The following is a 230,686-nucleotide window of genomic DNA, read 5'->3' on the forward strand; positions in this document are numbered from 1 at the left end:
ACGGGGAGGGACTCGTCAGCTCCCCAGGCACTCCACGACCCTGGGTAGAGCCGGGCGTCGGGGAAACCGGCGTGTTCCAGAGCGAGCAGGTCATGGCAGGCGGTTACCCCGGAACCGCAGTACACGGTGACGCTGGTGGCGGTGTCGACGCCGAGCGCGCGGAAGCGGGCCTGGAGGACGTCGGGCGGGGCGAACCGTCCCGTGTCGTCGAGGTTGTCCTGCCAGCTTGCGCTCCGCGCCCCGGGAATGTGGCCGGGCCGGGCATCCACGGGGGCAGGCTGTTCCCCGGTGAACCGGCCGAAGGTCCGCGCGTCGAGCAGGAGCCTGCCCGGTTCGCCGAGTTCCTGCCGGACAGTGTCGGTGTCCACCACGCGGTCTGCGGGCCACGGCACGGGGGTGCGGGTGCGGGGCTCGGCGGTGACGTCACCCGTCTCGAGCGGCCCCGGCCACGCTTGGAGTCCGCCGTCCAGCAGTGCGGCACGCGTGCCGAGGACGCGCAGCATCCACACGAGGCGGGCCGCGGTGGAGCCGCCCGCGTCGTCGTAGGCCACGACCACGCTGCCGTCGCCAATGCCCAGCCGGGAGAGCGCCGCGGCGAAGTCAGCGGGGTCGGGAAGTGGGTGCCGTCCCCCCGCGGGACTGGGCGGGGCGGCCAGGTCCGTGTCGACGTCGACGAACACCGCGCCGGGAAGGTGCCCGTCGCGGTATGCCTGGCGGCCGGAGCGCCCGTCCAGGTACCAGCGCACGTCCGCGAGGATCACCTCGTCGGCGTGGGCGCGCAGCCAGTCGGCGGTGACGATAACGGGGAAGGATGGGGATGCGGCGGACTCGGAACGTGCCATGAATCCAGGCTAGCCGCGATGGCTGGGTGGTGCGGAGGATGCCGCGTCAGGGGTGCGGGGGTGGGACCGGCCGAGCCACAGCAGCCCCAGCACGGGGAGGACGAGCGGCACGAACCCGTAGCCGATGCCGAAGAGCGACCAGACCGTGTCGTCGGGGAAGGCTTCGGGGACCAGCAGGGTGAACAAGCCGACCGCGACCACGCCGACGAGTTCGAAGGTGCAGGCAGCGAGGGCCACGCGCCGGGAGGTGTGCCCGCTGCGGGCGAGCGCCACGGTCGCCGCGATGTAGACGGCAGCGGCGAGCGCGGACAGCGAGTAGGCGAGGGGAGCTTCCTCGAAGCGGGTGAGGATCTGTACGGTGGACCGCCCTGTCGCGGCGACCGCGAAGAGGGCGTAGACGGCGACCAGCAGCCGTCCGGGGCCGCTGGCGCGCGTGGTGGCGGCGGTGTGCGTGGTCTCAGACAACGGGCGCGTTCCAGAGCTGTTCGAGACGGACCATCAAGACCGGCAGGACGAGGCCGGCGAACGCGATCACGGCGGGGCCCCACTTGCTGCGTTCCATGAGTCCCCACACCGCGCAGGCCGGGGGGACCAGCACCAGGGTGACCAGGTAGCTGACGAAGGTGACGGTGTCGGGCGGCCGCGGCCCTTGCACGAGCAGCACGATCGACAGGACGAGTTGGACGAGCAGCAGCACTTCGAGCACTGCCAGTCCGATCAGGTGCGGCACCAGCATCGGCTGGCCTCGGAACGCCGAGATCCCACACCAGACGGCCAGCACGAGCGATGCCAGTTGGACGATCGTGGTCCACAGGTCACTCACGGCTGGCTCCGTCTCGCATTCCGTCCACCTTCCCCGAAGAAGCCTGACTGCTACGACGCAATGTAGTCCATAGCAGAACGCCTCCCGCACCGGGGGCCACTGGAGCGCGGTGAGCGGTGCGGGAGGGTGGGATGGCCGGGGAGCAGCAGGTCAGCGGACGACAGCCACGGGACCGCGTGCCCCGTGGAGGACCGCCTGGCTCACCGAGCCGAGGAGCAGGCCCCGGAATCCTCCCCGGCCGCGGGAGCCTACGACGATCAGGTCGGCCGGGGTGGCGGTTTCCAGCAGGCCCGCGGCCGGGTGGGCGCGGACGGTGCGGACGGTGACGGAGACGTCGGGGTAGCGCTTCCGGTAGTCGGCGATGGCTTCTTCGATGGTTTGCTGGGCGGCTTCGGCGAGCGGTTCTTCGTCGAAGATCTCGGGGGGAAGCGGCCCCATGGTCAACGCGAAGGCGGTGATGGGCTGCCAGGCGCAGACCACGACGAGTTCGGTGCCGCGCCGTTGGGCTTCGGTGAAGGCGAAGTCGATGGCGTTGCGGCTGGCGGGTGAGCCGTCCACGCCGAGGATGACGCGTTCCCGGACTCCGGGCGCGGTCTCGTGTTCTTTGGGGAGGACCACCACCGGGACGGGGGAGTGGGCAGCGAGTTCCACACCGACCGATCCGGCGAAGGCCGAGGCGAGGGTGCCGCGGCCCCGCGAGCCGACGACGACGAGTTCGGTCCCCGGTTCTTCCGCGGCTTCCATGAGCGCTTCGGCGGGGCGGCGGAGTGCGACCCGGGTGCGGGTTTCCAGTTCCGGGTAGACCCGCTGGATCCATCGGTCGGCGTAGTCCAGGAGGGCGCGCGCGTCTTGGAACAGGGGGAGTTCTTCGACGTTGGCGGGGATGGCCGGGCCAGCGAGCGGGTCCCGCGGGTCGGGGATCTCCACGGCGGTGACGATGCGTAGCCCGAGCCCGCGCAGCCGCGCCTCATGTGCTGACCATTCGAGCGCGTACCTGCTGGAGGCGGAGCCGTCGACTCCGACGACGACCCAGCCGGTCGGTGTGTCAGCCATAGGTCTCTGCCTCACTTTCGTGGCGTCACACTCGGGTCTCTACCCACGATGCGGCAGCTCACTGCGGGCGGCTGGTCCCTTTGGTCCGGGCGGAAAGTCCTGAGACGGGAGCGGTCCGGCAGCCAAGGTCTCTTTTTGCTCTATTTCTTTCTAGAAAGAATTTTTCTAGATAGGCTTATGGGGAGCGACACCGAGGAGAAGACCATGGCCACCGCAGAGACCCCCGAGAACCTCCCCGTGCTCTACTTCGGCCACGGGGCGCCGCCCCTCGCCGACGACGAGCTCTGGACCAGCCAATTCGCCGCATGGTCGGCCGAGCTCCCCCGCCCCAAGGCGATCCTCGTCATCTCCGCGCACTGGGAGTCCGCCCCGCTCACCATCGGGGCGACCACCACTGTCCCCCTGGTTTACGACTTCTGGGGCTTCCCCGAGCGCTACTACCAGGTCACCTATCCCGCCCCCGGAGCACCGCAGCTCGCCGCATCGGTACGCGCCCTGCTCAGCGGCTCCGGCACCCCTGTTGCCGAGGCGCCCGCTCGCGGCCTCGACCACGGCGCCTACGTGCCGCTGAAAGAGATGTACCCCGAGGCGGACGTGCCGGTCCTCCAGATCTCCATGCCCACTCTCGACCCCGAGGAGCTGTTCGCCCTGGGCCGCCGCCTGGCCCCGCTGCGGGACGAAGGCGTGCTCATCATGGGCAGCGGGTTCCTCACCCACAACCTGTCGTGCGTCGACATGAGCCGGGGCCCCGACTACGCGCCACCGTCCTGGTCGGCTGAGTTCGACGACTGGGCTGCCCAAGCCGTCCACACCGGGGACGTCGACGCCCTGCTGGATTGGCAGGCCAAGGGGCCAGCCGCCACGATCGCCCACCCCCGCAGCGAACACCTGGCACCGCTGTTCGTCGCCCTCGGGGCCAGCAGCGGCACCACCGAAACCGCCCGCAGCGTCATCGACGGCTTCTGGTACGGGCTATCCAAACGCGCGTTCCAGTTCGACTGACCCTGCACACCAGGCGCCCCCTCCCGGGGTGCGCCAGCGGCCGGAGGTTTACTCCTCCTCGACCAGGCCCCCGGCCAGCAGCGGCTCCATCACCAGGTCGGGGTGGTCCCGCTGGATGACCTTGAGCCGCCACTTGTTGTGCACCAGCACGAGCAGCTCCCCGTCGGAGCGCCGGGTCAGCACCTCGGCCCCGGACAGCCCGTGCAGTACGGGGGCTGACGCGGCGTCCGTGCGGCGCGCCACGCTGTAATCGAGGTGGGTCAACTCCACCGGTGCGCGGAACTCGTGCTCCATCCGGTGAGTGACCACGTCGAACTGGAGGGGGCCCACCGCGGCCAGCACCGGGGCCTGTTCGCCGCGCACATCCGACACCAGCACCTGCACGACGCCTTCGCTGTCGAGCTGCTCGATCCCCCGGCGGAACTGCTTGTAGCGGCTGGAATCCACGGCACGGGCCACCGCGAAATGCTCGGGGGCGAAGCTGGGAATCGGCGGGAACTCCACCTTGGGCCCGGCATACAGGGTGTCGCCGACCCGGAGCGCCTGGGCGTTGACCAGCGCGATCACATCACCGGGGAACGCGGTGTCCACGGTCTGGCGCTGGGCGCCGCGGACCGCCTGGGCGTACTTGGTGGCGAACGGGCGGCCCGTGGTCGCGTGGGTGAGCACCATGCCCCGGTCGAACCGGCCCGAACACACCCGCACGAACGCCATCCGGTCCCGGTGCGCCCGGTCCATGTTGGCCTGCATCTTGAACACGAACCCGGAGAACGGCGCGTCCACCGGCCGCGGGGCGCCGGTCACGTCGAGGCGGGCCGCGGGCGCGGGCGCCAGGTTGATGAGTGCGCGGAGCAGTGCGGAGACGCCGAAGTTGGGCAGGGCCGCCCCGAAGAGCACCGGGGAGGACTTGCCTGCCAGGAAGGACTCCTCGTCGTAGTCGGCGCCGATCTCCTCGAGCAGTGCCAGCTCTTCCATCGCCTGCTCCCAGGCAGCCCCCTCGACCTCGGCCGCCTGGACCGCGTCCATGGGTTCTTCCCGGGCTTTCGTGGCCCCGCCCGGGGTGCGGTGCAGTTTGGTGTAGCGGTTGCCTGCCGTGCGGTCGATCAGGCCGCGGAAGTCCCCGGCGACACCCACCGGCCAGTTGAGCGGGGTGGGGCGCAGGCCGATGCGCTGCTCGATCTCGTCCAGCAGCTCCAAGGGCTCGCGGCCGGGCCGGTCCCACTTGTTGACGAACGTGATCACCGGGATGCCGCGGCTGCGGGCCACGTCGAAGAGCTTCAGCGTCTGCGGCTCGAGGCCTTTGGCCGAGTCCAGCAGCATGACCGCGCAGTCCACGGCGGACAGCACCCGGTAGGTGTCCTCGGAGAAGTCGGCGTGGCCCGGGGTGTCCAGCAGGTTGAGCACGCAGCCGTTGTATTCGAGGCGCAACGCCGCCGAGGTGATGGAGATGCCGCGGTCCTGTTCGATCTCCATCCAGTCCGAGATCACGCCTTTGCGGTCCCCTTTGCCGTGGACCGCGCCGGCCGAGGTGATCGCCTCCGTGTGCAGCGCTAGCGCTTCGGTCAGCGTGGACTTACCGGCGTCAGGGTGGGAGATCACCGCGAACGTGCGGCGGCGGGCTGCTTCCCGGTTGACCTCGTTGGCTCCGGTGGAGGTTTGCGCTGCGACAGACACCACGTTCTTCTCCTGCTCCAGGGTCCTGAGCGAGGCTATCCCACCTGCGTAGCACAGGCCGCCTTGACGAAACCGGTCCGTAAACGATTCACTCACTACCGACTGGTCGGTATCTCAATGGTGGGAGGCGAACACCGGTGAAAGCGCTGCGGGTGCACAACCTGGGAGAGCCCAAAGACGTTCTCAAGCTCGAAGAAGTCCCTGTCCCCGAGCCTGCCCCGGGGCAGATCGTGGTCCGCGTACTCGCCACAGCGGTCAACTTCCCCGACGCGCTGATGTGCCGCGGGCTCTACCAGGAGAAGCCGCCCCTGCCGTTCACCCCCGGCGTGGAACTGTGCGGCGAAGTCGTGGCCCTGGGCGAGGGCGTCACCACAGTCACCGAAGGCGACCGCGTCATCGGCTCCCCGGTCCTGCCCTACGGATCGTTCGCGGAATACGCGCCCATGGACATCAGCCGTGTCTTCCCTGCGCCCCCCTCCCTCAGCGACACAGAAGCGGCGGCCCTGTTCATCGGCTACCAGACCGGATGGTTCGCCCTGCACCGCCGGGCCGGGCTGCAAGCCGGGGAGACCGTCCTCGTCCACGCCGCGGCCGGCGGGGTCGGCAGCGCCGCAGTCCAGTTGGCCAAAGCAGCGGGCGCTCGCGTGATCGGTGTCGTCGGGGGCGCGGCCAAAGCCGAATACGCCCGCAAACTGGGCGCCGACATCGTCGTCGACCGGTATGTCGACGACTTCGTGTCCGTGGTCAAGGAAGCCACCGACGGGCGCGGTGCCGACGTCATCTACGACCCGGTGGGCGGCGAGTCCTACACGCGCTCCACCAAGTGCATCGCCTTCGAAGGACGCATCCTCATCATCGGCTTCGCCAGCGGGACGATCCCCACCCCTGGCCTCAACCACGCCCTTGTCAAGAACTACTCGCTGCTCGGCCTGCACTGGGGCCTCTACAACAAGCGGAACCCCGCACTCGTGGCCCACTGCCACGAAGAACTCACCGCCCTCGCGGAGCGCGGTGCGATCAAACCCGCCGTCAGCGAGGTGCTCAGCCTGGAAGAGCTGCCGGACGGGGTGCAGCGCCTCGCAGACGGCACCACCGTGGGACGCCTGGTGGCCACCCCGCACGGAGCCCAGTAACCGTCTGGCGCGGCCCCGTCGCCAGACGCCGTTGTCCCGCCAGTGCCGTCACCGCACCCCTGCCCGGCTCGCGGGACTGACCAGAGAGGAAGACCCATGGGGAGACCGTTCACCTTCCCCGACCGAACCATCGTCGTCACCGGTGGCGCGAACGGGATCGGCTACGCGCTCGCGGAACGCTTCCTCGCCGAAGGGGCGGCCCGAGTGGTCCTCGCCGACCTGGACGGGGAGCGCGCCGCGGCCGCAGCAGCCGAACTGGGGGCGCGAGCCCAGGGCTACCAGCTCGACGTCACCGACGCCGAAGCGGTAGCCGCGCTCATCGAGGAGGTCGAGCGGGACAGCCCTATCGACCTGTGGTGCTCTAATGCCGGGGTGACCACGGGCGGCGGCCTGGGTAGCGACGCGGACTGGGACCGCACCTGGCGGGTCCACGTCCTCGCCCACGTGTATGTGGCCCGGCTCCTGCTGCCCCGCATGGTCGAGCGCGGCGGCGGACACCTGCTCATCACCGCATCGGCCGCGGGCCTGCTCACCAACATCGACTCGGCCCCCTACTCGGTGACCAAGCACGGCGCGGTCGCCCTCGCCGAATGGCTGGCGATCCTGCACGGGGACGAGGGCATCGACATCTCGTGCCTGTGCCCGATGGGCGTCAACACCGCGATGACCGCCAAAGACGGCCCGGACGCGGCCACCCGGCTCGGCGGCGACTACCTCGAACCCGAAGACGTCGCCCAGTCCGTGGTGGAAGCCCTCAACGAGGGCCGTTTCCTCATCCTGCCGCACCCGAAGGCCGCGGTGATGGAGCAGCGCCGCGCCTCCGACCGCGACCGCTGGCTGGCCGGAATGCGCCGGGCCAGAGCCAGGCTGAAGGGCGGCAGCGGCCGCTGAGCGCGGCCGCGCACCACCCCCGGCACCGGGAAGCAGACGGCCCCGGACACGGTGACGTGCCCGGGAATATCGCCGCCTATCCCTCCGCACCGTCAGCGTCCCGGTGCCGGGAAAGCCGGAGCTGAGGGCTCCGTCTCTCCTCAGGCTGCTCACACCCGCGGCGCCCGGCCGGGCGCCGGACCGGATCCTCTGGGATTCCGCGGCCGCACTGTCCGCCTTCCGCTGAGCCCGCACAGCAGCGCGGCAAGGACACCCCCGCCCGGCGCCAGGCGTGACGTCCAGCGGCGCGGTCCCGCTTCCTCTCGCCGTCCTGATCGGAGTTCCTGCGACCTCACCAAGGCAGTGTGCGCGCCCTGCCCCGTCCCGGTGCGGCCAACCGCCCTGCCAGCCGTCCAACATGCCCCCCTGACTGCCCCTATGGGCGGACACGACCGCGCTGCCCGAGGTGTGCCGTGCCGGGGGTGCCACCCACGTGCACGGTCTTTTCCCGCACGTCACCCCCGGTGAATGTGAGGTCTTTTCCTCAAAATTCATGATTTTCGGCTGATGGGGTGAACCGCGTGCGGCAGCGGCGCGTCCCACAGGATGTCCTCTCCCATCCCACCCCGGATAGCCAGGCCTCTTCGCCCGTGCACTCCTCCCCGGGAGAGGTCCGATATGTTCCTGGGGCGGGATGTGACGTTGGGGACAAGACAGCACACATCGGTGTGTCGTCTCCTGTTCTCCGTGGAGGTCCTCAGACTCCTCAAGTGCCGATCAGGTTGACAAAAGATCACAAAAAGGCCGGTTGTGGCCAGCCGTGACGTGCCGATAGGCCACAACAGTGCTGGAAAAGGTGGGATCGGTTTGTTGGCAGAGTGCTCACCCGACAGTTGCGCTCCCTTCATTCACACAGATCGACAAGGGCTTTCCCGATGTCTTCGGGAAGGGAGCGGTAGTCTTTCCGAGCGGAATCGACGGCCGGGAAAAGATTTGGCTAACCACCGGAATTCACGGTTTTGGGTGGGTATGATTTCTTCTGTCGGCAGGCACTTCTCCCCCACGTCCATTTCCCCGCTCACATTCGCATCACTCCCAGCCGAAGCCGCATCGCCGCTTCAGCACCCGGGAATGCGCACGGGCCGTCTATGGGCAGGTTCGCAACAGTGGTGACCACAGTGTTCCGGTTTTTGAGGATCGCGGTGTCGTCTCACCTGCGTTCTGCCCAGCCGTTCAATGGGAATCGGAGGTGCGATGACTAATCACAGCACCTCGCGTTCCGGAACGGACACCGCGGTCATTGTTATTGCTGCCGACGACCTCAGCGCAGAGGTCTTTATCGACGGCTCCCGGCACGTTGTCCACGGGGCCGACGCCAAAGCGACCCGGCGGGCCGCGCTCGACTACGTCACCGACCATGCCGCCCGCATCGGGCGCCCGGTGATCATCGAGGCACGGGACGTCTACGGAGTCCAACGACTGGAAGCACTCCCCCGCGGCGTGATCCGGAGCATCCCCCAGATCCCGCCACCCGCGCCGCGCAACAGCGGAAAACAGTCGGGGAGCAGGACCGGCGTGGTCCTGGCCCTCGCCGCAGCAGGCCTGGCAGTGGTCGTCCTCGTCGTGGTCTCCGTAGTGCTCGTGGTTCCCCGGTACCTCCCCGGGTTTGGCACTCAGGCCGCGCCTTCGCAGCAAGCCCCCGAAACGCCTGACACCATCCCCTTCGAAGCACGTTCCGCGCCCCCCGGGTTCTCCAGCGAAGCGCTCTGGCGGATTCCCGTCACCGAAGGCACCCGCCCGGCCGTCTCCGACGACGGCAGCCGGGTCGCTTTCATCGGGGCTGACGGGAAGCTCGCGGTCGCTGGCCCGGAAGGGAAACGGCTGTGGGAAGCCGACCTGCCGATCCAACCCGCGGAGATCGAAGGGGCGGTCCGCTTCGTCAAGAACGACGACCAGTGGGAGGTGGCGATCGCGGGGACCGGGAAGCTGTGGATCTGGTCTGCCGACGGCAGCGGCCCCACCGAGTACAAGCTCCCCAAGGACGGCGTGGTCACCTTCGCGGGCACAGCCCCGCTCGTCACCACCGACAAGAAGGCCATGGTCCCCCGCGAGGGAGAACTGCTCGAAGTCAAAGTGCCCAAGGGAACGGGGGGCATGCTCGTCGTCGGGGACGAAGTGCTCCTCGCTGCCGCCGACGGCCCCTGGTACTGGGCTGCCCCCGGGGAAGAGCCCGCGAAAGTCACGGCGAAGGAACCCAAGAGCGCCGATGGACTCGATCGGGTGATCACCGCATCCGAGCGGTATGTCATCGTTCGGTGGCAGAGTGAGAAGGAAGACAAAGTCATCCTGGCCGCCCACGACGCCCGGGACGGCTCGGTCTTCGCGGAGACGGAGATCACCGCGGGAGAACTCGCCGATGCCACCTGGATCGAAGGGGAGACGGTGGCTGCCTATGGACCGATCCTGACCGACCTGGAGTCCGGACAGACTCAGGTGCTGCCGGGCTTCACACCACTCAACGCTGTCGCCGGCGTGGTCTACGGCGAACTGGAGGAAGGCCAAGTCGCGGTCAACGCGGCGGGGGAGGTGACCCCCATGGAACCCGACACCGCCCGTCCGTGGGGCCTGCTCGACGGCCACGCCGTAGTCATGGCCGACGCCAATCTTTATGCCTTATTGCCGGATTAACCCCTAACGAGAAGTTAAGGAGATACATGTCCTATACGGCACGCGCCTTGGGCGTGACAGCCGCAGGCCTGCTGGCCTTCGGCCTTGCCTCGGCTCCGGCTTCGGCTCTGGAGCTGGACCTCGGTGCTGACCTCGGCATCGCGACGCTCGACGCGGAGGTGGGCATCCTCACCAACGGAAACGACGGCGGCGACGACACCCCCGGCGAGACCCCCGGCGGTGGTAACCCCGGCGGCGAGGACCCGGGGCCGGGAGACAACCCGACCCCTGAGCCTCCGGGCGGAGGTGAGGACCCGGGTGGCGGTGACCCGGGCGGTGGCGACCCGGGTGGCGGTGACCCGGGTGGCGGTGACCCGGGCGGTGGCGACCCGGGCGGTGGCGACCCGGGTGGCGGTGACCCGGGTGGCGGTGACCCGGGCGGTGGCGACCCGGGCGGTGGCGACCCGGGCACCCCTGAGCCGGAGCCCGAACCCGAGCCCACTCCGGCGCCCGGCGATGGCGAAGACCCGGACGACAAGAATCCGGGCCAGCAGCCTGGCGACGGTAGCGGCGAAGACGGCGACGCCGACGACAACAAGGGCAGCAGCGACGACAAGAAGAGCGACAAGGCCGACGAGACCCTGCCGGTGACCGGTGTGGACCTCAGCGGCTTCGTGCTCGGCGCCTCCCTCACGACCGCTGTCGGTGCGATCACCATCGTCGCTTCCCGCCGCCCGGCCCAGGCGCGCAACTGACGCTGCCCCTCCGGTTCGCGGTGACCGGTAAGTGACCGCACAAGCCCTCCGCGTGCACCACGCGGAGGGCTTCTTTGCTATCCGACCCGGCTCTCCCCGCGATCCCGGTGTCATCCTGCACTGGTTCTCTTACTCTGCGTTACCCTCACTGTCGACACAGCGGAGAACGGGGGAGGGGAGCATGACCGTGCGGAATCGCACCATCGCGGTGCTCCTCGGCGGGCTGGCTGGGCTCCTCGCCCTTCCGAGCCTGGGGCATGCCTCCCCGCAGCCGGACGACACCGTTCCTGGGCGCAGCAACGACATCACCCTGTCCATCACCGACTCCCGGGACCGGATCGCGGTCGGGGAGGACACGGCCTACACGGTCACCGTGCGCAACGAAGGGGAGGAGGCTGCCCCCGAGCTGCTCGTGGCCCAGATCGCCCCTGCCCACCTTGATCTCCGGGAAGCCGACGGCGGGGGCGTGATCGAAGACAACACGGCGGCCTGGCTGGTCTCGCTCGGCCCCGGCGAGGAGCAGACCCGCACCGTGACCGCCACCCTTGTCGAAGACCCGGGGCAGGACACGGTGGCCACCACTGTCTGCGCGGGCTGGCAGGAAGCAGACAGCCCTCTGGTGTGCGCGGATGATGAGAACACGGTGGGCGCGCAGAACGGGAGCGTCCCGCTCCGGCCTTTCTTCACCGGCGCCGGGATCGCGGCTGCCGCAGCTCTCCTCGTCGGACTCGTCGTCGCCGTGCTGCGCCGTCCCCGAAAGCCCCGAGGGCGGCATGCGCGCCACCGGGCTGCGGCCCGGCGGTGACCTCCGGTTCTCTCCGCTGGCCGCGGGCAGGAGGAGAGCGTCGGGAAACTGCCTGGCCCGACAGTACACGCGGGTAGGGGCAGTGCCCGGGCGCGGTCAGGTCCAGCCGTAGCGGTCCCGCAGCACCGCGGCCACCCGCCAGAACGTGGCGCGGTCGACGATCGCGCCTTCCCGGCGGATCTCGTGCTCTTCCAGTTCGAAGAGGCGGTCCAACCGGATGTAGGAGACCCGTCCGGCCCTATCCCACGGTCCTGAGCCGAGCAGCAGCCAGTCGTCTGCTTCCCACGGGTCGGGCTCCTGGCTGGAGAGCATCAGGGCGTGCAGCACGTTGCCTTTGCGGCCCACCACCAGGAGGGGACGGTCTTTGCCTTGGGTCGGGTCTTCTTCGAAAGGAACCCAGGTCCACACGATCTCTCCGGCGTCGGCCAGACCGTCGGGCTCTGGGGCGTAGGTCAGGACTGTGGGGTTGCCTCGGGTGGGCACTTCGCGGATCGCGCCCTCGTGGGGGTGGGGCGGGCGCGCCGCGGATTCGGCTGGGTGGAAGGTCACGGGCTGATTGTAGAAGGCGCGGTGGGGTTACGCCGAGTGGTGGGAGCCCATCGGAAGCGTGGCGGACCGCGGTTCTCCGGCATCGAGGCCGTCGGCGAAGTCGAGGAGGGGCGGTTGGTGGGCGCGGCGCTGCTCTAACGCGAGGAGCCACTGCTTGCGGGCCAGGCCACCGCCGTATCCGGTGAGCGAGCCGGACGAGCCCACCACCCGGTGGCAGGGCACGATGATGCTGATCGGGTTGCGGCCGTTGGCGAGTCCCACGGCTCGGGACGCCGAGGGTTTGCCGATCCGGGCCGCGAGTTCGCCGTAGGAGACCGTCTGTCCGTAGGGGATCTCCAGGAGGGCACGCCAGACCGTGGTTTGGAACGGGGTGCCGGTGAAGGCCAGCGGAAGGTCGAAGACGGTGCGTTGACCGGAGAAGTACTCCGTCAGTTGGGCGATGACCTCGGTGAACGGTGCGGGGTCGGGGACGCCGAAGGAGTCCGGGGCAGGCCGGTGCCGCTGGTCTTCCTGGTAGAGGCCGACGAGTGCGCCGTCGGCGGCGACCAGGGTCAGCGGGCCGAGGGGACTGTCCACAACGGTGTGGACTCGTGCGCGAGCCGGGATTTCGGCGGTCACGATCACTCCTTGGTGGGTACGCGGTGCGGGCGTACTTGTCCCAGTATCAGGGGTCCGCCGGTGTGGGAGAGGCGGGCTGAGTGAGTTTTCCGCCCGACACCGCATACCGTTGCGCTCCCCGGGTCAGCGGGTTTCGCGTCCGGAGTCGTGGTGGTTGTTGTTGGGCAGAGTCTCTTCAGACTGTTCGCTGCGGTGGCCGTTTATGTTCTCGGACAGGTGGCGCAGCGGCGGAACCCACAGGCGCATGCTTCCCGTACGGAGACTTTTGGACGAGGCGGAGCGGCGGAGCGCTCTGGGTTCTCTGTGCTCGGCGGTGCGCAGGGTCCCCGCTCCCAGGGCGATGAACAGCACGAGGGAGGCGGGGAACAGGAGGGCCACGGAGAGCCCGGCGCGGTCAGCGAGGAAGCCGATGGTGGGCGGGCCGAGCAACGGTCCGAAGTAGCCGATCGCGGTGACCGTGGACAGGTCCCGGCCGGACCGCTCCGGGTTGTCGTTGGCCGCGGCGTTGAACACTTGCGGCACGATGCCGGACAGTCCGATCCCGACCAGTGCGAATCCGATGATAACGGGAATCTGGAGGGGCAGGACGAGGGCGAAGAAGAGCCCGAACGATGCGAGGAGGCTGCCGCCCCGCACCACGTTGACCGGGCCGAACAGGGCGACCAGGCGGTCGCCGATGAGACGGCCCGCGGCCATCATCGTGGCGTAGGCAGCGTAGGTGGCGGACGCAGCGGTTTCGGAGCCGCCCACCATTTCCCGGGTGTAGAGGGCGCTCCAGTCGTTGGCTGCCCCTTCGGCGAGCATGCAGCACAGTGCGAGGACCCCGAGCAGCAGGATTCTGCCCCGGGGGAGGGCGAAGCGGCGGAATCTCGGCCGGGCGGGGGCGCGCTGGGCGGCGAGGGCCGGGGTGTCGAGCAGCCACTTGCGCCCCAGGAGGGAGAGGAGCGTCAGCACGGACGATGCGCCGATGAAGGTGGTGGTGACGTCCAAGCCGGCCCGGACGCAGAGGGTGCCCGCGATAGCTCCGAGCCCGCCGCCGATGGAGCACACGGCGTGGAAAGAGACCATGATCGGACGTCCCCACTCACGCTGCAGCCGTGCTGCTTGCAGATTCGCGGAGACGTTGAGCAGGGCTTGGCTCGACCCCAGCAGGAGCAAGAAGAGCGTGAGCTGTTGCAGATTGGTGGCGTATCCCGGAGCAACAAGCGCGATACTGGCGACGAGGGCGGCAGCCGGTACTATGATGCGGCCGTTGAACCGGTCAAGCAGGCCGCCCATCAGCCGGATGGTCACGACGCCACCCAGGGCGAGGGCAAGCAGGGCGATACTCAGTTCCCCTTCGTCGACTCCGGTCTGACGTTTGATGGCGGGAATACGTGAGGCCCAGATAGAGATGACTGATCCGGTGACGAAAAAGTATGCGTACAACGCGATCCTGGCGCGTCGTAGCCGACGTGGAACGGGGTGCTCTCCGCGGGAGTGGGAGGGGCTGACGGGCTGGCTCTCCGGCATGCGCTCATCACCTTCTCGAAATTGCCGATTCTGGACATAGCGCGCCGAACGGTGTGCGACAGCGGTGTGTCCAGGAACGGGGGGCGCGGCGGTGACCAGGCCAATCCGGACGCCGCTTGAGGGGGAATATCCGGGTTTTGAGGGCGGATTCCTAGGTGTTCTGCAAAGGTCCCGGCAATCAATGAGGCTACCCAGACAGTGGTCGAAAAGTAACCGGATCGACGGAAAACTTTTTCGCTGAGACAGCCTCGGAGCTGCGAAGATGCGCGGAAAGCCGTGTCAGTAAACGGTTTTCGCTTTGAGAATTAAATTTCTCGGAGTCTAGTGGGTGGAAGGCGATAGGAAGGAGATTTGCTCCATAAAAGAGCGATGTGTGGATTGTGTGGTTTTTTAGATTTGTGCTGTCTGTTGGAAGAATCCAGAAATATAGATGTCTAGAGGATTTGTGCGATTTTTGGAGAATGGGGGAGCTGGCGGCCGCAGTAGCGTGAGGAACACCACGCGGAACCCGCCTATGGAATCCCTCACGGAGTCACGGGCGCGTGGGACGGACAGAGAGCACCCCGGATACACCAAGCGCCACACCCGAGCGGAAGGGCTCCGGATGTGGCGCAGACTGGCGGCCCCAGCAGGATTCGAACCTGCGACACCCGCTTTAGGAGAGCGGTGCTCTGTCCCCTGAGCTATGAGGCCGGACACTTCTAGAGTAACGGAACCGGCGAGCGGATGCGGCGGGTGACAGGGAAGGGGCAAGCAGGGCTAATCGTTGAGTAATCTTCGTATCGATCAGGTTGTCATGACTGCCAGGTGATGTCTGCCACACGCTGTGGCGGAGTGGCGTCCCTGAGACGAGTGTGCCTGGGGCGGATCCGCGTCGCGCCCCCGAACGCATCTCTGAGCAGCACAATGTCGGGCTCGTGCTCTACTCGCAAACAGGGGCACCCGACCGTGCGGACTGTCGCTGCGACGCCATGACCTGGACGGTCTGGGAGTATGGTGCGACCCGGTCACGCGAACCAGCAGAGCCAAGGCAGCGGAGGAGCCACGTGCCGTTCGTTCTCGATGCCGGGCGGAGTCGTTGCCGCGCGACGAGGAACGGGACACCGTCCGTCTCGAACGGCAGATCCCGGTCGCGGACTGTGGTGACCGCGGTGTTCACCCTCATCCTCATGCTGGTGAACCTCGTGGCGCTGCCGTCCGCCTACGCCGACAACGAAGAACTGGAATCCCTCAGGGAGGAAGCCGAACAGGCCAGGGAGGAGCTGGAGCAGGCCACCGAGGAGTACACCAAGCGGCAAGAGGCGCTCGAAGAAGCGCAGGACGAACTGGTCAAGACGCTGCATGAACTGCAGCAGATCGAGGGCCGGATCGCAGACATGCGGGTCCCCCTCGTCGAACTCGCCATCACGCTCTACAAACAGCCCGACGTCGGAGTGCTGGGTTTCTTGGCGTCCGATTCGGTGGAGAGCGACCTGCGCGCCGAGTCGCACGTCATGAAACTCTCCTACGACCAGGAGCAGCTCCTCGACGAGGCGAATGCGCTCCGCGACGAGCAGATCGAACTGACCGGCCGAGCACAGGAACTCCAGTCGCAGACCCAGTTGGAGCGGGTGGAGCTCGAAGACGAGCTGGAGAAGCTGCGGAAGAAGTCGGAAGAGAGCACGGAAGCGCTGACGAAGAAACTCGAGGACCTGGGGCTTTCTGTCGACGCCTACATGGCCGGGGTGGAGTGCGACCCCAGTGCTGCCCAGAAGGCGATAGGCGCCCCCAACGGGCTGCTGCCCAGCGACTCCCTGTGCGAGCTGCACGTCGAAGGCCACTACCTGCGTGCCGACGCCGCCGTGGACTTCCTGCGCATGAACCAGGCCTACGCCCAGGAGTTCGGCACCGACATGTGCGTGACCAGCTCCTACCGGGACCTGCAGAACCAGCACCGCGTCTACGCCCAGCAGCCGCCGGGGTACGCGGCAGTGCCGGGAACAAGCAACCACGGCCTCGGCTTGGCGGTCGACTTGTGCGGCGGCGTGCAGAACCAGGGGTCGCCCCAGTTCAACTGGTTGGAAGCACACGCTGGCGAATACAACTGGTTCCACCCGGCGTGGGCCTACTCCAATCCTTTCGAACCCTGGCACTGGGAGTACGACCCCTCCTAGCAGGACAGCCCGCGACACGGTGACGGCGGCCCCGCTACGGCAGGCTGCCGTCACCGTGTTCCGCCTGATCAGCCGCGGGCAGACGGCACGAGCAGCCGAGGCGACGCGGGGCAGCAGACAGCCACCGCCTCATCCGCGGATCGCAATCGACAGCCGGTCGGCAGCGTGCCCGGCGAGCGCTTGCGCCTCCTCGTCGGTGACCGCGAGCACGATGAGAGTCCCCAGGCTGTGCGCGGCATCGTCTTCGGCGACCACGGTGATCACCGGCCGGTCCCGCACAATCCTGCGGGCCGTGTCCGGTCCGGGGTAGTCGACCACCGGCGGGTCGCCAGCAGCGGCAAGCACGTCGATACGGCTGCCTGGACGCAGCAGCGCGGCCGCCCCGGGGTCGGCAAGGCGCACGGGAGCCGCCACCAGGTCGGCGCCGTACCCGGCGGCGGGCGGATCCGCCAGCCGCACCTCGGTGAGGATCTCCCCGGCACGCACCGGTGAGCGCAGTGCCCTCCCCGCCACGGGATCACCTGGGGCCAGCGCCCCGTCAGGGACGACAGCGGCGGGGATGCTGCGGGCCACCGTGTCCGCGTCGGTCAGCGGGACGAGCCCGGACAGGTCATGGGCGGCGACCAGCACTTCCACGGCAGGCGGGGCAGGGGGACGGAGCACCAGCAGTGCCCCGGCCGCGGCCAGCGCAGCGGCTGTTGCGGCCAAGAGTCGGCGCCAGCGGTGCCAACGTGCCCAGAACGGGCGGCGGGCAGTGGTGGAGAAGAGCTTCATGGCCGACCACGCTAGGTGGCCCGCTACGGCGCGACGCAAGGTTTCCACAGGCAGAAGTTCCGTGGAAACCCCCGGAGTCCGGAAAACGACCGCGGGCCCCGGCGAGTCCGCACCCCGGGACCGGCGCTCCTCTCCGGACAGCAGGTTTTCGCCAACCGGCGATCAAGACTTCGTCGAAAGCTGGATGTGCAAAGCGTAATCACCCGATATCAGGACAGGATGTCTGGGCGAGCTCTGATGCGTCGTCGAAGCTCCGGGGGGATTGCGATGAAAATGCCCGTGGTGAACTCGTGTGAGGCGGAGGCCTGCGCCTACAACACTGACAGCACCTGCCGCGCACTGGCGATCACTGTGGGGAATCAGCCCAGTGCATACTGCGACACTTTTCTGCCGATCCAGGCCAAGGGAGGCGACCCCAGCACGGTCGGCCACGTGGGAGCTTGCAAGATGGCCAACTGCCAGCACAACGTCCAGTTCGAATGCCAGGCCCCGGCCATCAACATCGGTTTCGACGCCAACCAGGCAGACTGCCTCACCTACGCGCCCGCCTAAACCCAGTTCCTGGACGGGCACACTCCCGGCCAGGAACCGTCATCGCGAGGCTGCCGTTCTGTCCCAGTCCAGGAACACAGTGGGCACTGCCCGCGTCCGGCTGTCCTGATCCACGGTGAGGGCCGCTCCCGGCACGGAGCGGCCCTCAGTGACGAGGTGCGGAGTGCGTATCGGCGCGAGGGTCAGGCGGCGGAAGTGGTTTTGCTGGAGTCGCTGGACGACGAAGCAGAGCCCGAAGAGGAGGAGTCGGCCTTGGCGCTGCTCGAGGACGACGACAGCGAGGAGCTGGAGCTCGACGCGTTGTCAGTGCGGTAGAAACCCGACCCCTTGAACACGATGCCGACCGCCGAGTACACCTTGCGGAGCTTGCCCTGGCACTTGGGGCAGGTGGTCAGCGGATCGTCGCTGAAGCTCTGCACAACCTCAAGATCGGCGCCGCATTCGGTGCAAGCGTACTGGTACGTAGGCACGGGCCCTCCTAGCTGGCACTCTCACCCGACGACTGCTAAATAGTACGCTGTCTGACCATGTGATCGTGACAACGGGGGATGAACCGCGGTGGTCAGAGGCGTTCCTCCGCGGCCCCTAGGCGGTATCCGCCGCGCACCCGCTGCGCCAGGTGAGGACTCAGACAGTTTGTCTGAGTGGTGACTTTATCGGTGATGTGTCCACACTATGCCGCGTCCCGGAGTCACGACTGCCCGGACGGGTCGGTCATGCGGTTCTACCGGCACCGCATCCACCAGCTCGTCGTCGTAGACCACGGCCAGTGACAGCGTCTGCTCTCCCGCAGCCGCCAGCACCCGGTCGTAGCAGCCCGCACCACGGCCCAGCCGGTATCCCGCACGGTCTGCTGCCAGCGCCGGGCAGACCAGAACCCGGGCTTCGGCGACCGCATCCGCCCCCAACCGCGTCCCGGTCGGTTCGAGCAGGCCATGCCCGGCAGGGGCGAGCGACTCCGGCCCGGTGTAGACCGCCCAGTCCAAGTCCCCGCTGGGGGTGACGATCGGCAGGAGCACGCGGTGCCCGCGCGCCGCGAGGGCAGCCACCAGGGAACGGGTGTCCGGTTCGCTGCCCACCGCGTAGTAGGCCGCCACCGTGGGGGAGCCGGTGGCCGCGCACAATTCCAGCACCGCGTCGCGGATCCGCAGCCCGGCCGCGGCCCGCTCCTGTGCGGAACGCGCGCGCCGCGCCGCAAGGATGCGGCGCCGCAGCTCGCGTTTGCTCTGCCCCGTGTCCATGGACACCCAGTCTGCCAGCGGCACGGGACCGCACCGGCAGCATCCCGAGGCCGACAAGACGGGTGGGGCGGCAGAAAAGGGGAAACGCCGTCAAGTGCGGATGACGCGTTTCAGACGCGGCAGTGTCTTATCGTGCGGAACATGACAGATGAACAGCACTCTGTAACTCCGGTGACCAAAGCGGTCATTCCCGTGGCAGGACTGGGGACGAGATTCCTCCCCGCCACTAAGTCCACGCCCAAAGAGATGCTGCCGATCGTCGACAAGCCGGCGATCCAGTACGTAGTGGAGGAGGCGGTCTCCGCCGGGCTCAACGACATCCTCATGATCACCGGGCGCAACAAGCGTTCCATCGAGGACCACTTCGACCGGGCCTACGAACTGGAGGAGGCCCTCCGCGCCAAAGGTGACATCGAACGGCTCAACGCGGTGCGCCACCCCAGTGACCTCGCCCAACTGCACTACGTGCGGCAAGGGGAACCGCGCGGCCTGGGGCACGCGGTGCTGTGCGGCGCCGCCCACGTGGGCAACGAGCCGTTCGCGGTCCTGCTCGGCGACGACCTCATCGGCGCGCGGGAAACCCTGCTGCAGCGGATGATCGAGGTCCGCCAGACCTACGGGGGCAGCGTCATCGCCCTGATGGAGGTGGAACCCGACCAGGTCTCGCTGTACGGGTGCGCCGCGATCGAACCCACCGACGAGCCCGACGTCGTGACCGTCACCGACCTCGTCGAGAAGCCTCCGGCGGACCAGGCGCCCAGCCGCTGGGCGATCATCGGCCGCTACATCTGCGACCCGGAGATCTTCGAAGTGCTGCGCAAGACCCCGCCGGGACGCGGCGGGGAGATCCAGTTGACCGACGCGCTCCGGGAACTCGCCCAGCGCAGCTCCAATGGGGGAGGAAGGGTCCACGGTGTGCTTTTCCGCGGTCAACGCTTCGATACCGGGAACAAGCTTGACTACCTTCGCACCGTGGTGGAGTTCGCCTGTGAGAGTCCGGATCTTGCCAAGGAGTTCGTGCCGTGGCTGCGTGACTTCCTGACGAGGTATGCGACAGACTCCACCAGGTAACCGAACGAAACGATCACGATCCGGCGGGGGAAGTCGATGAAAAGCGTCGAACAGCACGTCAGCGACATCCTGGCGGTAGTGTCCCGACCCGATCCGATCGAGTTGGACCTGCTGCGGGCACACGGGGCGGTACTCGCTGAACCGGTAACGGCGGAGCTCTCGCTTCCCCCGTTCGACAATTCCGCCATGGACGGCTATGCGGTTTGCGCTGCCGACGTGGCCACGGCTACTCCGCAGACCCCGGTGACGCTGCCTGTCATCGCGGACATCCCCGCGGGGGACGTGTTCGCCTCAGCCATCCCCGTCGGGTGTTGTGCCCGCATCATGACCGGGGCGGCGCTGCCGAAGGGCGCGGACGCGGTGGTGCCGGTCGAGTGGACTGACGCGGGTGTGGCCGAGGTGGCCGTGCACCGTGCAGTCGAGGCCGGGCACGCGGTCCGCCAGGCGGGAAGCGACGTGAAGGAAGGCACCGAGGTGCTTCCCGCCGGGGTCCGGATCGGGCCGGCGGAGGTGGCGGTGCTGGCCGCGGTCGGCCGCCGTTCGGTGTCGGTCTACCCGCGGCCCCGGGTGGTGGTCCTCGGCACCGGTGAAGAGCTGGTCGAACCGGGCCGGCCGCTCAGCCCCGGCCAGATCTGGGAGTCCAACAGCTTCATGCTCACCGCGGCCGCTATCGAGGCGGGATGCGAGGGCTACCGGTACGGGTTCGTGGGCGACGACCCGGACCAGGTGTTCGAGGCGATCCAGGACGCCCTGGTGCGGGCCGACATCGTCATCACCAGCGGCGGGGTCAGCATGGGCGCCCACGACGCGGTCAAAGAGGTGCTGTCGCGGCTCGGCACGGTCCAGTTCGACAAGGTGGCGGTGCAGCCGGGGATGCCGCAGGGGTACGGCACTGTGGGGGAGAGCAGCATCCCCATCATCGCGCTGCCGGGAAACCCGGTGAGCTCCTATGTCTCCTTCTACCTGTTCGTGCTGCCCGCGCTGCGGAAGATGAGCGGCCTGCCCCAGGAGCAGCTTCCGTCGGTCCGGGCCCGGCTGCTCGCTCCTATCACGTCCTCGCCCCGCGGCAGGCGCTCCTATCTGCGCGCGGTCCTCGACTACGACATCGAGAGCGAAGAGGTCGCCTACACGGCGCTGCCCGTGGCCCAGCAGGGGTCGCACCAATTGTCCGCGCTGGCGAAGACCAACGCGCTCGTCGTCGTGCCGGAGCAGGTCACGGAACTCCCGGAAGGCAGTGTCGTCGAGGCGATCCAGTTGCCCCACCGGTAAGCTTCGCCACGGTATCCCCACCCAAGAGAACACTGGCCGCCGCATGTCCCACCCATCGACTCCTGGTTTTCCCCACCTGGACGCCTCCGGCGCGGCACGCATGGTTGACGTGTCCGGCAAGGAGGTCACGGCCCGCTCCGCTGTCGCCACCGGCCGGGTACTGCTGTCGCCTGCCGCGGTGGCCGCGCTGCGGGAAGGCGCGGTACCGAAAGGCGACGCGCTGGCCGTGGCCCGGATCGCCGGGATCCAGGGGGCCAAGCGCACCCCCGACCTGGTCCCGCTGTGCCATCCGATCGCGATCCACGGGGTGGATGTCGCGCTGACCGTGGTGGACCGCGGCGTCGACATCAGGGCGACGGTCCGCACCGCGGACCGCACAGGGGTGGAGATGGAGGCGCTGACCTGTGTGATGACGGCGGCACTGGCGTTGATCGACATGGTCAAGGCCCTCGACCCGGAAGCGGTGGTGACCGACGTGCGGGTCGAGGAGAAGACCGGAGGGAAAACCGGCCAGTGGAGACGGTCGGGATGACTGCGGCGGCCCCCCGTGCCGTGGTCATCACTGTCTCGGATCGGGCTGCGGCAGGGGAGTACCCGGACCGGTCCGGCCCGTTGCTGGTCGAGCTCGCCGCGCAGGCGGGGTGTGTGGTGGACGGCCCGCGGGTGGTGCCTGACGGTCTGCCGGTCGCCGAGGCGCTGCGCCGCGCACTGGCCGAAGGCTACGATGTGGCACTGACTACCGGGGGCACCGGCTTGGCGCCACGCGACCGCACCCCGGAGGCGACCCGGCCGCTCTTGGAGTACGAGATCCCCGGGCTGGCTGAGGCGCTGCGTGCAGCGGGGCGCGACAAGGGTGTCCCGACGGCGGTGCTCTCCCGCGGACTGGCGGGGGTGGCCCGGCGCGGCGGGCATCGCATGCTCGTGGTCAATCTGCCGGGCTCGGTGGGCGGGGTGCGTGACGGTATGGCGGTGCTCGGCCCGATCCTCGGCCACGCGGTCGCTCAGCTCCGGGGCGGTGACCACCACGCATAGCCCGGGGTAGAGAGAAGCCCTGTCGCGTCTTCCCGCCTTGGGACGCGGCGGAGGATGATGGACTCTGTCGGGTGGTGCGAGGAACGGTGAGACGGATGCGTGGTTGGCCGGTGTCGTTAGCGGAGGGGAAGGTTGTCCTGCGTCCGCTCCGGCTGCGTGATGCTCCGGCGCTGCGCGAGACCCGGGCCCGCAACAGTGAATGGCTGCGCCCGTGGGAGCCCACCCATCCAGAACTTCCGCCGCAGAGTGACAGCCTGCTCGCCTATGTGGCCATGGTGCAGTCCATCCGCCGGGAGGCCCGGCAGGGGATCGCGATGCCGTGGGCTATCACCTGGGAGGGCCGGTTCATCGGCCAGATCACGGTGGGGGCGATCACGTGGGGGTCGGCGCGGTCTGCGCAGATCGGCTATTGGATTGACCGCGACTATGCCGGGCGGGGTGTGATGCCTACCGCAGTCGCGTTGGCGGTCGACCATGCCTTTTTCACGGTGGGGCTGCACCGCGTCGAGGCTAATATCCGCCCGGAGAACCACAAAAGCCGGCGGGTCGTGGAGAAACTCGGCTTTCGTGAGGAAGGGCTCCGTAAGCGTCAGTTGCATATTGACGGTGAGTGGCGCGATCATCTCTGTTACGCCCTTACCGTCGAGGACGTTCCGGGCGGTTTGCTCGCTCGGTGGAGGAAGGTGCGAGAACAGCGGGGCGATACCGTTTCGGAGAAGACGCGCGGAGCGTCACCAGGCCGTCCCGACCGCCCTCACTGAACCCCCTGGGGTGGGGCGAAACGGACGAGGGTGAAAGAGAAGCGACGTTCCCGGAATGGGAAAACGGAGCGTGTGAATTCCGGGCGTGGTGACCAACCGTTTGCTACTCTCCGTATCTGTTGGGAGGCTTTCTGTCCTGTCGTCTTTGACCAGCGATTTCCGTGATGGGAGCATGGTTCGGAGATAGGGGACAAGAATAGATCTCACGACACTCCGGTTCCAATACCGCACATTCCTGGACACCGGGTCGTACGGTGCGAAGAAGACGCATCAGTGATGCGGACAGTGTGGTGTATATGCGGTGTGTGGGGGACGGCAGGATGACGACGGGCAGAACGGCTCCCAAGGGGGCCTCGTCGTTGCCTGCGGGCCGCCCGTTTATGGGGTGAGCCACCCATGGACCCGGCACCGGAGGGCACGCGGAGGCAACGCCAAGCGGCGTTCACGGATCGGCGACACGAGGAGGGGCAGTGAGTAGCTCTCCTCTCTACCTGGCCATCGTGGCCGTGTGGATCCTGGTCCTCGTGCCGATGCTGCTGCGCCGCGACGCCGCGGACCCGGATGCCGAAGGACTGCGCCGCGACTTGGTCGATGAGGAGCTGTCCGAGGCTTCCGGCGGTGAGGGGGAAGCCGAGGACGAGGAGGACACCGAGCCGGACGCCGAGCACGCCGCTCGGGCTGAGCCGCCGCCCGTCGCTCCCCGGCCGTACCGGGTCAGCCGGGCGCGGATCATCGCGCGTCGCCGTCGCCGTACCGCTGCTCTGGCGCTGCTGCTGGTCGGCACGGGGATTGCGGTGGCGGCGGGGTTGGGCCCGTGGTGGGTGCTGGTCCCTCCGGTTCTGCTCATGGCGGGACACGTGGTGCTGCTGCGTGAGGCGGCCAAGGCGGACGCGGAGCGGCGGGCTGCCATGATGGCGCGTCGCCGGGCCCGGCAGCGGGCGCGGCGTTCCGCGGAAGCCGCCCGCCGGGCCCGGGTTGTGGAGTTGAAACGCAACCAGGTCTACGACCAGTACACCGATGCGCAGCGTCGGGCGGCGGGGGACTGAGGCAGCAAGCGGAGCCGGGAGGCGGTAGTGGCCGTGCCCGGTGGCGGGTCTTGGCTCGTCTGGGGCAGGGTACGCTGGTGAGTGGTCGGGCCCGAGTCCTAACCCTGGGCCGGGGAAGGAGCGGTCTGGTCGAAGCAGCGTTCCAAAGCTGGTAATCTCTTATACGTACGTGACGTGCTCACGTGACGTACAAGCAAGGGGCTATAGCGCAGTCCGGTAGCGCACCTCGTTCGCATCGAGGGGGTCAGGGGTTCAAATCCCCTTAGCTCCACAGCAGATCCCGTTCCACCGCTGGGTGGGGCGGGATCTTTCTTTTTCCGCCGCGCCGCAGCAGGGTGTGGGCATTGTCTCAACAGGCGCGCCAGTGGGGGAATGCGCTTGTCCACAGCCTGGGGAAACAGTGTGGAATTCGCTGTGGTGAGCAGGGCGTAGAGAGCTGCGGCGGACGGCAAAGGGGAAAGGTTGCGGATAGCGAGAACATCACCGAAGTCCTGTACCGAAACCTCTGCTTTGTGCCTCTTTCGCAAAGGAAAGAGTTCCCTATTGGGAAAAATAGTTTCGGAACCGAAGTCTGCGACGGGTGCGGGGCACTGAGCACCTGTGCTGCGGGGCGGGTGACGCGGTCAGTAGTGCCCTTGCCACGTATCACTGCGACCACGTTCTGTGCACGCCGAGAAAGCATAGACCGCCGTTGACGTGGACTTTTCCGTGTTCTCTGCCGGGATGGCGGTGCAATGGCGAGTATGTCGGCGAAGAATCCCAATGGGGATGATGCGAAGAAAAGTGATCCTTCTGGGTATTGTGTATTTCGCACCTTATAGGCCATCTTGTGTCACGGGGATGGACGCAAGTAACAACCGAAGGGTGCATTGTGATCAAGAAGATTTGCGCAGTAGCCGCCTTGACGGCTGCGGTCATTTTCGGATCCGCTGGCACAGCGTCCGCTGACGCGCCCGGCACCGAGTTCCGAGGCTGGACCTGGTGGCTGGGCACCGAGGTTGTCGAGATCGTCGACGACGTGGCTGACGCTCTCGCCGACGGCGACGACGGCGTGGTGACCATCCTCCGCGGCTGGACGTGGTGGTAAACCCCACGCTTCTCTAGCTGTGACTCCGGCGCCCGGTGCCTTGGCACCGGGCGCCGGTTGTGTGGGAGCCCTGCAGCACCATGCGGCTTCCTAACGGCAGTGACCGAACCCCGGAAACGGGAGACCGTAACCACGCTCCCCGCTGAAGAGAACACCGTGTCTTTACCCGCGGCGATGCCGTGGCCTGCCCCGAACACCGGTGGCTGAGGTTGCCCGCGGGTAACTGAGGATTGACTGTCACGTCCCCGGGTCATGTTTCCAGGCGAATTCTCGGCAGGAACCACCACGGACCGGGCGGCGCCCTGAACCGCCGTCCGCCTGCGGCGCGGCCAGAAACGGAAGGAGCGACGTGACAGACAGGCCGAAACAGTATGAGGAAGGCGGCTACTACCCCGCTGAAGACCCCTCACCCCGCGCCGAGGAATCCTCCGCCACCGAGTCCACGACCGTCCCCCACGAACCCGCCCCCGAGCCGGGACAGGAATTCCGCCGCACCACCCCCGCCCGGGTCAAAACCATCCGCCCGGAACGCCCCCAAGGCCGCTGGGGCCTGATCAGCGGAACCACGCTCTACGTGATGTGCTCGGCGGGCAGCGCCGACTACCTTCCGGTCAGCGTGCGGCTCACCGGCCACGTCCTCTTCTGGCTGGCGTTGGGCATCGCCCTGCTCATCACCCTCTACCGGGAACGGCTCTACGACTGGGATCCCGCGCCCCGGTGGCCGTGGGCAGCCGCGCTCATCTGCGGCACGCTCGCCGTGGAAGTGCTTGCCGCGGCGGTGAGCTCCCTCACCGTCATCATCGGCTCCGCGGTGGTGCTGTCCGTGGTCGTGCTCATCCTGCTCATGGTGGGCTGAGCAGCAGCGCACGAGGTCAGGTCGCTTCGTTGTCGAACGGCGGGCGGCGGCCGTTCAACCGGGCCGACACGCTCAGCGACGACTCCTCCTCATCGACCGCTTCCCAGAAGTGCTTCTGCACGAACCGCTTCGGGTGGAGGTCGGCAACGTCGAAGTCCTTGTACTCGGGGCCCAAACCTTCGCGGATGTCCCGCTTCGCGTTGTCGGCCATCTTCCGGAGCTGCCGCAGCGCGCGCCCGGCCTGCGCCGCCGCTTTGGGAAGCTGGTCGGGGCCGAAGATGAGGAGAGCGAGCACACTCAGGACGAGGAACTCACCAGCCCCGATGTTGAACATGCCTCTTCCTCCACAGACCCCATACGGACCGACCTGGTAGCAGACTAACCGCTTCCTGGGGGTTCGTCCGCCATGACCTGGCTCATGGCGTGCTGGTGCGGGGGAGCCGCGCGGTCGGGGGTGCGCGCCTCCAGCACCAGCAGCGCCACCAGCAGCACTACGGCGCCCAGCAGCCAGCCCGCCACAGATTCACTGAGCCAGTGGTAGTCCAGCACGGTCACCAGCACGCCCACGGCCGCCACGGGAAGCAGGGAGCAGCCCAACGCGTACCGCAGCCGCCGCGCGTGCGGGAACACTCCGTTGGCGCCGAACAGCAGCCAGGCCGCTAACGGGTAGGTGAGCGCCGCGTTCGCCGCATGCCCGGAAGGAAACGACACATACCCGTCGAATGGGGGCGCGCCAGGGACGAGCAGGGCGTACACCCAGGCCGCGATGTTGCCCGCACCCGGGGAGACGGTGTCCACTTCAAGCACCGGGGGAGTGCGGCCCACCCCCACCTTCAATAGCGTGCCCAGCACCGCCAGCGACCCGAGACCGGTCAGCACCGCCCCCAGGGGGCGCCATCCGCGTCCCCGCCGCATCGCCCATATCGCCAACCCGACCAGCAGCGGGATGGTTATCAGCCGCTGTCCCAACCGGGCCGTGGCGACCGCGGCCCACAGCAGCGGCCCTTCCGGCTGGCGCGGGTCGACGAACGCGTGGACCGGCCAGTCCAGTGCTGTCACCGGGCCCCCGACGATCACCTGCCAGGTGACCGCGGTGAGCGCGCCCGCCGCCACGGCCAGCCACCCCGCGAGTAGGCGGGGAGCAGGTGCTTTCGGAAGAACAGCCCGGTGCGACGTCACTACTCCTCCCGGGGATCGTTGCAGCGCAGCTCAGCTTAGAGCCCGCTCCCGACGCGCATCGGGCAATCGCGTGACCGGGCGGCGAACCTTACTGGACAGTCCGTTTCCCGCCACGGAACGCAATGGGACGATTATGAACATTGGGTGGCTTGCCGACGCTTGGCGGCGACCCGTTAGTGTGGCCCAGCGGATTGTGTACACAGCCAAGGACGGGGGTCTAGGTGGCGAACTGGGCGTGGCGGGACACATTGGCCCGGTTCGTCGACTCTCAGTGGTTCCAGAACCTGGTCGTCGCGGTGATCCTGGCCAACGGGGTTGTCCTCGGGCTGGAGACCTACGAGGACAGATTCGTGTGGCTGGACCGCAACTGGATGCTGATCGAGGGCTGCTTTCTCACCTTCTTCGTCCTGGAGCTGACCCTCAGAATCCTTGCGCGCGGTGTCGTGTTCTTCCGGGACGTCTGGAACTGGTTCGACCTGGTCGTCGTCGGCATCTCCCTGATCCCGCTCGCCGGCGGGTTCGCGGTGCTGCGCCTCGTGCGGGTGCTGCGCCTGCTCCGTCTCGTCAGCGTGCTCCCCAGCCTGCGGTACATCGTCGACGCGCTCTTCCGGTCGGTGCCCGGGCTCGGCACGGTGATCGCGCTGCTCTTCGTCGTCATGTACACCGCGGCGATCATGGGCGAGCAGCTCTTCGGAGAGATCTCCCCCCAGTACTTCGGAAACCTGGGGACCACTCTCTACACCCTGTTCATGCTGCTGACCATGGAGAACTGGCCGGACATCTCCGACTCGGTGATCGAGGACGCCCCGTACGCGTGGATTTTCTTCGTCAGCTACATCGTGGTCAGCGCCTTCATCGTGCTCAACCTCATCATCGGTGTGATCGTGACCACGATGGAGGAGGAGGTCAGCGCCCCCCGCTGGGCAGAGGACCAGGAGATCGAACTGCACCAGCACGAACAGGTCATGCTCCGCTTGGAGCAGCTCAGCGACCAGGTCGCGGTGCTGTCCGCCCAGTTACGGGCCCTCGGCGTCGCCGTGGAGGAAGTCTCCAACTTCCGTGTGCTCCCACTGGAGAGCACACGGCATGAAAAACGGCCCTCCGCCAAACGAGGGCGAAGGACCAGAAGAAAAAACAGGCGACGTCGGCGGAGCGCTTAGAGCGCGCGCACGTCAGCAGCCTGGGGGCCCTTGGGGCCTGGAACGATCTCGAACTCGACTGCCTGGTTTTCTTCCAGGTTCCGGAAGCCGGTACCCGCGATCGCCGAGTAGTGCACGAACACGTCCGGGCCGCCGCCGTCCACGGCGATGAACCCGAAACCCTTCTCAGAGTTGAACCACTTCACGGTGCCCTGAGCCATCTGCTCTCCCTATGGGACTACAACGGGACCGCACCCTGCTGGCCCCGGGTTGCTGAGCGCCCGTCCCCGGGAGTAGCTACCCAACCGACTAGCGCCCGCGTAAGTTCCGCGGACGCCTAGGGCATCCGAAACTACGACCGCAACCGCTTTAGACAGTATCAGCCATGCCCCGAAACGGGCAGACTTTCCGACCGCGATTTCCGCGGAAAGACCGCTTTTTACAAGGTGTCTTTTCTAACACGCGCACGACGCGGATTCTGTGGTAAAGCGAAGGCCGGGAGCGCCCCGGTCTGCAGCGCGCCCCCGGCCTTCCGCGGCACGCTCAGTTGCCGCCGCTGCCGTAGATCCAGGTGGGGAACCACATCCGGTCCGCCCACTCCGTGTACGGGATCGTCTCCGCGCTCAACACCGGGTACAGGTAGGTGAAGTTCGCGATGATCAGCAGCATGACCACGCCGTAGATGACGCTGCCCACCACCCGGGACCACGGGGAAGTTCCGGGACGGTCCCCCGGCGACCCCAGCATCAGCCCCAGCATCAGCACGATGGCCAGCACCAGGAACGGCAGGAACGGCAGCGCGTAGAAGAGGAACATGGTGCGCTGCGGGAACGCGAACCACGGCAGCCACCCGGCGGCCACCCCCAGCAGCGCGGCACCGGCCCGCCAGTCCCGGTAGGTCACCCACCAGCCGAGCATCACCCCGCAGGCCAGGATGGACAGCCACCAGATCGCCGGGGTGCCGATGCTCAGGATGGCGTCCGAGCACGCCGTCGCCCCGCAGTCGGTGCCTTCCCCGTCGTAGTAGAACGCCACCGGGACCCGCATGATGATCCAGTCCCACGGCTGGGAGGCGAAGTCGTGCGGCTCCCCCAGGTCCTTGTGGAAGCTCCACATCCGCCAGTGGTAGTGACCCAGGCTGATCAGCGCGTTCGCGGCCTCGCGCAGCGGACCGGGCAGGAAGCCGGTGTAGGACTGGACTTCGGGGGTCAGGTCCGCCCACTGGCGGCCCCAGCCGCCGCTCGTCGCCAGCCAGCCGCTCCACGTCGCCAGGTAGACGACGAAGGCGGTGCCCACCATCTGGAAGAACGCGGGGATTGCGTCGTAGCCCAGCCAACGCCCCCACACCCGGCGCTGTCCCACGCTGCGCCGCGCCCCGTAGTCCCACGCGACGGTGAGCAGGCCGAACGCGGCAAGGTAGAACAGCGCGGTCCACTTCGTACCGCATGCGAGCCCCAGGCACACCCCGGCAGCGATCCGCCACCAGCGCACTCCCAGCCAGCGGACCGCGGCCTCTTCGGGAGAGCGGGCCTGTTCGGCGCGGGCGGCCGCGGCAGCAGCCCACCGCTCCCGCAGCCCCGGCTGGGCGTGTTTGCCTGTCTGCTCGTCGGACTCGGCCGCAGTCTGGGACGGCGCCAAGGCGCGGGCCGCGTCCGCGACCACCGTCCACCACCACGCGGTGAACGCGTTGACCGTGGCACGCCCCGCTTCGGTGGCTTCCGCCAGCCGGGCCCGCGTGCGGTCCCGGTCGATCACCAGGCAGCCGAACCCCGCCAGGATCCAGAACGTCAAGAAGATGTCGACCATGGCGATGCGGCTCAGGGTGAAGTGCAGCCCGTCCAACGCCATGATCAGCCCGGCGGACGCCCCCAGCACGATCGAACGGGTCATGCGCTGCGTGATCCGCACCAGCAGCAGCACCGACAGCGTGCCGAACACTGCTGCCGCGAACCGCCAACCGGTCGGGGTGAACGTCGCCCCGAACGGCAGCAGCCCCCACACAGTGTCGCCGAGGGCGATCAGCCATTTGCCGAACGGCGGGTGCACCACGAAGTCCCCGCCGCCGGCGAAGATGTGGGAGACGCCGTTCCGCAGCAGCTCGTCGGCGTTCTCTACGGTTTCGTGCTCGTAGCCATACTCGCGTAGCCCGTAGGCGTCTTTGGCGTAGTAGGTCTCGTCGAAGTAGATCTGGGCGGGTTCACCGAGGCGGATGAACCGGAGCGCCCCGGCGAACGCGGCGACGACGAGGGCGACAACCCAGCCCAGCCAGGCGGGGGAGGGCAGGGCGGGCACCAGCCGCTCACGCAGCGACTGGGACTCAGGCGAGGGAGAAACCTTGTCCTGTAGGGCTGTGGTGCTCATGCGCTTGGTAGGCGAGTACGTCCCTGCGGCGCTCGCACGCCTAGGAAAGACGCCGACTCCTTTCCGTCGACCCGGTGGCGGGTATTGTTCGCCACCCACCGGACCCCGCACCCGTTCGACGAACGGAGCCGAGGGTCACCCTGGTGGACATGGGGCGGCACATACCGTCACGCCAGATTGCGCAATGTCCTGACATGGTGTCGGAAAGTCACGGTGGGAGGGGTGGGCGTCCCGTCACCGTTCGAAACGACAGTGCCGTCCCGGTCATACTAGAGCCAAAGAGGCATGAAGAGCAGGGGTCGGTGCGCGCTCGAACCAACCTCTAACCAACCGTGGACGGAGAACCAGTGGCCGACCAGCAGAGCAGCACCCGGCCAGGCACGCTCACCCTCGCCGGCCTGCCGATCGGGCACCGCGACGACACCACCCCCCGACTGCGCGCGGCATTGGAGAACGCCGAGATCATCGCCGCCGAGGACACGCGGCGGCTGCGCCAGTTCGCCGCCCGTATCGGGGTGCGTCCCGGCGGGAAACGCGGCGCCCGCATCGTCTCCTACTACGACGCCAACGAACGGGAGCGGGCCGCGGAACTCCTCGCCGACCTCCAAGCCGGGCACGACGTGCTTCTCGTCACCGACGCGGGCATGCCCGGCGTCTCCGATCCCGGATACCGCCTGATCACCGCCTGTGTGGACGCCGGCGTGCCGATGACCGTGATCCCCGGCCCTTCCGCGGTGACCGCCGCCCTGGTGCTGTCCGGCCTGCCCACCGACCGGTTCTGCTTCGAAGGGTTCCCGCCCCGCAAAGGACTGGCCGCCTACCTCGCAGGGCTCGCCGATGAGCGCCGCACCATGGTCTTCTTCGAAGCCCCGCACCGGCTGGCCGCCACCCTGACCGCTATGGCTGACGCGTTCGGCCCGGACCGTCCGGCTGCGGTCTGCCGGGAGCTCACCAAAACCTACGAGGAGGTCCGCCGGGGCGGGCTCGCGGAACTCGCCGAATGGGCGGCCGAACACGCCCGCGGCGAGATCACCCTCGTCGTCCGCGGCGCGGAGCGCACCACCCCGCAGGCCACCCCGGAGGCGTTGGTGGCTGCCGTGGCCGCCCGAGAAGACCAGGGCGTTCCCCGCAAACAGGCCATCCAGCAGGTCGCTCAAGAGTACGGGGTGCCGAAACGCGAGGTGTACAACGCGGTCCACCGCACCCCCAGCGACTGACCCGCACATGCCGACGGGGGCGCGGCCCGCACCGGACCACGCCCCCGCCCAGGGAGGTTCCGACCGTTCGGCTACACGACGGCGCCGTCGGTCCGCTCCCGGATCGCACGCTGCTGCTTGCGCTGCTTGGTCTTGCGCTCCTTGACCTCGTGCGGCGGCGGTGTCCGGTCGAACCGCTGCAACCAGATCGCCAGCGGCACCGCCACAAACACCGTGGAGAAGATGCCGGAGATCAAACCGACCAGCATCGCGATCGAGAAGTCGGTGAGCGACGAACCGCCGAGCACCGCCAGCGCGGCCAGGATGAACAGGCCGCCGATACCCGAGTTCACGGTCCGCGGCAGCGTGTGCAGGACCGACGAGTTCGCGATTTCGCGGAAGTCGCCCTTCGGCTTGTGCGCCCACTCGTCGCGCACCCGGTCGAACACCACCACCGAGTCGTTCACCGAGAAACCGATGATGCTCAGCAGCGCGGCGAGGAACACGCCGTCGATCGGCTTACCCAGCCACACGAACAGGCCGATCACCAGGATGATGTCGAAGGCCAGCGCCAGCATGGTCGCCAAGCCGAACGACCAGCGGAACCGCCACGCCAGGTAGGCCATCTGCAGCACCAGCGCCACGATCAGCGCGATCAGCGCCTTGTTGCGCAGCTCGCTGCCCATGCTCGGGCCGATCTTCTCGTCGCTGGTCCGCTCGACCTCGCCGCCTTCCTCGGCGAGGGCATCCTGGATCTTCGCGGCCTCCTGGTCGGAGATGTGCCCGGTGCGCACGGAGATCTCGCCGCCCTCGACCTCCTGGACCACCGCGTTCGCGTAGCCCGCGCCCGCGACAAGCTCCCGCGCCTGGTCGGCGTTGAGCTCCTCGGTGACGGAGAAGGTCATCACCCGGCCGCCGGTGAACTCCACACCCAGGTTGGGGGAGCGCACCGCGAAGCCGAGCAGCGCCAGCACGGTGACGACACCGGTGATGCCCAGCCACAGCGTGCTGCGCTTCATCAGGTCCGGGTTGTGCTCCACCAGCCACTTGCGGACCGCGCTGATGTGGGCGATACCGCTGCTCCGCGGGAACTTCCGCACGATCAGCGGAATGATCGCCACAGAGACCGCGAGCACACCCAGCGCGCCGGAGACGAGCAGCAGCACGTTGTCGACACGCAGCCCGTCGGACAGCACCGCCACCAGGCCCACGACCACGGCCGCGGCACCGATCAGCCACAGCCGGCGCAGCGGAGTGAAGCGGGACACCGTCCACTCCATGAGCACGCGGGCGATGAGGAGCGCCGAGATCATCGACGCGATCGTGCCCAGGCCCAGGGTCACACCGAAGCCCTGGACGGTACCGGAGGCGAGGAAGAACAGCAGGACCGCAGCGATGAGCGTGGTGATGTTGGTGTCCAGCACCGCGCTCCACGCCCGCTGCGAACCGACCGTGAACGACTTGAGCAGGTTCGGCGGGATCGCGCGGCGGCGACGGCGGGTTACCACGCCGGCAGCCGCCTCGTCCTGCTCCTTTTCGGTGGCGTCCAGCATGCCCGCGGACTTGTTGGCCTGGTAGACCTTCTCCTGCCGCTGATACTCCTCGCGGGTCCGCTCGAAGATCAGCACGTTGGCGTCGATCGCCATACCGATGGACAGGACGAAACCGGCCAGACCCGGCAGGGTGAGCGTGGCACCCAGCGCCACCAGCGCCGCGTAGGCGATGACCGTGTAGCACAGCAGCGCCACCGAGGCGAGGAAGCCCGCGAACCGGTAGGAGATGCTGATGTAGATCGCGGTCAGCGCGATACCGATGAGACCGGCGATGAAGCTGGCCTTGATGGCCTCGGCACCCAGGGTCGGGCCGACCGTCTGCCGCTGCACTTCTTCCACGGGCAGCGGCAGGGAACCGCCTTCGATCAGCAGGGCCAGCTCTTTGGCCTCTTCAGCGTCGAACCCGCCGGTGATCGAGGTGCGGCCACCGGACATGCCGACGTTGCAAGCCACATCGTTCGCGTCCACCTCGGGCGCGGAGATGATCTCGTTGTCGAGGACGATCGCGATACGCCGCCGCGGGTCGCCGGGCGAGTGGCAGGCAGCCTCACCGGTCAGCTTCTTCCAGGCTTCCCGGCCAGCACCCTTGAACTCGACGTTGACCAGCCACTCGGTCTGCAGCTCGTTGAGCGTGGCCTCAGCCCGGTCCACCTGGTCGCCGGTGAGCGCGGGCTTGCCCAACTGGAGCAGGGTGCCGGACTCGTCGGGCAGGGTCAGCGCGATGTCCTCCGGGTCGACGGCCTCGGCTTCTTCCCCGGACTCGGTGGACTCTTCCGAGCCTTCCTCGTCTTCGGCCGGGCTCTCCTCCTCCTGCGCCTCGGAGTCGGAGGCTTCCGCGCTGTTGTCAGCTGGGGCGTTGCGGAAGTCGCCGAACATCCCGCCGCCCGTGGTGCCGATGCTCTGGTCCACGCCCAGCACCGGGTGGATGGTCAACTGGGCGGTCTGCCCCAGCACTTCGGCGGCCTCGGTGGGGTCTTGCACACCGGGGAGTTCGACGATGATCCGGTTCTCCCCGGAGCGCGAGAGGGTGGCTTCGCTGACCCCGAGCGAGTCGATGCGGTTGCGCAGCACCTCGACGACGAGGTCAGTGTTGGACGCGTTGGCCTTGGTGCCGTCCTCGGCGTCCCGGGTTTCCAAGACGATCTGGGTGCCGCCGCTCAGGTCGAGCCCGAGCTTCGGCTTCAGGAACCAGCCGGCAGTGAACGCGCCGGCCATGATGAGCAGGGATATGAGCGCGCGGAGCCAGCGCGCCCCCGATCCCGGTGAACTAGTCAAGACGGATTACCTTTCACGACGTTAAAGGGGGTTGGGGGACAAAGCAGCGCATCGGTGCGCTGTCGTGGATGCTCAACTGAGCGCCGTGAAAGGCGGGGCTCGTCCCCACGGCAGGTCCACGTGGGTGTCGGGCAGCAGGCCGGGGCCGCTCGTCCGCGGGGAGAACCGCCACGCGTCACCCGGCGCGGGCACCGCGACCGGGAACGGCACGTACCCGTCGGGCAGGTCGCGCGGGGGTGCGCTCTGCTTGCGCTGCCCGTAGGCCAGCACTAAAGCGATGGTCGTGGAGTTCGTCGCGGGTTTGACCACCGCGTGCGGCCACGGTTTGGCGGTGGCGACCACCGTGGACGGCGTGGGCTCGGGCCGGGGCGGCGGCTCCTGCTGCTCCGTGAGGGACTGCCCGAACGCCAGCAGCACGGCCAGAAGCACGGCCAAGACACGGGAGACCGTGGTGACCACCTTCTTCCAGTGCGCAGCGAACGGACAGTGAGATTACGGACACACACCTTATCTGTGTGTCAGAAGAAAAGAGATGGGCAGTCGAGGTCCCATAAGAGGATGTTTCGGTTGGGAGACCCAGACACGCAGTAGTTTTCGGGGAAGAAACTGGATGAAGCCGGTCCGGGTTGGCTCTAGGCTTAAACCATGTCGTCGAAACGCCACATTCTGACCGCGGTGGCCTGGCCCTACGCGAACGGCCCCCGCCACATCGGCCACGTTTCCGGGTTCGGGGTCCCCTCCGACGTCTTCGCGCGCTTCCAGCGAATGTCCGGCAACAACGTGCTGATGGTCAGTGGCACAGACGAACACGGAACACCCATCCAGGTACTCGCTGACCAGGAAGGGGTGAGCGCTCGGGAGCTCGCGGATCGGTACAACCGGATCATCGCCGAAGACCTCGTCGCGCTCGGCCTCTCCTACGACCTGTTCACGCGGACCACCACCGCCAACCACTACGCAGTGGTGCAGGAGCTGTTCACCGGCCTGTACCGCAACGGCTACATCTTCAGCAAGACCACCAAGGGCGCGATCTCGCCGTCCACGGGCCGCACTCTGCCCGACCGCTATGTCGAAGGTACCTGCCCGATCTGCGGTTATGACGGGGCACGCGGCGACCAGTGCGACAACTGCGGCAAACAGCTCGACCCGACCGACCTGATCAACCCCCGGTCGAAGATCAACGGGGAGACCCCCGAGTTCGTCGACACCGAGCACTTCATGCTCGACCTGCCCGCGTTCGCCGAGCAGCTCAGCGAATGGCTGAAGAGCAAGGGGGGCGAGTGGCGGCCCAACGTGCTGAAGTTTTCGTTGAACCTCCTCGACGAACTGCAGCCGCGGGCGATCACCCGCGACCTCGACTGGGGTGTGCCGATCCCGTTGGAGGGGTGGCGCGACCAGCCCAACAAGCGCCTCTACGTCTGGTTCGACGCGGTCATCGGCTACCTGTCGGCGTCGATCGAATGGGCGAAACGCACCGGCGACCCTGAGGCGTGGCGCAAGTGGTGGCAGAACAGCGACGCCGAGTCCTTCTACTTCATGGGGAAGGACAACATCGTCTTCCACTCCGAGATCTGGCCTGCCATGCTGCTCGGCTACAGCGGCAAGGGCAGCAAGGGAGGCGAGCCCGGCTCGCTGGGCGCGCTGAACCTGCCCACCGAGGTGGTGTCCAGCGAGTTTCTGACCATGGAGGGACGCAAGTTCTCCTCGTCACGCCGTGTCGTCATCTACGTGCGCGACTTCCTGGAACGCTACGACGCCGACGCGCTGCGCTACTACATCATCGCGGCCGGCCCGGAGACCCAGGACACTGACTTCACGTGGGCCGAGTTCGTGCGCCGGAACAACGACGAGCTGGTCGCCACTTGGGGCAACCTGGTGAACCGGTCGATTTCCATGGCGGCGAAGAACATCGGCCACATTCCCGAAGCCGGGGAACTCACCGACGCGGACCGCGCCGTGCTGGACGCGTCGAAGGCCGCGTTCGCCACGGTCGGGGAACGGTTGAACCGGGCCCAGTTCAAGGCGGCGCTCCAGGAAGCCATGCGCGTGGTCGCCGAGGCGAACAAGTACTTCTCGGAGCAGGCGCCGTGGAAGCTGAAGAAGACCGATCCGAAGCGCATGGAGACGGTCCTGCACGTCGCCCTGCAACTGGTGAGCGACGCGAAGACGCTGCTCACCCCGTTCCTGCCCGCGTCGTCGAACAAGGTGTACGAGATGTTGGGCGGCACGGGAACGTGGACGGGCATGCCGCGGTTGGAGGAGGCCACCGACTCGATCGGCGGTGAGGAGGGCGTGTCCACCTACCCGGTGATCACCGGCGACTATGCGGACAACGAGGCGCGGTGGGAGTCGATTCCGATCGTGCCGGGCACCCCGCTGAAGCCGCCGACGCCGCTGTTCCGCAAGCTCGACCAGTCCGTGGTCGACGAGGAGCTGGCCCGTTTGGAAGCAGCAGCCGGGGCGTGAGCGTGAGCTGACCGGAGTGTGAGGAGGGCGGTCCCGCACGGGGCCGCCCTTCGGCTGTCAGGGGAGTTGTCGGATTGCGGGCGACCACTCGGTTCGCCTGTGGAAGAGAGCTGTGCCCCGGGGAGCTTGCGAGCAGAGACTGCACCGGGGCGCACGCCGTACTGTACTTGCTGCTTGGACGGCGGGTGAGGGGTTTCGCGGAAATCGCCGCGCCGTGCCCGCAGCGAGAGCGGGGGAGCCGCTCACGTCAGGACTGTGGTGCCGAGCAGGGTGAGCAGACAGCCTGCGGTGAAGGCGAGCGCCGCTGTGATGGCGGGTTTGGCATCGTGGCCGGCGTATGCGATGCGGCGGCGCAGCCAGAGGCGGAGTTTGCGGGCGTAGTACTCCTGGGTGGCGTGGGCGGGCCAGTACTGGCCGGGCTTGTGCGTGCCGCAGGACAGGGCGCGCAGGTAGGTGATGTGGTGGGGCGAGGCCGGATCGGTCGGGTGCGGGCGGAGCGGCCGCGGGGGACGCGCCGTGCTCTGCGGTGCAGGCCGGGACGCAGGCTGTGGTGTGGGCGCGGCCGGGTGGAGGATCTCGGGGCGTATCTCGGCGAGCTGGCGGATGAGGGCCGCCAAGCGGGCGTCCTGGTTTCGATCGGTGTCGAAATTATTGCTTTCCGTGAAGGTTGCAGGCATGGCGGTGCGGCGCCTTTCTCGACAGACAGGGAGGGGGCGGACAGTGCGGGCTGGAACAGCCGGGGTTACGTGTGGGGGATGGGCACGGGAAGGCTGGTCGGGAGTTGAGCCGGGGCGAGGGCGAAGTCAGCCCAGACCACTAAGCCCAGGTTGACGGGGGATGGGCTACTGCGGGGCGGTACCCCAGTCCAGGGCGAGTGCGGAGACGAGGAGCAGGCCGCGGTGGTGTTCCGCGGTGAACCGTGCGGTGCCGCTCAGGTCGGGAATGCGCGGCCGGTGCGGGGTCAGGCCGCTGTCGGTGACTTCGAGACGCAGCCGGTCGGCTGCGGGAAGCGACAGGGAGCGCACGACTTGGCCGCCAGGGGCACCGGAGACGGTGTGGTTGACCGCGTTGGCGAACAGTTCGCTGGCGCACAGTTGCACGTCGTCCACCAGTTCAGCGGGAAACCCAGCCAGATCGCGGTGGAGGTGCGAACGCATCTGCCCCGCTGACGCGAACCGGGATAGGTCCGCGGCTCTCAGCGTATGAGCGGCATGGGTGGTGTTGAGGGCAGGCGAGCAGACGGTACAGGACACCTCCAGGGGAGAGCTGGGCGACTAAGTAGTCGCGGGTTAACTGATACATAGATTAAATGAGGCAGCCTCAAAAATTGAGTCCATCATATATATGTGCATCAAAGTCTTATATGTGAATTTTGAGGCGGCTTTAAGAGGAGTGGAGCGGTAAGCCCATCGGGGAGGTGCAATGGTTGCGAGAATGCCCGTCCGGCGGCGCTACCTGGTTATTCAGTTGAAACGGCTCCGACGCGAGGCAGGACTTTCCCAGGACGAGGTGTGGAAGGCGCTGGGGTGGAGCCGAGCCAAGCTTCAACGCCTTGAAGCCGGAGACTTCCAAAGGCTCAAAGCGGGAGACATCATGGCGTTATGCCAGGTGTACAAGGCTGATAAGGCTGTTGCAGAGGAGCTCATCCAAATCGCCAGAGACTCCCGGGCGGAGAAGCCCTGGTGGATCCGGTACAAGGATGTGCTTCCCGGTGCTTTTCTCGGCCTCGAGGCAGAAGCAACCCTGATCCAGGAGTACAACATTGCCCTTGTGCCGGGGCTGCTTCAGACTCGCGACTACGCTACTGCTCTGATGCGCACCTCGGTTGACATCCATGGGGAAGAGGAAGTCCAACGCCGCCTAGAGATTCGCGCTGAACGGCAGAGGACAGTCCTGGACCGTGAAGAACCACCGATGGTCATGGCAGTCATCGATGAAGCGGCTATCCGCCGCCAGATCGGTGGTGTCGAGACGATGAAAGCCCAGGTTAGACACCTGCTTGAGCTTTCAGAACGACCTCGCATCGATATCCAGATACTCCCCTTCAGTGCAGGGGCGCATGCAGCAGCCGGTGTCCCCTTCACCATTCTTGGTTTCGATGGCACTGATGCCGCTGGCAGCGTCGTCTACTTGGAAAGCCATAAAGACGGTTACTACCTGGACACTGATGAGGAGATCGCCCGTTATAGGCTGATTTTTAGTCGCACTCAGGGAAGTGCCATGTCTGTGGAAGACTCGCGTATCTTCCTCGAACGGCTGCTCACCTGAGTCTTGAACCGGACGGTAGAGGTAGACCGTGGACCTGACCTTCGCCGAGTGGAAGAAGTCCAGCTACAGCAACCCCAGTAGCAACAACTGTGTTGAGGTTGCGGTTGTCCCGCGTTTGTCGGCGGTCCGGGACAGTCAGCATCGAGAGCTGGGACGCTTGGAGTTTCCCGTTATGGAGTGGGCGGCGTTCCTGAGTGCTGCTAAACGCGATGCACTCTGAGTAAGTAGCCCTGGCTATTAAGAGGTGGTGATCCACTGGTCCTGGTAGCTATCGCTCCAGGGCAGCTTGGGAGCGTGTCGCTGCTAGCCGGTGACACAGCGATTCGGTGAGCTCGGTATTTTCAGCCAGGTTTTCTACCCGAGCTGAGTGCTGTCACTAGACAGAGCTCAGAAGAGCAGCCCTGGGACGACAAAACTCCTCATCATGTCAAGCTCGGCTGATCCGCCTCGCCGCTTCGTCCACACGAGCAGTGAACGGACTCGCCACGGCCTGCTGCACCCCGTGGCACTCGTCTATCTCTTCAGGGGTGGCTGCCCCTCTCGGCACAGCAGATTCCAGTTGGGCCAGGCGCTGCCGCTTCTCCTCGGCCTGCACTGAGTAGCGCGAATCAATACCGAACAGGTCAGCGAGCAGTGCGTCATCACTGCTGCCGGAGACAACGCGCTTGTAAAGACCCGGGAGACTACGCATGGCGGTTCCTCTTCAGTGACGTCTGGTAGTCGGATAAAACCGCCTGGATCAGCGCTCTGGTAGAGGTAAGGGCTGTGCGTAGCCACGATGAACTGGTTGCGGGGGAAATACCGTTTCAGCCGCTGCACGCTCCCCAGAAAGCGAGGCATGGGCATGGAACAGGGTAGTCACTCGCGCGACCAGGCTTGAAAGCCCGGAGTTCGATGAGCTCTCGCTCAGTCTTCGGAAGGGACCGTATCTAACGACAAACCAGCTTTGCGGATAACTTCGCCCAGGAGGTTCAATAGAGAGAATTTTCAGGAAGAGCTGACAAAGCAGGTGAGCGAGAAAATCCATAGCGGATTTTTAAGCAAAGAATCCGGCCAATTCTGCAACAAGCGATTCTCTCAGAATCTAACCCGGATTTGAGGAGTGTTACCGCCTCTTATCTTGGTTGATATGGACGCTCACTATCCCACTTGGTGTTCCAAGGGAAACCCACTCTGAAAGGTCCGACAGGAGACTTCTTGCAACCAAAGTCCTCGTCAATTCCAGTGTCAATTCCTGTAACAGAGTTTTTTCTAGAGTTGTGACATCCCACAAGTACAGCCCGCTCCTCATTCTTGTGTCAGAATGGGTGGAGAACAAAATGGCGTGCGGATACTAGATAATTCGCGAATATCAGAGATCTCTACCCTGATGGTATACCAAGTGTGAATGAGAAGCAGAGTGCAGGAGCTTTCCGCCTCTATAGGGCAAACCACCTGCAAGGGAAGAAGAGCTGTGCTATAGGAATCTCCAGATTTAGATTTCTTCTGCTTCGTCTGGTCGGCCCAATTCCCGCAGTACCGAGGCGAGGTTGTTTCGGCTGGTGAGCGTGTCGGGGTGGGTTAGGCCGTGCTCAGTGAGATCTGCGTTGTATGCCTGGCGATAGGCGCGTTCAGCTAGTCGGTAGCGGCCTTGGGCGTATGCCGTAGTGCCGATAGAGCGCGCATCTGCTGCGGAAGCATATACAAGCGCTGTGACGATTACCTGATCGGGAACGTGGTTGCCTGCAGGGGTGCGGCGTTGGACTTCGTCGACCAGGTAGTCGAACACATCCACACGCTCAGCCCTGTACGGGGTGAGCAGGCGCGTGGTGCCTTCGCGTGGGCTGGTCGCCCACCTCCATGCGCGTGCCAAGGGCTCAGGATTAAGCCGTTCCCCACCGCGCTGTTCGAGATAGATGCCATGCACCTCTTCCAACAGAGCACGAGGGATAGGGGATACATAGCCTGCGCGGCGTAGATCAACGGCGGCAGCGACCAGGGCAGCACCGCGGGGGTGCGTGGGAGCCTGAGGATTGGTGTTGACACTCCACGCGTTTTGCCACTCCTCCCACCGCTGCGGGCCATTAGCCAAGTACTCGGCCAGACCGTACTCATCGGCATGCTCAAGGGCGTCGGCAATCCGCGCGTCAGAGACATAGTCACGAGCGCGTTCCCGTTCAGCAGGGGAAAACAGACGATCCAGGCGGAAGAGGCGAGCCAACTTCAGCAAGTCCTGGACCTTCCGATAAGTGTCTAGGGCTGTGGCCTCCTCAGGCATCGTGCTCCAATTGTCCGCCTCAGCAGCACGCAGTGTGGCTACGACAACGCGATGCCGTCTTTTACCAGGAGTCAGTAGCTGGGAAATCGCTTCTCGGGTGAGCTCAGGTGAGGCGAACCAGCGGTTAATGTCATCAAGCCACAGCACGCGCCGGGAATACCGCTCAGCAGCTTTCAGGGTGGCAGCGATACTTCCCACGGCAGTAGGGATGATGAGCGTGTGGCGGGGCAACACGGCACGCACGGCTTCAAAAGCACACCGACTCTTACCCGCGGTGGAATCCCCCACCACGAGCACAAACGCGTTCTTGGTGAGTTGTGCTCGCAGCTCTTCGTCGACATCGCGAGGCACAAACGGCACGACATCACTTCCACTACTCGCAGCAGTGGGATGCACGCCCCACGCCAAGGGGTCGCTGAGCTGGCGGACTTGAGGCAGCTTGCCCGAAGGAAGTGTGAAACAGCCTTCCCTGATCGCGCGAGCCTGCTCGTCCCGGAGCGCAGACTCGCGTTCAAAGCGGGCCTGCCACGTGGGGAAGGCCACCTCGGCAATCGCAGCACCCCCGACAGCGATGGCGATGATCAGCGGTATCTCGATCTGGAAGACAGACAGCAGGTTCAAAGCCTGCATGACGAGCGAGAGAACAGCGGCGATAAGAAAAAACCCGACTACACGCCGCAGCACGCCCCGCACCTTCGCTGCCTGGGACCGCCATTCCTTCTTCGGTGGGTGAGACGCAGCGTACCGCCATTTCGATTCCTGGAGCTAACAAACCGGAAGTAATGGATTTCCTCGAAGGAATAGAAGACACGGACTGCTCAGCACCCGGGGGAGGTGCTGTGGTGTGTGACCGTTCCGAGGGCTCAGCCGCAGACAGGAAAGATTCAGTAGATCAAACGTCGCGGGAACCGAAGCCCTGGGGCTCATCGAGGGAGGAGGTCTTGAGTGCTGAGCAGTCCCTGGTATGGGGCAACACGGTGCTGTCTGGGACAGCTTGCCGTCGGAGCTGTTTCTAGGTCCCGGATTCTTCAGGAAGTCACACTCTTCTTCTGAAGAATCTCTTGAAGTGCGTGGAGGGCGGATGCCCAAGGGAAAATTGCTCGGGCTTTTTCGCCAGATCCTGGCGGGTGGGGTTCGAATTTTCCTGGACCGATAAGCACGGCAACCCCTTCGTCGCGGAGGGACTCCACGCTTCTTTGGAAGGGCAAGCGGGCGGCGGAGGCGGAGTTGACGAACGGCAGGACGACAACGGGGACGCCCAGTCCAATGGCCTCGTTCACCACGCTGAGAGCGTAGTTGTCGGCGATCCCGTGGGCGAGCTTGTTGATGGTGTTGAAGGTGGCTGGGGCGACGATGACGGCACCAGCTTTGGGAGAGCGGGGTTGGCCGGGTTTGCGGTGCGTGGAGCGCACCGGGCGGCCAGTCTGTTTTTCCAAAGCACTGCTGTCGATGAAGGTGACCGCGGACGGGGTGGCGATGATCTGGACAGTCCAGCCTTCTTCCTGGGCCAGGCTGACGAGGGTGCCGACATCAGGGGCGGCTCCGGCAGCGCACACCACGATGTAGAGCGTTGTGGATCGTTGAGTCATGCAGAGATCCCAGCACGTTGGTGTCGAGTAAACCTAGACCGGACAGCAGTACCACGTTCCCGCGAAATACGAAACGTTTCTTCGTTTGCCTGGGAATAGCGGGTGGTTCTGCTTCCCGTTCCCCATCAGGTATTTCTTAGGGGTGGAGCTGGTAGGGCGTGGCTGCCTCAGATTTCGTCGGACGCGGTAGCAGGACCGCAGGTGAAGTCCGGAAGACCGTTGGGCAGTGCGGAATGGACACGCCACGGTTGCCTGAGCCAAGTGAGACCACGCCTTAGCGTCCGAGCTGTTTTGGACTCGTCGGGTTTTGAGAATGAGCGGGCTTCAGCCACTGCAGAAACCCGCCCCTGACCCGGCTCAGGACGCCAGCTCCTTGGGGGCGGACACCACTTGGGGTGGCTCGTTGCGGTCCACTGCGGACAGGCGGATCAGCCCGCCCTCGTCAGCGTCCCGGCAGATGTACGGGCTGTGCGTGGTCACCACGAACTGGATGCGGGGAAAGTGCTGGCGCAGCCAGCCGCCGATCGTCTGCTGCCAGCCCGCGTGCAAATGCGCTTCCACCTCGTCGATGAGCACCACCCCGGGGCAGACCACCGCGGGCATGCCGCCCTGCTCGCCAAGCGCTGACGCCCCGTACATTTCGAAAGCGTGCCGCACCAGGTCCACCACGAGCGCCACCATCAACCGGTGGCCGTCCCCCAGTTCGCCGAGCAGGAACTCCTCGCCGCCGTGGGCTATCCACAGGCCTTCCCCGTCCAGCCGGGCGATCCGGAAACCACTGGGCAGCAGACCGTCGTCCAACAGCGACAGCACGAACCTGGGCACGATATGGGTGCCTTCCCGCCAGCCCAGGTGCACGCCGGTCAGCCACCGCAGCCCTTCAGCGAGTGACGCGTCCTCCCCGAACAGGTTCGCCAGCCGCGACAGCGCGCCCGGCACCGGCACGGGGCGTCCCGGGCGCGACCACTGGCCGCCCAGTCGCCGGAACGGCCCATAGCCGACCACGAACCACCCGTGCGGGTGCTCTGCCCACGGCCCGTTCTCCAACAGGACGGTCCGGTCCGGTTCGATGAGGAACTGGGGCCGCGCCCCGCCGAAGTCGCTCCAATACAGTTCGGCTTCGAACGGCTCCCGCAGCACGTCCTGCCCCCGGGGGGTCCGGTCCCACTGCGGGTCTGGGACGAGGCGGGCCCGCACCCAGCCGTCGCTTTCCCCCCGCGACAGCCAGCCGCGGAAATCCGACATCAGCGCGCGACCCACCGACGGCCCCACCAAAGCCAGGGCTAGGGCGCGCAGCAGAGTGGTCTTCCCCGCCCCATTCGGTCCGGCCAGCACCGTCCAGCCCGCGTGGGCACCGTCGGGGCGGGTGAACCCCAACTCGACGCTGCGTGCGCCGTAAAACCCGCGGATACCGGAGACCGCCAACTCTGCGACGTACAAGAAACGCTCCGAGCACGGAGAGAAAGAAACCTACTACGTCAGGATAGGCGCGTTTCGTAGGGCTTTTCCGATTACCCGGGTTGGGCGGGGGGAATCCGCTCTTCCCTAGACTTGCTTTCCGTGAGTAAGAGCAGGCGCCAGCGAGAAAAGCGGGACCGGGCCCGCACCGAGCCGCCGCCGCTTCCCGAACCGCTGCGGGTGGCGGTGCCGGACTGCCACACCCACATGGACATGCAGGGCGGCGACGTCGCGGAGATCGTGGCCAAGGCCGCGTCGGTGGGGGTGACCCCGATCATCCAGGTCGGCTGTGACGTGGCCGGGTCGCGGTGGGCGGTGCAGGCCGCTGCCGAGCATGACACGGTGTGGGCGGCCGTGGCCTTGCACCCCAACGAGGCTCCGCGGATCGTGCACGGCGTCCCTGAAGACGAAGCCACCGAGTGGGAACCGGCCCGCCCCGCCGGGGGTGAGGCCGCGCTCGAAGAAGCGCTCGCCGAGATCGACGCGCTCGCTGCCCACGAGAAAGTGTGCGCGATCGGCGAGACCGGGCTCGACTGCTACCGCACTGGCCCGGAAGGGTTCGACATCCAGGAACGGTCGTTCCGCGCGCACATTGCCATCGCGCAACGGCACGGCAAAGCGCTGATGATCCACGATCGGGACGCCCACGAGGACGTGCTGCGGGTGCTGGAAGACGCAGGCGCTCCGGAGCGGGTGGTGTTCCACTGTTTCTCCGGTGATGCCGCCATGGCGAAACTCTGCGCGGACCGCGGCTACTACATGAGTTTCGCGGGCAACGTCACCTTCGGCAGTGCCCAGCAGTTGCGGGACGCTGCCGCGGTGGTTCCCCTGGAGCTGCTGCTCGTGGAGACGGATGCGCCGTTCCTCACCCCGAAACCGCATCGGGGCCGTCCCAACGCGCCCTACCTTATTCCGCACACGCTGCGTGCCCTCGCCGAGCTCAAAGGCATGGCTGAAGACGAGCTGGCCGAGACGGTCGCTGCCAACGCGCGGCGCGCCTTCGCCCTGCCCTGATCACGAGTCTTCGGGCTCCGGATTGTCGTCCACCCCCCACTCCGCCAGGACTTGTGCCACGTCCGGGGTGGGGGTGTGGGGTGCCCGCGTGCTGCGAGCAGGGGTGCGGCTGAACCGGGGTGCTGGTCCCGGGTAGATGACGTCGCCGTCGCGCACCAGCGACCCGCGGGCTTTGATGTGCGGGTGGTCGGCGGCTTCGGTCATGCTCAGCACGGGGGAGACGCACGCGTCCGTGTCGGCGAAGACTTCCGCCCACTCGTCCCGGGTGCGGGTGCGCAGCACGTCCGCGAACCGTTCCCGCAGCACCGGCCAGCCGGACGGGTCCCACTGGTGGGGGAGTTCTGCCGGGTCCAGGCCGAGCTTGTCGAGGAAGACCGCGTAGAACTGCGGTTCCAGGCAGGCCACGGCCAGGTAGCGGTGGTCGGCGCATTCGTAGACGTCGTAGAACGGCGCGCCCGTGTCCAAATAGTTGACGCCCCGCTCGTCGCGCCACAGCCCTTGGGCGAGGTCCTCGTACATCATCGACATGAGCACGGCGCTGCCGTCCACCATGGCCGCGTCCACCACTTGGCCTTTCCCGGAGCGTTCCCGTTCCAGCAGGGCGGCGAGGATCCCGGTCACCACGAACATGCTGCCGCCGCCGAAGTCACCAACCAGGTTGACGGGCGGCACCGGGGCCTGTCCGCGGCGGCCCACACTGTGCAGGGCCCCGGTCAGCGAGATGTAGTTCATGTCGTGTCCGGCGCGGCGGGCGAGCGGCCCGTCCTGCCCCCAGCCGGTCATCCGCGCGTACACCAGCCGCGGGTTGGCGGCCAGGCACTCGTCAGGGCCTAGACCGAGCCGTTCCATGACCCCGGGGCGGAACCCTTCCAGGAGGACGTCGGCGGCGGCGACCACGGCACGGACCCGGGCCAGGTCTTTTTCGGACTTCAAGTTCGCTTCCAGGACGGGGCGTCCCGCGCTCATCTGCGGCCGCTGGGCGCCCGGGGCGAGGATGGGCGAGCCGGGACGGTCCACCCGGATCACACTGGCCCCCAGGTCAGCGAGGAGCATGGCAGCCATCGGCCCCGGCCCGATGCCCGCGAACTCCACCACGCGGATTCCGCTGAGTGGTCCCATGCGACAGCCTCCGAAGTGCCACGACAAACCCGGCGTATCGTCCCATTCTGGCGGTTTCTGCCGGGGTGCGGCACGGGGCGGTCCTGGGGAGCATCGGGCGCGGGTCAAAGAAACGGAATGCCGACATGAATCCGGTCAGGCGTGCGCACCCGCTGTTCAGAAATGATCGGGGACCGGGAGGGCGCTGCCCGCGAAAGCAGAATTTTTTCATAATGGAACCGTTTTCCGGAAAGGTAAGTCTTACGGTCGATTTCTTCTGTCGATCCGCGCCCGTGCAGAAGGAGAACCATTACGGTGTCCGGTCCCCCCGCGGTATCGCCCGTTCCCGACTGGCAGTTGCGTATCCGGACGTCCCAGGGCGGTACGGCGGGCGCCGGAGTCCTCGTCTCCCCGCGCCACGTGCTCACCTGCGCCCACGTGGTCTGCACGGCCCTGGGGCTTCCCTGGGCGGAGGAGGACACGCCGCGCCCGCGTGAACCGGTCACCGTGGACGCGCCCCGCGGCGGCGGATCCTGGCAGGCGACCGCGACCGTCCTCGACGACGGCTGGTTCGCGGACCGTTCCCCGTGGGATGCGGCGGTCCTGCTGCTCGACCGGCCTGCCCCGGCGGATCCGCCCGAGATGCGCCTGTGCGGCAGCGAGCCGGGGCGTGCGGTGAGCATGGTGGGGTTCTCGCATGAGGCCGTGCCCGCCGGGGTGTGGTCCCGGGCGGTCCTTGTCGGGCACGGCGGGGGACGCCGGTTCGAATACGTGCAGTTCGACGTCACCTCGTCGACTACGGCCCGCGTGGTGCACGGGTTCAGCGGCAGCGGGGTGCGCGAGCACCCTGGCGGGGCGCTGATCGGCATCGTTTGCGATGCGATGCGCGACGACCGCGGGCTGGGGGCGAGCGGGTGGCTGATCCCCATCGAGGCGGTCCCCCGCGTGTGGGGCGACCGTTCCGCGGCGCAGCCGCCCAGTCGCGAACCGGACAGTCCGCGTCTCGTGCACCGTTTGGCGGAGGCGTTGGCGAGCACGCCGACGATTGCCGACCCGGAAGCCCGGAAAAGCTGGTGCGCCCTGCTGGACGAGCGGATTCGGAAACGTATCCACGTCGGCCGGGCGCCCTTGTTTTTCGCTTTTGACCTCGTCGACGTGGCGCGGGACTACGGGCTGCTGGGAGAGGTGCTGGACACGCTTGCAATGGTGGAGGAGGGGAGCCGGCAGATGCGTCAGGTACGGGAGGCGGCGGAAGCGCTGGGCGAGCGGTGACGATGGTCAGTCGCGCCCATGAACGACTCGCGAACGCGCTGTGGCGGGTCAGGTCGGTGTACGAGGAGGATGCGCGCCAGCGGTTCTGGCTTTGCCTGCCCGCGGATGTGCGGGCCCGGCTCAGCGTGGCAGGAGACCCGTACGGGTTTGCGCTTTCCCTGGTCATCCAGTGCTGCGACCAGCAGCGGCTCGGGGTGATGCTGCGCTGGCTCCGCTGCTTGGAGAACGACTCCAAGCCGGCGATGCAGGTGTGCGAGCTGGCTGAGGGGCTGCTGGAAGCGGAAGAGTGGGAGCTCAGCGGGCAGGGGCGGGAACGGGACACGTGGGAGCAGCTCCGCAAAGCGCTGCGTGAGGTGCCCTACGACGACCAGGTCGACCTGCTCTGTCAGCGGGTGGTGCCGCTGCCCCCGGAGCAGATCGAGGCGCCGTCCCCGCGTAACGCGTGGGAGGCGTTCCTCGATTTGAAAGAGGCCACGCTCGGCCCGCGGGGGGAGGATCCCGGGGAGCGGTTCCTGCAGCTTCTCGCGGAGTACACGGGCCGTGCGGAGCTGGTTCGGGCGGTGGCGGAGTGGGGCGCGGACCAGCGGCATGCGACGGTAGTGAAGCGCTCCGGGTGGGGCGGCGGGGAGCCGTTCCGGCCGCTTCCTCCGCCGCGGCTCATCATCAAGATCGGCTACGACTTGGGGAATCTTGAGCGGCTCTCGGTCGCCTACCGGCTGGTGACGGATCCGGACGACGACTGGATGGACGTGTGCGAGGCCGAGGCGTTGACCGAGGTGACGGAGGAGGAGCTGCCGCGGCGGATCTCCGAGCTGATCATTTGGGCGGAAAGCCAGCAGGCCGCTGACCACGGAAAACTCCGATTGGAGTTTATATTTCCGTTTTCGCTACTTTTCAGGTTTGTTGTCCAAAATTGGCCGCTGGAGCTTCACGAGGACGCGCCCGCGCCGAGCCTGGGCTCCCAATACGAGATCATCATTAGAAGCGAAGAATTCGCGCGCGACCCCCGAGCACAGCGGATATGCCAGCGGCGCTGGCAGAATCTGCACGAAGGACGAGGCCGCGTCGGCAGCTCCTCAACTGTGCTGGAAGAGGGCTGGGAGAATGTGGCGAATTATCTCGGCAACGAGGCTATTGTGGCTTTCGTCGCCTATGCGCTTCCTGGGGTCGACTGGCAGCGCCAGGTGTACGCTGCCGTGATCTGCGGAGTTCCGGTGGTGGCGTGGCGGTGGATGGGGAAGAATGGCAACCCCGAGGCTCATTTCCTGTCCATCCTCCGAGGTGAAGAGGAAATGGCCAGCGGAAAACAGGAGATGAACGGGCTGGAGAGGGGTATCAAGAATCTAACCAAGAACCTGTATCTCTCCCGAATCAACCGGGGTACAGCAGAGATGCGGAACAGGTCGCGACAAAGCTACGACCTGTCCGTCATCTACCACGACTACCAGCCGAAACCCCGGGAACAGAGGCAGGTGCTCTCCGGCGGCAACATTCGATAGACCTGGAGATCGGACAAGGGGCACAACAAATGGCCGCGTCACAAACTCCCCCTTCCGGAACATTCTCCTCTCCACAGGAGGAAGCTCCGCGCTGGTGGATTTTCCACGGGACGGGCACTCCGCGGCCGCACCTCGACCTCGCCGCCCAACTGCCCCCGCCCCCGCCCTGGCGTACCCGGCGGACCACCGCCCCGACCGACGCCCTCGAAGCACCCCCCTACGACGATGACGAAGCCGGATGGGTGCTCGGTGCCCAACCCGAACTCTCCGTGCTAGGCAGCCCGCTCACCCCCGCCCGCCGGGAACGCCTCGCCACCATCAACGCCGCCCTCTACCTGCGGCGTCCCCTACTCGTCACCGGTCCTCCCGGGGTCGGCAAATCCGTGCTCGCCGACCAGATCGCCCGGGAACTCGGCTTAGGACGGGTGCTGCGGTGGACCGTCAACAGCCGCAGCACGCTCCGCTCCGGCCTCTACGACTACGATCCGCTCGCGCAGATCCACGACCTCAACCTGGAAAACCTGCACGGCGGAACCCGGGACACCAGCGGCCCCGCCCCCGCTGCCGCAGACCTGGTGCGCAGCAGCGCCCAGCGGATCGGACACTACCTGCGGATCGGTCCGCTCGGCACCGCGTTCCTGCCGCACCGCCTGCCGCGCGTCCTGCTCATCGACGGGCTCGACAACGGCGACTACGACCTGCTCGGAGACCTGCTCGACCTGCTGGAACGCGGCCGCTACACGATTCCCGAACTCGCCCGGCTCAGCTCAGTGGAGCCGCAGATCTCCGTTCCGATCGACGACCCGCAACGGACCGCGACCATCGTCAACGGAGAAGTCCGCTGCTCCCAGCTCCCTGTCGTCGTCATCACCGCACACGAAGACCACCCCTTCCCGCCCGAATTCCTCCGCCAGTGCATTCCGCTGCGCCTCACCCACCCCAGCAAAGAGGAACTCGCGGGAATCGTGGCCGCCCACTTCTCCGGGAACCTGCCCAGCGCCACCCCAGCAGTCGTCGCCGACTTCGTGCGCCGCATCGCGGAAGGCTCCCCCCTGGCTATCGACCAGCTCCTCAACGCGGTCTACCTGACCACGGTCATCGACGCCAAGACCAGCGAACCCACCCCCGAGTTCCTGCAGGAGCTCGCGGAAATGGTGTGGCACCGACTCACGGACACCCACGGATGACGTCACGCCGCAGCCACGAAACGCCCCAGGGCCCCGACCCCCGCAGCCCCGGGGCGGCTCCGGCATACCGTGAAGCGCCCCCGGCACTCACCGGGCGGGAACTCGCCGACGCGGTCTACCTCGCAGCGTGGCAGCAGCACACCGCACAGCACCCCCCGGCCCGTCCCAGCGGTGGCAAGGACACGGCGCTGTATGCGCCCAGCCGGGTGCGGGGCGCCCTGTTGGCCCGTCCCAGCCAGCAGCGTCATGACCCAAAGCGGCGCCGTCATCGGGTGCGGGGCGCCCTGTTGGCCCGTCCTAGCGGTGGCAAGGACACGGCCCCCGCAGCAGGGCCGCAGCGCCCCGGCACGGACCCGTCCGCAGCCGTCCTCGGCGCAGCAGAAAAAACTGCGGGCACCGAACCGCCCCGCCTTCCCCCGGCACCCGCGCCCCCCTCCGGCGCGCTGCGCCCCCACCCTTCCCCGCTGCTGCACCGCTCCGCGCTCTACCAGGCGCTGCGCCCGTTCCGGTTGGCCGCCACCGACCCGTGGCAGCACTCCTACGACGCGGAAGAGACCGCGCGCGGCTATGCGCGTCGCCTGCTGGCCTCCCCGCACCCAGGAGGCGGGCACCGGCCAGTTGCCGTAACCCCGCAGTGGGCCCCTTTCGTCCGGCCCGGAGTGCAGTTGACCGTCCTCGTCGACGAGAGCGTCTCCATGCTCTTCCACCAGGACCAGGTCAACGACTTCATCGGCCTGGTGCGCTCCTCCGGGGTGTTCCGGGGCGTGCGGGTGGAGCGCTTCACCTCCGACTCCGCCGACCCCGCACCCGTCCCAGCCGCCGGCTGGGGCGCGAGCAGCGGGAAAGACCCCGGCGGAATCCACATCGCCGTGGTACTCAGTGACGGAATCGGTGAAGGATGGGCCCGCGGCAGCGTGCAAAGCTGGCTCGGCTGTCTCGCTCAACGCCTGCCCGTGGCGATCATCCACCTCCTCGACCCGCGGCAGTGGAGCAGGACCGGGATCCGGCCCGCCGCGATGGAGCTGACCGTTGCCGCGCACCTCGGCCGCGCCCCCGCCAACCGCCACTACACTGCCCGCCCTTTCCAATGGCCGGACGGGCTCCCCCTGCCCGAACCGGAGTTTCCGCACTCCGCGCTCTCCGTGGTGCTGCCCGTGCTGGCGTCGCGGCCCGAAATGATCCACGCCTGGGCCCGGTTCGTGATGGGCACCCGGCAGCGCACCCTCAACGCGGGAGCGCTGCGGGTCGTGCCGGGAGACACCGCAGCGAACGCCGCCGGGGAGCGGCCCACCGCCGCCCCCACCCCGGAAGCCAGAGTGCGGCGCTTCCGCCGCGACTCCTCCGAAACCGCGTTCCAGATCGCGGTGGACCTCGCCGCGGTGCCGCTCACCGAGCCCGTCATCGCCGCGGTATGCCAGCGGTTCGCCGGGCACCCGCAGCCCTCCGAACTCATCGAAGTGCTCTTCAGCGGGCTGGTGACCGAAGTCGACTCCCCGGTGGTCACCCCGGAGCGGCGGATCCGGTGGGAGTACCGGAGAGGAGTCCGGGAAGCGCTGCTGTCCCTTGGCGGGCGGCGCTCCCGGATCCGGCGCACTCTCGCCGACATTGCCGCCGAGTTCGCCGGCTACGACCCCTGGTTCGCGCTGCTGCGCCGCATCCTCGACGACTCCCCGGTAGGGGAGCTGCCGGAGCTCGACGAAACCTCACTCCGCCTCGCCGCGGACACCCTGCCCGCGTTGGAGAGCATCGGCCTCGCCGACCTCCACCACGGCCTCGTGTACCGCATCAAAGAGCAGATGCTGGCCCACCAGGGGGCTGGGCACCCCGACGACTGGTCCGACACTCTCCTGGAGATCGCCCCTACCGGGCCTCTCGTCCCCGGATCGTCCGGCCAGCACGGCACAACGGCCTCTGAACGTGTCCCCCACGCGCCGCATCCGACTGAGACACCTTCGAATTCCGCGAGTGATGAGAGCAGCATGATGTCCCAGAGGTCTGTTTCGATATCTGACAACTTCCCGGGTGGTAGTGGATCGACGGGGATTGGTGCGGGGAGAAACACCTCGCTTTCCGCGATCTGGGGCGGGGACATCCCCCCGCGCAACGCGCTGTTCACCGGCCGCGACGACCTGATCCTCCGCCTGCGGGAGCAACTGCGGTCCTCCAGCGAGGAAGGGCGGATGACGCCCAGCGTGCTCAAAGGCATGCCCGGGATCGGGAAGACGCAGTTGGCGACGGAGTACCTGTACCGCTTCCGGGACGAATACGACCTCGTCTGGTGGGTGCGTGGCGGGCAGACCCACCAGATCCACGAGGCGTACACCCTGCTCGCCCAGGAGCTCGACGTGTTCCGCGACAACACGTCGATCAACAGCACGATCCACTCGGTGCGCGAGGCGCTGCGCAGAGGAAAGCCCCGGTCCCGGTGGCTGCTCATCTTCGACGACGTCCGGCAGCCCGACGACATCATGCGCTACCTGCCGATCGCCGGCCCGGGGCACGTCATCATCACGACACGCAACCTCACCTGGCCGGAGGGAGGCTACTTCAAGACGCTTCCCGTGGAAGTCTTCAGCCTGCAGGAGAGTGTTGCGCTCCTCAGTAAGTGCGGGCTCGTGGGCTTCAGCAAACACGAAGCAGCGGAACTCGCCGAAGAACTCGGCCACATGCCGATCGCCCTGCGTCAGGCAGCGGCGTGGATGAACGACAGCGCCACCACCATCGCCGAATACCTGGAGTTCTACCGGGACAAGCAAGCCCAGTTGGCGCCGATGTTTGCGCCCGCCGACCCCGACTACCCGGAGACGGTGATCACCGCGCTGAACGTCTCCCTGGACCGGCTCGCCGTCACCAATCCGGCGGCGCTGCAACTGCTTCAGGTCTGCTCGTTCTTCTCTACCGCGCCGATTCCCCGGTCCCTCTTCCGCCACGCGCAGGACGTGGCGGCACCTCCTGAGCTGGAGGCCGCGCTACAGGAACCCAACAAGCTCCACCGCGCCTTCAGTGACATCGGCCGCTATGGACTGGCGGTGCTCAACCACCGGACCCGTACCGTCCAAGTGCACCGGTTGGTCCAGCAAGCGTTGCGTGTTCCGCTGACCGCGGACGATCAAGAACAGCGGCGACACTGCGCCCACCTGCTGCTCGCCAAGAACGACCCGCAGGACACCTCATCTCCTGGGGCCCGAATCCGTTACGCCCAGCTACTTCCCCACGTGTGGGCGACCGAGGCGTGGGACTGCACTGATTCGTGGGTGCGTCGACTTGTCCTCCAAGAGATCTACGTCACTGACCTGCGGGGAGAGCACAGTGACAGCAAACAGCTGGCGGAGGCCACGCTGTCGGTCTGGCGAGAAAAGCTGGGGAAGACCGCCCCGGAGACGTTGCGGGCAGAGCTTTACCTGGTGCGGGCCCTGCGCAACCTAGGGGAGCGGAAACGCGCTTACGAACTGTGCGAACGGGTGCTGCGTATCCTCACCGAGCAGCACGGGCCGGATTCAGAAGAGGCGCTGGAGGCCAGCCTCGAGTTCGTGCGCGACCTGCGGTATGCGGGACGGTTCCATGACTCGGTGGAACTTGCCCGCGACACCCGGGACCGCTACCGGCGGATCCTGGGACCGGACGACCCGGAGACGATCTCCGCCTCCCACGTCTACGCCTACGCCCTCCTGCTCGCCGGAGACCATCGGAGAGCCGCCGACCTCTTCTGGGAGATCTACCAGACCAACGAGATGATCCTAGGGCCCAATAATCCCTCTACATTGGCGGCTGTCGACGGATACGCGGGCTCCCTCATGGAGGCCGGGGACTACTTTAAGGCGCTGCGGTACCAGGAAGACAACACTGAGCGGATCTATTCGCTTTTCGGCATCAACCATCGGGGCACGCTGGAGAATATGGCAGCTCTCGCTGCCGTACTTCGCCGTACCGGAAACCTGGAGCGGGCGGTCAAGATCTCCGGGGAGGTCTGGCGAGAAACAAAAGACCGGTTCGGTGAAGACAGCATGATTGCGGTGGTTGCGGCTGCCAACCACGCCGCAGCCCTGCGGTCAGTCAACCGCTATCACGAAGCTCTGGACCTCGTGGAGAAGGCGTATCGCCGTTGCGCCGAACTCCTCGGCGAAGACCACCCCCATGTCGCCGCGATCAACGTCAACCGGGCGGTGGTCCTACGCCAGATGGGCAGAACTGAGGAAGCCCGGGTGATCGATGAGCGGGCGTTGCAGGTGCTCACGGACCGGCTCGGGGAGTACCACACCAGCACACTTTCCAGCGCGCTCAATCTGGCCAGCGATTTCTTTGGCCTCGATGATGTCGCTGAGTCGGTGCGGCGCGACACGGAGACGCTGGCACGCTGCCGGAGAGCCCTCTCCGAGCGGCACCCCCTCACCCTGTTGGCCCGGCGCAACCTCGTCCTTGGCCGCAAAGCCATGAACGAGGACGTGGCAGAGGAGATTGCCGCCGTCGAACGGTTGTATGCCGAGGTCATGGGGGATCAACATCCCGCGACACTGTCAATGCGTCGGAGAGAGCGGGGAAACGCTGACCTTCACCTCAATAACCTGTGACAGCTCGTCACAGCAGAATGCAAGGTAACGAGGACAGAAAAATCACATAGTCACAAGAACTCTAGAGGTCATTCCTCTTCACGTTGTGAATAAAGAGAATCCACGCCCGGGCGGTGACGGAGAGAACCGGACCGTCCGGGTAAGTGGAGTCGCGAATCTCTATGCCTCCAGAACGCACAAATCGCACTTCGACACATTTGCACCCATCCTTTCCCTCGGAATGACTCGATTTCCGCCAGGGCGTTCTCTCGAGGCCATCGGCACCACGGGAAGCCAGACCTCCGGACGCCCCGGGCCGGCGGTGTTGCACAAAACCGGACCTTGTCCGACTTCTTGCTGCTGGTCCCCCGGTAGACCATTCCTGGTCCGGTGCAGCACTCATGCGGTGCACGGTCCTCCCCTGACTGAGAAATTCCTGACTGTTGTGACTAAGGGGGTATATCCCCAAGAAGGGGAAACTTCATGTCATCATGGAAGCTGAACAAACCCTGAAAATTCCCCAGGAACTGTCGCTTTCCCAGATGGGAAGGGGAGGGGAGCGCAGGTGAACCAACTCGTCGCCCTGGCCATTGACGACGAAACAGAAATCCTCATCGAACCGGCGGGCGAGCGCACCGGCCCCGTCAATGTGGCCTTTCCCGGAACCCAGCGGGTGCGAAAGCAGCTTGACCAGGTTTTCGGGCAGATTCGGCAGATTGCCGAGACCGTCGCCGAAAAGGTCCAGGACCTGCCAGGGAAACCCGACGAGGTCACCGTGGAACTCGGCGTGGGGCTCACCGCCACCGCCGACGTGTTCATCGCCCAGTCCACCGCGGACGCCTCCTTCAAAGTGACCCTCACCTGGAAGGACCCCGCGGCACGGACGTGAACCTCGCCCCCGGCCTGCCTGCCACAATGGGCGGGTGACCGAATCCGACAGCGCTGATGCCCGCCTGCTCACCCCCGCAGACGTGCGGCGGCTCGCCGCCCAGTTGGGGATACGCCCCACCAAGACCCTCGGGCAGAACTTTGTCATCGACCCCGGAACCGTGCGCCGCATCGTGCGTGCCGCCCAGGTCAGCCCCGACGACGTCGTGGTCGAGGTCGGTCCCGGCCTCGGCTCGCTCACCCTGGCCCTGCTGCCGCACGTGCGGCACGTCACCGCGGTAGAGATCGATCCGCGGCTCGCCGAGGCGCTGCCCGGCACGGTCGCCGACCACGCACCCGCCTACGCCCACCGGCTCCGGGTGGTCACCGCTGACGCGCTGCGGATCACAGAACTTCCCGACCCGCAGCCCACCGCGCTCGTCGCGAACCTCCCCTACAACGTGGCGGTCCCCGTCGTCCTGCACCTGCTGAACCTGCTGCCCAGCCTGGAGCACGGCCTGGTCATGGTGCAGGCGGAAGTCGCGGAGCGGCTGGCTGCCCGGCCCGGCGACCGCGCGTATGGCGCCCCGTCAGCGAAGATCGCCTGGTATGCCGACGTCCGCCGGGCCGGGGCGATCGGCCGCACCGTGTTCTGGCCGGTGCCCAACGTCGACTCCGGTCTGGTCGCGCTGCGGCGCCGTCCCGCACCCCCCACGAAAGCCAGCCGCGAAGACGTCTTCGCTGTCGTCGACGCGGCGTTCGCGCAGCGCCGCAAAACCCTGCGCGCTGCCCTCAGCTCCTGGGCGGGCTCGGCCGCGGCCGCAGAGGCTGCGCTGCGCAGTGCGGGCGTGGACCCGCGGAGCCGCGGTGAGACCCTGGGGATCGCCGACTTCGCCCGGATCGCGGAGCACCGGCCCTGACCCTGTGCCAGGGCCGGCACGGCTTAAGCGGGCTGTCCTGAGGGGATCTCGATCTGCTGGCCAGGGCTGTCCACCGTGCTGCGGAGGATGAGGACCTCGGGGGTCAGCTCCGAGTGCACGATGAACACCAGGTATCCGCGCACGGTGTCGCCCGGCTGGATCGGTCCCGCCCACAGCGGGTCGGCTCCCTCCCCGTGCAGCGGCGCGTCGGCCTTGGTCTGCTCGCCGCTCGCATGCGCCAGGATCTGCAGGTCGTGCCGGAACTTCACCGGGTAGTTCGCAGAATTGTGCGCCTCGATTTCCGCGACACAGTATTCGCCGCCGTTGACGATGAGCGGCCGGTCCAGCACCTGGTTGCCGCAGTACCAGTCGAGGAGGTCGAAGCGCAGACTCTCCCCCGCCTGCGGATCCGCTGCCTGGGTGTCGGACTTGTCCGACTCGTCGTCGGGGTCTTCCTTAGGAGCCGACGACTGCTGCTCCTGCCCTTGACCGGGGGGATTGGTGTCACTAGTGGAGGAGAACCAGTCCTGGAAGAAGACCAGGCCGAACACGAGGACCACAGCCAGAAGCACCGCGCCGAGCACCGCGAAGACGATCAGCAGCCGGGAACGGGAGCTGTCGGGGCGGAGCGGGCGGTGTGGAGGAAGCGTGTTGGGCGGCACGTACGGGCGGGCCTGAGGGCCTCCCGAAGAGCCCTGGGCGGCAGGGGAGCGGGGCGGCTGTCTTCCAGTGGTGGGCGGCACCACGGGGATCTGGCCGGTGTGGTGGGAAGCTTGCGGTCCCGGCCGCTGCGGCATCGGCGGGCTTTGCGGACCGCCCTGCGGGCCGCCTTGGGGGCCAGCGGCTTGCGGTGGCATCGGCCCCGGGCCCCCTTGCTGGGGATGCGCGTAAGGCTGGGGGGCGATGGTGGTCTGCCCCGGCGCCTGGGCCTGGGCTTGCGGGCCGGGCATCCCCGAGTGCGCCTGGGGGGACGGCGGCGGATACCCGGGGGGCATCGGCGGGAAGTTCGGCCGCCACGACTGGTGCAGGGCATGGCTGACCACGTCGTTGGTGTCGTTGCTGTCCGTGCCCCCTGCCAGCTCCAGCAGCAGCTCCTGGGCGGTGGGACGCTGGTCGGGGTCCTTCGCCAGCGCCCGGGCGACGAGGCGGTCCAGCGGCGGGTCCAGGTTCCCGATGTCGGGCTCTGCGAACAGCATCCGCTTGCCGAGGGTCATGGCGTCGCCGTTGCCGAACGGGTGTCGGCCGTTGCCCGCGAACGCCACCAGGCAGCCCCAAGCGAAAATGTCGGCCTTGGTGGTGACCTTTTCTTCCAGCAACTGCTCGGGGGCCATCCACCCCGGGCTGCCCATGACGATCCCCGTCTGGGTGTGGCTCGTGGACGTGTTCAGCGCCCGGGCGATACCGAAGTCGATCACCCGCGGCCCGGACAGGGACAGCAGCACGTTGGCGGGTTTCAGGTCGCGGTGGACCAGACCGGCCTTGTGGATCGCGGCGAGCGCCGCGGCCACCCCCAATGCGAAACCGTGCAGGGTGCCCGAGTCGAGCGGACCGTGCTCGGCGATGTGCTCGGCGAGGGCCGTGCCCGCAATGTACTCGGTGACCATGTACGGCCGGTTTTGGAAGGTGCCGTGGTCGAGCACCTTAGCCGTGCAGAAGGAGGCGACTTTGCGGGCGTTTTCCATCTCGTCGCGGAAACGCGCCCGGGTGGCCTCGTCGAAAGCGAGTTCGGGGCGGATGACCTTGATCGCTACATGGGTTCCCTTCTCCGGGGCGCGGCCCAAGTAGACCGTCCCCATGCCTCCGCTGCCTAGACGTCCGACCAGCACGTAAGGACCGATGGTCGCCGGGTCTCCGGCGGCCAGCGGTTCCAAGTTCTTCGGGAGCCCATCCGACGGCAAGCGATCCTCCCCGACGGTGTCCAAACTCCGTCTTGGCTTTAACGGTAGCGGGCCTTGCCTCCCGATACCCACCCACGCGGATTGTCAAGTCCAGATGTGGTAACGCAAGCGACGTCGGTAATACGAGAATCGCTGCTGTTGGTGGGTCAACGCCTCAGGAGTGACGAGATGACCCACACAAGAATCCCATATTGGGCGCGCAGAATCATCGGCGCAGGCTTTCCCGTACGATGGGGGACTCGTGAACGCCCCGACTTCCGTCACCGTGCGGGTCCCCGCGAAGGTGAACTTGCGGCTTGCCGTGGGGCCGGTCCGCGGCGATGGATACCACGGCTTGGTCAACGTCTTCCACGCGGTCTCGCTCTACGACGAGGTTACCGTTTCTCCCCGCTCCGACCTTGCGCCCGGACAGGCGGTGCTCAGTGTGGACGGGGAGCGACCGGACCACGTGGCCCGCGTGCCCCTCGACGACAGCAACCTCGCGGCGCGCGCCGCCGCCCTGCTGGCCCGCCACGTGCCCCACGCCACCGGGGTGCACATCCACGTGCACAAGGCCATTCCTGTGGCCGGTGGCATGGCTGGGGGAAGCGCTGATGCGGCTGCCGCGCTCGTGGCGTGCGATGCGCTCTGGGAAGGCGGCACCCCCCGCGAGCGGCTGCTGGAGCTGGCCGCAGAGCTCGGCAGCGACGTCGCCTTCCCGTTGATCGGCTGCACCGCGGTGGGCACCGGGCGCGGCGAGCAGCTCTCCCCGCTCCCCGTCCAGGGGACGTTCCACTGGGTGTTCGCCCTCGTCGACGGGGGCCTGTCCACGACGAAAGTATTCGCGGAATACGACCGGCTGCGACCGGACGCCCCCGAGCCCACGCTCGACGACGCGCTAGTCGCCGCGCTCGCCGCCGGGGACGCCCGTCGGCTGGGTGCGGCACTCACCAACGACCTCCAGCCAGCCGCCTTGGCGCTCCGCCCCGAACTGGGGGACCTCCTTGAGGCGGGCCGTGCCGCGGGAGCGCTGGGCGCCCTCGTGTCCGGCTCCGGACCCACGTGTGCGTTCCTCGCCGAGTCGGCGGACCACGCCCGCGAGCTTGCCGCTGCCTTGCGCGCGAGCGGCACGTGTGCGGACACGGTGACCGCCCACGGCCCGGTCCCCGGCGCCACCGTGGTGTAGGCGGCTACAGGCCGCCTTCGCGTGCCGGGCGCAGCAGCGGGGCACCCGGTCCCCACGCGGCCAGCGCATCGTCGTTGTTGCGCAGCGCGCAGGAGCGCAGGGAAAGACAGCCGCAGCCGATGCACGAAGTCAACCGGTCCCGCAGGCGTTGCAGCGCATCAATCCGGGTCTCCAGTTCGTCCCGCCACATGCGGGAGAGCCGCGCCCAGTCCTCGGCGGTGGGGGCCCGCTCCTCAGGGAGTGTGGCCAGCGCTTCCTGGATCCGCGCGAGGGTCAGCCCCACGCGCTGGGCGGCCGCGATGAACGCTAGGCGGCGCAGGGTGCTGCGGTGGTAGCGGCGCTGGTTGCCCGCGGTCCGCTCTGCCCGGATCAGCCCTTTTGCTTCATAGAACCGCAGTGCGCTGTGCGACATCCCGCTGCGCTCTGCGAGCTGGCCGATCGTGAGCTGGACCGGAAGTTGCGCCATGCTCCAACCTCCTCGTCGGTGGGTCTGTTGACCTCAACCTAACCTGAGATTTGCGGTCAGTTGCCCTGCTGTGGCGCATTGCTCTTCTTGATCTCTGCGGGGCGGGAGAAGCCGTCCCCTGCACTCCCGCGCACCCGCGACAATGGAAGGGATGAACCTCGTCAATCTGCAAGACGTTTCGCTGGCCTACGGGCCCCTCGTCCTCTTGGACTCCGTGTCCCTCGGGATCGAGGAGGGCGATCGGATCGGCATCGTGGGCCGTAACGGCGGCGGCAAGTCCACGCTGGTGTCCGTCATCGCTGGACGGCTCCAGCCTGATTCCGGACGGGTCGTGCACAGCCGGGGGCTGCGGATCGGCTTCCTCCACCAGCAGGACAGCTTCCCTGACACCACCGTCGGTCAGTTCGTCCTCGACGGGCGGGCCGAACACGAGTGGGCGGGGGACGCGCGGATCCGCGATGTGCTCCGCGGCCTGCTGTCCGGATGGGACCTCAACGCCCGGATGGCCCACCTCTCCGGTGGGGAGCGCCGCCGCGCCGGACTCGCCAGGATGCTCATCGACACCCACGACCTGATCATCCTGGACGAGCCGACCAACCACCTCGACATCGAAGGCATTGCCTGGCTGGCCGACCACCTCAACCAGCGGCGCGAAGCCGTCGCCGTCGTCACCCACGACCGCTGGTTCCTTGACGCCGTCACCCAGCGCACCTGGGAGGTCGTGGACGGGCGGGTGGAGCGCTACGAAGGCGGCTATGCCGCCTACGTGCTCGCCAAAGCGGAACGGCAGCGCCTCGCCCGCGCCGCGGAGGAGCGCCGCCAGAACCTGCTCCGCAAGGAACTGGCCTGGCTGCGCCGTGGACCGCCGGCCCGCACCTCCAAACCCAAGTTCCGGATCGAAGCGGCGAACGCGCTCATCGCCAACGAGCCGCCCGCCCGCGACACTGTCGAACTGGTCCGGTTCGCCAGCTCCCGGCTGGGCAAGACCGTCATCGACGTCAAAGACGTCACCCTCCGGGCTGGCGACACCGTCCTGTTGGACCGCCTCACCTGGCAGCTCGGGCCCGGGGACCGTATCGGCGTGGTCGGGGTCAACGGCTCGGGGAAGACGAGCCTGCTCCGCCTGCTCGCGAAAGAGCAGGCCCCTGACGCCGGGACCGTGCGCCACGGGGCCACCGTCAACTTGGCCCACCTCTCGCAGAACCTCGCGGAGCTGGACCCGGAGGCGCGGCCCCTGCAAGCCGTCTCCGAGATACGCCAGCGCGTCACCGTCGGCAAACGGGAGTACTCCGCGAGCCAGATGCTGGAGCGCTTCGGCTTCCGCGGGGAGCGGCAGTGGACCCCGATCGGCGACCTGTCCGGCGGGGAGCGGCGGCGGCTGCAACTGCTGCGGCTGCTCATGGCCGAACCCAACGTGCTGCTCTTGGACGAGCCCACCAACGACCTGGATATCGAGACGCTGACCGAGCTGGAGGACCTGCTCGACGGCTGGCCCGGGTCGCTGGTGGTGGTCAGCCACGACCGCTACTTCCTGGAGCGGGTCTGCGACCAGGTGTTCGCGCTGCTCGGCGACGGCACGCTGCGCCACCTGCCCGGCGGGGTCGACGAGTATCTGCGGCTGCGCGCCGAGCGTGCGGAGCGCGGCGAGATCCCCCAGGACGGCGCTGCCGCGAAGGAGGACGCCGGTCCCGCCGAGGCGGCACCGAAACTCTCGGCGGCGGAGCGGCGGGCCGCACAGAAAGAGCTGCAGCGCATCGAACGCCGGATCGACCGGATCAGTGCGCGGGAAGAGGAGCTCCACGCGCTCATGGCGGAAGCCGCGGAGGACTATGCCCGCCTCGCGGAGCTCGGTGCGGAGCTCAAAGCGCTCACCGCGGAGAAAGCGGAACTGGAGGACGCCTGGCTCCGGGAGGCCGAGCGACTCGGAGAGTGAGGAGTCGCGTGCCCGCCGCCCCACTGCCGCCACGGGGCGGCGAGGCACGCCGCTACGCCGAGCTGGGACGCCGATGCGGCGCTACTCCCGCATCACGTCCTGGACGAGGGTGGCGACCTCCTGAGCCCCTTCCTGGTTGAGGTGGATGTCCGGGCCGCGCTCGGTGTCGCACATCCACGTGTACTGGCACACGTTGTGGACGTTGGCGGGCGTGCCGTCGTCGTTCTCTTCGAAGTTGTCCACGTCGAACAGCGTGGCCACGTTCGCCACGGTGATGTTCTCGGCGTTGTAGGCGTCGTTGAGGGTGCCGTTGATCGCGGCCAGCATGCCGTTGGTGTAGTTGGCGGTGTCCTGGTAGGTGCGCTCGTCGTCGTCCTCCGTGGCGACGACCTCGGTCACCTCTTCCTGCAGGTACATCGCGAGCAGCGGGTTGTAGGCGGTGAGCGCGATGATTTCGACGTCGTCGCCCGCGGCTTCCCGCAGCCGCTGGGCGATGATCGGCGCGTCCTCGGAGACCTTCTGCAGGTTTTCGGAGACGCACTCCCGGTCGATGTCGGTGGTCAGCGCGCCGTCCTCGTCCCGGGCGCACGAGAACAGGTTCTCGCCGCCGATGCTGATCGTGATGAGGCGCACCTTGCCCTTGTGCTGCTCCAGGAACTCCACGGCGGCGTCCAGCTGCGAGCCCTCGTCGTATTCGCAGCCTTCAGCGCCACCGCTGAGGAAGGTGATGGTGGTCTCTCCGATGCACCCCAGGTTGACGTGCTGCACCCCCGGAGGCTCCTTTGACAGGGCTGAGGCCACCAGGTTGGTGTAGCCCGTGGCGGTTTCGAGGACGTCGCCCGAGTCGTCAGGCTGGGCTCCGACTGTCAGACCATCACCCAGCGACAGGTAGTACTGCATCTCCGCTGCGTTGTTGTCTTCGGAGCTGCAGCTTGCGGCCAGCAGGGCTACTGCTGCGGCGGTACATATCCAAGCAAACCGGCGCATGGTCTCTCACGTCTCTTCTCTCGCAGGTCAATCGGTCAAAGTGAGCCCCTGCGTAGCATGCCGGTAACAGACCGGAAAAAGCTAGTCATCACAGAGTGATGACTTCTGTCCGTTACCGAGACGTGTGGTAAGGGTGTTCCCAAAAGCCGGTCATGGGGTGTGGGAGAAGTGTGAGGAATCAGTCCGGTTCGTCCAGGGGGGCGAGGACGGTCCGCAGCAGCGTGGCCAACTGGTCGCGTTCGGCCGTGGTGAGCGCGGCGAGGAGGGACTCCTCGTAGCGGAGGAGGTCGGCGAGGGCCGCGTCCACGCGTTCCCGCCCCTCGTCGGTGAGCCGGACCAGGACGCCTCGCCGGTCGGTCGGGTCCGGCAGGCGGCGCACGAGGCCGTCCTCGGTGAGCCGGTCGATCCGGTTGGTCATGGTCCCCGAGGTCACGAGGGTGGCGCGCATGAGCCGCCCAGGGCTCAGCTCGTAGGGGTGACCGGAGCGGCGCAGTTCGGCGAGGACGTCGAACTCCCACGGCTCCAGGTCGTGGGCGGCGAAGACCGAACGGCGCGCACGGTCGAGGTGGCGGGCCAGCCGAGAGACCCGGCTCAGGACTTGCAGCGGCGCTACGTCAAGATCGGGACGTTCGGTGCGCCACGCCTCGACTAGACCGTCAACCTCGTCACGCATGCACCTAGCATATCTCTTGATATCAAGATAATCGATGAGTGAGCCCGTTATTCTCGCCGTCGAGACCGGGCTCCCTCCACTCGCGGTTTGGTGTCCAGACGGGACAGGCCGTTCCACGCCAGGTTCACCAGGTGGGCTGCCACCACCTCCCGGCGGGGACGGCGCACCTCCAGCCACCACTGGCCGGTCAACGCCACCATGCCCACCAGGGCCTGGGCATAGAGCGGAGCGAGCTTCGGGTCGTAGCCGCGGGCCCGGAACTCTTCGGCGAGCACGTGCTCCACCTGGGTGGCGATATCGCTGATGAGGCTCGCGAAGCTCCCGGTCCCGGACGCGGCGTGCGAGTCGCGCGCCAAGATCCGGAACCCTTCGCTGTGCTCCTCGATGTACTGCAGGAGGGCGAGGGCCGCCCGCTCCAGCTTCTGGCGTGGACTCCCCTCGACGAGAGCGTCGCTGACAAGGCCGAGCAGGCGCTGCATCTCGCGGTCGACGACGACCGCGTAGACCCCTTCTTTACCTCCGAAGTGCTCGTAGACCACCGGTTTGGAGACCCCGGCGCGGGCCGCGATCTCCTCCACGGAAGTGGCGGCGAAGCCGCGTTCGGCGAACAGTTCCCTACCAATTGCGAGAAGCTGTTCCCGGCGCTCCTTGCCGGTCATGCGCTGCTTTTTACGGGTTTTGGGACTCTGTTCGCTCACGGCTCCCCATGATGGCCGATCTGGTTAGGCGGCGACACGTTTGGCTGCCAGCCGCTCGGGGTCGGGCCAGCGCACCTTGGTCGCCCATCCCAGTTTCTCGAAGATCCAGATGACCCGTGCCGAGATGTCGATCTGGCCCTTGAGGACCCCGTGCCGGGCGCAGGTCGGTTCGGCATGGTGCAGATTGTGCCAGGACTCGCCGAAGGACGGGATCGCCAGCCACCAGACGTTGCGGGACCGGTCGCGAACCGTGAAGTTTTCTTCACCAATGGTGTGGCAGATCGAGTTGACCGACCACGTGACGTGGTGCAGGAGCGCGATACGGACCAGGCTTCCCCAGAAGAACGCGGTGCACGCGCCCCACCACGACATGGTCACCAGGCCGCCGATGAGCGGCGGGGTGAGCAGCGAGATGAGCACGAAGACCCAGAAGTAGCGGTCGATACGGACCAGGTCCTTGTCTTTGAGGAGGTCGGGCGCGAACCGCTTAGGGGAAGTCTTCTGCTCGTCCAGGAACAGCCAGCCCATGTGGGCGTAGAACATGCCTTTGGCCACGGAACGCCAGTCGTCGCCGAACCGCCAAGGCGAGTGGGGGTCGCCTTCGTGGTCGGAGTACTTGTGGTGGCGGCGGTGGTCGGCCACCCACTTGATGACCCCGCCTTCGATCGCTAGGGAGCCGGCGATGGCCAGGGCGATCTTCAGGGGCCGCGCGGCGCGGTACGAGCCGTGGGTGAACAGGCGGTGGTAGCCCACGGTGATGCCCAGCCCGCCGATGAGGTAGAAGACCGCGCCGATAGCGACATCGAGCCAGGTCAGTCCCCATCCCCAGGCGAAGGGCACGGCGGCGGCTAGGGCGAGGAGCGGCACAAAGACGAAGGTGAAGATGGTGTAGCGCTCGGTGCGGGAGCGCTTCTCGTCCAGGATCTCTGGCTCCGGAGCGCGGCGCTGGGTCGAGTTGGCGGAAAGTTCGGACATAAGCCCACCTCGTTCTGGATAGCCGGATGGATTGGAAGGGAGTCCCCCGACGGCTGATCTCTGCGGGGCGAGACCAGCCACCCCCACCTCACCAGGCGGATCCTGGTCGAGCAGGGCGGAAGGACGGACAGGTGCAACGCCCTTCCGGTCAGCGACGGTCGGACAACCTATACCTACGTAACCGTAACCTACGGGTCCGTAGGTTTGGCAAGGGAAGCGGGTAATGTTTTTGGTGCAGCCCCATCTACCCCGCTCCGCCTGGGGATACGAGGGCTGTCCGAGATAGGACAAAAATCACGTCAGCACGGGATGCTGCGGCCGGATCTGTGCCCGAGAAGCACGCGGCTGTCCGCCGCACGGCCGTCCGAGGCCCGCAGGCGCGGAACTCTCAGCCCGGGCGGCGGCCTAAAAAAGGACAAGGCACTTACGGATGTGCCTTAGAGTTGTGGGAAAGCTATCGTGGTGTCTGCGCAACGCGGACAACTCGCGAAGAAGCGTGAGAAGGTGCAGAAAAGCCTGCTTCATTCCCGGATGATGTAATTGGCAGCATGCGGGGTTTTGGTCCCCGTCGTCCAGGTTCGAGTCCTGGTCCGGGAGCTCTTCTCCAGCGCACGCCCGGTCCTCCAGAACAGCAGAGCGGAACGCCGCAGTCTCCACGGAACGTCCACCAGGGCAGCCGCATTCGGCCGGCCGCTGAGCCCGCCCACTCGCCACGGCCCCGAACCGTTCCGCACCCCGCGTCACCCGCGGCACAGGCGAAGCACGCGCCGCCCGCACACGCGCGTCCAAACCCCTCCCCGTGCCCCGGGTCCGGGACTCACCGGCACCGGTCCACGTCCGGAGCCCAGGTCACCGCACTCCCCATCCCGGCCCACCCACCGAGTCGCCCCAAAATATCCCCCGGCCCAGTTGTATGCTGCCTGTGTCGGTCCAGGACGTGGTTTCCGCATGCCCTGGGGCCCCGTTTCGTCGTTCGCGGCATCCTGTGCCGCCCCGCAGGGCTGCTGACCGCAGCGTATCTGCACGCACAACACTCATCCCGGTTCATCCGCCAGCGACAGAGGAGTCGCCTCCAGTGAGCGCGAGCCGTCCAGCCGCCGTCATGGTCCTCGCCGCAGGCGAGGGCACCCGTATGAAGTCCAGGCGCCCCAAAGTCCTCCACGAGATCTGCGGCCGGAGTCTGCTGGGACATGTCCTGGCGGCCGTCGCCGAGCTCGAACCGCAACGCACCGTCGTGGTCGTCGGCCACGCACGGGAGCAAGTGACGGAGCACCTCAAGAGCATCGCTCCGCACGCCATCACCGCGCTGCAAGAAGAGCAGAAAGGCACCGGCCACGCCGTGCGCATGGCGATCGAAGCACTGCGCGCACAGAACGTGGAACTCACCGGAACGGTTGTGCTGACCTGCGGAGACACCCCGCTGCTGCGCGGTGCGACGCTGCGCGACCTGGTTGCTGCGCACGAAGCAGAGGGGAACGCTGTCACGATCCTGTCGGCCCGGGTCCCCGACCCCACCGGCTACGGGCGGATCGTGCGCGACGCTGCGGGCGCGGTCACCGGCATCGTCGAGCACGCGGACGCCACCGAAGAGCAGCGCGCGGTCGACGAGATCAACTCCGGGATGTACGCCTTCGACGGGGCCCTGCTGTCCCAGGTGGTCCACCGGCTCTCCGCGGACAACGCCAAAGGCGAGGAGTACATCACCGATGCGGTGGCGCTCCTGCGCGGCGACGGCCACCGGGTCGGCGCCTACATCGCCCCTGACCGCACCGAAGTGGAAGGGGTCAACGACCGGGTCCAGCTCGCCGAGGCGCGCCGGCTGCTCAACGCCCGGCTGCTGGAGCAGCTCATGCGCGACGGTGTCACCGTGGTGGATCCCGCCTCCACGTGGGTGGACGTCGACGTCCGCGTGGGGCGCGACGCCGTGCTGGAACCGCAGACCCAGTTGCAGGGGCGCACGGTGATCGGTGAAGGAGCCCAGGTGGGGCCCGCCACGGTGCTGTGCGACACCGAGGTGGGGGAGGACGCTGTCGTCTCGCACACGGTCGCCCGGGAAGCCGTGATCGGCCCGGAGGCCACCGTCGGCCCCTACGCCTACCTGCGTCCCGGGGCGCGCCTGGACCGCGGGGTCAAGATCGGCACCTTCGTCGAAGTGAAGAACTCGACGGTGGGTGAGGGCTCCAAGGTGCCGCACCTGACCTACGTGGGCGACGCCGACATCGGCAAAGGCGTCAACATCGGTGCCTCGTCGGTGTTCGTCAACTACGACGGGGTGAACAAGCACCGCACGGTAATCGGTGACTACGCGCGCACTGGCAGTGACACCATGTTCGTGGCTCCCGTCCGGGTCGGCGACGGCGCCTACACGGGAGCGGGGACTGTGGTCCGCGAGGACGTACCGCCAGGGGCGCTCGCAGTCTCGGCCGGCCCCCAGCGCACTATTGAAGGCTGGGTGGAACGTAAACGTCCGGGTACTCCTGCGGCACAGGCCGCGGAGCGAGCCCGGGCCCGCTCGGAGGAAGACCGGTGACCACAACACTGTCGCGTCTGGCGCCGGAAGGTCTCCCGGGCAGGCGAAGAGAGAACAAACCGGAACTATGGGGGATGTTAACGTGACCGGCATGAAAGCCGCGGGTCAAAAAAAACTCATGCTCTTCTCGGGACGGACCCACCCCGATCTCGCGGCGGAGGTCGCGGTGGAACTGGGTATCGAAACGGTTCCCACCAGGTTCCAGGACTTCGCCAACGGGGAGATCTTCGTCCGCTACCTGGAGTCGGTCCGAGGGTGTGACGCTTTCGTCATCCAGTGCCACTCCGATCCGATCAACAAGTCCATCATGGAGCAGTTGATCATGGTGGACGCGCTGAAGCGGGCGTCAGCGAAACGCATCACCGTAGTGACGCCGTTCTTCGGCTACGCGCGCCAGGACAAGAAGCACCGGGGGCGGGAGCCGATCTCGGCGCGGTTGATCACGGACCTGTTCAAAGCCGCCGGGGCGGACCGGTTGATGGCGGTGGACCTCCACACCGACCAGATCCAGGGCTTCTTCGACGGCCCGGTCGACCACCTGTTCGCCCTTCCCCTCCTCGCCGACTATGTGGCGGCCAACGTGGACCTGAGCAACACCACCGTGGTGTCGCCGGACTCGGGGCGTGTGCGCACCGCAGACCGGTGGGCCGACCGGCTGGGTACGCCGCTGGCGATCGTCCACAAGCGGCGCGACCCGGACGTGGCGCACGAGGTGCGGGTCCACGAAGTCGTCGGTGAGGTGCGGGGCCGGACCTGTGTCCTGGTGGACGACATGATCGACACCGCGGGCACCATCGTGAAGGCCGCGGACGCCTTGTTCGAGCAGGGGGCAGCCAAGGTGATCGCGGTCGCGACGCACGGTGTGCTGTCGGGGCCCGCCGTGGACCGGCTCAAGGACTCGCGGATTTCCGAGGTCGTCATCACCAACTCGCTGCCGGTGTCGAAGGACCGGCAGTTCGACAAGCTGACCCAGCTATCGATCGCTCCACTGCTGGCTCGGGCGATCAACGAGGTGTTCAGCGACGGTTCAGTGACGAGCCTGTTCGAGTGATCGAGAGGGCGGGATGGTCTGCGGATTCGTGATTCGTCGACCGTCCCGCTGTGCGCGGGGCGTCGGCCAAGCCAGTAGACTGCTATGAGCTTCTCCGCGTGTGCGGGGCGATCTCTGTGCTCGCGCGGGCCGCTGTGGCAGTGGCACGGCGAGATCGTGTTTTCCCCGCGTGTGCTGGGTTTTCCCGCTGGTATTGGAGCGGGGCTGTTTTCCGTAGAAGCCGTGTCTCCCCGTCGCTGCGGGGGATGATCCACCAAGGAGTTTCGTCGTGTCCGAGGTACGTATCGCTGCCGAGCCGCGCACCGAGTTCGGTAAGGGCGCTGCACGCCGCGCCCGTCGCGCGGGCAAGGTGCCGGCCGTCCTCTACGGCCACGGCATCGCTCCCCGCCACATCAACCTGCCAGGCCACGACCTGATGCTCGCTTTGAAGACCCCGAACGTGCTGCTGCGTCTGGAGGGTGTCGACGAGAAAGAGAGCCTCGTGCTGCCCAAGAGCGTGCAGCGCGACCCCATCAAGGGTTTCCTCGAGCACGTGGACCTGCTGGTCGTGCAGCGGGGCGAGAAGGTCGTGGTCGAGGTTCCGCTGCTGGTGAAGGGCGAGGTCGGCGCTGGCGGTGTCCTCAACCTGGAGATGGCTCAGGCCGAGGTGCGCGCCGAGGCCACCCGTATCCCCGAGGGGATCGAGGTGGACGTGGACGGACTCCCGATCGGCACGAACGTCACCGCTGGTGACCTGAAGCTCCCCGAGGGCGTCGAGCTGGCCATGGACCCCGAGACGATCGTCATGTCCGTGGTCGCCGAGGCCGCTCCCGAGGCCACCGAGGAGGAAGAGGAGGGAGAGGCCGCCGAGTAACGGCGCCGCCGAAAGGGGTCTGTAGCGATGCGCGGTCTTCTCGCACGGCTGTGGGGAGGCCGCGCGTCTGTGTCCAGGGAACCGGATGCGCGGCCGGGAGAAAGTGGTGCGGTGGTGAGCGGCGAGCGTTGGCTGGTCGTGGGGCTGGGCAATCCCGGGCCCAAGTATGCGGGCAACCGCCACAACGTGGGTTTCATGGTGGTGGACGAGTTGGCCGCGCAGCGGGGCGAACGGTGGCGGTTGCACAAGGCCCACGCCCAGGTGGTGGAGACACGCGTGGGTGATGCGCCGGTGGTGCTGGCCAAACCGGCTTCGTATATGAACCTGTCCGGCGGACCGGTGGCCAAGCTGAGTGCTTTCTACAAGGTGCCGGTCGACCGCATCATCGTGGTCCACGACGAGCTGGACATTCCGTTCGCCCGGCTGAAGCTGAAGCGGGGCGGCGGGTCGGCCGGGCACAACGGCCTGCGTTCGATCACCGCCTCACTGGGCTCTCCGGACTACGTGCGGGTGCGCGTGGGGATCGGACGTCCGCCGGGGCGGATGGATGCGGCGTCGTTCGTGCTGCAGGACTTTTCCACCGCGGAGCGCAAGGAACTGGATGTGCATGTGGCGCGGGCGGCCGACGCGGTGGAGACAGTGGTGACGTCCGGGTTGGAGAAAGCCTAACTCGTCTACCACACGGCTGCTTCGTAAGGGTTCTGGACGATTGTTCCCGGACCGCTCCCGCAAGGTGCGGAGCGTGCCACACTGGTGGTGGTCCGGATGGGGCGATGCCGGATACGGGATCCGGGGTCCGGGACAGGAGCGTGCTGAACCTGGTGAGCACCATCAGAAACGATCACGAAGTGGCGCGTGACCTTGCGTTTGAGGCCGGTCAACGGTTGCTGCGGCTGCGGGAGCGCCACGGGTTCGACGAACCGGAAGTGCTGCGCACCCTGGGTGACCGGGTGTCGCACGAGTTTCTGTTCTCCGCACTGGGACGGCTGCGGCCCAGCGATCCGGTGCTGTCGGAGGAAGGGGTAGAGGATCCCCGGCGGTTCAGAGCACACCGCGTGTGGATTATCGACCCGTTGGACGGCACCCGGGAGTTCGGTGAGGCGGGCCGCACGGACTGGGCGGTGCACGTCGCACTGTGGGAGAACGGGGAGCTCGTCGCCGGTGCGGTGTCGCTGCCCGCACAGGGGAGCACGCTGTCTACGGTGGACCCGCCGTGGCTTCCGGAGGAGCGCCCCGCGGGGCAGCGGTTGCGGATCACGACGAGCCGGACCCGTCCGCCGGAGTTCGTGCGGCGGCTGGCGAACCAGTTGGGTGCCGAGCTGGTGCCGATGGGTTCGGCGGGCGCCAAGATCAGCGCGGTGATGCTGGGGATCGCCGATATCTACATCCACGCGGGCGGCCAGTACGAATGGGACAGTGCGGCTCCGGTCGCGGTGGCCCGGGCAGCTGGCCTGCACACGTCGCGCATTGACGGGAGCTCGTTGACCTACAACCGGCCAGACCCCTACCTGCCCGATATCCTAGTATGTCGATCGGAGTTGTCGGGTATGTTGTTGGCCAGTATCCGTAACGTAGCGGATATGGACAACGCGGGTCCACACACCTGAGCCTGAGGCCGGCGCCTCGGCTCGGGGGACGCAGCGAGCACGAGGCGGGTTTCATGAGTCAGGTCAGCGACGCCGTCGGACGGTACCAGCTTTCGCAACTCGACTTCCTCGAGGCCGAGGCGATCTTCATCATGCGTGAGGTCGCGGCCGAGTTCGAACGTCCGGTGCTGCTCTTCTCCGGTGGCAAAGACTCGGTGGTCATGCTGCGGATCGCCGAGAAGGCGTTCTGGCCCGCACCTATCCCGTTCCCGGTCATGCACGTGGACACCGGCCATAACTTCCCCGAGGTCATCGAGTTCCGCGACAAGCGGGTGGCCGAGCTGGGGGTACGGCTCATTGTGGCTTCGGTGCAGGACCTGATCGACGCGGGGAAGGTAGTGGAGCCCAAGGGCCGGTGGGCCAGCCGCAACCGGCTGCAGACGGCGGCTCTCCTCGAAGCGATCGAAAAGTACGGCTTCGACGCGGCGTTCGGCGGGGCGCGGCGCGACGAGGAGAAGGCACGGGCCAAGGAGCGGGTGTTCTCGTTCCGGGACGAGTTCGGCCAGTGGGACCCCAAGAACCAGCGGCCGGAGCTGTGGAACCTCTACAACACCCGCGTCCACCGAGGGGAGAACATCCGGGTCTTCCCCCTGTCCAACTGGACCGAGCTGGACGTGTGGCACTACATCCGCAGGGAAGGGCTTCGGCTGCCGTCGATCTACTTCGCGCACCGGCGCCGGGTGTTCGAACGGGACGGCATCCTGCTTCCGGACAGCCCGTACGTCACCCGGGACGAGGACGAGGAGGTGTTCGAAGCCTCTGTCCGCTACCGCACGGTGGGCGACATGACGTGTACCGGCGCGGTGCTCTCCACGGCGACCACACTCGACGAGGTGATCGCCGAGATCGCGGCGACGCGGATCACTGAGCGCGGACAGACCCGCGCAGACGACCGCGGGAGCGAGGCCGCGATGGAGGAGCGCAAACGCGAAGGCTACTTCTAGCCGTTCGTGTGTTCCCAGTCATCTGTCCGCGCCTACACATCTGGATCTACTGCCCATGGCTACTGACATTCTGCGGTTTGCGACGGCCGGTTCCGTTGACGACGGTAAGAGCACTCTGATCGGCCGACTGCTCTACGACACCAAGTCGATCCTGGAAGACCAGTACGAGGCGGTGAAACGCACCAGCCTCGCCCGGGGAGAGGACCAGGCCAACCTCGCCCTGCTCACCGACGGGCTGCGGGCCGAGCGGGAGCAGGGCATCACGATCGACGTGGCCTACCGGTACTTCGCGACTCCGCGGCGGACGTTCATCATCGCGGACACCCCCGGACACATCCAGTACACCCGCAACATGGTCACCGGCGCCTCCACCGCGGACCTGGCGGTGATCCTGGTGGACGCCCGCAAGGGGGTGCAGGAGCAGAGCCGCCGGCACGCCTTCCTCACCACGCTGCTGCAGGTCCCCCACCTGGTGCTTGCCGTCAACAAGATGGACCTGGTGGGCTACTCCCAGGAGCGCTTCGAAGAGATCAAAGCGGAGTTCACCGAGTTCGCCGCCAAACTCGACGTGCGGGACTTGGCGTTCATCCCGATCTCGGCGCTGCACGGCGACAACGTGGTGGAGCGGTCGGCCGCGATGCCGTGGTACGACGGTCCTTCCCTGCTCCAGCACTTGGAGACCGTGCACATCGCTTCGGACCGCAACCTCGTCGACGCGCGGTTCCCGGTGCAGTATGTGATCCGGCCGTACCGGGCGGACGACCCGGAGCTGCACGACTACCGCGGCTATGCCGGGCAGGTCACGAGCGGGGTGCTCAGGCCCGGGGACGAGGTGGTCCACCTCCCGTCGGGGATGGCCACGCGGATTCAGCGGATCGTCACCGCCGACGGGGACGTGGCCGAAGCGTTTCCCCCGATGTCGGTCACGCTGCTGCTCGAGGACGACATCGACATTTCGCGCGGGGACATGATCTGCCGCCCGCACAACCAGCCGACCGTCACCCAGGACTTGGACGCCATGGTGTGCTGGATGTCGGAAGGCCCGCCGCTCGCCCCGCGGACCAAGCTGCTGATCAAGCACACCACGCGCGTCGCCAAGGTCATGGTGCGCGACCTGCTGTACCGCATCGACACGACCACTTTGGAACGGGACGAGTCGGCGACGAGCCTCGCGCTCAACGAGATCGGCCGGGTCAAGCTGCGGGTCGCCCAGCCGCTCTTTGTCGACGAGTACCGGCGTAACCGGCTGACGGGCGGGTTCATCCTGATTGACGAGGGAACCAACGCCACCGTGGGCGCGGGGATGATCACTCAGGCCGGCTGACAGCGTCCTATCCTGCGGCGGGCGCCGCGGCGGGGCCGACGGAGGCTGCGCTGCGGCGCCGCGGTGTCTGCGGCGCTCATCCGCCGCGCTCCCAGGCCGGGGCGGGCGGTCGTGGGGCGGCACAGCAGTGCGGTGCGGGTCGCGGTGGTGACCCAGTCGTGGACTTCGACGGCGAGGGTGGGCACGCCGAAGAGGCGGGCGAAGAAGAGGAACGGGGTCTTCCGCGTTTCGGTGACGACGACCATGACCGGCCGGTACCGGGTGAAGACGCGGAGCGCCGTGAGGGTGGTGCGGGTCAGAGCGGCGGCGCGGTGGAATGCCGAGCGGGAGTGGGACGGCCGTGGATCAGCGGCCCTGGCGGCGGCGTCGGCAGTGCGCAGGGTGATCCAGAATCGTTCGTTCCTGTGCCACCAGGGGCGCGGGGGCCACAATTGTGCGGGGTAGCCGCTGCTGGCTGCGACAAGGAGGACAGGGGACACGGTCATGACCCCATCATGACATAACTATTAGTCACTCTGTTGTGACTTTTAGTATCGAAATGCTGGTTGTGGAAGTGTGATGACGGTCCGGCTGACGCAGGTCCGGACAGCGCCTAACGTGGGGGCATGCGTCTGACCACCTTCACTGATCTGTCGCTGCGCATCGTGATGCGTCTCGCTGTTGCTGGGGAGGAGACGCTCACCACGCGTTCAGTGGCGGGCATGTTGGCCGTGCCCTACACCCACGCCGCCAAGGCGGTGGCGCGGCTGAGCGAGATGGGGCTGGTGGAGGCGCGGCGCGGACGCGGTGGCGGGTTGCGGCTCACCCCGGCGGGGCGGGCGGCAACGGTTGGTTCGATCGTCCGGGAGCTTGAGGGCAGCAAGGACGTGGTGGCGTGCGAGGACGATCCGCCCTGCCCGTTGCGTGCGGCCTGCCGTCTGCGCGGGGAGCTGCGGCGGGCGCAGGAAGCGTTCTTCGCTGCCTTGGATGAGGTGACGGTCGAATCGCTTGTGGCGAGCCCCACAGGCCCGATCCTGGTGCAACTGCGAGCGCCAGAACGTCCGCAAAACAGCTCTGAACTGGAAAAACAGTGATGTGCCCTTAAGTGGGGGGTCAGTGGGGGTCCCGTATACCCCTCTTTAATATGCATCCAGGATGCAAATTAACGGGGGTTTCGGCTCCCCAACCCTTTGGAGGGTGCATGCTGTCAACCCAGTCCGCCGACATCGTCCGCGCCACGCTGCCGGTCGTCGGGGCCCACCTCGACGAGATCACCTCCCGCTTCTACTCGACGATGTTCTCCGAGCGCCCCGAACTCCTCGACGGCCTGTTCAACCGGGGAAACCAGGCCAACGGGGAACAGCGCCGGGCCCTCGCCGGATCCATCGCCGGATTCGCTAGCGCACTCCTCGCCAACCCCGACGAACGCCCCGACGCGCTGCTCGCCCGCATCGCGCACAAGCACGCCGCCGTCGCGGTCACCGACGACCAGTACGTCATCGTGCACAAATACCTGTTCGGGGCGATCGCCGACGTCCTCGGCGACGCAGCCACCCCCGAAGTCATCGCCGCCTGGGACGAGGTGTACTGGCTCATGGGCGGCGCGCTGATCGCGCTCGAAGCCCGCCTCTACGCGGAGAAGAACGCCGACAACGGCCGCACCTGGCGGGAATGGACCATCGTGGACCGCCGCGAAGAGACCCCCGACGTGTTCTCCCTCGTCCTGCGGCCCAGCGACGGCGGCCCCCTCCCCGAAGCGCGGCCCGGCCAATACGTCAGCGTGCTCCACCGCATGCCGGACGGTATCCGTCAGATCCGCCAGTACTCCATCTCCGGCGGCGACGAGCACACCCGGCGCATCACCATCAAACGGGTCCGCGGCACAGAACACACCCCTGAAGGGGAGATGTCCGCCCTGCTGTATGCAACCGCCAAAGCAGGGGACACCCTCACCGTCTCCGCCCCCTTCGGAGACGTCGTCCTCACCGACAGCGACCGGCCGCTCGTGTTCGCCACCGCGGGAATCGGCTGCACTCCCATCGTCGGCATGCTCAACTACCTCGCCGCCACCGGCGCCACCCGGCGGATCCTGGCCCTGCACGCCGACCGCTCCCGCGCCGAGCACGCGCTGTGGCAGGAAACCTCCACCCTGATCGCGCGCCTGCCCCACGCCCAGTACGTCGTCTGGTACGAGGAAGGAGACGGCGGCCTGCCCGGGCAGATGGACCTCACCGGGCTGGAGATCCCCGCGGACGCCGAGGTCTACCTGTGCGGACCGCTGCCCTTCATGCGGGAGATCCGCACCCAGTTCCTCGCCGCCGGAGTGCCCGCCAAGGACATCCACTACGAAGTGTTCGGCCCGGACCTGTGGCTGCCCGCTGACTGACCCCGCTCCCCGGCACACCCGTCGTCTGCGCAGGTCAACCAGTCTGCGCAGACGACATCGGCGTGCAAGGACGCAGACCGCGCCCCCGCACCAGGGCCCGGCCCGGCAGCTTTGCGGGGACGACGGTCACTCCTGCGGCGGCTTCCGCTGCGGTTCGAAGATCGCCTCCACCAGTTCGGTGCACCACGTCAACAGTTCGCGGTCACGCAACTGCTTGCCGCCGAGCCCACCAGACTTGGGCACCGGGACCATCAGAGTCCGCGTCGCGGCCTTCACCACCGCCTTGGGGTAGAGCCGACGCAGCCGCAACTGCTGGGATTCGCGCAGCTCCACCGGGGCGAACCGGATCTGCGTGCCCTGCAGCACCACGTCGGTCAGCCCAGCACTGCGGGCCAGCACCCGGAACCGCGCCACCGCCAGCAGGTTGTCCACCGGCTGCGGGGGTTCGCCGTAGCGGTCGAGCAGCTCCTCGCGGATTGCCGCGATGTCGTCCTCGCTCGCGACCTCGGCGATCCTCCGGTAAGCCTCCAGCCGCAGCCGCTCACCCGGCACATAGTCGTGCGGGATGTGCGCGTTGATCGGCAGCTCGACCTTGGTCTCGACCTCTTGGGCCGCGCTCTGGTCGCCCTTGAGCTCCCGCACCGCCTCGCCGACCATGCGCACGTACAGGTCGAAACCGACCCCCGCAATGCTCCCGGACTGCTCGGTGCCCAGGATGTTGCCGGCGCCGCGGATCTCCAAGTCCTTCATCGCCACGTACATGCCCGCACCGCTCTCCGTGTGCTGGGCGACCGTGGCCAGCCGCTCGTGCGCGGTCTCCGTGAGCGGCTTGTCCGGCGGGTACAGGAAGTAGGCGTAGGCGCGCTCCCGGCCGCGGCCCACCCGGCCGCGCAACTGGTGCAACTGGGCCAGCCCGTAGGTGTCGGCGCGGTCCACGATCAACGTGTTGGCGTTGGGCACGTCCAGCCCGGATTCCACGATCGTGGTGCAGACCAGGACGTCGAACTTCTTCTCCCAGAAGTCGACCATGACCCGTTCGAGCTGGTGCTCGTTCATCTGCCCGTGGGCCCAGGCCACCCGCGCCTCAGGCACCAGGCGGCTCACCGTGGCGGCGGCCCGTTCTATCGACGCCACCCGGTTGTGCACGAAGAACACCTGGCCTTCGCGCATCAGCTCCCGGCGGATGGCCGCGGCAATCTGCTTTTCGTCGTAGGGGCCCACAAACGTGAGGACCGGGTGCCGCTCCTCCGGCGGAGTGAGGATCGTGGTCATCTCCCGGATCCCGGTCAACCCCATCTCCAAGGTGCGGGGGATGGGAGTGGCCGACATCGAGAGGACGTCCACCTGGGTGCGCAGCCGCTTCAACGCCTCCTTGTGCTCCACGCCGAAGCGCTGCTCCTCGTCGATGATCACCAGGCCCAAGTCTTTGAACTGGGTCTCCGGGGAGAGCAGCCGGTGGGTGCCGATGACCACGTCGACTTCCCCGGTGCGCATGCCTTCGCGGATGCGTTCGATCTCGGCGTCGCTCTGGAACCGCGACAGCGGGCGGACCGTCACCGGGAACGAGGCGTAGCGCTCCGTGAACGTGGACAGGTGCTGCTGGACCAGCAGGGTCGTGGGCACCAGCACCGCCACCTGCTTGCCGTCCTGCACCGCTTTGAAAGCCGCGCGCACGGCGACCTCGGTTTTGCCGTAGCCGACGTCGCCGCAGATGAGCCGGTCCATCGGCACCGGCTTCTCCATGTCGCGCTTGACCTCTTCAATCGCGGCGAGCTGGTCGGGGGTCTCCACGTAGGGGAAGGCGTCCTCCAACTCCCGCTGCCACGGGGTGTCCGGGGAGAACGCGTGCCCGGGGGAGGCGTGGCGGGCCGAGTACAAGCGGATCAGGTCCCCGGCGATCTCCCGGACGGCCTTGCGTGCCCGGCTCTTCGCCTTCGCCCAGTCGGAGCCGCCCATCTTCGACAGGGTGGGGGAGTCCCCGCCGACATAGCGGGTCACCTCGTCGAGCTGGTCGGTCGGCACGAACAGGCGGTCCCCCGGCTGTCCGCGTTTGGACGGCGCATATTCGATGACCAGGTACTCGCGCGTGGCGCCCTGGATCGTCCGGCTCACCATTTCGACGTAGCGGCCGATCCCGTGCTGTTCATGCACCACGTAGTCGCCGGGTTTGAGCTGGAGCGGGTCGACACCGCGGCGGCGGCTCGGCATCCGCCGCATGTCGCGGGTGGAGGACCGCTGCCCCACCAGGTCGGTCTCGGTGAGCAGCACGGTGCGGACCGACCGCCACACGAAACCGTGCTCGAGCAGCCCGGTGGTGACCGTAGCCACCGCGGGCTCCGGCGGCTCCGGCAGCGCGTCCCGCAACTGCGTGCCCAGCCCGGCGTCCCGCAGCATGGACGCGAGCCGCTCCGCCGGCCCCTGTCCGGGGGTGAGCAGCACGACCCGCCAGCCTTCGTGCAGCCACGACTTGACGTCGGCGATCGCCCGCTCGGTGTCCCCCCGGTAGGCGTCGGTAGCTGAGGCGCCGACCACCACCGAGTGGTCGTCTTCAGCTGCGGCAGGGTTGCCCGGGTCGAAGGGGGTGACGGTCCACCACGGCAGTCCCAGCTCCCGGGCCCGCGAGCGCAGCTCGGCGATCGACTGGTAGGCGGACGCGCCGAGGTCGATGGGCGCCTCCCCGCCGGAAGCAGCGTTGATCCAGGAGGCTTCGAGGAACTCCTGGCTGGTCGCGACCAGCTCCTGGGCCCGGGTGCGGATCCGCTCCGGGTCGCAGCCCACGATGTGGGTGCCCGGCGGCAGCAGGTCGAGGAGCAGCTCCATCCGGTCCGCGAGCACCGGTGCGAACGCTTCCATGCCTTCGACCGCCACCCCGTCCGCCAGCTTCGTCAGGATGTCGGCAAGCGCCGGGTACTCGGCGGCCAGGGCCCGGGCGCGCTTCCGCACCGTGTCGGTGAGCAGCAGCTCCCGGCAGGGCGGGGCGAACAGGCCGGCTTCGGCTGCTCCGGGCTTGGAGATGGAACGCTGGTCAGCGACCTGGAAGTAGCGGATCTCCTCAACAGTGTCGCCCCAGAATTCCAACCGCAGGGGGTGCTCTTCGGTGGGCGGGAACACGTCGAGAATGCCGCCGCGCACCGCGATGTCCCCGCGCTTCTCCACCAGGTCGACCCGCGAATAGCCGATGTCGACCAGCGACTGGACGAGCTCGTCCAGCGCCACCGAGTCGCCTTCCCGCACACGCACCGGCTGGAGGTCACCCAGCCCGGAGACCAGCGGCTGCAGCACGGACCGGATGGGGGCGACCACGACCCGCAGCGGTGCGGTGAGCGGATCGTCGGGATCCGGGTGGGTCAGGCGGCGCAGGACCGCCAACCGCTGCCCCACCGTGTCGGAGCGGGGGGAGAGGCGCTCGTGCGGCAGGGTCTCCCACGCGGGGAACAGCGCCACCGAGTCGGCCGGCAGCAGCGACCCCAGGGCACTGTTCAGATCAGCGGCCTCACGCTCCGTGGCGGTCAGCGCCAGCACGGGACGTCCCGCTCCCACCGGAGCGTCGGCCGCGAGGCCAGCCACGATCAACGGGCGCACCGACGGCGGCGCGACAAGGTCGAGGAGGGGATCGTGGCCGTTGCGTGCGGTCTCGATCGCTCGCTTCAGGGCTGGGTCGCCGGTGACGACAGAGAGAAGTCCATTAAGGCTCATATCACCAGGTGGGGCGTGTGACGATGGACGGCCCGCTCGCAATGGGCGCAGAACGTGAGGCATAGTCGGGATTCCCCGATACAGCCTACGCGGGGCGGTGCGCCGGCCGCATCGGAAATCCACGGACCTGTGGACGGGGCAGCAGTCGCGAGTGAGGCCCGCGGTTGTCCGCTCCCCAGGGAAACGCCAGGATAAACCGGGATGTTCCCCGAAGAGGTCGCGGTACGGCCTTAAAGCACCGGACGGGGAGTGGCGAAGGCCACGTATCCACAGGCCTTCCCCAGCCTAGAGGCACTCCGTCCATCCGCCCCTAGGCTGAGGCGGAAAATCCGTTCGATCAGGGAGCGACGATGACCCAGCCGACCGGAGGACGCGCCGTATTCACCCCGGGGCCGCAAGGACTGGCCCACCTGGAGCTGCTGCTCTCCGGAGTCTGTCCGCTCCCGGGTTTCATGGCGCAAGCCGAGGCCGCGGAGCTCGACCGGCCGGGGCCTCCTCCGGCGGGAGCGGCGTGGCCGGTTCCGGTCACGCTGACCGTCCCCGAAACGCTGGCCGACGTGCGCGAGCTGGTGCTGGCCGATCCCGAGGGGGCACCGCTCGCGGAGCTCACCGTCACCGAGTCCTTCCGGGACGGGACGGTCCGCCTGGCCGGGCCGATCCGGCCCGCAGCCCCGCCCGCCTACGGCTCGCACCGCTCCCTGCGTGCCACCGCGGCAGACGTGCGGTCCGCGCGGGACGAGCGCCGACCGCTGCTGGCTGTTGTCACCGACCGGCCGCTCCACCACCGGGCCCTCGCCCAGATCCGGGCCGCCCTCGCCACCCTGGGCGACGCCGACCTGCTGGTCCTCGTAGACACGCCGCTTGACGGGGAAGGCGCGGCTACCGTGGTCCTCGCCGCCCGCCCCTGCCTGCCGGAGCACACCCGGTTCGCGGTCCTCACCCTGCCCACCGCACCTGCCGACGGCGCCCCCGAATGGTCCGCGGAGCGGCGGGGCCTGCTCGCCGCCCACGTCGCCGCCGCCTACGGCGCCACCCACCTCATGCTCGAGGGGGTGGGCGAACTCCCCGGCACTGCCGCAGAGCTCCCCGTGAAACCGGTGGCCGCTACCGAGTGGGTGTACGACACCGTCCACGAGCGGTGGCGGCCCGCCGACGAGGTTCCTCCCGCCCAGGCCCGCCCGGAATGGGACACCGCCGCCGTCGACGAGGCCCTCGCCCAAGGGACGCCGCTTCCCGCCTGGCTCACCCCGGAACCGGTGGCCGCCGCACTCGCCCGGACCCGCCCGGCCCGGACCCGCCGCGGACTCGTCCTCTTCTTCACCGGGCTCTCCGGCTCCGGCAAGTCCACGGTGGCGCGCGGAGTGGCCGAGCAGATCCGCCAGGCCGGGCGCACGGTCACCCTGCTCGACGGCGATGTGGTGCGCCGCCTGCTGTCCGCTGGTCTGACGTTCTCCCGGGCCGACCGCGACCTCAACATCCGCCGGATCGGATACGTGGCCGCAGAGATCGCCCGGCACGGCGGGGTCGCGGTGTGCGCCCCCATCGCACCGTATGCGGCCACCCGTGCCGAAGTGCGGCGCATGGCGGAAGAGACAGGGGACTTCTTCCTCGTCTACGTGGCCACCCCGCTCGAAGTGTGCGAGGCCCGCGACCGCAAAGGGCTCTACGCGAAAGCGCGCGCCGGGGAGATCCCCGCGTTCACCGGGATTTCCGACCCCTATGAGCCCCCGGAGGACGCGGACCTGGTCCTCGACACGTCCACGGAAAGCGAGGAGGAGTCGGTGGCGCGCGTGGTGGCTGCGCTCCGCGCCGGCGGCTGGCTGCCGCGCTGACCGCCCGCGTGGGCCGCCCCACCCGCGGCGGCCTCCACAATGGGGGTATGAGCGAGCACAACGGCACTCCCCAGGGCCATCGGCTGATCGCGCTGGTGGAGGTCATGGACACCCTGCGACGCGAATGCCCCTGGGACTCCGAGCAGACTCACGAGTCGCTCGCCAAGTACCTCATCGAGGAGGCCTACGAAACCGTCGAAACGATCGAACGGGGCGACTACGACACTCTCGCCGAGGAACTGGGCGACGTCCTCCTCCAGGTGGTGTTCCACGCTCGGGTGGCCGCCGAGCGCGGCCCGGACGGGTTCACGATCGACGACGTGGCCGACGCCATCATCGACAAACTGGTCCGCCGCCACCCGCACGTTTTCTCCACCACGAAAGTGGCGGGTGCCGACGAGGTCCGCGCCAACTGGGAGGCGATCAAAGCCGCCGAGCGGGAGGCGAAAGGCGAACAGGCCGACGTGTCCATGCTGGCCGGGGTGCCGTTCGGGCAGCCCGCCGCGCTGCTCGCCTACGAGCTGCAGAAGCGTGCCGCCCGCAACGGTGTGCCTGAAGACCTGATCGGGGACGACGGCGAACCCGGTGGGGCGCTGTTCGCGGCGGTAGCGGACGAGCGGCGCCGTTCCGCCGACCCGGAGATGGACCTGCGTGCCGCGGCCCGCCGGTTCGATGCCCGGGTGCGGGCCGTGGAAGAAGCGGCCCGGGCAGATGGGGTGGATCCGCGGAAGCTCACTCCTGATCAGTGGCGCTCTTATTGGAAGCAGTCGGAGGGGGCGTCGGGCTGACGGCAGAGCGCGGCAGTTCCATGGTGGCCGTGTCGTCGTGGCAGCGGGAGACGGCGGCACGGCGGACCTCACTGCTCACCCGTAGCCACAGGCCGAGCATGATCCAGGTCGTCACCAGGGAGGAGCCGCCGACCGACAGCAGCGGGGTAGTCATACCACTCAGCGGAATCAGCAGCGTGACCCCGCCGACGACAACAAACACTTGGAACGCCCAGAGGAACGCGAACCCGGTGGTCATCAGTTTGACGAAGGTGTCCCGGGCGGCCAGCGCGACCCGGAAGGCGCGTTCCACCAGCAGCAGGGTCACCAGCAGCACCGCGGCGACCCCGGCCAGCCCGAACTTCTCTCCCACCGACACCATGATCAGGTCGCTGTCGGAGGCGAAGAGGGTAGCGGCGCGCCCTTGGCCGAACCCGAGGCCGAACAGTCCTCCGTCAGCGAGCGCGAACAGTCCCTCCACCACTTGGGCGCTGCCTTGCGGTGCGTAGTAGACGCCGGGGTCGAACGCGTGCAGCCAGATCGTCACCCGCTGGCGGACATGCCAGAAAAGCAGGTAGGCGACGTAAGCCCCGGCGAGGAACATGGCCACGCCGATCCCGACCCAGGATTTGCGCAGGGTGGCGGTGTAGAGCATCGCCAGGAACACGGTGAACAGCAGCAGTGACGTGCCGAGGTCTTTGGTGCCGACGAGGATGAGGATGGCGATGCCCCACGCCGCGGTCATCGGGCCCATGTCGCGCATCCGCGGCACGCTGAAGATCTTGACGCCGCGCACGGTGATCTGGGCGGCGGCCAGCGCGAGGATGTCGCGTTTCATGCCGAGGTAGGCGGCGAGGAAGAGCACCAGCGGGATCTTGGCGAACTCTGAGGGCTGCACGGTGAAGCCGTTGAAGGACAGCCAGCGGCGGGAGCCGTACTGGTCGAGGCCGATCACGGGCAGCATGGGCGAGGCGAGCAGGACCAGCCCGGCCAGCGCCATCAGGTAGGGGTAGCGCTGCAGGCGCTGCGGGTGGCGGACCAGCAGCACTGTGGTCAGACAACCGAGCTGTCCCAGCCCGGTCCACAGGAGTTGCCGGAATGCGGCAGTGGGCGGGTCGCCGGCTTCGGCGTGCAGCCCCCAGATGACGATGAAGCCGATCCCGTTGAGGAGGACCGCGAGCGGCAGGATCAGGGGGTCGGCCCAGGGGGCGCAGAACCGCAGGGCTACGTGCACGGCGAGTGCACTGCCGCCGAGGACTGCGGTGGCCAGCCACAGCAGGTCGGGCACCTGTGCGTGCAGTTGGAGCCCGGTCAGGCACAGGCCGGTGGCGAATACGGTGAGCGCCACGGCGAGCATGGCGAGCTCGATGGTGTGCCGCCGCCTAAGGCGGGGCGCGGTCGTATAGGTCATGTCCCGCCTCGAAAGGTCTGTGCGGCGGCACAGTGGACATAGCGAACTATAAGCGGACCCCTGCCAGGGTGCGGTGAGGCGGGTAGCACGTCGCTGCAGGTGGCTGAAGGGACACGGGAGGGCCGTGCCACCCGTGTGTTTCGCGGGTTCTGTGGGTATCGAGGAGACCACAGGGCGCGGCAGCACAGGGGTGTCCCAGCCGTGCGACGTGAGGTGCGTCTCACAACCGTGAAAGGGGATATCCCGGATGATCAGGGGTTTGAGAGAAATGGACTAAACCAATCCGTGTCGTGGGGGAGACGTGGCGGTACCCGGATCGGTAGGCTCTGGGTGGTTCGCGTGGTGACCCGGGACACTTTTTGGGCACTGTGCGACTGATGTCTACCCCACCGGCCGGGTCTCGGACAGCGCAGTGCGCGGGACCGACCGGGACCACGCACAGACGCGAGGAAATGGAGTACTACGTTGGCGTCGATCGAGGCAGTACACGCACGGGAGATTCTCGACTCCCGCGGTAACCCGACGGTCGAGGTCGAGGTCGCACTCGACGACGGGACGATTGCCCGGGCGGCTGTCCCCAGTGGCGCGTCCACCGGTCAGTTCGAAGCGGTCGAACTGCGCGATGGTGGCGACCGTTACGGCGGTAAGGGCGTGGAGAAGGCCGTCGCCGCGGTCAACGAGGAAATCTCCGAACAGATCGTGGGTTACGAGGCCGAGGAGCAGCGGCTCGTCGACAGCGCCCTGATCACCCTGGACGGTACCCCCGACAAGTCGCGCCTGGGCGCCAACGCCATCCTGGGTGTCTCCCTGGCGGTGGCCAAGGCGGCCGCGGAGAGCGCGGACCTGCCGCTCTTCCGCTACCTGGGCGGCCCGAACGCCCACGTGCTGCCGGTGCCGATGATGAACATCCTCAACGGGGGTGCGCACGCGGACACCAACGTCGACATCCAGGAGTTCATGATCGCCCCCATCGGGGCGGAGAGCTTCCGGGAGGCGCTGCGCTGGGGCGCGGAGGTCTACCACTCGCTCAAGGCGGTGCTCAAAGCCCACGGCCTGGCCACCGGTGTCGGTGACGAGGGCGGGTTCGCGCCCAACCTGGACAGCAACCGCGCCGCGCTCGACCTGATCAGCGAAGCCATCACGAAGGCGGGCTTCACGCTGGGCCAGGACATCGCCCTGGCCTTGGACGTGGCCGCCACCGAGTTCTACGCGGACGGCGCCTACCAGTTCGAGGGCTCCAGCCGCAGCGCGGAGGAGATGGCCGCCTACTACACCGAGCTGGTCGAGTCCTACCCGCTGGTGTCGATCGAGGACCCGCTCAGCGAGGAAGACTGGGCCGGGTGGAAGGCGCTCACCGAGTCCCTCGGCGACCGGCTGCAACTGGTCGGCGACGACCTGTTCGTCACCAACCCGGAGCGGCTGCAGCGCGGTATCGACGAGGGCGCTGCCAACTCGCTGCTGGTCAAGGTGAACCAGATCGGTACGCTCAGCGAGACTTTGGACGCGGTGTCGCTGGCGCAGCGCAACCGGTACACCGCGATGATCAGCCACCGGTCTGGTGAGACCGAGGACACCACGATCGCCGACATCGCGGTGGCGACGAACTCGGGGCAGATCAAGACGGGTGCCCCGGCGCGCAGCGAGCGGGTCGCCAAGTACAACCAGCTGCTGCGGATCGAAGAAGAGCTCGACGACGCAGCCGTCTACGCCGGAGCCAACGCGTTCCCGCGTTTCGCGCGACAGGGCTGATCCCGTGGTGAAGGTGCCGGACCCGTCCAGTGGCCGCCGTCCGCGTACGACGGGGGGCTCACCGTCCGGTGCCTCGAAACCGTCGAAGGCCGCCGGGAAGAAGTCCCCCGGCGGCCGGACCCGGCCCGCGGCCGCCGCGGCGTCCCGCGGCCGCCGCACCGCCGCTCAGGCGAGCAGCAGGCCGGCGTTGACCAGCCGGGCCGCAGTCCTTGCGCTGCTGGTCTGCGTGATCGCACTGAGCCTGGCTTATCCGCTGCGCGAGTACATTGCCCAGCGGGCGCGGATCGCCCAGTTGAAAGAGGAGCGGGCGCGGATCCAGGAGTCGGTTGCGGAGCTGACCGCGCGCTACGAGGAGCTCCAAGACCCCGCCTACATCGAGCGGGAAGCGCGTTCGCGGCTGCACTACCAGTACCCGGGCGAGCAGACCTACATCATCATCGGCGGCACCCCGGAAGAGGAGGCCGTGCCGGAGCGCAGCCCGTCCAACCCGTGGTTTGTCGAACTGTGGGATTCGGTGGCGGAAGCCGACCAGCCGCAAGGCTGAACGCCGCAGTACCGGGCCGGGAGGAACGCGGGAGGCCACGACGGGAGTAGGCTGAGTGGACCATGAACTCCGCAGACCAGCTTCCCGCCCGGCGAGTCAGCGCCGAGGATGTCGAGATCATCCGGCAGCAGTTGGGACGGCCGCCCCGGGCCGTGTACGAGGTGGCGCACCGGTGCCCGTGCGGGCTTCCCGATGTGGTGCGCACCGCTCCCCGGCTGGCGGACGGGTCTCCTTTCCCCACCTTGTACTACTTGACGTGTCCCCGCGCGGCCTCCGCGATCGGCCGGTTGGAGAGCAGCGGGCTGATGCGGGAGATGACGGAGCGGCTGCAGCACGACGCCGAGCTGCGGGCCGCCTACACCAGGGCGCACGAGTCCTATCTGGCGGAGCGTGCCGCGCTCGCGGAGAAGCTGGGGCTCGAACCGCTGCCCAAGGGGATGCAGAGCGCGGGCGGTATGCCTAAGCGTGTCAAATGCCTGCATGCGCTGGTCGCGCACGAACTTGCCGTTCCCGGGAGCAACCCGCTGGGCCGGGAGGCGCTGGACCAGCTTCCCCCGTGGTGGGACCGGGGGCCGTGCGTGTGCAGTGACCGTAGCGAGAAGACCGAGAGGAACGGCAAGGACCAGTGAGAACGGTCGCGGCCATCGATTGCGGAACCAACTCCCTCCGACTGCTCGTCGCTGGAGTGCTGGACGCGGACGGTGAGGACATCCAGTTGCTGGACGTGGACCGCCGTATGGAGGTGGTCCGGCTCGGCCAGGGGGTGGACCGCACTGGCATGTTCGCCCCGGAGGCGTTGCAGCGCACGTTCGACGTGCTCCGCGACTACGTGGACGTGATGCGCGGCTACGGGGTCCAGCTCAGCCCGGATTCGGTGCGCATGGTGGCGACCAGCGCGACCCGGGACGCTGCCAACCGGGACGAGTTTGTCTCGGGTGTGCGCAAGATCCTCGGCGTGGAGCCTGAGGTGATCAGCGGCGAGGAGGAGGCCGAGCTGTCTTTCGTGGGGGCGACCGCGGAGCTGGAAGCGATGGGGGAGGGCTCCGGGCTGCACCGCCCCTACCTGGTCGTGGACGTCGGCGGGGGGTCCACCGAGTTTGTGCTGGGCCACACCGGGGATGCCGGGGCGAGCGCGGTCCGCGCCCAGTGCTCGGTCAACATCGGCTGCGTGCGGATGACGGAGCGGCACTTCCACGCTGATCCGCCCACGGCGGAGCAGGTTGCGGCGGCGACCGCCGACATCGAAGCAGCGTTGGACCAGGCCGCGGCGGTGGTGCCGCTGGGGGAGGCCGCGACCGTGGTGTGCGTGGCGGGAACAGCGACCACGCTGGCCGGGATCGCGCAAGGGCTTCCCGCCTACGACCCGGAGCGGATCCACCACGCCCGGGTGCCGGTGGAGCGGCTCCGTGAGATCACCGCTGAGCTGTTGGCGATGCCGCACGAGCAGCGGGCCGCGATCGGGGTGATGCATCCGGGCCGGGTGGATGTGATCGGCGCGGGTTCGCTCATCGTGGAGCGGGTGCTGGCCCGGACGGGGGCGGCGGAGTTCGTCGCCAGTGAGCACGACATCTTGGACGGCATCGCGTGGAGTCTGGCCGTGGAGGCCCCGGCTAGCGCGTGAGGTGCGGTGCACCGGGCCCGGTTTCCGCGGGTGACCAGGGGATTTCGTCAGGTCAACCGTCCTGGGATCCGTGAACCGGGTCACGCCGCACCAGGCTTGTGAAAGCATTCACATATATCCTGACCTGCGGAAACGCTGCTCTAGGGTGGTTTATTCTGGTTTAAACCTTTCCAATCTGTTCCTTGGCTGACGTGGGTAGCTTGTGAAAGAATGCACAAGCAGGACGAGAGGGGCGAGATCTCGCCTTGGCTTAAAAATCGCATGGTTTCTGCGGTGAATCCATGCAGAAGGTGACAGGCGAAGAAAATTTGCCGATCTTTACGCTCGGTGGAGCTGTGGGATCGGGGAAGCAGGGGCGGAACAACGATGACCGAAAGCAGGAACTACCGGCTGGTGCCCGGCGGCGGTGACGCATCGGAGATCCCGCACGTGCTCATCGTTGGCGGTGGGTACCTGGGCATGTACACCGCGAAGCGGCTGGAGAAGAAGCTGGGACCGGGAGAAGCCCGCATCACCGTGGTGGACCCCAACTCCTACATGACCTACCAGCCGTTCCTGCCTGAGACGGCCGCGGGCAGCATCTCCCCGCGCAACGTCGTCGTCCCGCTGCGCAAAGTCCTGCGCCGCACCCGCGTCCTCAACGGCCGGGTCGTGCGCATCGAACACGCCCAGCGCCGGGTCGAATGCGTGACCAACGAGGGGGAGCGCCGCGAGCTCACCTACGACTACCTGGTCATGGCGGCTGGAGCAGTCTCCCGCACCCTCCCCATTCCTGGGCTAGCGGAGCACGGCATTGGCATCAAAACCGTCCAGGAAGCCGCCTATCTGCGCAACCACGTGCTGGAGCAGCTCAACATCGCTGACTCCACCGACGACCCGCGAGTGCGGCGCAAGGCGCTGAACTTCGTGTTCGTCGGCGGCGGGTTCGCGGGGGCCGAAGCCATCGCGGAGCTGGAAGACCTCGCCCGCGACGCCACCCGGATCTACCCGTCGATCAGCATCGACGACCTGCACTTCTACCTCATTGAGGCCGCCGACCGCATCCTGCCCGAGGTCGGCCCCGAGGTGGGCGCCAAGGCACTCCAGCAGCTCCGCAACCGCGGCATCGACGTGCGCCTGTCCACCTTCCTGGAGTCAGCGGTCGACCAGCGCATCAAGCTCAGCGACGGCACCGAGTTCGAAGCCGGCACCCTGGTGTGGACCGCCGGCGTCAAGCCCAGCCCGGTCGTCCAAGCCTCCGACCTGCCGCTGGGCCCCAAGGGCCACGTGGACACCACCGAATACTTGACCGTCAGGGGGGTGGAGAACGCCTTCGCGGGCGGCGACAACGCCCAAGTCCCGGACGGCAACGGCGGCTATTACCCGCCCAACGCGCAGAACGCGGTCCGCCAGGCCCCGGTCCTGGCCGACAACATCATCGCCACCCTGCGCGGCAAGGAACTCAAGCCCTACCGGCACAAGAACCTGGGGGCGGTCGCCGGACTCGGCATGTACAAGGGCGCGGCCCAAGTGTTCGGCGCGGTCAAGCTGACCGGGCTGCCCGCGTGGCTGGCGCACCGCAGCTACCACCTGCTGGCGGTGCCGACGTTCAACCGCAAGATGCGGGTCCTCGCCGACTGGACGCTGGGCTTCTTCCTGCGCCGCGACTTCGCGTCGATCCCGGAGATGAGCCAGCCCCGTCAGGCGTTCACCGAAGCAGCCCGCCCGCAAGTCGACGGCAGCAACCTGCGCCGCGTCTCCTGAACCGAGGCACTGCTTCCCGACGAAAAAACGACAGAAGGTAGTGGACCCGTTTCGAATCGGAACGGGTCCACAACACTTCGTACTCGATGGTGAAGTAAAACTCCAAACCACAGAAAAAGTGGCGTGGTGACCGGTATGCTAGATGCGCCCTCGTAGCCCAACGGTAGAGGCAGGCCCCCTAAAAGGGTCATAAGTGTCGGTTCGAATCCGACCGAGGGTACTCCTCACCCACCCGTCACGGTGGACTGAGAAACTCCCAGGTCCGGCTCCTGCATTCAGGACCGGGCTTTTTCTTTTGCCGCAACCCCTGGCGTCCATCCCCGACAAAACAGCCTTCCGGGTGCGAAATCCCCCACTGGGCGGGCCAGTTCGCGGGTAGAAACCCTCACACAGCCGACCGGTCTTTCCACCGACTCGAACCACCCGCACCTCACTTTCCCCCGGGGACGCCCACAAGGAGTCCCTTCTGGGTACTGGCCTAGTCCACCCGCGACACCACACCAGGGGGTCATCCATGGACGCCGTGACCAACGTTCCCGCACCCGTCAACGAGCCGGTCCTGTCCTACGCGCCCGGCAGCCCGGAACGCGCCGAACTCACCCGCTACCTCACCGCACTCGCCGACCAGCCCAGAGAACTCCCCATGACTATCGGCGGCACGCGGCGCCTCGGCGGCGGGGCACGCATCGACGTTGTCCAACCGCACCGCCACGCCTCCGTGCTCGGCATTCTCGGCAACGCCACCCACGAGGACGCCCGGGACGCCATCGCCGCTGCCCTCCACGCCGCCCCCGCGTGGCGGGACACCCCCTTCGACGAGCGGGCCGCGATCCTGCTGCGCGCCGCCGACCTCCTCTCCGGCCCGTGGCGGCAGCGCCTCAACGCGGCAACCATGCTGGGGCAGTCCAAGACCGTGATCCAAGCCGAGATCGACGCGGTCTGCGAACTCGCCGACTTCTGGCGGTTCAACGTGCACTTCGCCCGCCAGATCCTCGCAGAACAGCCGCTCGTCCACGCGCCGGGCACGTGGAACCGCACCGACCACCGCCCCTTGGAAGGGTTCGTCTACGCGATCACCCCGTTCAACTTCACGGCGATCGCCGGAAACCTCCCCACCGCGCCCGCGCTCATGGGCAACGTCGTGGTGTGGAAACCGTCCCCCACCCAGACGCTCGCCGCCTGCCTGACCATGGAACTGCTGGAAGCAGCCGGACTGCCGCCCGGTGTCATCAACCTGGTCACCGGCGACGGCGTGGCGCTCTCCGAAGTCGCCCTCACCCACCCCGACCTGGCGGGCATCCACTTCACCGGCTCCACCCGGACCTTCCAGTACCTGTGGCGGACCGTCGGGGAGAACATTGCCCGCTACCGCAGTTACCCGCGCATCGTCGGAGAGACCGGCGGCAAAGACTTCGTGGTCGCGCACGCTTCCGCCGATGTCGACGTGCTCCGCACCGCCCTGCTGCGCGGTGCGTTCGAATACCAAGGCCAGAAGTGCTCCGCTGCCTCCCGTGCCTTCATCGCCCGCTCGGTGTGGGAGCGGATGCGTGACGACTTCCTCGCCCAGGTCGACGCGCTCCCCATGGGCGACGTCACCGACTTCCGCAACTTCCTGGGCGCAGTCATCGACCGCCGCGCCTACGACCGCCTCGCCCGCCTGCTCGACCGGGTGCGCACGGATCCGACGATCGACGTGCTCGTCGGCGGCACTGCCGACGACAGCGTCGGCTACTTTGTGCGCCCCACGGTCCTCCTCGGCAGCGACCCGAGCCACGAGGTGTTCACCACCGAGTACTTCGGGCCGGTCCTCGCGGTCTACGTCTACGACGACCACGCCTACGAGGAGGTGCTCCGCCTCGTCGACCGCGGCGCACCCTACGGGCTGACCGGCGCCATCATCGCCACCGACCGGGCTGCGATCCTCGCGGCGACCCGGCAGCTGCGGTTTGCGGCGGGCAACTTCTACATCAACGACAAGCCCACCGGGTCGATCGTGGGACAGCAGCCGTTCGGCGGCTCCCGGGCCAGCGGCACCAACGACAAGGCCGGGTCGATGGCGAACCTCATGCGGTGGACCAGCCCGCGGGTGATCAAAGAAACATTCGTCCCGCCCACCGACCACCGCTACCCGCACCAGGACTGAGGGCAGGGGGACACCGGCATGCTTCGCACCCTCCTGCTGCTCGCGGCCCGCTCGCCGCGCTGCCGCGACTTCGTGACCCGCTCCCCGCTGACCCGGGGCGTGGTCCGCCGGTTCGTCGCCGGAGACACGCTCGACGCGACGCTCCCTGTCCTCCGCCAGCTCACCGCTGACCGCCACGTCACCGTCGACTACCTGGGGGAGGACATCACCGACGCTGAGCAGGCCAGCCGCACAGTGGACGCCTACACGCACCTGCTCACCGCCCTGGGAGAGCACGGCCTGGCCCCGCGGGCCGAGGTGTCGGTGAAGCTCTCCGCGCTCGGCCTGGCGCTGCCCCGCGACGGTGCACAGCTCGCGTTGGACCACGCCCGGCAGATCTGCGCGGCCGCTGAAGCGGTGGGCACCACGGTCACCGTGGACATGGAAGACCACACCACCACGGACGCCACCCTGGACATCGTGCACCAGCTCCGCGTCGACTTCCCCCGGACCGGGGCTGTGCTCCAGGCCTACCTGCGGCGCACCGAAGCCGACTGCCGGGACCTGGCCGTGCCCGGGTCGCGGGTGCGCTTGTGCAAAGGCGCCTACGACGAGCCTGCTACGGTGGCCTACCGCGACCGGGCCGAAGTGGACCGCTCCTATGTGCGCTGCCTGCGCATCCTCATGGACGGCCCCGGCTATCCCATGGTGGCCACCCACGACCCGCGCCTCCTGCGGATTGCCGCGTTCCTCGCAAGGTCCGCCGGGCGCAGCGCGGACTCCTACGAGTACCAGATGCTTTACGGAGTCCGTACCGACCTGCAGGCGGCTCTGGCCGATCGGGGCGAGCGGGTGCGGGTGTACGTGCCGTACGGTGAGCAGTGGTACGGCTATTTCATGCGGCGACTGGCTGAACGCCCCGCGAATACGGCGTTCTTCGCCCGCGCTCTCTTCGCCGGGGGAGCCGTGCGATAGGGTCGCCGTGCGGTGCGACCGGAAAACGGGAACCCCTTTGCTAGCGGGATCCGTTACGTTGAATGGCACTGGTATCTCGCCGTTGAGAGGTGCAAACACGATTATGCGGAAGCGCAGCAGTTCCAATCCCGTGATCAAGCGGGCCCTGGCTAGCGCTCCGGGAGGCGCGGGCTACTACGCGCAGCCCGGCTACGGCCAGCCCTACGCGTCGCAAGGGTACGGCCAGCCCTACGCGCAGCCTGGTTACGGACAGCCCGGTTACGGACAGCCGGGCTACGGACAGCCGGGCTACGGCCAGCCCTATCCCCCGCAGGGGTACGGCCCCGCCCCGTACCCGGCCCAGCCTGGTTACGGTCCGGCGGTTCCCGGCACCCGCCCGGTCACCATCGACGACGTGGTGATGCGCACCGGGTTCACGCTCGGCACCGTCGTGCTGGGCGCCGTCCTCACCTACTTCATGGCGATGCTGGTCAACCCGGCCCTCAGCGTCGTCATGCTGGTCATCGGTGCGATCGGCAGCCTGATCCTGGGCCTGGTCATCTCCTTCACCCGGTCCACCAACCCGGCGCTGATCCTCATCTACGCCGGGCTGGAAGGCCTGTTCGTCGGCGGTTTCAGCTTCGTCCTGGAAGCGTCGCTCGCCGGATCCGGGGTGGCTCCCGGAGGCCTTGTCGTGCCTGCGGTCTTCGGCACGCTGTTCGTGGCGGGCATCATGCTCGCGCTCTACAAGTTCCAGGTCATCCGGGTCACGAACACCTTCGTGAAGGTGGTGACCGCGGCGCTGCTCGGCTTCCTCGCCCTGGTCCTGGTCAACCTCATCGTGGGCATCTTCGTCCCGGGCGGCCTGGGCCTGCGGGAAGCCGGACCGCTGGGCCTGCTGGTGAGCGCCGTCGCGATCGTGCTGGCTGCGCTGGTGCTGGCCATCGACTTCCGCGACGTCGAGGAGGCCATCGCGTACGGTCTGCCGGAGAAGGTCTCCTGGCAGCTCGCGTTCGGCCTGACTGTCTCGCTTGTCTGGCTGTACATCGAGATCGTGCGTCTGCTGTGGATCATCCAGTCAATGTTCAGCGAATAACGCACGGTCCAGAGCAGGACAGGGTGCCTCTCCCCTGGGCGGGAGGGGCACCCGTTTTTGTACGGCCCCCATGCGGGCACCTGCTGCGGGGCAATGCCCTCGAGCGCCAGTCTTCGGCCGAGCCGTCGTTGAGCGGGCGCGCTCTTTTCCGCGGCCCAGCAGGGCAGGGGGAAACTCCTGCGGGGAACGGAGTCCCGAGGGGAAAACTGCTCTGTTGCTCCGCGTATTCACAGGCTCCGCGGACCCTTTCCCCAAGGGAGAGAAGGAAGTCCTTTCCCCGGGGGAATGGCGGGGACGCTCTTTCCCGAAGGGAAGAAACCGGTCCTCCGGGGAGCGTGGAGAAAGAGTAAAGCGGGGCATTCACGTGAATGCCCCGCCGGGAATTGTCCGCGGTGCGCGGTACTTCTGGGGTCAGCTCAGCCGTTCGAAGATGGCGGCCATTCCCTGCCCGCCGCCCACGCACATGGTCTCCAAGCCGAAGGTCTTGTCGTGGAACTGGAGGGCGTTGATCAGCGTGGTGGTGATCCGCGCCCCCGTCATACCGAACGGGTGGCCGATAGCGATGGCGCCGCCGTTGACGTTGAGCTGGGAGTCGATGTCGATGCCCAGGTCGTCCGCGGACGGAAGCACCTGCGCGGCGAACGCCTCGTTGATCTCCACGAGGTCGATGTCGCGGATCGACATGTTGGCGCGGGCCAGCGCCTGCCGGGAGGCCTCGACCGGTCCCAGCCCCATGATCTCGGGTGACAGCGCGCTCACCCCGGTCGACACGATCCGGGCCAGCGGGGTGATGCCCAGTTCAGCGGCCTTCCGGTCGCTCATGATGATCAGTGCGGCCGCGCCGTCGTTGAGCGGGCAGCAGTTCCCCGCGGTCACCGTGCCGTCGGGGCGGAACACCGGGTCCAGGGCGGCGACTTTCTCGTAGGTGGTGCCGCGCCGCGGACCGTCGTCGGTGGAGACCACCGTGCCGTCAGGCAGGGTCACCGGGGTGATCTCCCGCTCCCAGAAACCGTTGTCGAGCGCCTTTTCCGCCAGGTTCTGCGAACGCACCGCGAATTCGTCCTGGCGCTGGCGGGAGACGCCGCGCAGCTGCGCCACGTTCTCCGCGGTCTGCCCCATAGCGATGTAGATGTCGGGGAGCTTGCCCTCTTCCCGCGGGTCGCGCCAGGGTTCTGCACCGCCCTCGGCGCGGCGGGCGGTGCGTGCCTCAGCCTCGGCGAACAGCGGGTTCTTCGTGTCGGGCAGCGTGTCACTGTTGCCCTTGGTGAAGCGGCTGACCATTTCCACGCCGGCGGAGATGAAGACGTCGCCTTCCCCGGCCTTGATGGCGTGGAACGCCATCCGGGTGGTCTGCAGGGATGAAGAGCAGTAGCGGGTGATGGTGGTGCCCGGGACCGAGTCCAGACCGAGCTGCACCGCGACGACGCGGGCCATGTTGAAGCCCTGTTCGCCACCGGGGAGCCCGCAGCCCAGGAGGAGGTCGTCGATGGTGGCGGGGTCCAGTTGCGGGACCTTGGCGAGCGCCGCGGAGATGATCTGCGCGGTCAGGTCGTCCGGGCGGATGTCCTTGAGGGACCCCTTGAAAGCCCGTCCGATGGGAGAGCGTGCCGTAGCGACGATGACGGCTTCAGGCATGCCTCGGCCTTTCTAGGAGATGCTGACGGGAGTCCACCCGCAGGTCACGGGCGGCTGCGACCTCGTTACCCAGAACGCTAGCCAATCCGACTTCCTACGGACGCGGCCGGGGTCGCTTTAACCGAATTGGAATCGGTTTCTAGTTTGTGGGTGTCTGCTGCGGGGGCCGTGTCCCGGCGCAGCAGCCGCGCCCACAGGCCGAGCGAACCGCGCCTGTGCTCCTCCTGCCCGGCCTGCCGCACTTCGCTTCCGGCCGCCGCCACGGCTGCCGCCGCAGCCCGGTCCACCGGGAGCACCTCCTCGGCATCCGGCTCCGATTCCACCGGCTCCGGCAGCAGCCCCAAGGCCGAGCACAGTGCAGGGAGTACCACGGCCACCGCCCGCCCGTAGCCGCGTGCCGAAGGATGGAACCGGTCCGGACCGAACATCTCCTCGGGATACAGCGAGAACTCGTCCGAGAGGAGGTCGCCCAACGCCACCGTGCTCCCGCCCTCCTCCACCACCGCCACCGTCTGCGCGGCCGCCATCTGCTGGGACGCCCGCCGCGCAATAGCGCGCAGCGGCTGCGGGATCGGCTGCACCGTGCCGAGATCAGGACAGGTGGCCACCACCACTGCCGCACCGGAGGCCACCAGCTCCCGTACGACGACGCGCAAATGGGACACCGCGTCCGCGGGGCGGATCCGGTCGATGACGTCGTTGGCGCCGATGAAGATCACCGCCAGGTCCACCCGTTCGCCGCGCACCCGGTCCAACTGCGCCAGCAGTCCCTGCGAGGTAGCGCCGACTTTCGAGACGTCACGCAGCCGCACCGGACGGTCCGCCACCGCCGACAGCCCCGAAGCCAACTGCACGGGCGGGGTCTGCCGAGGATCGGACACGGCGAAACCCGCGGCAGTGGAATCGCCCATCATGAGCAGGGTGAGCGGCTCGCCCCCGCCCACGCCGTAGACCCCGTCGACCCGGGGACGCTGCCAAGGGGTGACCCCGATTGTCCGAGCGGCGATCTTGGCCTGCAGAAAAAGCAAGGCGACGGTGCTCGCCGCCAGCAGGGTCAACCCGCCGCCGCCGAACATGGTCGCCGCCATGATCCGCCGAGCCTGCGCTGCGCGTAGAGCCATGCGACCGCCTCCCACCGCGAAGCGAGAACCGTCTCTGTATCACGGGTGATACCCGAATACAACGGGGCAAGTCGGAAACGAGACGCGCAGCACTCCCTCCTCCTCCGCCGCAACGGTCCAGGTACAGCGGCGTATAGGGTCAGACGGACACCGGAGTACCGGTACCGCATGCCATGGCCGCCGTCGCATCCCCGACACCGCGGCGGCCCAAGGGGAGGAAAGGGAAGAGTTGATGCGGGTCTCCAACTCTTTGATCGAACTCGTCGGCAACACACCGCTGGTTCGGTTGAAGAAAGTCACGGCCGGACTCGCTCCGACTGTGCTGGCGAAAGTGGAGTACTTCAACCCCGGGGGATCGGTGAAAGACCGCATCGCCCTGCGTATGGTCGAAGACGCCGAACGGCGGGGCCTCCTCAAACCAGGCGGCACGATCGTGGAGCCCACCTCCGGAAACACCGGTGTAGGCCTGGCGATCGTCGCCGCGGAAAAGGGCTACCGCTGCGTCTTCGTCTGCCCGGACAAGGTCGGCGCCGACAAACTCGCGGTGCTGCGCGCCTACGGGGCCGAAGTCGTGGTCTGCCCCACGACCGTCGCCCCCGACCACCCCGAGTCCTACTACTCGGTCTCCGACCGCCTGGCCGCGACAATCCCCGGCGCGTGGAAACCCGACCAGTACTCCAACCCCAACAACCCGGAGTCGCACTACTACAGCACCGGGCCGGAGATCTGGGAGCAGACCGAAGGCCGCATCACCCACTTCGTCGCGGGGATCGGCACCGGCGGCACGATCACCGGCACCGGCCGCTACCTGAAAGAGGTCTCCAACGGCCGGGTGAAGGTCATCGGCGCCGACCCGGAAGGCTCGGTCTACTCCGGCGGCACTGGCCGCCCCTACCTGGTGGAGGGCGTGGGGGAAGACATCTGGCCCGCCACCTACGACACGAAGATCTGCGACGAGATCATCGCGGTCAGCGACAAGGACTCCTTCCTCATGACCCGCCGCCTCGCTAAAGAGGAGGCGCTGCTGGTCGGCGGCTCGTGCGGGCTCGCCGTGGTAGCCGCGCTCAAGGTGGCGGCCCAAGCCGGACCCGACGACGTCATCGTGGTGCTCCTGCCCGACGGCGGCCGCGGCTACCTTGGCAAGATCTTCAACGACGAGTGGATGGCCGACTACGGCTTCCTGGAGCCGGAGACGGAGGAAGCCACCGCCGGACAGGTCCTCGCCGCCAAGGACGACAGCCTGCCCGAGTTCGTGCACACCCACCCGCACGAGACGGTCGGCACCGCCATCGCCATCATGCGCGAATACGGGGTCTCCCAGCTGCCGGTCATGAAGGAGGAACCCCCGGTGATGGCCGCCGAAGTGGTGGGCGCCATCGCGGAACGCGACCTGCTCGACGCGCTGTTCAACGGCCGGGCCCAGCTCGGCGACCCCGTGGAGCAGCACATGAGACCGCCGCTGCCGGTCGTCGGCTCCGGGGAGCCGGTGAGCCGCTGCGTGGAACTGCTCCAAAGCTCGGGAGCGGTCGTGGTGCTCGAGGACGGCAAGCCTTCGGGAATCCTCACCCGCCAAGACCTGCTCGCCCACCTAGCGAGCTGACCGCGGCCCGCCCCACCCCGCGCGGCTGTTCTGGCAGAACCGTGCCCCTAGGGCCCTGGACCCCTCCCCACGGCCCTGGGGCACGGGAAGGGGCCTGCCCAGCAGGGCCGGGCGGGCCATGGGCCAGGCATGCCTGTCCTGGGTGGCATCGAGGCGGGAAGCGGATTTTGCCGGGCCCACCCTCTCAACAGCGGCAGCCGGGTCGTCTAGGGTTTCCTCAGTATTACTGACGAGTACATTACGGAGACGACCCCGTGTCGCGGCTGCTTTCCTGGATGGTGCGTACAGCTTGGTCCTGGGCACGGCGCAAAGCAGACATCCGCTACGGCTCACGTGCCGCCGCGCGCTTCGCCGCCTACGGTGAAGGCACCTCCATCGCCTTTCCCCCCGCCACCATCTTCGGGGAACCCTGGATCGCCCTCGGCTCCCACACCCTGATCGGGGCGGACATCACCCTCAGCGCCGGATACATGCCCGGACTCGACCTCGGACCCAAACCGCTCCTCACCATCGGTGACGGGTGCACGATCGGTCGCGGCTCGCACGTCGTAGCGCACCGCTCCATCGTGTTCGAAGACCACGTCTTCACCGGCCCCTACGTCTACGTCACCGACCAAAACCACGGCTACGCCGACCCCAACACCCCCATCGGCTACCAGTGGCCCACCGAAGCCCCGGTCCGCATCGGCGCCGGATCCTGGATCGGCGCGCACGCCGTGATCCTCCCCGGCGTCAACCTGGGCCGCAACTGCGTGGTCGCGGCGGGTGCAGTAGTGCGCCCCGGCACCTACCCCGACCACTGCGTGATCGCGGGCGTGCCCGGCCGCATCGTGCGCCGCTACGACCCCGAAACCGGGTGGAATCCGCCGCTCCGCACCGATGTGATCGTCCGCCGCGACGACGCTGACACCGAACCCGCTGCCGGATAGCCCCGGCGCGGACCGCCCCGCCGAGCCACGGAAACCCCGGCCGAGCGGGGTGGGACAGGAAAACATGAGACTGCCGGTACTACTGTGGCGCCATGAGTTACGAGGGGTTTGAGACACTGGCCATCCACGCCGGTCAGGAGGCAGACGCCGAGACCGGGGCCGTGGTGGTCCCCATCTACCAGACGAGCACCTACCGCCAAGACGGGGTGGGCGGGCTGCGCGGCGGCTACGAGTACTCCCGCACCGCCAACCCGACCCGCACGGCACTGGAAGAATGCCTGGCCGCGCTGGAAGGCGGGGTGCGGGGCCTGGCGTTCGCTTCCGGCATGGCCGCAGAGGACACCCTGCTCCGCACCATCGCCCGACCCGGCGACCACCTCATCATCCCCAACGACGCCTACGGCGGCACGTTCCGCCTCGTCTCCAAGGTCTTCGAACGGTGGGGAGTGAGCTGGGACGCCGTCGACCTGTCCAACCCGGAGGCGGTGCGGACCGCAATCCGCCCGGAAACCGTGGCGATCTGGGTGGAAACCCCCACCAACCCGCTGCTCAACATTGCGGACATCGCCGCGCTCGCGGACATCGCGCACGCCGCTGACGCGCTGCTGGTGGTCGACAACACCTTCGCCTCCCCGTACCTGCAGCGGCCGCTCAGCCTCGGTGCGGACGTGGTCGTGCACTCCACCACCAAATACCTGGGCGGCCACTCCGACGTGGTCGGCGGCGCCCTCGTGGTCGCCGACGCGGAACTGGGAGAGCGCCTCGCCTTCCACCAGAACTCGATGGGCGCGGTCGCGGGACCGTTCGACGCCTGGCTGACCCTGCGCGGCATCAAAACCCTCGGCGTGCGCATGGACCGGCACTGCGCCAACGCGGAACGCGTCGTGGAAGCGCTCGTCGGCCACCCGGAAGTCGCCGAAGTGCTCTACCCGGGCCTGTCCGACCACCCCGGCCACAAGGTGGCGGTCGACCAGATGCGCGCCTTCGGTGGCATGGTGTCGTTCCGCATGCGCGGCGGGGAGGAAGCCGCGTTGCGGGTGTGCGCGAAAACGAAAGTGTTCACCCTCGCTGAATCCTTGGGCGGGGTGGAGTCGCTGATCGAACACCCGGGGAAGATGACCCACGCCTCCACCGCGGGCTCCCTCCTGGAAGTGCCCAGCGACCTGGTCCGGCTCTCCGTGGGTATCGAAACCGTCGACGACCTCGTCAACGACCTGCTCCAAGCATTGGAGCCGTAGCCGGAAAGCCGTCCCGGGAGGCCCGACTCCCGGGACGGCTTCTCACCCGCGCGGAGCCGCTGCGGCGCCGCTCCTCCACGGCAACAGCCCCAGCCCGCTCATCTGTCGCGGCTGGTCCCTTCCACCGCCTATGATCCGCGCGGACCTTTCCGCCCGGCTCTGTCCGCTCCCGGCCTCCGCTAGGCCGCGGCTCGCGCTGTCTGCCGGGTATCCAGCGGGTGGCCCCCGACCCGCACCTCCGGATGGCGGGGGTTCCCACACGAACCGTGTCCGAACCGCTGCAAGGGAGTCCTATGCGCGTTTCTGCCCGCCACGCGGCCCTGCTCACCCTTCCCCTCCTCCTGTTCACCGCAGCATGCGAAGGCGAGGAGGACACTGCCGCACCGCAGTCCGACGCCGAGCCGACCCCGTCGGCTTCCCCCTCCCCCGAGCTGCCGACCCTCCACGAACTGGTGCGCGCCCACATCGCCGACACCTGGGAGTACGACGTCGACTATGCCGGTCGGTGCGAAACCTTGAGTGAAGAGGAAGAATTCTCCCTCATCCGAGGGGAGGGGATCTGCCTCAGCTTGTACGCGGACGTGGGGGACAGCACCGTGTTCGTCCTCGGCCCGCCCGCCACTGAGCCGTTCGAAGCGCTGCGGTTGACCACCCCGGACGGGGAGCACTGGGAACTGGTGGAGAACTTCGTCATCGAAGACCCGTACGGCCCCGGCCCCGACTGGCTGGACGAAGCGATCCGCATCAAAGACGACCCCAGCGCCTGGGAGATCACCGCGCCCACCCTGGCCGAAGTAGGGGAGACCTGGCTCGCCGACCGCTACCTGCCGCTGGACTGCGAGGCCACCGGTGAAGGCGGCCCGGACCACGAAGCCTGGTGCGTGCACGTCGAAGGCTCCGACGACGAGGAGAACCCGACCACCGACAGGGGGACGGTGCTCATCACCCGGAACGGGGAGCCATACCACCGGCTGTTCGCGGTCTTCACCGGAGAGGAATGGCGCCTCTACGACGAGTTCCCCGCCACCGAGTGACCGGCCCGGTCACCACCGGGAGCGTTGTGCCAGCAGGTCCCGCACCACGAACGACCCCAACTGGTCGGCGACCGGGCGGAGGGCGCGGCCGCCGTTGCGGGCCACGAGCGCGGTGACGAACTCTTCCAGCCGCGGATCGTCCGCCAGGGAGAACACTGTCATCCGCGCTCCGCGCCGGGTCATCCGGTCCACCTCCGCCAGTGTCAACTCTGTGGTGCGGGGCGAAGGCGGATACGAGAAGTACGGCAGCCCGTCCTCCTCCAGGTGCGCGGTCGGCTCCCCGTCGGTCACCACCAGCACCACCGGCTCGAACTCCGGGTGCCGGTCCACATGCCGTCCGGCAAGCAGCAGCGCGTGGTGCAGGTTCGTGCCTTGGACCGGTTCCGGCGACAACTCCGCCAGCTCGCGGGGAGCCAAGACCCGGGCATGGTCGTTGAACCCGATGACGTAGACCGCGTCCTGCGGAAACCGGGTGGACACCAGCGTGTGCAGCGCCAACGCGGTCTGCTTGGCCACCCCCCACAAACCGCGCTGCACCATGGAATACGACAAGTCCACGAGGAGGCACACCGCGGCCGCGTCGCGCCGCTCAGTCTCCGCCACCTCCATGTCCTCGGGGCGCAACCGGAGGCGGCCTTCAGAGGATGCGCCGCGCCGGACCGCGTTGATGGCGGTCCGCACCGCATCCAACGGCTGCTCGTCCCCGAAACGCCACGGCCGGCTGGCTCCGGTCAGCTCCCCGGCCGGGCCCCCTTCCCGCGTGTCGTGCGTGCCGGGACGCCGCCCCGCACCGGACAGTACGTCGCGCAGCGCCACCTCCCCGAGCGCCCGCACCGCCTTCGGGGTGAGCTGCACCCGGTCGCGCGACCCCGACAGGTAGCCCCGGTCGCGGAGCTCCCGCTCCAGGGCGCGCAGCCGCGCCACATCCTCGGCTGCGGACCGGCCCAGCACCCGCTGTAGTGCGGCCGTGTCGATGTCGTCCAGCCGGGCCCCCGCGTACCCTTGGCCGAGAGCCTCCTCCAGTTCAGCCAGGTCAGCGAGTTCCGCCACCGCAGTGGTGGCGTCGCCGAGCCCGAGCTCCGCGTCCCCGTCGACCGCGACCCCGCCGGACCAGACCAGGTCGGGGCGGCGGGCCCGCAGCCGCTCCCCGAGCCGCTGGACCGCGTCGGCCAGCCCGGCGTCCCGCATGACCTGCGCGCTAAGCGCCAGCAGTTCGGCCCGCTGCTCGGGGGTCAGCGAGTCGAAGAGCCGCTGCATGGCCGCGGAACGGCAGGCCAGCACGTCCACAAGCTCGTCGAGGGTACGCGGACGGTCCGGGAAGAAGTCCCCGAACTCGGCCATGAACCGCTCGAAGTCGGCCTGGGTGTGCTCCCCGCGGTCGTCCGCGTCCAGCATCCCGTGCAGCGCGTCCAGCATGGCGCGCACCCGCTGCAGCTCCTCAGGCGTGCCCCGGGCCATGGCCTGCCGCATACCGCGGAACTGGGCGTCGAGGATTTCGCGGCGCAGCAGCTCCTGGAGCTGGGTGAACGTCTGACGGGCGTCCGGAGAGCGCCACTGGTAGCCGGCGAGTCGCCGGATCGCCGCGGCCGGATCAGCGGGCAGGTCGTCGAGCTCCCGTTCCCGGAGCCGGGCTTCGTCGCTCGGATCCGGGAAGAGCACCGCCCGCTCCTGGCCCACGGCCTGGTCCAGCAGGCGGCGCGCCTGGGCGAGCGTGCCGTCCAGCCTGCCCTGCGAGCGGAGCTGCTCCTTCCGTTCCCGCACGTGGCGCAGCAGCTCGTCCAGTCCGCGCACCCCGCGGGTGCCGCGGCGCAGCAGATCACGCAGCGCCCGCGTGGGCGACGCACCGGCCAGCACCGCACGCCCCAGCGCGTCCACCGCGGAACGCACGTCGAAAGGGGGACGCAACGGGTCGGGGCCGTCCACGTAACTCCGGTAGCGGAATCCGCTCATCTGCGCCTATTCCGGTCAGATCCGGTACCGGGCCCCGTGCGGCAGCGTGTCCTTCGACAGCCTCCGGCTCAAATACAGGCCCTCCAACGCGAGTTCCACCGCGGCCGCCGCATAGCCGGGAGCCGACACCGGATCGTCGTCGCTGTCCGGGGCGACCCGCTTGACGAGCTCCGCCAGCCCGGTGAACGGGCCCACCCGTGCGAGGAGCTCTTCCGCACTCACCAGATCCCCCGACTCCACGGCCGCACCGGAGGAGAAGCGCTCGGTGAGCGGTCCCAAGTCCACTCCGCTGAAGACACGACGGAACGTGTCGTAGACGGCGCGGTTCAGCAAGTGCTCCAAGACCGCGTTCTCCCGGCCCTCCTCGGACAGGTCGAACTCCACCTTGCCGCGCAGCACCGCCGTAATGCACGGCAGGTCACAGACCCGCGCCACCGCCTGCTCGCCAGTCATCGCGGCACGGCGCTCCGCGGAGGCAGCCACCGTCTCCACTGCGGCGATCGCGAACCGGGCCGACACCCCGGAGCGTTCATCCACGGACGGGGACTCGCGCACCAGCCGGGTGAACCGGGCGACCGCTTCCACCAGGTGCGGGGGGACACGCACCTCCGGCGACAGCCGGCTCTCCTGTTCGATCAGGGCGATCTCGTCGTCGAGCTCCACCGGGTAGTGGGTGCGGATCTCCGCGCCGAACCGGTCCTTGAGCGGGGTGATGATCCGGCCCCGGTTGGTGTAGTCCTCCGGGTTGGCGCTCGCCACCACGAGCATGTCCAACGGCAGCCGCAACTGGTAGCCGCGGATCTGCACGTCCCGCTCTTCAAGCACGTTGAACAGCGCAACCTGGACGCGCGCGGCCAGGTCGGGCAGCTCGTTGAGGCAGAACACGCCCCGGTTCGACCTCGGTACCAGGCCGTAGTGCACCGTCTCCGGGTCGCCGAGGCTACGCCCTTCCGCGAGTTTGACCGGGTCGATGTCGCCGATGAGGTCGCCGACGCTGGTGTCGGGGGTCGCCAGCTTCTCGCTGTACCGCTCGTCGCGGTGCCGCCACACGATAGGCAGGTCGTCGCCGTATTCAGCGACCATCCGACGGGCTTGAGGGGAGACCGGCGCGTAGGGGTGGTCGTTGAGCGCGCAGCCCGCCACGGCCGGGCTCCACTCGTCCAGCAGACCCGTGAGTGTACGGATCAGCCGTGTCTTTCCCTGGCCACGTTCACCCAGGAGCACCACGTCATGCCGGGCAAGGAGGGCCCGTTCGAGTTGCGGCAGTACGGTTTCAGAGAACCCCACGATCCCGGGGAAGCGTTCCTCCCCCGACCGGATCCGATGCAGGAGATTTTCGCGGATTTCGTCTTTGACTGACCGGTAGCGGTGCCCCGAAGCGCGCAACGCGCCCAGGGTGTGCGGAAGGTCGACGTGATCGGGCACACCTTCGAGTCTATTCACCGCATCGCGGTTGTGGCGGACACAGGTGTGCGGAATCCCACGCCCCCTGCCACGGCAGAAGACGGCGCCATGCCTGACCCCCGGGATTCTGGGGTAAAGGGAATGTTCCGCATGCAAGGAGAACCGGCAACAAGAGAGAATGGCGATGCCCGTGAGAGACCGCTCACGGTAGACGGCGAGGAGGCGACAGTGACCCGGTTCAGCGACGCCCTGGCTACCGGGGTCGACCTAGTGAGCGCGGCTGAACGCGCAACCAGGCAGGCGCTTGAGCGACTCGACGGCCCAGCCGACCTCGTCTGCGTGTTCGTCAGCGGTATCGACCCGGAGGAAGTGGCGCTCGCTGGGGAACGTGCCATGGCCCTCGCCGAGGGGGCGACCACGATCGGCTGCAGCGCCGGCGGGGTGATCGGCGGTGGGCGGGGCACCGAAGGGCAGGGCGCGGTCAGCGTGTGGGCTGCGATGCTGCCCGGCGTCACCATGACCCCGTTCGAACTCGCCGCGATCGCGGAAGGCGACCAGCTCGCGGTCATCGGCGTGCTGGAACCCACCCCCGCGGACCAGGCGGCGCTCCTGCTGGCGAACCCGTACGTGTTCCCCACGCACACGTTCGTGGAGCACAGCAACACGATCCTGGACGGTCTGCCTATCGTGGGCGGGCTGGCCGACGGCACCTATGGCGGCGACAGCGTCCGGCTGTTCCTGCAGGGCGAGACCGTGCAGGCCGGGGCCGTGGGACTGCTGTTCGGCGGGAACGGAGTGCTGGGCACGGTGGTGAGCCAGGGATGCCGTCCCATCGGCCCCTCCATGGTCGTCACCAAAGCCGAGGACAACGTCCTCATCGAACTGGCGGGCACCCCCGCCTACGCGAAACTGGAGTCCATTGTGAGCGCGCTCCCCCCGGAAGAGCAGCAGCTCGTCGCGGACGGACTCCACATCGGCATCGCTATCGACGAGTATGCGGACCGGCACGAAAGCGGCGACTTCCTGATCCGGGGCGTGCTGGACGCTGATCCGGAGCAGTCGACGATCACCATCGGCGATGTCGTGGACGTGGGGCAGACCGTCCGCTTCCAAGTCCGCGACCAGGCCACCGCAGACAGCGATCTGCTGGAACGGCTGCGGTTGTTCGCTCACGACACCGGCGGCACCGCGGAAGGGGCCCTGCTGTTCTCCTGCAATGGCCGGGGCAGCGGGATGTTCCCGAGCGCCGACCACGACGTACGCCGGGTCCAGCAGATTCTCGGGATTGATGCGGTCGGCGGTTTCTTCGCGGCAGGAGAGATCGGCCCCGTTGCCGGACGCAACCACCTGCACGGTTTCACCGCGTGCATGCTGGCGTTCCGGGGGTGACGGCCCGGCCTCCCGCGGACGGCGCGGCCGCGACCGCCGAGACTAAGGGGTGTGGATGACGACGGTGCGCGCCATCTTGTCGTGCAGTGCCTGAGCCTGGCTGTCGCCGGCGATCACCAGGCAGGACACGCACAGGAAGAGGTGTCCCAGGCACAGCAGGGAGTGCGGGAAGCCGAACACCGCGCTGCGCAGGGCGCTTTGTCCTTGGCTGAGCGGGGTGCCGGTGGCGCTGATCACCCGCAGCCGGGTCATTATCTTGCCGGGGGTGCGCCCAGTCGCGGCGAGGAAGAACCAGTCGTACAGGAACGAGGCCAGTCCCCAGCCGAAGAGGAACAGGAAACCGAACGTGGCGTCGAAGGTATCCGAGGTCTCCTCCAGGCCGGGGTAGGCCAGGAAGACGAGAAACAGGATTCCGAACCCGAGCAGGAACACGAGCACGCTCAGGAGGAAGTAGTCGATGATCCGCGCCCACAGGCGGCGTCCGAACCCGGCGAGGGGCATCCCCGTGGGGACGTGGATGCGAGCGTGCGGGGGATGCGGGACTGCGGGATAGCCCCCGCTCCCCCCGGCGGGATAGGGATGCGGAATCCCGTGCGGCTGTCCAGAAGGGTGGTTCCAGGGAGGAATAGTCACCCGAACATTATCGCTAGTTGTCGCGATATGTGGGGCTCGTGGCTTTCGCCTCCCTCCCCGGGCTAGCCGCGGATGACGTAGGTTCCGGCGACCTTGTCGTGGAGGGACTGTCCCCGGGAGTCCCACAGCGGCCACAGGCAGTCGACGAAGAACGTGATCATGGGGAACGAGAGCAGCGCGAAGAAGAAGTAGCGCCCCAGCGCGCGGCCCACGGACGGGGGCGTCCCCGTGTTCGCGGCGATCACCCGGATGCCGAGCATCCACTTGCCGATGGTCTTTCCCCACTTGGCGTGCGGCAGCGACCAGTAGGCGATGGCGGTGGCGAACGCGGCGAACAGCGCCGTGAGCACGATGGTGATCGCGGCAGGGCTCATCGTGTCCGAGTGGATGTATTCGGGATAGGCGATGTTGTCCACCAGTGCGGCGACTAGGGCGCCGATAAGGATCACCCCGAAAGTGAGCACCTGCGCGAGGACCGAGTCGATGAGGAAAGCGGCGACCCGCCGTCCCCAACTGGCAACCTCGGGCGGCTGCGGGAACACGCCGGGCGGAGGCGGGTAGGCCCCGTGCGGGAAAGGCCCCGGGGGCGGGGGAGGCCCCAGGTAGGGCGACGGGGGTTGAGCGGGCGACGGGTGCGGGTGCGTCATAGTGGGGCACTCCAGACGATGGCAACCAAGAGCAGTGAACAGGACGATTATGACGTCTTTCCTGTGGTGCGCTCCCACTCGAGGAGTGGCCGCCAGTGTCCACTGCGTTCCCGACGCCACCGCACAACGCGGAAGGGGTGGCTCTCGGCCACCCCTTCCGCGTTGTGCTTGTAGGGGTTATGAGCCGCCGTTGTACGGAACGGCGTCGAGGATTTCTACGGTCGCTTCCTTACCGCTCGGAAGCTTGTAGGTGACCTTCTCCCCGACTTTCTTGCCGTTGATGGCCTCCCCCAGCGGGGATTTAGGGGAGTACACGTCGATGGGTGCCCCGCTCTCTTCCCGGGAGGCGAGGAGGAAGGTCATCTCTTCCTCGTCGCCCTCGAACTTGATCGTCACCGTCATACCAGGGCCGACCACGCCTTCGCGCTGCGGAGCTTGGCCGACGCGCGCGTTGCTCAGGATCGACTGCAGGTGGGCGATGCGGGCCTCGATCTTCCCCTGCTCTTCCTTGGCCGCGTGGTAGCCGCCGTTCTCCCTCAGGTCGCCTTCTTCCCGAGCGGCTTCGATCCGGTCGGCGATCTCGATGCGACCAGGCCCTGACAAATACTCCAGCTCGGCAGTGAGCCGGTCGTACGCCTCCTGAGTGAGCCAGGTGACGTTGTCATCACGGGTCTCGGTCACGGGAACTCCCTCGATGGTTCTAGGGACCGCGCTCGGGGCGCGGTAGATGAAACTACGAGATTAGCATCGAGCCCATCAATCGGCGTGACGTTGCGTAACGGCAACCGACGCCCGGAATCCCGCTGGACAGCGCGATGCGGACGCCCGACCGGAGTCAGGTTGAGGGCTCGATATCGGTGCTCCTCTTGTCGAGGGGCGGTTGGGAACTACTTGTGGACAGGCTCGTTTGAGAAAGCTTGTTCCCTGCAAGAGACGACTTGTACCGTCGTAGCGCGACGAACGGTGTCGATTGTTGCCTCCACTTCCCGTAGTCCCCCCTCAACAGTCACTTCGGTTGTTCCGACTTCGACGTGGTACTCGTCGTAGGCGCGGATCAGACAGCGCGCACCCGAACTGCTGTTGGTCTGGAAGGAGATTCGAGCCTCCGTGTCGGAGACGATCCGCCACGCGAACGTTTGATGATGCACCTGCCCCAGCGTGTTGCCACTGTAGCTGAAGAGAGCAGCACCCCAGCCGATCGTGAAGATGATGGCGGCGATAACGCCGAGCACGAAGAAGAACGGCTGGTTGCCGAGGCGTCGCCGCGTGCCCGAGACCGGCTGGGCGGCGGCACGCAAAGGGTTGTCGGGCTGGGGCGGCATAGGGAATCTCCGGAAGTGGGACCTACAGTTGTCTAAGATATCCCTGCCTTAGCAGGCTCACACTCCGCCCGTGCTGTTTCGCGCCGCGCCAGCGCGGACCAGCGGGCTGGCGGGGTGGTGAACGCCGTCCGACTACGACATCGAGGGGCTTCCCAAATTGTCCGAGCGGTTGCGGCTTATGGCCGTGCATGCCCATCCCGACGATGAGTCGAGCAAAGGCGCGGCCACGATGGCGCGCTACGTGAACGAAGGCGCGGAAGTGCTGGTGGTCACCCTCACCGGTGGCGAACGCGGCTCGATCCTCAACCCCGCGATGGACCGTCCGGAGATCCGGGAGAACATCGCGGAAGTCCGGCGCAAGGAAATGGAGGAGGCCCGGCGCATCCTCGGTGTCCGACAGGTGTTCGTCGGGTTCATCGACTCCGGGCTCCCGGAAGGCGACCCTCCGCCCCCGCTGCCTGAAGGGTGCTTCGCGCTGCAGCCGCTGGAGGTCGCTGCCGAACCTGTGGTGCGTCTGGTGCGCGAGTTCCGGCCGCACGTCATGATCACCTACGACGAGCAGGGCGGCTACCCGCACCCGGACCACATCATGTGCCACAAGGTGTCGGTGGAAGCCTTCGAGGCCGCCGCCGACCCTGAGCGCTACCCGGGCACCGGGGAGCCGTGGCAGACGAGCAAGCTCTACTACCACGTGTCCTTCCCCCTGGAGCGTTTCGAAGCCATCGCCAAAGTGCTCAGCGACCGCGGCATGGAGAACCCCTACGCCGATTGGATGAAGCGCTTGGAGAAGCGCGACACGCGGCGCTGGGAGATCACTACGCGTGTCGAGTGCGGCGAGTACTTCGAAGTGCGCGACCGCGCGCTGCTCGCACACGCCACCCAGATCGACCCGAACAGCTTCTGGTTCGCCGTGCCTAACGACATCCAGCGTGAGGCGTGGCCCACCGAGGACTACCACCTGGCGCGGTCCTTCGTCGATACCGAACTGCCCGAGGACGACCTCTTCGCGGGCATCCGCGACAAGGTGTGAGAATTGAGACTATGAACCTCTCGGCGCTCCAGCTCGCAGACTCCGTAAACGACCTGGTGACCCCGGGTCTGCTCGGATTCACCGTCATCGCGCTTATCGGCGGGGTGCTGTTCCTGCTCATGCGCTCCATGCGGCGGCACTTGGACATCGCCCGCTCTCGTGACTTCACCGAGGACTCCGCGAAGGAGAAGGAGGCCGAGCAGACCAAGCCGGAGGACCGAGAGGACTGACCCGGTGTCATGCTGTCGGCCCCGCTGCTCCCGGCGGGGCCGCTGATTTTTTCGGGTGTCTTGAGTCGAGACAACGGGCAGAGTAGGAGATATGCCCAACCGTCTTGCTCACGCCACCAGCCCCTACCTGCTCCAGCACGCCGACAACCCGGTGGACTGGTACCCGTGGGGGGAGGAGGCTTTCGCTGAGGCGCGCCGCCGCGACGTGCCCATCCTGCTGTCCATCGGGTACGCCGCCTGCCACTGGTGCCATGTCATGGCGCGGGAGTCGTTCGCCGACGAGCAGACCGCGCAGATCATGAACGCCAACTTCGTCAACGTCAAGGTCGACCGGGAGGAGCGGCCGGACGTGGACGCGGTGTACATGGAAGCCACCCAGGCGATGACGGGGCACGGCGGCTGGCCGATGACGGTGTTCGCCACCCCGGACGGGGAGCCGTTCTACTGCGGCACCTACTTTCCCCGGGAGCATTTCCAGCGGCTGCTGCTCGGGATCAGCCACGCGTGGCGCACCGATCGCACCGGGGTGGTGGGGCAGGGCAAGCGGGTGGCCGAGGCGTTGAGCGCCCCCCGCACGCTGCCTAGCGGGCCGCCGCCAAGCGCGCAGGTCCTGGAGCAGGCGGTGGCGCGGCTGGCAGCCGAGTACGACACCGTCAACGGGGGGTACGGCACTGCCCCGAAGTTCCCGCCGTCCCCGGTGATGGAGTTCCTGCTGCGCCACCATGCCCGGGTCAGCGACGGCGCGGAGACGGAAGCGCTCCGCATGGTGCGGCACACCGCCGAGGCGATGGCGCGCGGCGGGATCTATGACCAGCTCGCCGGAGGGTTCGCCCGCTACGCGGTCGACGCCACGTGGACCGTGCCGCACTTCGAGAAGATGCTGTACGACAATGCGCTGCTGCTGCGCTGCTACACCCACCTGTGGCGGCAGACCGGGGACGAGCTGGCCCGCCGGGTCGCCGTGGAGACCGCCGACTGGATGGTGGCGGAGCTCCGCACCGCGGAAGGCGGTTTCGCTAGTGCGCTGGACGCGGACAGCGAAGGCGAGGAGGGCCGCTACTACGTGTGGACCCCTGCCCAGTTGCGCGACGTGCTGGGGGAGGAGGACGGTGCCTGGGCCGCTGAACTGTTCGGTGTCACCGAGCAGGGCACTTTCGAACGCGGCACGTCGGTGCTGCAGCTCCGTGCTGATCCGGACGACCGTGAGCGGTACGCCTACGTCCGCGACCGGCTGCGTAAGGCCCGCGCCAATCGGGTCCCACCAGCCCGCGACGACAAGGTGGTGACGGGGTGGAACGGGCTGGCGATCGCGGGGCTCGCCGAGGCGGGCGCTCTGTTGGACCGTCCCGACCTGGTGGAGCGGGCCCGGGAGGCGGCTCGCCTGGTGGTGGAACGGCACTACGCGGACGGGCGGCTGGTCCGGGTGTCCCGCGACGGGGTCCCTGGCACGAGCGCCGGAGTGCTGGAGGACTACGCCAACCTCGCGGAAGGGCTGCTGGCCCTGCACGCGGTGACCGGGGAGATCCGGTGGGTGGGGGTGTGCGGTGAGCTGCTGGAGACCGTGCTCACCCGGTTCACCGACGGTTCGGGCGGGTTCTACGACACCGCAGACGACGCCGAAGCGCTGTTCAACCGGCCGCGCGAGTTCACCGACGACGCCACCCCCTCAGGATGGTCGGCGGCAGCGGGCGCCCTGCTCAGCTACGCGGCGCTCACCGGCTCTTTCCGGCATCGGGAGGCCGCGGAAGCCGCGCTCGGCGTGGTCTCCACGCTCGCAGAGAAGACCCCGAGGTTCGCCGGGTGGGGAATGGCGGTCGCCGAGGCGCTTCTTGCCGGACCGGTCGAAATCGCTGTAGTGGGCCCCAAGGGGGATCCTGTGGCCGAGGAGCTGCACCGCACCGCGCTGCTGGCCACGACGCCCGGGACAGTGGTGAGCCGAGGCGACGGCGTCAACGATGGGGGGATCGGGCTGCTGGAGGGTCGGACCCTGGTGGACGGGCGTCCCGCGGCCTACGTGTGCCGGAACTTCACTTGCCGGCTTCCGGCTACGACCACCGAAGAGTTGACCGCGGAGCTCGCCAGAGCTTGAGCTGAGCAGACCCCGCAAGGGGGGCGTCCTCCCGGAGCAAGCCCCCACGCAGGCTCCGAGAGGACGCGATGACGGGTGCGTGGCGGAGTCTCGTCAACCCGCCACTGTGCTCCCTATCTGATGAGATGCAGGAAACCACGGAATGGTTTACGGGGGATACCGTGATTCCGTTCGCCCGCCTGGTGAGAGCGGGAAGCGGCGGGCAAGGAAAGGAGGAGCGTGTGCGGGCAACCAGGGCTGCGGCGTTCCCGCTGGCCGCGTCGATATTGGCGGCTCCGGCATGCGGTTTCGGCACGCCCTCGCAGGTGATGCCTGGGCTCGCGCATCCGATGGCTTCGTCCGAATCAGGTTTCCAGGTGTCCGACGAGGCCACGTTGCACAACTACACCGGGATCAACGTAGTGCTGCCGGACGGCTGGCACACGGATATCGCCGACAACTGCCTTTCGCCGCCGGAAGTGGGGCCCGCCCCGGGCGGCAACTGCCCGAGCGAGGCGTTGCGCATCCGGATCAACGCGTCTGAAGAGGGGCTGATCGACCCGGAGGGCGCGGAGTTGACGGACCCGGACAGTTGGCGGCGGCCGTGGGCGTCGTGCCCGAAGCGCCCCGAGCTCAATGCACGGATTCGGGCCGAGCACTCCGAGATCGTTGAGCACGGCGATTTCCTGCTGGTCAGCGGGGAAGAGACGAAGTACAGCGAGTGGCTGATCACGTGCACGGGCGGGGGGACATTCCGCACTCGCGCCTGGTATGTCCCCGAAGCGGACTTGGAATTCGATGTGCCGGTCATGGTGGAGGAGCGCGCCGAAGAGTATGACCTGATTGTCCGCTCAGCGGATCTGTCCCGCTTCAAAGCGATCTCCTGACCTGCGGCGGGTGCTCCCCGGGCACGGCAGCCGAGTACGGGGCCCGGAACTGCTCCGACCACTGCGGAACAGGCGGTTTCGGGGGCGGGACAAGTCGGAGCAGAAAAGTCTGCATCCGAAAGTCCCTGCGGTGCACAGCGCTGATAGCGGTATTCCTCTCCTGCCGGCTGGGGGCGGCCGGGGAATGGTCTGACTCCAGCCGACCACCACACCCGTGGGGCATTTGTTGGGTTTTGTCATTATTTGTCGGGTAATGATCTTTTATCCCTGAGGTGAGGTGCCGGGAAAAGCCACCGGCTGCACCGCGGCGCGGTGGTTCGGCACAGTTCACCGTCGTGGAGGTGACCGTTGACGAACTGGTGACGCCATAGCGGAGAGGAACAGCGATGCAGTCGTTTTTCTGGGTGATCCCCGCCCTCGTTCTGGCTGTAGCCGTCTTCTACTCCGTTGTCGCTGTCGCGATCCGCGACGAGGAGACGGAACGGACCCTGTTCGACCCGGTTTTCCCGGTCTCTTTTCGCGGCCTGGTCAGGGGCCTGGTCAATTTCCGAGTCGCGAATCCACCGGCCACAGTCCACGGTGCGCTCCGCCGGCTGCGGGAACAGCAGGGCCGGGATATCGCTGAGCCGGGCCTGGACAGCGACGTCAGCATTGCCGGTGCGGACCACGCCGTCACGGCGGTGAGCCGTTCCGCACCGCAACTGCGCAGAGACGACGCTCCCGCGGCCCGGGAAGACGCGGGACCGGCCCCCGAGACTCGCTGCTCTGCCCGGTAACGAGGGCCAGCCGAAGGGACGGAGAACCGCGGCAGGACGCGGAGCTGTTCCTGCTTTTCCGGGCGCACTCCCGAAAAGACCGGAGCTACGAGATCAGCCGGAGCCCGTCCAGAATCTCCGCAACCGTCTGCGGCTGGTGCTCCGTTTGGCGGATCTCCAGGTAGAGGGTCCGCTCCTGGCCGCGGTGCTGCAACACGGCAGCAGTAAACACGTCCCCTTCGGAACTGTCCGGGGAGCAGTCGACCCACTGCCACAGTTCGCCGTCCCAGTGGGCGTTGGTGAACCGCTGCCGCTGCGGCTGGCCCGAGCACAGACCAGAAGAGATCAGCCGGTCCAGGTCGGGGGACTGGCCGTCAGAGACGAACAGTCCAGCGAACAGGCCGGAGACCGACTGTCTGGCATCGGACCAGGCGTCGAGATCCGTGGCGACCAGCAGGCCCGGTTCATGGCCCCCGGGCAGGCCGAGTTCCCGCGGCGACCACCCGTTGAGCTGCATCTGGCGGAGCCACGGGGTGGGCACCCGCACGTGGAGTTCTCCGCTGGCGTCGTAGATCTCCATCATCGGCAGATGCGGGGAGGCCGAGGCTGCCGGAGCCACCCCGAGCACGGCCACCGCGGTCGCGACCAAGGCGACCAGGCGGGTCCACGTGGCGCGGTACCGCTGCCACCACGGTGTCGCCAACTCCAGGTCGGGCGACATGCGGATCTCCCGGATACGGGAGGTGAAAGTCGCCGCGTCGGGCGGCCGGTCGCTGCGGTTCGGGGACAGCGCCGACATGATGAGCTCGTCGAGGGCAGGCGGCACCCCAGGGCGCAGCCGGCTCGGCGGGACACGCACCGGAGGGCTGGGCGGGCGTTTGCCGGTGACCAGTTCGTAGGCGACCGCGCCCAGCGAGTAGACATCGGCGCGGACATCGATGTCGCCGCCGACCACGCTCTGTTCGGGGGACATGTAGCCGGGGGTGCCCGCAGACGCGGTGAACCCGGAGGCACCGTCGATGCTCTTGGCGAACCCTAGGTCGGCGACGAGCACCCGCTCCCCGACCGGGCTGGACTGCAACAGGACGTTCGACGGCTTGATATCGCGGTGGATGGTGCCGTGCCGGTGCAGCACGGTCACACCTTGCCCGATCTCGGTGAGCAGCCGGAGCGCCTCGTCGAGCGGCAGGGGACCCTGGGCGATCCGGTCGGCGACACTGCCCCGGTCGGCGTAGGTCATCACAAAGTAGGGGCGGTCGTCGGGCAGGGTCCCGATGTCGTGGACACGCACCAGCCACTCGGAGTCGGCTTGGCGCAGGATGCGCGCCTCTTCGACGAAACGCTGGTGAATGTCGAGGTTGTGTGCCCAGTTCTCAGCGAGCACTTTGATAGCGACCGGGGTGTCGAGCAGATCGTCGTGTCCCAACCAGACGGTGGCGAACGAGCCCGAACCCAGCCGCCGCAGGACGCGATAACGCCCGAAACGTTCCGGTTGTGCCACAGGTATTGCTTACCACGTCTTGGTGACCTTGACACCGTGATCTTGCCATGGGGAGGAGGGCGGAGGGCGCCGTCTGTGCACGCGCACGAGCACGCCGCCGGGCTCCGGGCCCTGTGCTGGCGTGTTTTCCCGCCCGCGCGTGCGGGCCTTCTTTCAGAGAGTCGGAGTAAGCGGGGGGAGTGCCCCGCGGTCGCTATGCCGCCGACATACCCCGGTTTTGTGTTCCGTTCGTCACAGTTAGTGCATCCATCGTCCGGGTGCGAGAACGTGGGCTGGGCACGGTAGCCGCGATGCGCGCCGGAGCTGGCCACCGCCGTGACCGGTACGGTCCCGTCATCCTGCCCACGTCCTTGGAAGCATGGACTCCCCACACAGGCTGCGGGCTGTGTGCTCGGCCTGGGCGGTGCGATGGCTGCGATCACAGGACTCGTCTGAGGTAGCCGAGTCCATGCGGCTCGGCGGCGCTTGCGCCACGGCGCTCCGGCCACAGGCCGTGTCGGATATCAGGATTTCTCGGTCAAAGGTGTGCTGGTCGATGCGTGGGGCAGAAGACCACCGCGCCGAACTCAGCGGCCACCTCGATACGGCGGTAGGAGTAGGCGGCCATCCGCTGTCGTCATTGATGTGATCGACAAGGGGAAGTGTGGTTGGCCCCTTTCCCGGTGAGTGGTCCCAGCCCACAGCAGTCAGGGGAGCCCGTCCACGCCAGTGCAGGCGAGACGCTGAGGCTGGTCGCGGGCAGCGGGGTAGCGCAGCCTTGAGCCCGCTCCTGCAGGGGGCCGGTGATGTCGACGGGGCGGCTGGCGCGGGGAGGAAGTCAGGATAGTGCCGATATTTCTGGAATGTGTGGGAATGTCGTGGTAGCAGAGGTGCACGCATCAGGATTGGCCGCTGCAGCACCTTGCCTTAGATGCAGAATCTTGTCACGACTGGTCAGCAGTTCGGGAAAATGTGTCAACCTTTTTGCGGAGGTATGCGTGTAATAGCTGGACGCGACTATCGTCAGTGGGGAGTGTCCGTCGTGACCAAAGCAGACCAGTCTTCTGAAACGGTAAGCCCCAACCACGCTCCGGGTGAGGAAGAGTCCCTCGAGCAACTGGCGCTGCGCGCCAAAGAGGGGGACGAAGCCGCGCTCGAAGAACTGCTGCGCCGCATCCAACCTGACGTCCTGCGTCGCTGTGCCCGCTTCCTGCCCTACCGGCAGGACGCTGAGGAGGCCTGCCAGGACGCGCTGATGCGGGTGGCCGCCAACATCCAGAACTTCCGCGGCGATTCGATGTTCACGACCTGGCTCTACACGGTGGTCTCCAACTCTGCGCGGCAGACCTACCGGGCACTCAAGCGGCGGGCCGCGGAGATGCCCACGGAAGCCGACCGCCTGCCGCACCGCACTGACCCGCGCACCACGAGCGTCATCGCCGGGTCGCGGATCGACCTGCTGGAAGCGCTCGACCAGTTGGAGAAGGACCGGCCTAACCTGGTCGCCCCCCTCGTGCTGCGCGACCTGTGCCAGATGGAGTACGGGGAGATCGCAGCCCAGCTCGACCTGGCGCTGGGAACCGTCAAATCGCGTATCCACGAAGGCCGCAAACGGGTTCGCCAGGCCCTCGCGGTGAACTGAGGGGCATTCCACGCAAAAGACGGCGAAGGAGATGGTCGTCGCAGTCCCAGTTCTTGACTACTGTTAAGGACTGATCGACGGCTGAAGCAACCCGTCGTGCGATCATGCCTGCGGTGGTGTTCCGGCACGGTGCACGTGCCGGAGACCCCGCGTGTCCGCTGCCGTGTTCGCGGCCTCGAAGGTGTCAGGAGAGGTACTACCGTCCATGGGGCTGTTGCGCATCCCTCTCTACCGGCTGTACGAACGGCGCTTGGAGCGTGCGCTGAGCAACGCTCCAAAGCCCCGGCACGTGGGAGTGATCCTCGACGGGAATCGCCGGTGGGCCAGGCTCAGCGGACTGTCCAGCCCGAAAGAAGGGCACCGGGCGGGCGCCGAGAAGATCTTCGAATTACTCGACTGGTGCGATGAAGTCGGGGTGCAGGTCGTCACCCTGTGGCTGTTGTCCACCGACAACCTCGCGCGTCCCCCCGAAGAGCTGGAACCGCTGTTCGAGATCATCGAGAACACAGTGCGGCGGCTCTGCAACGAAGGGCGGCGGGTCAACCCCATGGGCGCCCTCGACCTGCTGCCCGCCTCCACAGCCCAGGTGATGAAGGAAGCGGGGACCACCACCGAGCGCAACCCCGGGCTGCTCGTCAACGTCGCCGTGGGATACGGCGGGCGCCGCGAGATCGCCGACGCGGTCCGCTCGCTGCTGCTCGAAGAGGCCGCGAAAGGCACCACGCTGGAGGAGCTGGCTGAGCGGCTCGACCTCGACGACATCGCCAAGCACCTCTACACCCGCGGTCAGCCCGACCCCGACCTCCTCATCCGCACCTCCGGGGAGCAGCGGCTCTCCGGCTTTCTGCTGTGGCAGAGCGCCCACTCGGAGTTCTACTTCTGCGAAGTCTTCTGGCCCGCGTTCCGCAAGATCGACTTTCTGCGCGCGCTGCGCTCCTACAGTGTGCGCCAGCGGCGTTTCGGCTGCTGACAGCCTGTTCTCCCAAGGGTCGACCGGGTTAAGGTAACGACTTATTCACGAATTGGTCGAATAAAGGTCTTGCTCTTTCGGATGAGCGGGGTACCGTCAATAGCGGTGGTGGGGTGCGCATACCCACCACGCGGGAGGCCCCGACTCATTGATGCTCCTGGCGAGACAGGAAACCATCACGAAGGGGGCCGGTCCCGGCCCTCATGGGGCTGGTCCCGGTCCTTGGATTCCCGTGAGTCTAGGGCGCTTGACCGCGCCCAGGGGGAGAACGAGTGGCTAGTTCCTCGACCGTTCACCGTGACCCTGTCCGCCCTAGCCCCGCCGCAGGAGACAGCAGCCGGCGCACCTACGTCCTCGATACGAGTGTCCTGCTGGCGGACCCCCTGTCGATCACCCGTTTCGCCGAGCACGAGGTGGTCCTGCCGATCGTCGTCATCTCTGAACTGGAAAGCAAGCGACACCATCCTGAACTGGGCTATTTCGCCCGGGAGGCGCTGCGCAAGCTCGACGATCTGAGGGTCGCTTACGGTGCTCTCGACACTCCGGTAACGGTCAACGACCAGGGCGGCACGCTTCGGGTGGAACTGAACCACAGCAACCCCGAGGTCCTCCCGGCCGGGTTCCGGCAGGACGACAACGATACGCGCATCCTCACCGTGGCGCGCAACCTCGCCGCCGAGAACAACAACGTGGTCCTGGTCAGCAAGGACCTTCCGCTGCGGATCAAAGCCTCGTCGGTGGGTCTGGCCGCAGACGAGTACCGCGCGGAACTGGCCATCGAGCACGGATGGACCGGAATGGCGGAGCTCGAGGTTCCTGCCCACAAGATCGAGGAGCTCTTCGCTCACGGAACCACCGATATCGAGGAGGCGCGGGACCTGCCGTGCCACACGGGCCTGGTGCTGGTCTCCGAACGGGGCAAGGCCCTGGGCCGGGTGCTGCCTGACAAGTCGGTCAAGGTGGTGCGCGGCGACCGTGACGTGTTCGGCCTGCATGGGCGCAGCGCGGAGCAGCGCATCGCCCTTGACCTGCTCACCGACCCGGAGGTCGGCATCGTCTCGCTGGGCGGTCGGGCCGGTACGGGCAAGTCGGCGCTGGCGCTGTGCGCCGGGCTGGAGGCGGTCCTGGAACGCCAGCAGCACCGCAAGGTGGTGGTGTTCCGGCCGTTGTACGCGGTGGGCGGTCAGGACTTGGGGTACTTGCCGGGCACCGAGTACGAGAAGATGTCGCCGTGGTCGCAGGCGGTGCACGACACTCTCTCGGTGCTGACCACGCAGGACGTCATCGACGAGGTCGTGGACCGCGGCATGCTCGAGGTGCTGCCGCTCACCCACATCCGGGGGCGTTCCCTGCACGACTCGTTCGTGATCGTGGACGAGGCGCAGTCGTTGGAGCGCGGCGTGCTGCTGACCGTGCTGTCGCGGCTCGGGGAGAACTCGCGGGTGGTGCTCACCCATGACGTCGCCCAGCGGGACAACCTCCGGGTGGGCCGCTACGACGGGGTGGTCGCGGTGATCGAAAAGCTCAAAGGGCATCCGCTGTTCGCCCACATTACGCTGACCCGGTCGGAGCGCTCTCCGATTGCTGCGCTCGTCACGGAGATGCTGGAGGGCTGACCGCCGCAGACATGGGCGTTTGTCCGGTTTTCTGGGCAGGCGCCCTTATTTTTAGACGGGGGCGCTATGGAATTGGTTGTCAAAAAAGCCCCAATATGTAATGTGGTCTATGTCACCCATGGGTGTAGCGTGACGATGCCGAGATCTTGCGGCAAGGTTGTTTCTGTTCCGTTCAGACCCCGAGAGCGCGCATTCCGCAGTCGTCTGTGGTGACTCCCCAAAACCACCCCTGCGCGCGGTGATCTTCGGCGACACGGCAGCCGGTGGTGTCCGTTGATTCGCCTGTCGCCCACCCAGTCCCTTGTCAAGATCCGGGGTGTATTCGAGCGCATGGGAAGCCACCGGACATGCGACCGTTGAAAGGCCAATCCTTGCTGAAGAACCGAATTTCGTTGCGGCTCGCTACCGCGGCTGGAACGGCGGCGCTCACTGTCGCCGGTGCAACGTTCGGCTTCTCCGCTTTCGCCGCCGATACCGGCGCCGCGCCGGACCAGGCTGCCTCAGCCGCAATCCTGCCCGACGAAGCGGACACAGAGTCCTTCTTCCCCGACGACTCCCAGGGAGTCCCGGCGGGTCAGCTCGAACAGGCCAGCACTGAGCGGGAGCAGGCTCTTGCGCAGTCCCTCGCCACCGCCAGCGGCACCCTGGAAGAGGAAAAGGAAGAAGAGGAAGAACCGGAACCCGTATCCATCCCCAGCGGCGACCCTCGGGCGATCGCCCAGGCCATGCTCGCCGACTACGGCTGGGGATCCGACCAGTTCAGTTGCCTCGACTCCCTGTGGCAGCGGGAGAGCAACTGGAACCCCCAGGCCCGCAACCCCTACTCCGGCGCCTACGGCATCCCGCAGGCGCTGCCCGGCGAGAAAATGGCCAGCGCCGGATCCGACTGGCAGACCAACCCCGCCACCCAGATCAAGTGGGGACTGGGCTACATCAAGGACCGCTACGGCAGCCCGTGTGCGGCCTGGGAGCACTCGCAGAGCGTCGGCTGGTACTAACCACGCCCGCGCAAACGCCGCGGGCCTGGCAGGAGGCCAGGCCCGCACCACGCGCACCACGGCGGTGGCCTTCCGCGGCCACCGCCGTTACTGGTTCCGCTGCTACTTCTGCGAGTTGGTCATCGCCAGCACGTCGAGCGCCTCATCCAACTGGGCCTCGGTCAGCTTGCCCTGGGCGATGTACCCGCGTTCGATCACCACCTGGCGGATCGTCTTCCGCTCCGCGAGCGCCTGCTTGGCGACCTTGGCGGCCTCCTCGTAGCCGATGTAGCGGTTGAGCGGGGTGACGATCGACGGCGACGATTCCGCGTACTCGCGGCACCGCTCCTCGTTAGCGGTGATCCCGGCCACGCACCGGTCCGCGAACACCCGGGAAATGTTGGCCAGCAGCCGGATCGACTCCAGCACGTTGCGGGCGATCAGCGGCAGTTGCACGTTCAGCTCGAAGTTGCCGGTCGACCCGCCGAACGCCACCGCGGCATCGTTCCCCACCACCTGCGAGGCCACCTGGAGCATCGACTCGCACAGCACCGGGTTGACCTTGCCCGGCATGATCGACGACCCCGGCTGCAGGTCCGGCAGGAAGATCTCGCTGAGACCGGTCCGCGGACCCGAACCCATCCACCGGATGTCGTTGGCGATCTTGCAGAAGCTCACCGCGATCGTGCGCAGCTGACCGGACAGCTCCACCAGAGCGTCCCGCGCCCCCTGGGCCTCGAAGTGGTTGCGCGCCTTGGTCAGCGGCAGCCCCGTAGCCCGCGCAATCTCCGCGATCACCTTCGCGGAGAAGCCCTCCGGCGTGTTGATCCCGGTCCCCACGGCCGTACCGCCCAGCGGAAGCTCCGCGACCCGCGGCAGGGACGCTTCGATCCGCTCAATGCCGTACCGCACCTGCGCGGCGTACCCGTCGAACTCCTGGCCCAAGGTCACCGGAGTCGCGTCCATCAAATGGGTGCGGCCGCTCTTCACCACGGTGGCGAACTCCGACGCCTTCGCCGACAGCGTCTCCTCCAAGTGCTTCAGCGCCGGAATCAGCTCGTTGATCAGCGCGGAGGTCGCCGCGATGTGAATCGAGGACGGGAACACGTCATTGGACGACTGGGACGCGTTGACGTGGTCGTTGGGGTGGACCGGCTGGCCCAGCCGCTCCGTGGCCAGCGTCGCGATGACCTCGTTCGCGTTCATGTTGCTGGACGTGCCCGACCCGGTCTGGAACACGTCCACGGGGAACTGGTCGTTCCACTTGCCCGCGGCGACCTCCAGCGCGGCCTCGCGGATCGCCTCGGCCATGTCCTCCTTGATCACACCGAGCTCAGCGTTGACCTTCGCCGCCGCAGCCTTGATGTGGCCCAGTGCCGCGATGTGCGCGGCCTCCAGGCCCTGCCCCGAGATAGGGAAGTTCTCGACCGCGCGCTGGGTCTGCGCCCGCCACTTGGCCTCGACAGGAACCTTGACCTCGCCCATCGAGTCCCGCTCGATGCGGTATTCAGTCATCTGAAAGACCTCCAGGACAAACCTCGTTGCATGTGCCGGTCAGGCTCACAGGGAGGGCGGTGCTGCGGGGACGCGCCCCGTGGCAGCAGGAGACCAGTCCGGGCGCAGCACCCGCCGCCGGCAGCCCGGCCAGCCGCGGAAAACCACTCCCACTACGGTCCACCTTTCCGCACACCCACGGTGCGCCCCGTCCCGGGGCCCCGTCGGCGACCATCCATCCCCTACGGCTGTGGAGGCGCGAGCAGACCCGGTGCCCGGGGCACTGCGGCTGCCCGCCCGGGACACTGACCCCGAAGGCGTGCGCGGACCGCACCCCTTGATCCCGGTTGCACACCTGCCACAACTCCCCACTCAAGCCTCAGCCAGACCACAGACTGCCAGACCGGTCCCAGCCTGCCGTGCGCAGCCCTCCCGCAACGGCAGGCAGGCCACGCGCCCCGCTCACCTCAGTTCACGCCGCGGCCGGCCACGCCCCAGCCGCCGCTTCCGGGACGTGCTGACCCGCACCGAACCGAACAGGCTGACCCCGTCAACCTCCAGCACGGGGGCGTGACGCAGCGGCGAGGGGTGGACTGCGGCCCGCCTACCGAACAAGGAGCGGCGCCGGATCCGCACCTCCATGCCTTCCGGCACGCGGATCACCACGCGGCCGAAGAACGCGGAAGCGGCCACCGCCACCCGGTCCCGGGCGAGCAGCGCGTCCCGCAAGTCCAGCTCGGCACTACCGAACAGGGAGAACACCCACTGCTGGCTGGGGACCACCCAGCGTCCGCCCCGCCGCTTCGCACCGAACAGCGCGGCCACCGGCCCGGAGTCCAACCGCAGCGGCTGCGCCTCCGGCGGCACCAGGTCGGTGGTGAGCCCCACCAGGTCGCCGAGGCGGCGTGCTGCGGCAGCCCGGTCGCTGCGCTCCTGGAATTCTTCGAAGTCCAAACGGCCGTCCGCCACTGCCTCGCGGAGCACCGCCAGTACACGCTCCCGGTCCGCGTCGGATGCCCGCAGCCGTTCCGGGGAAGTTCCCTCCATCACACCCGTCAACAGTACTTCCCGACACCGTGGCCGCAGAAAAAATCATTAGGACCACATCCGACCGCCGATTACGGTGAACCCCATGACTTCGTCGTCGCAGCCCGCAAGGCCAGAACCTTCCCCGGACCCGTCAGCGGACTCGCCACCGGCGATCTCGCTCCGCGGGGTCGTGAAACGCTTCGGCGACATCACCGCCGTCAACGGCCTCGACCTGGACGTCCCCCAAGGTGTCGTGCTCGGACTGCTCGGCCCCAACGGGGCAGGCAAGTCCACCACCATGCGCATCCTCACCGCGCAGAGCACCGTGGACGAAGGACACGTCAGCGTCCTCGGCCATCCCATCCCCCAAAAGTCGAAGTGGGCGCGCTCCCTCATGGGAGTGGTGCCCCAGCACGACAATCTCGACGAGGAACTCACCGTCGAAGAGAACCTGCGCAGCTTCACCTACCTGTACCGGGTGCCGCGCCGCGAACGCGACGCCGCCGTGGAGCGGGCACTGCGCATCGCCCACTTGGAGCATCGGCGACACGAGTTCACCGAGAAGCTTTCCGGGGGGATGCGCCGCCGACTGCTCATCGCCCGCGGCCTCGTCCACCGCCCCCGCGTGCTCCTCCTCGACGAGCCCACTGTCGGCCTCGACCCGCAAGTCCGCCAAGAACTGTGGGGGCTCATCTCCGCCCTCCGGGACGAGGGGGTCACGGTCCTCATGTCCACCCACTACATCGAAGAAGCGGAGCGGCTCTCCGACGAAGTGGCGCTCATGGCCAAGGGACGCATCGTCGAACGCGGCGAACCCGCCGACCTGATCGCCAAATACGCCGGGAAAACCGTCGAGGAGTACCAGATCGGGGCGGAAGGTGTCGAAGAACTAGAGAAAGTCATCCACCACGCCGGGTTCACTACGCGGCGCACCGGCTCCACCCTTTCCGTGCTCCGCGCCGAAGAACTCCCCGATTCGCTGCGGGACCGGCTCGGCACGGGAATGCGCCGCGCCAGCAACCTGGAAGACGTGTTCGTCACCCTGACCGGGGAGACCGTAGAGTGACCGCAACCGAGAACACCACCGTAGACCGCCCACGCCCCGGAGGATTCGAGTTCGCCCCCGTCCTCGGCATCCTCGCCCGCGAGTGGGCGCTGTACCGGCGCACGTGGGCGCCCATCACCTTCTCGTCGATCGTCGAACCCGTGCTGTACCTGCTGGCTTTCGGCATGGGCATGGGGGCGCTCGTCGGCAGCATCGGCGGCTACGACTACATCGAATTCCTCGGCACGGGGATCGTGGCGATATCCGCGCTGTTCACGTCCATGTTTCCGGGGCTGATCAACACGTTCGTGCGCCGCCGCTTCCAGCACACGTACGAAGGGGTGCTGGCTGCCCCCGTGGACGTGCGGGAACTGGTCACCGGTGAAGCGCTGTGGCTGGGGTTGAAAGCCGGCGTCTACGGCTGCGCCCCGCTGCTCGTCGCTTTCGGGTTCGGCCTCGACCCGGTCTGGCCGATGCTGTTCGTCCCGGTCATCGCGGCCGCCACCGGGTTCGGGTTCGCGCTCTTCGGCATCCTGCTGTCCGCGATCATCCCGTCGATCCGGATGGCGGACTATGTCATCTCCGGGGTCATCACCCCGATCTTCCTGGTCGCGGGAACGTTCTTCCCCATCGACCAGTTGCCGGAGTGGGCGCAGACAGCGGCCATGGCCAACCCGCTCTACCACTGTGTGGAACTGATCCGCGGCTGCGCTTTCGGTATCGAAGCCCTGACTGCCCTCGGCCATGTGGCAGTGCTCGTGGGGTTTGCCGTGGTCGTCTGGGTCCTCGCTGTCCACCAGATGCAGCGCCGCCTCATCGACTGACCCGTTCCACCGGCGAGAACACAGCAAGGGTGGGGTGCAGCGGACCGTCCGCCGCGCCCCACCCTTAGCGGTTGGTGCGGGATCACTCAGGGCTGGGAACCCAGCGCAGGTTGAGCGTCGCCGAGCCGTTCTCCTGGAACTGCAGGGCGCCGCCCAGGCCACCCCACTGGTTCGGACGCGCGTCCTCCCACATTTCGGCTGCGGCCCGCAGGTCCATGTAGAGCGCCAGGTGGGCTTTCTCCAACCCGCTCATCGTCTCCTGGAAGACCGGGTCGTCACCGAGCCGCCCCGTTCCGGCGCTGCCCATGGAGATCACCGTGGTGTCGCCGTCGGTGGTCACCGAAGGCGAAGGGCCGAACCCGGTGCTCATGGGGGAGACCAGCTCGTCCCACAGAGCGCTGTCTGCGCCTGTCAGCCGCAGTTCGAAGGGGATGTCGCTGTACCCGAAGTAGTCTAGGCCCTCCAAGTCGGTCATGCCGAAGGCCGTCTTGGTGCCCAGAAGCTTGTGGAAGTCAGCGGGCAGGCGCACGCCCAGCTCCCGCATCGCGCTGTCGAACTCCTCGTAGTCCTCGGACGATTCGATGCTCCCCTGGTTGGCTTCCCAGAAAGCCTGGGCGACAGCGTCCAGCCCGTCCCCGCCGAGCGCGATCACCGAGTTGTCGGGCAGGTCGTGCAGCGCGGTGATGCCCCCGGTAGGCACCGACTCGGCGAAGATAGTGTTGCCGTCAAGCGCCGCGTTGACCAGGTTGGCCTGGAATTCCAGGTACTTGCTCTCCATCCGCACGACCGCGACGAGCCGGCCGGTGACTTGGCCGAGCTCAGCCAGGTCTTCCAGGTCGGCGTCTGCGGCAAGCACCTCGTTGTGGACGATCGCGCCGTAGTCGATCCACGCCGTGGCGATTCCCCGGCCGATGTCGGAGATGTCGTCGGCGAAGTCCTCGTTGTCCTCCAGCGTGCCTTCGTTCTCGACGAGGAAGCGCCGGTCGTTGAGCGCGTCCTGGGAGTCGGTGAGGATCGCGAACCCGTCGACGACTTCGAAGAAGAGCGTGTCGTCCTCGCTCTGGATCCGGGTCAGGGTCTCCTCTGCGAGCTCCTCGTCCTCCACGGCGAGGGCGATCGCGTACAGGGGCTCCTCGTTGCCTGCCCAGACGGCAACACCGAAACGCTGCCCCAGCCACGGTTCGACCTCGGACGCGTAGTCGAGCTCGACGTTGGGGAACAGCTCTTCGAACAGCTCCTCACCGAAGTCGTCTTCGGCGCTTTCGAACTCGTCTTTCAGCGTGTCAGGGAGCCGTTCGTAGAACTGGGCGTAGGACGCCCACTGCTGGCCCGTGGGCTTCAGGTCGAGCTTGGCGAACACTGCCGAGGAGCGGGGGAGGACCGACTCGGGCTGCGCCCCGCCGAACAGGTTGTTCACCAGGGCCACGGACGCCCACACCCCACCGCCGATCAGGGCCACGGCCAGCACGATCGACAGCGGAATGAGCCAGACCGGCTTCTTGCGGGGCGGCGGGCCGCCCGGGCCGCTGTGCATCGGCTGCCCCGAGGGCGGAAAACCCGGACCGCCCGGACCGTGCGGGGCCGCTAGCGCCGCCCCAGAGGGTGCTCCCTGCGGCTGCCCAGACGGTACGCCCTGGGGCTGTCCCGGGGGTGCTCCCTGAGGCTGTCCAGGCGGAGCCCCCTGGGGCTGCCCCGGGGGTGGCCCCTGGGGCTGTCCGTGGGACGGTGGCGGGCCGGCAGGGTGTCCGGGAGGCATTCCCTGCGGCTGTCCCTGGGGCGGATATCCCGGACCGGTCGGCGGTCCCGGTGGCGGCTGCTGCTGGCCCCACTGGGGAGACTGATCAGATGGGTCAGGGTAGGACATGGGACCTCCGGACACGAGGTTTCTCAACGTTCGTTCCAGGCGCTTTTGACCTCCCGTGGAACTTTCTGGTTTCTCGCTATACCGGTTCGTGGCCGAAAAGTGACCGGGCCCGGCGAGCAGCGCCGAGCCCGGTGATCAGCGTGGCGATGCCTCAGCGGGCACCAGAAACGTCCACTCCGCGGTAGGACGACAGCTTGCGCAGCCGGTGCTCGCTGCTGATCCGGCGGATCGTGCCGCTGCGCCCCCGCATGACCAGCGAATCAGTGAACGCCCCGCCGTCCACGTACTTCACTCCGCTGAGCAGCTCCCCGCCGGTGATCCCGGTGGCCGCGAAGAACACATCCTCTGACGAGACCAGGTCGTCAGTGGTCAGCACCCGGGACAGGTCGTGTCCTGCGGCCTCAGCCTTGCGCCGCTCCTCGTCGTCGCGCGGCCACAGCTTCCCCTGGATCACCCCGCCCAGGCACTTGATGGCGCACGCCGCGATGATCCCCTCCGGGGTGCCGCCGATCCCCAGCAGCAGGTCGACACCGGTACCGGCGCGTGCCGCCATGATCGCCCCGGCCACGTCACCGTCGGAGATGAACTTGATGCGGGCCCCGGTCTCCCGCACCTCGTGGACCAGCCGCTCGTGCCGCGGCCGGTCGAGGATGACCACGGTGATGTCCCGCGGGTCGCCGCCCTTGGCTTTAGCGACCGCGCGAATGTTGTCGGCCACCGGCGCGTTGATGTCGACCACGTTCGCCGCATCCGGCCCGGTGACCAGCTTCTCCATGTAGAACACGGCAGACGGGTCGAACATGGAACCGCGCGGGCTCACCGCGATCACCGAGATCGCGTTGGGCATACCCATCGCGGTCAACCGGGTACCGTCGATCGGGTCCACCGCGACATCGCATTCGGCGCCGTTGCCGTCACCGACCTGCTCGCCGTTGTACAGCATGGGGGCGTTGTCTTTTTCGCCCTCCCCGATCACCACCGTGCCTTTCATGGACACGGTGCTGATCAGGTGGCGCATGCCGCGCACGGCTGCGTCGTCCGCGCCGTTCTTGTCGCCGCGCCCCACCCAGCGCGCAGCGGCCAGGGCGGCAGCCTCAGTGACCCGTACCAGTTCCAGGGCCAGGTTGCGGTCGGGAGCATCGTGCGGGATCGGTACCGGAGCGTTCGCAGTGGTCATGGCCAGCCCTTTCCGAATCAGCTCTTCCGCCCTCACGGTGCGGAGAGCGCGCTGAATTCTTTCAGCCTCCAGCACAGCGGGGTCGTGCGGGATCCCGCTGGCGTACTCTCTTCAACACTAGGTGAGCCTTTCGCAGGCGGTAAGGAACGATTGGGTTGACAGTGGAGAAGGTGGAAAAGCCGGTGCGGGCCTCGGCCCGAGGAGCGGCCACACGCAGCGCGCTGTTGGAAGCGGCGTCGTACGTGTTCCGCACATCCGGTTTCGATAAAGCTGGGGTCAGCGAGGTTGTCGCCCAGGCCGGAGCTAGCGTCGGGAGCCTCTACCACCACTTCACCGGGAAGGCGGACCTCTACCTGGCGCTCTACCAGGAGTTCCAGCAGCGCCAGCAGGAGCGGACCCACCAGGCGGTGGTCGACGCCCGGGCGGAAGGAGAGAACGACCCCCGCAAGCTCATGACCATCGCTGCACGCGCCTACCTGGAAGGGTGTATTGAGGAGCGGGAACTCACGCGGATCTTCTACAGCGGGGACAGCCCTCCCGGGTTCGAAGCGCTCATGCGCCAGCAGTTGCGGGAGTGGACCGGCCGTAACGCCGCCCTGTTCCGCAAGGCGGACGAACCCGTGGACGAAGCGCTGCTGATGATCGTCACCGGTTCGATCTCCCTGGCCGCGACCGAGGTCATCGAACGGGACCCGGACGAGGCCCGGAAACTCGCCGACGCCGTGGTGGAACGGCTCAGTTCTCTGACACCCCGGAAAGAGTGACCCCTGACCATCGGGCAAGCTGGGAAGCAGCAGAACCGAGAGACGGGGTGGAGAAGAACCACATGAGCAGCGGTAGCCGTCGGAGCGACAACACCTTCCTGGGCTACGCGATCGTGCTGGGCGCACTGATCGCCCTGGTCGTCCTGATCACGGTGGTGGTGGACTCGGGACGGTCGGAGCAGATCCCTACCGTCGACTACACCCCCGACGCGTTGACCCTCAGCGAGATCGCGCCCTACCAGGCGTACGCGCCTGACCAGGACCAACTGCCCGAGGGGTGGACCCCCACGAGTTCGCGGCTGAACGACGGCGGCGCGCTGACCGAAGAGGAGCCGACCGAACCGGTCCGCTGGTCGGTGGGGTTCGCTACCCCCGAGGACCGGCATGCCGCGTTCCACATCAGCGACGCTGACCCGGACGCGTTCATCGCCGAAGTCACGATGAGGGGCGAACCCGACGGGGAGTCGACGATCAACGGCCAAGTCTGGGAACGCCGGTACAACGAAGTCGAGGACGAACGCTCCCTCGTGCTGCGGACCGACGACGCCACGCTCATCGTCAGCGGGGGTGCCTCCTACGAGGAACTGGAGACCCTTGCGGGGGCGCTGGAACCGCAGACCCCCGCACAGGAGTGACTGCGGTCTACCCGGTCTAAGGGCTCGCTCCGCTAGCGGCACCGGTGGCCCGGTGCGCGTCCCAGCCCTGACAGCACGCCCTCTTTAGGCAGGACATTTCCGCGCGCGCTCCAGCCACGGCGGGGCGGCAGCGCCCCGACAGCGCGGCGCGGGACTGTTCCACGAGCAGACAGAACACGGTGCGGCGGCACAGCCCTACGACGTGACGTGGCGGGACACCGCCGTGCCGGGGAAGTGCCGCCCCGTCCTTTTCCGGCCCGCGTGGCCCGGCTGCGCGGAAGCAGTCCCGCTGCTGGTCCACGGCGGCGCCCCTGGACGGCCGCCGTCAGAACGGGGCGCCCTCCTCGGGCTCCGGGGTGTCTTCGGCCAACGCAGCAGCCAGTTTGGCGCGGGCGCCTTCCAGCCACGCCTCGCACGTTTTCGCTAGCTCTTCGCCGCGCTCCCACAACGCCAGCGACTCTTTGAGTGTCAACCCGCCCGACTCCAAGCGGCGCACCACCGCCACCAGCTCTTCGCGGGCCTCCTCGTAGCTCAGTTCCGGTTCAGCCGGCGGGTTCTCTTCGGCTGTCACAGCTCGTCCTCCTCTCGGTTTTGAGCGATCGCGACCAGCCCGTCCTCGGCGAACCGCAACCGCAGCTCCTCCCCGGGGGCCACCTCAGCGGCGGAACGCACCACCGTGCCGTCGGCACGCCGCACGATCGCGTACCCCCGTGCCAGCGTGGTGGCGGGGGACAGGGCATGCAACCGGGCACGGATGTGAGCGAGGTTGTCTCCGGCCCGGTCGAGGGCAGCGGTGAGCGCCCGGCGTCCCCGGTCCCGCAAGTCGAATACCTGCTCGATCTTCCGTTCCACTTCCTGGACCGGGTTGGCCAGGACAGGGCGGGACCGCATGCTCGCCAGCCACGCTTCTTCCCGCGCGATTCCGCCTTCCAGCACCCGGCGCGCCCGGTCCCGCAGCTGGCGGATGAGCTCCCACTGCTCTCCCACGTCAGGGACGACTTTCTTGGCGGCATCCGTGGGCGTGGAGGCCCGCAGGTCCGCCACATAGTCCAGCAGCGGCGTGTCCTGTTCGTGCCCGATCGCGCTGACCACGGGGGTGCGGGCAGCCGCGACCGCACGCACCAGGGCCTCGTCGGAGAACGGCAGCAGGTCTTCCAGGGAGCCGCCGCCCCGCGCGATGATGATGACATCAACCTCGGGGTGCGCGTCCAGTTCCTCCAGCGCGGCCATGACCTCGGGCACGGCACGATCGCCTTGGACTGCGACTTCGCGCACTTCGAACCGGACGGCGGGCCACCGCCGCCGCGCATTCTCCAGCACGTCCCGTTCCGCGGCGGAGTCGCGTCCGCAGATCAGCCCCACCACCCCGGGCAGGAACGGCAGTTTCCGCTTCCGGGACTCCGCGAACAACCCCTCGGCGGCCAGGGCTTGCCGCAGCCGCTCCAACCGGGCGAGCAGCTCGCCCAGGCCGACATGGCGGATCTCCAACGCTTGGAACGAGAACGTGCCGCGCGGCACATAGAAGTCGGGTTTGGCGTACACCACCACCCGGGCTCCCTGCTCGGGGGGTGGGTCAGCGGCCCGCAGCACCCGGATCGAACAGGTCACCCGGGCGGACACGTTCGCCACCGGGTCACGCAGCGTGATGTAAGCCATGCCGCCGCGGCGGTGCAGCTCCGCGACCTGCCCCTCGATCCAGATCCGGCCGAGCCGTCCAATCCAGCCGCCCACGGCTTGCAAGACCACACGTACCGGCTGCGGGGACTCGGGGGAACTCTCCATGCCCATACGAGGAGCCTAGACGCGACCGGTGACAGGGGAAGGGGAATGCCCGGTCACACGCCCCACGTGCGGGCGACCCGGACCGCCACTTCCGCGGCCTGGTCCCGCCCGGCCCGGGCGGCTGCGGCACGCCGCGCCGGGTTGAACAAGTCCCGGCCGAACGCGGCACGCGATTCCGGGCTGGGGGTGACCCACGTGCATTGCGTGCCTTCCGGGAACGGGACCGTGACCGGTTGCCGCCACAGCAGGGGACCGCGCGGGGAAGGCGCGACGACGACAACGCGTTCATGCCCGGCAACCAGGTCCGCGTTGGTCGCGGACCGCACCCCGCCGTCGATGTACCACCGCCCGTCGACCGCCACCGGCGGCCACAGTCCCGGTACTGCGCTGCTCGCAGCGACCGCGTGCAGCAGGTCGACCCCGTCGGTGCGGGAGAAGGCCCGCACGGCTCCGGATCGGGCATCGACCGCGGTGACCACCAGGTGGGTGGACTCCGGCCAGTCCCGGGCTGGCAGGTGGGCGGCGAGCAGCGGCTCCCGCACGGCTTGGGAGAACCGGGCAGAGGACGCTGCGATCAGCCCTACCCGGGCCCGCCCCAGCCTGGGGGAGCGCGCGGTCAGCAGTGTCCCGGCGACCCGCGCCCGCACCCACCAGTGCGGGCGCGCCGCAGCTTCGGCGCCCGCCGGGGCAAGTTGGCGTTCGTAGAGTTCGTCGAGCGCAACCCCGGAAACGATCTGGGCGGCCGCGATCGCGCCTGTCGACGTGCCCAGGATTACGTCGGCGTCGCGCAGGTCCACGCCCGCGTCCCGCAGCCCTGTCAGGACGCCGATCTCCCAGGCGAGTCCGACGATGCCGCCGCCGCCCAGCACCAGCGCCTTGCCCATGGGGGAGTACTCCTTCGCCTCCGAGTCACGCTCGCGTTGCTCCAACGATACGAGCCAGGACTCACCCCGGGGAGTGGCTGACGGCCGGCGGACCCGTATCGTCTCCGAGCTGGAACAGGACCGGGGCTGGACCGTGTCTGTCCAGCCCCGGTGGTCATGCCGTCACCCCCGTAGCGAACCGTTTATTCGGCAGACTGCTGCTCCTCGAGTTTCTTGATCCGGTTGTCGAACATGCGCACGAACTCGGGACGGTTGGCGTGCGCGGCTTCGTAGGCACGCAGTTGGCGGACCTGGTCGACGGTGAGCTTGCGGAGCCGGGCCCGGACCGACGGCAGGGTCAGAGAGTCGTAGTTGGGGAGAGGGGCTTCTGCGGGGGCCTGCTCTGCGTCCGCGGCGGGCTCGGCCTTCTCCTCGGACGCGGCTGCGGGCTGCTCCGCCGCCTTCTCCTCGGCGGGCGACGACTGAGCGTCGGACGGCTCCGTGGACGACGACTCCGCTTTGGCCGTGGCCTCCGCCGGCTTCTCCTCCTCCCTCTTCTTCTCTGCCAGAGGCTCTTCGGGAGCCTGCTGGGGTGCTGCCGCAGCTTCGGGAGCTTTCGACGTCTCCAACGGCTTGATCGGCTCCGGCGGCTCGGTGGGACGCTGCTCGTCGGAGGAGACCGCCTCCGTGGCGAACTCCGCCGCGGCGTCCGCGTCCGCGGTCTGCGCCGGAATCGTTTCGCTGACCGCGCCCTCGGCCCGCTTCGCTGGGACGTCAGCGGCGGCCATGTCCTCGGGCTTGCTGGACACCACGGGACGGGTCGACCTACCGAACAGACGCTTGAACGCGTCACCGATTCTGTTGATCAGGGAGGGCTTCGACATGGGACTCGGAGGCTCCTGAGTGGTCACGGTCACAACGGTGTGAGCACATCCGACGGTGTTGCGGGGACACGTCGGGACGGCGACGATGTGCTGTATTGCGCAGATAGCCAGAATAGGGGAGTTTTACGCATCACCGCAGGAGAGCGAAACGGAATTCACCAGTTCGGGACCGATACGGGACCAAAGCGGCGCTTACGCCCCTTCGCGTGCCCAAAAGCCCGCGCTAGCGGGTATGGACCGTAGGATGGGGGCATGACTGCGACGAATCGCCGCCGTGTTCTCCTCGCCAAACCCCGCGGTTACTGCGCCGGGGTGGACCGCGCCATCCACACCGTCGAAAAGGCCCTCGAACAGTACGGGCCCCCCATCTACGTGCGTAAGCAGATCGTGCACAACACGCATGTGGTGCGCACCCTCGAGGAGCGCGGTGTCATCTTCGTCGAGGAGACCTCCGAAGTGCCGGAAGGCGCCACCGTGGTCTTCTCCGCCCACGGCGTCTCCCCCCAGGTGCACAAGGAGGCGGCGGAACGCAAGCTGCGGACTATCGACGCGGCCTGCCCGCTTGTCACTAAAGTCCACAAGGAAGCCCAGCGGTTCGCCGCCGAGGACCTCGACATCATTCTCATTGGGCACGAGGGGCACGAAGAGGTCGAGGGCACGAGCGGCCACGCTCCCGAGCACATCCAGATCGTCGACAGCCCGGAAGAGGTCGCCAACATCAAGGTCCGCGACCCCAACCGGGTGGCGTGGCTGTCGCAGACCACCCTGTCGGTGGATGAGACTAACGCCACAGTTCAGGCGCTGCGGGAACGCTTCCCCAACCTCATCGACCCGCCCAGCGACGACATCTGCTACGCCACGTCGAACCGTCAGGCCGCGGTCAAGGCGATCGCTCCGCAGTGCGACCTGTTCATCGTGGTGGGCTCGTCCAACTCCTCCAACTCGGTCCGCCTGGTGGAAGTGGCCCGCGACGCGGGCGCCCGCGCCTCCTACCTGGTGGACAACGCCACCTATCTGAAGGAGGAGTGGCTGGAAGGCGTGACCACTATCGGGGTCAGCAGCGGCGCGTCGGTGCCGGAGATCCTGGTGCGGGAGCTGCTGGAGCGGCTCGCCACCTACGGTTTCACCGACGTGGAGGAAGTGGAGACCGAGCGGGAGAAGATAACGTTCGCTCTGCCCCGGGAACTGCGGACCCGGCGGTCGAAGAACGACAAGTCCCTGGTCGGCAAGCCGCTCCCCGTCTCCCCGGCCTGAGCGGTCACGACAGACGGCGGGAACCGCGGCGGTGTCGGGTGGTGAGTTCCGCGCGCAACTCCCGCACGTTCTGCGGCAGTCCGCGCAGCAGGGCGATCACCAGCAGCAGCGCGGTCCCGCCGAAGAGCCACGGGGCAGCGTCGGTGAGCCGGAGCCCGACCCCGATGGCCACGCTGCGCAGCACACTGTCGGCTCCTACGCTCAGCACGCATTCAGCGAGGAGTACCCCGCAGAAGTAGGCCAGCGGCGGGCTCACGCTCAACGTCAGCAGGTCTTGGGGACGCACGGTCAGCACGGCCAGCCCGCAGGCGAGCACAAAACCGGCGCCGTTGACCGGCGGGTAGGCGACAGCGGTGGCGAGCAGCGCGGAGACCAGGCTGGCGAGCACGATGCAGAGCACCGCGCCGCGGGCTGTGAGCCGAACCCGTCCACGGGGTGGTGAAGGCGAAGCACCGGCGCGGTGCCGGGGTGCGGACGCGGACCGCCGCGGTGCGGCAGCAGACCGCCGCGGCACCCGGACTTCCCACGTGTCCCGCCGTGTCGTCACCGTTCCTCCCCTCGTGATGGCTCATAGTGGCCAGTGTCTCACTTCGGGTGAGGTGTCCGGTTCTCCGGTGTGTTTCGTGTCGCCCTAGGAGGGATCGGATTCCGGTCGATCATCGGGACGACGGGGATTACTGCTGGCACTGACCGCTCATAACGGGTGTCTAGACTCGAGAGTCGTGAGTCTGTCTATCGGGATCGTCGGCCTGCCGAACGTCGGCAAGTCCACACTGTTCAACGCGCTGACCAAGAACGACGCCTTGGCGGCGAACTATCCTTTCGCCACGATCGAACCCAACATCGGAGTGGTCGGTGTCCCCGACCCGCGGCTGGACACTCTCGCCGAGATCTTCGGCTCGGCCAGGACTGTTCCGGCCACGGTCACTTTTGTGGACATCGCGGGGATTGTCCGAGGGGCTTCCGAAGGGGAAGGGCTAGGCAACCAGTTCCTCGCCCACATTCGGGAGACCGACGCGATCTGCCAGGTCATCCGGGTGTTTGAGGACCCCGACGTGACCCACGTCGACGGGGTTGTGGACGCCGCGCGCGACATCGAGACCATCAACACCGAGCTCATCCTGGCCGACCTGCAAACCTTGGACAAAGCGCTGACCCGGCTGGCCCGGGAAGCCAGAGCCAACGCCAAGGACAAGGAGAAGCAGGAGACGCTTGCCGCAGCGGAGAAGGCGCGCACAGTCCTCGACTCCGGAAAAACCCTGTTCTCGGGGGCCGCTGAGGCCGGCGTGGACGTCGGACTGCTGCGCGAACTGAACCTGCTCACCACCAAGCCGTTCCTCTACGTGTTCAACGGCAACCTGGAAGCGTTCGCCGACGAGGCGTTCCGCGCCAAACTGTCCGGACTCGTGGCCCCGGCCGAAGCGATCTTCTTGGACGCCAAGCTCGAAGCGGAGCTGAGCGAGCTCGACGAGGACGAGGCAGCCGAACTCTTGGAGTCGATGGGGCAGACCGAGTCCGGCCTGGCACAACTGGCCCGGGTCGGTTTCGACACTCTCGGGTTGCAGACGTTCCTCACCGCGGGGCCGAAGGAGGCGCGCGCCTGGACGATCCGGAAGGGCGCTACTGCCCCCGAGGCGGCCGGGGTGATCCACAGCGACTTCCAGCGCGGTTTCATCAAAGCCGAAGTGGTCTCCTTCGACGACCTTGTGGCAGCGGGCTCGCTGCAGGAAGCCCGGGCCGCGGGCAAGGTCCGCATGGAAGGCAAGGACTACGTGATGGCTGACGGGGACGTGGTGGAGTTCCGGTTCAACGTCTAACGGGCGCCGCGGCGGAGCAGTCTCCGCCCAGCGGCTCTGCTGACGGTGCGGGGTGCCCTGTTCCCACTGGGGAGCGCACCCCCGCGCTTGCGTGACGCGGCCGCGCTGGCCTCGACCGTGGAGGCGCGGCCCCGCGTTTCCGCTGCCGCTGCCCGCACCCGGCCCGGTACGAGGGGTGTGCGGACGGCAGCGCAGGCTCCCTCTCCGCAGCGTGGAGCGCGGATGCCGTGTTGCCTGGGAGGGACGTTCCGCATGCGTGCTGTGTCCGCTGCTGTGGGGGGAGTTCCTCCGCAGCTCCGCTGAGAAGATCAGCTTCCTGCGCTATCCACCCGCCTTTTCCGTTTTTCGGATCACCCGTAAATATCCGCAAGGGGTGGCCGTTTTCTGATACCGCAGAGAAAATTGACGTGACTGTATCGTGCTGTTGCCCGATCAGTCCAGGTCAGGTATTGAGAGCGGGAAAGAAACACGTTCCGGTAATCCGCGTGTAGATCCCGGATCATGCCGCACTATGGAAGATGGGATAAACAACAGACGGATGGCGGAACCGGCGGCCCCGCGGCGGGGCGCGCCCGTGTGTGGATGGAGGCGCAATGGCTGGCAGGTCAGCCGCTGGGCGCGGGAGCGTCATTGACGAGGATGCTCCCGCCGAAGCGGACGAGACCTTCGACGCCGCCCCGCAGCCCGGTGGGGGACGGCGTCCCCGGGCCGGTGCGGGGGGCCGTTGGTGGCTCTGGGTCGGCCGCGCCGTGCTGTGGGCATTCATCATCGTGGTGATCGTCAACGGCGTGTGGCTGCCGATACGCGAGAACTTCTTTCCCCAGTCCACGCAGCAGCCGGTTGGCGAAGACACCGTGGAATTCCCGGAAACCGCCGCAGCCTCTCTCGCCGTGCGGTTCGCCGACGCCTATCTCAACGCCGATCCGGAAAAAGCGAGTGAACGCGCTGAAGCCCTCGCCCAGTTCGTCCCGGAAGGCCGTGTCACCGCTTTCGACCTGCCCGGGGCCCAACTGTCCGCTACCGGCATTGAAGTCATCACCGTCGAGGTGAAAGACGAGCACAACGCGCTCGTGCGGCTCGCCGTCAACGTCAACGGCGAACCCATGACGCTCGACGTGCCCGTCTACGCCGCCGACAGCGAAGGAACCGCCCTGGTCGTCTCCGGCCGCCCCGCCCTCCTCGCCGCCCCCGAGAAAGCCAGCCTGCCCGACACTTCGTTCGCCACCGACTCTGAGGCGCGGGCAGAACTCGAACCGATCCTCAAAGGCTTCTTCGAAGCCTACGCGCACAACCACGAGCACCTGGACCGCTACCTCGAACCGGGCGCCGAGGTCACCGCACTCCCCGGCGACTTCCTCCGGTTCGGCAAGATCACCGACACCAAAGTGCCTCCCGCGGTCCCCGGAGCCACCCAAGACGTGCGCGTCGCCCAAGTCACCGTGGTGTGGCTGATCCCGGACGGAAGCGGCGGGGACACCACCGCGGAACTCACCCAAAGCTACGACGTCACCGTTGTCGGAGATGACGGGTCCTGGTACGTACGCGACATCCGCGGCGCGCTCAACTCGTTTGACTGACGGGCGCGCCACAATGGTCGCGATTAGGCCAGCCATTGTGCAAAGAGAGGCAAGGACCATGCAGGACAGTACCCAGGAAAGGGAGGGGGTCGGCTAAATGCTCTCCCTCCTCACCGGCTTTGCAGCCGACCTGGCCGCCGCGGCATCCACAACGTTGCATCTGGCCGCCGAGGTTACGGACAGCCCCAACACCACAGGGCTAGCGGACTGGCTCCGCGGATTTTTCGGGCCCCTGTTCCTGGTGATCGTGTCGATCGTCGCGATCTTTTTCCTGTTCACCAGGGAAATCACGCGATTCGCGCAGTTCATCATCCTGGCGATCTTTATTGGGATCGTCTTCTATGTGCCCGGGATCATCGAGGTCCTCGCCGTTGCTATCGCGCGAGCCATGGGCGTGAGCACCGAGTAGGAGGCCGGGGACGTGGATCTGCCCACATACACCAGGATCTGGCGTATCGAGAAACGGCTGTACAAGCTGTACGACTTCCGGCTGCCGGTCCCGGTCTCGCTCGTCACCATCGGTGTGTTCGTGGGCACGTCCGTCGTCTGGTGCCTGCTGATGGGGCTGCTCGGGGTCCCCTTCCACACCCCCTGGCACGTGGTGTGGCTTGTCCCGCCCGGCGTGATCACGTTCCTGGCCACCCGCCCCGTCATCGAAGGCAAGAGCCTCACCGAACTGCTGCGCTCCCAACTCGTCTACGCCACCGAGGCGCGGGTCTACACCCGGCTCGTCCCCCAGTACGAGCCGGACCGCATCATCGTCACGGCCCGAGTGTGGCGCCGTGACCCGGCTGCGGGACCCCTCCCCGGACTCGGCAGGACCACTATTCGACACACCGAACCGGAAACCGAGGTTCTTGAAGCCTCGGCCCGCGAAGACCACTCCGAGCCCGCTGCGACACCCGACGGTGCACCGGCGGCCTCCCCCACCCCTACACCCGCCCACCACGAACCCGAGGAGCGGCGGTCCGCCCAGCCGCCGCTGTTCCGGCGCGTCCTCAACTACTTCGGTTTCGCCCTCCCCGAGAACCCTCCTGCCCGCCAGGAGGAGCCCGCTCCCGCACCCCTCACCTCCTCGACTGCTGCCGCTCGCCGGGCAGAACTGGCCCCCCGCAAGAACCGGGACGACGCCCCGGCGTTCCGGACGGGACGCGACACAGGGGACACCGCCACCGGCAACGACGACCACCCGTCCACCGCGGCCGAGACGGTCGCGGTCCCCGCTGGGGACACCCAGCCCGAGCCGCAGGACACTGACGCGCACGCCCGTGAACCGGACGCCGCGGCGACACGGGACGAGGAGGAACGCAGAGCGGCTGAGGAGCGTGCCGCAACACGCCGCCGAGCCGAGGAGATCATGGCAGCACCCGAACCGGAGCCGACACTCGCCGCGGAATCCGCGCCCGCCCCCAACACGGAACCGGACGCGGAGCCCACCTCCACTGCTGACGTTCCCACCCAGCCGTCCCGAGCCGACGACTTCGCCGACGACGCTGCCGAGAAAGCACACCGGAAAGCGAAACGCCGCCTGCGCGGCCGCGCCCAAAGCCACGTGATCGCCCGGCGCATGCAGCGGGCCCGCGCCCGTGCTGAAGCCCACGAAGCGCAGGCTGCAGCACACCCCACGCCCACCGAAGAACCCCAGACCCGGTCCGAGGACATTCGGGCCGCAGCCGAACCGGTCGTCCGCGGCACCGCGGAACCGGCCCTCCAGACCGGCCAGGGCACTGCCCTGCCCGCCCCCGCGGAGGAGCCGCGGCCGCAGCGCCGCTCCAACCGGCCGCGCCCGCACGCCGCCCCCTGGGACCTTCCGCCGGTGGCCCGGACCAGCGACACCGGTGTGCCTGCCCCGAAACCGTCGCCTGCGCCTTCCCCGTGGGAGGAGCCTCGCGACACCGCGGACGTCTCCGCGGCAGAGGACGCGGCTGTTGTCCCCGCCGAACCAGCCGTCCCGGCCGAACCTGACCCGCAGGCCGATTCCGGGACGCCGGAGGACACCGGCCCCGAACCCGCCCCCGCCGCACCGTCCCCCACTGCCGCGGACAGCGACGAACCCGCAGCATGGGAGGAAGACGTCTCCGCCACCCTGCCTTCCCTCGCCGAGCAGATCCGCGCCGCCGGATCCGGGAAACCACGCTTGGAGATCGACCACGGCACCGGGGAGCTGGACAGTTTCGTTGATGCGGTGCGTCCGCGTCGCGGTGAGGAGGAGTCGGCTGCGTCCCGTGGGGGTGAGCAGCCGGAGTCGGTGCAGCAGGCTGGTGAGCGGTCTGCGGGCCGTTCCGCGTCTGGCAAGCCGCGGTTGGAGATCGACCACGGCACCGGGGAATTGGACAGTTTCGTTGATGCGGTGCGTCCGCGTCGCGGTGAGGAGGAGTCGGCTGCGTCCCGTGGGGGTGAGCAGCCGGAGCCGGTGCAGCAGGCTGGTGAGCGGTCTGCGGGCCGTTCCGCGTCTGGCAAGCCGCGGTTGGAGATCGACCACGGCACCGGGGAGCTGGACAGTTTCGTGGACGCGGTCCGCCCTCGCCGCACCGAAGAAGAACTCGCCGCCATCGAACAGGCCGCGCTGCGCAGCCGCGGCTTCACCGACCCTGCCGAACGCACCACCCCGGCCGACGGGGACAACCGCGACCCGCTGCCCCGACGCCACTCCAACCGGCTCGCCCGCGGAGTCCGCTCCGCAGGCCAAGCCCCCCAGCGCACCCCGGACACCGAACCCGAGCCGACCACCACCGGCTCGGACACGGACCGCGGCCTCTTCACCCGGTTCGTGGACAACGCGCGCAAAGTCGGCGGCATCCTCACCCCCGCCCGAGGCACCAGCACCCCGGACCAGCACACCGACGAAGCAGAGAAACGCCCCGCACCCAGCAAACCCGACCTGCAGCTCGACCACGGCACCGGGGAACAGCAGCACTTCACCGGCGCCACCCCGCCCCGCGGCGGCACCTCCGCGGGCACCAAACCCGCCTCCCTCAAAGACGCCTCCGGCACGCGCGGCTGGCGCCGACTGGCTCGCGTCGTCACCGGCGGACACTCCGCCAACGCCAAACCCCAACTGTCGCCCGCCGAAATGGAACGGCTCCGCAAACCCTTGGCGGGCTCCCGCGGCGTGGTCGTCCTCGGCTGCACTGGCGGCGCGGGACAGACCATCACCACCCTCATGCTCGGCCATACCCTGGCCGCCTACCGCGACGACCATGTCGTCGCCGTCGACATCAACCCGGGACCGGAGAGCCTGTCGCGGCGCATCCGCACCGAAACCCCGGAAACCCTCACCTCACTGCTGGCCAACACCGACGCCCTGCACGCCTACTCCACCCTGCGCGACTACACGTCACGCACCCCCAGCGGACTGGAAGTCGTCGCCACCCTCGACGACCCGTACGTGCAAACCCTCGACGACCGCGACTACGTCACCCTGACCGGCACCCTGCGGCGGCACTACCAGATCATCCTGCTCGACCCGGCCGCCACCGGTGTGGCCCGGGCCCTGCCCGTCGTCGACGGACTCGTCCTCGTCGCCCCCGCCAGCGCGGACGCGGCCCGCTCAGTCGCGTTGACTTTCGAATGGCTCGACGGCCACGGCTACACCGACTTGCGGTCCCGGTCGATCGTCGTCATCAACGGGGTCAGCCGTCGCAGCCTCACCGACGTGGACGCCGCTGAGCAAGTCGCCCGCGGCAACTGCCGCGCCATTGTCCGCATCCCGTGGGACGACCACATCGCTTCGGCCCAGTCCGTCATCGAAGTCCGGTCCCTGCGGCACACCACCCGCCGCGCCTACGCCGCACTCGCGGCGGTCGTCGCCGACCACCTTAGCCACACCGGGCACCAACGAAGTGAAACGGCCGCCCCGACGCCGCTTCGCCGCCCCACATCAGCGCAGGAGGAGAGCCGATGAAGTTCAGCAGACGCGCCAGCAGGCTGGCGGTCCGCTACTTCGACGATCGCGTGCTGCTCAGCGACACCGAAGCATGGGCTTACTTCCGCCTGCCCACCTTCTCCTACGAGTTCTCCACACCGGAGGAGCGCGAAGCTTTCGCCACCAACATCACGATCGCGCTCGCCGCGATCCGGATGAACGACGCGGAAGTGCACCTGCGGATCGCCCACCGCACCTATCCGGCGGTGGAATGGGCGACCCGGCTCGATGAAACATCCGACTCGGGGCCCGGCTGGTACGAGTACCTCGACGAAATGTACCGGCACGTGTGGGCGAAAGACTTCTGGACCAAAGAGGTCTACCTGGGGGTGCGCCTGGGGCAGCGCGGGGTGCGCGCCCAACTCTCCCAAGGCGTGTTCGCGCAACTGCTCGGCATCTACCAGCGCACTGAGCGCACCCTCGGCTTGGAAGACGACGCGGTCGACGACCGGGAGATCGCCCGCTGGACCGCCCAAGCCGAACGCCTTGGCCGGGCACTCGCCGCCAGCTCGCTGCATGCCCGCCACGCCCGGGCCAGCGAACTCGCGTGGCTGCTCCGCCACTCCGTCACCGCCACCATTGAAGAACCCCGAGAGTCGGCTGCGGGACGCCGCCGCTGGGGCCGCGGCGAAATCGAAGCGCTCGTCGACGGAGTCATCCACAACGGCCGCTCCTACCTGCGCCTGGAACAGCCCGGCGGGGAAGCCTACGTCTCCTACCTGTCGTTCTCCCGCTTCCCTGACCTGATGCCGTTCCCGGACGGCGAACCGTGGCTGCACTACGCGGACGCGCTCCCGTTCCCCGTGGAAGCGTCGCTGCGCATGAAACTGGTGCCGCCCGCCAAGGCCAGTAAGGACGTGTCGCGCCGTCTCGCGCATGCCCGCGACATGCAGGCGCACATGAGCGAAGCCGGGGCCGAACCCGACATCGCCCTGGTGGAGCAGATCAACGCCGCCCGCATGCTGGAGCACGGCATCACGAAAGAGCGGCTGCCGTTCGTGTACGGCTGGTATCGGCTCATCGTGGCCGCCCCCACCTACGACCTGCTCGTGCAACGGGTCGAAGCGGTCACCGAACACTACCGGGACATCGGTATCGACCTCACCCAATCCACCGGCGACCAGTTCTCCCTGTTCTGCGAATCGCTGCCGGGGGACCGGCTGCGCCTGGAAGCGTACGTGCAGCGCCAGCCGCTGCGCACGATCGCGGGCGGCATGCCCACCGCCACCGTGGAGCTCGGCGACCGCAAAGACTCCAGTGGCGCGGGCTGGATCGGCCCGTACATCGGGGAGACTATCGGCCGGGCACGGTCCATCGTGCACTTCGACCCGCTGGTTGCGGCTGCCCGCAACCGTCCCACCGCTATCGCCATCACCGGGGAGCCCGGCGGCGGTAAAACTACACTGGCGCTGCTGCTCATCTACCAGTTGGCGCTGCGCGGGGTCACGGTTGCCGCGATCGACCCGAAGGGCGACGCCGCATCCCTGGTGAAACTGCTGCAGCGGCGCGGCCGCAAAGCGCGCATCATGGCGCTGGAGTCGGCACAGGCCGGGCTGCTCGACCCGTTCGGGTTCGGCGATGACCTGCCGACGAAGAAGACGATGGCCACGGAAACCCTGCGGCTGCTGCTGCCCCGCATGAGCGAGGAACGCGAATCCGCGATGATCCAGGCGGTGGCAGCGGTCGCCGACCAGCCGCAGCCCAGCCTCGGCAAGGTCGTCACCTACCTGGAGTCCGCAGACGACGCCGCATCCCGCAACCTGGGCGCGGTCCTGCGGTCCATGTCCGAGATGCGGTTGGCCCGGCTTTGTTTCCACCCGCAGGGTGATACCCAGGTCGACACGGAGGGATGGACGACCGTGTTCACCCTCGGCGGTCTCACCCTGCCGGACTCGACGGTCCACCGTGACGACTACAGCTACGAGCAGCGGCTCAGCGTGGCCTTGCTCTACCTGGTTAGCCAGTTCGCCCGCCGGTTGATGAACGGTTTGGACTGGCGGGTGCCCAAGGCGATCTTCCTCGACGAGGCATGGGCGGTCACTTCGACACCGGAAGGCGCCAAATTGGTGCCTGAAGTGTCTCGTATGGGGCGCTCCCGCAATACGGCGCTCATTCTGGTCAGCCAAAACGCCGGTGACTTGCTGAACGAACAGGTCACCAACTGCATCTCCAGTGTTTTCGCTTTCCGCTCCACAGAGCGGGTCGAGGTGCGTAACGTGATGTCGCTACTTGGAATCGAGCCTTCCGAAGAACACATTGCTGCGTTGCGCAACCTCGGAAATGGGGAATGCATTTTCCGGGATCTCGACGGGCGAGCCGGACGTATCGCCGTCGACCTCGTTTCGGAAGAGCTGCTCCGGTGGCTTGACACCAACCCGACACGGCGAAAGCCCCAGGTTGAGGAGGACGGCGCTTTGGTGGGCAACACCACGCGGGACATTCGGGAGCCGCTGCCATGACACTGCTGGGCCGGGTTCGGCGGTTCGACCTGCGAAGGGTCGCTTTTTTGGCCGCGTTAATGTTGGCTTTTCTACTCGTCCCGATCGGCTCAGTGCAAGCCGCCGTTCCGGGTTGTGAAGGGGAGCCAGCACCCCAACCTGAAGCAGCAGGCTCGGGTGTAGACGGATTGTTGGTGCCACCTCAAGCAGCGGATGCAGCAGCCGCTTCGCCCGACGGCCTTCCTCCGGACGCCAGCATTTACGGCCAGTACGGAACTGCCGGACAGCAGTGGCACACCATTCGTGAGTCCTGCGTGGACAAACTGAGTTCCAGTGCGATGGCTACTCTGAGCAATACCGCCTGGGACTTGTCTAAGACGATCAACCAGTCGACGATCACCGTCTATCAGGCGGCTACCTCGGACGGCCTGCTGGACAACTTTAACCGTCTGGTTGAAAACGTTATCGGTGAACTCCGGGAAGGAATCTGGCGCCCGCTCCTGCCCACAGTGATCATCCTTGGCGCAGTGTGGCTGGGCTGGTACGGGCTCATCCGCAAGCGAGTCACCCTCACCATCGAGAGCGCCGTATGGATGGTGGTCGCTACCACCCTGGGTATCTGGATACTCGTTAACCCCGGGCAGATCCTGGGATATGCGGGAACGATAGTTAATTCTGGAGGTCAGCTAATCAACTCTTCCCTTTCTAAGGTTAATGTTCCTGGGGGCACAGTTACCTGTCCTGCCGGAGCTCCTGATATGGAGAAAGCGGAATGGGAGAGTGCAAACGATTTTGCTGTCCGACAGAATTCTCAAATGCTTTGGTCCGGCCTTGTTTGTAGGCCGTGGATTGCTGGCGAGTTTGGTACGGGGCCAGTGGCGAACGTTGCGGCAAGATATCACGCTATGGATCTCCTGGAAGCTCAGGGAGTTAGCCGCCTGGAACAGTACCAAATAGCTAATGGAGAAATAGACGCTGCAGAGCTGTATTCTGAAAAGCAAGCTTCCTACGAAGAGATATCCGCCAATATTAAGAATGCATATCCAGAAGTTTATCCAATCTTCGAAGGGAGTCAGCAAGGAATTCGTCTTGGAGTAGCCTCCCTCGCGCTATTCGCTTCCATCTTTGCTGGCGGAGTCATTCTTGTAGGCTCTGTAGCCTTGATCGTCCTCAAGATAGGTTTTCTTCTCCTCCTGCTGCTTGCTCCTATATTCCTCCTCATTGGCGTTCACCCTGGGTATGGGCGTACAGTTCTAGTCCGCTGGTTTGAACTTCTGCTCGGCTTGTTGCTCAAGCAGATATTCGTCGTCCTTCTCATCGCGCTTCTGGTCATGTGCTACGGCCTGGTGATGGCCACTGACCTTGGCTGGGGCCTTCAGATGATTCTGCTGGCTCTGTTCACCGTGGCGCTGTTCATCTACCGCAAGCCTTTCGCGAACCTCTTCGCTTCGGTGAACGCCAATACCTTCACCTCGCGCATGGTCAACGATGCGCTCAACAGCCGGGTGCTGGCCGCCAGCGCGAATGTCCTGCCGCCCGTGGCCTACATGAAAGCGCAGAAGTGGGGCCTTGATCGGGCACCACAGCTTGCGGCTGGGGCCGCTGCTCTTCCGGCTGGTGCGGCAGCGACAGCAGGAGCGGCAGCCGGTGCCGATGCAGCAGAAGCCGAGGGCGTTGCCACCGCGACGGAAGGCGACAACGAGGGCGCGACCGCTACCGAGAGCGGCGGTCGCGCGCGGGCCCGGGGAGTGGCGGGTTACGGCCGGACCCCGGGTAAAGCGGCTCCGCCTCCGCTGAACCTCGACGGCAGTTCCAAATCCGGCGGTGCCTCAAGGGCTGGCGTCGCACCGCAACGGGACTCCTCCCAAGCACCCCGACTCAGCACGGCATCATCCGCCAGCAGCAGTCTTTTCGAAGGAACCGGCGGTGGCGGGGCCATTCCGCCGCGCCCGGCCGGCGGCTACACCGGGGTCGGAGACACCGGATGGAGCTCAGTGTTCGGGACAGGTTCCTCCGGTAACGCGCATCGCGCCGAAGCGGCACCGCGTGCCAGTAAAGACGCCGCGCCTCCACGAGCGGACTCCTCTGCCTCAGGGACCGGCTTGTTCGGAGGCCGCACGGAGACCCCGCCCCAGGGCAGCACACTGCCTCGCCCCTCCCGGTGGGCTGGGCCTGGCACCCGGGGTGAAAAACGGACTCCGCCGCCTGCCCGACCCGCGCCAGCACCGAGCTCCAGTGAGCAGAGCAGCGGCGAAGGCGGTACCTGGCTGAGCGGGTCCCGCAAGGACAAGGACGCTCCGATCAGCCCGTTCTGGGCCGAGGGTGCTGGGCGTCGCGACCGTACGCGGGAGGTGCCCTTCTGGTTGGACAGCGATGACTGACCCCGCCAGCTCAAAGGTGCAGGCCGCATAGCGGTCCTGCACCTTGACCCCACCCCTGTAACCACCTCACCAGCAGGAAAGCCCCCATGTCCAAGCCACTTTCCGACGGCGCACAGCGCCTTGTCTTCGGTGTCCTGATCGTGGCCCTCGTCTCCTTCGGCATCTATTGGAGCCTGGGAGGTGGTTCTGACACGTCAGACCCGGAGCAGCAGGAGCAGGTGGCCGAAGGCGGCAGGACTGAGACCCTGGAGGAAGGGGGAGAGGACCAGCCTGTCGAGCCGCTGCCCACCGTGGCGGCTGAAGATATGGCGCTCGCCGACTGGCTGCCCTTCAGCGAAGAAGAGTTCATTGCTGCAGCGGCTGTGGCCCAGGAGTTCGCCACCGACTACGGCACCATCGACTATTCGAAATCCCCCCAGGAGTATTACGACAGGCTCGGCGAGCACGCCACCAAGGAGTATGCCCGGACTCTCGCGCAGAGCTCTGGTGCTGAAGCGCTGTGGGGAGAACGCGCTGAACAGAAGGCGACCTCCACTGGGCGGGCGGTCGTCAAGTCGATCCGCGGCTTCGACGATGAGTCGATCGTCTTCATCCTCAAAGTGCAGTCCATTACGGAAAGCGATGACGGTAAAGCCCAGAATCTCGGAGACTTCGCCGTCACCATGGTCAAAGAAGGCGGGAGCTGGCGGGTCTACGACTTCCAACCGGCTGATGCAGGCAACCTGGGAGGCGGGTGATGCTCCGGCTGTTCGTCCGCGTACCTCCGTCTGACGACGGCAACTGCGCGACCCAATTTGCGATCGGTGTCGGCCTGTTCATCGCGGGCGTGGTGACCATCGCAATGGTCGTCATTCCGTTGGCCACGGTCAATCAAAGCGTCGCCAACCTCACCTCTGGGGCACTGAAATGCACCAGTGAGACCGAACAGGTGGAAGCCTCCGGGTACGCCGAGAACTCCATCCCGGAAAACTACCTGGAGATCTACCAGAGGGTCGGGGAGGAAAAAGGGATCCCGTGGAACGTGCTGGCTGGGATCGGCCAGGTGGAAAGCCACCACGGTCGTTGGGACGGACCGGGTATCACGGAAGGACACAACGACTGGGGTGCGGCCGGACCGATGCAGTTCGGTGCTCTGGACGGGTCTGCGGCAGGCAATAGCTGGGGTGGAGAACCGATCATGCCTGTCGAGGACCGTCCAGAGGAAGGCTACGGCCAGGACGGTAACGGCGACGGCATCGTGAACGTGTACGACCCAGAGGATGCCATTCCCGCCGCAGCCGACTATCTGCTCGACCACGGTGCCAAGGAGGACATCCGCCAGGCGATCTACGCCTACAACCACGCCTGGTGGTATGTCGACGAGGTTTTGGAGTGGGCGGAGAAGTACGCGGAAGGCTCGTACACGGCGAGCGCGTCCATCGCTACCGCGGTGAACTGCACGCTGACCGCTGACGGTAACTTCATCGGCAGCGCTCCGGACGATCTGGTCCAAGCGGTGGTGGATTGGGCACTGGCCCAGCGAGGCAAACCCTATGTGTGGGGTGGTACAGGGCCGAACGGTTTTGACTGCTCGGGGCTAGTCATGCGGGCCTACGAGAGCATCGGAGTCACGATTCCCCGCATCTCTCAGGACCAATGGAATTTCGGCCCTCGCATTCCCAAGGGACAGGAACAGCCAGGAGACCTGGTCTTCTTCGACGTGCAGCGGCCAGGAGAACCCCCAGGGCCAGGACATGTCGGCATGGTGATCGGGGACGGCCTGATGGTTGAAGCCTGGTGCACCAACTGTGGGCCGATCGCGGTACGCGAATACGACAGCCCTAACCGAGCGCCGATCATGGGATTCACTAGGCCGTTGGAGGCTCCGGAAGCGAAGGCACAGTTGGCTCAGTTGGAGAACCGTGGGTAAGAAGCAAGGACTTCACGGATTTAAAGCTTTTATTTCTATAGTTGTCTCTGGTTTAATTGCGGGACTTCTGGTTGTATGGGTCATATCGAGTAGCATTAAAATGTTTGTTTCCTCTATTTCTAATGGAATGGGGAGTGTTTCTGAAGGTTCTAGCAGTGTGACCCCAACGAGGGGACCTATTACATACTTGGAGGCTGGATCTTTTGATTTGTGTAGAGATCTTGAAGATATGCAGTCTTTTAATTCTGTCTATCAAGCCAGGTTGGATGATGGAGAAAATTTTCTTGATACAGCGATAGAGAATCCAAGTTCAGAAGTTCGCGAAATTTCTAATAAGTGTTCGTGGGATATTTTTATTGGTGGAGCTGTTGAATCTGATGTAGTTCTATCATATAAATCTTTAGTGGGGGGGCCTTCGGTTGCTTTGGAGGATGCGTTAAAGGAGGCGGAATTTCCTGTAGAAAGTGTGTTGGGTGAAGGTGAGGTTGAAGGAGTTCCTGGGGGAAGTCGCTACATCTACGGAAAGTGGAAGGAGGAAGAAGTTTTTATTTTTGCGGGTGTGGTAAAAAATTCTCTGTTTTGCTTTTCGTTTAAAAATAAGGCGAGTCAAGGATCTTCTATTGAAGATGATTACTTGATTTTTGTTAGGAAGCTGGTTCCAGAAATTAGAGAGACTTTAGATCGAGTTGTTCCAGACTGATTTTTACGGGATAATTTTGGAAAATATGTGCAACCGCTATCGAAGAGCGGTCATGCAGACCGTTGAGTTGCAGTGTTGCTTCTCTGAAGGAAATTCTGAAGGCAATGTTGTGTGTTATGGTCGGGAGCGCTCAGACTGGCGTACCGGCGTCCTGTGAACAGTCTTTTAACTCCTCGGAAAGTTGAGTCGTAGAAAAGATCGGCGTGCTCGAGCTTCCTAGGGCGGGCTAGCAACGTTCCTTCTCTTGCCTCATTGGGTCGGATGTGTTCAGGCCCACTCGGCTTTTTCGGCTAACTCGCAGACGCCTGGACGGGCACCGTAGCTGCTCACGGAGATCAGCCAACCATCGTTGAAGTCGCGTATGGCATAGCCGAAGGTGTGGCCTACGGCGTGCTTCCTGTCCCGTAGCAGACCGAAGCTGTACGCGCTCCCGTATCCGCGGTCAGTCCATACCCCGTACCTGTAGCCAGGCGCAAAACGGGCCCGCTAGCTCCAGGAGAGGCGGAGAGCTAAAACGGGCCCTGGTGGGAGGGAAGAAGGCTTACCGCAGCGACTTACTCACGCTTCCACGGGGTGGGAAGCGCGCGACCCGCACGCAGCCAGTCGTCGAGGTGCTCGAAAGCGTCCGCTAGTTCCGGGTCGTCCAGACGCTCGCGGACCGCTTCGCTCAGCCGGTCATAAATGGCGTCAGCCTTGGCAAGGTCGGACATCAGAAACCTCCCGAGAGCGGCTTGACGTTCATGCGCCACGAAGTAGGGACGGATCAAAGCGGCTTGCGGATTGACGTTGTCCGGGTCGACTACCGGAACCGGGCCGCGGCGGCTCGCGGTGGTGTTTTGCTTGGCGGTCGGTGCGGGGTGAGAATGCGGCTCCCGTGCTTTGCGGGAGCGGACGGACGGGGCTTCCAGAGTGGCGACAACCGACTTCGGGGCTGCGTGCACCCCAGTCACGGGCCTGAGCAGGCGGAAACCCACGCCCAACCAGTTGAGCAGTAGACTGACCACGTCAGCGCTCCCATGCAGCGTTGACCATGCTCCCGGGTCGTGGCCGCGACCGCGGGAGCTTTTTCGTGTTCCTTAGACGTTCCCCTAGCCTACCCACACCTACCCACTCATACACAAGGATTCAAAGACTTTGGCTTGCCAACCGGTGGGTAACCATGAGTCCCCATGCCTACACCAGAAGACGTACGGTGAAAAGTGGTAACGCAAGCTATGGACATGGAAGATCTAGGACCCTTGTCCCGGGAGTACGGACCAGACAGTGAGATTGACCCGGTGTGCATCGATCCGGTGTGGAAGCAGATTGCGGCCATCCTGCTTTCGCGGATAAGAGCAGGCTGGTACCAGCCTGGTAAGCCCATCCCGAGCGTGAAACAGCTCCACCAGGAATTCGGCATTGCCAAGGGAACCGCCGAGCGTGCGGTTAACTGGCTCAAGGAACAAGGCTTGGTTCGGTCAGTGGTCGGTCGAGGTGTGTTCGTGCTCCCGGAGCACATGCGGCCTAAAAACGAATGAGAGACCGCTCCTGGCTCGTGTTCGCACGATCAGGGAACAGCCCTAGGCGTGTGCCGGAGCTCTTCCCACCTCGGCAGATACGTCCGCATCCCCGTAACCGCCTACGTCGTTGAGCCGATCATCGTCGGAGCAGTGTGGACCTCGCCGTCACCAACTGTGTGCCTCCCGGGACTTGCGCGGGTCCTCCACGAACCACCAGTGGCCCCTAGAGATGTTGAGAGGGAAGCCACGATGCCGTCACTCTCGCGAGCGGCTTCCCGGAGACAACGCAGGGCATGGCTCTGCGGCGATCAGGACATGGTGAGGGCGACTCTCTTCAGCGAGGCATTCCTCATCACCAGGCACACCTCTTAGACCGCCCGCAGCCCGCATACCACAGCGCTAGCGGGCCACTCTGACATCCAGCTCCGCTACGCGTTGGTGTCCTTGCCCACCATGGCAGACAGGAGGGTGCGGACAGGCCCTCACGCGATTCACACTGTCCGTCTATGCCATGCCTGACTGGGCAGCCGCGGGATGCCCGGCTCTCCACTGCCTGGCATGGTCGGGCAGTGCACGAGACCTACCGTGACGCGGGCCATGCCGCCGTGGGTGTTCTGGGAGGCGCAACCCTGGTCTACATCGTCGACATCCGCGGGGGTACGAGTAGGACAGGCAGCGGGAACGCCTCCGCAGGACACGTCGCCCACCGTGTGTGGAGTCAGTGGGGGGTAGGAGTGGTGGTGCGGCGGGACAGCACCAGGGTGGCGACGACACGCCAGCCGATGAGGCCTGCGGCGAGGAACAGCGACGCTACGACGATGAACGACACGGCGATTCCACCGCCGGAGAGGGCACGCAGCGCCATGCCTGCGGCGACGGTGATCGCCCACACTCCCACGCCGGTGCGCAAGGGGGCGACAGGCATCTGCCAGGCTCGGGCGACGATCCACCCCAAGGCGAGGGAAGCAGCAAACGGCCACAGGGTGGTGACCACGTCGATCAGGGTGTTGGGCTCACCGTGGCTGGACCGTCCGATGAGCACGAAGAGGACGACTACGGCAGCGTCGACAACGGCGGCCGAAACAGAACGCATAGCTCCAGCCTAACGGTGGGTGACTGGTCAGACGTGTGGGCCCACCGCCGCGGCGGCCCGAGGACCGCCGCGACAGGGGAACCCGGGGCCGAGAAGACCGGCTCAGCCGGTGACCAGTTGCAGTCCGAAGTAGGACAGCAGCGGGTTGATGGGCTGGAAGAACGTGATGCCGCCGGACCGGCAGTCACCGGTGCCGCCCGAGGTCACCCCTTGGGCTTGGGAACCGGTGAGCCACGGGCCGCCGGAGTCGCCGCCTTCAGCGCAGGCAGTGGTGCGGGTCAGGCCGGTGACGGTTCCTTCCGCGTAGCGGACGGTCTGGTTCTTCGACTGGATGGTGCCGCAGCGCCACCCGGTGGTCGCTCCGGAGCGGCACACCGAAGAGCCGGTGGCGGCCTCCTGCGAACCGGTGACGGTCACCGTTCCGCCGTTGTAGCGGTTGACGAGCGGGGTGACGGTGTCAGCGCTGGTGATACGCACCCAGCCCATGTCACGGCCGGGGAAGTACGATCCGGCGACAGTGCCTGAGGGGGAGCTGACTCGCGTGCCTGTCGAACCGCAGTGGCCCGCGGTGGCGAAGCCGGTCTGGCTGCCCTGGCGGACCGAGAATCCGATAGAGCAGCGGTAGTTCCCGAAATAGTAGGGGTTGCCGCCGATGATGGCGGCAAGGGACTGCGGCTCTTCGTCCTCTTCGACAATGCGCACGGCCCGCTCGTCCAGACCAGCCCGCTCGGCGAGCTCTTCGGCTGCCGGAGTGCCGCCCCGGAGCGTGGTGATGACTACCGCATCGGACTCCAGGTCGGTGTACCAGCCGGTGACCTTTGGGTCAGCGGTGTCAGCGATCGCGTTGAGGGACGCCACGAAGTCGTTGAGGGCGGTTTCCCCGAAATCAACAACGTCCACGGTGACGTCGTCCGCGTCGACACGGGACACGGCGGCGGGGTCGGTGACGGCGACCGTGATCTCTGTGGTGTCCGCGTCCAAGTAGACGCCGCCGAAATCGGAGCCGAGGGAGTCGCGCAGCTCCTCTTCCAGCTCGACTGCTTCGGCTTTGGCGGCGCGCAGTTCCGCGACTTCAGCGTCGCTCAACCCGAGGTCGCGTTTGAGGGCGAGCTCTTGGGCGGAGGCGGGGGTGGTGGCGGCGACCAGTGCAGTGGCGGCCAGCGCGGCAGTGAAAAGGAGGGAGGTGGTTCTTCGGGAGGAATGGTTCACGACCCGTTCCTTTCTGGGTTGTCGGAGTCAGGCGGAGCGGGGGACTCCGATCAGCCCACCGGGTGGAGTGTCTCGGACAGTCAGTCCGAGGAAGGGACACTATCCACCTAACGGACAATCGGTGACACACTATGTACCCTGGGTGGCCAAAAACCATGCCGGGCGGTCCAAAAAACACGGCCCCGGCGGGACGAAAACCGGTCCGATCCCGCCGAGGCCGAGAACCCGCGGTCACTCAGGTGAGGTGCAGTGCGTCACGGAGGAATTCCACCTGCACGAGCAGCAAGTTCTCCGACACGGTCGGATCGTTGGCCATGTGGGTGGCTCCGGACAGCGGCAGCACCGTGTGCGGACGTCCCGCCGCGAGCAGCGCCGACGACAGCCGCTGCGTGTGGGCGAACACCACATTGTCGTCAGCGAGCCCGTGGATCAGCAGCAGCGGGCGCTGCAGCTTCGGCGCGTCCACCAGCAGCGACTCCCGCTCGTAGCATTCCGGATCGTCGTCCGGATGCCCCAGGTAGCGCTCGGTGTAATGCGTGTCGTACAGCCGCCAGTCGGTGACGGGAGCACCCGCCACGGCCGCGTGGAACACGTCCGGGCGGCGGAGCACTGCCAGCGCCGCCAAGTATCCGCCGAACGACCACCCGCGGATCCCCACCTTGGTCAAGTCCAGGCGCACCCCGAACGCCTCCGGCGCCGCGTGGAGTGCCGCCACCTGGTCCTCCAGCACGGTTTCCGCCATGTTCCGGTGGATGGCCTGCTCCCACGCCAGGCCGATGCCCGGAGTGCCGCGCCCGTCAGCGATCAGCACCGCGAACCCTTGCTCCGCGAACCACTGCGCGGTCAGGTAGGCGCTCTGGGCGCAGAGCACCCGCTGGGCGTGCGGGCCGCCGTAGGGGTCCAGGAGGACCGGCAGCGGATCAGAATCCGGCGTATACCACGACGGCAGCACGAGCGCGGCAGGGATCTCCCGTTCGCCCAACCGCTGGAGCTGCACGTGCACACCGGGCAGGTCGGGGCGCTCCGCCCGGCTCTCCACCTCGGTCACGGACTGCTCCTCGTGCACACCCCGCACGATCGCGGTGCGCACCCCCGGACTGGACAGGTCGCGCCGCTGGATCACCAAGGTGTCGCCGCGCAGCAGCCCAGAATGCACCCCGGAAGGACCGTCCGCCCCGGGGAAGCTCATCTCAGTGCGCGTGTCTGTCCGACTGTCGTACAGCCACAGCCGGACGATGTGCGGCTCCCCGAGAGGGGACGCCGAATACAGCACGCAGCACCCGTCCACGTCCAGTACGGCCCGCACGTACTGCCCGGGGGAGTTCACCATCCGGTCGCCCAGGTACAGCGCCCGCTCCCCGGAAGAGTCCACCCCGAAACGCAGTGCCGCGCCTGAAGCGTCGAACTCCGGCACCCCCGGCATGATCTCCACCCAGGTGTCGGAGGTCTCCGTCCACAGCTCGTGGAGGTGCCCGGTGAGCGGGTCCGCGGTGCACGCCCGCAGCGTGCGCTGGGCCCGGTCCTGCACGGTGAACACGATGGTCGACGTGCCCTTCAACCGCTGGGTCCACCCCGCGGTGACCAGGTACGGGAAGGCATCCCGGTCCCATTCCACCCACACCGGCTCCCCGGTGTTGTCGGCCCGCAGCACCGCCAACCGCACCTCGGCGTTGTCGGTGCCCGCCGCCGGGTAGGCGACCGTCTGCGGCACGGCTTCGGGGTTCCCCGGGTCGCTGATGTGCCAGCGCCGCACCGGGGTCGTGTCCACACGGGTGGCGAGCAGGAAAGTCCCGTCCGGAGACCACCACATGCCGCGGTGGCGTCCCATCTCCTCGGCGGCGATGAACTCGGCCAGACCCCAGGTGATGTTCTTCCCGTCCGGGGCGGCCACCACGCGGTCCAAGCCGTCGGCGAGGTCAAGCACGTGGATGGCGCCCTTGTGGACGTAGGCCACTAGCCGTCCCGTGGGGTCCAGCACCGGGTCGATGGCCGGGGAGGCCGCGGGCAGCTCCCGGGGAGTGCCGGAGCCGTCCAACTCCACGCTGTAGAGCCTGCCGGACAAGGAGAACACGGCGCGGGTGAACGCCTTGTCCACGCTGTAGGAGACGATGCCACTTCCTGACTCACGCAGCCGCTCCCGGCGGGCCCGCTCCTCCGGCGGCAGATCCTCCCCCGTGTCACCGATCGTGCGCGGGTCCGCGATGATCCGCTCCGTGCCGTCCGGTTCCGCAACCCACAGGCAGGTCGCGGTGTCGGTACCGTCCCGGCTTCTCAAGAACGCGACACGCTGGCCGTCCGGGGAGATCTGGAACGAGCGGGGAACACCGATGCTGAAGCGCTGGGTCCGAGCGTACTGTCGTGGGAAGCTCATGCCACGCATTCTGACAGCCGTAGACCGCAGTCCGGCGGTGCGCCATCCCGCAGGCGTTTCACTGAGGCGCCGGGAGAAGAGTTCACCGGCGCGGGTATCGTCACCGGCATGAACGACCGTCGCCTGCTGCTGGTGCACGCCCATCCTGACGACGAAACCATCGTCACCGGGGCGACCATGGCCCGATACGCGGCCGAGGGAGCCCACATCACGCTTGTGACCTGCACCCTCGGTGAAGAAGGGGAAGTGATCCCCCCGGAACTGGCCCATTTGGCGAGTGACCGGGAAGGCGGACTAGGCGAGTACCGTGTGACGGAACTCGAACGCGCCTGCGCCGCATTGGGTGTCCACGACCAGCGGTTTCTGGGCGGCAAGGGGCGCTACCGCGACTCAGGCATGATGGGTGCCCCCACGAACAGCCACCCCGCGTGCTTCTGGCAGGCCGACGTGGACACGGCCGCCCACGAACTCGCCGCGATCATCCGGGAAGTGCGCCCCCAAGTCATCGTCACCTACGACGACAACGGCGGCTACGGGCACCCCGACCACATCCAAGCGCACCGGGTGACCATGCGCGCCTTCGCTCAAGCCGCGGACCCCTCCCTGCCGGGCACCCCCTGGCAAGCCCGCAAGCTGTATGCGATCGCCCAGCCCAGGAAGCTGCTGGAAGAGTCAGTGGCACGCATGCAAGCCGACCCGGGCCCGTTCACCGCGCCCACCGCGGTGGAGGACATCGCCCCCGGCACCCCGGACGACCTGGTGACCACCCGCATCGACGGCTCCGCCTACTGGGAGAAGAAGCGGGACGCTCTGCAGGCGCACGCCACCCAGGTCGCTGTGGCGGGCACCCGGTTCGCGCTCTCCAACGGCATCGCCCAGGAGATCCACGCCGTGGAGTACTTCACCCTGCTGCACGGCCCGGAACCCCGCCGCGGCCCCGATGGCTACGAAACCGACCTGTTCGCCTGACCAGGAGCACGGCAGCAGCGTGCAAGACAAGCCACCCCGCGCCCTGGCCCGGCTGGGGCGCGGAAAGCGGTTAGGCTGCTCACTGTGACTTCCTCGGCAGAGCACACCGGTGAGCGCGCAGAGCCCGGTGCGGAAGCCACCGCCGGGCTGGACCGCCGCCTGATGGGCATGCTGGCCGCGCTCAACATCGTCTTCCTCGCAGCACTGGGCCTGGTCGGCGGAATCGTGGCGGGACTGTGCGCCGGGTGGGCGTCGTGGCTGTGGCTGACCGGCACGATCGGCCAACTGCTCAGCGTGGCAACCGTCCTGCTGTTCCTCCTCGTCCTCTTCTCCGGGGCCCGGGTGATCGGCTGGGCGGTCGGCGCCAAATGGGGGCCGGGAGCGTTCGCCGCCGGGTGGATTCTCGCCGGTGTCCTCCTGACCGGGTACGTGGCCGGCGGCGACGTGGTCATGACCTCCACCGTCCCCACCTACCTGTTCCTCTACGGCGGGGTAGGCGCGGTGATTGTGGCGACCGTGCTGACCCCCGAAACCGGGGACAAGGTCACCACGGACGGAGGAACGTCTGCCCCCACTCGAGGTACAGCGACTCCACCCCAATCAGACTGAACAGGGAGAACAGCCTCTCCAAGAACACGGCGTGGATCGGCGGGCACCACACGGCAGCGAACAGCAGCACCGTGCCGAAGATCGCCGCGTTGCGGCTGGGCCGCCACCGGTTGACCGCCTCGGTGAGGATGTCGTAGCCCACCGTGCCCGGCACCGGCAGCAGGGCGAGCAGGGCCGCGCTGACGTTGAGGAAGCACAGGAACATCACCGCGCCGATCGCCCAGTTGTTCGTGACCTGGCCTGCGGGGACGAGCAGGGCCACCGTGACCGCCAGCACCGCGGCCAGCACGACGTTGGTGGCCAGCCCGCCCAAAGCAGCGAGCACCCGGAAAGGACGGGTGACCGCGGACCGGTCCACGTGCACGGCGGGGCCGTTGAGCCCGAACGTGCCGAGCAGCAGGAACGCGACCGGGAGCACCACTTGGGCGCCGAGCTCCCGGAAAGCGAACGGGTTGAGTTTCAGGTAGCCGCTGCCGCGCAGCGCCCGGTCCCCGCCCCGGTAGGCCAGTAGCGACCGCACGTACTGGTGCAGGGTCAGACAGATGAGCCAGCCGCCGAGGAGCAGCAGGAACGGCGCGTAGGCGGTGCGCCAGCCGAGCACGGTCTCTTCGGCGCGGGTCCACGACAGCCACCCGGCTAGCGCGGTCACCCCCACCAGCAACAGGAACATCGGGCTGGGCAGGAAGTCCAGCCAACCGGGCGAGGCAGACTCGGTCTTAGCGGTGGTCGACGGGCCGGTGGGCGGCTCCTCAGCCGCCGACCGGGGTGCCGGATCAGACGTGGACATGCTGCTCCTGCTGGTCACACGGGTGAAACACGGTGTGGAAGAACTACCCACAGGCTAGAGGGCAGCAGAGCATGCCGCGTGCCGGGGTCGCCCCACCGACTACAGTGACGCGGCCGGGGCCGTCGCCGACAAGTGGAGCGCGGTGAGCGCAAAAGCCCGCCCCACCTTCGTCAACTGGGGGGTGGGGCCGTCGCCGAGCAGGTCGGGGCCGGTGATGCACCCCAGGATCTCCAGCAGCCACACCACGCTGATGAGGACGGAGCGCACCTGGTCGGTGCGGGGCCGCCCGCCGATGACGTCATCCTCCCAGCCGGACTGGATGAGCAGCCGGCACGCCTCGTCGGCGACGTCGATGTCGGCGTCACCGTATGGGGCGGACGCTGACTGCGGGGAGCGGAGCAGCAGCACACCCAGCAGGGTTTCGATCGCGGCCTGCTCGAAACCGTCGGTGGCCAGCACACTTTCCGCGACCGCGCGCCACAGTTCGTTGAGGTCGCTGTGGAGCTGCCGCCCGTGCCGGGTCAGCACCAGCCGACGGCCGGAGCGTCGCACCGCCCGCATAGCCCGCAGCAGTTTGTGCAGCACGATGAGCTGCATGACATCGGTTTCGCTGCGCGGCGGCGACGGCGATGTCCACCAGCCGAATTCGTCGCACAGCGCCCGCACCACGGCAGGAGATATGTAGCCGATCTGGGTGAGCGCGATCCCGTCGGCGGCATAGTCGAGCAGCCGCTGCACGGGGGCGAGCGCGTCAGCCGCGTTGCGCGGCATGTCCACGCCGGCGGTGAGCTGGCCGCGCAGGGGCAGCAGGTGCTCCCGGTGCGGGTGGGAGCGGGACGCCAGCCACTCCGCGACCCGTTCCTGGCGGATCTTGTCCAGATAGCTGAGGCCGTGGTGGTCGGGCTGGGTGAGGAAGCTGCGGGCGCGCTCCTCTTGGGCTGCCCGCCAGCCGCGCGTGCCTGGACGTACTTCACCTGCGGCGATCGCCAGCTCCAGTACCGCGGACGTCTCCCGGTAGGCTTCGATCTCGGCGTTGCCGAGCGCGGTCCCCCACGTCAATTCGGGCAGGTCGGGCGGGATCACCCCGGAGGAGCGCATGCTGCGCTCGTAGGCTGCCAGGCCCTGGTCGTGGGAGGTCGCATAGGCGCGCAGCACTTCGCGGGTGCGTTCCGATACGCAGATGTCGGCGTAGCGGTCTAAATCGAGGAGGCGGAAGAGGGAGCTGAGCGAGTCGGTGACGAACTGCCACTCGCTGGGCTCGGAGGAGAACCGCACCGGGAGGACGTGCCAGCAGAACTCTTGGACGGCGTGCTGGGTCAGGGTTTCCAATCGCCGGCCGGAGAGCAGAGTGTCCAAGGCGCTCTGCGCTACGTGGGCGGCGACCGGATCCGTGCGCGTCAGGTGAGCGAGGGCAGCGGCCACGGTTTCCTGCACGGCGGGATTCCCACCTCCTGCCTCGTCTCACCTCCGATGGCCCGGCCCGTGGGTTACGCGGAACCCGGTGCGCCGGAACGCCGGGGCGGCTGCGGCGGCACGACCTTGCTGGCCACGATCTCCGCGGCGGTCACGTGCGCGAGCGACCCGTCGCGGCGGCGCAACACGAGCACATCGTCGTGCCATGACTCCAATACACCGACGATATCCCGGAATCTCCCGTCTGGCAGCCGGAAACGCACAGTGACTCGCTGGCCGACATCGTCTTTGGTTATGGCGTGGGTGAAGCGGGCAACGTATCCCACAGTCACGACCCCCCGATTGTGATCCAGGCTTCGTGCAACGCAATACTAGGGACAGCGGTACCCGTGTCCTCTGGCCGTAAGACCCGTTTGAGGGCGCCTGCCGGTCTTCCGCGCAGACCGTCCCGCAAGCGCACCAAGCCCCGGGAGGCCACTCGGTGGTGGTCGGTCAGAAGTATCGCGACGTAGCAGCCACTTACGCGGTCCACGTGGCGAGACCGAGGAGGAATACGACGTGACTTACGTCATCGCGCAGCCGTGTGTCGATGTGCTCGACAAGGCATGCATTGAAGAATGCCCCGTCGACTGCATCTACGAGGGCGGGCGCATGCTCTACATCCACCCCGATGAGTGCGTCGACTGCGGTGCCTGCGAGCCGGTATGCCCGGTGGAGGCCATCTACTACGAGGACGACCTGCCCAGCGAATGGTCGGACTTCTACAAGGTTAATGTCGAGTTCTTCGAGGAGCTGGGCTCTCCCGGAGGTGCCTCCAAGGTCGGCAAGATCGACCGGGACCACCCGCTGGTCGCTGCCCTTCCACCGCAGGGCGAGTAGGACGAAGAAAGCGGATACGGGTCCGGCCATCGCTGGTGCGGTGGCCTGAGGAATGTGACGATCACGCCGTTGCCTGGCCCCGGCTGGGGAAGGCGGCGGCGTGATCGAGTCGTGCCCCGGCGGGGCGGACACGGTACAACAGAACAGGGCCCGCGCCCGCCGACCGGGACGGTGCGGGAAGTGACGTGATGAGGGGACGTGGCGACCATGGCCGAGCGGCGCCCGGTGGCTGACCGGCTACCGACCTTCCCGTGGGACCGGTTGGCACCGTACAAAGAGACCGCAGCGCAGCATCCCGACGGGATCGTCGACTTGTCGGTGGGCACCCCGGTGGACCCGGTGCCCCCGCGGCTGCGCGCGGCACTAGCCGAGGCCGCGGACACCCCCGGATACCCGCAGACGTACGGCACGCGGGCGCTGCGGGAGTCCATCAGCGGCTGGTTGGCGCGCCGCCACCAGGTGCAGGTGGACCCGGACGCCACCCTGCCCACCATCGGCTCTAAGGAACTGGTGGCCTGGCTGCCCACCCTGCTGGGACTGGGCCCGGGCGACACCGTGGTTTTCCCGGAACTGGCCTACCCCACCTATGACGTCGGGGCTCGTATCGCGGGGGCCACGCCGGTCGCGGCCGACTCGCTCACCCAGTTAGGGCCGGTCCGCCCCGGACTGCTGTGGATCAACTCTCCGGCTAACCCCACCGGCCGGGTCCTCGGACTCGAGCACTTGCGGAAAGTCGTGTCCTGGGCGCGGGAACGCGGGGTAGTGGTCGCCTCCGACGAGTGCTACCTGGAACTGGGCTGGGAAGGGGAGCGGCCCCTGTCGATCCTCCACCCCGAGGTGTGCGGCGGCTCCCACGAAGGGCTGCTCGCCGTGCACTCCCTGTCGAAGCGTTCCAACCTGGCCGGGTACCGGGCGGGTTTCGTGGCCGGCGACCCGGCCCTCGTCCAGCAGCTGCTCCAGGCCCGCAAGCACGCCGGGATGATGGTGCCCGCCCCCGTGCAGGCGGCGATGCGGGCGGCGCTCGACGACGACGAGCACGCTGAAGAGCAGAAGCAGCGCTATGCGGCCCGCCGCACCCAGTTGCGCGACGCATTGGAGAAAGCCGGCTGGCAGATCACGCATTCGGAAGCCGGGCTGTACCTGTGGGCGAGCCACCCCGACTATGACGCGTGGGGCTCGGTGCGGGTGCTGGCCGAGCAGGGCATCCTGGTCGCTCCGGGCGAGTTCTACGGCCCGGCGGGGGCCCGGCACGTCCGGGTGGCGTTCACCGCCACCGACGAGCGGGTGGCGGCCGCGGTCAAACGGCTCGCGGAACTGTAGGCAGCACCCCCGGCACGTGCCGGCGCCGCGGACTACTCCAAGACAAGCTGCTGGGTGGTGGTGGGCAGCGACTGCCACCCGGCGAGACCGGACTCAGCGGTCCACTGCTGGTCGAGGTAGGTCACCGAGGTAAGACCGTAGGCGGCGGCGTGGGCGACCGCCCATTGGGCCATGGCCCAGCCGAGGTCACCGGTCTGGCGCTCGACGGTTCCCAGCTCTTCGGGGCCGACCCCGAAGACGCGCCGCATCTCCTCGACCGCGGCAGCCACGTCGGTGGGACCCGCTTCCTCGTCCGGGAACCAGCAGGTCACTACGGCCCCTTCCACACCGGTGAAGGCGTTGGCCATGACCTGGGCGCGCTCCGTGTGCTGGTCGTAAGCGAACCCGTCGGCGCTGCGCTGCACCGCCTGGGCCGCTTCGTACACGGGGATCTCCAGGTAGTTTTCGACTTTCACCAGTTCTTCGTAGAACTTGGTGCTGGCGTAGACGGGGTCGATGATCTCTTCGGGAGTGCCCCAGTCCATAGAGGGGCGCTGCTGGAACAGTCCCAGCGAGTCGCGGTCACCGTACTCGATGTTGAAGAACTGCGACTCCTGCCACACCGTGGCATAGGAGATGACCACGGAGCGCGGGGGAAGGTCCATGGCGAAGGCCACGCCCGCGATCGTTGCCGCGTTGGCGGCCTGCTCCACTTCGAGCGTGTCAGTGTCCTCCTCGGTGGCGAGGCGGCAGCCGTCTTTCGGCGGCGGTGGAGTCAGGTCAAGAGGTTTGATGGAGCGTATGGCATAGATACCCGCGGCAACGAGAAGACCACAGGCCAGGGTCAAGGCGAACAGGATCTTGACGAACGCGGAAATCCTTCGACGCTTTCTGGGCACGAGCTGACCATATAGATGTCGGGAGAAACTACGCTATGAGATGACAAATCCTCATGATGCGGCATAAGGGTAGGCCAGGTGGCCTGCCCGTACGGAGTGCGGTCCGGACTACGCCGCCCAAATAAGGTTCTCGTAGTTGATGGTACGGGCCGTCCAGCGTAGTCCCTGGCAGACACCCGTGACCGACACCACGAGAGTGCCCGGTTTTTCCCGGCCCGGGAGGAACCCAGTAGGCTCCCAGCCATGACCACCTCGTACACCAGTCCGCTCCCGGAGAGCATCGACGAGCTGTGGGAGCGCCGCTCCGAACTCACTCCCGACGACGCTGAGGCCCGTGAGATCATCGTGGGCGCGGTCGACCAGATCGACGCCGGCAAGGCGCGCGTCGCCCACGTGGACCCTGAGACCGACGAGGTCGTCGTGGACCAGCGGGCCAAGCGCGCGATCCTGTTGAGCTTCCGCGTGCTGGGGATGGAAGAGTCCACGGTGGGCGGCTTCCACTACCACGACCGCATCCCGCTGAAGACCCGGTTGGACGGGGTGCGCGTGGTGCCGGGCGCGATCGCCCGGTGGGGTTCCTACATCGCCCCGGGGACGGTGCTGATGCCGTCCTTCACCAACATCGGCGCCTACGTCGACTCCGGCACCATGGTGGACACGTGGGCCACGGTCGGCTCCTGCGCCCAGGTCGGCAAGAACGTGCACCTGTCCGGCGGGGTCGGGGTCGGCGGTGTGCTGGAGCCGCCGCAGGCGTCCCCGGTCATCATCGAGGACGACGCGTTCCTGGGCTCGCGCAGCATGGTGGTCGAGGGGGCGCGGGTGCGCCGCGGCGCCAAGCTCGGCGCGGGCACGATCCTCACTGCCTCGACCCGCGTGTTCGACGCCGAGACCGGTGAAGAGCTCAAGCGCGGTGAAGCTCCGGCCTGGTCGGTGTGCGTGACCGCCAACCGGGTGAAGAGCTTCCCGGGCGGCGACTTCGGCCTGCCCTGCCTGCTCGTGCTCAAGCGCCTGGAGGAGGGGCAGGAGCACGACAAGCTCGCGCTCAACGAACTGCTCCGCGAGCACGGCGTCAACGGCTGACCCTCGCTTCTTCCCACCGGTCCCGGTCGGCTCGAAGGAGCAGGCCGGGACCGGTAGCGTGTCCCCGTCCCGTCTCACCACGAAAGCGCAGCCATGTTGGATCTCACCGCGGATGTCCGTGACCTCACTGCACGCCTCATCGACATCGCGTCGGTGAGCGGGGAAGAGGAGCCGCTCGCTGACGCGGTAGAGCAGGCGCTGCGGTCCTATGCGCATTTGACTGTGCTGCGGGACGGCAACGCGGTCGTGGCCCGCACCGACCTGGGGCGGGAGCGGCGCGTGATCCTCGCCGGGCATCTGGACACGGTGCCGATCGCCGACAACGTGCCTTCCCGCGTCGTGGACGGCAGGCTCTACGGCTGCGGGGCCTCCGACATGAAGAGCGGGGTGGCGGTCCAGCTCAAGCTGGCCGCGACCCTGACCGACCCGGTCTACGACCTCACGTTCGTCTTCTACGACTGCGAGGAGGTCGAAGCGGAGCGCAACGGGCTGCGACGGCTCGTCGCCCGGCATCCCGACTGGCTGCGCGGGGACTTCGCGGTGCTGCTGGAGCCCACGGGGGGCCAGATCGAAGGCGGCTGCCAGGGCACCATGCGGGTGGAGGTGACCGCGCAGGGGGTGCGCGCGCACAGCGCCCGCTCGTGGATGGGCCGCAACGCCATCCACGAAGCCGGCCGGATCCTCGACGTGCTGCGCGCCTACACGCCGCGCCAGCCCGAAGTGGACGGACTGCGCTACCACGAAGGGCTCAACGCGGTGGGGATCACCGGCGGGGTGGCGGGCAACGTCATCCCCGACCAGTGCGTCGTCACCGTCAACTACCGGTTCGCCCCCGACCGCACCCCGCAGGAAGCCGAAGCCCACCTGCGGGAAGTGTTCGACGGGTTCGACGTGCGGGTGACCGACGTGGCGGCAGGGGCCCGCCCAGGGCTGGACCATCCCACGGCGGCCGCGTTCGTGGCCTCGGTCGGCGGCGGGCAGGCACGCGCGAAACTCGGGTGGACCGATGTGGCGCGCATGGCCGAGCTGGGGATTCCCGCGGTCAACTACGGTCCCGGGGATCCCACCCTCGCGCACACGAAAGACGAGTGGGTGGACTTGGCGGAGATCGCCACCGCGGAGCAGCGGATGGCCGCCTGGCTGACCGGGGCAGGGTAACGCGGCGCTTGCCGCGGTGGTTGTCGCCGCTCAGACCGCTTGCGGACACCGTCGCTTGGCCTGAAAGTCGATGCGAGAAACCTCAGAGTGGGTAACGTTGCGACATGACGGATTCTCGATCGATCGAACGGCAGGCAGGTCCCCTCACCTACCGGGGAAGAGAGATCCCTAAGAGCACCACTGACCAGCGGCTGCTGGACCGTCGCGGCCCGACGGACTGGGTGCACACCGATCCCTGGCGGGTGCTGCGCATCCAGTCGGAGTTCGTTGAGGGCTTCGGCATGCTCTCCGAGGTGGGCAGGGCCGTGTGCGTGTTCGGCTCGGCCCGGATCAAACCGGAGACCCCCTACTACGAGCTGGGGGAGGAGATCGGCCGCAAGCTCGTGGAGGCCGGGTACACGGTCATCACCGGCGGCGGTCCGGGGTTGATGGAGGCCGCCAACAAGGGGGCCGCCGACGTCGGCGGGACCTCGATCGGCCTCGGTATCGAGCTGCCGTTCGAGCAGTCGCTCAACGACTACGTCAACCTGGGGGTCGTCTTCCGGTACTTCTTCGTCCGCAAGACGATGTTCGTGAAGTACTCCCAGGCGTTCGTCGTGCTGCCGGGCGGCTTCGGCACGCTCGACGAGCTGTTCGAAGCGCTCACCCTGGTGCAGACCGGCAAGATCACCCGCTTCCCGGTGATCCTGGTGGGCACGGACTTCTGGGGCGGCCTGGTGGAGTGGATCAACGACCGGCTGCTCGCTGAAGGCTTGATCTCTCCGAGCGACCCCGATCTGATCCACCTCACCGACGACCCGGACGACGTCATCGAGACGATCCAACGGGCCCACGCAGAGTGGGAGCGGGCCCTGGAAGAGGAGGAGGCGGTCACAGAGCTGGAGGAGGCCCTGCGGGAAGCCGAGCACTCCTGAGCCGTGGATTGTGCCGCGTCACATTCTGTGGCGGGGATGTGGCACGATCGACAGTGTGATAGCCATCCTGATCCTGACAGCACTGGCTGCCTTCGCGGTGCTCGTCACCGTGGCGGTTCTGGTCATGGGGCATGGCGGGCAACTGGCGCGGTTCGAAGCTGATCACCCTCCGCTGGACCTGCCCGTTGACCGTCTGGTGACCGGCCGTGACGTGGCGCGAATCCGGCTTCCCCTCGCGCTGTGGGGATACCATGTGCGCGCCGTTGACGAGGTGCTGGACCGGATGGCCGCCGACATCGAGGAGCGGGACGCGCGTATCGCCCAGTTGGAAGCGCGGTTGCACAGCCCCGCCTCCTCTGCAGCACGGCCACAGGTGTGGTATCCGCGTTCCCCCCGGGAAACTTCAGCGGAGGGGGGAGAGCAGCACGCTCCCGAGAGTGAAGGATCTGATACCGACCCCTGGCCGGACGCGGCCGCACCCCCCGGGGTCGAGTACGCCAACCAGCATTCCGGGATAGGAGACCGTCGAGAATGAGCGTGGAGAGTCCGCCCCAGGAGTCGTCCGGGGCGGACTTCCCTTCACAAGGGGCACGCCGCGGCGCCGACGGGCGGTTCCGCTGCCCGTGGGCGTTGGGCGCCGCCGATTTGATGCGCTACCACGACCTGGAATGGGGCGTCGTGGTCCGCGACGATCGGGGACTGTTCGAACGGGTCAGCCTGGAAGCGTTCCAGGCCGGGCTGTCGTGGCTGACCGTGCTGCGGAAACGCGCGGCGCTCCGGGAGGTGTTCTGCGGTTTCGACATGGCCCGGGTTGCGGCGTTCACGGAGCGGGACGTGCAGCGGCTGCTCGCGGACGCGCGAATCATCCGCAGCCGCGCCAAGATCGAAGCGGTCATCAGCAATGCGCGTGCGGCTTTGGCACTGCCGGAAGGGCTGGCGGAGTTCGTGTGGCGGTATGCGCCTGAGTCGCCGCCGCCCGCACCGAAGACGGCCGCGGACGTGCCCGCGTCCACCCCGGAGAGCGCCGCGTTGGCGCGGGCGTTGAAGCAGCGCGGGTTCCGTTTCGTCGGCCCGACGACCGTCTACGCGATGATGCAGGCGGTGGGGATGGTGGACGACCACCTCGTCGACTGCCACTGCCGTGGGAGCGGCACTGCCCGCGGGTATCCCGCGGAATCCCCAGCCTGAGCGGGGCGCGCCAGCGGTCGGGTGTCCGTGCCGCGGCTGCTTCTTTTCCGCACGCGGGTGGGCAATACTTTCCTTTTGCCGGTTTCCTTGGGATTGGAGAATTCGACCTAAGGAAATCCGCGAACAGTACCCCCCGAAACCCCCGCGTGCCGCGGAAAACACCACCATTATTCATGTGATTTTCGTCACATTGCTTGCCGGTGTGGGGGTAGTTCGCGTGGCTTATCCTGTTTCGCTGTATTGCGAACGTCCCCTCCATGCACGTTCGCACCGTTGGAGGAAGCGATGATCGATTCGCGCCAGAGTCCTCGCTCCACACCCCCCGTTAGGGAACAGCGGTGACCGCGCCCCCCGAATCGGAGCGGAGCGCGCGCCCGTCAGCGGCATCCCCGATCCGAGCGATGTCGCTGTGGCCCCCGCCCCGATCCGCCCGACACAACAACCGGCGCCCCAAACTGCCCCTCATCCTCGGTGTAGGCGTCGGCGTCGTCGTGCTGGCCGTCATGGTCGGCAGCCTGCTGTGGGGAGAAGAAGAGCCAGAACCCGAAGAACCCCCTGCTGTCGTCACCGACGGCATCCCCGAAGAGTACGCGGGAAGCTGGAGCGGGGAGATGTCCCAGCACGACGAGGAAGGCAACCTGGTCGCCGACTGGGTGGTCCAGCTCAAACTCGACGCGGGGACTGACCGAGGCAGTGCAGAACTGCTTCCCTTCCACTGCCGGGGCAGCATCGTCCTCACCGAGCAGACCGCGGAATCTCTCGTGTTCGACTACGCGGAAACCTACGATCCGGAGGACCGCTGTATCGACACGAGCATGCTCACCCTGACCCAACGCGTCCCCGGAACACTCGAGGCCACGTGGGAGGGTATCTCCCGAGAAGGAACCGTCATGACCTCCACGGGTACCCTCAAGTAGGTTCGCCCCATGCCCGCCGCCAGCCAGGACAACGACGGCGGGCCCAGCCAATCGGGAGGACCGATGGCCGATCCGGCCCCCTTGATCGACACCGACCCCGCGCGCATCGGGGAGTACACGCTACTTGGACGGCTCGGACAGGGCGGTCAGGGAGTCGTCTACCTCGGAAGCGCCCCTGACGGGGCACGGGTGGCGGTCAAGACGCTGCACCGGGACGCCCTCGACCTGCCGGGCCTGCGCGAACAGCTCGCCGAAGAAGTCGAGATGGCCCGCCGGGTTGCGCGGTTCTGCACCGCGCAAGTGCTCGCCGCCGACCTCGACGCCGACCCGCCCTACGTGGTCAGCGAGTACGTGGAAGGCCCCTCGCTGCAGGCCGTGGTCCGCGAGCGAGGGCCGCTGCGCGGAGCCAGCCTGGAACGGCTCGCAGTCGGCACCCTCACCGCCCTCGCCGCCATCCACCAGGCCGGAATCGTGCACCGCGACTTCAAACCGGCCAACGTGCTCATGGCCCCCGGGGGCCCGCGCGTCATCGACTTCGGCATCGCCCGGGCCCTCGAAGGAACCGCGATCCTCACCAGCAGGATCGCCGGGACCCCCGCCTACATGGCCCCGGAGCAGATCACCGGTGGGCCGCTCGGACCGGCCGTCGACATGTTCGCCTGGGGTGCCACCCTCGTCTACGCGGCCAACGGGCGCGGCCCGTTCGGCCACGGCTCCCTGAAAGCCGTAGTCCAGCGAGTCATCAACGACGAACCGGACTTCGGGGAGCTCAGCGGCACCCTGCGCGAAATCGCGGAACGCTGCCTGAACAAAGACGCCGCCCAGCGGCCGACCGCGGCCGAAACCCTCATGCTGGTGCTCGGCATCGAAGGGCCGCCCCCGACTGAGGAGCCCAGCACGGACACGGCCATCCCCGTCACCCACCAGACCCTCGTGGCCGGGGCGATCGCCGCTGCCGACACGGGAGAGCAGGAGAGCGCCGCGGAACTCTACCGCTCCTACCCGCCGGCCCCTCCGCCACCGCACTCCAACGTCGCGGCCCAGCCGTCTCCGACGCCCCCGCCACACCCGCAGACCGCCAGCGGCCCCCAGCCTTCCCTGCCCTCGACTGGTGCACAGCACTCCGGATACGGGTATGCGACCGGGCCGCACCAGTCCGGATACGGGTATGCGACCGGTCCCCAGCAGGGCGGGTACGCGCCCCCGCCCGGACCGCACCAGCACGCCTATCCCACCCCCCATTCCGGGAATGCGGCCATCCCGCCCCACGGGGGGCCGAGCGGCCCCTACGCCCCCGCCCAGCCGTGGATGCCGTCCACCGGGGGCTACCCCCAGACCAGCCAGCCCTATAGCGGGCAGCAGTACCAGCAGCAGGCCGAGGGGACCAGCACCGCGTTCGTGCTCGGCGTCGTCAGCATCGCCGTCATCGCCGGGGTCCTGCTCTTCATCCTGCTGTTCCTGCTGATCGGCAGCCTCGGCTGACCGTGCCGCGCTGCCGGTCAGCATCCGCGGAAGGCGGGCTGCCGCTGCTCGAGGAAAGCCAGCGCGGCCTGCAGGTGGTCGGCGGTCTCCACGCACTGGTCTTGGAGGCTGGCTTCGATCTCCAAAGCACCTGCCAGGTCCAGCGCCGCGCCGCACCCCACCTCCGCCTTGATCGCGGAATAGGCCACGGTCGGCCCGGAAGCCAGGCGCAGGGCGAGACTGCGCGCGGCGTGTGCCAGCTCCTCCGGTGCGACAACCCGGGCGACCAGCCCGATATCGAGGGCGCGTTCTGCCGTCACCGGCTCGGCGAGCAGCAGCATCTCCATCGCCCGCGCCTGGCCCACCAGCCGCGGCAGCGTCCAGGAGACCCCGGAATCCGCGCCCAGCCCCAGACTGGCGAACGCGAGGACGAACGACGCGCCGGCGGCAGCGATCCGCAAGTCCGCGGCGAACGCCAGCCCGGCGCCCGCGCCCGCCGCCACGCCGTTGACCGCGGCGACCACCGGCTTAGGCATCCGGGCCATGGTCAACACGATGGGGTTGGTGTAGGCGCGCACCGTGTCCCCGAAGCCTTTGCCTTCGCTGAGCCGCCGACCGTGCTCCACCATGTCCCAGCCAGCGCAGAACGCTTCGCCCGCCCCGGTGAGCAGCACCGCGCGGACCGCGGCGTCCCCGCGCGCCCGCTCCAAAGCCTCGAGCAGCAGCTGCTGCGTTTCCACGGTGAGCGTGTTGCGCATTTCCGGCCGGTTCAGCGTGATCGTGGCGACCCCGTCGGCAGCCTCGTAGCGGACGCTCTCTTTATCGGACATTGACTCTCCCTGACACAGCGGGTCCGTAATTCGCGGAGCGCAGTCCTCGCCCGAGACTGTCCTGGCTGGTGGAATAAGGAATACCACGGGGGTAGCAGAGTCTTCGGACGGCACCGCCAGCACCGTTGCCGTCCCACGATCGTCGAGTTTCGTCCGGCTCACAACCTCCCGGTCGTTTCCAACCCGGGGCCAAAACCGAGATAATGACAGATCAGTGATTCGTTCACTGAGTCACGCGGATTCGGCCCGCTCCGCACTCCGGACTCGTTGAGACGATCCGGGACGCCGATGGACCGACTCACACACGCGCGACCATCGTCTAGGAAAGGGGATACGGCATGGCGGCGATGAAGCCGAGGACCGGAGATGGACCGCTGGAGGTCACCAAGGAGGGTCGCGGCATCATCATGCGGGTTCCGCTGGAGGGCGGTGGGCGTCTGGTGGTCGAGCTGACCCCGGCCGAGGCCGGTGAACTCGCCAACGCACTCAACGAAGTCGTCAGTTAACGGTTTTCCCACCGTTGTCCCATCGTGGTGCCGGGCGACCAGACCTGACTGCGTCTTCACCCCCGCCCACACGGTCAGCGAGAGTGATCGTCCGGCCACGCGATATCCGAATCCACGAGGAATGTGAGTGCCCGTGCCGCTCGCTACGGAGATCCACCCGACTGACGGCGTCCTCGCCGAATCCACCGCTGACCGCCTCGCGATCATCGTCCGCGCTGGAACGGACGGGCCGCAGCCGGTAGCGGACGGCGTAGGACTGAGCCTGACCAACCTCGACGCCCGGCTTCCCGCGTCGGTGGCGCAATTGTTCGACACCTACGAATTCCGCGGGAAAGCAGGGCAGATCGTCGAGTTCCCGGTGGATCTCGGTCGAGGGCTGATCCGCCTGTCGTTCCTCGGGGTCGGCGACGCCACCCCCGAGGAGATGCGCAAGGCGGGCGCGGCGTTCGCACGCTCGGTGAGAGGAAGCTCCCGAGCCGCGGTCAACGCTGCTGTCTCGGGTCACGACCCGGAAGCGCTGACCGCCTTCGTGGAAGGGGCGTTGCTGGCCTCCTACACGTTCACGCTGACTGAGACAGCCGAGGGCACCGCGCCCGCGGCAGCGATCGACCTGGTTGGTTCGGCAGCCTCCGAGGCCGCCGAACCAACCAGGCGGGGCACGGTCCTGGCCCGGGCTACCGCCATGGCCCGGGACCTCATCAACACTCCCGCAGCGGAGAAAAGCCCCGCGTGGCTCGCGTCTCGAGCCGAAGCCATCGGCGCAGAAGCGGGACTGTCGGTCCGGGTCTGGGACGAGGAAGCCCTGTACCACGACGGGTTCGGCGCGATCCTGACCGTCGGCCAAGGATCGCCCCGGCCGCCGCGACTGGTGGAACTCTCCTACCGCCCAGCCGGCGCCACCGAGCACATCGTCCTCGTCGGCAAAGGCATCACCTTCGACACCGGCGGACTGTCGTTGAAACCCAACGACAACATGAAGCTCATGAAGACCGACATGAGCGGCGCCGGAATCATCCTCGCGGTCCTCTCGGCCGTGCAGGAACTCGGCGTCCGGGTCTCGGTCACCGGGCTGCTCGCGATCGCGGAGAACGCCTTCTCCGGTTCGGCCATGCGGCTAGGCGATGTGCTGACCACCTACAGCGGGCGCACCGTCGAAGTGCTCAACAGCGACGCGGAAGGCCGCCTCGTGCTCGCCGACGCGATCGGCTACGCCGTCACCAAGCTGGCCCCCGACACCCTGGTGGACGTGGCTACGCTCACCGGGGCAGCCAGGGTCGCCCTGGGCAGCGGGATCGGCGCCCTCTTCGCCACCGACGACACGCTGGCCGCCGCACTCGTCGACGCGGGGAAGCGGTCCGGCGAGACCCTGTGGCGGATGCCGCTGCACGAGGAGTACCGCGACGCCCTCGACTCTCCCGTCGCCGACCTGGCGAACACGAGCGTCAAAGACGACTACGGGCACCCCGGAGCCATCGAGGCTGCGCTCTTCCTCCGCGAATTCGTCGGCTCCGTGCCCTGGGCGCACCTGGACATCGCCGGCCCGGGCCGGTCCATGAGCGACGAGGGAATCCTCAGCAAGGGCGGTACCGCGTTCGGCACCCGGCTGCTGCTGCGCTGGCTCGCCGAACGGTAAACTCCCGCACCCCCTGAACCGGGCAGCAGCCTCGGACCTGCCGCTGTCCGGAACCGCAGCAGCGCCCACCCCCGGTTCGGCAGGCCCAAAGTCCTCTCGTGTGTGCGGTGCGGAACTTAATCGTTCCCCGCGGTGTTAATGAAAAGCAGGAGTATCGACGCCCCGCCACGTGGACCGAGCGCCGAACGAAGGGAGTGCTAGTGGCAGACCCAGCCCCTGCCGCCGACTTCGGCCATTGGGAGCCGCCAAGCTGGGAAGAGGTGGTACGCACCCACTCGGCTCGGGTCTACCGGCTCGCCTACCGGCTGACCGGCAACCAGCACGACGCTGAAGACCTCACCCAGGAGGTCTTCATCCGCGTCTTCCGGTCGCTGGCCAACTACACTCCCGGAACCTTCGAGGGGTGGCTGCACCGCATCACCACCAACCTGTTCCTCGACATGGCGCGGCGCCGTTCCCGCATCCGCTTCGAAGGACTCGCGGAAACCGCCAACGACCGTCTCGAGGGTCGGGAACCCTCCCCCGCGCAGGCTTACGACGACCGCCACTTCGACGCCGACGTGCAGGCCGCACTCGACGCACTCTCCCCCGAGTTCCGCGCCGCCGTTGTGCTGTGTGACATCGAAGGGCTCTCCTACGAGGAGATCGCCGCCACTCTGGGAGTGAAGCTGGGCACGGTGCGCAGCCGAATCCACCGCGGCCGAGCCCAACTCCGCGCCGCGCTGCAGCACCGCCGCCAGGCAGCCGAACGGGTCGGGGAGGTCACGGAAGCATGAGCCACCTAGAGGAGCAGCTCTCCGCCTTCATCGACGGCGAGTTGGGGCACAGCGAGCGGGAACGGGTGCTCAGCCACCTCGCCCGCTGCGAACCATGCCGGTTCGAAGCCGCCATGCTGCGCCAGTTGAAACAGCGGCTGTGCACCCTGCGGCCCCCAGAACCCGCCTCCGAGTTCCTCACCCGGCTCCTCGCCCTTCCCGAGGCCACCACCGGGGACCCGCCCGCACCCCCCAGCGGGTTCGGTGCGTCCCCGCCCCTGGGAGCAGGCCAACCGCTCGGCGGACTCCCCCTGCCGCGCCCGGAACGGCGCCCCGCCCCGGCCCGCGGACTCTTCCGGTTCCGCGGCGAGTGGGGGCGCGCCCGCTACGCGGTCGCGGGAGTCTCCATGCTCGCCGCCGCCCTCGGCACCGCGTTCCTCGCCGGTGGAGACCCCGCGGAACCCCCCGTGGTCACCCCGGCGCTCACCGACTACGCGATCGAACACGCGGCCGTCTCCGGGCAGTCCCCTCTGGGGGACCCCGCCACGGTCCCAGTGGTCACCCGTCCCCTGTCCCCGCACGATGCACCAACAGTGCAGGTTGTCCAGACGGTCAACCGCGGGGTGATGCGGTCGGACACCCCTGAGCACCGGTGAGCGGGGGCCGTGACACGGCCGGTCCCCGATGGCGTGCACCGGCCACGGCAGCTGTGCTGTGCCTGCTGCTGTGCCTGGTATCCGTCGCCGTTGTCGGCGACTCTGCCGACCGTCCCGCGGGACGGCGCGGCGGGGACGGCATGGCGGTCCTGCGGCGCGCCGCAGAGACCAGCGTCCGCCTCTCCTACCAGGGGGTCCGCGTGGTGTCCTGGGTCGACAGCACGGGCCGCACGGAAACCGCCCGGCTGAACATCCTCCACCAGCCCGGCGTGGGCACGCTGGTCAGTCCACTCCACGACACCGGGGAAGGCACCAACCTGCTGGTCGGATCAACCCCCTGGGGCAGGGTGGGCAAAGACGTGCTCGACGTGCTGGAAACCAACTTCTGGGTCCGCACCGAAGGGGAAACCCAGATTGGGCAGCGCTCCGCCGTGGGTGTGGTCGCCCAACGGGACAACGGGCAGGTCGCGGCCCGCTTCTGGACCGATGAGCACACCGGGCTGCTGCTGCGTCGCGAAGTGTACGACATCAGCGGGGAAGTCGCGCAGACCAGCGTGTTCGAATCCATCCAGTTCGGTGTGGACGCGGCCGCGCTTGCCGAGGAGACACGACAGCCCGACGTCGTCAGCCGACCCTGGGGCGACGAACTCGACCCGCAGGAACTCCGCCAGTTGCGAGACGAAGGCTGGGTGCTGCCGGAACGGCTGCTGTGGGGCTTCGAACTGGTTGAGGCCCGCGCCACCGGCGAAGGAGACGAGCGGATCACCCACCTGACCTACTCCGACGGGATCAGCGTGATCTCCGTGTTCACCCAGCGCGGCAGCCTCGGCGGGGCAGCGGTCACCGGGCTGCGCCGGACCGAAGAGGACGGCGCCCTCGTCCACGTCGCCGACGAAGGCGGCCAGCACCAGCGGATCTGGGAAGCGGACGGGTTCGTGCACACGGTGCTCGCCGACGCGCCAGCGGGTCTCGTCGCCGACGTCCTCCACGCGCTGCCCCCGCCCGACCGCCACGGTTTCTGGGAGCGAGTCGGTCGAGGTTTCGAACGCGTGGGAACGTGGCTCGACTAATGTGCATCCCAGAGAAGGGGCATGCGGAACCCCGTGGTCACGGACGAGTGTGGCCTCCTTAACCAGCGTTGATCTTGTGCGCGCCAGGATGGATCGGGCAGTAACAGACGGAGATCACATGACCGACGAGACCGGACGCCGCGACATACACGGAGAGGCGGAAGACCCGGTGACGGGACCGGCAAAGCCCCCGTCCGGGCCGTACACCGGTTCCGCGTCAGGCCCCGCCACAGCACCGCCGGCCAGCCCGGGCGGGATGAGCCCCGGGCCAGCGTGGTCGCCCATCGGAGAGCAGCCCGCCGCATCCGGATGGAATCCTTCCGCGGGGCCGGGACCGGTCAGGCAGACTCCGTCATCGCACACCCAGACCTGGGCGGTTCCTCCCGGACTGCGAAATCCGGGGCCCCCGCCCGACGCAGTCCACTCCACCGGGCAGTGGCCGGTCTTCACCCCCGGCATCCCCGCGGAAGAACCGCAGCAGCGGCCCCGCCGGAACGGCATGCCGCTGTGGGCGGTGCTGCTCCTCGTCATGGTTGTAGCCGCAGGATCGGCAGGTGTCGGCGGCATGGTGGGCGCCTCCCTCGTCGCCCCAGAAGAATCCCCGCCCCCGCAGAGCAGCGGCGCGCTCAACAACGAAGTGCCCAGCGACGTGCCGAGCCGCGCCCCCGACACTATTGCCGGGGTCGCCCAGCGGGTCAGCCCCAGCGTGGTATCGATCCGCAGCACCAGCCCGCAGCTCAGCGGCAACGGCTCCGGGTTCGTCATCGAAGGCAACTACGTGGTGACCAACAACCACGTGGTCGACGCGGTGCGCCGCGGCGGGATCGAAGTCGTCTACAGCGACGGCCACGTCAGCCGGGCTGAAGTGGTGGGCGCGGCAGCCTCCTCCGACTTGGCGGTGCTCAAACTAGCGGACCCGTTGGATGTGGAACCGCTGGAATTCGGCGACTCTGATGAGGTAGCCGTCGGCGACACCGTGATCGCGATCGGCGCCCCGCTCGGACTGGACGGCACGGTCACCTCGGGGATCGTCAGCGCCCTCAACCGCCCGGTGACCGTGGGGGAGGACGGCCAAGAGGCCTACCTCAGCGCGATCCAGACCGACGCGGCCATCAACCCAGGCAACTCGGGGGGCCCGCTCGTCAACGAGCAGGGCCTGGTGATCGGGGTCAACTCGGCGATCGCCACCATGAGCGGGTCGAGCGGGGAGCAGAGCGGCAGCATCGGCCTCGGATTCGCGATCCCCTCCAACCAGGCCTCGCGGGTGGTGGAACAGCTCATCGAAACCGGTGAAGCACCGCATGCCGTCATCGGCGCCATCCTCGACCTGCGCTATCCGGAGCAGGGCGCGCTGATCATGGAAGCGGGCCGGGGCGCGGAGACCGTGATGCGGGGCGGCCCCGCGGACCAGGCCGGCCTGCGGCCCGGCGACGTCATCGTGGAGTTCGACGGCACCACGGTGCGGGACGCCACCCAGCTCATCACCCTGATCCACACCAAAGCCCCCGGCGACCGGGTGGAGGTCCGCTACCTGCGGAACGGGAGAGAACACACCACGACCCTGGTGCTGGGGTCGTCCAACGACTAGGCCGTACACGCATCGAGGTCCCGGTCCTCCTGGTGAGGGCCGGGACCTCGCACGTCTTCCAGTTCCTTGAGTCGGTGTTCGATCAGCGGCGGGTGGGGCTCAACCCCAGCATCATGCCGGCCAGGCCGCGCGGCTTGCCGAGCAGCTCCTCGGCGATCGACCGCAGCACCTTGCCTGCCTCACTGTCCGGGGCGTCGAGCACCAGCGGAACACCGCGGTCGCCGCCTTCCCGAAGCGCCACGTCCAACGGCACTTGGCCCAGCAGCGGGACCTTGGTGCCCAAGGTCCGCGACAGCCCGTCGCAGACCGCCTGGCCCCCGCCTTCACCGAAGATGTAGACCCGCTCGTCGCTGCCCGGGGCCTGGTAGTAGGACATGTTCTCGATCACGCCAGCGACCCGCTGGTGGGTCTGCGCGGAGATCGACCCGGCGCGTTCGGCAACCTCGGCCGCAGCCTGCTGCGGGGTGGTCACCACGAGGATCTCGGCGTTCGGCAGGAGCTGCGCCACCGAGATTGCGACGTCACCGGTGCCCGGGGGAAGGTCCATCAGCAAGACGTCCAGGTCACCCCAGTAGACGTCGGCGAGGAACTGCTGCAGTGCGCGGTGCAGCATCGGGCCGCGCCAGACGACCGCCTGGTTGCCCTGGGTGAACATGCCGATCGAAATCACTTTGATCCCGTGCGCGGTCGGCGGCAGGATCATGTCCTCAACCTTGGTGGGGCGGTCGCTGACACCCAGCATCCGCGGCACGGAGTGTCCGTAGATGTCGGCGTCCACAACCCCCACCTTGTGGCCCTGGGCCGCCATGGCAGCAGCCAGGTTCACCGTGATCGAGGACTTGCCGACCCCACCCTTGCCAGAGGCGACAGCAAACACCTTGGTGAGTGAGTTCGGCTTGGCGAACGGGATCTCCTTCTCTGCGTGGCCACCGCGCAGTTTGGCCTGCAGCGCCTTGCGCTGCTCGTCGCTCATGACGTCGAGCGTGACCTTGACTCCGGTCACCCCCGGCACTTTGCTGACTGCGTCGGCGACATCCTTTTCGATGCGGCCACGCATGGGACAGCCGGCCACCGTGAGGTAGATACCGACGGAGACCGTGCCGTCGTCGTGGATCTCGACGCTTTTAACCATGTCGAGTTCGGTGATGGGGCGGTGGATCTCCGGGTCCTTGACGGTGGCCAGAGCCGCGTTCACCTGCTCGGTGGTGGGTGTGGTGGACATGTCATCAATGGTACGAAAGCCCAGGTGCCCCACGCGCAGGTGACCTTGCCCACCTGCCGTAGCCGAAGTGGGACGTTCTTAACACCGGTAATACACGTTTCACTAGTAGTGTCGGACGGACGATGGGAAACGTGCCACCACCTTGGCCGTCCGGACCCGACCCTCGGGAACGGGCGGTTCCACAGCATTCTCAGGTATGGGCATCGCCCGGCCAGGCAGCGCATCCGGGGGGACCGGATGCGGTATGGGCGTGGCCGCCGCCCGTAAAACCACCCCGGCCGCGGGTCGACACGCCGCCGCCCGGTGTTCCTTATCACAGAATGGGCCGCACCGAACGGCACCGCTGGTGGAAACCACCACTGGCCATCGGCTGCGCGATCCCGCTCTCCTTCGGCTTGGGCCTGTTCTTCGTGCTCGTGCTGGAACTGGTGAAAGCCATCCGGCACATCCCTGCCGACGTGGCGGAGCTCGGCCACCCGGTCGCCGACCTCGCCGTGGAACTGGTGCTGGTGATCGTGCTGCTTCCCGCGGTGCTGATCGCGGTGCGGGTCGTCCAGCGGCGACGGGCCGGCACGCTGTCCTCTGTGGAGGGGCGGCTGCGTTGGCGGTGGCTGCTGCGCTGCACTGCCGTGGCCGTCGGATGCGTCGTCGTCTCCTTCGGCGGGCTGATGGCGCTCCTGGTGATCACGAAACCGGGAGAACCGCTGTTCGGCGAGTTCGCGGGAATGGAGACGTTCCTCGCCGCACTGGCGGTCATCTTCCTGCTGGTGCCCTTCCAGGCCGCGGCTGAGGAGTACGCGCTGCGCGGCTTCCTCATGCAGCTTGTCGGCGGCTACGGGGACCCGACACGGCCGGGGCGTTCCGCGCCGGGCCGTCTCTTCCACCGGTTCCTCGCCTCCCCAGTGCCCGCGATCCTGGTCAGCGGCCTGATCTTCACCCTGCTGCACGACTACTACGACTGGGCGCTGCTCGACGTCGCAGTGTTCGGCCTGGGCATGGCGTGGCTCACCTGGTACACCGGGGGACTGGAAGCGGCGATCGCCCTGCACGTCGTCCACAACCTCGTGGCGTTCGTGCTGGCTGCCTACGAAGGAGATTTCGACAGTTCCGGCGACACCGGCAGTTGGCAGTCACTCCTCGCCACGATCGTCGAAGTGAGCGTGTTCTGCCTGGTGGTGGCGTGGATGCGGCGCAAACAGGCGATACGCCACACTACGCCGGAAGCAGAGGCCACCCCACCGGCACGGCCGCAGTCTCCCCCACCGTCCCCCCAGTGGTCGTAAAGAACGTTTCTTCCATGGTCCTTCGGGTAGCTCCCGAAGGACCATGAAGACTGCGCCTACGTGTCCCCGCTGCGGACGCGCCGTCCACGAACCTGATCTCTGGTCGAGCGCGTGGCGGTGTGACGCGCACGGACCGGTGACCCCGTTGCGGGCCGTACGGGACCCCAGTCCCACGTCTTTGGAAGTCGTACTCGACGAAGCGAAGGTGCCGGTCTGGCTGCCGTGGCCGCTGCCAGACAACTGGGTGATCACCGGGTTCGCCGACGTCGGCGAAGAACGCACGGGGACGCTCGCTGCAGCGGTCGCCCTGTCCGGCCCCGCCCCGCTAGGCGGGCTCGGGGAACTGGTGATCGTCTCCGAAGAACCCGGCATCGGGCTCGCCGCCCGCATCGCGCGCCTCGACGGCCCCGATCCAGGAAACAGCTTCGACCGGAACCCGCCCGCAGCCAAAGTCCGCAACGACGGACACGAAATCGCCCTGTGGTCCCTTGACGGGGGACCGGAGCGCGCCATCTACGTCGGCGAGGCGATGGCCCAGTGGCTGTGGTTCATCTTCAGCCCCGCCGACAGCGGGGTGCTCATGTGCGAAATCGACGCCATCCACGACTTGCGCGACGCCCGCGATGTCGGCCCCTTCCCCACACTCCCGTTCGGTGCGCCCTCCCCGTTCCTCACCGAGTCGCTGAAACCCGCCGGGTGAGGTTCCCCGCGCTGACCTATGATCGGGGCGATGCGCATCGATCTGCACTCCCACAGCTCTGTTTCTGACGGCACCGGCACTCCCGCCGAGGTCGTCGCCCACGCGGCCGCGGCCGGGCTCGACGTGCTGGCCCTCACCGACCACGACACCACGGCGGGAATCCTGGAGGCCGCCCAACACCTCCCCCGCGGGCTCACCCTGGTTCCCGGCATCGAACTGTCCTGCGCCTACCAGGGGTCCAGCGTGCACCTGCTGGGCTACCTCTTCGACCCGGACCACCCCGAACTCACCGCGGAACTGCAGCGCATCCGCGACGACCGCGTCATCCGCGCCAAGACCATGGTGGAGCGGCTGCAAGCCCACGGGGTGCCGGTCACCTGGGAACGTGTCCGCGCCCTCGCCGGGGAAGAGGACGGCCGCAACGTGGTCGGCCGTCCGCACGTCGCCCAAGCCCTCGTCGAAGCCGGTGCCGCCGAGGACGTGCAGGACGCGTTCGACCGGTGGATCGGCTCCGGCAAACCCGCCCACGTGACCCGGTATGCGCTGGACCCGGTGCGGGCTGTCCGACTGATCCGTGCTGCCGGCGGCGTGTGCGTGCTGGCTCACCCGGCCCGCAGCGAAGGCGCGTTGACGCACGCCGTCCCCGACGACCTGGTGGAACGCATGGCCGAGGCGGGGCTCAACGGGATCGAAGCCGACCACCCGTCGCACGACGACGAAGAGCGCGCCTCCTGGCGGCGCCGGGCCGAAGAGCTCGGCCTGGTCGTTACCGGGTCCAGCGACGACCACGGTGAGCTGACCGGACGCCGTCTGGGCTGCTGCACGACAGAGCCCGACGCCTACGCTGCGCTTGCCGCCCAGGCAAGCGGGGCCGAGCCGTACGTGGGCTGATCCTGCCGCACCGACTCTTGAGTACTTTTAACCATTCCGGTCGATACTGGCTGTGAACTGGTTGGATACGGGCCACAACGAGGCGGGGCGCCCACGCAGAGTCCTGGTGTGGCCTCGTCGAATACCGATCAGTGACCTCCGGCCGTAACAATAGGCCCGCACCAGTGATCAGTCGTAAGCAAACCGAAGGGGCGGCACGTGTTCTGGAAACGGAAGGCCAAGAAGAAGAGTGAGGCCGAGGCGGACGCCGCCGTGACCACCGTCGAAGACGCGGAGGAGGCTGCGGACGCCAGCTCCGACGAGGAATCCGCGCAGGCCGACACGGGCAGCAGTGCGGATGCGTCCGACGGTGCGGAGAAGGCGTCCGAGGCCGGGGACGGCAGCTCCGACAGCAGCGACCTGTCCATCGAGCGGGTCGAAATGGCAGGAACCCTCGAGGTCGACGGCGAAGAGTACGAGGTCGTCACCAACACCTGGATCGTCCAGATCGACGAGGACGGTGTCGTCGTCGTCAACCCGGGGGAGGACGCCAAAGCCATCCTCGAAAAAGTCGGCGACCGCGAGATCTACCTGGTTGCCTGCACCAACGGCTACCGGCCGCACATCGCTGGCGCGGTGGAAGTCGCCGAGAGGGACGAAGCGCCGATCGCCCTGCACCCCAAGGAGCTGCGCCGCTGGCGCAAAGTCCACGGTGTCGAGCACAGCCCCGAGATCGAGGCGGAGGGCGGCGGCAAGCTGACCATCGGCGATGTGGAAGTGGAGATCCTGCCCACTCCCGGCACCGCTCCCGGCTCGCTGTCCTACTACTTCCCTCACATCAAGGCGGTGTGCAGCGGCGACACGCTGCTCGCCGGAAAACTCGGCACGGTCGGCGACGGCTACATGGACTACACGTCCCAGCTCGCCTCGGTCGGCGAGGTCCTGCTGGCGCTCCCGGAGGAGACCCGGGTCCTGCCGTCCACGGGCGAGGAGACCACCATCGCCGAGGAGTCCAAGAACTTCGACTCCTGGGTGCTCGGGGAGTGACGGCCCGGCCACCGTGGTGTCGGCACTCAGCGGCACAGCCCTGCCGGTGCCACGGTGGCCGCGTCAACGGGACTCTGCCTGGTCCCAGAAGGCGGTGAGGGCGGCAGCGGTGGCTTCGGGGGCTTCCACGTTAGGCGAGTGGGCGGCCCCGGAGATCACCACGCACCGGGCGTTTAGGACGGCAGCCATCGCGGACTGGGTCGCCGGGGACCAGGCGTCGTCGTCCTCCCCGTAGAGCACCAGAGTGGGCAGCCCGGCCGCGGCCAGTTCCGCGGTGCGGTCCGGGGCGGAAGTCACCTCCTGCGCCATGCGGAGCAGGCCCAGGGGATGGTTGGCCAGCATCCGCTCCCGCATGAAGACATGGATCTCCTCGGGCAGCCCGCTGGCCCGGTACTGGTCTTCCAAGTGCTCCCACCAGATCCGGTGAACGATCTCCCGGGTGGGGGAGGGGCCGAGCGCGGCGATCAGCCGCAGGGCGTCCTCCCGGCGCGACCCTTCGACCCCGGACGGGCCGGACCCCAGCAACGCGTGGGAGAGCAGCGGGACCGCTGTGGAGAGCACGGTCTCCCGGGTGACCAGTCCGCCGAACGAGTGCCCCAGCAGGTGGACCGGCCCCTGCTCGAGGGCGGCGATGACCTCGGCAACCGCCCGGCCCAGCGCCGCACACGAGTAGGCGTCCAGCGTGTCGCTGCCGGGAGACTGGTACTGGCCCGGCAGGTCGATCGCATACACTCGGCGCCCCGCCTGGGCCAGCGGTCCCAGCAGCGCAATGAAGTCTTCTTTGCTTCCGGTGAACCCGGGCACCAGCACTGCGGTGTGCCGGTCAGGGGCCCCGCCGACCGGGCCGGCGGCGAGGGCCGCGATCGGACCGGACGGGGTGGGGATGGTGGTGCGGTGGGCACCGGGAGGAAGGGTCAGGATCCGAGGAGTGCTCACGAGCGCTCACCCTAGAGGACCGCGGTGCGGGCGCGGAAACCGGCACGGCACCGGGCGGGCCGTTGCGTAGCAGGCCCTGGGCTCCGCGGGGTTAGGCGCGGTCGCTGTTCGTCCCGGCGTTCCGGCGACTGCGGCGGCGTGTGCGCCGACGGGTGCGGGCAGACGAGTCCGCGTCGCTTTTCGCTGCGGTCTCACCGGTGGGCTCCGCAGCTGAGCGGGTCGTGGGGACGCCACGCCGGGTGCGTTTCCGGGGCCGGGACCGGCGCTGCCGCGAACGCTCCCGGTCCTTGGTGCGGGAGGCCCGCCCGGTCTCCCCGATGTCCTCTACTTCTTCCGCTGCCAGACCGGCCCGGTCCTGCTCCTCCTTGGCGAGCACTCCCTTGGCGTCCCGCGGAATGTCGAGAGCGTCGAAGAAGTGCGGCGACGTGGAGTAGGTCTCCGGCGGGTCAGCGAAAGGCAGCCCCAACGCCCGGTTGATCAGCTTCCACCGCAGGAGTTCCTGCCAGTCGATGAACGTGACAGCGGTCCCGGACCGTCCCGCCCGGCCGGTCCGGCCGATGCGGTGCGTGTAGGTCTTCTCGTCGTCGGGGCACTCGTAGTTGACCACGTGCGTCACGTCGTCCACGTCGATGCCCCGGGCGGCCACGTCGGTGGCAACCAGCACGTCGACTTTGCCGTTGCGGAACGCGCGCAGCGCCCGCTCCCGCTGGCCTTGCCCCAGGTCGCCGTGGACGGCTGCGGCAGCGAACCCGCGGCGGCACAGCTCCGTGGAGACGTGGTGGCATTCCCGTTTGGTCTGGCAGAACACCATGGTCAGGCCCCGGTTGCGCGCCTGGAGCAGGCGGGCCAGCATTTCCAGCTTGTCCAGCGGATGGGTGCGGAAGACATGCTGGGTGACCTGGCCGGAACCGGTGTCGAGGGGATCGTCTTCAGCGCGGATGTGGGTGGGGCGGCGCAGGTATTTGCGGGACAGCGCCACGATTTCGCTCGGCATTGTCGCCGAGAACAGCATGGTCTGCCGCTGGTCAGGGGTTTTCGCGAGGATCCGTTCAATGTCGGGCAGGAAGCCGAGGTCGAGCATCTTGTCGGCTTCGTCCAGGACGAGCGCGGTCACCTCGGACAGGATCAGGTGGCGCTGCTTCACCAAGTCCAGGAGGCGCCCCGGGGTGCCCACGACGATGTCGACACCCTTGCGCAGGGCAGAGATCTGCGGCTCGTAGGCGCGTCCCCCGTACACGGTGGCGATCCGCACGTCGATGCGTTTGCTTGCCGTGGCCAGGTCCGCGGCCACCTGGATCGCGAGTTCCCGGGTCGGCACCACCACGAGCGCGCGGGGGCGCTTGGCTGATCCGGGCTGTGTGTGGACCCGCTGAAGCAGCGGGAGCCCGAAAGCGAACGTCTTACCGGTTCCGGTGCGCGCCTGTCCGATGATGTCGGCGCCGGTCAGTGCCAAGGGCAGGGCCATGGACTGGATGGGGAAGGGGGCGACGATGCCCTCGGCTTCCAAGGCGTCGGCGATGTCGTCGATGACGCCGAGATCGCGAAAAGTGGTCTGATCTGAACTGTGCGTACTTCTGACAGTGGTCAGGGTCGATGCCTCCATCTAGGCGGGCCGCGTACGCGGCGGGTCGGACGAGCCCGGCTGCGGGACCGGCGCGGCTCAGCAAAGCGAGGAGCTCGCGCGGCGCCCCGGTACGCCGAGACGAGGACGTCGGTCGTGACAGGTAGCGGGCCCAGGGCCTCCGTTGGTGGATACTCGCGGATCGCGGAGGCCACAGCGGGCGGGAGCGGTCGCGGCCGTAGGAGGCTGCGGCCTGTCTCCTACCGCGAGTCCGTGACTCGTCTTGGGACGCGGTGCCGCTGCCGGACAGGCCAGTGGTCTCATGACGGGGCCTCCGTAGCGGGGCGACGCGACCGGCCGCGACGGGGCATTGGATGTGTGACCGGTGGGATCCGATCACGGTTACGAGTCTATCCCGCGTCATCCGCGCTGGATAGGGCATGGCTTTCCTGCCTTGTTCACTTGTGAGAAAACACGGAAAGAATCGTGAATAGTCCCGAGCCGTCCCGTGACGGGAGGGACACCGGTGCTGGGGCGATAGGCTGGAAGGCATGAGTTCCGCAGTCGCTCCCGACCCCAGCCGGGTGACCACTCCTGTTGACCGCGGAGTCATCGACCTGCTGGGACTGCTGGCCTACGCCGAGCTGGTGTCGTTCTTCCGGTTGGCTTCCGACGCTGAACTCGCCCCCACGTTGACGGACAAAGCCGAACTGGCGGCGTTCGCGGCCACCGAGCAGGCCCACCACCAGGTCCTGCGGCGCAAGCTCGTCGAACTGGGAGTGGATCCCGAGGAGGCGATGCAGCCGTTCATTGCCCCCCTGGACGCCTGGCATGCCCACACCACCCCGCAAACCTGGCTGGAAAGCCTGGTCAAGGCGTATGTGGGGGACGGGATCGCGGCCGATTTCTACCGGCAGGTCGCCGAAGTGACCGACCCGGAGATCCGGGAACTGGTGGTCGACGTCCTCTCCGAGGAGGGGCGGGCCGAGTTCATTGCCGCCAAGGTCAAGCAGGCGGTTGCCGAGGAGCCCACGCTGGCGGGCCGACTCGCGCTGTGGGCGCGCCGCCTGGTCGGGGAGGCGCTCAGCCAAGCCCAGCGGGTGGCACTCGACCGGCCGCAACTCGCGGAACTACTGGCGAAAGGGGACAGCAGCGAGGAGCGGAACGGCGACCTGGCCGCGGTCAGCCGCATCTTTGCGCGGTTGACCGAGTCCCACAACGCGCGGCTCCAGGCGATGGGGCTGGCAGGCTGACGACGCGTCCGGCACGGCGGGCCGCGGACCCGGCCTGCCGCTGAGGGCGGTGCACCGGGCACGGCACCGGGACGCGGGCTACGCCGAGGACCCGATGTCACGAATTGTCCTGGACGTTGCGTCCCGTGCGGGGAAGTTCACTGCGAGGATCCGCAAACCGGGCACAAAGCCCTGCGCGGCGGGCGTACGCTAAGCCCTGGGCTACGCGGCCGCGTACCCCTCCCGCGCGGGAATGGGGCAAGCGGCGCGAACAGGACGATGGGCTCCACCATTACGTGCTGGGATGCCCGGCTCGACAACGACGAAGCGGCGGCCAACGCGCCGCGAGAAAGGACAGTCAATGGGGAGCGGTCGGCACGGAGCAGCGCGTCCACCGATCGGAGTCCTGATTCACCGGGATCGAGTCGACTTCTCCATCTACGGCCTGCAAGCAGCAGTCACACTGGTGATCATGGTTCTCACGGGACCGGCGAGCCCGGTCTTCTGGCTGTGCTTCCTGCTGCTGTTCGGCGGGGTCGTCCTCTTCTTCCGGCGGATCGACCGGCTGGCCCGCGAAGAGCTCGCCGAAAGCGACCTGCTCTGATGGGCCGCTCGCCCAGCGCAGCGCAGACAGCCGCACGCCGACAGGCGTGTGCCTCGCCCACGGACCACGACTGCGGGCGAGGCTAGGGATTCAGGTGTCAGGGGCGTCGGTGACGGCGTCGACGCTCCCCGGACGAGGCAAGCGGCTCTCCCGGAGCAGACTCCTGCCGCGGCGGGGCCACTGTCTCCGTGGAGCGGGAACCCGCCGTGGCCGGGCCACGGTCACCTGCCCCTTGGGCGCGGAAGTTTTTCGTCTCAGACTCGGCCCGGTCCAGCCAACCCTCCCACCGCTGCTGCATCGGGCGGATCAGACCGCCGCCGACACCGACGATGAGAATGCCCGCCACCGCAGCCAGCACAGCGATGAGGATCGGCAAGGTCACCGCGGCAGCCACCCCGATCTGGTTGAGGGCGGCGATAATACCGAGGCCGACGATGAAAACCCCTGCCGTATTGGCCAGCACCTTGCCGTAGCTCAGCCCGCCGAGCGCTTCCGAAGCCAGCTCGCGCACGGCCCGGGCGATCAGCGCCGCCACCACGACGATGATCAACGCCACGGCGAGGTGCGGCAGCCACGCCACCACGCTGTTGAGCATCTGGGTGATCGGGTTGTTGGGGCCGAATACGCTGAACGCGAGCTGAAGGACGATCAGCACCCCCGCGTAGTAGACGAACTTCCCCGCGATATCGCTCGCGTTGAACCGGCTGCGCTGGAAGTAGCTTCCCAGCCCGCCGCGTTCCAGTGCCCGGTCCAAGCCGACTTTGGCCAGTGCTTTGGCGACCAGGCGGCCGATGAGCTTGGCAAGAAGCCAGCCCAGGATCAGGACAACGAGGAAGACAGCGAGCCGGGGGATGAAAGCCACCAGGGATCCCCAGACACTGCCGATGCCCTGTCCGATATCAGTGACGGCCAGTGGTGTGAACATCTCGTCTCCTCCCCTGAGGGGATGCCGGGGTCGCGTCGGCGTGCCGAAAGACCCCGACTGAACTCGGAGAATGCCTCCGCCCAGCGCGACTACCCAAGAAGGAGGGAGCCAACCATCGGGGTAGGGGAGGAGAGGAGAAGTAGAGGGCTAGTGGCGCGTGAGATCCCAGCCGCTGATCCCACGCCAAGCGAGGCGGGCGATGAGCTGCTCGGCAGCATCCTTGGGGATCGTGCCCCGGCTCAGCCAGTAGCGGGCGCTGGTCTCCGCCATGCCGACCAGGCCGATGCTGAGCAGGTGCGCCTCTTCGTCGGAAACGCTCGTGTCCTGCCGGATCACTTCGCCGATGAGTTCCGCGCAGCGGAGCGTGGTCTGTTCTGTGATTTCCCGCACTGCCGGGAGGTTGCGGAGGTCGGATTCGAAGACGAGGCGGAACGCTCCGCCTTCCCCGGACACGAAGTCGAAATACGCTTTGAAGCTCGCGACCACGCGCTGCCAGTTGTCGTCGGTGGATTGCAGCGCAGCCCGCTGCTTTTCCACCAGTGCCTCAGAGTGCTGTTCCAGCAGAGCCAGGTAGAGCTCCAGCTTTCCGGGGAAATGCTGGTACAGCACGGGTTTGGAGACCCCGGCGCGTTCGGCGATCTCATCCATCGCCGCTGCGTGGTATCCCCGTTCCACGAAGACCTGCTGAGCCGCGGCGAGCAACTGCCGCCGTCGGGCTATCCGAGGGAGCCTGGTCCCCCGTGGTTGGGCTTCTGAAGGAGCCGTCACAGCCACACTCCCCGAACCTTCGCGGCGCCGGAGGCCGCGTTCTTGATCGGCCGCTCCGGCAGGCTCCCCGCTCCGAGCCTGCTGCGACCGAAGTGCGTACCGAGCTATCTTACTCGTCCGTAAGGGGACGCAGATGATCCGCGCACGTCATCGCGGACAACCGGCCCTCAGTCACCGGTAGTCGTCCTCGTCCTCCGGGACCTCCAGGGCCTGCTCCACCGCGTCGGCCTCCGGGACCTCCCAGCCGCGGTCCAGTTCGAGCTCCAGGGGCGTCTCTTCCTCGTCGTCGGAGATGCGCTGGTCAGCGACATCCGCCTCAGGGGCTTCGAGGGGGTGGTCGTCATCGTCCGGTGCGACGTGCGGGCGCTTCGGTTCAGGTGCCATGGGACCTCCAGTCGGTGGCGCCGTTCTCCGCCGCATGGCCTCGCTGCCTCGTGGGCGTGGCGGAGTCCACAAGATCAGTACTGACCTGCGAAAAAACGGTAGGGCGGATATCGCTTCCGTTCCCGTATCCCTGCCGGGGAATGATAAACCCTACTCCGTGGGTTGGGATAATGAGCAAGCCCGCGGCGTGTAAAGGCAGTCAAGATCCGCGCTTGCTGTGTCTACGCTGCGTTACCGATTGTTTGAGGAGCTGCTGTGTCGCTTCCGCCGCTGGTCGAACCAGCCGACGAGCTCACTATCGACGAGGTACAACGGTACTCGCGCCATCTGATCATCCCCGACGTCGGCATGGACGGTCAGAAGCGTCTGAAGAACGCTAAAGTCCTGGTCGTGGGGGCGGGCGGGCTCGGCTCTCCCACGCTGATGTATCTGGCCGCCGCCGGTGTGGGAACCCTGGGCATCATCGACTTCGACGTCGTGGACGAGTCCAACCTGCAGCGCCAGGTGATCCACGGCCAGAGTGACATCGGCAAGCCCAAGGCCGAATCCGCCCGGGAGACGATCGAAGAGATCAACCCGTTCGTCAAGGTCGTCCTGCACAAGGAGCGCCTGGACTCCAGCAACGCGCTGGAGATCTTCGCGGACTACGACCTGATCCTGGACGGGACGGACAACTTCGCCACCCGCTACCTGGTCAACGACGCCGCCGTCCTGCTGAACAAGCCGTACGTGTGGGGGTCGATCTTCCGGTTCGACGGCCAGGTCAGCGTGTTCTGGAACGAGTACGGGCCCAACTACCGCGACCTGTACCCGGAACCGCCGCCGCCCGGCATGGTCCCCTCCTGCGCGGAAGGCGGTGTCCTGGGCGTCCTGTGCGCCACGATCGGCTCGGTCATGGCCAACGAGGCGATCAAGCTGATCACCGGCATCGGCGACCCCCTCGTCGGCCGGCTGCTGATCTACGACGCCCTGGAGATGACCTGGCGGACCGTCAAGATCCGCAAGGACCCGAACGCCGAGCCGATCACCGAGCTGATCGACTACGAGGCGTTCTGCGGCACGATCCCGGAAGAGGCCCAGGAGGCCGCCCGGGGATCCACGATCACCGCCAAGGAGCTCAAGGAGAAGATGGACCGGGGCGAGGACTTCTTCCTCGTCGACGTCCGGGAGAAGAACGAGTACGAGATCGTCAACATCCCCGGCGCGGTCCTCATCCCCAAGGGAGAGTTCCTGACCGGCGAGGCGTTCGCCAAACTGCCGCAGGACAAGCAGATCATCCTGCACTGCAAGTCCGGCGGACGGTCCGCCGAGGCGCTGGCCGCGGTCAAGAAGGCAGGCTTCTCCGACGCCGTGCACGTGGGCGGCGGAATCCTCTCCTGGATCGAAACAGTCGATCCGAGTCTCCCCAAGTACTGACCTGGGCGTCCTGCGGGGCCGCCGCACACCGCGGCGGCCCCGCGCATTTGCGTCGGGAACGTGAGTTCCGCGCCGCCTCGGGTAGCGGTGTTCCACAGCGGAAGCGCGATCGGAGGTGTGTGATGGGCGGACAGTGGGACAACTGGGTGGCGCTGGCAGCAGGGATCGTGGTGGGGCTCAGCTGGGTCTGGCACGGCCTGTTTGGTTTGGGCATGGTCGTCCTGTTCCTCCTCGGCTTGGCCACCGTGCTCACCGCGGTCCTGTCCCTCACCCGGCCGGGCATGCTCTCCAGTGAAGCGGTCCTCATCGGCATCGGGGTGCTGCTGGTCCTCACCCCGTGGCTGTTCGGCTTCACGGGAAACCTTGCTGCGGCGTGGACCGCGTGGGTTGCGGGCGTGGTCATCGCGGTGACCGGAGCGGTGGGACTGGTGCGCAGTTGGCGGAGCCACGGCACCCAGGAGCCGCGCGGCCCTTCGGGGTCGGCGACGCGTTCGCCGACGATGCGCGCCCTCACCTGAGCCGGACCGTACCGGGGGTGCACCTGGCCTGCCGCGGTTAGAGTGGCGGGCATGCCGCTTCCGGACGACTACGTCGAACGTGTCCTCCACGTAGTGGAGTCCATTCCGCCGGGGAAGGTCATGTCCTACGGGGATGTGGCCGAATACCTCGGCGAGGGCGGACCCCGCCAGGTCGGATCGGTCCTGGCGACCTGGGGCGGGGCGGTCCCCTGGTGGCGGGTGGTGCGTGCCGACGGATCGCCGCCCAAAGGACACGAGGTGGCCGCTCTCGCCCACTACGCGGCCGAGGGGACTCCGCTGCGGCGCGGCGTCGCCCGGGTGGACATGGCTCAGGCCCGCTGGGACGGGAAGCACGCGGCCGAGCAGGTCGACCCATAGCGCGGCGCCCAGGGACGTGGGCCCAAACCCGGGGCGGTGCCTGATGGGCGCGGCAGCAGCCGACTGCCGAGCCCGCCGCGGCGGGCGCCGACCACCGCGCAGCCATGGACGCTGGCGCCCGTCCCCCGCCGAGTCTGCCTGCCAGCAGTGCCCAGCCGACCCCGCAGGGCGCTGTCCTCGGTGGGCAGCGCGGACGGTTTCCTGTGCCTGGCCTGTGCCGTGCCCCGCATACTGCGCGCTGCAGCCGGACCGCGGCCGCCGGCTTTCCGGCCCTGCCGCAGAGACACCGCCGCAGCACCCAGTGAACGAGGACACAGGGCCCGACCCGCAGTGGCCACCCGTGGTCCGAAAAGTGCGGGATCCCACAGAAAACCCGGACAGCGGATGAGATGAAGGCCAACGAAGCGGCCTGCGCCTCCCCGGAAGAGATCAAAGTCTGCTGAACTAGATCGAGTGGACAACCCCCCGTACCGTCTTGTACGCCGCATCCGGCACCGTGCGCCCGCACCCGAGCTCGACGACGACCAGCGCCGGGTCGTCGACCACGAAGGCGGCCCGCTGCTCGTGCTCGCCGGTCCAGGAACCGGGAAGACCACGACGATCGTCGAAGCGATCGTCGACCGGGTCGAGAACCGGGGCGTGGACCCCGCGCACGTGCTCGTCCTCACCTTCAGCCGCAAAGCGGCCCAAGAACTCCGGGAACGCATCACCGCCCGGCTGCGGCGCACCGTCCGCGAACCGCTCGCCCTCACCTTCCACAGCTACGCCTACGCGCTGATCCGCCGCGAATTCCAGCGGGTCGGCGACCACGCGCCCCGCCTCCTGTCCGGCCCGGAGCAGCTGATGGAAGTGCGGGAACTCCTCAAAGGCGAACTCGCTGACGGCGCCCCCGGGTGGCCCGAACAGCTCCGCCCCATGCTGCACACCCGCGGCTTCGCCGAGGAGCTCCGCGACTTCCTCATGCGGGTGCAAGAACGCGGACTCCACGCCGACGACGTCCGGGAGCTCGGCCGCCGCCACGGGCGAGAAGACTGGGTGGCCGCCGGGGGATTCCTGGAACGCTACACCGGCCGCTTCGACATCGCCCCCGTGCCCACCTTCAACTACGCGGAACTCGTGCGGGTCGCCGCCAACCTGCTCAACGACCCGGACATCCAGGCGCGGGAGCGTGCCGCCCGCAAAGTCGTGTTCGTCGACGAATACCAGGACACCGACCCCGCCCAGGAGGAACTGCTTCACGCCCTGGCCGGAGACGGCCGCGACCTGGTCGTGGTCGGCGACCCCGACCAGTCCATCTACGGTTTCCGGGGAGCTGAAGTCCGCAACATCCTCAACTTCCCCGACCGGTTCCGCACCCCCACAGGAGACCCCGCGCCCGTGGTGGCGCTGCACACCTGCCGCCGCAGCGGCGCGGAACTGCTGCGGGTCTCCCGGGCCCTCGCCCAGCGGCTGCCCGCCGTCCCCGGGCCCGGCGGCGAAGGGGTCAACGCGCACCGCAACCTCGTGCCCGCCGAAGGGACACCCCCGGGACGGGCTCGAATGCTCCTCGCGGAAAGCCCGGTCCACGAAGCCGCTGTCATCGCGGACCTGCTGCGCCGCGCCCACCTCATCGACGGAGTGCCCTGGTCGCGCATGGCAGTCCTTGTCCGCTCCGTGACCCGACACGTCCCCGTACTGCGCCGCGCACTCATCGCCGCCGACGTCCCCGTGACCGTCGACGGCGACGATCTGCCGCTGGCGTCCGAACCCCTTGTGCGGTCCATGCTGCTGCTCCTCCGCTGCGCATTCCACCCGGAGCGGTTGGACGAGGAAGCCGCCCACAACCTGTTGACGAGCGCGTTCGGAGAAGCCGACGCGCTCGGACTGCGGCGGCTCGGGCGCGCCTTGCGACAACTGGAACTGGACGCCGGCGGCCGCCGCCCCGCCGCGGCCCTGCTCGCTGAGATCCTCCACGACCCCCGCGACCTGGTGATGGTCGACCCGGAGGTGCGGGCCCCTGCGGAGCGGATCGCCACCCTGCTGCGCCTGGTCCGCGACAGCATCGCCGAAGGCGCCAACGCAGAAGAAGTGCTGTGGCGGATGTGGCACCACTCCGGGCTCGCCGACACCCTGCTGCGCGCCAGCCAAGCGGGCGGCCGCCACGGTGCGGCCGCAGACCGGGAACTGGACTCGGTGATGGCGCTTTTCGAGCGGGCCGCCCGCTACTGCGACCGGCTGCCGCCGGGTTCCCCGGAAGGCTTCCTGGAAGACCTGGAAGCCCAGGAGATCCCCGGGGACACGCTCGCCGAACAGGCCCCCCAAGGAGAGACGGTGCGGATTCTCACCGCCCACCGCTCCAAAGGACTGGAGTGGGATCTGGTCGTGGTTGCCGGCGTCCAAGAAGGCACCTGGCCGGACCTGCGGCTGCGCGGTTCCCTGCTCGGCGTGGAACAGCTTCTCGACACGGTGGGCGGTTTTGCGGAGACTTCCCCGGCCGCCGTGGTGTCCAAGCAGCTCGACGAAGAACGGCGGCTGTTCTACGTCGCGCTCACCCGGGCCCGGCGGGAACTCGTGGTGACCGCGGTCGGCGGGGAGGACGTCGAAGAACGGCCTTCCCGGTTCCTCACCGAACTCGGCCTCGGCGAACCGGAACGCCTGGCCACCGGATACCGCTGGCTGTCGCTGCCCGCCCTGGTCGCCGACCTGCGCGCCACGCTCCTCGACCCGCACACCGACGAGCCGGTGCGCCGCGCCGCAGCCGCCCATCTGGCCCGCCTCGCCGATGCGGGAGTGCGCGGCGCCGACCCCGCGGAGTGGTACGCCCTCACCGAACTCTCCGACAGCTCACCCCTCGTCCTCGAAGGGGAGCAGATCCGTATCTCCCCTTCCCAAGTGGAGAAGTTCACCACCTGTGAACTGCGCTGGCTGCTGGAGACCGCCGCGGGGGCGGAAAAACGCCGGGCCGCGTCCGGGATCGGCAGCATCGTCCACGCGCTGGCCCGCATCGCCGCGGAGAACCCGGACCTTCCGGAACTCCTGCGGCGCATGGACCAGATCTGGTCCGACCTTGACTTCGGCGGCCCGTGGTACGCCGAAAAACAGCGGGAGCGCGCCGAGGAGATGCTGCAGCGGTTCCTGGACTGGCAGAAGGAGAACCCGCGGGAACTCGTCGCCACCGAGAAAAAGTTCCGGGTCGAAGTCGGCAACATCGAAATCTCCGGCCAAGTGGACCGGCTGGAACGCGACGCGGAAGGACGCGGTGTCATCGTCGACATCAAGACCGGGACCGCGGTACCGGACCGGGAGATCAGCCGCCACCCCCAGCTCGGCGTCTACCAGTTGGCGCTGCTGATGGCGGCGTTCGAACACTACGGCCTGGTCGAGCCGGGCGGCGCAGCACTGCTGCAGATCGGCGACCGGAAAACCGCGAAAGAGCAGACCCAGCCGGCCCTCGCCGACGACGCGGACCCTGAATGGCCGCAGCGGCTGGTGCAGAAGGTGGCCGCGGGCATGGCGGGGGCCCGGTTCCGCGCGAAAGCCACGCCGTCGTGCCGGCACTGTTCAGTCCGGGCAAGCTGCCCAGTGCAGAGCGAAGGCGACCACGTCTGACCTGTGCTGCGGGGATGAGGGAAGCGACCTGGGCCCGCGGTCGACGGCACTCCGCGGCCCAGCCGGGTCTGCGACAATGCCTGGGGTCTAGCCGCATCCCACAGACAGGACGCCATGACAGACGTCTACGGACCCGCACAGCTCGCGCGCCTGCTCGGACTGCCTGAACCCACTCCTGAGCAGGCAGCGGTCATCGCCGCACCCTTACGCCCCGGCCTCGTCGTCGCCGGGGCCGGTTCCGGGAAGAGCGAGACGATGGCTGCCCGGGTGGTGTGGCTGGTCGCCAACGGCCACGTACGCCCCGAACAGGTCCTCGGCCTCACCTTCACCCGGAAAGCCGCTGCCGAGCTCGCGGAACGCGTGCGGAAACGGCTCGATCAACTGCGGGGCGCGGGCGTCGTCCCCGACGACGTCCTCGACGGGGAGCCCACCGTTGCGACCTACAACGCGTATGCGACCCGCCTGGTCGGCGACCACGCGCTGCGGGAAGCGATCGAACCGACGACCCGCATCATCACCCCGGCGATCGCCTGGCAGTTCGTCCACCGGGTGGTCAGCACCTATGACGGGCCGATGGACGCGGTCACCTCTGCTCCCGCCACCGTGGTGCATGACGTCCTCGCCCTCGCCCAGGAACTCGCCGAGCACCTGTGCACCCCCGACGACGTACGCGCCTACGGGGACTGGCTCCGCGAACGCGCCGCCCAGTTGAAGAAAACCCCTGCCCTGGTGCGCGACCTGCTGGCTGTCCAACGCCACCGCGAGCAGCTCCTGCCGCTGCTGGAGCAGTTCGCCCAGCTCAAAGCGGAACGCGAAGTGATGGACTACAGCGACCAGGTCGCGCTGGCCGCGCGTATCGCGCAACGCCACCCCGAGGTGGGCCGGATCGAACGCGAACGCTACGCCGTGGTCCTGCTCGACGAATACCAGGACACCAGCCACGCCCAACTGGTGCTGCTGCAGTCCCTGTTCGGCAACGGCCACCCGGTCACCGCGGTCGGCGACCCCTGCCAGTCCATCTACGGGTGGCGGGGCGCCAGCGCCGGCAACCTGTCGCGTTTCCCCGTCGACTTTCCGGAGAAGCCGGACCGGCCGGCGCCCGTCCGCCAGCTGTCCACCAGCTTCCGCAACGGCGAACGCATCCTGGAGGTCGCGAAACGTATCGCGGAGCCTTTGCGTGCCGCAGCCCGGGATGTGCCTGTGCTCTACCCGGGGCCTGCCCGGGCCGGGCGCGGCCGGGTGACGTGCGCCCTGCTGCGCACCGAAACCGAGGAAGCGGAGTGGATCGCCGAGCAGATCGACCGGGCGCTGCGCGAATCCGCGGAACACCACACGGCGCCCGACGGCCTGCCCTGGCCGGAACAGGAGCATCGGGGGCCGCTCAGCTACGGGGACATCGCCGTCCTGTGCCGGAAACGCGCCCAGTTCCCCGTGATCCGGCGCGCCCTAGAAGAACGCGGCATCCCCGTCGAAGTCGTCGGACTGGGCGGGCTGATCGAAGTGCCGGAAGTCCGGGACATCGTCGCTACGCTGCGGGTGCTCCACGACCCCACCGCCGCGAACGAGCTCGCCCGGATCCTCACCGGGCCGCGCTGGCGGCTGGGCCCGCGCGACCTGGTCGCACTCAACCAGCGCGCTAAAGAACTCGCCGAGGAAGCCCGCCGGGACCTGCGCGGGGAGGCCGCGGAAGCCCGCGTGGACGAGGAGGACCCGCTGCGGCAGACCGTGCTCGACCTGACAGCGGAGGCCGGCAGTCTCCTTGACGCCCTCGACGATCTCGGCCCGCCGGAACGCTACTCCGCGACGGGGTACCAGCGGTTGCAGGCTCTCTCCGAAGAGCTCCGCACGCTGCGCACCCGCATCAGCCAGCCGCTGCCCGACCTGATCATGGAAGTGGAGCGGGTGCTGGGGCTGGACATCGAGGTGGGGGCGCGGCCGGGCCGCGACCAGAGTGCGGCCCGGGCCGACCTGGACGCGTTCGTGGACGCCGCGGTGCGGTTCAGCGGTTCCACCGATACGCCCACGCTGAGCGCGTTCCTCGCCTACCTCACCTCTGCGGAGGACACCGAACACGGCTTGGAACCGGGGGAGCGCGTCGGGTCCAGCAACACGGTCAAGCTCATGACGGTGCACGCCGCGAAAGGCCTGCAGTGGCCCATGGTGGTCATCCCCGGGCTGAGCCGCGGCCAGTTCCCCGGGGTTCCGAAGACCGTGAAGGGCTGGACCGGCAAGGCGGCGAGCCTGCCGTTCGCGTTGCGCGGGGACCGGGACAGCCTGCCCGAACTGGCCGACGTGACGGTTCAGGAGATCAAGCAGTTCACCGCGGCAGAACGCGCCCGGGAACTGATGGAGCAGCGGCGGCTCGCCTACGTTGCGGTGACCCGGGCCGCGTTCTCCTTGGTGTGCACCGGGCACTGGTGGGGGCAGGAGACCCAGCGGAGCCGCGGACCGTCAGAGTTCCTCGAAGAGATCCGCGAAGTGTGCGAGACGGGCGTGGGACAGGTCGCGCTGTGGACTGATCCGCCCGACGAGGGGGAGCCCAACCCGCAGTTGGTGGCGGACAACTCCGTGGTGTGGCCGCCCCAGACCGACGAGCGCCGCGACGCTGCCGAGCGTGCCGCCGCCTTGGTCGCCCGGTACCGGAACGGGGAGTGGGAGCGGGAGCTCGCCCTGATGAACCGCGCTCTCCTGCGGCCCGCAGCGAACCGCAGGATCCGCGACTGGGCGCGGGACGTGGAGCTCCTGTTGCGCCACCGCGACCAGGAGGAAGGCGCCCCCCGCGTTATCGAGGTGGAACTCCCCGACCACCTGACGGTCTCCGCGCTAGTGTCGCTGGCCCGCGATCCGGCCGCGCTCGCCCAGCAGATCCGCCGCCCGCTGCCGCGCCCGCCCGCCCCGCACGCCCGCCGAGGAACCGCTTTCCACACCTGGTTGGAGCGGCGTTTCGGCCAGGAGACGCTGATCGACCCGCACGAGCTTCCCGGGGCTGCGGACGAGACCGCAACGGGCGACGCTGACCTGGACGAACTCCAGCGCCAGTTTGAACAGAGCGTGTGGGCGGACCGGGTGCCGCTGGAAGTGGAGGTCCCCTTCGAGACCATCATCGGCGACCGGTTGGTGCGGGGCCGGATGGACGCGGTCTTCCACGACCCTGAAGACGACGTCTACGAGGTAGTGGACTGGAAGACCGGGCGGCTGCCCGCCACGGAGCGGGAACGCCGTGCGGCGGCCGTGCAGTTGGCGGCCTACCGGGTGGCCTGGGCGCGGATCGCGGACATACCGCTGGAGCGGGTGCGCGCCGCGTTCCACTACGTCCGCGCCAATGTGACGGTCTATCCCGAAGACCTGCTGGACGCGGACGGCCTAGCCGCGCTCATCGCCGCGGTCCCGCAGCCGAGCGTCCCAGGGGAGGCCGCTGAGGGGGCAACGGGCGACCGGTGAGAGCCGGTCTGCGGCGGGTCGCGGCGCCGCACCGGTGGCCGCGGCCCGCCGGGCAGGGCGCAATTCGACCAGCGTCCCGTATTCTCCGCCCCGTCATTCGAGTGAGGAAAGCCTTACCTTTTTACCGTGCTGTCCTGGAACTGCGGTGCGGAAACCACCGCCTGCTTTCCTGTGCCGAAAATCTCTCCGCGGCGGTTTTTCGGGGGTCGGGGAAGAGAAAGAAAAACCGGCCGCCGGTCTAAGGTGGCGGCGAGGAAATAAGGTGTTCTCGAAAAGGGGTTCGCCGGAAGTGATCCGGTTTTCTCTGTGAGCATCTGCTCGTTCACAGAGCGCGGCAGTGGTGGTCCGGGGTGCTGCGGAGGCGGGAGACGCCAAGGGATAAAGAGCTTCGGCCAGCCTTTCCTAACTTTGGTTTGGCTGGCCTAAAAACCCTTAACAAAGGCTTTCCTTAGTGGTTTCGCCCACTTCTTGAAAACTTGTTTTCTTTTTAAGAAATGGTACTTTATAAGTACGTTTCTCGGGGTTTTGTGGCTTTAGTCCTGTGGGGCCACCGGAGAAACTTCGGGAGCGTGCTCTGCGCGCTCGACGGCAGAAAGGACACAGCGCAGCAATGAAGGGGACCGTCCAGCTCGACGAACGTCCAGACACGGCACAGCGCACCAGCGACCGCAAGATCCGCAGCGGAGGGCTCGCCCAGCGGCTCAACGCCCTGCGCGCGGGAGTGCTCGGCGCGAACGACGGCATCGTGTCCACCGCGGCCGTCGTCGTCGGCGTCGCCGGGGCCACCACGGATGCGGGGCCGATCCTCATGGCGGGCCTTGCCGCCGCCGTCGGTGGAGCCGTGTCCATGGCACTCGGCGAGTACGTCTCCGTCAGCAGCCAGCGCGACAGTGAACGCCATCTCATCGAGCAGCAGAGCCAGGCCCTCCGCAACGACCCGGAAGGGGAGCTCCTCGCCCTGGCCCGCAGCTACGAGGAGCGCGGCATCTCCGCGGCCACGGCGCGGCGCGCCGCGGAAGAACTCTTCGCCAGCAACGCGCTCGAAGCCCAGATGCGCGAGCGGCACAACATCGACCCGGACGAGGTCACCAGCCCGTGGCATGCCGCAATCGCCTCGTTCCTCGCGTTCGCGGTCGGCGCGCTGCTGCCGCTGCTCGCGATCCTCCTGCCCTCCCCCGAGCTGCGGGTGCCGGTCGCGTTCGGCGCGACCCTCCTTAGCCTGGCCCTCACCGGCGCGATCGCAGCCGGGATCGGTGGCGGCTCCCAACTGCGCGCGGCAGCTCGGGTGACCCTCGGCGGTGCCCTGGCCCTCGCCGTCACCTACGCGATCGGCTCCCTCATCGGCACCACCGGTCTCGTCTAAGGGCCAGCCCGGCGCCTGCCGCACGGGGACGCGCTCCGCGGAAGGCTCGCACGATCGTAAGCTCAGTACGGCATCGGAGCCGTAGTGAGAGGAGAGGGGAGACGATGGACGTGCGAGCCCACATCGAGGCGCACCGGGACGAGTTTGTCGCCACACTCAGCCAGTGGCTCGCCATCCCGTCGATCTCCGCCGACCCTGCCCACCACGATGACGTGCGCCGCTCCGCCCAATGGCTGGCCGACCACTTCACCCAGACCGGTTTCCCGACCGTAGAAATCTGGGAGACCCCCGGAATGCCCGCGGTCTTCGCCGAATGGCCCGCCGCCGACCCGGAGGCCCCCACCGTCCTCGTCTACGGTCACCACGACGTCCAACCGGTCGACCCAGTCGACGCGTGGCACACCGACCCGTTCACCCCCACCGTGCGCGGAGACCAGCTCGTCGGCCGCGGCGCTTCCGACGACAAAGGACAAATCCTCTTCCACACCCTGGGACTCCGCGCCAACCTGGCCGTCTCCGGTGCCGACGCCCCGCCGGTCACCCTCAAATTCCTGATCGAAGGCGAGGAAGAATCCGGCTCCCCGCACTTCGCGGACCTGCTCACCCGCCACCGCGCCCGGCTGGCCTGCGATGTCATCGTCATCTCCGACACCACCATGTGGAGTGCGGACACCCCGTCGATGTGCATGGGCATGCGCGGCCTCACCGACTGCCAGATCGACGTCTACGGCCCCCGCACCGACCTGCACAGCGGCTCCTTCGGCGGCGCCGTCCCCAACCCGGCGCGCGCCCTCGCCGCCCTGCTCGCCGGACTCCACGACGCCCACGGCCGAGTCGCCATCCCCGGCTTCTACGACGACGTCGTCGAAGCGTCCCAAGCCGAACGCGACACCATCGCCCAACTGCCCTTCGACGAAGCAGCCTGGCTCGCCAACGCCGGCAGCGACGCCACGGTCGGCGAAGCCGGGTACAGCATCCTCGAACGGGTCTGGCTGCGGCCCACCGCCGAAATCAACGGCATGTGGAGCGGATACACCGGGGAAGGCAGCAAGACGATCGTGCCGCGGTCTGCCCACGCCAAACTCAGCTTCCGCCTCGTCCCCAACCAGGAACCGGCGCGCATCCAAGAACTCGTCCGCCGCTACGTCCACGACAACCTTCCCCCCGGAGTGCGGGCGGACGTCCGCTTCAGCGGTGCCGGAGTGCGGCCCTGCGCCTCCGACCTGGACTCGGTGGCGGTGCGCGCTGCCCGCGACGCGATGGCCAAGGCGTTCGGAACCAAGGTCTACTCCACCCGGGAAGGTGGCAGCGGCCCCGAAGCGGACCTCGCCGACATCCTCGGCGCCCCCCTGGTCTTCGTCGCGGTGGGCCTCAACTCCGACCGCATCCACGCTCCCAACGAGAAAGTCGAGATCCCGCTGCTGCTCAAAGGCGCCGAAACCGTCGCCTACCTGTGGGACTCGTATGCCACCGTGCTCCGCAGCGGGGACCGGGCATGACCGGGCGGCCCTTTACTCCCGCCCTCGCCCGCAGCACCCTCGACCGGGCCGCAGACCGGCGCCGCGACGAACGGTGGCTGGCCGACGCCTGGGCCGACGCCCGCACCCGGGTCCTGCTGCTCGACCACGGGGACCCGCAGCGGCACGGCAGGCGGAACCCGGGCGGCATTCCCCTCCGCTTCCTCGTCACCGCGTCCACTCCCACCCCGGAACTGGTGTTCTGCAGCCCCGAGCAGGCACCGGAAGGGGAACGCTACCTGCTCGGCGAGGACTCGGACGGCACCGTCTACTTCGCGGTCCGCCTCAAACCCGGGAAAGAACTGCCCGCCGCGCCCGGCACGCAACCGGTCTCCCTCCGCCGGGTGGGCGCGCTGTTGAACGCCCGCGACGCGGGCCTGGCCACCCACGCCGCGGCACTCGCCCACTGGCACGCCGAACACGGGTTCTGCCCCCGCTGCGGCTCACCCACCCGGATCGAATCGGCCGGACACGTGCGGGTCTGCGACAACGACGGCAGCGAGCACTTCCCGCGCATCGACCCGGCTGTGATCATGCTGGTGCACCGGGAGACCGATGCGGGCGAACAGTGCCTGCTCGCCCACAACCCGGCCTGGCCGGAAGGCCGCTACTCCGTCCTGGCCGGGTTCGTCGAACCCGGGGAATCCTTGGAACACGCGGTAGTCCGCGAAGTCGCCGAAGAAGTAGGCATCCTCGTCACCGACCCCGTCTACCTGGGATCACAGCCGTGGCCGTTCCCGCGCAGCCTCATGGTCGGCTACCTCGCGCGGGCCGTCGGCAGCGCGCCGCGCACCGACCACGAGGAGATCGCCGACATCCGCTGGCTGACCCGCCACGAACTAGGGGAAGCCGTCACCCGAGGCGAAATCCTCCTGCCCGGACCAGTCTCCATCGCCCACCAGCTCATCGAGCACTGGTACGGGCAGCCTCTGCCGCCCGGCAGGTGGGCCAGCCGGTAGCGGCACCGGAAACGGCCTGCGGCCGCTCAACTAGCGCGCTTCGGGGGCCACGCCTGCACCGCTGAACCCTCCCGAGCCAGTTCTTCGGGGAGCGCCACCAACGGATTCCGGGTGCTCTCCACCACCTCGTGCGCGAGCGCGGCGACCTTCTTCCCCCGGCAGCGCGCGGCACGGCGCAACCGTTCGAACGCCGTGCGCGGGGCGATCCGATGCCGTTCCGCGAGCACCCCGATCGCCTGCTCGACCACGACCCGGGTGCGCAGCGCATGCTCCAACTGCTGCACGGTCACCCGGAGCCGCTCGGTCTCCGACGAGTCAGGGGTGGCGCGGGGCGGAGTGGGGAGGTCAGTCGGCGGGGTGCCACCGGCGAGCAGATCGGCGAGGATCATGGCGTTGAGCAGGTCAGGAAGCTGCTCTTCGGTGCCGTCGACCCGCCAGCCCTGCGGCGCCCGACGGATCAGGGTGCCCCGGTTGTGCCCTTCACAGTCGTGTCCACGGCGAACCGATGTGTGTACTCCCACGCCTTTTCTCCCCCGTCCCTCTTACGGTGCGGGGTTGCCGTCCCCCGCACGGGGGACGGCAACCCTCCCTCACGACTGGGCTGCGAGTTTCTGCTTGACCTCGGCCAGCGACGGGTTAGTCAAGGCCGTGCCGTCGGCGAAAACCACGGTCGGAACCGTCTGGTTGCCGCCGTTGACCTGCATCACGAACTCCGCTGCCTTCGGGTCGCGTTCAATATCGACCTCCACGACAGGGATGCCTTCCCGGTCAAGCTGGCTCTTCAGTCTTTTGCAGAAGCCGCACCAGGGGGTCGTGTACATGGTGATCTGCGCGCCAGTGGAGGTCGCCATAACGATGCAGCTCTCCTTTACTCTCCATTGGTCGTGTCGAGGGCTTCGATTGCCCCAACACAGATCACCATGTTTCGCTTCCCTGAGCGGTCCGTATGCCCTCTCTGACGCCGCCAGCCGCGCCGAAGTTCCGGCAAAGTGCAGCCGAACATCTGCGGCCTCCCCGGACCGCATCCCGTGAGGAGGGGGAAGGCACGGGGATACTGGAGAGGCTGACCAGCCGGGTGAGCACACCGCAGGACGCCGGGAGGCCCGGGACCCGGCCGGAGGAAGGGAGAGGCGTTCATGGGGCCAGCAGAGTCCGGCGAACCATGGGGGAGAATGCCGTCCGCCGAGGAGATCCTGCGTGGTCTCGACCCTGAACAAGAGGAAGCGGTCCGAGCCGTGCGCGGCCCGGTGTGCATCCTCGCCGGGGCAGGAACCGGGAAGACCCGCGCAATCACCCACCGCATCGCCTACGCCGTCGCCACCGGGGTCGTCCCGGAACAGCAGATCCTCGCCGTCACGTTCACCACGCGAGCCGCCGGGGAGATGCGCGGGCGACTGCGTGCCCTCGGAGCGCCCCGCGTGCAAGCCCGCACCTTCCACGCCGCGGCCCTGCGCCAACTCTCCTACTTCTGGGCGGATGCGGTCGGCGGCCCCAAACCCACCCTCATCGACAGCAAGATCAAAACCGTGGCCGCGGCCGCACACTCCTGCGGCTTCCAAGTGGACCGGACCGAGCTGCGCGACCTCGCCGCCGAAATCGAATGGGCGAAAGTCACCCAGACCCGGCCCACCGACTACGAGACCGCCGTGGCCAAAGAGGGCCGCACCCCCCCGATGCCGCCCCGCGACGTCGCCCGCGTCTACGAGGCGTACGAGGAGCTCCGCAGCGAACACAACCTGCTCGACTTCGAGTCGATGCTGGAGCTCACCGTGGCGATGATCCACGAACGGCCGGACATCGCGGAACGCATCCGCAGCCAGTACCGCTACTTCGTGGTCGACGAGTTCCAGGACGTCAACCCGCTGCAGAAACTCCTCTTGGACGCCTGGCTGGGGGACCGCGACGACATCTGCGTGGTCGGCGACCCCAACCAGACCATCTACACCTTCGCCGGGGCCACCCCCAGCTATCTCACGGGTTTCCCCGAGGTCTACCCCCACGCCACTGTCGTCCGACTCGTCCGCGACTACCGGTCCACACCCCAAGTGGTGCGGGTCGCCAACGCCGTGCTCCGATCAGGCGGCGCCGCGGCGCTCTCCCCCGACTACCGGATGGAGCTTGTCGCCCAGCGGCCGGACGGCCCCGAACCTACCTACACCGAGTACGACGACGACCTCGCGGAAGCCACTGCGGTCGCCGAGAAGATCACCGGGCTCATCAACGCGGGCACCCCCGCCCGGGAGATCGCGGTCCTGTTCCGCACCAACTCCCAGTCCGCCACCTACGAGCAGGCGCTCGCCGACGCCGGAGTGCCCTACACCGTGCGCGGCGCCGCCCAGTTCTTCGACCGCCCCGAAATCCGCGCGGCCCTGCACACCCTGCGCGGCGCCTCCCGGGCCGATGACGGGGAATCGCTGGTCACCACGGTCCGCCACCTGCTCCAGCCGCTTGGCCTTACCGAACAACCGCCCGAAGGCCGCCAAGCCCGCGAAAAATGGGAGTCGCTGGCGGCGCTCGCCCAGCTCGCCGAGACCATCGCGGCCCAGCGCCCAGAGGCGCGTCTCGCAGACTTCGTCGCGGAACTCCACACCCGCGCCGCCACCGAACACGCGCCCGGATTCGACGGGGTCACCCTCGCCTCCCTGCACGCGGCCAAAGGCTTGGAATGGGACGCGGTGTTCCTGGTCGGGCTCACCGAAGGCCTGCTGCCGATCATCTACGCCGAAACCCCGGAACAGGTGGAAGAGGAACGCCGCCTCTTCTACGTAGGGGTGACCCGAGCCAGGGAGCACCTCCACCTGTCGTGGGCGCTGGCCCGGTCCCCGGGAGGCCGCCGCACCCGCACGCCCTCCCATTTCCTCGACGGGTTGCGGCCCGCCGCTGCGGCACCGGCGCGGCAGCACCGGGAACGGCACCGGAAGAAAGACCGCATGGTGCGCTGCAGGGTCTGCGGCGCCACCCTGCTGGAAGCCGTGGAGCGCACCCTGGGACGCTGCCAGGACTGCCCGGCCAGCGTCAACGAGGAGCTGCTGGAACGGCTGCGGCACTGGCGGCGTGAGGCGGCCGCACTGCAGAAAGTGCCCGCCTTCGTCATCTTCACCGACGCCACGCTGCAGGCGATCGCGGAACAGGAGCCGTCCACCGCCGCGCAACTCGCCCGCATATCCGGTGTGGGGGAGCGAAAACTGAGGCGCTACGGTGAAGCAATCTTGACGCTCTGTGCGGGTGGCACACCCGAGCAGGCCATCAGTGGACTCAGAGAGGAGACACCGTGAGCGGACCACCGGACCACGAGGGCAGCCCAGCGATAGGGGCCGGGGAAGAAGGCCTCCGGGAACTGCTCGACATCCTCGACTTGGAGCAGATCGAGGTGAACATTTTCCGCGGCCGCAGTCCTGCCGAAGGGCCGCAGCGGATCTTCGGTGGACAGGTCGCCGGCCAGGCGCTGGTCGCCGCGGGACGCACGGTGGCCGAAGACCGATTCGTCCACTCGCTGCACGCCTACTTCATCCGCCCCGGGGACCCTTCCGTGCCGGTGATCTACGAGGTGGACCGGGTGCGGGACGGAAAGTCCTTCACCACGCGGCGCGTCACCGCCATCCAGCACGGCAAAGCGATCTTCACCCTGTCCGCGTCGTTCCACCGGACTGAGCCGGGCCTGTCCCACCAGGTCCCGATGCCGCAGGTGCCGCCCCCCGAAGAGCTGCCCACCATGCAGGAACGCCTCATCCACGTCCTCGGACGTGTGCCCCGGTCAGCGGAATGGCACCCGTTTGAACGGCGTCCCGTCGGGCCGCTCTCCTACGAAGTGCAGCAAGACCCGTCCCTCATCCGCACCGAGAACCCGATCTGGATCAAAGTCAACGGGAAAGTGCCAGACGACCCGCTGCTCCAGGTCTGCCTGATGACCTACGCCTCGGACATGACCCTGCTGGACACGGTCCTCCTGGCGCACGGCCGCACGTTCTCCGGGGTCTTCATGGCGAGTCTCGACCACGCCATGTGGTTCCACCGGCCGTTCCGCACCGACGAGTGGCTGCTGTACGCCCAGGAGACCCCGGTAGCGAGCGGGGCGCGCGGCCTGGCCCGCGGACTGGTCTTCACCCGCACAGGAGAACTGGTCTGCTCGGTCGTGCAGGAAGGGCTGATCCGAATCGTGGACGACGCATAGCCCGCACCGCAGGAAAAGACAGGGCATTGACGGCCTAAACCGGACACTATCCCAGGTCAAAAATAGGTTGCTGATTTTCGGTAGCCCGTTCTAGTCTGAAGGCATCGTTCAGCGTCCGTCACGGGAGGAATCCTCGTGACCACACTGCGAAGGAGGTGCTCCGATCTCATGGCATCGCTGACCGCCGGCCTCGAACTGCCGTTGCGCGACGCCTGGGGCATCGCCGATAGCAGTGATACGCGCGCGAATGTGTGGAATGCGTCCGGCCGGATCTCGACCATCGGAGAACCGACAGAGTCGGGAGCGCTTTTGATCAAGCACCGCCGAGGTACGCAGCAATTCGCAGAAGCCCGGCGCCCCGGGGGCGCGGTGGGGAAGTGTCCACTGATGAGACGTCCGGTCTGAGTATTCAGGCCGGGTAGTCCTCCCAGTGGCCGCGGATCCCCACACACGGGGCCGCGGCCTTTTTCGTGTTCCGAGCTCTCCCAGAAGAAAACCGCAGAGCTTGCGGAACTGTGCAGGTCAAGGCCCCGAGAGTGCTGGGCCACAAGCCCAGTCTCCTGTCGCCTACCGCGTTGAAAACCAAAAAGAGAATTTCAGGGAGGACGCCGATGCTCGCGTCGGTCCTTGGGTCCCCGTGGTTGGAGGGAGTCGAGATCCCCTGCCGCTCCCAGCCCGATCTTTTCTTCGCTGAGTCCCCGGCTGAAGTGGAGGCAGCCAAGGCGCTGTGTGTGGACTGCCCGGTGCGGGAGCAGTGCCTTGCCGGTGCGCTCGAACGCCGGGAGCCCTGGGGGGTGTGGGGCGGTCAGTTGCTGGTGAGCGGCAAGGTGGTCGCCCGCAAGCGTCCGCGTGGCCGTCCGCGGAAGAACCAGACCGAGCCGATCGCCGCATAATCTCGACCCTTCTCCCTGTACCACGACACCCCTGAGTCAACCGCGAAAGAGGACCACCATGGCGCTGTACCGACGTGACCAGGCATTGCAGGCAGGCACCGACCCCCGGCAGCGACGGCAGAGCTATCTCCTCGGGGCACGCCAGCTCCGTGCCCGACTGCGGGAGCAGCGCCGCCGGGAAAGGCCAGCCTCACGAATACCGGAGTCGCGCCGGTGTTGACACCACCGGTGTGAGCTGATGAAACGGGGGTGGCCGTGCGCCGCCCCCGCCCTTTTCCCCGCGGATTCAGAAAAAGGAATTTCCGGCGCATCCGAAATGTGGCCGGAAGTGGCCGCTGGAGAAGGGAACGGAAAACGCCTGATGAGGCGTACCTCGTGATCGTGTGCGCAGGTCTGCCGCAGTGCAGAGCACCAGTCCAAGGGGGCAGCTTGACCTCCCCTGTGACGTCAGACACTGCTGGGCTACCGTCGCAACTGTGCCACGAGAACCGCAAATTGAGGTGCGTCGAAGTTCCCGCCGCAGGCGGATCGTCTCGGCCTACCGCAGCGGGAACCGGACAGTCGTGCTGCTTCCCACAGGGCTCTCCCACACTGAGGAACAGAAGTGGGTGGACCTCATCCTGCAGCGGTTGCGGAGCAGAGAAGCATACCGCCACCCCAGCAACCTGGCATTGCACACCCGAGCAGTGGAGCTCGCTGAACGCTACCTAGACGGGAAAGTCCGCCCTTCAAGCGTCCGCTGGGCGGACGACCCGAGGATCCGGTGGGGCGCCTGCAAGCCGGCCGAGAAGACGATCCGGATCGCGCACCGCCTGGCAGGCATGCCCGGCTGGGTCCTCGACTACGTGCTCATGCACGAACTCGTCCACCTCATCGTCCCCGGCCACGGACCAGAGTTCTGGAGACTCGTCAACCGCTACCCGCACAGCGAACGGGCCCGCGGCTACCTGGAAGGATTCACGGACGCTCCGCGGCTGCTCACCGCAGAACACTCCCACACCACCGAACCCGACGAGCACCCCGCACACGACTGACCCCGCACAGACCCCGGCGGCACCCAGGACCCGCACCCTGCCCGCCAGCGACGAAGAACGCACCCCTTTTCCGGGACAGAGCTGACCTGATTTCTCACCGCAGCCAAGAAACCCCGACATGCCGCTGCACGTGGCCGCGCACAGGATCATCCGGCCGTACCCAGACCGGTGAAAAGGATTGGGCGGCCGGATACCCAGCGGGCGCACCACCGGAGTGTCCGAAGCTGCGCTACCGCAGCGGCGGCGGATAGCCGCCCGGACGCGGCACCGGAGGATGGTGGACCGCGCTCCCGGAAATGCTGCGTAACTCCGGAACGAAACGGCGCACATAGTCGCCGCTGGGGTCGTAGCGCTCCGCCTGCCGGTACAGATTGATCCGGCGCGCTGGCCGCGGCACGCCCCCGGTGCCCGCGATCTGCTGCCAGTTGCCGTAGTTGTTCGCGACATCCCCGTCCACCAGCAGGGAGTAGAAGTGGTCCGCGCCCCGCTTCCAGTGGATGCGCAGCACCTGGGTGAGATAGGTGGCGGTCAGCATCCGGATCCGCCCCGGCACGTACCCCTCCCACAGCAATTGGCGCATTCCCGCATCCACGATGGGAACACCCGTCCTGCCCGAACACCACGCCGCAAACGCGGAATCGTCATCCCGCCACTGGATGGGCCGCGGCCGATAGTCGGCCCGGGGCAACCGCGGGAAAGCCTGCAGCACCTGGTGGTGGAAGTCGCGGAGCGCCAACTGCCGCAGGAGCAGCGCACCCCGAGGGTGCTCCCGCGCCACGAGCGCCACCTCCAACGGGGAAAGACAACCGAAATGCAGATGGCAGCCGAACCGGGAATCCTGGTTGGGCTGGGCAAGCCACGCGCGGATCCGCTCCCGCGCGGTACGAGGTCCGCCCTGCTCCCGCTGCGGGGCGAGCACCCCCGTCCCCAGCCGGATCAGTTCAGCGCCGGGCAGCGGCCCCGGCACCAGACCCTCCGGCAGCCTCACCCGCTCCGGGGCGGGCCGCGGGGACCGCCACTGCGCGGCACGCCACGCGTTCAGATACGGGGTGAAGATCTGGTAGTGGTCGCCGTGCGCGGGGCGCAGCGCTCCCGGCGGCACCACGGTCACCCCCGGGAAAGTCCGCACGTGGGCCCCCGCAGCCCTCACCGCCTCCGTCAACTGCCGGGCCCGCCGCACCGCGGCCGCGCTCACATCCGCGCTGAGATACACCGCTTGTGCCCCGGCCTCCGCCACGATACGGACGGTTTCGGCGACCGTGTCCCCCTGGCGGACGACAAGCTCGCCGCCGCGCTCCCGCAGCAGCCCGCGGAGCTCGGCCAGCGCCTCGAGCAGATAGGCGATCCGATTGCGTGCCGAGACCCGCACCAGCGCCGGGTCGACGACGAACAGCGGCACCACCCGGTCCGCTTCGGTGACTGCGGCGTGCAGTGCGGGATGGTCGGACACCCGAAGGTCACGGGTGAACAGCACGACGGTGGTGGACACGATCCCTCCCCGGAGAGCGGCATCCCAATGCGCTCACCCAGTGAAGGCCAATCCCCACCGTCGGAATCAAGGCTCTATCACGGACTGTGGATAATCCGCCGCTGAACGTAGTCGGAGCCTACCCCGCTGCTGCCGCGGCGCGGACCCGCTGGACCGCCGCGGCCACCAGAGCGCGGCAGGCGTCATCAGACGGCTCCGGAAGCGCGGTCACCTCGAACCAGGCCAGACCATCCGACTCAGCCGGATCCACCACGGGCTCAGCGCCGGGCGGTGCGACCGCCGCATACTGCACGTCCAGGTGCCACGACCCGCCGCCGCACGGCACCGCATGCCGGTCCAACCGCACCGGCGTGGGCAGCAGGCGGAGACCCGCGATCCCCGACTCCTCCGTCGCCTCCCGCAGCGCTGCCGCAGCTAGCGAAGAGTCCCCAGGCTCGCAATGTCCCCCCAACTGCAGCCACAGCCGTATCTTGCGGTGCAAGGTGAGCAGCACCCGCTGCCCGGTAGCGTCCACGACCGCGGCGCTCGCCGTCAGATGACCGGGCAGGCACGACCGCCACATGGCGTCCGGGTAGCGGTCGAGATGGTCCAGGTAGGCGCGGCGCAGCCGCTCTTGGTCCGCATCCGGGGCGGTCCAGGACGCCAACACCGCGCGAGCGTCAGCGTGCAGGCTCAACGCTCGCCCTTGTCCTCGTCGTCTCCGTCCCGCCGCTCCTCGGACGGCTCCTCGGTCAACTGGGACAGGTCCAGGTCAGGAGAGGACGCGGAGCCGCGGACGAAATCGTCGGGCGCGTCCAAATCCTCCCCGGACGGCATGAGGTCGGGGTGCTCCCACACGGCGTCGCGGCCGTCGATCCCCCGCGCCTCGGTGAGGGCCTGCCACAGCTTCGCGGCGTCGCGCAGCCGGCGGGGCCGCAGCTCCAAGCCCACCAAGGTGGCGAACGTGTGCTCCGCGGGACCGCCCGAGGCCCGGCGCCGCCGCAGCGCCTCACCCAGCGCGGCAGCCTGCGGCAGCCGCTGCGACACCGCCGCATCCACCACGGTGGACACCCAGCCCTCGATCAGCGCCAGCGCAGTCTCCAAACGGGCCAGCGACGCCTTCTGCCTGGGAGTGTCCTCGGTCTGGAACAGCCCTTGGCCTTCCAGGCTGGACAGCGCCTCCTGCAACGACTCGGGGTTGGTGAGGTCGATGTGGCCCAGCTGCTTCTCGAAGCCGCTGATATCGAACGACATCCCGGCCGCATACTCCTCGACCAGGGCGAACAGGTGCGAGCGCAGCCACGGCACGTGCCGGAACAGCCGGTGGTGGGCAGCCTCCCGGGCCGCCAGGTACAAGCGGACCTCGTCCAGCGGGACGCCCAGCCCTTCACCGAACTCCCGGACCCCCTCGGGCAGCAGGACCGCGCGGCCTTCACCCGCCAGCGGCAGCCCCACATCGGTCGACCCCACGACTTCGCGGGCCAACTCCCCGATCGCCTGCCCCACCTGCTGGCCGACCAGCGCCCCGCCGATCTGCCGGAACATGCCCAGCAGCGGACCAGCGACCGCCGCCATCTCCTGCGGCAGGTTCTGCCCCATGGTCTCCACGACCCGGCCGGTCAGCGGTTCGCACAGCTTCGTCCAGGTCGGCACCGTCTTCTCGACCCACTCGGACCGGCTCCACGCCTCCATCGTGTGCAGGCCCGACGGCAGTGCGGTGACCTCGTTCAACCAGAGGTCCGCCAGCCGCAGCGCCTCCTGGACGCGCGCGTAGTCGACCGGGCCGATGCTCGGATCGCCGTGCTGGGAGACGACGTGCCGGGCAATATTTGTGGCAGCAGCCCAGTTGATCCCGCTCGCGCCGGAATCCTGCCCCGATCCAGAAGTCGGCTGCGCGGCGGACATCATGTCGGCGAACTGACGGAGCATCTGGGCGAACTGCTGGGGGTCCCCGAACGGGAAACCGCCCGGCGGCATGTGAGGGAAACCACCGCCGGAACCGCCTTGACCGGCTCCCGAACCGGAATCGTTAGGGCCACGACCGGATTCGTCGTCCGGGCCGTTCGACATGCTGAAACCGAAAGGTAGGTCGTTCACGATCAGACCTCGGGCAGGATAGGAACGTCTCCACTGTCACGTTAGCTGGGAGCCGCCCGGAGTGAATACTCAATCTGGCCAGGTTCGCCCACAGCACAGCCAAATGTCCGAAGGCCTGGTCGTCGCAGTGACAGGCGCGGCCTCCGGCGTTGGCCGTCTACTGGTAGAACGTCTGCTCACCGGGGAGGGTTCCAGAAAAATCTCCCGAATTATCGGCATCGACTCGCGCCGGGGAGACATTCCAGGAGTGTCCTGGCACGTCGCGGACGTGTGCGATCCGCGGCTCGCCACCCTGCTTGCGGGGGTGGACGTCCTCGTCCACACCGCCGACGACCGCTCCCTGGAGACTCCGCGACGGCAGCGCCGCACCCACAACATCCGCTCCGCACAGACTGTGCTGACTGCCGCCGCCGCGCAGCGGGTCCCCCGAGTCATCCTCATCACCAGCACCATGGTCTACGGGGCCGACCCCAACAACGAGGTTCCCCTCGACGAGACCCTGCCGTTCCGCAGCGAAGTCGACACCGGCCTCGTCGGCGACTTCGTCGAAATCGAAGAACTGGCCGCGCTGGCCCGCAGAGCCCACCCCGGACTGTCCGTGACCGTGCTGCGCCCCGCACCGCTCGTCGGCCCCGGCATGGACACCCTGCTCAGCCGGCACTTCTCCGCCCCCCGGCTGCTCACCGTCAAAGGGTGCACCCCCAAATGGCAGTTCTGCCACATCGAAGACCTCGCCAGCGCCCTGGACTTCGTGGTGCGTGCGGAGACCGAAGGCAAAGGCGGCGCCCTCGCCGTGGGCTGCGACGGCTACCTCGACCACGCCGAAGTCGAAGAGATCGCCCAACTGCGCTCCTTCGAACTCCCCGCCAACCTGGCGTTCGGCACCACCCAGCGGCTGCACCGGCTGGGCATCACCCCTGCCCCCGCCAGCGAACTGAAATTCCTCGTCTACCCGTGCGTCGTGGACTGCGCCACCCTGCGGAACGCGGGATGGCGCCCGGCCTACGACAATGTCGCGGCGCTGCGGGCCCTCCTGGAGTCCCGGTCCGGCACCCCCGCACTCGTCGGACGCAACCTCGGCCGCAAGGAGGTCACCATCACCGCAGCAGGAGCCGCCGGCGCGGTCGCCGCGATCGGCACCGCCGTCGCCGCCCACCACCTCCGCAAACGGCGCAAGAACTGAGCGGCACGACTGCGCCGCCGGTTCCGGGAGGGCACGGAAACGCGGCCCGTTGGTACTGTCTGGAGCGTGGAAGCCATCGCGCTCGCGGAGATCCGTACCACTCCGCTGTCCGTCGACGAAGTCCTCGCGGCCGTCAAAGACGACCGGGCAGGAGGGACCGCCTTCTTCGTGGGGACCGTCCGCAACCATGACCACGGCCGCGACGTGGCCGCGCTGTCCTACTCGGCGCATCCCACCGCCGAGCAGCGGATGCGCGACGTCATGGAGAAGATCGTGGCCGATACGGCCGACGGCACCGTGCACCGGGTCGCGGCCGTGCACCGGGTCGGCGACCTCACCGTAGGCGACCTGGCAGTGGTTGTCGCCGCGGCAGCCTCCCACCGGGAGGAAGCGTTCACGGTCTGCCGACGGCTCATCGACGACATCAAAGCAGAAGTGCCGATCTGGAAGCACCAAACATTCACCGAGGGCGACAGCGAGTGGGTGGGCGCTTACTAACCCCTGATCCAGCACCAGAGTCACAGCGGAAGGCTGAGCCGCATAGGCTTTCCGCCATGGTCCGTCGTGCGATGACTCTGCTCACGTCCGCCGTCCTGCTCGTCGGATTGACGGTGGCGGCGCTCGCGATCCCCGTCCCCTACGTGGTGGCCTCTCCCGGCCTGGCATTGAACACGCTCGGGGAAATCGACGGGGAACAAGTCATCCGGATCGAAGGGCAGCCGGTCTACGAGCACGACGGGGCGCTGTCCATGGTCACCGTCCAGTACTCGGGCGGACCGGACTCGCGGATGAACCTGTTCACCACCTTGAGCGCCTGGCTCTCCCCGACCCAGGCGGTGCTGCCGGAAGAGGCGATCTTCCCGCCCAACACCAGTGCCGAAGAGGTCAGCCAGACCCAGGCGGCCCAGATGGACAACTCCCAGGACGCGGCTGTTGCCGCGGCCCTCAACGAGCTGGGGATCGACTACGAGACCACCGCGACCGTGCACGCGGTCAACGAAGGCTACCCGGCCGAAGGCGTCCTGCAGTCAGGCGACGTCATCGTGGAGGTCGACGGCAAGCCCGTCGCCGACAAGAACGAGGTGGTGGCAGCGGTCAAAGACCGCTCGCCCGGGGATACGGTCCGCTTCCTCATCGAACGCGACGGCCAGCGGGAAGAAGTCGAAGTCGGCACGGTCGCTTCCGACAGCGGAGACCCCATCGTCGGCATCACCGTCGAAGACACGATGGTCTTCCCGTTCGAAGTGCAGATCAGTGTCGGCCGGGTGGGCGGCCCCAGCGCGGGAATGATGTTCGCGCTGGGAGTGATGGACCGCCTCGACCCGGAAGGGCTCACCGGCGGGCACCGGATCGCCGGGACCGGCACCATCGACCCGGAAGGCAACGTGGGCGGGGTCAGCGGAGTCCAGCAGAAGATGATCAGCGCCAAGCGGGAAGGCGCCGAATACTTCCTCGTCGCCGCGGAAAGCTGCGACCAGACTTTCGACTCGCCGGTCACCGGCCAGATCGAAGTGGTCAAAGTGGAGACACTCAAAGACGCAGTGGCAGCGCTGGAAAACATCCGCGAAGGCAACCTCGACGACCTGCCCCGTTGCTGAGCCGGGCCCCGCACCCGACTCAGCGCGCGCCGCAGGGCTCTGGGCTCAGTGGTCCTCTTCGAACGTCAACGTGAGGGCCGACGTGAGCCCGGGAATGAGGTCTTCCCCGTTGAGGACCTGGTCGTCAGAGTCGTAGCTGCGCATCCGCAGCGCCGAGTACCGGCTGCCGTCCCGCAGCACGCCCGCCACCATGCGGACCTCCTCGGCCCCCGGCTGCGCCTGGGCCCAGGCCGCGGTGTCCCCGTCCCGCGGCGGGTCCAGGGTCTCATCCGAGCCTCGGACGACCAGGCGCTCCATGACCAGCGCGCAGCCCGCCACAGTCTCGGGCCACATGATCCTGCCCAGCACCTCTTCCAAGGGCATGTCGCTCGGCAGCGGCTCCTGCTCCACGGGGGTGAGCCCGGAAGGGTCCGCCTCTTCGCTGATCCCCAGCAGTTCGGCAAGGTGGGGTTCCCGTTGCACCAGTTCTGCCGTGGGCACCAGGGCGTACATCCGGACGGGCTGGTCCCAGCCCTGCTTGGCGGCGTGGCGCTCCAGGCCCAGCACGGCTTCCCGAAGGTTGAAAGACACGATTTCTCCTGCCCTTGGAACGGTCTTGTGGGGAAAAGGATCGGCACGCACGCCCCCGCAACGCAAAGTAAGGTTCGGGGTGAAGGTTGTCCCAGGGAACCCGGTTTTCCTCGCGGGCGGGGTGTCGAAGCCGTCTCGGTGAGGTTTCGACGCAGTGAAGCGGGAACCCAACGAGATCCCGATAAGTTGCCACTGTAGTAGGGGACACCATGTCCGCATATTCGATCAGCACCAAGTCACCCGGAGTACAGGGACGGCCCTACGTTCTGTCCCGTCCCCTGCCGTGTCCGGGGACCCGTGCCACGATAGCCAGTAGGAACGAGGGGGAGGCGTGAGCTTCCGATCGCCAGGCGCGCCCACTGCGCGCATGCCCCGACGGTCCCGGTTGCTCGCGCCGGTCGGCGCAGCCGTGGTCGTCATCATCGCGGGCATCATGTTCGCCGCGAATTTCTGGACCGAGTACCGGTGGTTCGGTTCGGTCGGCTACACCACGGTCTTCTGGACGGAGCTGCGCACCCGGGCACTGCTTTTTGCCGGGGGAGCGCTGCTGATGGCCCTCGCCGTCGGCCTCAGCGTCTACTTCGCTTACCGGACCAGACCCGCCTACCGGCCGTTCAGCCTGGAACAGCAAGGGCTTGACCGCTACCGGTCCTCTATCGACCCTCACCGCAAAGTCTTCTTCTGGGGGCTTGTCGGCGGGCTTGCACTGCTCACCGGGGCCTCTGCGACCGCGGAGTGGCAGACTTTCCTGCAGTTCGCCAACGCCACGAAGTTCGGAGCCCAAGACGCCCAGTTCGGGCTGGACATCTCGTTCTACACCTTCACGTACCCGTTCCTCCAGGTGATCATCGGCTACCTGTACACGGCCGTGGTCATCGCGTTCATCGCGGGTGTGGTGGTGCACTACCTGTACGGCGGGGTGCGGCTGCAAGCCCAAGGGCAGCGCGTCACCCCGGCAGCGCGCGTGCACCTGTCCGTCCTGCTGGGCGTCTTCCTGCTGCTGCGGGCTGCCGACTACTGGCTGGAGCAGTACGGGCTGGTCTTCTCTAACCGCGGCTACACCTTCGGCGCGTCCTACACCGACGTCAACGCGGTCCTGTACGCCAAGATCATCCTGTTCTTCATCGCGCTGGTGTGCGCGGTGCTGTTCTTCGCCAACATCTACTTCAAGAACGCCAGGGTGCCGCTGGTCAGCCTGGGATTGATGGTGCTCTCGGCGATCCTCATCGGCGGGGTCTACCCGGCGATCGTCCAGCAGGTCACCGTCTCCCCCAACGAGCAGCGGCTGGAACGGCCCTACATCCAGCGCAACATCGAGGCCACCCGGGCCGCGTACGGTATCGACGGCGCCGAGGTGATCGACTACGACGCGCAGACCGAGCTGACCACCGCGGAGCTGGCAGCGGAGGCCGAGACCATTCCCAGCGTGCGCCTGGTGGACCCGGCCGTGGTCTCGCAGACTTTCCAGCAGCTCCAGCAGGTCCGCGGCTTCTACCAGTTCCCCCAGGTCCTGGAGGTCGACCGGTACACCACCTCGGACGGCGAGACGGTGGACACGATCGTGGCAGCCCGGGAACTCGACGGTCCCCCCAGCCAGGAGGACCGGTGGCTGACCCGCCACCTGGTCTACACCCACGGTTTCGGCATGGTCGCCGCCGCGGGCAACCAGGTGGACTCCGAGGGGCGTCCAGTGTTCCTGGAGTACAACATTCCGCCGACCGGTGAACTGTCCCAGGTGGGGGAGGGCTACGAGCCGCGCATCTACTTCGGCCGCGAAGGCGCCGAGTACGTGATCGTCAACGCCGAAGCCGAGTACGACTACCCGGTGGACCCCGACACGCCGGAGGTTCCCACCACCGAAGACGCGGTCGTTCCGACCCCTTCCCCGTCGCCGGAGGCGGACGAAGCTCCAGCACCTGCCGACAGCCGCGAGGAAGGCTCCGCGCAAGAGCAGCAGGACCAGGAAGGCCAGGACGGCGGGGAGGACGCCCAGGGCACTGAGGAGGAGCAGTCCGGCCAGGGCAGCGGCCAGGCCAACAACTACTACGACGGTAAAGGCGGCGTGCAGCTCAAGAGCTTCTTCGACAAGCTCATGTACGCGCTCAAGTACCAGGAGATCAACATCCTCCTCAACAACGCGATCAGCAACGAGTCGCAGATCATCTACGTCCGCGACCCTGCTGAGCGGGTGGAGAAGGTCGCTCCTTTCCTCACCGTGGACGGCAAGGCGTACCCGGCGGTGGTGGACGGCCGGATCGTGTGGATCGTCGACGCCTACACCACTTCGGACCGGTACCCCTACTCCACGCCGATCGACCTGGCCCAAGCCACGACGGACACCTTCACCGAGAGCACCACGGCGGTCAACGCGCTGCCGGGCAACCGGGTGAACTACATCCGCAACTCGGTCAAGGCCACCGTGGACGCCTACGACGGGACCGTGACCCTGTACGGCTGGGACGAGGAAGACCCGGTCCTGCAGACCTGGTCCAAGGCGTTCCCTGGAGTGGTCACCAGCAAGGACGAGATCAGCGACACGCTGCTGTCCCACCTGCGCTACCCGGACGACCTGTACAAGGTGCAGCGGGAGATCCTGGAGCGCTACCACATCACCAACGCCGACGCCTTCTACGGCGGCCAGGACTTCTGGACCGTGCCCAACGACCCGAAGCCGCAGGCGGGCAACAACCCGGAGCCGCCCTACCGCCAGACCATCCGCTTCCCGGGCGACGACACGCCGACGTACTCGCTGACGTCGACCTTCGTGCCCCGGGGCCGGGAGAACCTGGCGGCGTTCATGGCCGTGAACAGCGACGCGTCGTCGGAGGACTACGGCCAGATGCGCATCCTGGAGCTGCCGCGGAGCACCGCGGTCCAAGGGCCGGGGCAGATCCAGAACACCTTCCAGTCCTCGGCTGAGGTGCGTGAAGTGCTGCTCCCCTTGGAGCAGAGCTCGGCCCAGGTCACCTACGGCAACCTGCTCACCTTGCCTTTCGCTGGCGGTCTGCTCTATGTGGAACCGCTCTACGTGCAGGCCGGGGGCAGCGACGCCTCCTATCCGCTGCTGCAGCAGGTCCTGGTCGGCTTCGGCGACCAGGTCGCTATCGGCAGCAACCTCCAGGAGGCGCTGAACAACCTCTTCGACGGGGACGAGGCCCCCTTGGAGGAGCCCACCACAGACGGAGAGGCCCGGGAGGAAGAGGAGCAGCCGCAGGCGAGCAGCGACCTCGCCCAGGCGCTGGAGGACGCCGCGGAAGCGTACGAAGAGGGTCAGGCAGCGCTGCGGGAAGGCGACTTCGCCGCCTACGGCGAGGCCAACGAGCGGTTGAAGGAGGCCCTCGACCGCGCGAAGGCCGCATCCGGAAGCAACGAGGAGAAGGACGAGTAGCCGGCTGCCGCGCTGCTGAAGCCGGGGTGCCGCGGGAATACGTGCGGCACCCCGGCTGTTGTCATCAACGACAGCAGAAAGCGGTGTGACACAGACGGCACGGCGCCGATTTGGCGCTGCTGGGAGATCACGCTAGCCTGTAAAGCGACAGCGACGCGGGGTGGAGCAGTTCGGTAGCTCGCTGGGCTCATAACCCAGAGGTCGCAGGTTCAAATCCTGCCCCCGCTACTAGATGCGCTAGGCATAGCCGTGGTCCCCACCGAGTGTGGGGACCACGGCGTTTCCGGGTCCACCTACCGGGTCCGTGGGCAGGACACGGCAGTGGGCCCGGGCCACACCGGTCGCACGTCCCCCAGCCGGAAGGGGTCAGCACGGCAGGGGATGCCGCAGCCGGAACCCAAGGCCCCGGCGCGCGGTCGTCGCAGACCGATGACACCGGGATTCTGATTTGCTTTCCCTAGCAACCGTGTCTAGGGTTAAGAACAGACCGACGCGGGGTGGAGCAGTTCGGTAGCTCGCTGGGCTCATAACCCAGAGGTCGCAGGTTCAAATCCTGTCCCCGCTACTACGCCATGAGGCCAACTGTGGAAACACAGTTGGCCTCACGCGTTTCTGGGGCCCCTCACCAGTGCCGCCGCTGTCTGAACCCTGCTGCGGCTGCGGGCTCACGTCCGGCGCAGCGGAATGGGGCCGCCGTTGAGCTGGGTGAGCACGGCATCGTGCAGCAGCCCGTTGCTGCACACCAGCGCTCCTCCGTCGGTGAACGGGCCGCCGTTCAGGCTCGTGGCCCGACCGCCCGCCTCCTCCAGGATGAGCGGCAGCGGGGCCGCGTCCCACAGCGACAGCTCCGGTTCCATCGACAAGTCCACGGCGCCTTCCGCGACCATCACGTGGGACCAGAAGTCGCCGTAGGCGCGCGTCCGCCACACGGAGCGGGTCAGGTCCAGGAAATAGTCGAGGCGCCCCTGCTCTTCCCAACCGGTCAGCGAAGAGAAGGACAGGGAAGCGTCCTCCAAACGGGACACGGCAGATACCCGGCAGCGCGTGGCCTTGGCGAGGCTGCGGCCGCTCCACGCGCCACCGCCCTTCGACGCCCACCAGCGGCGGTTCAGCGCGGGCGCCGACACCACACCCACCACGGGCTGGTCGCCTTCCAGCAGCGCAATCAGCGTGGCCCACACGGGCACGCCCCGCACATAGTTCTTGGTGCCGTCAATCGGGTCCACCACCCAGCGACGGGCGCTGTTCCCGCTCGTGCCGTACTCCTCCCCGACAACGGCGTCCCGGGGCCGGGCCCGGGAGAGGATGGAGCGCACCGTCTCCTCCACCGCACGGTCGGCTTCGGTGACCGGCGTCAGGTCAGGCTTAGTGTCGACCTTGAGGTCGAGGGAGCGGAAAAGCCGCAGGGAGATGTCGTCTGCCGCGTCAGCGAGCACATGCGCGAGACGCAGGTCATCATCAAAGGCCGCCATGGCCGGTAACGCTACCGTTCTTTCCTGAGTGGAGGCTATGTTCGCTCCGCGTGGCGCGGCGGGAACTCAGCGTTCAAGCTCGCCTTCGCGGCTGGCGAGCAGGCGGCGGAACGAGGTGACCCGGGCCGGGTTGAGCTCTCCCCGAGCCAGCCATTCATCGAGGGCGCAGCCGTCGCCCAGATGGGAGCAGTGGTCCGGGCAGTCAGCCACGGCGTCGTCCAGGTCGGGGAAGGCCGCGAGCAGGTCGTCCGGGGTGACGTGTGCCAGCCCGAAGCTGCGCACCCCCGGCGTGTCGATGATCCAGCCGTAGTCCAGTTCACTGCGGTCGATGCGGCCTTCCCGCGCCGCGTGCAGTCGCTCCACGCTTTCGGCGCTCGCCGGAGCGCCGATGGGGAGCGCCACCGCCGACGTCGACGTGTGCCGTCCCCGACCCGTGACCACGTTGACGTCGCCGACCGCGCGACGCGCCTCCGGCACGAGCAGGTTCACCAGAGTCGACTTCCCCACCCCTGAGGGGCCGACGAGCACGCTGATCCGCCCCATGAGCTGTTCGCGCAGCGCAGAGAGGTCGCCGTCCCGGCGGGTCACCACCCAGCGCAGCCCGAGGGGAGCATAAATGTCCAGCAGGGCATCGGGGGAAGCCAGATCGGACTTGGTGAGGCACAGCAGCGGATCCAGCCCGGCCTCATAGGCCGCCACCAGGCAGCGGTCGATGAACCGCGGCTGCGGGTCCGGGTCGGCCAGGGCTGTCACGATGACCATCTGGTCCGCGTTGGCGACAATGACCCGCTCCACCGGGTCCGTATCGTCAGCGGTCCGGCGCAGGACAGAGGAGCGCTTCTCTACCCGGACGATCCGGGCCAGGGTGCCCGGCCGTCCGGAAAGGTCACCGACCAGGGCGACGATGTCGCCGACGACAATGCTGCCCCGACCGAGTTCGCGGGCCTTCATCGCCACCACGGAGAGGTCGCCGACCAGGCACTGGTAGCGGCCGCGGTTCACCGCGGTCACGAATCCCAGTCGCGCGTTCTCGTGCTTGGGGCGTTTCCGGGTACGCGGCCGGGAGCCTCCGCGGGCGCGTACCCGGACGTCGTCCTCGTCGATGTCGAGATAGCGGCCGTCTCTCAAGAGAGAACCTCGCTCCACAGACGGGGAAAGTCCGGAAGGGTCTTGCCTGTCGTAGCGATGTTTTCCACCTCCACTCCAGGCACCACGAGTCCGATGACCGCCCCGGAAGTGGCCATCCGGTGGTCGTCGTAGGAGTGGAAGACACCGCCGTGCAGGGGGCGCGGGCGGATGACCAGCCCGTCGGGAAGCTCTTCTGCGTCCCCGCCTAGGCGGTTGATCTCGCGGACCAACGCTGCGATCCGGTCGGTTTCGTGCCTGCGGAGGTGCGCGATACCGGTGAGACGGGACGGGGTGGACGCGAGTGCGGCCACGGCCGCGATGGTCGGGGTGAGCTCTCCGACGTCGCGCAGGTCAGCGGTGAGTCCACGGATTTCCCCGGTGCCGTGCAGGGTCAGCCCTTCGTCGGTGAACTCGACACGGCCGCCCATCTCGGCGAACAGGGTGCGCAATGCGTCCCCCGGCTGGGTGGTGTGCCGCGGCCAGCCGCGGACCGTGACCCGCCCACCGGTGACCAGGGCGGCAGCCAGGAAAGGGGCAGCGTTGGACAGGTCGGGTTCGACCGTGATCTCGGTGACCCGGATCGGTCCCGGCGCGACCCGCCACACGTCGGGGGTGTCCGTGTCCACTTCCACCCCGGCGTCGCGCAGCATCTGCACGGTCATGTTCAGGTGGGGCTGGGAAGGAACCGGGGGCCCCACGTGCCGCACCTCCACGCCCTTGCTGAACCGGGCTCCGCTGAGCAGGAGGGCGGAGACGAACTGGGACGAGCCGGAAGCGTCCAGGGTGACCGTACCGCCGGGGAGTTCACCTCGGCCGCGGATCACCATGGGAAGGGCGCCGCGACCCCCGTCGTCGATCTCCGCGCCCAGGGTGCGCAGCGCGGCGAGGAGGGGACCGACGGGCCGCTCCCGGGCGCGCGGGTCGCCGTCGAAGGACACCTCGCCACGGGCCATGGCGGCCAGCGGCGGCACGAACCGCATCACTGTCCCGGCGTTGCCCACGTCGATGGCTGCGGGGCCCTGCGGCGGTGTCGGAGTCACCTCCCAGTCCCCGTCTGCTTCGTGCACGCCGATACCGAGCGCCCGCAGCGCGCCCACCATCAACGTGGTGTCGCGGCTGTACAGGGGGGCGCGCACCACGCTGGGAGTCTCCGACAGCGCGGCCAGGATCAGCGCGCGGTTGGTCATCGATTTGGAGCCGGGCAGGCTGACCGTGGCGTCCACAGGACGGGACACGGTCGGGGCAGGCCAGTGCGACGCGGTTTCAGCCATGCTTGAAGGGTATCCAGGAATACGGTGTGCCGGGGAAACGCGGACGTCACGCTGCGGATACGGAACGTTGCCGTGCCCGCGGGGCCGCGAGCGGCATGCCGCCGGCGAGGGGCGTTGGCTGCCCGTCCCACAGCTCCTCACCGGACGGGTCCTGGCCAGGCCCCTGCTGGCCGGGCAGTCAGGTCCCGTCCGGCCAGCAGCGGGAGGCGCCCCGTGCGGCACAGCCGAGGGTCAGCGCCGCGGACGCGGGATCGGCACGGGAAGCGGACTGGCCTGTCTGCGGCCGCGCGGGCGCTGAGGCATGGCGCGGAGGTGCTGGACCATTCCGGTGGTCTGCTGGCGGTGCTTGCGGGAACACCGTTTCCGTTTCGGTTCGGTGGCCGACAGGACGAGCGCCCCCAGCAGGCTGAGGTCTTTAGCCGTGGCAGCCCGGTGCCCGCCGAGGTCGTCGGGGCGCCCTTCGCGGAAGGTCCGCAGCTCGGTGAGCACGGTCGGCACCGACTGCACTGCCAGCAGCGCGCAGGCGGTGCGGGGCGCGCGGCCGAAGCACAGGAGCGCGCCGCCGAGTACGCCGATGATGCCGTGGAGACGGGCCAGGGCCTCCGGGGCGTTCGGCACGCTCGGGTAGCGCAGGGCCAGGTTGCGGATGAGCGGCGCGAGCTGCTGGGCCCGCGGGGTCGGGTCGCGCAGGACGCTGACTCCGTCCATGATGAACGGGACGCCGAGGAGGCGTCGGGCCTGGGTGCGTAGTATTCCCACGATGTCTCTCCTTGACAGGGGCAGGACAGGATCCTGGAATGCCCACCGGGGTGGTGGATACCGCTCTACCCGCCTCTGTCGGGAACATCCGCATCCAATCGCCGGGTCATGACAGAGATTGCCTGGGTTTTGACCCAATGTCACCGGCCAGCCCTAAGCTGGGAGTATGTGCGGTCGGTACGCGTTGGGACGCAAAAAAGAAGAGATCCGGCGGGTTTTCGGCCTGCCTGAGTCGGAGGTCGACGCGCCCGGCGCGGACGAAGCCCGGCGTTGGCCGCCGCGGGAGGAGCTCGCCCCCGACTACAACATCGCCCCCGGCAAGCACGCCTATGCGGTACTCGGCCGTGCCCCGGGCGAGCCGGTCTCCGGGGCGGCCGGGCCCCGTCATCTCGTCACACTGCGGTGGGGGCTGGTGCCGTCGTGGGCGAAGGACAGCAACGTCGGCTACCGGATGATCAACGCCCGTGCGGAGACGGTGACGGACCGGCCGGCGTTCCGCGCCGCGTTTGCGCGCCGCCGCTGCCTGCTGCCGGCCGACGCCTACTACGAATGGCAGTTGCTGCATACCTCCGGCGAAGCCCAGCCGGGCACGTCCCCGGTGACCGACCCGGAGCACCGGTCGCGTAAAGCGAAGACCCGCAAACGCCCGTTCGCGGTCCGCTACGCCGACGACCGGCCGCTCGCCCTGGCAGGCATCTTCGAGCGGTGGCGGGACCCGGCCGTCCCCGAAGAAGACCCGGCCGCGTGGCTGTGGAGTTTCGCGATCATCACGACCGAGGCTGCACCGGAGCTCGCCCACATCCACGAGCGGATGCCGGTGGTCGTGGGGGAGGAGGACTGGGCCACGTGGCTAGACCCGGAGGCAGACCGGGATGACTTGCTGTCTGTGCTTGACGCCACACCGGTGGAGGATTTCACGGTCTACCCGGTGGGAACCGAGGTGAACGCGGTGCGGAACAACGGTCCGCACCTGCTCGTTCCGGTGTCCGCGGAATCCGAAGGAACTTCGGAGACGCTGTTCTGAACCTGGTCTTGGTGAGCTTTTTACCAGGATTTTTCCTTCCGTGGTGAGCTGTGGAAACCGTGGCCACGGAATGCTTTCGGCGGCGTGGAAACGGTGGAATCCCGTGCAGAGGACCAGTAGGGTTGCCCACGCCTGAAGAAGTGGCGCCGGGCACTGGTGCACCCAGGTACGGAACCGGTATCCGGGTGCCGCCTCAGGCGGAACGCGCGGCCGGTTCCGGTCTTTCAGCGGTAGACCGGAACCGGCTACGGCGCGGCACTCACTCGGGTTTGCGGGCGCTGGCCACCAGGTGCATGCTGACGTCCTCCCCGGACTCTGCAGCTTTCAGCTCCATTTCCACCAGCCGGTTCAGGGCCCGGGGACGCTCGGCGAGCACTTTCTCCACGGTGGACGCCGACAGGACGGTGCGGGGCCTGATCCATTCGACGTCCAGTCCGGCCTCGGTGAGGAGTTCCCGGAGCTGTTCACTGGTGAAGCACCGGGTGATGGTGCCGTCCGGCCAGGGGACGAGGAGGACGTCGGCGTTGGGCGCGTAGCTGAGTTCGGGCCAGCAGTCCTGTTCCGCGAGGACCGACATGCCGAGCACGACCGAGTCCACGCACAGCAGGACGCGGCCTCCCGGACGCAGGACCCGCGCAATCTCCGCCAGGCACGCCTCGGTGGCGAGCTGGTGGGAGAGCATCCGGTTGTCGGCGATGACGCCGTCGAAGACCGCGGAGGCCACGCCGGACAGGAGAGCGGTGTCTCCCACGACCTGGCTCAGCCGTCCGGGACGGCGCTCGGAACGGACCGGGGCATGGCCGTTGACGAGGGACAGGGTCCGTTTTGGGGTGGAGTCTGCCGTGGGGAGCAGGACGAGAACGTCGTGCCCGGCAGCGACCGCACGTGACGTGGCCCGATACCCGGGGCCGGAAAGGTCGAGGAGACGTCCTGGTTCTCGGGGCAGCCAGCGGGAGAGCTGGGCGGCGGCGACCGCCCAGTAGAACCTCCAGTAAGCCGATGGAGAGCCAGCCGTGACGAGATGGCTCGCGGTGAGTCGGGAGATACTCCGGTCTGCCGGGGAGTCGGCTGGCAGCGGCGATGTCGCAGGCTGGGGTGCGGAACCGGTGAGACGCACGCACACTCCTCTCCTGTCCGGTGGGCATGGGTGCCCGACCCCAGGCGACCGCGCCCTGCTTTCCGGGCTGGCCCGCTGAGCGGACCGTGGCGGACGTCGTCTGGGGACTAACCCCACTTTCGCACGATGTATCCGTCAATGCAGCTCACAACGGGAGATTCCTGGAGATTGCGTTGCGGTTGCGGGCTCTCGGGTGGACCGCAACTGTTCAGGAATCAGTCCGTCGTTGATGTTGTTCCTATTCATGTGATCGGGAAACGTCCCTATCTGCATGAGCGAGGTAGGGCACACAGTGGGAGTGGTTGATGCCGGCCTCCGTGGGAACCCTGCTCCGGGAGCGGTCCGTGACTGCGACGGGGATGGCACGTGTGCGGTTCGAACCGCTCCAGCCATATGGTGAGGTTGCGGTTGCCACCGGGGAGAACCGTGCAAGGAGGCCGACGGGGTTGAGTCAGAGTCAGGAGACCATTGAGGACCGGGCGGCTCGGTTCGAGCGAGACGCCATGCCGCTCCTGGACCAGTTGTACTCGGCGGCGTTGCGGATGACCCGCAATCCGACGGACGCGGAGGACCTCGTCCAGGAGACGTTCACCAAAGCCTTCGGATCGTTCCACCAGTTCAAGGAGGGGACGAACCTCAAGGCGTGGCTCTACCGGATCCTCACCAACACCTTCATCAACTCCTACCGCAAGAAGCAGCGCGAGCCGCGGCAGGCCGGTACGGAGGACATTGAGGACTGGCAGCTTGCCCGGGCGGCCTCCCATACCTCCAGTGGCCTGAAGTCTGCTGAGGCCGAGGCACTAGAGCACCTCCCGGACACCGATGTCAAACGGGCGCTGCAGGAGTTGCCGGAGGATTTCCGTATCGCGGTCTACCTCGTGGATGTCGAGGGCTTCGCCTACAAGGAGGCCGCTGAGATCATGGACACTCCAATCGGCACCGTGATGTCCCGACTGCATCGTGGCAGACGTCAACTGCGCTCTTTGTTGGAGGAGTACGCGTTGGAGCGCGGTTTCCTCTCTGTTGCGGAGAGGGAGTCCGTGGGCGCGGTGAATGGTGGGAAGGACCAGCGATGAGCGGTGAGGAACCGTACGCCACTCCGTGCAGCGAGGTGCTAGACAAGGTCTACGCCTATCTTGACGGTGAGCTCGAGGAGGCCAATTGCGCTGAGATCCGGCGGCATTTGGACGAGTGCGCCCCCTGCCTGCGCGAGTACGGCCTGGAGGAGGCGGTGAAGAAGATCGTGGCCAAGTGCTGCGGGTGCGATCCGGCGCCGGCCCAGTTGCGGGCCCGGCTGATGGAGCAGTTGGCTCAGGCTCGGGCTGCCATGAGAGGGCGGGAAGCCGTGGCTGAATGATCGCTGATCTTTCCGGAGTGACGGGAAGAAAAGCTGGGGGGTCACACGGAATTTCCGTGTGACCCCCCAGCTTTTGTTATTTTATGGCTGCTTTGTGGTGATTTCTGCAATGGCTCCGTTGATGACCATTTTGGGGGATATTGTCCGATGTTGCGGAGCGTGTTTTCTCTCTTTGCTTGAGGGTGCTGAGGCGTGGCGCAAACGATCCAATGATCTTTGACCTAAAAGTTACATTTGATTACTCATAGTGATTGTCCATGGTGGTGCTGGGAGTAGTCGGCGTGCCGGGATGGCGTACTGGAGGGAGTTTGGTTCGCTTGTTTTCGGCCTCTCTGTGATTGCAGAGAGTTACATTGCGAATTACTAATCAGATTAGTAATTCCGCATTTTGGAAAAGAAACGCGCTTCTCTGCTGTCGAAGGGGATGAGTTCGTGATGATTGAATGTATCGCGCCGTGATTAGCGTTAAACTGGCCGCCACATCCCCTTCAGGCAGGAAATTTCATGCCTTCGTTTACAGTGCGAAAGCATGGGGGAACGAGAAAGGCGGGGATAGGTATGTTCTGGTTGTTCAACGGTGTCATGATGCACTTGGCTGCCCTAGCCATGTTTGTTACCACGGTTACCGGATGGACCTGGTGGTAGATCCGGATCTCTGCAACCATGGCGGAATGGTCGGCTGCAGAACGACGAGAAGGAGCGGGAATTGCGTGCCCTACCCGTGGCTGCGCGGTTGTACGTGGGTCTTGTCGCGCTCGGTGCCGCCACCGCCATACTCCTGGGAGTGTTCCTCGGACCTATCACCGAGGTTGACCTAGGAACCCTCCTGCTTCTCGCGATCCTGTTCGTGATCGCGGAATCCATTGCCACGATGGTCGACAGCGGCAAGACGGGGATTTCGCCGGCCTCGGCGGCCTCGCTTGCCGCTGTTGTCCTGGTGGGGCCGGTGGGCGCCGCCATCGTCGGTATCGCCTCAGGGCTGGTCATCCGAAGACAGAACCTCGTCAAGCGGCTCTTCAACGGAGCACAGTTCGTCATCGCCGGATACGCCTCGGGAACAGTGTTCCAACTGCTGGGCGGAAGGATGGGCGTCCCGGAACCGGAGATGTTCCCGTGGATCCTCCTGCCCTTCACCGGTGCGGTACTGACGTTCTCGCTATGCAACACCCTGCTGATGGCCGGGCTGATGTGGTCGCTGGGGGAGCTGCGGCTGAAGCGCCCCCGCCACATGCGGTGGCGGCCGCTGGCCACCCTGGAGCTCTCCTCGATCGGCTACGCCATGCTCGGCCTGTTCATCGCCGCGATCTGGGGAGCGGTCGGCCCCTTCGCCGTGCTCCTCGTCCTGCTCCCGTTGTTCATCGCCCGCTGGGCGTTCGACCAGTACGTCTTCCAACAGCGCGCCCATGAAGCCACCCTGGCCACGCTCTGCCAGGCCGTGGAGACGAAGGACTACTACACCCGCGGACACTGCATGCGCGTGGCGAAGGCCGCCGCCATGATCGCGGAGGAGCTCGGCATGTCGGCCGAGCGCGTCCAGACGATGCGCTACGCAGGCATGCTCCACGACATCGGCAAACTCGGCGTCCCCACCAAAATCCTGCAGAAGGCCGGAAAACTCACCGAGGAGGAGTACGCGGCGATCCAATTGCACCCCATGCGCGGCTACGAGATCGTGCGCGAGATCGACTTCCTCGACGAGGCGCTCGCCGGCATCCTGCACCACCATGAACGCATAGACGGCGGAGGCTACCCCAAAGGCCTGGCGGGCGAGGACATCCCCGAGGCGGCCCGACTGGTCTCGGTGGCCGACGTCTTCGACTGTTTGACGTCCACCCGCTCGTACCGGAAGGCGTGGAGCACGGAAGCCGCCATCGCAGAGCTGCGCCGGTGCGCCGGCACCCAGTTCGACCCCCGGATGGTGGAGGCACTGGTCCGCGCCGTGGAACGCGAAGGCTGGGAGGTTCCCGACCTGGTCGAGCCGGTCGAGGACGCGTGCGAACCCTGCACCGCCCAGCCGGTCGGCGCCTCCGAAGCCGCCCCTGAAACAGTCCCGACAGGGGCTGCGCAAACCGCCGCAGACGGTGATACTCAGACCGACACTAACCTCACGGTCGGAGTCGTGGAAGAGACAACCGGATGATGAACAGCGCGCCGACCGTCGCGTCGCACATCCCCCAGCGTGCCCGCCATGGCAGACAGTGGCGGGCGGTCGGCTGGACCCGGCCGCTGCTGATCGGAGCGGCACTGGTCAGCACAGCGGTCTCCCTGCTGTGGACTGCGGTGAGCGGTTTCGAGCAGCCGCGGGTCGCCCTGGCTTTCGGGGTGCTGGTCGCGCTCGGTGAGTTCGCACGGATCACCCTGCCCGGAGGCCGGGAAGCCGCGCCTATCGCCACCGCCTCCGCCATGTCGTACGCCTTCCTCTTCACCATCATCGGTGACCCGGTCTCGCTGCCGAGTCCGCAGGTCGTCGCGGTGGTCGCGGTCGGCATGGGCTTGGGCGAGCTGCCGCACATCCTGGTGGGCCGCCACCCTCAGTGGGGCGACCTCGCCCGCAGGTTCCTCAACATCGCGGTGACCACCCTGCTGTTCCGGCCCCTTATCGGGCACATCGACCTGGACGGTCCGCTGTGGTGGCTGAGCCTGCTCCTCATGGCCGCGATCGTGGTGGTGGTGTGGCTGGCCGACTCGGTGGCCGCCGCGGCGATCCGTGCCGACCGGATGCGGACCCGCTTCGGGGTCACCCTGCGCGACGAGATGCGCGCCCAGGTCGCCATCGGTATGGCCGTGGGAGCCTCGGCCATCCTGATGGCGCTCTCCGTCCACGTCATGGGGTTGACCACCTTGCTGGTGTTCACGGCCCCGCTGCTCGTCACCCAGGTGGCTTTCCGGAGGTTCGCGCAGATCCGACGCACCTACCTGCAGACGGTGCGGGCCCTGTCCCGGGTGACCGAGGTCGGCGGCTACGTGGAGGCCGGGCACTCCCGCCGGGTCAGCCGGCTGGCGCAGGGGATCGGCCGCGAGCTGGGCATGTCGGAGTCCACGCTGCTGGAGCTGGAGTATGCGGCGCTCATGCACGACATCGGTCAGCTGTCCCTCCGCGACCCCATCCCCAGCGGCGCCACCGTGCTGGCTTCCCCCCGGGAACAGCGCAGCATCGCCGAACTAGGCGCGGCGATCATCCGGGAGACCGGGGTGCTCGACGGTGTAGCGGAGCTGGTGCGCCGCCAGTGCGAGCCCTACCTCGGCGACGGCGAGGCTGGACCGCCCCCGCTGGGCAGCCGGATCATCAAAGTAGCCAACGCGTTCGACGACCTGGTCGGAGGTTCTACCGACCAGGAGCGTGTCGACGCGGTGCTGCAGCGGCTGCGCATGGACACCGGGCACGAATACGACCCGGTGGTGGTGGAAGCGCTGGCAACGGTGCTGCAACGTCCAGACTTCGACTGGCGGTCCGGCTGACAGCCCGCCGCCCAGACAAGGCGGGCTGGGAAGCAGCCTCGCCCCGCTGATCCGACGGGAGCGGGGTGCCCAGGGCGGGCCGCTGCGGGAAGCACTATCCTCAGCGCCGAAGCCGAGCCCTACCGGCAGGGACGGCAACAGACCACGAGAAAGGCAGGCCATGGCGATCGACCCCGGACTCACCGGTACCGCGGAACTGACGGTCACCACGGCGGACACCGCCGAGGCACTGGGCAGTGGAGACGTCCCCGTCTTGGGCACTCCGCGCGTGCTGGCGCTGGCCGAAGCCGCCACGGTCGCCGCACTCGACGGCCGCCTCGAGGCCGGCCACACGTCGGTGGGGGCCGAGGTGCACCTCAAGCACACCGCTCCCACCCCGGTGGGAGCGCAGGTGGTGGCCACGGCCCGCCTGGTCCGGGCCGAAGGGAGACGGCTGGTCTTCGAGGTCTCCGTCACCCAGGAGGGCCGGCAGGTGGCCGTGGGAACCGTGGAACGGGTCGTGGTTCCCCGGGAGCGCTTCCTGTCCGGGCTGCGCCCCGGGGAGTGACTCCGGCGGGGCCTAGACCCCCATGGTCTTGCGCGGGTAGACGTTCTCCGGGTCGGTGACGATGTTGACGAGATAGGGCACGCCGGAGTCGAAGGCCCGACGCAGCGCCGGACCGATCTCCGCGGGGTCGGTGACGAGCTCCCCGCCGCCGCCCAGCGCGGTCACCACCTGGTCGTAGCGGGTCTGCGGCGCCAGGTCGGCGAGCACGTCGTAGCCGTAGACCAGTTGCATCGGCGCTTTCTCCAGGCCCCAGATGCCGTTGTTGCCGCACACCATGACCACGGGCAGGTTGTGCCGGACGAGAGTGTCCACGTCCGCGAGCGAGAAGCCCAGCGCCCCGTCGCCGAACAGCGCCACCACCTGGGAGGAGGGGCGGACCAGTCGGGCGGCGATCGCATACCCCATGCCGGTGCCCAGGCAGCCGAACGGTCCCGGGTCCAGCCAGTTGCCGGGGCGGCGCGGCTGGATGTACTTGCCCGCGTAGGAGACGAAGTCGCCGCCGTCGCCGATCACGACCGCGTCGTCGTCGAGGATCCGGTTGAGCTCCCCGTAGATCCGTGCAGGGTGGATCGGGGAGGCGTCGCTGTCGAGGACTTCGCGGTCTTTGGCCGCGGTCGCCGCAGCGGCTTCGGCCACTTCTGTCCGCCACTGGGCGACCTCGCGCTTGGGCTTCGCCTGCTCGGCGAGGGCGCGCAGGATGGCCGACAGGTCGCCGGAGACCGCTCCCGCCAAAGTGAGGTGCGTGGCGAGCTGTGCGGGCGAGTCGGTGATGTGCACGGTCCGGGCCAGGGGAGCGCCGTCACGGCCGCCGAACAGGCCGTGGTTGAGCCGGAAGTCCAGCGGGGTGCCTACGACGATGACCAGGTCAGCGCGGCCCAAGGCGAGCCCGCGGGCCCGGGTGGCCAGCAGCGGGTGGCCGGCGGGGAGCACACCGCGGCCCTGGCCGTTGGTGACGACCGGGACGCCCAACTCCTCGGCTGCCTCCAAGGCGGCCTGCTCGGCGTGGTCCAGCCACACGTCAGAGCCGTACACCAGGACCGGCCGTTCTGCTTCGCTGAGCAGTCGGGCTACCGCGGCCACCGCGTCAGGGTCGGGGGAGCGGTCTTCCGCAGCGGCCTGTCCGGTGACGGTGATCTCGGCCTGGTCGTAGAGGCGGTCCATCGGGATGTCCAGGAACACCGGGCCCCGGTGCGCCGTGTTGGCGAGGGTGAACGCCTCGTCGAGCGCGGGGCCGATCTGGGCGGTGTCGTGGACCGTCCACGCGCGTTTGGTGATGGTGGTGAACAGCGGGGACTGGTCCAGTTCTTGCAGGAGGCCCTGCCCCCAGCGGTTGTCGGGCGCCCGGCCGCCGACGACCACCAGGGGGGAGCCGTTGAAGTGCGCGGTGGCTATGCCGCTCACCC

General features: G+C 67.8%; 202 protein-coding genes and 6 tRNA genes (2 of these 208 cut by a window edge). 128 read left to right on the forward strand and 80 right to left on the reverse strand.

The window, feature by feature from the left end; translation table 11 throughout:
• From TFU_RS01755 to TFU_RS01770, 4 genes are all read right to left on the reverse strand, one after another.
• Positions 1-842, reverse strand: partial view of a sulfurtransferase gene (locus TFU_RS01755; protein ID WP_011290801.1) — the 5' portion only. It extends 16 nt beyond the left edge of the window; only the first 842 of its 858 coding nucleotides appear in the window; the start codon lies at positions 840-842; the stop codon falls past the left edge of the window.
• Positions 843-851: 9 nt separating this feature from the next.
• Positions 852-1,307: a hypothetical protein gene (locus TFU_RS01760; protein WP_011290802.1), complete on the reverse strand. Its 456-nt coding sequence runs from the start codon at positions 1,305-1,307 to the stop codon at positions 852-854.
• A complete protein-coding gene (locus tag TFU_RS01765; RefSeq protein WP_011290803.1) occupies positions 1,300-1,665 on the reverse strand; it encodes a hypothetical protein in 366 nt (121 codons plus the stop codon). Before TFU_RS01765 ends, TFU_RS01760 begins: the two co-directional genes overlap by 8 nt.
• A 150-nt stretch (positions 1,666-1,815) precedes the next feature.
• Positions 1,816-2,718, reverse strand: a complete 903-nt coding sequence (locus TFU_RS01770; protein ID WP_011290804.1) for a universal stress protein — start codon at positions 2,716-2,718, stop codon at positions 1,816-1,818.
• A gap of 177 nt (positions 2,719-2,895) precedes the next feature.
• Here TFU_RS01770 and TFU_RS01775 point away from each other — a divergent pair, with 177 nt between their 5' ends.
• Positions 2,896-3,720, forward strand: a complete 825-nt coding sequence (locus TFU_RS01775) for a dioxygenase family protein (protein WP_011290805.1) — start codon at positions 2,896-2,898, stop codon at positions 3,718-3,720.
• A gap of 48 nt (positions 3,721-3,768) precedes the next feature.
• On the opposite strand, the gene TFU_RS01780 is transcribed toward TFU_RS01775, so the two are convergent.
• On the reverse strand, positions 3,769-5,397 hold the full coding sequence (locus tag TFU_RS01780) for a peptide chain release factor 3 (RefSeq protein ID WP_011290806.1): 1,629 nt from the start codon (positions 5,395-5,397) through the stop codon (positions 3,769-3,771).
• Positions 5,398-5,531: 134 nt separating this feature from the next.
• On the opposite strand from TFU_RS01780, the gene TFU_RS01785 reads away from it, so the two are divergent.
• The 5 genes from TFU_RS01785 (at position 5,532) to TFU_RS01805 (ending at position 11,624) form a co-directional block, all read left to right on the forward strand.
• The gene (locus tag TFU_RS01785; RefSeq protein WP_011290807.1) at positions 5,532-6,527 is read left to right on the forward strand and encodes an NADPH:quinone oxidoreductase family protein; all 996 of its coding nucleotides are present in this window, start codon (positions 5,532-5,534) and stop codon (positions 6,525-6,527) included.
• Between the two features lie 96 nt (positions 6,528-6,623).
• The gene (locus tag TFU_RS01790) at positions 6,624-7,418 is read left to right on the forward strand and encodes an SDR family oxidoreductase (RefSeq protein ID WP_011290808.1); all 795 of its coding nucleotides are present in this window, start codon (positions 6,624-6,626) and stop codon (positions 7,416-7,418) included.
• A 1,233-nt stretch (positions 7,419-8,651) separates the two neighbouring features.
• Complete coding sequence (locus TFU_RS01795; protein WP_011290809.1) at positions 8,652-10,085, forward strand: hypothetical protein; 1,434 nt, start codon at positions 8,652-8,654, stop codon at positions 10,083-10,085.
• A gap of 26 nt (positions 10,086-10,111) precedes the next feature.
• A complete protein-coding gene (locus tag TFU_RS16005; protein WP_011290810.1) occupies positions 10,112-10,819 on the forward strand; it encodes a hypothetical protein in 708 nt (235 codons plus the stop codon).
• A 181-nt stretch (positions 10,820-11,000) separates the two neighbouring features.
• The gene (locus TFU_RS01805) at positions 11,001-11,624 is read left to right on the forward strand and encodes a DUF11 domain-containing protein (RefSeq protein WP_011290811.1); all 624 of its coding nucleotides are present in this window, start codon (positions 11,001-11,003) and stop codon (positions 11,622-11,624) included.
• A 96-nt stretch (positions 11,625-11,720) separates the two neighbouring features.
• Here the strand turns inward: TFU_RS01805 and TFU_RS01810 are convergent, their stop codons facing one another.
• The 4 genes from TFU_RS01810 to TFU_RS01825 form a co-directional block, all read right to left on the reverse strand.
• Positions 11,721-12,173, reverse strand: a complete 453-nt coding sequence (locus TFU_RS01810; protein ID WP_011290812.1) for a type II toxin-antitoxin system PemK/MazF family toxin — start codon at positions 12,171-12,173, stop codon at positions 11,721-11,723.
• A gap of 27 nt (positions 12,174-12,200) precedes the next feature.
• Positions 12,201-12,791, reverse strand: a complete 591-nt coding sequence (locus TFU_RS01815; protein ID WP_041427613.1) for a methylated-DNA--[protein]-cysteine S-methyltransferase — start codon at positions 12,789-12,791, stop codon at positions 12,201-12,203.
• Positions 12,792-12,914: 123 nt separating this feature from the next.
• On the reverse strand, positions 12,915-14,219 hold the full coding sequence (locus TFU_RS01820; RefSeq protein WP_041427615.1) for an MFS transporter: 1,305 nt from the start codon (positions 14,217-14,219) through the stop codon (positions 12,915-12,917).
• Between the two features lie 701 nt (positions 14,220-14,920).
• Positions 14,921-14,996, reverse strand: a tRNA-Arg gene (locus TFU_RS01825).
• 353 nt (positions 14,997-15,349) lie between these two features.
• Here TFU_RS01825 and TFU_RS01830 point away from each other — a divergent pair.
• The gene (locus TFU_RS01830) at positions 15,350-16,456 is read left to right on the forward strand and encodes a M15 family metallopeptidase (protein WP_011290815.1); all 1,107 of its coding nucleotides are present in this window, start codon (positions 15,350-15,352) and stop codon (positions 16,454-16,456) included.
• 129 nt (positions 16,457-16,585) lie between these two features.
• On the opposite strand, the gene TFU_RS01835 is transcribed toward TFU_RS01830, so the two are convergent.
• Complete coding sequence (locus TFU_RS01835; RefSeq protein ID WP_011290816.1) at positions 16,586-17,230, reverse strand: SAF domain-containing protein; 645 nt, start codon at positions 17,228-17,230, stop codon at positions 16,586-16,588.
• A 267-nt stretch (positions 17,231-17,497) separates the two neighbouring features.
• Between TFU_RS01835 and TFU_RS01840 the strand changes: the two genes are divergently transcribed.
• A complete protein-coding gene (locus tag TFU_RS01840) occupies positions 17,498-17,782 on the forward strand; it encodes a DUF1540 domain-containing protein (protein ID WP_011290817.1) in 285 nt (94 codons plus the stop codon).
• Between the two features lie 182 nt (positions 17,783-17,964).
• Here the strand turns inward: TFU_RS01840 and TFU_RS15675 are convergent, their stop codons facing one another.
• Positions 17,965-18,252 carry an FmdB family zinc ribbon protein gene (locus tag TFU_RS15675; RefSeq protein ID WP_011290818.1) on the reverse strand — a complete coding sequence of 96 codons (288 nt, stop codon included), beginning with the start codon at positions 18,250-18,252 and terminating at the stop codon, positions 17,965-17,967.
• Positions 18,253-18,435: 183 nt separating this feature from the next.
• Positions 18,436-19,047 (reverse strand): 5-formyltetrahydrofolate cyclo-ligase, encoded by a 612-nt coding sequence (locus tag TFU_RS01845; protein WP_016188142.1) that lies wholly within the window; start codon positions 19,045-19,047, stop codon positions 18,436-18,438.
• A 117-nt stretch (positions 19,048-19,164) separates the two neighbouring features.
• Here TFU_RS01845 and galU point away from each other — a divergent pair, with 117 nt between their 5' ends.
• The 9 genes from galU (at position 19,165) to TFU_RS01890 (ending at position 26,145) form a co-directional block, all read left to right on the forward strand.
• On the forward strand, positions 19,165-20,094 hold the full coding sequence (gene galU / locus TFU_RS01850; protein ID WP_011290820.1) for a UTP--glucose-1-phosphate uridylyltransferase GalU: 930 nt from the start codon (positions 19,165-19,167) through the stop codon (positions 20,092-20,094).
• 36 nt (positions 20,095-20,130) lie between these two features.
• Positions 20,131-21,363, forward strand: coding sequence for a molybdotransferase-like divisome protein Glp (glp, locus tag TFU_RS01855; protein WP_011290821.1), 1,233 nt, complete (start codon positions 20,131-20,133; stop codon positions 21,361-21,363).
• A gap of 43 nt (positions 21,364-21,406) precedes the next feature.
• Entirely contained in the window at positions 21,407-21,895 is a 489-nt protein-coding gene (moaC, locus tag TFU_RS01860) for a cyclic pyranopterin monophosphate synthase MoaC (RefSeq protein WP_011290822.1), read from the forward strand.
• Positions 21,892-22,395 carry a MogA/MoaB family molybdenum cofactor biosynthesis protein gene (locus tag TFU_RS01865; protein ID WP_011290823.1) on the forward strand — a complete coding sequence of 168 codons (504 nt, stop codon included), beginning with the start codon at positions 21,892-21,894 and terminating at the stop codon, positions 22,393-22,395. The genes moaC and TFU_RS01865 overlap by 4 nt, the downstream gene beginning before the upstream one ends.
• Before the next feature lie 95 nt (positions 22,396-22,490).
• Positions 22,491-23,156: a GNAT family N-acetyltransferase gene (locus TFU_RS01870; RefSeq protein WP_011290824.1), complete on the forward strand. Its 666-nt coding sequence runs from the start codon at positions 22,491-22,493 to the stop codon at positions 23,154-23,156.
• A gap of 470 nt (positions 23,157-23,626) precedes the next feature.
• Positions 23,627-24,202, forward strand: coding sequence for a divisome protein SepX/GlpR (locus TFU_RS01875; protein ID WP_011290825.1), 576 nt, complete (start codon positions 23,627-23,629; stop codon positions 24,200-24,202).
• Positions 24,203-24,399: 197 nt separating this feature from the next.
• A tRNA-Ala gene (locus tag TFU_RS01880) sits at positions 24,400-24,473 on the forward strand.
• Positions 24,474-25,073: 600 nt separating this feature from the next.
• Positions 25,074-25,289, forward strand: coding sequence for a hypothetical protein (locus tag TFU_RS01885; RefSeq protein WP_011290826.1), 216 nt, complete (start codon positions 25,074-25,076; stop codon positions 25,287-25,289).
• Positions 25,290-25,638: 349 nt separating this feature from the next.
• On the forward strand, positions 25,639-26,145 hold the full coding sequence (locus TFU_RS01890; protein WP_011290827.1) for a hypothetical protein: 507 nt from the start codon (positions 25,639-25,641) through the stop codon (positions 26,143-26,145).
• 16 nt (positions 26,146-26,161) lie between these two features.
• Here the strand turns inward: TFU_RS01890 and TFU_RS01895 are convergent, their stop codons facing one another.
• Both TFU_RS01895 and TFU_RS01900 read right to left on the reverse strand, forming a co-directional pair.
• Positions 26,162-26,479: a sec-independent translocase gene (locus TFU_RS01895; RefSeq protein ID WP_011290828.1), complete on the reverse strand. Its 318-nt coding sequence runs from the start codon at positions 26,477-26,479 to the stop codon at positions 26,162-26,164.
• 44 nt (positions 26,480-26,523) lie between these two features.
• Positions 26,524-27,324 carry a phosphatase PAP2 family protein gene (locus TFU_RS01900; RefSeq protein WP_011290829.1) on the reverse strand — a complete coding sequence of 267 codons (801 nt, stop codon included), beginning with the start codon at positions 27,322-27,324 and terminating at the stop codon, positions 26,524-26,526.
• A gap of 221 nt (positions 27,325-27,545) precedes the next feature.
• Here TFU_RS01900 and TFU_RS01905 point away from each other — a divergent pair, with 221 nt between their 5' ends.
• Positions 27,546-28,484: an ion transporter gene (locus TFU_RS01905; protein WP_011290830.1), complete on the forward strand. Its 939-nt coding sequence runs from the start codon at positions 27,546-27,548 to the stop codon at positions 28,482-28,484.
• On the opposite strand, the gene TFU_RS01910 is transcribed toward TFU_RS01905, so the two are convergent.
• Both TFU_RS01910 and TFU_RS01915 read right to left on the reverse strand, forming a co-directional pair.
• Positions 28,481-28,684, reverse strand: coding sequence for a cold-shock protein (locus TFU_RS01910; RefSeq protein WP_011290831.1), 204 nt, complete (start codon positions 28,682-28,684; stop codon positions 28,481-28,483). The genes TFU_RS01905 and TFU_RS01910 overlap by 4 nt on opposite strands.
• Positions 28,685-29,006: 322 nt before the next feature.
• Positions 29,007-30,824, reverse strand: a complete 1,818-nt coding sequence (locus TFU_RS01915; RefSeq protein ID WP_016188146.1) for a dolichyl-phosphate-mannose--protein mannosyltransferase — start codon at positions 30,822-30,824, stop codon at positions 29,007-29,009.
• A gap of 347 nt (positions 30,825-31,171) precedes the next feature.
• Here TFU_RS01915 and rsmI point away from each other — a divergent pair, with 347 nt between their 5' ends.
• Entirely contained in the window at positions 31,172-32,041 is an 870-nt protein-coding gene (gene rsmI / locus TFU_RS01920) for a 16S rRNA (cytidine(1402)-2'-O)-methyltransferase (RefSeq protein WP_011290833.1), read from the forward strand.
• 71 nt (positions 32,042-32,112) lie between these two features.
• On the opposite strand, the gene secD is transcribed toward rsmI, so the two are convergent.
• Positions 32,113-34,848: a protein translocase subunit SecD gene (secD, locus tag TFU_RS01925; RefSeq protein WP_011290834.1), complete on the reverse strand. Its 2,736-nt coding sequence runs from the start codon at positions 34,846-34,848 to the stop codon at positions 32,113-32,115.
• A 72-nt stretch (positions 34,849-34,920) separates the two neighbouring features.
• Positions 34,921-35,307 (reverse strand): hypothetical protein, encoded by a 387-nt coding sequence (locus tag TFU_RS01930; RefSeq protein WP_011290835.1) that lies wholly within the window; start codon positions 35,305-35,307, stop codon positions 34,921-34,923.
• Positions 35,308-35,493: 186 nt separating this feature from the next.
• Between TFU_RS01930 and metG the strand changes: the two genes are divergently transcribed.
• On the forward strand, positions 35,494-37,314 hold the full coding sequence (gene metG / locus TFU_RS01935) for a methionine--tRNA ligase (protein WP_011290836.1): 1,821 nt from the start codon (positions 35,494-35,496) through the stop codon (positions 37,312-37,314).
• A gap of 242 nt (positions 37,315-37,556) precedes the next feature.
• On the opposite strand, the gene TFU_RS01940 is transcribed toward metG, so the two are convergent.
• Together TFU_RS01940 and TFU_RS01945 are read right to left on the reverse strand one after the other, a co-directional pair.
• A complete protein-coding gene (locus TFU_RS01940) occupies positions 37,557-37,991 on the reverse strand; it encodes a hypothetical protein (protein WP_011290837.1) in 435 nt (144 codons plus the stop codon).
• A 165-nt stretch (positions 37,992-38,156) separates the two neighbouring features.
• A complete protein-coding gene (locus TFU_RS01945) occupies positions 38,157-38,471 on the reverse strand; it encodes an ATP-binding protein (protein ID WP_370492365.1) in 315 nt (104 codons plus the stop codon).
• A gap of 265 nt (positions 38,472-38,736) precedes the next feature.
• Here TFU_RS01945 and TFU_RS01950 point away from each other — a divergent pair, with 265 nt between their 5' ends.
• Together TFU_RS01950 and TFU_RS15680 are read left to right on the forward strand one after the other, a co-directional pair.
• Complete coding sequence (locus TFU_RS01950; protein ID WP_011290839.1) at positions 38,737-39,582, forward strand: helix-turn-helix domain-containing protein; 846 nt, start codon at positions 38,737-38,739, stop codon at positions 39,580-39,582.
• Between the two features lie 28 nt (positions 39,583-39,610).
• Positions 39,611-39,802: a DUF397 domain-containing protein gene (locus TFU_RS15680; RefSeq protein WP_011290840.1), complete on the forward strand. Its 192-nt coding sequence runs from the start codon at positions 39,611-39,613 to the stop codon at positions 39,800-39,802.
• 207 nt (positions 39,803-40,009) lie between these two features.
• Here the strand turns inward: TFU_RS15680 and TFU_RS01955 are convergent, their stop codons facing one another.
• The 4 genes from TFU_RS01955 to TFU_RS01970 all read right to left on the reverse strand — a co-directional run bounded on the left by TFU_RS01955 (position 40,010) and on the right by TFU_RS01970 (position 44,868).
• Complete coding sequence (locus tag TFU_RS01955; RefSeq protein ID WP_011290841.1) at positions 40,010-40,273, reverse strand: hypothetical protein; 264 nt, start codon at positions 40,271-40,273, stop codon at positions 40,010-40,012.
• A 783-nt stretch (positions 40,274-41,056) separates the two neighbouring features.
• On the reverse strand, positions 41,057-42,523 hold the full coding sequence (locus tag TFU_RS01960; RefSeq protein WP_011290842.1) for a tetratricopeptide repeat protein: 1,467 nt from the start codon (positions 42,521-42,523) through the stop codon (positions 41,057-41,059).
• A 344-nt stretch (positions 42,524-42,867) separates the two neighbouring features.
• Positions 42,868-43,428, reverse strand: coding sequence for a flavoprotein (locus TFU_RS01965; protein ID WP_011290843.1), 561 nt, complete (start codon positions 43,426-43,428; stop codon positions 42,868-42,870).
• Between the two features lie 357 nt (positions 43,429-43,785).
• Entirely contained in the window at positions 43,786-44,868 is a 1,083-nt protein-coding gene (locus TFU_RS01970) for an AAA family ATPase (protein WP_011290844.1), read from the reverse strand.
• A 111-nt stretch (positions 44,869-44,979) separates the two neighbouring features.
• Between TFU_RS01970 and TFU_RS01975 the strand changes: the two genes are divergently transcribed.
• Positions 44,980-45,900: a TatD family hydrolase gene (locus tag TFU_RS01975; protein ID WP_011290845.1), complete on the forward strand. Its 921-nt coding sequence runs from the start codon at positions 44,980-44,982 to the stop codon at positions 45,898-45,900.
• Here TFU_RS01975 and TFU_RS01980 read toward each other — a convergent pair whose 3' ends face one another.
• Positions 45,901-47,019, reverse strand: coding sequence for a CaiB/BaiF CoA transferase family protein (locus tag TFU_RS01980; RefSeq protein ID WP_011290846.1), 1,119 nt, complete (start codon positions 47,017-47,019; stop codon positions 45,901-45,903). It abuts the gene before it with no gap.
• A gap of 294 nt (positions 47,020-47,313) precedes the next feature.
• Between TFU_RS01980 and TFU_RS01985 the strand changes: the two genes are divergently transcribed.
• The 4 genes from TFU_RS01985 to fxsT are packed head-to-tail and all read left to right on the forward strand — an operon-like array spanning position 47,314 to position 55,524.
• Positions 47,314-48,270 carry a trypsin-like peptidase domain-containing protein gene (locus tag TFU_RS01985; RefSeq protein ID WP_011290847.1) on the forward strand — a complete coding sequence of 319 codons (957 nt, stop codon included), beginning with the start codon at positions 47,314-47,316 and terminating at the stop codon, positions 48,268-48,270.
• 2 nt (positions 48,271-48,272) lie between these two features.
• On the forward strand, positions 48,273-49,769 hold the full coding sequence (locus TFU_RS01990) for an effector-associated domain 2-containing protein (RefSeq protein ID WP_370492369.1): 1,497 nt from the start codon (positions 48,273-48,275) through the stop codon (positions 49,767-49,769).
• Positions 49,770-49,798: 29 nt separating this feature from the next.
• Complete coding sequence (locus TFU_RS01995; RefSeq protein WP_011290849.1) at positions 49,799-50,956, forward strand: AAA family ATPase; 1,158 nt, start codon at positions 49,799-49,801, stop codon at positions 50,954-50,956.
• A complete protein-coding gene (fxsT, locus tag TFU_RS02000; protein ID WP_011290850.1) occupies positions 50,953-55,524 on the forward strand; it encodes an FxSxx-COOH system tetratricopeptide repeat protein in 4,572 nt (1,523 codons plus the stop codon). Before TFU_RS01995 ends, fxsT begins: the two co-directional genes overlap by 4 nt.
• 61 nt (positions 55,525-55,585) lie before the next feature.
• Here fxsT and TFU_RS15685 read toward each other — a convergent pair whose 3' ends face one another.
• Positions 55,586-55,906, reverse strand: coding sequence for a DUF397 domain-containing protein (locus TFU_RS15685; protein WP_081430386.1), 321 nt, complete (start codon positions 55,904-55,906; stop codon positions 55,586-55,588).
• 162 nt (positions 55,907-56,068) lie between these two features.
• Here TFU_RS15685 and TFU_RS02005 point away from each other — a divergent pair, with 162 nt between their 5' ends.
• The gene (locus tag TFU_RS02005) at positions 56,069-56,392 is read left to right on the forward strand and encodes a CU044_2847 family protein (RefSeq protein ID WP_011290851.1); all 324 of its coding nucleotides are present in this window, start codon (positions 56,069-56,071) and stop codon (positions 56,390-56,392) included.
• Positions 56,393-56,426: 34 nt separating this feature from the next.
• The gene (gene rsmA, locus TFU_RS02010) at positions 56,427-57,290 is read left to right on the forward strand and encodes a 16S rRNA (adenine(1518)-N(6)/adenine(1519)-N(6))-dimethyltransferase RsmA (RefSeq protein ID WP_011290852.1); all 864 of its coding nucleotides are present in this window, start codon (positions 56,427-56,429) and stop codon (positions 57,288-57,290) included.
• Between the two features lie 23 nt (positions 57,291-57,313).
• On the opposite strand, the gene TFU_RS02015 is transcribed toward rsmA, so the two are convergent.
• A complete protein-coding gene (locus tag TFU_RS02015) occupies positions 57,314-59,188 on the reverse strand; it encodes a serine/threonine-protein kinase (RefSeq protein ID WP_011290853.1) in 1,875 nt (624 codons plus the stop codon).
• A 241-nt stretch (positions 59,189-59,429) separates the two neighbouring features.
• On the opposite strand from TFU_RS02015, the gene TFU_RS02020 reads away from it, so the two are divergent.
• Positions 59,430-60,353 carry a 4-(cytidine 5'-diphospho)-2-C-methyl-D-erythritol kinase gene (locus TFU_RS02020; protein ID WP_011290854.1) on the forward strand — a complete coding sequence of 308 codons (924 nt, stop codon included), beginning with the start codon at positions 59,430-59,432 and terminating at the stop codon, positions 60,351-60,353.
• Between the two features lie 4 nt (positions 60,354-60,357).
• On the opposite strand, the gene soxR is transcribed toward TFU_RS02020, so the two are convergent.
• On the reverse strand, positions 60,358-60,819 hold the full coding sequence (gene soxR / locus TFU_RS02025; protein ID WP_011290855.1) for a redox-sensitive transcriptional activator SoxR: 462 nt from the start codon (positions 60,817-60,819) through the stop codon (positions 60,358-60,360).
• A gap of 151 nt (positions 60,820-60,970) precedes the next feature.
• On the opposite strand from soxR, the gene TFU_RS02030 reads away from it, so the two are divergent.
• On the forward strand, positions 60,971-62,752 hold the full coding sequence (locus TFU_RS02030; RefSeq protein ID WP_016188162.1) for an ABC-F family ATP-binding cassette domain-containing protein: 1,782 nt from the start codon (positions 60,971-60,973) through the stop codon (positions 62,750-62,752).
• A gap of 81 nt (positions 62,753-62,833) precedes the next feature.
• Here TFU_RS02030 and TFU_RS02035 read toward each other — a convergent pair whose 3' ends face one another.
• The 4 genes from TFU_RS02035 to TFU_RS02050 all read right to left on the reverse strand — a co-directional run bounded on the left by TFU_RS02035 (position 62,834) and on the right by TFU_RS02050 (position 66,085).
• Complete coding sequence (locus tag TFU_RS02035) at positions 62,834-63,739, reverse strand: SGNH/GDSL hydrolase family protein (RefSeq protein ID WP_011290857.1); 906 nt, start codon at positions 63,737-63,739, stop codon at positions 62,834-62,836.
• Between the two features lie 178 nt (positions 63,740-63,917).
• Positions 63,918-64,412 (reverse strand): MarR family winged helix-turn-helix transcriptional regulator, encoded by a 495-nt coding sequence (locus tag TFU_RS02040; protein WP_011290858.1) that lies wholly within the window; start codon positions 64,410-64,412, stop codon positions 63,918-63,920.
• A gap of 47 nt (positions 64,413-64,459) precedes the next feature.
• Entirely contained in the window at positions 64,460-65,071 is a 612-nt protein-coding gene (locus TFU_RS02045; RefSeq protein WP_016188163.1) for a TetR/AcrR family transcriptional regulator, read from the reverse strand.
• A 63-nt stretch (positions 65,072-65,134) separates the two neighbouring features.
• The gene (locus TFU_RS02050; protein ID WP_011290860.1) at positions 65,135-66,085 is read right to left on the reverse strand and encodes an acyl-CoA desaturase; all 951 of its coding nucleotides are present in this window, start codon (positions 66,083-66,085) and stop codon (positions 65,135-65,137) included.
• A gap of 525 nt (positions 66,086-66,610) precedes the next feature.
• Here TFU_RS02050 and TFU_RS02055 point away from each other — a divergent pair.
• From TFU_RS02055 to cysN, 8 genes are all read left to right on the forward strand, one after another.
• Positions 66,611-66,682 (forward strand) — tRNA-Gln (locus tag TFU_RS02055).
• A gap of 478 nt (positions 66,683-67,160) precedes the next feature.
• A complete protein-coding gene (gene glmU, locus TFU_RS02060) occupies positions 67,161-68,615 on the forward strand; it encodes a bifunctional UDP-N-acetylglucosamine diphosphorylase/glucosamine-1-phosphate N-acetyltransferase GlmU (protein ID WP_011290861.1) in 1,455 nt (484 codons plus the stop codon).
• A gap of 82 nt (positions 68,616-68,697) precedes the next feature.
• On the forward strand, positions 68,698-69,666 hold the full coding sequence (locus tag TFU_RS02065; protein WP_011290862.1) for a ribose-phosphate diphosphokinase: 969 nt from the start codon (positions 68,698-68,700) through the stop codon (positions 69,664-69,666).
• 268 nt (positions 69,667-69,934) lie between these two features.
• Entirely contained in the window at positions 69,935-70,519 is a 585-nt protein-coding gene (locus tag TFU_RS02070; RefSeq protein WP_011290863.1) for a 50S ribosomal protein L25/general stress protein Ctc, read from the forward strand.
• A 27-nt stretch (positions 70,520-70,546) separates the two neighbouring features.
• A complete protein-coding gene (gene pth, locus TFU_RS02075; protein WP_011290864.1) occupies positions 70,547-71,188 on the forward strand; it encodes an aminoacyl-tRNA hydrolase in 642 nt (213 codons plus the stop codon).
• A 152-nt stretch (positions 71,189-71,340) separates the two neighbouring features.
• The gene (locus tag TFU_RS02080) at positions 71,341-72,126 is read left to right on the forward strand and encodes a 3'(2'),5'-bisphosphate nucleotidase CysQ (RefSeq protein ID WP_038043217.1); all 786 of its coding nucleotides are present in this window, start codon (positions 71,341-71,343) and stop codon (positions 72,124-72,126) included.
• A gap of 53 nt (positions 72,127-72,179) precedes the next feature.
• On the forward strand, positions 72,180-73,109 hold the full coding sequence (cysD, locus tag TFU_RS02085) for a sulfate adenylyltransferase subunit CysD (RefSeq protein WP_011290866.1): 930 nt from the start codon (positions 72,180-72,182) through the stop codon (positions 73,107-73,109).
• 55 nt (positions 73,110-73,164) lie between these two features.
• Positions 73,165-74,433, forward strand: coding sequence for a sulfate adenylyltransferase subunit CysN (gene cysN, locus TFU_RS02090; protein ID WP_011290867.1), 1,269 nt, complete (start codon positions 73,165-73,167; stop codon positions 74,431-74,433).
• Here cysN and TFU_RS02095 read toward each other — a convergent pair.
• On the reverse strand, positions 74,421-74,918 hold the full coding sequence (locus TFU_RS02095; protein WP_016188168.1) for a hypothetical protein: 498 nt from the start codon (positions 74,916-74,918) through the stop codon (positions 74,421-74,423). The two genes, cysN and TFU_RS02095, sit on opposite strands and share 13 nt — an antisense overlap.
• Before the next feature lie 120 nt (positions 74,919-75,038).
• Between TFU_RS02095 and TFU_RS02100 the strand changes: the two genes are divergently transcribed.
• The gene (locus tag TFU_RS02100; RefSeq protein WP_011290869.1) at positions 75,039-75,506 is read left to right on the forward strand and encodes an RrF2 family transcriptional regulator; all 468 of its coding nucleotides are present in this window, start codon (positions 75,039-75,041) and stop codon (positions 75,504-75,506) included.
• A gap of 107 nt (positions 75,507-75,613) precedes the next feature.
• Positions 75,614-76,798: a globin domain-containing protein gene (locus tag TFU_RS02105; protein ID WP_011290870.1), complete on the forward strand. Its 1,185-nt coding sequence runs from the start codon at positions 75,614-75,616 to the stop codon at positions 76,796-76,798.
• 126 nt (positions 76,799-76,924) lie between these two features.
• Here TFU_RS02105 and mfd read toward each other — a convergent pair whose 3' ends face one another.
• On the reverse strand, positions 76,925-80,494 hold the full coding sequence (mfd, locus tag TFU_RS02110) for a transcription-repair coupling factor (RefSeq protein ID WP_016188170.1): 3,570 nt from the start codon (positions 80,492-80,494) through the stop codon (positions 76,925-76,927).
• A gap of 350 nt (positions 80,495-80,844) precedes the next feature.
• Between mfd and cysC the strand changes: the two genes are divergently transcribed.
• The gene (gene cysC, locus TFU_RS02115) at positions 80,845-82,326 is read left to right on the forward strand and encodes an adenylyl-sulfate kinase (protein ID WP_011290872.1); all 1,482 of its coding nucleotides are present in this window, start codon (positions 80,845-80,847) and stop codon (positions 82,324-82,326) included.
• Between the two features lie 47 nt (positions 82,327-82,373).
• Positions 82,374-83,114: a nucleoside triphosphate pyrophosphohydrolase gene (locus TFU_RS02120; RefSeq protein ID WP_011290873.1), complete on the forward strand. Its 741-nt coding sequence runs from the start codon at positions 82,374-82,376 to the stop codon at positions 83,112-83,114.
• On the opposite strand, the gene TFU_RS02125 is transcribed toward TFU_RS02120, so the two are convergent.
• The gene (locus TFU_RS02125) at positions 83,059-84,504 is read right to left on the reverse strand and encodes an FtsW/RodA/SpoVE family cell cycle protein (RefSeq protein WP_011290874.1); all 1,446 of its coding nucleotides are present in this window, start codon (positions 84,502-84,504) and stop codon (positions 83,059-83,061) included. The genes TFU_RS02120 and TFU_RS02125 overlap by 56 nt on opposite strands.
• A gap of 465 nt (positions 84,505-84,969) precedes the next feature.
• Between TFU_RS02125 and eno the strand changes: the two genes are divergently transcribed.
• From eno to TFU_RS02170, 9 genes are all read left to right on the forward strand, one after another.
• The gene (gene eno / locus TFU_RS02130) at positions 84,970-86,253 is read left to right on the forward strand and encodes a phosphopyruvate hydratase (protein WP_011290875.1); all 1,284 of its coding nucleotides are present in this window, start codon (positions 84,970-84,972) and stop codon (positions 86,251-86,253) included.
• Positions 86,254-86,257: 4 nt separating this feature from the next.
• Entirely contained in the window at positions 86,258-86,797 is a 540-nt protein-coding gene (locus TFU_RS02135; RefSeq protein WP_011290876.1) for an FtsB family cell division protein, read from the forward strand.
• A 62-nt stretch (positions 86,798-86,859) separates the two neighbouring features.
• On the forward strand, positions 86,860-87,426 hold the full coding sequence (locus TFU_RS02140) for a DUF501 domain-containing protein (RefSeq protein ID WP_011290877.1): 567 nt from the start codon (positions 86,860-86,862) through the stop codon (positions 87,424-87,426).
• Positions 87,423-88,418: a Ppx/GppA phosphatase family protein gene (locus tag TFU_RS02145; protein ID WP_011290878.1), complete on the forward strand. Its 996-nt coding sequence runs from the start codon at positions 87,423-87,425 to the stop codon at positions 88,416-88,418. The genes TFU_RS02140 and TFU_RS02145 overlap by 4 nt, the downstream gene beginning before the upstream one ends.
• Positions 88,419-88,784: 366 nt before the next feature.
• Positions 88,785-90,161, forward strand: coding sequence for an NAD(P)/FAD-dependent oxidoreductase (locus tag TFU_RS02150; RefSeq protein ID WP_011290879.1), 1,377 nt, complete (start codon positions 88,785-88,787; stop codon positions 90,159-90,161).
• Between the two features lie 146 nt (positions 90,162-90,307).
• A tRNA-Leu gene (locus tag TFU_RS02155) sits at positions 90,308-90,381 on the forward strand.
• Between the two features lie 294 nt (positions 90,382-90,675).
• Positions 90,676-92,304 carry an L-glutamate gamma-semialdehyde dehydrogenase gene (gene pruA / locus TFU_RS02160; RefSeq protein WP_011290880.1) on the forward strand — a complete coding sequence of 543 codons (1,629 nt, stop codon included), beginning with the start codon at positions 90,676-90,678 and terminating at the stop codon, positions 92,302-92,304.
• Between the two features lie 18 nt (positions 92,305-92,322).
• The gene (locus TFU_RS02165; protein WP_011290881.1) at positions 92,323-93,258 is read left to right on the forward strand and encodes a proline dehydrogenase family protein; all 936 of its coding nucleotides are present in this window, start codon (positions 92,323-92,325) and stop codon (positions 93,256-93,258) included.
• Positions 93,259-93,361: 103 nt separating this feature from the next.
• On the forward strand, positions 93,362-94,333 hold the full coding sequence (locus TFU_RS02170) for a Bax inhibitor-1/YccA family protein (protein ID WP_011290882.1): 972 nt from the start codon (positions 93,362-93,364) through the stop codon (positions 94,331-94,333).
• A gap of 411 nt (positions 94,334-94,744) precedes the next feature.
• On the opposite strand, the gene TFU_RS02175 is transcribed toward TFU_RS02170, so the two are convergent.
• Complete coding sequence (locus TFU_RS02175; protein ID WP_011290883.1) at positions 94,745-95,968, reverse strand: acetyl-CoA C-acetyltransferase; 1,224 nt, start codon at positions 95,966-95,968, stop codon at positions 94,745-94,747.
• A 77-nt stretch (positions 95,969-96,045) separates the two neighbouring features.
• The gene (locus TFU_RS02180) at positions 96,046-97,089 is read right to left on the reverse strand and encodes an SGNH/GDSL hydrolase family protein (RefSeq protein ID WP_011290884.1); all 1,044 of its coding nucleotides are present in this window, start codon (positions 97,087-97,089) and stop codon (positions 96,046-96,048) included.
• A gap of 232 nt (positions 97,090-97,321) precedes the next feature.
• Here TFU_RS02180 and TFU_RS02185 point away from each other — a divergent pair, with 232 nt between their 5' ends.
• From TFU_RS02185 to TFU_RS02200, 4 genes are all read left to right on the forward strand, one after another.
• Entirely contained in the window at positions 97,322-98,689 is a 1,368-nt protein-coding gene (locus TFU_RS02185) for a cystathionine beta-synthase (protein WP_011290885.1), read from the forward strand.
• A gap of 254 nt (positions 98,690-98,943) precedes the next feature.
• Positions 98,944-99,618: an acyltransferase gene (locus TFU_RS02190; protein WP_011290886.1), complete on the forward strand. Its 675-nt coding sequence runs from the start codon at positions 98,944-98,946 to the stop codon at positions 99,616-99,618.
• Between the two features lie 92 nt (positions 99,619-99,710).
• Positions 99,711-100,856, forward strand: a complete 1,146-nt coding sequence (locus TFU_RS02195) for a cystathionine gamma-synthase (protein ID WP_011290887.1) — start codon at positions 99,711-99,713, stop codon at positions 100,854-100,856.
• A gap of 293 nt (positions 100,857-101,149) precedes the next feature.
• Positions 101,150-101,890 carry a hypothetical protein gene (locus tag TFU_RS02200; RefSeq protein WP_011290888.1) on the forward strand — a complete coding sequence of 247 codons (741 nt, stop codon included), beginning with the start codon at positions 101,150-101,152 and terminating at the stop codon, positions 101,888-101,890.
• A 9-nt stretch (positions 101,891-101,899) separates the two neighbouring features.
• Here TFU_RS02200 and TFU_RS02205 read toward each other — a convergent pair whose 3' ends face one another.
• Positions 101,900-103,840, reverse strand: coding sequence for a VWA domain-containing protein (locus TFU_RS02205; RefSeq protein ID WP_011290889.1), 1,941 nt, complete (start codon positions 103,838-103,840; stop codon positions 101,900-101,902).
• 15 nt (positions 103,841-103,855) lie between these two features.
• A complete protein-coding gene (locus TFU_RS02210; protein WP_041427629.1) occupies positions 103,856-105,265 on the reverse strand; it encodes a sigma 54-interacting transcriptional regulator in 1,410 nt (469 codons plus the stop codon).
• Between the two features lie 207 nt (positions 105,266-105,472).
• Between TFU_RS02210 and TFU_RS02215 the strand changes: the two genes are divergently transcribed.
• Positions 105,473-106,633: an FIST signal transduction protein gene (locus TFU_RS02215; RefSeq protein WP_016188180.1), complete on the forward strand. Its 1,161-nt coding sequence runs from the start codon at positions 105,473-105,475 to the stop codon at positions 106,631-106,633.
• 42 nt (positions 106,634-106,675) lie between these two features.
• On the opposite strand, the gene TFU_RS02220 is transcribed toward TFU_RS02215, so the two are convergent.
• The 4 genes from TFU_RS02220 to TFU_RS02235 form a co-directional block, all read right to left on the reverse strand.
• The gene (locus tag TFU_RS02220; RefSeq protein WP_227480992.1) at positions 106,676-107,266 is read right to left on the reverse strand and encodes an RDD family protein; all 591 of its coding nucleotides are present in this window, start codon (positions 107,264-107,266) and stop codon (positions 106,676-106,678) included.
• Positions 107,267-107,328: 62 nt separating this feature from the next.
• Positions 107,329-107,913 carry an RDD family protein gene (locus tag TFU_RS02225; RefSeq protein WP_011290893.1) on the reverse strand — a complete coding sequence of 195 codons (585 nt, stop codon included), beginning with the start codon at positions 107,911-107,913 and terminating at the stop codon, positions 107,329-107,331.
• Between the two features lie 177 nt (positions 107,914-108,090).
• Positions 108,091-108,594, reverse strand: coding sequence for a transcription elongation factor GreA (gene greA, locus TFU_RS02230; RefSeq protein WP_011290894.1), 504 nt, complete (start codon positions 108,592-108,594; stop codon positions 108,091-108,093).
• Positions 108,595-108,800: 206 nt separating this feature from the next.
• The gene (locus TFU_RS02235; RefSeq protein WP_011290895.1) at positions 108,801-109,235 is read right to left on the reverse strand and encodes a DUF4307 domain-containing protein; all 435 of its coding nucleotides are present in this window, start codon (positions 109,233-109,235) and stop codon (positions 108,801-108,803) included.
• 157 nt (positions 109,236-109,392) lie between these two features.
• Here TFU_RS02235 and mca point away from each other — a divergent pair, with 157 nt between their 5' ends.
• From mca to TFU_RS02260, 5 genes are all read left to right on the forward strand, one after another.
• Positions 109,393-110,265 (forward strand): mycothiol conjugate amidase Mca, encoded by an 873-nt coding sequence (gene mca, locus TFU_RS02240; protein WP_011290896.1) that lies wholly within the window; start codon positions 109,393-109,395, stop codon positions 110,263-110,265.
• An 11-nt stretch (positions 110,266-110,276) separates the two neighbouring features.
• Entirely contained in the window at positions 110,277-110,495 is a 219-nt protein-coding gene (locus TFU_RS02245; protein WP_011290897.1) for a hypothetical protein, read from the forward strand.
• A gap of 91 nt (positions 110,496-110,586) precedes the next feature.
• Positions 110,587-112,584, forward strand: a complete 1,998-nt coding sequence (locus TFU_RS02250) for a thioredoxin domain-containing protein (RefSeq protein WP_011290898.1) — start codon at positions 110,587-110,589, stop codon at positions 112,582-112,584.
• A gap of 221 nt (positions 112,585-112,805) precedes the next feature.
• The gene (locus TFU_RS02255) at positions 112,806-113,450 is read left to right on the forward strand and encodes a hypothetical protein (RefSeq protein WP_146088112.1); all 645 of its coding nucleotides are present in this window, start codon (positions 112,806-112,808) and stop codon (positions 113,448-113,450) included.
• 386 nt (positions 113,451-113,836) lie between these two features.
• Positions 113,837-114,226, forward strand: coding sequence for a hypothetical protein (locus TFU_RS02260; RefSeq protein ID WP_011290900.1), 390 nt, complete (start codon positions 113,837-113,839; stop codon positions 114,224-114,226).
• An 85-nt stretch (positions 114,227-114,311) separates the two neighbouring features.
• Here the strand turns inward: TFU_RS02260 and TFU_RS02265 are convergent, their stop codons facing one another.
• Positions 114,312-115,706 carry a serine/threonine-protein kinase gene (locus TFU_RS02265; protein WP_011290901.1) on the reverse strand — a complete coding sequence of 465 codons (1,395 nt, stop codon included), beginning with the start codon at positions 115,704-115,706 and terminating at the stop codon, positions 114,312-114,314.
• Positions 115,707-116,727: 1,021 nt separating this feature from the next.
• Between TFU_RS02265 and TFU_RS02270 the strand changes: the two genes are divergently transcribed.
• The 4 genes from TFU_RS02270 (at position 116,728) to TFU_RS02285 (ending at position 120,911) form a co-directional block, all read left to right on the forward strand.
• Positions 116,728-117,327, forward strand: coding sequence for an RNA polymerase sigma factor (locus TFU_RS02270; RefSeq protein WP_104612950.1), 600 nt, complete (start codon positions 116,728-116,730; stop codon positions 117,325-117,327).
• A gap of 205 nt (positions 117,328-117,532) precedes the next feature.
• Positions 117,533-118,297, forward strand: coding sequence for an isoprenyl transferase (locus TFU_RS02275; RefSeq protein ID WP_011290903.1), 765 nt, complete (start codon positions 117,533-117,535; stop codon positions 118,295-118,297).
• Positions 118,298-118,569: 272 nt separating this feature from the next.
• Positions 118,570-119,913, forward strand: coding sequence for a PhoH family protein (locus TFU_RS02280; RefSeq protein ID WP_011290904.1), 1,344 nt, complete (start codon positions 118,570-118,572; stop codon positions 119,911-119,913).
• 347 nt (positions 119,914-120,260) lie between these two features.
• The gene (locus TFU_RS02285; RefSeq protein WP_011290905.1) at positions 120,261-120,911 is read left to right on the forward strand and encodes a transglycosylase SLT domain-containing protein; all 651 of its coding nucleotides are present in this window, start codon (positions 120,261-120,263) and stop codon (positions 120,909-120,911) included.
• Positions 120,912-121,013: 102 nt separating this feature from the next.
• Here the strand turns inward: TFU_RS02285 and TFU_RS02290 are convergent, their stop codons facing one another.
• Both TFU_RS02290 and TFU_RS02295 read right to left on the reverse strand, forming a co-directional pair.
• Entirely contained in the window at positions 121,014-122,405 is a 1,392-nt protein-coding gene (locus TFU_RS02290; RefSeq protein WP_011290906.1) for a class II fumarate hydratase, read from the reverse strand.
• A gap of 441 nt (positions 122,406-122,846) precedes the next feature.
• A complete protein-coding gene (locus tag TFU_RS02295) occupies positions 122,847-123,431 on the reverse strand; it encodes a DUF1707 SHOCT-like domain-containing protein (RefSeq protein ID WP_016188187.1) in 585 nt (194 codons plus the stop codon).
• 85 nt (positions 123,432-123,516) lie between these two features.
• On the opposite strand from TFU_RS02295, the gene TFU_RS02300 reads away from it, so the two are divergent.
• Positions 123,517-124,479 (forward strand): ABC transporter ATP-binding protein, encoded by a 963-nt coding sequence (locus TFU_RS02300; protein ID WP_011290908.1) that lies wholly within the window; start codon positions 123,517-123,519, stop codon positions 124,477-124,479.
• A complete protein-coding gene (locus TFU_RS02305; protein ID WP_011290909.1) occupies positions 124,476-125,282 on the forward strand; it encodes an ABC transporter permease in 807 nt (268 codons plus the stop codon). Before TFU_RS02300 ends, TFU_RS02305 begins: the two co-directional genes overlap by 4 nt.
• Positions 125,283-125,364: 82 nt before the next feature.
• Here the strand turns inward: TFU_RS02305 and TFU_RS02310 are convergent, their stop codons facing one another.
• Together TFU_RS02310 and glpX are read right to left on the reverse strand one after the other, a co-directional pair.
• Positions 125,365-126,816, reverse strand: coding sequence for a DUF3352 domain-containing protein (locus TFU_RS02310; protein WP_041427635.1), 1,452 nt, complete (start codon positions 126,814-126,816; stop codon positions 125,365-125,367).
• Positions 126,817-127,297: 481 nt separating this feature from the next.
• Positions 127,298-128,323 (reverse strand): class II fructose-bisphosphatase, encoded by a 1,026-nt coding sequence (glpX, locus tag TFU_RS02315; protein WP_011290911.1) that lies wholly within the window; start codon positions 128,321-128,323, stop codon positions 127,298-127,300.
• 161 nt (positions 128,324-128,484) lie between these two features.
• Here glpX and TFU_RS02320 point away from each other — a divergent pair, with 161 nt between their 5' ends.
• Both TFU_RS02320 and TFU_RS02325 read left to right on the forward strand, forming a co-directional pair.
• Positions 128,485-129,087 (forward strand): TetR/AcrR family transcriptional regulator, encoded by a 603-nt coding sequence (locus TFU_RS02320; RefSeq protein WP_011290912.1) that lies wholly within the window; start codon positions 128,485-128,487, stop codon positions 129,085-129,087.
• A 62-nt stretch (positions 129,088-129,149) separates the two neighbouring features.
• Positions 129,150-129,722, forward strand: a complete 573-nt coding sequence (locus tag TFU_RS02325; RefSeq protein WP_011290913.1) for a DUF4245 domain-containing protein — start codon at positions 129,150-129,152, stop codon at positions 129,720-129,722.
• A 325-nt stretch (positions 129,723-130,047) separates the two neighbouring features.
• On the opposite strand, the gene TFU_RS02330 is transcribed toward TFU_RS02325, so the two are convergent.
• From TFU_RS02330 to TFU_RS02345, 4 genes are all read right to left on the reverse strand, one after another.
• Positions 130,048-130,293 carry an exodeoxyribonuclease VII small subunit gene (locus tag TFU_RS02330; RefSeq protein WP_011290914.1) on the reverse strand — a complete coding sequence of 82 codons (246 nt, stop codon included), beginning with the start codon at positions 130,291-130,293 and terminating at the stop codon, positions 130,048-130,050.
• Complete coding sequence (gene xseA, locus TFU_RS02335) at positions 130,290-131,510, reverse strand: exodeoxyribonuclease VII large subunit (protein ID WP_011290915.1); 1,221 nt, start codon at positions 131,508-131,510, stop codon at positions 130,290-130,292. Before xseA ends, TFU_RS02330 begins: the two co-directional genes overlap by 4 nt.
• A gap of 47 nt (positions 131,511-131,557) precedes the next feature.
• Positions 131,558-132,388: a patatin-like phospholipase family protein gene (locus TFU_RS02340; RefSeq protein ID WP_011290916.1), complete on the reverse strand. Its 831-nt coding sequence runs from the start codon at positions 132,386-132,388 to the stop codon at positions 131,558-131,560.
• A 182-nt stretch (positions 132,389-132,570) separates the two neighbouring features.
• Entirely contained in the window at positions 132,571-133,251 is a 681-nt protein-coding gene (locus tag TFU_RS02345) for a hypothetical protein (RefSeq protein ID WP_011290917.1), read from the reverse strand.
• A gap of 252 nt (positions 133,252-133,503) precedes the next feature.
• Between TFU_RS02345 and TFU_RS02350 the strand changes: the two genes are divergently transcribed.
• Entirely contained in the window at positions 133,504-134,505 is a 1,002-nt protein-coding gene (locus TFU_RS02350; protein ID WP_011290918.1) for a 4-hydroxy-3-methylbut-2-enyl diphosphate reductase, read from the forward strand.
• A gap of 4 nt (positions 134,506-134,509) precedes the next feature.
• Here the strand turns inward: TFU_RS02350 and TFU_RS02355 are convergent, their stop codons facing one another.
• On the reverse strand, positions 134,510-135,052 hold the full coding sequence (locus tag TFU_RS02355) for a DUF6542 domain-containing protein (protein ID WP_011290919.1): 543 nt from the start codon (positions 135,050-135,052) through the stop codon (positions 134,510-134,512).
• A 175-nt stretch (positions 135,053-135,227) separates the two neighbouring features.
• Here TFU_RS02355 and ychF point away from each other — a divergent pair, with 175 nt between their 5' ends.
• From ychF to TFU_RS16010, 9 genes are all read left to right on the forward strand, one after another.
• Complete coding sequence (gene ychF, locus TFU_RS02360; protein ID WP_011290920.1) at positions 135,228-136,322, forward strand: redox-regulated ATPase YchF; 1,095 nt, start codon at positions 135,228-135,230, stop codon at positions 136,320-136,322.
• Between the two features lie 593 nt (positions 136,323-136,915).
• A complete protein-coding gene (locus TFU_RS02365; protein WP_011290921.1) occupies positions 136,916-137,899 on the forward strand; it encodes a conjugal transfer protein in 984 nt (327 codons plus the stop codon).
• A 97-nt stretch (positions 137,900-137,996) separates the two neighbouring features.
• Positions 137,997-138,308 carry a hypothetical protein gene (locus TFU_RS02370; RefSeq protein ID WP_011290922.1) on the forward strand — a complete coding sequence of 104 codons (312 nt, stop codon included), beginning with the start codon at positions 137,997-137,999 and terminating at the stop codon, positions 138,306-138,308.
• Between the two features lie 12 nt (positions 138,309-138,320).
• A complete protein-coding gene (locus tag TFU_RS02375) occupies positions 138,321-141,803 on the forward strand; it encodes a TcpE family conjugal transfer membrane protein (RefSeq protein ID WP_011290923.1) in 3,483 nt (1,160 codons plus the stop codon).
• A complete protein-coding gene (locus TFU_RS02380; protein WP_011290924.1) occupies positions 141,800-144,283 on the forward strand; it encodes an ATP-binding protein in 2,484 nt (827 codons plus the stop codon). Before TFU_RS02375 ends, TFU_RS02380 begins: the two co-directional genes overlap by 4 nt.
• On the forward strand, positions 144,280-146,643 hold the full coding sequence (locus TFU_RS02385; protein ID WP_041427639.1) for a hypothetical protein: 2,364 nt from the start codon (positions 144,280-144,282) through the stop codon (positions 146,641-146,643). The genes TFU_RS02380 and TFU_RS02385 overlap by 4 nt, the downstream gene beginning before the upstream one ends.
• Positions 146,644-146,729: 86 nt before the next feature.
• Positions 146,730-147,380 (forward strand): hypothetical protein, encoded by a 651-nt coding sequence (locus TFU_RS02390; protein ID WP_011290926.1) that lies wholly within the window; start codon positions 146,730-146,732, stop codon positions 147,378-147,380.
• Entirely contained in the window at positions 147,380-148,552 is a 1,173-nt protein-coding gene (locus TFU_RS02395) for an NlpC/P60 family protein (protein ID WP_011290927.1), read from the forward strand. The genes TFU_RS02390 and TFU_RS02395 overlap by 1 nt, the downstream gene beginning before the upstream one ends.
• Complete coding sequence (locus tag TFU_RS16010; protein WP_155983527.1) at positions 148,545-149,252, forward strand: hypothetical protein; 708 nt, start codon at positions 148,545-148,547, stop codon at positions 149,250-149,252. The genes TFU_RS02395 and TFU_RS16010 overlap by 8 nt, the downstream gene beginning before the upstream one ends.
• A gap of 554 nt (positions 149,253-149,806) precedes the next feature.
• Here TFU_RS16010 and TFU_RS02400 read toward each other — a convergent pair.
• Entirely contained in the window at positions 149,807-150,256 is a 450-nt protein-coding gene (locus TFU_RS02400; protein ID WP_011290928.1) for a hypothetical protein, read from the reverse strand.
• Between the two features lie 210 nt (positions 150,257-150,466).
• Here TFU_RS02400 and TFU_RS02405 point away from each other — a divergent pair, with 210 nt between their 5' ends.
• A complete protein-coding gene (locus TFU_RS02405) occupies positions 150,467-150,769 on the forward strand; it encodes a GntR family transcriptional regulator (RefSeq protein WP_016188199.1) in 303 nt (100 codons plus the stop codon).
• Between the two features lie 700 nt (positions 150,770-151,469).
• Here the strand turns inward: TFU_RS02405 and TFU_RS02410 are convergent.
• From TFU_RS02410 to TFU_RS02420, 3 genes are all read right to left on the reverse strand, one after another.
• A complete protein-coding gene (locus TFU_RS02410; RefSeq protein ID WP_011290930.1) occupies positions 151,470-151,844 on the reverse strand; it encodes a DUF3054 domain-containing protein in 375 nt (124 codons plus the stop codon).
• A 102-nt stretch (positions 151,845-151,946) separates the two neighbouring features.
• Positions 151,947-153,053 carry a S1 family peptidase gene (locus TFU_RS02415; RefSeq protein ID WP_011290931.1) on the reverse strand — a complete coding sequence of 369 codons (1,107 nt, stop codon included), beginning with the start codon at positions 153,051-153,053 and terminating at the stop codon, positions 151,947-151,949.
• Between the two features lie 235 nt (positions 153,054-153,288).
• The gene (locus TFU_RS02420; RefSeq protein ID WP_011290932.1) at positions 153,289-155,424 is read right to left on the reverse strand and encodes a S9 family peptidase; all 2,136 of its coding nucleotides are present in this window, start codon (positions 155,422-155,424) and stop codon (positions 153,289-153,291) included.
• A 108-nt stretch (positions 155,425-155,532) separates the two neighbouring features.
• Here TFU_RS02420 and mshB point away from each other — a divergent pair, with 108 nt between their 5' ends.
• Both mshB and TFU_RS02430 read left to right on the forward strand, forming a co-directional pair.
• Positions 155,533-156,393, forward strand: coding sequence for an N-acetyl-1-D-myo-inositol-2-amino-2-deoxy-alpha-D-glucopyranoside deacetylase (mshB, locus tag TFU_RS02425; protein WP_011290933.1), 861 nt, complete (start codon positions 155,533-155,535; stop codon positions 156,391-156,393).
• Positions 156,394-156,477: 84 nt separating this feature from the next.
• Complete coding sequence (locus TFU_RS02430; RefSeq protein WP_011290934.1) at positions 156,478-157,002, forward strand: hypothetical protein; 525 nt, start codon at positions 156,478-156,480, stop codon at positions 157,000-157,002.
• Here TFU_RS02430 and TFU_RS02435 read toward each other — a convergent pair.
• The 3 genes from TFU_RS02435 to TFU_RS02445 all read right to left on the reverse strand — a co-directional run bounded on the left by TFU_RS02435 (position 156,938) and on the right by TFU_RS02445 (position 159,528).
• Complete coding sequence (locus TFU_RS02435; protein ID WP_011290935.1) at positions 156,938-157,789, reverse strand: site-2 protease family protein; 852 nt, start codon at positions 157,787-157,789, stop codon at positions 156,938-156,940. The two genes, TFU_RS02430 and TFU_RS02435, sit on opposite strands and share 65 nt — an antisense overlap.
• A 99-nt stretch (positions 157,790-157,888) precedes the next feature.
• Positions 157,889-159,223, reverse strand: a complete 1,335-nt coding sequence (locus TFU_RS02440) for a hypothetical protein (RefSeq protein WP_011290936.1) — start codon at positions 159,221-159,223, stop codon at positions 157,889-157,891.
• A gap of 53 nt (positions 159,224-159,276) precedes the next feature.
• Positions 159,277-159,528 (reverse strand): hypothetical protein, encoded by a 252-nt coding sequence (locus TFU_RS02445; RefSeq protein WP_011290937.1) that lies wholly within the window; start codon positions 159,526-159,528, stop codon positions 159,277-159,279.
• 232 nt (positions 159,529-159,760) lie between these two features.
• On the opposite strand from TFU_RS02445, the gene fdxA reads away from it, so the two are divergent.
• Entirely contained in the window at positions 159,761-160,081 is a 321-nt protein-coding gene (gene fdxA, locus TFU_RS02450) for a ferredoxin (protein WP_011290938.1), read from the forward strand.
• 207 nt (positions 160,082-160,288) lie between these two features.
• Positions 160,289-161,401 (forward strand): succinyldiaminopimelate transaminase, encoded by a 1,113-nt coding sequence (dapC, locus tag TFU_RS02455; RefSeq protein WP_011290939.1) that lies wholly within the window; start codon positions 160,289-160,291, stop codon positions 161,399-161,401.
• A 32-nt stretch (positions 161,402-161,433) separates the two neighbouring features.
• Here the strand turns inward: dapC and TFU_RS02460 are convergent, their stop codons facing one another.
• Positions 161,434-162,279, reverse strand: a complete 846-nt coding sequence (locus tag TFU_RS02460) for a hypothetical protein (protein ID WP_011290940.1) — start codon at positions 162,277-162,279, stop codon at positions 161,434-161,436.
• 243 nt (positions 162,280-162,522) lie between these two features.
• Between TFU_RS02460 and TFU_RS02465 the strand changes: the two genes are divergently transcribed.
• From TFU_RS02465 to TFU_RS02495, 7 genes are all read left to right on the forward strand, one after another.
• On the forward strand, positions 162,523-163,359 hold the full coding sequence (locus TFU_RS02465) for a 2,3,4,5-tetrahydropyridine-2,6-dicarboxylate N-succinyltransferase (RefSeq protein WP_011290941.1): 837 nt from the start codon (positions 162,523-162,525) through the stop codon (positions 163,357-163,359).
• A gap of 93 nt (positions 163,360-163,452) precedes the next feature.
• Positions 163,453-164,517 carry a succinyl-diaminopimelate desuccinylase gene (gene dapE, locus TFU_RS02470; RefSeq protein WP_011290942.1) on the forward strand — a complete coding sequence of 355 codons (1,065 nt, stop codon included), beginning with the start codon at positions 163,453-163,455 and terminating at the stop codon, positions 164,515-164,517.
• A 104-nt stretch (positions 164,518-164,621) separates the two neighbouring features.
• The gene (locus TFU_RS02475; RefSeq protein WP_011290943.1) at positions 164,622-165,431 is read left to right on the forward strand and encodes a TIGR00730 family Rossman fold protein; all 810 of its coding nucleotides are present in this window, start codon (positions 164,622-164,624) and stop codon (positions 165,429-165,431) included.
• A 55-nt stretch (positions 165,432-165,486) separates the two neighbouring features.
• A complete protein-coding gene (locus tag TFU_RS15565; protein WP_104612838.1) occupies positions 165,487-165,966 on the forward strand; it encodes a hypothetical protein in 480 nt (159 codons plus the stop codon).
• The gene (locus TFU_RS02485; RefSeq protein WP_011290945.1) at positions 165,963-166,619 is read left to right on the forward strand and encodes a DNA-3-methyladenine glycosylase I; all 657 of its coding nucleotides are present in this window, start codon (positions 165,963-165,965) and stop codon (positions 166,617-166,619) included. Before TFU_RS15565 ends, TFU_RS02485 begins: the two co-directional genes overlap by 4 nt.
• Positions 166,620-166,957: 338 nt before the next feature.
• Entirely contained in the window at positions 166,958-167,536 is a 579-nt protein-coding gene (locus TFU_RS02490) for a hypothetical protein (RefSeq protein ID WP_011290946.1), read from the forward strand.
• 63 nt (positions 167,537-167,599) lie between these two features.
• The gene (locus TFU_RS02495; RefSeq protein WP_016188211.1) at positions 167,600-169,018 is read left to right on the forward strand and encodes a serine/threonine-protein kinase; all 1,419 of its coding nucleotides are present in this window, start codon (positions 167,600-167,602) and stop codon (positions 169,016-169,018) included.
• 17 nt (positions 169,019-169,035) lie between these two features.
• On the opposite strand, the gene TFU_RS02500 is transcribed toward TFU_RS02495, so the two are convergent.
• Entirely contained in the window at positions 169,036-169,827 is a 792-nt protein-coding gene (locus TFU_RS02500) for an enoyl-CoA hydratase-related protein (RefSeq protein ID WP_011290948.1), read from the reverse strand.
• A 338-nt stretch (positions 169,828-170,165) separates the two neighbouring features.
• Here TFU_RS02500 and TFU_RS15700 point away from each other — a divergent pair, with 338 nt between their 5' ends.
• The 6 genes from TFU_RS15700 to TFU_RS02525 all read left to right on the forward strand — a co-directional run bounded on the left by TFU_RS15700 (position 170,166) and on the right by TFU_RS02525 (position 176,035).
• Positions 170,166-170,333, forward strand: a complete 168-nt coding sequence (locus tag TFU_RS15700; RefSeq protein WP_011290949.1) for a DUF3117 domain-containing protein — start codon at positions 170,166-170,168, stop codon at positions 170,331-170,333.
• Between the two features lie 133 nt (positions 170,334-170,466).
• Entirely contained in the window at positions 170,467-171,966 is a 1,500-nt protein-coding gene (locus TFU_RS02505; RefSeq protein ID WP_016188212.1) for a leucyl aminopeptidase, read from the forward strand.
• A gap of 194 nt (positions 171,967-172,160) precedes the next feature.
• Entirely contained in the window at positions 172,161-172,742 is a 582-nt protein-coding gene (gene sigE, locus TFU_RS02510) for an RNA polymerase sigma factor SigE (RefSeq protein WP_258076876.1), read from the forward strand.
• Positions 172,739-173,377 carry an anti-sigma factor family protein gene (locus TFU_RS02515; RefSeq protein WP_011290952.1) on the forward strand — a complete coding sequence of 213 codons (639 nt, stop codon included), beginning with the start codon at positions 172,739-172,741 and terminating at the stop codon, positions 173,375-173,377. The genes sigE and TFU_RS02515 overlap by 4 nt, the downstream gene beginning before the upstream one ends.
• Positions 173,374-174,447, forward strand: coding sequence for a sigma-E factor regulatory protein RseB domain-containing protein (locus tag TFU_RS02520; protein WP_011290953.1), 1,074 nt, complete (start codon positions 173,374-173,376; stop codon positions 174,445-174,447). The genes TFU_RS02515 and TFU_RS02520 overlap by 4 nt, the downstream gene beginning before the upstream one ends.
• A 118-nt stretch (positions 174,448-174,565) precedes the next feature.
• Complete coding sequence (locus tag TFU_RS02525) at positions 174,566-176,035, forward strand: trypsin-like peptidase domain-containing protein (protein ID WP_011290954.1); 1,470 nt, start codon at positions 174,566-174,568, stop codon at positions 176,033-176,035.
• 82 nt (positions 176,036-176,117) lie between these two features.
• Here the strand turns inward: TFU_RS02525 and TFU_RS02530 are convergent, their stop codons facing one another.
• A complete protein-coding gene (locus tag TFU_RS02530) occupies positions 176,118-177,257 on the reverse strand; it encodes an Mrp/NBP35 family ATP-binding protein (protein ID WP_016188215.1) in 1,140 nt (379 codons plus the stop codon).
• 320 nt (positions 177,258-177,577) lie between these two features.
• Here TFU_RS02530 and TFU_RS02535 point away from each other — a divergent pair, with 320 nt between their 5' ends.
• The 4 genes from TFU_RS02535 to TFU_RS02550 all read left to right on the forward strand — a co-directional run bounded on the left by TFU_RS02535 (position 177,578) and on the right by TFU_RS02550 (position 181,157).
• Positions 177,578-178,540, forward strand: coding sequence for a CPBP family intramembrane glutamic endopeptidase (locus TFU_RS02535; protein ID WP_155983528.1), 963 nt, complete (start codon positions 177,578-177,580; stop codon positions 178,538-178,540).
• Positions 178,541-178,583: 43 nt separating this feature from the next.
• Positions 178,584-179,240: a DUF6758 family protein gene (locus TFU_RS02540; RefSeq protein WP_011290957.1), complete on the forward strand. Its 657-nt coding sequence runs from the start codon at positions 178,584-178,586 to the stop codon at positions 179,238-179,240.
• 30 nt (positions 179,241-179,270) lie between these two features.
• Positions 179,271-180,131, forward strand: a complete 861-nt coding sequence (locus TFU_RS02545) for a PHP domain-containing protein (protein WP_155983529.1) — start codon at positions 179,271-179,273, stop codon at positions 180,129-180,131.
• Between the two features lie 198 nt (positions 180,132-180,329).
• Entirely contained in the window at positions 180,330-181,157 is an 828-nt protein-coding gene (locus TFU_RS02550) for an MBL fold metallo-hydrolase (RefSeq protein WP_011290959.1), read from the forward strand.
• Positions 181,158-181,220: 63 nt separating this feature from the next.
• Here TFU_RS02550 and TFU_RS02555 read toward each other — a convergent pair whose 3' ends face one another.
• Positions 181,221-182,093: an alpha/beta fold hydrolase gene (locus tag TFU_RS02555; protein WP_011290960.1), complete on the reverse strand. Its 873-nt coding sequence runs from the start codon at positions 182,091-182,093 to the stop codon at positions 181,221-181,223.
• A 91-nt stretch (positions 182,094-182,184) separates the two neighbouring features.
• A complete protein-coding gene (locus TFU_RS02560) occupies positions 182,185-183,696 on the reverse strand; it encodes a DEAD/DEAH box helicase (protein WP_011290961.1) in 1,512 nt (503 codons plus the stop codon).
• Positions 183,697-184,205: 509 nt separating this feature from the next.
• Here TFU_RS02560 and TFU_RS02565 point away from each other — a divergent pair.
• Entirely contained in the window at positions 184,206-184,907 is a 702-nt protein-coding gene (locus TFU_RS02565) for a ferritin-like fold-containing protein (protein WP_011290962.1), read from the forward strand.
• Between the two features lie 340 nt (positions 184,908-185,247).
• Positions 185,248-185,490 (forward strand): hypothetical protein, encoded by a 243-nt coding sequence (locus tag TFU_RS02570; protein WP_011290963.1) that lies wholly within the window; start codon positions 185,248-185,250, stop codon positions 185,488-185,490.
• A gap of 97 nt (positions 185,491-185,587) precedes the next feature.
• Here the strand turns inward: TFU_RS02570 and TFU_RS02575 are convergent, their stop codons facing one another.
• The 3 genes from TFU_RS02575 to TFU_RS02585 all read right to left on the reverse strand — a co-directional run bounded on the left by TFU_RS02575 (position 185,588) and on the right by TFU_RS02585 (position 187,567).
• Complete coding sequence (locus tag TFU_RS02575) at positions 185,588-186,415, reverse strand: mechanosensitive ion channel family protein (RefSeq protein ID WP_011290964.1); 828 nt, start codon at positions 186,413-186,415, stop codon at positions 185,588-185,590.
• A 147-nt stretch (positions 186,416-186,562) separates the two neighbouring features.
• Complete coding sequence (locus TFU_RS02580) at positions 186,563-187,183, reverse strand: TetR/AcrR family transcriptional regulator (RefSeq protein ID WP_011290965.1); 621 nt, start codon at positions 187,181-187,183, stop codon at positions 186,563-186,565.
• Between the two features lie 171 nt (positions 187,184-187,354).
• Positions 187,355-187,567, reverse strand: a complete 213-nt coding sequence (locus TFU_RS02585) for a hypothetical protein (RefSeq protein WP_016188223.1) — start codon at positions 187,565-187,567, stop codon at positions 187,355-187,357.
• 255 nt (positions 187,568-187,822) lie between these two features.
• Here TFU_RS02585 and moeZ point away from each other — a divergent pair, with 255 nt between their 5' ends.
• The 8 genes from moeZ to nudC all read left to right on the forward strand — a co-directional run bounded on the left by moeZ (position 187,823) and on the right by nudC (position 200,747).
• Positions 187,823-188,983, forward strand: a complete 1,161-nt coding sequence (gene moeZ / locus TFU_RS02590) for an adenylyltransferase/sulfurtransferase MoeZ (RefSeq protein ID WP_011290967.1) — start codon at positions 187,823-187,825, stop codon at positions 188,981-188,983.
• Between the two features lie 122 nt (positions 188,984-189,105).
• The gene (locus tag TFU_RS02595; RefSeq protein WP_011290968.1) at positions 189,106-189,501 is read left to right on the forward strand and encodes an SPW repeat protein; all 396 of its coding nucleotides are present in this window, start codon (positions 189,106-189,108) and stop codon (positions 189,499-189,501) included.
• Between the two features lie 51 nt (positions 189,502-189,552).
• Positions 189,553-189,879: an MGMT family protein gene (locus TFU_RS02600; protein ID WP_011290969.1), complete on the forward strand. Its 327-nt coding sequence runs from the start codon at positions 189,553-189,555 to the stop codon at positions 189,877-189,879.
• 453 nt (positions 189,880-190,332) lie between these two features.
• Entirely contained in the window at positions 190,333-193,467 is a 3,135-nt protein-coding gene (locus TFU_RS02605) for an ATP-dependent helicase (protein WP_011290970.1), read from the forward strand.
• Between the two features lie 114 nt (positions 193,468-193,581).
• The gene (locus TFU_RS02610) at positions 193,582-196,908 is read left to right on the forward strand and encodes a UvrD-helicase domain-containing protein (protein WP_011290971.1); all 3,327 of its coding nucleotides are present in this window, start codon (positions 193,582-193,584) and stop codon (positions 196,906-196,908) included.
• 610 nt (positions 196,909-197,518) lie between these two features.
• The gene (locus tag TFU_RS02615) at positions 197,519-198,271 is read left to right on the forward strand and encodes a VIT1/CCC1 transporter family protein (RefSeq protein WP_011290972.1); all 753 of its coding nucleotides are present in this window, start codon (positions 197,519-197,521) and stop codon (positions 198,269-198,271) included.
• A 104-nt stretch (positions 198,272-198,375) separates the two neighbouring features.
• Positions 198,376-199,770, forward strand: a complete 1,395-nt coding sequence (locus tag TFU_RS02620; protein ID WP_011290973.1) for a dipeptidase — start codon at positions 198,376-198,378, stop codon at positions 199,768-199,770.
• Positions 199,767-200,747: an NAD(+) diphosphatase gene (gene nudC / locus TFU_RS02625; RefSeq protein WP_011290974.1), complete on the forward strand. Its 981-nt coding sequence runs from the start codon at positions 199,767-199,769 to the stop codon at positions 200,745-200,747. The genes TFU_RS02620 and nudC overlap by 4 nt, the downstream gene beginning before the upstream one ends.
• Positions 200,748-200,773: 26 nt before the next feature.
• Here the strand turns inward: nudC and TFU_RS02630 are convergent, their stop codons facing one another.
• Entirely contained in the window at positions 200,774-201,268 is a 495-nt protein-coding gene (locus TFU_RS02630) for an ANTAR domain-containing protein (RefSeq protein WP_011290975.1), read from the reverse strand.
• 69 nt (positions 201,269-201,337) lie between these two features.
• Positions 201,338-201,598 (reverse strand): mycoredoxin, encoded by a 261-nt coding sequence (locus tag TFU_RS02635; RefSeq protein WP_011290976.1) that lies wholly within the window; start codon positions 201,596-201,598, stop codon positions 201,338-201,340.
• A 321-nt stretch (positions 201,599-201,919) separates the two neighbouring features.
• On the opposite strand from TFU_RS02635, the gene TFU_RS02640 reads away from it, so the two are divergent.
• The 4 genes from TFU_RS02640 to TFU_RS02655 all read left to right on the forward strand — a co-directional run bounded on the left by TFU_RS02640 (position 201,920) and on the right by TFU_RS02655 (position 206,845).
• Positions 201,920-204,022, forward strand: a complete 2,103-nt coding sequence (locus TFU_RS02640) for an ATP-dependent DNA helicase UvrD2 (RefSeq protein WP_041427648.1) — start codon at positions 201,920-201,922, stop codon at positions 204,020-204,022.
• Entirely contained in the window at positions 204,019-204,918 is a 900-nt protein-coding gene (gene tesB, locus TFU_RS02645) for an acyl-CoA thioesterase II (protein WP_011290978.1), read from the forward strand. Before TFU_RS02640 ends, tesB begins: the two co-directional genes overlap by 4 nt.
• Positions 204,919-205,529: 611 nt before the next feature.
• Positions 205,530-205,811 carry a WhiB family transcriptional regulator gene (locus TFU_RS02650; RefSeq protein WP_011290979.1) on the forward strand — a complete coding sequence of 94 codons (282 nt, stop codon included), beginning with the start codon at positions 205,530-205,532 and terminating at the stop codon, positions 205,809-205,811.
• A 500-nt stretch (positions 205,812-206,311) separates the two neighbouring features.
• On the forward strand, positions 206,312-206,845 hold the full coding sequence (locus TFU_RS02655; protein WP_227480998.1) for a M48 metallopeptidase family protein: 534 nt from the start codon (positions 206,312-206,314) through the stop codon (positions 206,843-206,845).
• A gap of 229 nt (positions 206,846-207,074) precedes the next feature.
• Here TFU_RS02655 and TFU_RS02660 read toward each other — a convergent pair whose 3' ends face one another.
• The 3 genes from TFU_RS02660 to TFU_RS02670 form a co-directional block, all read right to left on the reverse strand.
• Positions 207,075-208,334, reverse strand: coding sequence for a cryptochrome/photolyase family protein (locus tag TFU_RS02660; RefSeq protein ID WP_011290981.1), 1,260 nt, complete (start codon positions 208,332-208,334; stop codon positions 207,075-207,077).
• Between the two features lie 118 nt (positions 208,335-208,452).
• Positions 208,453-209,010 (reverse strand): NUDIX hydrolase, encoded by a 558-nt coding sequence (locus tag TFU_RS02665; protein ID WP_011290982.1) that lies wholly within the window; start codon positions 209,008-209,010, stop codon positions 208,453-208,455.
• A complete protein-coding gene (locus TFU_RS02670; protein ID WP_011290983.1) occupies positions 209,007-210,410 on the reverse strand; it encodes a zinc-dependent metalloprotease in 1,404 nt (467 codons plus the stop codon). Before TFU_RS02670 ends, TFU_RS02665 begins: the two co-directional genes overlap by 4 nt.
• A 103-nt stretch (positions 210,411-210,513) precedes the next feature.
• Between TFU_RS02670 and TFU_RS02675 the strand changes: the two genes are divergently transcribed.
• The 3 genes from TFU_RS02675 (at position 210,514) to TFU_RS02685 (ending at position 213,191) form a co-directional block, all read left to right on the forward strand.
• Positions 210,514-211,593, forward strand: a complete 1,080-nt coding sequence (locus tag TFU_RS02675) for an NAD-dependent epimerase/dehydratase family protein (RefSeq protein ID WP_038043264.1) — start codon at positions 210,514-210,516, stop codon at positions 211,591-211,593.
• Between the two features lie 66 nt (positions 211,594-211,659).
• Positions 211,660-212,091 carry a molybdenum cofactor biosynthesis protein MoaE gene (locus TFU_RS02680; protein ID WP_011290985.1) on the forward strand — a complete coding sequence of 144 codons (432 nt, stop codon included), beginning with the start codon at positions 211,660-211,662 and terminating at the stop codon, positions 212,089-212,091.
• 56 nt (positions 212,092-212,147) lie between these two features.
• Positions 212,148-213,191 carry a YlbL family protein gene (locus tag TFU_RS02685; protein ID WP_011290986.1) on the forward strand — a complete coding sequence of 348 codons (1,044 nt, stop codon included), beginning with the start codon at positions 212,148-212,150 and terminating at the stop codon, positions 213,189-213,191.
• A gap of 45 nt (positions 213,192-213,236) precedes the next feature.
• Here the strand turns inward: TFU_RS02685 and TFU_RS02690 are convergent, their stop codons facing one another.
• Positions 213,237-213,761, reverse strand: a complete 525-nt coding sequence (locus TFU_RS02690) for a PPA1309 family protein (protein ID WP_011290987.1) — start codon at positions 213,759-213,761, stop codon at positions 213,237-213,239.
• 367 nt (positions 213,762-214,128) lie between these two features.
• Here TFU_RS02690 and TFU_RS02695 point away from each other — a divergent pair, with 367 nt between their 5' ends.
• From TFU_RS02695 to TFU_RS02705, 3 genes are all read left to right on the forward strand, one after another.
• Entirely contained in the window at positions 214,129-217,149 is a 3,021-nt protein-coding gene (locus TFU_RS02695; RefSeq protein ID WP_049754916.1) for a UPF0182 family membrane protein, read from the forward strand.
• 154 nt (positions 217,150-217,303) lie between these two features.
• Positions 217,304-217,377 (forward strand) — tRNA-Met (locus tag TFU_RS02700).
• A 263-nt stretch (positions 217,378-217,640) separates the two neighbouring features.
• Positions 217,641-217,714 (forward strand) — tRNA-Met (locus TFU_RS02705).
• A 100-nt stretch (positions 217,715-217,814) separates the two neighbouring features.
• On the opposite strand, the gene hisN is transcribed toward TFU_RS02705, so the two are convergent.
• From hisN to TFU_RS02725, 4 genes are all read right to left on the reverse strand, one after another.
• Positions 217,815-218,621 carry a histidinol-phosphatase gene (gene hisN, locus TFU_RS02710; RefSeq protein ID WP_011290989.1) on the reverse strand — a complete coding sequence of 269 codons (807 nt, stop codon included), beginning with the start codon at positions 218,619-218,621 and terminating at the stop codon, positions 217,815-217,817.
• Positions 218,622-218,687: 66 nt separating this feature from the next.
• On the reverse strand, positions 218,688-219,749 hold the full coding sequence (gene rsgA, locus TFU_RS02715; RefSeq protein WP_011290990.1) for a ribosome small subunit-dependent GTPase A: 1,062 nt from the start codon (positions 219,747-219,749) through the stop codon (positions 218,688-218,690).
• Entirely contained in the window at positions 219,746-221,020 is a 1,275-nt protein-coding gene (gene aroA / locus TFU_RS02720) for a 3-phosphoshikimate 1-carboxyvinyltransferase (RefSeq protein WP_011290991.1), read from the reverse strand. Before aroA ends, rsgA begins: the two co-directional genes overlap by 4 nt.
• Before the next feature lie 231 nt (positions 221,021-221,251).
• Positions 221,252-221,779 (reverse strand): DoxX family protein, encoded by a 528-nt coding sequence (locus TFU_RS02725; RefSeq protein ID WP_011290992.1) that lies wholly within the window; start codon positions 221,777-221,779, stop codon positions 221,252-221,254.
• Between the two features lie 166 nt (positions 221,780-221,945).
• On the opposite strand from TFU_RS02725, the gene TFU_RS02730 reads away from it, so the two are divergent.
• A complete protein-coding gene (locus TFU_RS02730) occupies positions 221,946-222,803 on the forward strand; it encodes an SOS response-associated peptidase (protein ID WP_011290993.1) in 858 nt (285 codons plus the stop codon).
• A gap of 259 nt (positions 222,804-223,062) precedes the next feature.
• Here TFU_RS02730 and TFU_RS02735 read toward each other — a convergent pair whose 3' ends face one another.
• On the reverse strand, positions 223,063-223,920 hold the full coding sequence (locus TFU_RS02735; protein ID WP_016188237.1) for a class I SAM-dependent methyltransferase: 858 nt from the start codon (positions 223,918-223,920) through the stop codon (positions 223,063-223,065).
• 446 nt (positions 223,921-224,366) lie between these two features.
• Between TFU_RS02735 and TFU_RS02740 the strand changes: the two genes are divergently transcribed.
• The 5 genes from TFU_RS02740 to TFU_RS02760 all read left to right on the forward strand — a co-directional run bounded on the left by TFU_RS02740 (position 224,367) and on the right by TFU_RS02760 (position 229,283).
• Positions 224,367-224,996, forward strand: coding sequence for a sigma-70 family RNA polymerase sigma factor (locus TFU_RS02740; RefSeq protein WP_038043278.1), 630 nt, complete (start codon positions 224,367-224,369; stop codon positions 224,994-224,996).
• Positions 224,993-225,277: a mycothiol system anti-sigma-R factor gene (gene rsrA / locus TFU_RS02745; protein WP_011290996.1), complete on the forward strand. Its 285-nt coding sequence runs from the start codon at positions 224,993-224,995 to the stop codon at positions 225,275-225,277. Before TFU_RS02740 ends, rsrA begins: the two co-directional genes overlap by 4 nt.
• 784 nt (positions 225,278-226,061) lie before the next feature.
• Positions 226,062-227,417 (forward strand): HD-GYP domain-containing protein, encoded by a 1,356-nt coding sequence (locus TFU_RS02750; protein ID WP_081430445.1) that lies wholly within the window; start codon positions 226,062-226,064, stop codon positions 227,415-227,417.
• On the forward strand, positions 227,414-228,736 hold the full coding sequence (locus tag TFU_RS02755; protein WP_011290998.1) for an HD-GYP domain-containing protein: 1,323 nt from the start codon (positions 227,414-227,416) through the stop codon (positions 228,734-228,736). Before TFU_RS02750 ends, TFU_RS02755 begins: the two co-directional genes overlap by 4 nt.
• Before the next feature lie 160 nt (positions 228,737-228,896).
• On the forward strand, positions 228,897-229,283 hold the full coding sequence (locus tag TFU_RS02760) for a thioesterase family protein (RefSeq protein WP_011290999.1): 387 nt from the start codon (positions 228,897-228,899) through the stop codon (positions 229,281-229,283).
• A 12-nt stretch (positions 229,284-229,295) separates the two neighbouring features.
• Here TFU_RS02760 and TFU_RS02765 read toward each other — a convergent pair whose 3' ends face one another.
• Positions 229,296-230,686, reverse strand: the 3' portion of a protein-coding gene (locus tag TFU_RS02765; protein ID WP_011291000.1) for an acetolactate synthase. 271 nt of this gene lie beyond the right edge of the window; the window shows 1,391 of its 1,662 coding nt (coding positions 272-1,662); its start codon lies beyond the right edge, outside the window; it ends in the stop codon at positions 229,296-229,298.

Source organism: Thermobifida fusca YX (assembly GCF_000012405.1).
GTDB lineage: Bacteria > Actinomycetota > Actinomycetes > Streptosporangiales > Streptosporangiaceae > Thermobifida > Thermobifida fusca.

Excerpts from the sequence above, each read along its gene's own strand:
- TFU_RS01795 (WP_011290809.1), top strand. The coding sequence starts at position 8,652 with ATGACTAATCACAGCACCTCGCGTTCCGGAACGGACACCGCGGTCATT.
- TFU_RS02650 (WP_011290979.1), top strand. The coding sequence starts at position 205,530 with ATGCTCGCGTCGGTCCTTGGGTCCCCGTGGTTGGAGGGAGTCGAGATC.
- TFU_RS02150 (WP_011290879.1), top strand. The coding sequence starts at position 88,785 with ATGACCGAAAGCAGGAACTACCGGCTGGTGCCCGGCGGCGGTGACGCA.
- TFU_RS02545 (WP_155983529.1), top strand. The coding sequence starts at position 179,271 with ATGCGCATCGATCTGCACTCCCACAGCTCTGTTTCTGACGGCACCGGC.
- TFU_RS02170 (WP_011290882.1), top strand. The coding sequence starts at position 93,362 with ATGCGGAAGCGCAGCAGTTCCAATCCCGTGATCAAGCGGGCCCTGGCT.
- TFU_RS02340 (WP_011290916.1), bottom strand. The coding sequence starts at position 132,388 with ATGGGCAAGGCGCTGGTGCTGGGCGGCGGCGGCATCGTCGGACTCGCC.
- TFU_RS02530 (WP_016188215.1), bottom strand. The coding sequence starts at position 177,257 with ATGTCCACCACACCCACCACCGAGCAGGTGAACGCGGCTCTGGCCACC.
- TFU_RS02595 (WP_011290968.1), top strand. The coding sequence starts at position 189,106 with ATGGGCGGACAGTGGGACAACTGGGTGGCGCTGGCAGCAGGGATCGTG.
- TFU_RS02385 (WP_041427639.1), top strand. The coding sequence starts at position 144,280 with ATGACACTGCTGGGCCGGGTTCGGCGGTTCGACCTGCGAAGGGTCGCT.
- TFU_RS02185 (WP_011290885.1), top strand. The coding sequence starts at position 97,322 with ATGCGGGTCTCCAACTCTTTGATCGAACTCGTCGGCAACACACCGCTG.
- TFU_RS01940 (WP_011290837.1), bottom strand. The coding sequence starts at position 37,991 with ATGCCTGCAACCTTCACGGAAAGCAATAATTTCGACACCGATCGAAAC.
- TFU_RS02515 (WP_011290952.1), top strand. The coding sequence starts at position 172,739 with ATGAGCCACCTAGAGGAGCAGCTCTCCGCCTTCATCGACGGCGAGTTG.
- cysD (WP_011290866.1), top strand. The coding sequence starts at position 72,180 with ATGAGTCAGGTCAGCGACGCCGTCGGACGGTACCAGCTTTCGCAACTC.
- galU (WP_011290820.1), top strand. The coding sequence starts at position 19,165 with ATGACAGATGAACAGCACTCTGTAACTCCGGTGACCAAAGCGGTCATT.
- TFU_RS02180 (WP_011290884.1), bottom strand. The coding sequence starts at position 97,089 with ATGGCTCTACGCGCAGCGCAGGCTCGGCGGATCATGGCGGCGACCATG.
- TFU_RS02390 (WP_011290926.1), top strand. The coding sequence starts at position 146,730 with ATGTCCAAGCCACTTTCCGACGGCGCACAGCGCCTTGTCTTCGGTGTC.
- TFU_RS02760 (WP_011290999.1), top strand. The coding sequence starts at position 228,897 with ATGGCGATCGACCCCGGACTCACCGGTACCGCGGAACTGACGGTCACC.
- TFU_RS02495 (WP_016188211.1), top strand. The coding sequence starts at position 167,600 with ATGGCCGATCCGGCCCCCTTGATCGACACCGACCCCGCGCGCATCGGG.
- TFU_RS02030 (WP_016188162.1), top strand. The coding sequence starts at position 60,971 with ATGAACCTCGTCAATCTGCAAGACGTTTCGCTGGCCTACGGGCCCCTC.
- TFU_RS02325 (WP_011290913.1), top strand. The coding sequence starts at position 129,150 with ATGAGCAGCGGTAGCCGTCGGAGCGACAACACCTTCCTGGGCTACGCG.
- glp (WP_011290821.1), top strand. The coding sequence starts at position 20,131 with ATGAAAAGCGTCGAACAGCACGTCAGCGACATCCTGGCGGTAGTGTCC.
- dapE (WP_011290942.1), top strand. The coding sequence starts at position 163,453 with ATGTTGGATCTCACCGCGGATGTCCGTGACCTCACTGCACGCCTCATC.
- TFU_RS02620 (WP_011290973.1), top strand. The coding sequence starts at position 198,376 with ATGGACGTGCGAGCCCACATCGAGGCGCACCGGGACGAGTTTGTCGCC.
- aroA (WP_011290991.1), bottom strand. The coding sequence starts at position 221,020 with ATGGCTGAAACCGCGTCGCACTGGCCTGCCCCGACCGTGTCCCGTCCT.
- TFU_RS02475 (WP_011290943.1), top strand. The coding sequence starts at position 164,622 with ATGACGGATTCTCGATCGATCGAACGGCAGGCAGGTCCCCTCACCTAC.
- TFU_RS01965 (WP_011290843.1), bottom strand. The coding sequence starts at position 43,428 with ATGACTCAACGATCCACAACGCTCTACATCGTGGTGTGCGCTGCCGGA.
- TFU_RS02380 (WP_011290924.1), top strand. The coding sequence starts at position 141,800 with ATGAAGTTCAGCAGACGCGCCAGCAGGCTGGCGGTCCGCTACTTCGAC.
- TFU_RS02755 (WP_011290998.1), top strand. The coding sequence starts at position 227,414 with ATGATGAACAGCGCGCCGACCGTCGCGTCGCACATCCCCCAGCGTGCC.
- TFU_RS02300 (WP_011290908.1), top strand. The coding sequence starts at position 123,517 with ATGACTTCGTCGTCGCAGCCCGCAAGGCCAGAACCTTCCCCGGACCCG.
- TFU_RS02370 (WP_011290922.1), top strand. The coding sequence starts at position 137,997 with ATGCTCTCCCTCCTCACCGGCTTTGCAGCCGACCTGGCCGCCGCGGCA.
- TFU_RS02195 (WP_011290887.1), top strand. The coding sequence starts at position 99,711 with ATGAGTTACGAGGGGTTTGAGACACTGGCCATCCACGCCGGTCAGGAG.
- TFU_RS02535 (WP_155983528.1), top strand. The coding sequence starts at position 177,578 with ATGGGCCGCACCGAACGGCACCGCTGGTGGAAACCACCACTGGCCATC.
- TFU_RS01990 (WP_370492369.1), top strand. The coding sequence starts at position 48,273 with ATGGTCAGTCGCGCCCATGAACGACTCGCGAACGCGCTGTGGCGGGTC.
- pth (WP_011290864.1), top strand. The coding sequence starts at position 70,547 with ATGCGCGGTCTTCTCGCACGGCTGTGGGGAGGCCGCGCGTCTGTGTCC.
- TFU_RS01910 (WP_011290831.1), bottom strand. The coding sequence starts at position 28,684 with ATGGCTCAGGGCACCGTGAAGTGGTTCAACTCTGAGAAGGGTTTCGGG.
- TFU_RS02225 (WP_011290893.1), bottom strand. The coding sequence starts at position 107,913 with ATGACGCACCCGCACCCGTCGCCCGCTCAACCCCCGTCGCCCTACCTG.
- TFU_RS01840 (WP_011290817.1), top strand. The coding sequence starts at position 17,498 with ATGAAAATGCCCGTGGTGAACTCGTGTGAGGCGGAGGCCTGCGCCTAC.
- TFU_RS01835 (WP_011290816.1), bottom strand. The coding sequence starts at position 17,230 with ATGAAGCTCTTCTCCACCACTGCCCGCCGCCCGTTCTGGGCACGTTGG.
- TFU_RS02245 (WP_011290897.1), top strand. The coding sequence starts at position 110,277 with ATGAACCTCTCGGCGCTCCAGCTCGCAGACTCCGTAAACGACCTGGTG.
- TFU_RS02045 (WP_016188163.1), bottom strand. The coding sequence starts at position 65,071 with ATGACCGGCAAGGAGCGCCGGGAACAGCTTCTCGCAATTGGTAGGGAA.
- TFU_RS01895 (WP_011290828.1), bottom strand. The coding sequence starts at position 26,479 with ATGTTCAACATCGGGGCTGGTGAGTTCCTCGTCCTGAGTGTGCTCGCT.
- TFU_RS02310 (WP_041427635.1), bottom strand. The coding sequence starts at position 126,816 with ATGCACAGCGGCCCGGGCGGCCCGCCGCCCCGCAAGAAGCCGGTCTGG.
- TFU_RS15700 (WP_011290949.1), top strand. The coding sequence starts at position 170,166 with ATGGCGGCGATGAAGCCGAGGACCGGAGATGGACCGCTGGAGGTCACC.
- TFU_RS02050 (WP_011290860.1), bottom strand. The coding sequence starts at position 66,085 with ATGTCCGAACTTTCCGCCAACTCGACCCAGCGCCGCGCTCCGGAGCCA.
- TFU_RS02525 (WP_011290954.1), top strand. The coding sequence starts at position 174,566 with ATGACCGACGAGACCGGACGCCGCGACATACACGGAGAGGCGGAAGAC.
- TFU_RS02120 (WP_011290873.1), top strand. The coding sequence starts at position 82,374 with ATGAGCGAGCACAACGGCACTCCCCAGGGCCATCGGCTGATCGCGCTG.
- TFU_RS02125 (WP_011290874.1), bottom strand. The coding sequence starts at position 84,504 with ATGACCTATACGACCGCGCCCCGCCTTAGGCGGCGGCACACCATCGAG.
- TFU_RS02040 (WP_011290858.1), bottom strand. The coding sequence starts at position 64,412 with ATGCGTGACGAGGTTGACGGTCTAGTCGAGGCGTGGCGCACCGAACGT.
- TFU_RS02165 (WP_011290881.1), top strand. The coding sequence starts at position 92,323 with ATGCTTCGCACCCTCCTGCTGCTCGCGGCCCGCTCGCCGCGCTGCCGC.
- TFU_RS02260 (WP_011290900.1), top strand. The coding sequence starts at position 113,837 with ATGCAGTCGTTTTTCTGGGTGATCCCCGCCCTCGTTCTGGCTGTAGCC.
- mfd (WP_016188170.1), bottom strand. The coding sequence starts at position 80,494 with ATGAGCCTTAATGGACTTCTCTCTGTCGTCACCGGCGACCCAGCCCTG.
- pruA (WP_011290880.1), top strand. The coding sequence starts at position 90,676 with ATGGACGCCGTGACCAACGTTCCCGCACCCGTCAACGAGCCGGTCCTG.
- TFU_RS02615 (WP_011290972.1), top strand. The coding sequence starts at position 197,519 with ATGAAGGGGACCGTCCAGCTCGACGAACGTCCAGACACGGCACAGCGC.
- TFU_RS02585 (WP_016188223.1), bottom strand. The coding sequence starts at position 187,567 with ATGGCACCTGAACCGAAGCGCCCGCACGTCGCACCGGACGATGACGAC.
- TFU_RS02350 (WP_011290918.1), top strand. The coding sequence starts at position 133,504 with ATGACTGCGACGAATCGCCGCCGTGTTCTCCTCGCCAAACCCCGCGGT.
- mshB (WP_011290933.1), top strand. The coding sequence starts at position 155,533 with ATGAACGACCGTCGCCTGCTGCTGGTGCACGCCCATCCTGACGACGAA.
- TFU_RS02200 (WP_011290888.1), top strand. The coding sequence starts at position 101,150 with ATGCGCGTTTCTGCCCGCCACGCGGCCCTGCTCACCCTTCCCCTCCTC.
- cysC (WP_011290872.1), top strand. The coding sequence starts at position 80,845 with ATGACCCAGCCGACCGGAGGACGCGCCGTATTCACCCCGGGGCCGCAA.
- TFU_RS01955 (WP_011290841.1), bottom strand. The coding sequence starts at position 40,273 with ATGCGTAGTCTCCCGGGTCTTTACAAGCGCGTTGTCTCCGGCAGCAGT.
- TFU_RS02345 (WP_011290917.1), bottom strand. The coding sequence starts at position 133,251 with ATGTCGAAGCCCTCCCTGATCAACAGAATCGGTGACGCGTTCAAGCGT.
- TFU_RS02395 (WP_011290927.1), top strand. The coding sequence starts at position 147,380 with ATGCTCCGGCTGTTCGTCCGCGTACCTCCGTCTGACGACGGCAACTGC.
- cysN (WP_011290867.1), top strand. The coding sequence starts at position 73,165 with ATGGCTACTGACATTCTGCGGTTTGCGACGGCCGGTTCCGTTGACGAC.
- TFU_RS02175 (WP_011290883.1), bottom strand. The coding sequence starts at position 95,968 with ATGCCTGAAGCCGTCATCGTCGCTACGGCACGCTCTCCCATCGGACGG.
- TFU_RS01950 (WP_011290839.1), top strand. The coding sequence starts at position 38,737 with ATGGTTGCGAGAATGCCCGTCCGGCGGCGCTACCTGGTTATTCAGTTG.
- TFU_RS01865 (WP_011290823.1), top strand. The coding sequence starts at position 21,892 with ATGACTGCGGCGGCCCCCCGTGCCGTGGTCATCACTGTCTCGGATCGG.
- TFU_RS02100 (WP_011290869.1), top strand. The coding sequence starts at position 75,039 with ATGCGTCTGACCACCTTCACTGATCTGTCGCTGCGCATCGTGATGCGT.
- TFU_RS15685 (WP_081430386.1), bottom strand. The coding sequence starts at position 55,906 with ATGAGTGCTGCACCGGACCAGGAATGGTCTACCGGGGGACCAGCAGCA.
- TFU_RS02285 (WP_011290905.1), top strand. The coding sequence starts at position 120,261 with ATGCGACCGTTGAAAGGCCAATCCTTGCTGAAGAACCGAATTTCGTTG.
- TFU_RS02235 (WP_011290895.1), bottom strand. The coding sequence starts at position 109,235 with ATGCCGCCCCAGCCCGACAACCCTTTGCGTGCCGCCGCCCAGCCGGTC.
- TFU_RS01915 (WP_016188146.1), bottom strand. The coding sequence starts at position 30,824 with ATGAGCACCACAGCCCTACAGGACAAGGTTTCTCCCTCGCCTGAGTCC.
- TFU_RS02035 (WP_011290857.1), bottom strand. The coding sequence starts at position 63,739 with ATGCGCCGGTTTGCTTGGATATGTACCGCCGCAGCAGTAGCCCTGCTG.
- TFU_RS02600 (WP_011290969.1), top strand. The coding sequence starts at position 189,553 with ATGCCGCTTCCGGACGACTACGTCGAACGTGTCCTCCACGTAGTGGAG.
- rsrA (WP_011290996.1), top strand. The coding sequence starts at position 224,993 with ATGAGCGGTGAGGAACCGTACGCCACTCCGTGCAGCGAGGTGCTAGAC.
- TFU_RS02565 (WP_011290962.1), top strand. The coding sequence starts at position 184,206 with ATGAGTTCCGCAGTCGCTCCCGACCCCAGCCGGGTGACCACTCCTGTT.
- TFU_RS02575 (WP_011290964.1), bottom strand. The coding sequence starts at position 186,415 with ATGTTCACACCACTGGCCGTCACTGATATCGGACAGGGCATCGGCAGT.
- TFU_RS02435 (WP_011290935.1), bottom strand. The coding sequence starts at position 157,789 with ATGTCCACGTCTGATCCGGCACCCCGGTCGGCGGCTGAGGAGCCGCCC.
- TFU_RS02295 (WP_016188187.1), bottom strand. The coding sequence starts at position 123,431 with ATGGAGGGAACTTCCCCGGAACGGCTGCGGGCATCCGACGCGGACCGG.
- TFU_RS02140 (WP_011290877.1), top strand. The coding sequence starts at position 86,860 with ATGAACTCCGCAGACCAGCTTCCCGCCCGGCGAGTCAGCGCCGAGGAT.
- TFU_RS02730 (WP_011290993.1), top strand. The coding sequence starts at position 221,946 with ATGTGCGGTCGGTACGCGTTGGGACGCAAAAAAGAAGAGATCCGGCGG.
- soxR (WP_011290855.1), bottom strand. The coding sequence starts at position 60,819 with ATGGCGCAACTTCCGGTCCAGCTCACGATCGGCCAGCTCGCAGAGCGC.
- TFU_RS16005 (WP_011290810.1), top strand. The coding sequence starts at position 10,112 with ATGTCCTATACGGCACGCGCCTTGGGCGTGACAGCCGCAGGCCTGCTG.
- TFU_RS01790 (WP_011290808.1), top strand. The coding sequence starts at position 6,624 with ATGGGGAGACCGTTCACCTTCCCCGACCGAACCATCGTCGTCACCGGT.
- dapC (WP_011290939.1), top strand. The coding sequence starts at position 160,289 with ATGGCCGAGCGGCGCCCGGTGGCTGACCGGCTACCGACCTTCCCGTGG.
- TFU_RS02540 (WP_011290957.1), top strand. The coding sequence starts at position 178,584 with ATGAAGACTGCGCCTACGTGTCCCCGCTGCGGACGCGCCGTCCACGAA.
- xseA (WP_011290915.1), bottom strand. The coding sequence starts at position 131,510 with ATGGGCATGGAGAGTTCCCCCGAGTCCCCGCAGCCGGTACGTGTGGTC.
- TFU_RS02420 (WP_011290932.1), bottom strand. The coding sequence starts at position 155,424 with ATGAGCTTCCCACGACAGTACGCTCGGACCCAGCGCTTCAGCATCGGT.
- TFU_RS02685 (WP_011290986.1), top strand. The coding sequence starts at position 212,148 with ATGGTCCGTCGTGCGATGACTCTGCTCACGTCCGCCGTCCTGCTCGTC.
- TFU_RS02365 (WP_011290921.1), top strand. The coding sequence starts at position 136,916 with ATGGCTGGCAGGTCAGCCGCTGGGCGCGGGAGCGTCATTGACGAGGAT.
- TFU_RS02205 (WP_011290889.1), bottom strand. The coding sequence starts at position 103,840 with ATGAGCGGATTCCGCTACCGGAGTTACGTGGACGGCCCCGACCCGTTG.
- glpX (WP_011290911.1), bottom strand. The coding sequence starts at position 128,323 with ATGACCACTGCGAACGCTCCGGTACCGATCCCGCACGATGCTCCCGAC.
- TFU_RS02610 (WP_011290971.1), top strand. The coding sequence starts at position 193,582 with ATGACAGACGTCTACGGACCCGCACAGCTCGCGCGCCTGCTCGGACTG.
- TFU_RS02675 (WP_038043264.1), top strand. The coding sequence starts at position 210,514 with ATGTCCGAAGGCCTGGTCGTCGCAGTGACAGGCGCGGCCTCCGGCGTT.
- TFU_RS02485 (WP_011290945.1), top strand. The coding sequence starts at position 165,963 with ATGAGCGTGGAGAGTCCGCCCCAGGAGTCGTCCGGGGCGGACTTCCCT.
- metG (WP_011290836.1), top strand. The coding sequence starts at position 35,494 with ATGTCGTCGAAACGCCACATTCTGACCGCGGTGGCCTGGCCCTACGCG.
- TFU_RS02405 (WP_016188199.1), top strand. The coding sequence starts at position 150,467 with ATGGACATGGAAGATCTAGGACCCTTGTCCCGGGAGTACGGACCAGAC.
- TFU_RS01995 (WP_011290849.1), top strand. The coding sequence starts at position 49,799 with ATGGCCGCGTCACAAACTCCCCCTTCCGGAACATTCTCCTCTCCACAG.
- TFU_RS01980 (WP_011290846.1), bottom strand. The coding sequence starts at position 47,019 with ATGGGACCACTCAGCGGAATCCGCGTGGTGGAGTTCGCGGGCATCGGG.
- TFU_RS02465 (WP_011290941.1), top strand. The coding sequence starts at position 162,523 with ATGACCACCTCGTACACCAGTCCGCTCCCGGAGAGCATCGACGAGCTG.
- TFU_RS02105 (WP_011290870.1), top strand. The coding sequence starts at position 75,614 with ATGCTGTCAACCCAGTCCGCCGACATCGTCCGCGCCACGCTGCCGGTC.
- TFU_RS02250 (WP_011290898.1), top strand. The coding sequence starts at position 110,587 with ATGCCCAACCGTCTTGCTCACGCCACCAGCCCCTACCTGCTCCAGCAC.
- TFU_RS01870 (WP_011290824.1), top strand. The coding sequence starts at position 22,491 with ATGCGTGGTTGGCCGGTGTCGTTAGCGGAGGGGAAGGTTGTCCTGCGT.
- TFU_RS02275 (WP_011290903.1), top strand. The coding sequence starts at position 117,533 with ATGGGGCTGTTGCGCATCCCTCTCTACCGGCTGTACGAACGGCGCTTG.
- moaC (WP_011290822.1), top strand. The coding sequence starts at position 21,407 with ATGTCCCACCCATCGACTCCTGGTTTTCCCCACCTGGACGCCTCCGGC.
- TFU_RS02095 (WP_016188168.1), bottom strand. The coding sequence starts at position 74,918 with ATGACCGTGTCCCCTGTCCTCCTTGTCGCAGCCAGCAGCGGCTACCCC.
- TFU_RS01770 (WP_011290804.1), bottom strand. The coding sequence starts at position 2,718 with ATGGCTGACACACCGACCGGCTGGGTCGTCGTCGGAGTCGACGGCTCC.
- nudC (WP_011290974.1), top strand. The coding sequence starts at position 199,767 with ATGACCGGGCGGCCCTTTACTCCCGCCCTCGCCCGCAGCACCCTCGAC.
- TFU_RS02640 (WP_041427648.1), top strand. The coding sequence starts at position 201,920 with ATGCCGTCCGCCGAGGAGATCCTGCGTGGTCTCGACCCTGAACAAGAG.
- TFU_RS02695 (WP_049754916.1), top strand. The coding sequence starts at position 214,129 with ATGCCCCGACGGTCCCGGTTGCTCGCGCCGGTCGGCGCAGCCGTGGTC.
- TFU_RS01805 (WP_011290811.1), top strand. The coding sequence starts at position 11,001 with ATGACCGTGCGGAATCGCACCATCGCGGTGCTCCTCGGCGGGCTGGCT.
- hisN (WP_011290989.1), bottom strand. The coding sequence starts at position 218,621 with ATGGCGGCCTTTGATGATGACCTGCGTCTCGCGCATGTGCTCGCTGAC.
- TFU_RS02635 (WP_011290976.1), bottom strand. The coding sequence starts at position 201,598 with ATGGCGACCTCCACTGGCGCGCAGATCACCATGTACACGACCCCCTGG.
- TFU_RS02500 (WP_011290948.1), bottom strand. The coding sequence starts at position 169,827 with ATGTCCGATAAAGAGAGCGTCCGCTACGAGGCTGCCGACGGGGTCGCC.
- TFU_RS01945 (WP_370492365.1), bottom strand. The coding sequence starts at position 38,471 with ATGCGTTCGCACCTCCACCGCGATCTGGCTGGGTTTCCCGCTGAACTG.
- TFU_RS02560 (WP_011290961.1), bottom strand. The coding sequence starts at position 183,696 with ATGGAGGCATCGACCCTGACCACTGTCAGAAGTACGCACAGTTCAGAT.
- TFU_RS02410 (WP_011290930.1), bottom strand. The coding sequence starts at position 151,844 with ATGCGTTCTGTTTCGGCCGCCGTTGTCGACGCTGCCGTAGTCGTCCTC.
- TFU_RS01775 (WP_011290805.1), top strand. The coding sequence starts at position 2,896 with ATGGGGAGCGACACCGAGGAGAAGACCATGGCCACCGCAGAGACCCCC.
- TFU_RS02290 (WP_011290906.1), bottom strand. The coding sequence starts at position 122,405 with ATGACTGAATACCGCATCGAGCGGGACTCGATGGGCGAGGTCAAGGTT.
- fxsT (WP_011290850.1), top strand. The coding sequence starts at position 50,953 with ATGACGTCACGCCGCAGCCACGAAACGCCCCAGGGCCCCGACCCCCGC.
- TFU_RS02570 (WP_011290963.1), top strand. The coding sequence starts at position 185,248 with ATGGGGAGCGGTCGGCACGGAGCAGCGCGTCCACCGATCGGAGTCCTG.